This is a genomic window from Micromonospora sp. R77, from assembly GCF_022747945.1.
Classification (GTDB): Bacteria; Actinomycetota; Actinomycetes; order Mycobacteriales; family Micromonosporaceae; genus Micromonospora.
Genome location: NZ_JALDST010000001.1, coordinates 1885149 through 2112088 on the forward strand (window position 1 = coordinate 1885149; position 226940 = coordinate 2112088).

Sequence of the window (226940 nt, forward strand, 5' to 3'; positions counted from 1 at the left end):
CTCGCCGGGTCGTTGACCTTGCCGACCGCGACGCCCCGGGTGAAGCCGGCGTTGTTGCACGGTCCGCACCAACCGACGTACGCGGTGCCGCCGGAGACGCCCACCGAGGTGGCGGTGTGGCCGGCGCCCAGGTCGAAGGCGTTCGTCCAGCCCTTGCCGTCCTGGATCGCATAGCCCTTGGTGTTGACCCAGACGTGCTGGCCACCGGCGACCCAGACGTTCGCGTCGGTGGCGTCCGGCGAGAACGGCGCGATGAACCGGGCCGGCTCGTCCCCCGGCGACGAGGTGTACGGCTGGATGTCCCGCGAGGTGGACGTCTCGGGCGTGCCCGGACCCGGGTTGGCGTTGCAGTTCTCGGTGACCCGCATGGCCAGGTTGGTGTACTCCTGCACCTGCCGGCAACCGTTGGCCGGGTCGGCCAGCGAGTCGCCGCCGTCACCGCCGAAGTTGGAGCCCATCACGGTGTCGCCGGCCCGCAGCACCGACGCGCCGTTGTCCTGGAGACCACCGGAGACCACCGTGCCGGCCTTCGCCGGGTCCTTGCCCACCGAGACCGAGTAGTACTGCAGGGCGTCGATGGTGCCGTCGTTCAGGCTCTGCCAGTCGGTGGCGTGCCCGTCCTTGTCGGTCTTGCCGTTGACCGGCCGGCGGTAGACGCCGCCGTCGTTGCCGACGTAGACGAAGCCGTTGCCCACGGCGACCGAGTGCTGGTCGGAGTGGACGGTCTTGTTGCACTTGTTCTGCGCGTCGGAGATGTTCCAGCAGGAGAAGTTGAAGTTCCAGTACGGCCCGACGGTCTTCCAGTTCGCGCCCGCGTCGGTCGACTCGTAGACCTCCTCCAGGCCCGCCCAGACGTGGTTCGGGTTGGCCGGGTCGACGGCGAGGAACTGGTTGTACCAGGCCTGGATCCCGGGGCCGTAGCCCTTGCCGCCGACCGCCTGCTTGAGGGCAGAGCCCGAGTTGCCCAGCTTCGCCGAGTCGGCGATCTTGTTCCACGGGCCGGCCGGGTTGCCGGTGTTGGAGACGTAGATGCCGTCGAGGTAGCTGTTGACGTTGCCGGCCGGCTTGTTGAGCAGGCTCGGCGACTGGTTGATCGCGTACAGCTTGCCGCCGTCGGCGGAGAAGGCGAACGTCACGTAGCCGATGTCGTCGGCCGGCATGGCGCCGCCCGGGTTGACCTTCGTCCAGCCGCCCGCCGTGTAGTCCGCGGTCTCGTAGAAGCCGTTGTAGCTGTCGCCCGACCGCCAGGCCGAGGCCACCACCACGTGCTTCGGGTGCTTCGGGTCGGCGGCCACGTCGTTGACGATGTTCTTGTACGCGGCGTTGGCCGCGCCGGCGTCCGCACCGCCCGGCAGGTAGCTCGGGTTCGGCGCCCACTCGAACTTCCACGCGCCGGAGCCGCTGCTCATCGCGTGCGAGAACAGCCCCCGGTTGGTGGCCGCCCAGACCTTGCCGTCGAAGAAGCGCAGCTTGTTGATGACCGAGCTCTCCAGCTCGGTGCCGCCGACCCGGTCGGCCGCGGTGAACTGGCCACTGGCCGGGTTGGCCAGCCGGTAGACGCCCGCGCCGACGTACGAGGTGGCGCCGGTGTTCGCCTCGCCGGTGGCGTACCAGAGCGAACCGTCGGCGGCGAGCACCACGTCGCCGCTGGACAGGCTGGGCAGCTGGTCCGAGATCGGCGTCCAGCTCCCGCCGCCGATCACCGACCGCCACACGCCGCCGTCGGCACCCGCCGCGTAGACGTGGCCGCTGTTGTCGGCCGCGAGGCCGGTGATCCGGCCGGTCTGCAGGCCGGCGCCCCCGGAGGAGTTGGAGGCGTAGTCGCGGTAGCGCGGGTCGTCACCGTCGTACTTGATCTTGGTGACCTCGCGCCAGCTGCCCTTGGTGGCCGGCACGCTGCCGAGCTGGCTGAACGCGTTGGCGTACGCGCCCGGCGCGACGATGCCCGGCGCGGACCGGGCCTGGGCGAACTGCTCGGCGATGACCCGGGCCTCGAAGGCCTCCTCGCCGGCCTCGGCGGCGTTCTCCCCGGCCGCCATCTCGGCCATCTCGCGCGGGTGCCAGGGCAGGTTGGCGCCCGGCTCCTGAGCGAGGCCGAGGGCCTCCATGACCTCGTGGTTGGTGGCCGCGACGCCACCGAGCGCGGCGGTCAGCACCAACGCGCCCGCGATTGTCGCCGGCTTGCGCCAGCGGGACTTCGACATGTGAATCCTCCAGGATTCAAGGGGTTCCCGGGCTGGTGGCCCGGGCAGGGGAACCACGGGGGCGGTTGGCGCGGCCGTGGCGTGGTGAGCGGACGGTGACCGTCCGGTCTCGACCCTCGTAGTGCACAGCGCCGGCATCGACGGACGTGTCACGTCCCGGCGTGGCCGAGGGTCAGGCGGTGACGGGTGGGGCCCGGGTGGGCAGGGTGCCGCGCGGCGGCAGCTGCACCACCGGCTGCCGGTAGCGGACCGCAGCGGGGACGGCGACCGTCGTACCGTCGATCCGCGGGGGCGCGGCGAGGAGCAGGTCTTCCGGTCCGTCGGTGGTGCCGACGCCGGCGCGGTGGTCACCGCACGGGCCGCCGACCAGCTCCGCCCGCAGGTGCGGCGGAGTGCCGGGGTACGCGGGACGCGCCCCGGCGACCCGGGGTCGCCGGACGGCGGGGCGGGCAGGTGCGGCGTGGTGACCGGGGCGGCGACGGGCCGGACGTCCGGAGGATGGACGTGCGGCGCGTCGGAGCCGATCGACCGGTGCGCGGCGGTGACCACCGCGCCGGGCTGATGGGTCTCCGCGCAGGCGGGCGCACCCAGGCCGGCCAGGACGAACGCCAGCGCGACGACGACGGCGTTCCACCGGTCGAACACGCGCATGGGCCAACCTGTCACAGCGAGGGGATGTCGGACGCCGCTCGGGCGGGCGGCCGGGGCCGCGGGCGGGAGACGGGCTGCGAGGAGAACGGGGAGGGTCGATCGGTTGTTGCCGGCCCCACGCTAGCAACAAGGATTCGCGACCGGCAACGGCTCGACGGTCGTACTTTCAGCTGGTCAGCCGGCAGCGCTCCGCAGTGGAGCGGCGATACGCCGAGCGGGGCGCGGCCGGTCGGCCGCGCCCCGCTCACCGGAGGGAACTCAGTGGAAGAAGTGCCGGGTGCCGGTGAGGTACATGGTCACGCCGGCCTCCTTGCAGGCCGCGACGACCTCCTCGTCGCGGATCGAGCCGCCGGGCTGCACGATCGCCCGGACCCCCGCCTCGATCAGGATCTTCGGACCGTCGGCGAACGGGAAGAACGCGTCCGAGGCGCAGACCGCGCCCCGGGCCCGGTCGGCACCGGCGCGGCTGACCGCCAGCTGCGCCGAGTCGACCCGGTTCACCTGTCCCATGCCCACGCCGACGGTCGCGCCGTCCCGGGCCAGCAGGATCGCGTTGCTCTTCACCGCGCGGACCGCCCGCCAGGCGAAGGCGAGGTCGCGCAGGGTCGCCTCGTCGGCCGCCTCACCGGCCGCCAACCGCCAGTTCGCCGGGTCGTCGCCCTCGGCGTCGATCCGGTCCCGCAGCTGCACCAGCACACCGCCGGTGACCTGGCGCCACTCCGCCGGCTGCGGGTCGAACGCCGGGGCCCGCAGCAGGCGGATGTTCTTCTTGCCCTGGAGCACCTCGACGGCACCGGCCTCGAAGTCGGGCGCCACCAGCACCTCGGTGAAGATCTCCGACACCTGCCGGGCCAGCTCCACGCTGACCGGCCGGTTCACCGCGATCACCCCGCCGTACGCCGACACCGGGTCGCAGGCGTGCGCCAGGCGGTGCGCCTCCGCCACGTCGGCGCCCACCGCGATGCCGCACGGGTTGGCGTGCTTGATGATCGCCACGGCGGGCTGCCCGGGGAAGTCGTTCGCGGCCCGCCACGCGGCGTCCGCGTCGACGTAGTTGTTGTAGGACATCTCCTTGCCGTGCAGCTGCTCGGCCTGGGCCAGGCCGGCCGGGCTGGCCGGGTCGGCGTAGAGCGCCGCCGCCTGGTGCGGGTTCTCGCCGTAGCGCAGCACCGCCTGCCGGGTCAGGCTGAGCCCGTCGAACTCCGGCCACCCGTCGGCAGCCGGCGCCAGCTCCTGTGCGCACCACTGGGCGACCGCCACGTCGTACTCGGCGATGATCGCGAACGCGCGGGCCGCGAGCGCCTTGCGCTGCGTCAGCGTGAAACCGCCCGCGTCCAGGGCGGCCAGCAGCGCCGGGTACGCCCCCGGGTCGGTCACCACGGCGACCGAGGCGTGGTTCTTGGCGGCGGCCCGCACCATCGCCGGCCCACCGATGTCGATCTGCTCCACGCACTCGTCCTGCGACGCGCCGGAGGCGACCGTGGCCTGGAACGGGTAGAGGTTCGACACCAGCAGGTCGATCCCGGCGATGCCGTGCTCGTCGAGCTGCGCCGCGTGCGAGTCCTTGCGCAGGTCGGCCAGGAGACCACCGTGGATCTTCGGATGCAGGGTCTTCACCCGGCCGTCGAGGATCTCCGGGAAGCCGGTCACCTGCTCCACCGGCGTCACCGGCACGCCGGCCCCGGCGATCGTCGACGCGGTGCTGCCCGTCGACACGAGCTCCACCCCGGCCGCGTGCAGGGCCCGGGCCAGCTCGACCAGGCCGGCCTTGTCATAGACGCTGACCAGCGCCCGCCGGATCGGGCGGCGCTCGTCCTGACTGCTGCTCACGGGACCGTGACCTTTCTTCCGGTGATCGTCCAACCTTCACGGACCAGGCGACCGACCTGCTCGACGAGCTGGCGGCGCTCGGCTTCCTTGATGCGCTCGGTGAGCGTCTCCTCGTCGTCGTCGTCCAGCACCGGCACGGCGACCTGGGCGACGATCGGGCCGGTGTCCATCCCGGCGTCGACGAAGAAGAGGGTGGCCCCGGTGACCTTCACGCCGTAGGCGAGGGCGTCCCGGGGGCCGTGGATGCCGGGGAACGCCGGCAGCAGGGTGTTGTGCGTGTTGAGGTAGCGGTCGCCGAACGCGGCCAGGAAGTGCGGCCCGACCAGCTTCAGGAAACCGGCGCTGATCACCAGATCGGGCCGGTGCTCCGCGACGTGCGCGGTCAGCGTCCGGTCCCAGTCCTCGCGGGTCGGGTGGTCCTTCACCCGGTCGACGAAGGTGGGCACTCCCGCGGCGGCGGCCCGGTCCAGGCCGGCGATGCCGTCCCGGTCGGCGCCGACGGCGACGACGCGGGCCCCGTACGCGGGGTCGGTGCCGGCGTCCAGCAGCGCCTGGAGGTTGCTGCCGGAGCCGGAGACGAGGACGACGAGGCGGGCGACGGACGCGGGCTCGGTCACGCGGCCACCCTATCGGGCAGGTCCGGGCGTCCAGCGGTCGGGCAGCGCCGTTTCGGGTGATCACCCCGCTGGCGTCGGCACGGTACGCTGCCGGTCGCTCGGTGCCCGGCGTACGCCCGGCCCCGCACCCGTCAGTGAACCGGCGCCCCGACGCGCCGATGGATCGAGGAGTACGCCGCCATGCAGCCTGGATACCCGCAGCAGCCCCAGCAGATCGACAACAACATGACGATGTCCATCGTCGCCATCTTCCTGTTCTGGCCGCTGGCCATTCCGGCCATCATCAATGCCTCCAAGGTGAACCCGCTCCTGCAGCAGGGCGACTACGCGGGCGCGCAGGCCGCCGCCGCCGAGTCGAAGAAGTGGTCCAAGTGGGCCCTGATCGTCGGCCTCATCGGCTGGGCGATCTCCCTCCTGTGCTGCGTCCTCGGGGGGATGGGCGCGATCATGGGTGGTAACAGCTCGACGTACTGACCGCCGAACCCACTCTCGAGGAGCACCCAGTAATGCAGCCCGGTAACCCCGGTCAGGACCCGTACGGCCAGCAGCCGCCGCAGGACCAGACCTCGCCGCAGTACCAGGACCCGTACGCCCAGCCGCCCGCGGCGCCGTACGGTCAGCAGCCGCACGACCCGTACGGGCAGCAGCCGCACGACCCGTACGCGCAGCCGCAGGCCCCGCAGTACGGCCAGCCCACCTCGGGCCAGCCCTACGGCCAGCCCACCTCCGGGCAGCCCTACCAGGACCCGTACGCGCAGCAGCAGCCGTACGGGGCCGCTCCGTCGTACCCGAACGCGGGCTTCCCGACGGCCCAGGGGCAGAACAACACCCTCGGCCTGATCGGCATGATCGTCGGCATCGTGTCCATCGTGCTCGGCCTCTGCTGCGGCGGGCTCGGCATCCCGTTCGGCATCGCCGGCGTGGTGCTGGGCGTGCTGGGCCAGAAGAAGGTCCAGCAGGGTGAGGCGAGCAACGGCGGCCAGGCCAAGGCGGCCCTGATCTGCGGCGGCGTCGGCATCGTGCTCGGCATCGTCGTGGCGATCGTCGGCGCCACCGTCAACTGGAACAACTTCTCCTGACAGACCCACCGAGGGGCGGCCGGCACCCCGGCCGCCCCTCGCCATACCCACCCTCACCCCACCCTGCGCCCGCGCCCCCCACCCTCGCCGGCGGGGCGGGGCGGGGCGCAGGTGGGTCAGGGGCGGTGGGGGGTGCGGGTGAGGGTGAGGGTGCGGGTGGTGGCGGCGCCGAGCAGGGCGCCGACGGCGACGACCAGGGTGGCCACGCCGGCCACCTGCCAGGGCACCGGACCGACCTCGGCCAGCCGGCCACCGCCGACCGGCCCGCCGGAGATCGCGGCGGCCACGCCGAGCAGCAGCCCGGCGACCGGGCCGGCGAGGGCCGCCGGGCCGAGCAGCGCCGCCCACCTCAGCTCCGCCCGGTCCTCGGCGGCCAGCCGCAGCAGCCGCCGGGCCAGCAGCCAACCGGCGGCCATCCCGGCCAGCACCGGCACCGCGAGCAGTCCCGCGCCGAGCCCGTCGACCGGTCCGCGCGGCAGTCCGGCCAGCAGCGGTACGGCCGGCAGCGCCCCCACGGAGACCTCACTGGTACGCACCGCCGTGTCGGTGCCGACGGCGAACCCCGGCCCCAGCAGGTAGCTGACCGACCAGACGGTGGCGTTCGGCGCGTACGCGACGCTGACCAGGGTGATCCCCACCTGACCGGCCACCCCCGTCCGGTACGCGCCGATCATGTCGGCCGCGTCGCCACCCCCGGTCGCCACGGACAGCCCGGCCGCCCCGGCCCCCGCTCCGAGCAGCAGCAGCCCGGCGACCAACCCGGTGCGTACGCCGTCGCGCAGCAGCGGCGGGGAACGGCGGGCGGAGAGCGCGGCGACCCCGGTGGTGCGCAGCGCCCCGACCAGCGCCGCCAGCGTGCCGAAGACCGCGAGGGTGAGTGCGGCGCGCACCGGGAGACCCGGGGCCACCCGCGCCGACCAGCACGGCGGCCAGGGCGCCGAGCAGCGCGTACCCGATGCCGACCGCGACCGCGACGGTGAGTGCCTGCCGGGGTGACCGGCCACCGCGGGCGCGACGGCCCGGCTGGTGTGCACCCCGGCCCGGGTCAGTCGCCAGAAGGCGAGCGCGGCCAGCGCGAGCGGTGCCAGCCCGAGCGGGCCGGCGGTGGTCTCCAGCGGCACCCCGTGGCCGAGCAGCCAGCCGGCCAGCCCGGCCCGCAGCGCGCCCGACAGGGAGCCGGCGTCCTCGCTGAGCTGCACCAGACCGAGCACCAGCGCCACCGGCAGCCACGACGTCAGCGCCGCCCAGCCGGCCGCCACCGCGGCGGCCACCGGCAGCGGCGCCGACCACGCCCGGCCTCCGCCGGCCGGGGCGCGGGCACCCGGGACGCCGGGCGGGCACGGCCGGCCGGCCGGGCGTCGGCGTCGACACCGGCGGGCCGGCGGGGATGGTCAGGGGTGACGGGTGACATCGGTTCTACTCTGGCACGCCACGTCGGCGGGGGCAGTCCGATAACGCCCCGGCACCACGGCGAGTTCCCTGATCCACCGACTGATCCCCCCGATCCGGTTTAGCCTCGGCCCAGACGCGACCATTCCCGTCGCGGCACCGACCGCTCGGAGGAAGCCGTGAACGCTCCGTATCCGCCGCCGCCACCGCCGCCGGCAGTGGGCCGGGACCGCACCACGCTCTGGGGCGTCCTGGGCATTGTGCTCGGCCTGATCTGCTGCGGCTTCCTCGGGATCGTCTTCGGCTACCTGTCGATCCGGGACGCCAAGCGGTTCGGCAAGTCACCGGTGCTCGGCTGGATCGCCATCGCGCTCGGTGTGCTCAACATCATCGGCAACGCGATCTGGCGGGCCACCGGCCACGGCATGTACTGGTACAGGTGAGGGGGCCGACCGCACGCGGTCGACCCCCTCGGCACGGCACGCGGCCGCTCAGCGGCCGGACATGATCTCCCGCATGAGGTTGGCGGTCTCGGTCGGGGTCTTGCCGACCTTGACGCCGACGGCCTCCAGCGCCTCCTTCTTCGCCTCGGCGGTGCCCGCCGAGCCGGAGATGATCGCACCGGCGTGACCCATGGTCTTGCCGGGCGGCGCGGTGAAGCCGGCGATGTAACCGACGACCGGCTTGGTGACGTTCGCCTTGATGAACTCGGCGGCCCGCTCCTCGGCGTCGCCGCCGATCTCGCCGATCATCACGATGGCGTCGGTCTCCGGGTCGGCCTCGAACGCGGCCAGGGCGTCGATGTGGGTGGTCCCGATGATCGGGTCACCGCCGATGCCGACGCAGGTGGAGAAGCCGATGTCCCGCAGCTCGTACATCATCTGGTAGGTCAGCGTGCCGCTCTTGCTGACCAGACCGATCCGGCCGGAGCCGGTGATGTCGGCCGGGATGATGCCGGCGTTGGAGGCGCCCGGCGAGGCGATGCCGGGGCAGTTCGGCCCGATGATCCGGGTCCGCTCCCCCTTCGCCACGTTGTACGCCCAGAACGCGCCGGTGTCGTGCACCGGGACGCCCTCGGTGATCACCACGGCCAGGTCGATCCCGGCGTCGATCGCCTCGACGACCGCGCCCTTGGTGAACTGCGGCGGTACGAAGATGACCGTGACGTCGGCCCCGGTCTCGGACATCGCGTCCGCGACGGAGGCGAAGACCGGCAGCTCGGTGCCGTCGAAGTCGACGGTGGTGCCGGCCTTGCGCGGGTTCACGCCGCCCACCACGTTGGTGCCGGCGGCGAGCATCCGCCGGGTGTGCTTGGAACCCTCGGAGCCGGTCATCCCCTGCACGATGACCTTGGAGTCCTTGGTCAGCCAGATAGCCATGATCAGACCCCCGCAGCTGCCAGCTCGGCGGCCCGCTCGGCCGCGCCGTCCATGGTGTCGACCCGCTGGATGAGCGGGTTGTTCGCGCCGTCGAGGATCGCCCGACCGGCCTCGGCGTTGTTGCCGTCGAGGCGGACGACGAGCGGCTTGGTGGCCTGCTCGCCGCGCTGCTCCAGCAGCGCCAGCGCCTGGACGATGCCGTTGGCGACGGCGTCGCACGCGGTGATCCCACCGAAGACGTTGACGAAGACGCTCTTCACCGACGGGTCGGAGAGCACGATCTCCAGACCGTTCGCCATCACCTCGGCGCTCGCGCCGCCGCCGATGTCGAGGAAGTTCGCCGGCTTGACGCCGCCGTGCCGCTCACCGGCGTACGCGACCACGTCGAGGGTCGACATGACCAGACCCGCGCCGTTGCCGATGATGCCGACCTCGCCGTCGAGCTTGACGTAGTTGAGGTCCTTGGCCTTGGCGGCCTGCTCCAGCGGGTCCACCGAGGCCTGGTCGACCAGGGCCTCGTGGTCCGGGTGCCGGAAGCCGGCGTTCTCGTCCAGGGTCACCTTGGCGTCGAGCAGCAGCAGCTTGCCGTCCGCGTTCTTGGCCAGCGGGTTCACCTCGACCAGCGTGGCATCCTCGGCGACGAACGCCTGCCACAGCTTGACCGCGATCTCGACGACCTGGTCGGCGACCTCGGCGGGGAAGTTCGCGGCGGTGACGATCTCCCGGGCCTTCGCCTCGTCGACGCCGGTGTTGGCGTCGATCGGGGCCTTGACGACCTTCTCCGGGGTCTCGGCGGCGACCGCCTCGATGTCCATGCCGCCGGCGACGCTGGCGATGCAGAGGAAGGTGCGGTTCGCCCGGTCGAGCAGGTACGAGAAGTAGTACTCCTCGGCCACGTCCGCGGTCACCGTGATCATGACCTTGTGGACCGTGTGACCCTTGATGTCCATGCCGAGGATGTCGGTGGCGCGGGCCACCGTCTCCTCCGCGCCCTCGGCGAGCTTCACGCCACCGGCCTTGCCTCGGCCGCCGACCTTCACCTGCGCCTTGACGACCACCCGACCGCCGAGGCGTTCGGCGATCGCGCGGGCCTCCTCCGGGGTAGTGGCGACGCCGCCGGCGAGCACGGGCAAGCCGTGCCGCTCGAACAGGTCCCGCCCCTGGTACTCGTACAGGTCCACGATTGCGCGTCCCGTCCCGTCTCCGCGGCGCGCCGTCGCGCCGCCACCAGCGTTGGAAAATCAGTTTGACGCCTGTCATCAGATGAGACAGGTCATTTGCCGCAGCCTAACGAGATGGGAACCGGCGGCAACCGAGCGGGTGCGCGGTGTGCGGTAATGCACAGCGACGGTCCGCCCGCTCAGGCCACCCGGCAGCGGCCGGCCGAGTAACGCCACACCGCGTCCATGATCTCCTGTTCCGTCCGGTCGGCGTACACCACCGTGGCGGTGAACCCGGTGCCGAAGAAGGCCTGCTGCATCCCGGCGTCCAGCGCGGTGAACGCGCCCAGGTCACCGCCGGCCCGCGGGTCGCGCGCCTTCACGCAGAGCATCTTCTCCAGCCCCCAGCGTCGCCGGTAGACCTGGTCCACCGCCTCCCAGGGCAGCCAGATCGCCTGCCCGCGGGTGGGACGCGTCTTGATCCACAAGCCGGCGGGGCCGACCGCGAGCACCGGGCCGCCGGACGAGACCAGCCAGAGCTGGAGGCCGACCACCAGCGCGAAGAACAGCATGATCAACGGGATGGCCAGCAGGATGCCCGCATCCCCGTTCTCGCCCGAGGCGGCCAGCCCGAGCGGGCAGGCCAGCACCAGGCCGATGAACAGGGTCAGGCCACCCAGCGCCAGCCCGCGCTTGCGCAGGCTGGGCCGGGCGACGAACGGCTGGTCCTCGGGGATCCGCTTCGCCGTCCGCGACGGCGGCGGCTGCCAGGCCGGCGGCTGCGCCGGGGACCAGCCCGCGTTCGGGTACGCCTGCTGCGGCCCCCAACCGGCCTGCGCCCCCGGGTACGCCGGCATGCCCGGTGCTCCCGCCGGCGGCCCCCAGCCCGGCGCGGGCGGCTGCCCCACCGGCGGACCCGACCGACCCGAGGCCGGCGGCTGCCCCACCGGTGACGGACCGGACCAGCCCGAGGTGGGCGACTGCCCCACCGGCGGCGGACCGGACCAGCCAGGTCCGGCGGCCGGCCCGGCGGGACTCGGCCCCCAGCCGGGCGCGGGCGGCGGTGGCGCGGACCAGCCGCCGCTGGGCGCGGGCTGGCCGCTGCCGGGGACGGGCGGGGTGGCCAACCCTCGGCGGGCTGCGGGTGGGGATGCGGCGGCTGGGTCACGGCAGGGGCTCCCGGCGGGGGTCGTCGACCGCGGAGCGCGGTACGGGCAGCCAAAGGTTACGACCGACGGGACGTCGGCGAGGACCCGGTGATCACCCTTACGTCGCCGACCTGGCGGTGTCCGCCCGGCTGGGTTCGCCCGTGTCGCCGACGTCGAGGCGGTCCGGCAGGGGCGTGCGAGGCGGTCCACCGGGGGCGGCGCGTCAGCCGTCCGGGGGATGTTGCGCGACCTGCGTAACCCCACCGAGGGGGCGTCGTTGAGTCTGATGTCGGAGCGCTGGTCAAGCGCGACGGCGGGAGACGGCCGATGCCCTGTCGGTCGAGGGGTGGCGGCGGGGCATCGTGCATAGAAGGGCCGGGCGTGTGAGGGGTGCGTCCGGCCCTTCCCCCTGCCCAGAATCCGAACCGGCCCGGACGTCAGAGCCGGGAGCAGGGCGTCCGCGCCCGTGCCGCCACGCCCGCCAGGTCCGCTCAGCAACGAGGACCGGCCGCCCGCGCGGAGGTAGTCGGTCAGCCGACCGGCTGGGCGACGTTCTCCCGGACCCACTCGACGATCGACTGGGTGGTCGCACCCGGGGTGAAGATCTTCGCCACGCCGAGCTGCTGCAGCTCGGGAATGTCGGCGTCCGGGATGATGCCGCCGCCGAAGACCACGATGTCGCGCGCGTCCCGCTCACCGAGCAGTTCCAGCACCCGCTTGAAGAGGGTCATGTGCGCGCCGGAGAGCACGGAGAGGCCGACCGCGTCGGCGTCCTCCTGGATCGCCGTCTCCACGATCTGTTCCGGGGTCTGGTGCAGGCCGGTGTAGATGACCTCCATGCCGGCGTCGCGGAGGGCCCGCGCGACGACCTTCGCGCCGCGGTCGTGGCCGTCCAGGCCGGGCTTCGCGACGACGACCCGGATACGAGAGCTCATCAGCGCACACCTTTCACCGGCTCCGGCGGGCTATCACCTGAACGAACGGTAACCCGACCCGCCCGACCCCGGGAACCCGGGTTACCTCATAGCGGCCCGGACGGGAGCGGGAAAGCCGCACACCTCCGCCGAACGGTCACTCTGCGCGACGAACGGACAGTAACAGGGCCAGCCAATCGGTGTCACGAGCTATGACATCAATGGACGGAAAGGGACAGAACGAAACACCAGTTCGGCGCTTCGGCTTGTGACTGGAGTGGCGGTTGGCTAACGTGTCCACGGTTGTCATCAGGTCCACGGACGGGTGACGACGCGGCCAGCCGACGTTCATCCGAGCTTCACGGGCGCCGGTCGGTCGCTTCGGAACCCCGACAACGGAGGGTGTGCGTGCGCCAGCGCCTGTCGTCTGAGCCCGATCGATATCGCGGCCGTCGCCGCGTACCCACCCCCCCGCGGAGCCGCTACGCCGCGGTCGTCACCACCGCGTTCGTCGGAGCCGGCATCGTCGCCCTCGGGGCGAACGCCCTCCCCGACGCCAAGAGCGTCAGCCCGTCGGTTCTCGACGAGCTCAAGCAGGCCTCGATCACGAGCCAGGACGCGGCGGCCCGCGCCGACACGGCCGACCGCGCCACCCGTGACAGCCGCACCGACGGCAAGGCCGCGTCCGAGCAGGACACCTGGCTGCTCCCCCTCCAGGGTTACGACTTCAACTCGCCCTACGGCATGCGCTGGGGCAAGCTGCACACCGGCATCGACCTGGTCGCCCCGGAGGGCACGCCGTTCGTGGCGATCCACTCCGGCACGGTCACCAAGGCCGGCTGGTTCGGCGGTTACGGCTACGCGGTCATCGTCCAGCACCCGGACGGCAGCGAGGCGATCTACGGTCACTCCTCCGCGGTGAGCGTGCAGGAGGGCCAGCAGGTCAAGGCGGGCGACCAGCTCGGGCTGGTCGGCAACACCGGCCACTCGTACGGCTCGCACCTGCACCTGGAGATCCATGTCAAGGGCCAGCCGCTCGACCCGGTGCCGTGGCTGCAGGACCGCGGAGTGGACATCAAGCTGCAAGTAGAGGCAATCTACAGCGACGTAGCGGCTTCCTGACGCTCAGTATCGCCCGTTGACCGCCCGGATCATGCGATCCGGGCGGTTTGCTGTGCGGGCAAGTCTGCCGGGTCACACCGACGAATGTGAGCGGCGGCACAGCCGATCATGGCCGTCCCACCGGACAGGCAGCCCGAACCGGGGCCGAAGTGGGCAGAGACGATCACCGGCCACGCCCGCCTCCCGGGTGCCACTACCCGCCGCCGACCCGGCCGACACCAGTATTTCGAGGTCAAGTGCCCCTCGACTGTGAAGGTCAACCGTGTCGGAAGACAGCTCCATGCAGCACGAGAACACCCAGGACATCCCCACCCGGCCGCTGCCGCGCAAGCGGACCGGCCGGCGCACCACATACTTCATGATCGGCGCCGTCGCGCTGGTCGGTCTCGGCCTCGGCGGCGTCTCGGTCGCCACCGCCGACCACGGCACCCCGGCCCCGGCCGCCGTCGACTTCGACGCCCGGGCCCGCGCCGAGGCCGCCGCCCGCGCCGACCGCTCCGTCCGCGAGTCCACCGCCCCGGTGATCCCGTCCGCCACGCCGGCCAGCCCGGCACCGACTCCGTCGAAGGCCGCACCGAAGCCGACGAAGGCGGCCACCGCCAAGCCGAAGCCGAAGCCGAAGAAGACGGCCAAGCCGAAGCCGACCTGGGTGATCCCGATGAAGGGCGCCGAGATCACGTCCTGCTACGGGCCCCGCTGGGGCACCCTGCACGCCGGCATCGACTTCGCGATGCCGTCGGGCACCCCGATCCACGCCGCCGCAGCGGGCACGGTGGTGCAGGCCGGTGACGCCGGCGACGGGTACGGCAACTCGGTCTTCATCGACCACGGCAACGGCTACCTCACCCACTACGCCCACCAGAGCAGCCTGAAGGTCTCCGTGGGCGAGAAGGTCAGCGCCGGTGAGGTGATCGGCTACGAGGGTGCCACCGGTGACGCCACCGGGCCGCACCTGCACTTCGAGGTGCACAAGGGCCAGATGTGGAACCAGATCGACCCGGCGCCGTTCCTGCGCGCCCGGGGCATCGACGTGGCCTGCTGACGGCCGACAGCATGCGCGAGGGCCCGGTCCGGCGGTTCGCCGGGCCGGGCCCTCGTCGCTGAACTCAGAGCTTGTCGATCGGGGCGTGCCGGAGCACCAGCCACATGGTCTGGTCGCCGAAGTCGATCTGCGCCCGGGCCCCCGGGCCGTGCCCCTCCACGGCCACCACCCGGCCCAGCCCGTAGCGCTGGTGGTTGACCCGGTCGCCGGCCGACACCTTCGGCCCCTGGGGCAGCTCGCTGGCGGTGGCCAGCCGACTGCCGTCCACGCCGAGCCGCTTGGCGAGCTGCGCGGCCTTCGGCGTACCCCCGGTGAAGCCGCCACGCCCGCCGGGCACGCGGTCCGCACGGCCGCCGACGCCGCCGCCCCCGCCCGCCCACGAGGTGTACGACCCCTCGGTGCGCTCCCAGCGGACCAGCTCCGGCGGCAACTCCTCCAGGAACCGGGAGGGCGGGTTGTAGGCCGGCTGTCCCCAGGCCGAGCGGGTCACCGCCCGGGACAGGTAGAGGCGCTGCCGGGCCCGGGTGATCCCCACGTACGCCAGCCGGCGCTCCTCCTCCAGCTCGCGGGTGTCGCCGAGCGAGCGCAGGTGCGGGAAGACACCGTCCTCCAGGCCGGTCAGGAAGACCACCGGGAACTCCAGCCCCTTGGCGGTGTGCAACGTCATCAGGGTGACCACGCCCTGGTGGTCCGGGTCGTCGGAGGGGATCTGGTCGGCGTCGGCGACCAGCGCGACCTGCTCCAGGAAGCCGGCCAGGGTGGCCCGCTCCCCGTCGGCGCCCAGCGCCTCGATCCGCTCGGTGTACTCCCGGGCGACGCTGACCAGTTCCTGGAGGTTGTCGACCCGGCCGGCGTCCTGCGGGTCGAGGCTCTCCTCCAGCTCGGTCAGGTAGCCCGAGCGGGTCAGCAGCGCCTCCAGCACCTCCTCCGGGGTGCCGCTCTCGGCCAGCTCCCGGGCGCCGTCGAGCAGCGCCACGAAGTCGCCGATGCCGTTGGCGGCCCGGGTGGAGATGCCGGGGGCGTCCTTGGCCCGGCGCAGCGCCGCCCCGAACGAGATGCGGTCCCGGCTGGAGAGCGCCTCGACGCACGCCTCGGCCCGATCGCCGATGCCCCGGCGGGGGGTGTTGAGGATCCGGCGCAGGCTGACCGTGTCGTCGTCGTTGACCACGGCGCGCAGGTAGGCCAGCGCGTCGCGGACCTCCTTGCGCTCATAGAAGCGCACCCCGCCGACCACCTTGTAGGGCAGGCCGACCCGGATGAAGACCTCTTCGAAGACCCGGGACTGGGCGTTGGTGCGGTAGAAGACCGCCACGTCGCCGGGGCGGGTCTCGCCCTCGTCGACCAGCCGGTCGATCTCCCGAGCCACCCAGTCCGCCTCGGCGTGCTCGGTGTCCGCCACGTAGCCGACGATCTGCTCGCCGTGCCCGGCGTCGCTCCACAGCCGCTTCGGCTTGCGGGACGTGTTCCGGTCGATCACCGCGTTGGCGGCGTTGAGGATGGTCTGGGTGGAGCGGTAGTTCTGCTCCAGCAGGATCGTCCGGGCGTCGGTGAAGTCCCGCTCGAACTCCAGGATGTTGCGGATCGTCGCGCCGCGGAACGCGTAGATCGACTGGTCGGCGTCACCGACCACGCAGAGTTCGGCCGGCTCGATCCCCTCGGTGCCGGAGACCAGCTCCTTGATCAGCACGTACTGGGCGTGGTTGGTGTCCTGGTACTCGTCCACCAGGACGTGCCGGAACCGGCGGCGGTAGCTCTCCGCGACGTGCGGGTGCGACTGGAGCAGGTGCACGGTGGTCATGATGAGGTCGTCGAAGTCCAGCGCGTGCGCCTCACGCAACCGCCGCTGATAGAGCGTGTACGCCTCGGCGAGGGCCCGCTCGTTGGGCCCCTTGGCCCGACCGGCGAACTCCTCCGGGTCGACCAGCTCGTTCTTCAGGTTGGAGACCTGGGCGGCCAACCCGCGCGCCGGGTAGCGCTTGGGGTCGAGGTCCAGCTCCCGGGCCACCATCTGCATCAGCCGCCGGGAGTCGTCCGCGTCGTAGATCGAGAACGTCGACTTCAGGCCGGCGTGCTCGTGCTCGGCCCGCAGGATCCGCACGCAGGCGGAGTGGAACGTCGACACCCACATCAGCCGGGCCCGCGGGCCGACCAGGGCGGCCACCCGCTCCTTCATCTCCCCGGCGGCCTTGTTGGTGAAGGTGATCGCGATGATCTCGCCGGGGTGCACGTCCCGCGCGGCCAGCAGATAGGCGATCCGGTTGGTGAGCACCCGGGTCTTGCCGGAGCCCGCGCCGGCCACGATCAGCAACGGGGAGCCGGAGTGGGTGACGGCGTCACGTTGCGGACCGTTCAGCCCGTCGAGGAGGGCCTGCGGGTCGAGCCGGGCGGCGACCGACCCGGGCCGGTGCGGCGGGGTCGGCCGGGGCTCCGGCGCGGGCGGGGACGCGGGGATGTCGAAGAGAGGATGCATCGCACGGCGAGTCTATGCCGCCGGCCGGACACTTCCCGCCGCCGCACACCGGGACTCCGACGGGGGCGGCACCACCGGACACCGCGAGCAGGTGTGCCGTCCCACCTGTTGGTGGGTTTGCTTGCGCAGCCGTGCCGGCGGTCGGCATACTCGACGACGTGTTCGATCAGCGCTTCTACTTTTACTACGGCCCCGGGAGTCCGGCAGCCGTAGGTCGCGCCTGATCGTCAGACCTGCGAAAAAGCCCCGGGCTCTCGAGAGCCCGGGGCTTTTTCGTCCCGGGATCCGGGTACCGGGCCCGACACCCGAGGGGGTACGACGATGATGACTGACGTGGTGGAGTCCAGCGGCCTGGCCGGCGACCGGGCCGACACGAACCCGACCGAGGCCGCGGCGGCGCGGACCGGCACCGGCGACTCGGCGGCGGCCGAGCGGATCGTCGAGATCCGGGAGCGCATCGACGAGATCGACCGCACGATCATCGCGCTGTGGCAGGAACGGGCCGCTCTCTCCCAGGAGGTCGGCGCCACCCGGCTCGCCTCCGGCGGGACCCGGCTGGTGCTCTCCCGCGAGCGGGAGATCCTGGAGCGGTTCCGGCAGGCCCTGGGGGCCGACGGCACCCAGTTGGCGCTGCTGCTGCTGAGGGCCGGTCGGGGCCCGCTGTGAGGCGGCGGGACGCCACGCCGGCCGGCGACGGTGCCGACGGCGGGTCGGCAGCCGGGCGGGACGCCCGGGGTGCCCGGCGCCCGGCGTACCGGAAGGGTGCCGGCGGCGGGCGGTGGCCGCGCCGGCGCGACCGGGGCCCGGACGACGGAGGCCGGGCAGGACCGGCGGATACGACGAACCGCCTGCCGGCGTCGTGGTGACGTCGACAGGCGGTTCGCACGCGGTCACACCTCGTGGGTGGCGACGATCTCCCGCTTCTCGGCGAAGTGGCAGGCGCTCGGGTGGTCCGAGCCCGGCCGGATCTCCAGCAGCGGCACCTGCTCGGCGCACACGTCCTGTGCCTTCCAGCACCGGGTGCGGAACCGGCAGCCCGAGGGCGGGCTGATCGGCGACGGGACGTCACCGGTGAGCCGGATGATCGCCTTCTGGTCCCGCAGCGTCGGGTCCGGCACCGGCACCGCCGACAGCAGCGCCTGGGTGTACGGGTGGGTCGGCCGCTCGTAGATCTCGTCCTCGGTGCCGATCTCCACCATCTTGCCCAGGTACATCACCGCGACCCGGTCCGACAGGTGCCGCACGACCGACAGGTCGTGGGCGATGAAGACGTACGACAGCCCGAACTCGCCCTGGAGCTTCTCCAGCAGGTTCATCACCTGCGCCTGGATCGACACGTCGAGCGCGGAGACCGGCTCGTCGCAGACGATCACCTCCGGCCGCAGCGCGAGGGCCCGGGCGATGCCGATGCGCTGCCGCTGTCCGCCGGAGAACTGGTGCGGATAGCGGTTGATGTGCTCCGGGTTCAGGCCGACCAGGTCGAGCAGTTCCTTGACCTTGCCCCGGCGGCTGCCCTTCGGGGCCACCTCGGAGTGGATCTCGAACGGCTCGCCGATCAGGTCGCCGACCGTCATCCGCGGGTTCAGCGAGGTGTACGGGTCCTGCATCACCAGCTGGATCTGCCGGCGCAGCCGCCGCAGCGCGCCACCGGAGAGCTTGGAGATGTCCTGACCCTTGTAGTACACGCTGCCGCTGGTCGGCTTCTCCAGGTTCATCAGGACCCGGGCGAGCGTCGACTTGCCGCAGCCGGACTCGCCGACGACGCCGAGGGTCTCGCCGGTCTTCAGCTCGAAGGAGACGCCGTCGACCGCCTTGACCTGACCCACGGTCTTCTTGAACACGATGCCCTGGGTGACCGGGTAGTGCTTGACCAGGTCACGGACCTCGATGATGTTCTCAGTCACGGTTCACCAGTTCCTCGGCGAAGTGGCAGGCGCTGGCCCGGCCGGCACCGATCTGCAGCAGCGGGGGCACCTTCTCCCGGCACACCGGCTGCGCCATGGGGCAGCGCGGGTTGAACGGGCAGCCCGGCGGGATGTTCATGAGGTTCGGCGGCAGGCCCTTGATGGTGCGGAGCTCCTGCCCCTTCTCGTCCATCCGCGGGATCGAGTCGAGCAGACCCAGGGTGTACGGGTGCGCCGGCTTGGCGTACAGGTCGTACACGTCGGCTTCCTCGACGATCCGGCCGGCGTACATGACCGCGATCCGGTCCGCGACGTCGGCGACCACGCCGAGGTCGTGGGTGATCAGGATCATGCCCATCTGCCGTTCCCGCTGGAGTTCACCGAGCAGGTCCATGATCTGGGCCTGCACGGTCACGTCCAGCGCGGTGGTCGGCTCGTCCGCGATCAGCACCTCGGGGTCGAGCGCCAGCGACATCGCGATCATCGCGCGCTGCCGCATACCACCGGAGAACTGGTGCGGGTAGTTGCTGAACCGGCCCTTGGCGTTCGGGATCTTGACCTGGTCGAGCATCTCGATCGCGCGCTTCTTGGCGTCCGCGCGGCTCATGCCGCGACGGATCCGGAACTGCTCGGCGATCTGGAACCCGACGGTGAAGACGGGGTTCAGCGCGGAGAGCGAGTCCTGGAAGATCATGGCGATGCCCTCGCCGCGGATCCGGCGACGCTCCTCGGCGGACATGGTGAGCATGTCCTTGCCGTGGAAGCGGACCTGACCGCCGGTGACGAAGCCGGGCGGCATGTCCAGGATGCCCATGATGGTCTGCGCGGTGACGCTCTTGCCGGAGCCGGACTCGCCGAGCACGGCGAGGGTCTCCCCCGCGTCGACGTGGTACGTGACGCCGTTGATGACCTTGGCGACGCCGTCCCGGGTGCGGAACTCGACGCGCAGGTCGTCGACCTCGAGCAGCCGACCCGAGGGGCGGCCGGATCCGTCGGCGCCGGGCGCGGACTGCTCGGACACGAGAATGTCGGACAACTCAGTCTCCCCTATCGGAGCTTCGGGTCGAGGGCCTCGCGGACCGCCTCGCCGAGCATGACGAAGCTCAGCACGGCGGCGACGAGGAACGCGGAGGGGAAGAAGAGCAGGTTCGGCGCGACCCGGATGAAGTTCTGCGACTCACTGATCATGATGCCCCAGGAGACCACCGGGCTCTTCAGTCCGACGCCCAGGAAGGAGAGCGTCGCCTCCGCGCCGATGAACGAACCGACCATGATCGTCGAATAGACCAGCAGCGGCGCGAGACAGTTCGGCAGCAGGTGCTTGAGGATGATCCGGCCGGTGCCCGCACCGAGCGCCCGGGCGGCGACGATGTAGTCCGCCTCCCGGGTGGCCAGCACCGAGGAGCGCATCAGCCGCATCACGACCGGCCAGCTCAGGATGACCAGCGACGCGATCACCAGGCCCATGATCTTCGTCTTGCTGTTGTTGCTGCCCGAGCCGTTGAAGGTCGTCAGGATGACGATGGCACCGAGCACGAACGGCAGGCCGAAGAAGACGTCGGCGATCCGGGAGAGCAGCGCGTCCACCCAGCCGCCACGGTAACCGGAGATGATGCCCATCACGCCACCGAGCAGCATGGTGCCGACGACGGACACCAGCGCCACCACGATCGAGGCGCGGGCGCCGTAGATGGTCCGGGCGTAGACGTCCCGGCCCTGCACGTCGTAGCCGAACCAGGCGTCGGCGGAGGGCTTGCCGAGGCTGTTGTTCAGCGACCCGTTCACGGCGTCGCCGGAGGTGAAGAGCGTCGGGAAGGCCGCCATCACGATGAACAGCAGGATCAGCGTTGCGGAGATCCAGAACAGCGGCTTGCGACGCAGGTCACGCCAGGCGTCACCGAGGAGGCCACGCGGCTTCTCCTTGCGGGCGCTCTCCGGCAGGCCGGCGTTGGTGGGGGCACCGATCTCGGTCGGCTGCTCCGGACGGGGAGTGCTGACGATCGACGCGGCGGAGGGGTCACTCATAACGGATCCTCGGGTCCAGGGCGGCGTAGAGCAGGTCGACCAGCAGGTTCATCAGCAGGTAGACCAGCACCAGCACCACCACGATGGAGACAACGGTAGCGCTCTCCTTGGTGACGATCGACCGGTAGACCTGTCGACCGATGCCGTTGATACCGAAGATGCCCTCGGTCACGATCGCGCCACCCATCAGCGCGCCGAGGTCGGTGCCGAGCAGCGTGACCACCGGGATCAGCGAGTTGCGCAGCAGGTGCACCCCGACCACCCGGCGCATCGGCAGGCCCTTGGCGATCGCGGTCCGCACGTAGTCGGCCCGCCGGTTCTCGGCGATGCTCGTCCGCGACACCCGGGCGATGTACGCCATCGAGGCGCTACCGAGCACGAATCCCGGGATGATCAGTTCGGAGAACGGCATCTCGCTGGAGACGGTCGGCGTGACGATCTTCCACTGCACCCCGAAGGTCCACTGGAGGACGAAGCCGACGACGAAGACCGGCAGCGCGATCAGGAACAGCGACGAGACCAGGACCAGGTTGTCCAGGAAGCCATTGCGGCGCAGGCCGGTCAGCACGCCGGCGGTGAGGCCGATGATCGCCTCGATCGCCAGGGCGACAACGGCCAACTTCAGCGTGTTCGGGTACGCGGTGGCGATGACGTCGTTGATCGACAGACCGTTGTAGGTCGTCCCGAAGTCCCCCTGGAGGAGGTTCTTCATGTAGATCGAATACTGGACGAAGACGTTCTGGTCCAGGTGGTACTTCTCGGTGAGCGCGGCGACGTACTCCGGCGGGCAGCGACGCTCACCGCACTTGCCGGCGAAGGGGTCGCCGGGCACGGCCCAGACGAGCCAGTAGATCAGGAACGTCGTACCGATGAAGACCGGCACTAGTTGGAGCAGCCGTCTCACGAGATAGCGGCCCATGGGGTGGTCCTCCAGACAGGGGGCGCGTCGGCGGCCGACACGATGGTGACAGCGTGCGAGGAGGGATGCTGGTGACATCCGCTCGCGACAGCGTGCGAGGAGATGTTGTAACACCCGCTCGCGGAACGGCCCCGGGCCGGGCCCACCGGTTGTGGCGGGCCCGACCCGGGGTCATACCGATCGGATCAGAGCTCGACCGAGGAGAGGTCCAGCTCACCGACGTTGGTCAGCTCGAGCTTCTTGATCTTCTCCGAGTGGCCGGACTGCTGGCCGTAGAAGTAGACCGGGATGGTCGGGACGTCCTCGTCGACCTTCTTGAGGGCCTCGCCGAACTTCTGGTGCGACTCCTCGATGCTCGCGGAAGCGCTCGCGGCCTTGGCCAGGGCGTCGACCTCGGGGTTGCTGTAGAGGCCGTCGTTGGAGGAACCACCCTTGACGTAGAGCGGGTTCACCCAGTTCTCGATGTCCGGGTAGTCCTGCTGCCACGCGGCACGGTACGGGCCGGTCATCTTGTGGGCGTTGATGTTCTGGCGGAACACCGCGAAGGTCGGGACGCCCTCGGCGCGAGCGTTGATGCCGAGGTTGGTCTTGACCTGCTGCGCAACGGCCTCCATCCAGTCCTTGTGGCTGGAGTCGGCGTTGTAGTAGAAGACCATCTCGCCCTGGAAGCCACCGGCCTCCTGGAGGAGCTGCTTGGCCTGGGTGACGTCGAACTTGCAGGCGGTGCAGTTACCGGCCGGGGCGCCCGGGGTGAGCGGGTTGGCCCAGCTGTCGGCCGGCTTGCGGGTCCCGAAGAAGATCTTGTCGGAGATCGCCTGCCGGTCGATCGCCATCGAGACGGCCTTGCGCAGCTTCGGGTTGGCGAAGCGCTTGTCGTAGATCGGGAACGCGATGAACGCGGTCGACGGGGTGACCGTGTTCATGGCCCGCTCGCCCAGGTCGGCCTTGTACTTCTCGCCGGCCAGCGCCGAGGTCGGGATGGTCTCCATGAAGTCGAGGTTGTTGCCCACCAGGTCGGCGTAGGCAGCGTCCTCGCTCTGGTAGAGCTTGACGGTGACGTCCTTGATCTTGACCTTGTCACGCAGGTTGTAGTCGTCGAAGCGGGTCAGCTTGATCGCGACGTTGTTCTCCCACGACACGAACTTCACCGGGCCGTTGCCGATCGGGTTCTTGCCGAACTCCTCGGGCTTCATGGTGAAGAACGCGTCCGGCAGCGGCATGAAGGCGCTGTAGCCGAGCTTGGTCGGGAAGACCGCGGTCGGGGCCGAGAGGGTGACCTCGAAGGTCTGGTCGTCGATGACCTTCAGGCCGGACATCTTGTCGGCGGCCGGCTTCGGGGCCTTCTGCGGGCCGTCGTCGTCCGGGTCGACCGAGGTGACCTGGTCGTAGCCGGCGATGTCGGAGAAGAAGCTACCGTTCGCGGCGCCGTTCGGCGTGTAGGCCGCCCAGTTCCAGGCGTCGACGAAGTTCTTCGCCTTCACCTCGGTACCGTCGTGGAACTTGGTACCCTTCTTGATCTTGATGGTGAAGACCTTCGAGTCCTTGGTGTCGATGGACTCGGCCAGCGCGTTGCGCGGCGCCCCACCGTCGTTCGGGTACTCGACCAGGCCGGTCCAGATGTCGTCGATGATCTTGCCGCCACCGGTCTCGGTGGTGTTCGCCGGAACCAGGGGGTTCTCCGGCTGGACGCCGTGGATGGTGATGGCGCCGTCCTTGGTGGCGCCGGCGTCGCTGCCGTTGCCGCCGTCGCTGCTCGAGCAGCCGGACGCGACGAGCGCGAATGCCGCGCCCACCGCGATGGCGCCGCTCGCCCGCTTCGAGACTCTCATTCCGAGGGGCCTCCTCTTTCTAACCTGGTTCCGTCGTGGGTTTCACGCACGTCATGGGGGGTGACACCACCGTCGGCCCCGAACCGCGGGCCGCCGGTTTACCGCAGAGAAATCGGGACACCCCGGGGGCGCCGATTCGCCGGGCACCGCACCGTCGGCGGCAACGCCGTACGGGATCGACAACCACGATCCGCCATGAGATGGTGGCGTTGCGTGGCCGACGGCCCGACGGGTTCCGCACCGGGGTGAGGTGCTGCCACTGTGACACCCACCGGCCCATTCCGTGAAGGTGCCGTTATCAAGCCGTTAGTTGGTCGGCACGTTGCCGATACTTGAGAAAAGATCATGAAACATGCCGGTCGTACCGCTCTGAGCAGGTAAGACACGGTCCCACGAGGCTCCCGGCCGCCGATTCTGTGAGCGACTCCACCCGCCCTCCGGCACCCCGCGACGTCCGCCGCGACGCGGCAGTCTTTGTCCGTCCGGCTGAGGACGATCAGGCTGTGCGGGCACCATCACCGGCCGGGTGGAGGAGGCAGCCGAGGTCGGACCCCCTCCGCCCTGCGGGGCAACCGCCCGACCGGCGTCACGCTCCGGACAGCATGACCGGAAACGGTCAGCCGGTCGGAGACCTCACACCAGCCGGCGGTCCGCCGCCCAGCGGGACAGCTCGTACCGGTTGGACATCTGGAGCTTGCGGAGCACGTTCGACACGTGCGTCTCGACCGTCTTGATCGAGATGAACAGCTCCTTGGCAATCTCCTTGTACGCGTACCCCCGGGCGAGCAGCCGGAGCACCTCGCGCTCCCGGTTGGTGAGCTGGTCCAGCTCGGGATCGGCGACCGGGGTGTCCGGCCGGGCGGCGAAGGCGTCCAGCACGAACCCGGCCAGCCGCGGGCTGAACACGGCGTCCCCGTCGGCCACCCGGCGGATCGCGTCGGTCAGCTCGTCCGGCGAGATGGTCTTGGTGACGTACCCCCGGGCACCGGCGCGGATCAGCCCGATGACGTCCTCCGCCGCGTCCGAGACGCTCAACGCCAGGAACTTCACCTGCGGATGCGTACGCCGCATCGCCTCCAGCACCGCCCGGCCACCGCCGTCGGGCATGTGCACGTCGAGCAGCACCACGTCCGGGCCGGTGGCCGCGATCCGGTGCACCGCCTCGGGCACCGTGCTGGCCTCACCCACCACCTCGACGTGTGCGCCGAGCTCCGCCCGGACCCCCGCCCGGAACATCGCGTGGTCGTCGACGAGGAACACCCGCAGCCGCCCGTCCCGGGCCTGCGTCTGTTCGACCGGTCCGTGTTCGGCCATGTCACCTGTCCCTTTCCGTCGTGGGGCCGGCGCCGGTGATCGGGAGGATCAACCGGACCTCGGTCCCCTCCCCCGGGCCGGACCGGATCTCCGCCCGGCCGCCGTGTCGCTTCATCCGCCCGATGATGGACCCTCGGACGCCGTGCCGGTGATCCTCCACCGTATCGGGATCGAACCCCTTGCCCCGGTCCCGGACGAAGGCGCTGACCTGGTCCGGCTCGACCTCCGCATAGAGCGACACGGTCTGCACACCGGCGTGCCGGGCGGCGTTCACCAGTGCCTCCCGGGCCGCCGCGACCAGCGCGCCGACCCGCTCGTCGGTCTCCCGGTCGCCGACCACCACCGCCTCGACGGTGATCGCGAAGGTGTCCTCCACCTCGGCGGCGGCCTGCTCCAGCGCGGCGGCGAACCGCTCGGTCGGCGAGGCGGTGGGCTTGTAGAGCCAGTTCCGCAGTGACCGTTCCTGCCCACGGGCCAGCCGCTGCACGGCCTTCACGTCGCTGGCGTTGCGCTGGATCAGCGCCAGGGTGTGCAGCACCTGGTCGTGCACCATCGCCGCCAGCTCCGCGCGTTCCTGCTCCCGGATCCGCCCCTCCCGTTCGGAGCGGAGCTGGTTCCAGGTGCGCCAGAGCACCGGCGCGGCGACCACGCCGACACCGGCGAGCCCGACCAGGGCGAAGATCACCCCGTTGATGACCGCGTCGAAGTTCTGCGCCGGCGAGTAGACCGCGGCGACGCCGATGATGCCGACCGCGACCAGCACCCCACCGCCGATGAAGCGGAGCACGAAGGCCCGCCGGTCGCTCTCCTCCACCACCGCGCCGAGCCACGGCACGGGCATCGACTCGCCCCACTGCCGGCGGCGCTCCGGCGCGGACTGGTGCCAGATCACCCCGGCGCCGACCGCGATGATCGCCACCAGCCAGCCGGCAGTGCCGGCCGCGCCCACCGAGTCGAAGACCATCACCTGGATCAGCAGCACACCGAGGCCGATCGCCACGAACGGCAACAGCTGGCCGATGTCCCGCCGGGGTGGGACGGCGGTGTCGCCGGGTCGCAACGGGACCACCGCCCAGAAGGCGGCGTAGAGCAGCAGGCCCAGCCCGCTCAGCCCGAGCAGCACCATGAAGGCGACCCGGACGCGGACCACCGAGATGCCGAGGTGTTCGGCGATGCCGGCGGCCACCCCGGCGGCCATCCGGTGCTCGGGAGCCCGGTAGAGGCGGGGCGGGTGGGGGGTCACGGTGCTGGTGATCGGAGGCTCCCGGGTCAGGGACGGCGGTGCGGGCCGGTTCGATCGTCACACGGCCACGGGGGCCGGGACCACGGGGACGTCCCCGACATCCGGCCCGCCGGGATCTCAGGGTGGGGTCAGGGTCACCTCCGGAGGACGTTCGGGCGGCGTCGGGCGCAGGATCGGAGCATGACCGAGGATGCCGCCCGTCCGCCCCTGCCCGGGGCGGCCCCGCAGGACGGGCCACCGCCCACCGCAGCGACCGGTGCCGGGCCCGCCGGCCCGCCCCCGCCGGCCGGATCCGCCTGGAGCGCCGGCTCCGCGCCGGGCGACCTGCCACCACCCGGGTACGCCCCGCCGCCCGGCGGTGCCGGCTTCACCTCCCGGTACGGGCTGGTCCGCCCCCGCGAGGGCCGCTACCTGGCCGGCGTCTGCGCGGCGATCGGCCGGGCCACCAACACCGACCCGGTGCTCTGGCGGGTGCTGCTCGCGGTGCTCGGCTTCTTCGGCGGCATCGGCATTCTGGTGTACGTGGCCGCTTGGCTGATCATCCCCGGCGAGGGGGACACCGCCTCCCCGGTCGAGTCGATGCTCGGCCGCGGGCGTTCCAGCATGTCCCCGGTCACCGTCATCGTGCTCAGCATCCTGGTGGCGGTGAGCTTCGGCTACATCGTCACCGACGCGTTCCGCGCGGTCCTGCTCGGTGCGGCGATCCTGATCGGTGGGGCGCTGCTGCTCAACCGCGAGCACCGGGACCCGGCCCGGCCACCGGCCGCGCCCGGCCCCGTCCCGCCCGGCCCGGTGCCACCGGTCGGCTGGCCGACACCCGACCCGGCCGTCCCACCGCCCGCCGCCCCGTGGACCGGCCCCGTCGTGGCCCCCGCCTGGACCGACCCCGCCCGGACGACCGGACCGACGGTGCCGACCTGGCCGGCGACGTCGTCGACCACCGGGCAACCGGTCGCGCCGGCCACGCCCGCCTGGTCCGAGCCGGCCCACCCGCTCGCCCGGCCCGGGTCGGCCGGACCGGCCACCACGTTCGCCGGCCCGCCCGCAGCGCCGGAGCCGACTGCCGGTCCGGACACACCCGAGGCGGCCCGCCGGCCGGACGGCACGCAGCCGACCGCCTGGCCGGGAACCGCCGCACCCACCTGGTCGGCACCGGCCGTCGGGGTGGGACCGACCATCGGGACGGGCCCCGGCGACCCGGCCGACTGGCCGGCCGCGCCGACGAGCGGGTCGGCCGCCTCCGACCGCCGGCGCCCCCGGTGACCGCGCCGCTGCCCCCACCGGCTACCGCGCGCCGTTCGCCCCGCACGGCCCGTACGCCGCGCCGTACCCGCCGGTGCCGCCGATGCCCCGGCCGCCGAAGCCGCCGAAGCGGCCGAAGGAACGTTCCCCCCTCGGCGCGGTCACCTTCTCGCTGGTCTTCCTGGTCCTCGGCCTGGTCGCCGTCCTCGACCTGCTGGACGTCTTCCCGGTCGGCGCGGCCGGCTACTTCGCCGCCGCGCTGGCCACCATCGGGCTGGGCCTGCTGGTCGGCACCTGGTTCGGCCGGGCCCGCTGGTTGATCGCACTCGGCCTGGTGACCGCCGCCGCGCTCGGCGTGGCCACCGTCGCCGAGTCCTACGACCGGGTACGCGGCGTCGACGGCGACGTCACCTGGGCCCCGACCGACTACCGCGACCTGGCGAACCGGTACGAGAACAACTTCGGCGACGCCGTACTCGACCTGCGGGCGGTCGACTTCGACAAGAAGGACACGGAGATCATCGTGGCGATCAACTTCGGGAAGGCGACCGTGGTGGTGCCGCCGAACGTCGACGTCACCACCCTGGCGGACGTGAACGCCGGGGACGCCGATGTCTTCGGCAACCGCTCCGGCGGGTTGGAGGGCAAACTGCGGGAGAGCACCGACCTGGGCCCGGACGGGCCCGGCGGCGGCAAGCTCCGGCTGATCGTCCACGTCAACGCCGGCAACCTGGAGGTGACCCGGTGAAGGCGCACCGCACCGACCTCGTCTCGTTCGCCTTCGGGCTGACCTTCCTGGCCCTGTCGGTCTGGTGGCTGCTCGCCCAGATCCTCGGGCTCGTCCTGCCCCCGGTCGGCTGGTTCCTGGCCGGCGCGCTGGTGCTGATCGGCCTGCTCGGCCTCCTCGGCGCGCTCCGGTCCGGCCGCCCCGCCGAGCCGCCACCGGCCGGGACCACCGTGTCGGCACCCTTCGAGGAGACCCGGGAGTGGACCGCGCCGACCCCGGCGGAGGCCGACGAGTGGAGCACCGACGCCGTCGACGACGTGCCGGTCGAGGCGGTGCAGGACCGGCCGGTCAGTGACCCGGACGGCGAGCCACGCTGGTCACCGTTCCCGCCCCCCGACGAGCCGTCGCCGGAACGCGAGCCCCGTGCGGGCGACGACGGACCGGTGACCCGGGAGCAGCCCGCCGTCGGCGAGGCACCCGGCCGACCGGACGGGGAGCGGCCACCGGCCTGACGACGGCGGTGCGGACGTACCGGAACGCCGCCTATGCTGGCTCGTGGAGATCTCGCCTCCGCCGGCCGGCCCACGCCGCGGGGCCCGGCCGCGGTCGGGTCGCCAGGACGCCGGGTGACTCCCGCGTCGGGCCGACCCGTCCGCCGAGCCTCGACCGCGGCGAGCCGAGCAGGTCGCCGTGGCGGTCCCGCCGCAGTGCCCGTCTCTACCCCGTCAGGAGCCCGTCCGACATGACCCAGTCCCCCGCCGTGCGCACCACCGGCCTGTCCGGTCCGGTCCGCCTCGGCGAGCGCGCCGCCCGTACCCTCGTCGCCGAGCTCGCCCGCCGCAACGACGCCAAGGCCGCCCTGCTGGTCGGTGCGACCCCGGAGTCCGCGGTCCTGGCCGCGGCGGTCGAGGCGCTGCTCCCCGGCGACCGGCTCACCGTGGTCCCGGCCGAGGGTTCCTCCGCCGCCGGCCTGCGCGAGCACGTGTCGGCCCAGGGCCGCTGGGTCGCCGACCGGGTACGCGTGGTCGACACCCTCGCCGAGGCGGACGCCGCCGAGTTGGTCATCGCCGCCGAGCCGCACACCGGCACCGCCGACGAGGCCCGGGTGGCCGTCGACGGCCTGTCGAAGTACCTCAGCGAGGGTGCCGTGCTGAGCGTGGCCGCGCCGGTCTTCCGGACCGAGGGTGCCGCCGCCGAGCTGGACCGGCAGTCCGTGCTGCACGGCGTCCGCACCGACCTGGTGCTCCGGAACACCCCGCCGGTGCGGGTGCACCACCTGCGCTTCACCCCGACGAGTGCCGCCGTGGCGGCCCGGTTGTCGCCGGCGTACCGGCCGTCGAGCGTGCCGCTGACCCGCGGCATGCACCTCGACTCCAACGGGGTGGCCGCCGCGGGCATCAGCCTCGGCCTGGCCGCGCTGGCGAAGGTCACCCGGCCGAAGTCGAAGCTCTGGCTGGTCCCGGCACTGGCCGCCGCGCCGGTGGCGGCCTTCTTCCGGGATCCGGAACGGGACGTCCCGGAGGACCCGTCGGCCGTGGTCGCCGCCGCCGACGGTCAGGTCCTCTCCGTCCAGCGGCTGCACGACGAGCGCTTCGGCGCGGGCGAGTGGCTGCGGATCGCCGTCTTCCTGTCGGTGCTCGACGTGCACGTCAACCGGTCCCCGGTGGCCGGCAAGGTGGTCGACTACTTCGTGGCGGACGGCGGTTTCGTCAACGCGATGAAGCCGGACGCCGAGCACAACGTCGCGGCGTACACGGTGCTGGACACCGAGCACGGCACGGTGGTGGTGGCCCAGCGCACCGGGCTGATCGCCCGGCGGATCGTGCAGCGGGCGCCGATCGGCGCGCTGCTGGCCCGGGGTGAGCGCTTCGGTCTGATCCGGTTCGGCTCGCGGACCGACGTCTACCTGCCGGTCGACGCGGCGGAGCCGCTGGTCGGGCCGGGCGACAAGGTGGTCGGCGGCTCGACGGTGATCGCCCGCTGGGTCTGAGCGGCATGACAGAAGGGGCGCCGCGGGTGCGGCGCCCCTTCTGCGTACGTGCTGCGGGTCAGGCGGTGCGGCGCTGGTGCAGCCAGAGCAGCGGGCCGCTGACCAGGTATCCGACGACCACCAGCGCGAAGGTCAGCCGGATGTCGACGAGCGCGCCGACCACCGGAGCGAGCCAGAGCCACGGCGGCAGCTTGACCAGCCGGGCGAGCTTGGCGTAGGGGAAGCTGGAGACCATCGCGAAGGCGAGCAGGGCGACCCCGCCGACCAGCACGAGGCCGGGGACCGGCAGCCCGATCGCCACGGTGAGGGCCAGCACGGCCGCCGCCATGGTGGTCGGTACGCCGCAGAAGAACCGGCCGTCCTTCGGCGACACGTTGAACCGGGCGAGCCGGATCGCGGCGCAGGACGCCACGAGGGCGCAGGCCACCGCGGCGGCGGCCGGCGGGACCGACCCGGCCAGCGAGGCGTAGACCACCACCGGGGCGGCGAGGCCGAACGAGCACATGTCGGCCAGCGAGTCCATCTGGGCGCCGAACGGGCTGGCCACGCCGAGCTTGCGGGCGAGCGCGCCGTCGAGGCCGTCGAACGCGACGCAGGCGATCAGGCAGAGCGCCGCGATCCGGACCTCGCCCTGCATGGCCAGGAAGATGGCCAGCATGCCGAGCATCAGGCTGCTCAGCGTGCAGGCGTTGACCAGCGCGAACTTCATCCGGCGGGCGGCGGTGCGCTCGCCGGGGAGCAGCGGGATGGACATCGCCGGCGAGTCGTCGACCGGCGACGAGGGGGCCAGGGCCGGGCTGACCGGCATGACGGCCTCCACCTCGGCACGCTGGAAGCGGTTGCGGCCGTAGCGACGGCGCGACCGGTCGGCGTAGCGGTGGTCAGGAACGACCAGGTCGGTGCCGGGCAGCGTGTCGCCGTCCCGGCGACCCACCCGGACCAGTAGCACCTGGCGGGCGAACGTGCTGCTGCGGCGCAAGGGGCCCGCCCAGCGACGCCCTGCGGGGCGCGGACTGTCAGTCGTACGACGCCGGCGCCATGGGGCTCTCGGCACGTTTCCTCCATCACCGGATCGGCTGACCGCCCTCTCGGGCGGGTGTCCGGCTGTCTCGTGCCGGACCTTTCTCTCGGCCCGGCAGCCGTTAGCGGAGTACACCATTGCACAAGGGAACGGGGCTTGGCGATAGCTGCCGGCGGTACTTATAACTCCCTTAACCGCACGAACCGCTTGCTTATTCCCATCTCGGGCTCCATCGCCCGTTTTCTCCACCAACCCCGCCTCCTGACTGTACCGGAGACGGGCCACACCGGCTCGGTGAGCGGGCGCTAGCCGCCCCGCCGCCCGGTGGCCAGCAGCGCCACGTCGGTCATCGGCAGCCCGTCGACCTGCTCGGGGGTGAACCACGCGGCGCGGGAGGTGGACCCACCGGCCAGCTCGGTCACCACCGCCTCGGTGGGCGCGTCCACCCGTACCCGATAGATGACCCGGACCCCGTGCCAGTCCAGCGGGCGACCCTCGGGGCCCAGCGCGGCCGGATTGTGCAGGTTGTGCACCGCGATCAGGTCGACCACCCGGCCGAGCTGGCCGGCCTCCTCGACCAGCTCGCGGAGCAGCCCGGCGGCCGGCTGCTCACCGTGGTCGGTGCCCCCGCCGGGCAGGTGCCACTTCCCGGCCCCCGGGTAGCCGTCGGCGATCATGGTCAGCAGCACCCGCCCGGCCGGATCGGTGACCAGCCCGTACGCGGCGAAGCGCTGGTGGCGGTCGACGGCCGGCGGCGCGAACGGCTCCCGGGCGACGCGCGGGGACAGCGGGACCACCGGCAGTCCGAGCAGCTCGGCGGTGAACGGCAGCAGCGGCACCTCGGCCGCCTCGGTGGGCGTGAACCAGCGGGCCAGGTCGGTGGTGTCGTCGGCCTCGTCCCGCAGCGTGCCGCCGGTCGGGATGACGTCGAAGACGATCCGGTCGGTGTGCAGGGCGACCGACAGCTCGGGATAGCGGGTCACGTCGGCGACCGCGGCCCGCAGGCCGACCACCCGCACGGTCAGCCCGGTCTCCTCGGCGAGTTCCCGCACCACTGCGGCCTCCGGGTGCTCGGCGTGCTCCAGCCCGCCGCCCGGCAGCTGCCACACCCCCGGAAAGTCCGAACTGTCCGCCCCCCGCACGAGCAGCACCCGCTCCCCGTCCCGGCACACCCCGTACGCCCCGACCCGCCGCCGCTCCTCCACGATCCCCGCCTCCCCGCCCCGACCCGCCACAATCCCGTCGATCATGAGGCTAGCGGCACGGCAACGGGCATTTCACCCCGCCAACCTCATGATCGCCGGCGATCGGGGGTGGGGTGGGGTGGGGGGTCAGATCAGGTGGGCGGCTTGGACGGCTTCGGCGGTGACCTCGGTGAGGCGGTCGGTGGGGAGGGCACCCAGTTCCTCGCGGCGGAACCAGCGGGCCTCGCAGGTCGAACCGCCGACGTCGGTGACGGTGGGCGGGGCGGGCTGGTCGACGACCACCCGGTAGAAGGCGCGGACGCCGTGCCAGTCGATCGGGTAGCCCTCCGGGCCGAGCGAGGCGGCGTCCCGGTGGCTGGCCACGCCGAGCAGCTCGACCAGGCGACCGGTCTGCCCGGTCTCCTCCACCAGCTCCCGGATCAGCGCCGCGCCCGGCTGCTCACCGTAGTCGGTGCCGCCGCCGGGCAGGTGCCAGCAGCCGGCGCCCGGGTAGCCGTCCGACACCCGGGTCAGCAGCACCCGCTCCTCCGGGTCGGTGACCACGGCGTACGCGGCGAAGCGCTGCGCCCGGTGCAGCCCGTCCGGGCCGGGCACCGCATAGAAGGAGGGGAACTCGGGCACCTCCTCGGGCAGCACGTCGGCCGCGGAGGACGGGAGCCCGAGGGCGCGCGCGGTGAACGACCGCAGCGGCAGCCCGCGCGCCTCGTCCAGGGTGAACCAGCCGGCCAGGTCGGTCGGGCGGTCCACCCGCTCGGTCAGCGTCCCGCCCCGCACCGAGACCGTGTAGAGCAGGCGGTCGGTGTGGATGGTGATGCCGCGCTCCGGCAGGGCGCGCATGTCGGCGAGCACGTCCGCCAGCCCGGAGACGGCAACCGAGAGGCCGGTCTCCGTCGCGGTCTCCCGGACGACCGTGTGCTTGGGGTCCTCACCGTGGTCGACCGCCCCACCGGGCAGCGACCAGATGCCGGGCGTGCCGGAGCGCTCCGATGCGCGGACCAGCAACACTCGGCCGTCTTGATCTGCACAAACTGCGTATGCCGCGATCCTGCGGAGCGGCTCCAGCAAGGTGGTCACGGGAGGAAATTCTCCCCTCGCCGGGTTACCTCCATCGAAGAGTGTCAGATTCCTGACTCTTGCCTGGCACCTCAGGGATCGATCAGGGTAGGAGTCCGGGCGGTCACCGAGGTCGCCCGCCCCGGCGGCGAGCAACCGTGGGGGCATGACCTCCACGAGCACCCCTCAGGCCCCGTACAAGCAGCTCCGGCGACCGACCACCGACCGCATGGTGGCCGGGGTCGCCAGCGGCCTCGGTCGCTATTTCGCCGTCGACCCGAACCTGGTCCGGGTGATCTTCGCCGTCGGCACCCTGCTCACCGGCGGTGTCGCCGCGCTGGCGTACCCGATCATGTGGTTCCTGATGCCCGAGGAGCCGGCCGGCGCGCCCGCCTGGCCGCACCCGGCGGGCGCCGCGCCGCAGGGCTGGCCGGCGCCGACCGCGTGGCCGGCCCCGCAGCCCGGGACCGGACCCACGCCCGAGCCCACGCCCCGGCCGCAGCCTCAGCCGCCGACCGCCGGATGAGCCGGCGTCACTCCCACTCGATGGTGCCCGGCGGCTTGCTGGTCACGTCCAGCACCACCCGGTTCACCTCGGCCACCTCGTTGGTGATCCGGGTGGAGATCCGGGCCACCACCTCGTAGGGCAGCCGGGACCAGTCGGCGGTCATCGCGTCCTCGCTGGAGACCGGGCGCAGCACCACGGGATGCCCGTAGCTGCGCCCGTCACCCTGCACGCCGACGCTGCGCACGTCGGCCAGGAGCACCACCGGGAACTGCCAGACGCCCCGGTCCAGACCGGCCGCGGTCAGCTCCTCGCGGGCGATCAGGTCGGCCTGGCGGAGCAGGTCCAGCCGCTCCCGGTCGACCGCGCCGATGATCCGGATGGCCAGGCCGGGACCCGGGAACGGGTGCCGCCAGACCATCGCCTCGGGCAGGCCCAGCTCCAGCCCGAGCGCCCGGACCTCGTCCTTGAAGAGCGTGCGCAGCGGCTCGACCAGGGCGAACTTCAGGTCCTCCGGCAGCCCACCGACGTTGTGGTGACTCTTGATGTTGGCGGTGCCGGTGCCGCCTCCGGACTCCACCACGTCCGGATAGAGGGTGCCCTGCACCAGGAACTCCACGTCGCCGTGCGCGGCGACCTCCCGGGCGGCGGCCTCGAAGACCCGGATGAACTCCCGGCCGATGATCTTCCGCTTCTGCTCCGGGTCGGTCACCCCGGCCAGCGCGCCGAGGAACCGCTCCTGCGCGTCCACCACCTTCAGCTTGATGCCGGTGGCCGCCACGTAGTCCTTCTCCACCTGCTCGGCCTCGCCGGCCCGCAGCAGACCGTGGTCGACGAAGACGCAGGTGAGCTGGTCACCGACCGCCTTGTGCACCAGCGCGGCGGCGACCGCCGAGTCCACCCCGCCGCTCAGGCCGCAGATGACCTCCTTCTCGCCCACCTGCTCGCGGATCCGGGCCACCTGCTCGTCGATGATGTTCGACGCGGTCCAGGTCGGCTCGATGCCGGCGATCTCGTAGAGGAAGCGCTTGAGCATCTCCTGGCCCTGCGCGGTGTGCCCCACCTCCGGGTGGAACTGCACCCCCGCCCGGCGGCCGGCCAGGTCCTCGAAGGCGGCCACCGGCGCGCCCGCCGACTCGGCGGTCACCGTGAAGCCGGCCGGGGCCTCGGTCACCGCGTCGCCGTGGCTCATCCAGACCGGCAGGTCGGCGGGCAGGTCGCGGAGCAGCACGCCCGGCTCGGTGAGCCGGGGCCGCAGCGGGGTGCCGCCGTACTCCCGGTTGCCGGTCCGGGCGACCGTGCCGCCGAGCGCCTGGGCCATCGCCTGGAAGCCGTAGCAGATCCCGAAGACCGGTACGTCCGCGTCGAACATGCCGGCGTCGATCTGCGGGGCGTCCGGGGCGTAGACGCTGGACGGGCCACCCGACAGGATGATCGCGGCCGGGTTCTTCGCCAGCATCTCGGCGACCGGCATGGAGTGCGGGACGATCTCCGAGTAGACCCGCGCCTCACGCACCCGGCGCGCGATGAGCTGGGCGTACTGGGCTCCGAAGTCCACCACGAGGACGGGGCGAGGCGTGCTCATGTGCAGAAAGCCTACCGACCGTCACCGCCGGGCCGGGCGCGGGCCGGGCGTTCCGCGTGGCGGCTCGCCCGGCGGTGTCGCGCGGGTCAGCCGCGCAGCGCTCCCGGGGCGTGTGCCGGCACCGCCGGCCGGTGCGGGGCGACCGGCTCCACCCGGCGGTACGGGTCGCCGAGCGGCGGACGCGGATCCGCCTCCCCCTTGTTCGGCCAGAGGGACATCGCCCGCTCGGCCTGGGCGGTGATCGTCAACGACGGGTTCACCCCCAGGTTCGCCGAGACCGCCGCGCCGTCCACCACGTGCAGCCCCGGATGCCCGTGCACCCGGTGGTACGGGTCGATCACCCCGTCGGCCGGGGAGGCACCGATCACCGCCCCGCCCAGGATGTGCGCCGTCATCGGGATGTTGAACGGCTCGGTGACCGCCCCGCCGGGCGTACCGTCGATCTCCTCGGCCAGCAGCCGGACCGCGTCGTTGCCGGCCGGGATCCAGGTCGGGTTGGGTGCCCCGTGACCGGGGCCGGAGACCAGCCGGCGGCCGAGCAGCCCGCGCCGCCACCGGGTGGTGAGCGAGTTGTCCGCCGACTGCATCACCAGGGCGATCACGGTCCGCTCCGACCAGCCCCGCACCGACAGCATCCGGGCGGCCAGGCCGGGATTGCGGAGGATGTCGCCCAGCCAGCGCCGGACCCGGTGCGGGCCGCCGTCCACCAGCAGCGACTGGAGCAGCCCCATCGCGTTGGAGCCCCGGCCGTAGCGGACCGGTTCGATGTGGGTCTGCGGGTCCGGGTGGAACGAGCTGGTGATCGCCACCCCCTCGGTGAAGTCCAGGCCGCGCTGCCGGGCCTGCCGGTGGCCGACCGACGCGCCGAGGATGGCCTCCGAGTTGGTCCGGGTCAGCTCGCCGAGGCGCGGCGACAGGTGGGGCAGCGCGCCGGTCGCCTTCATCTCGTGCAGCAGCCGCTGGGTGCCGAGCGCGCCGGCGGCGAAGACCACCTGCCCGGCGTGGAAGACCTGACGCCGCTTGCGCAGCCAGGCGCCGGTGCGCTCGGTGTGCACCTGGTAGCCGCCGCCGTCGGCCGGGCGGACGGCGGTGACCGTGGTCAGCGGGTGGACCTGGGCACCCAGCCGCTCGGCCAGCCAGAGGTAGTTCTTGACCAGGGTGTTCTTCGCGCCGTGCCGGCAGCCCGTCATGCAGGAGCCGCAGTGGGTGCAGCCGGTGCGCTCGGGGCCGGCCCCGCCGAAGTAGGGGTCGGGCACCCGCTCGCCGGGCCGGCCGATGTGCACCCCCACCGGGGTGGCGTGGAAGGTGCCGCCCACCCCCATCCGCTCGGCCACCGCGCGCATCGCCCGGTCCGCGCCGGTGACGATCGGGTACGTGGTCACCCCGAGCATCCGCTTCGCCTGGTCGTAGTGGCGGGCCAGCTCGTCGCGCCAGTCGGTGATGTCCCGCCACTGCGGGTCGGCGTAGAACGCGTCGAGGGGTTCGTAGAGGGTGTTCGCATAGACCAGGGAGCCGCCGCCCACCCCGGCACCGGAGAGCACCATCACTCCCCCGCCGGTACGCCGGTCCGCCGAGCGGAGCAGGGTGATCCGCTGGAGGCCGTAACAGCCCAGCTTCGGCGCCCACAGGAAGCGCCGGGCCCGCCAGGAGGTCTGCGGGAACTCGTCGTCGGCGAAACGCCGCCCGGCCTCCAGCACCCCGACCGTCCAGCCCTTCTCGGCGAGCCGGAGCGCGGTGACGCTGCCGCCGAAGCCGGAACCGATGACGAGCACGTCGTACCGCATGGACGCATCATTACCGACGGGTAGCCATCGCGCCAGCACGAGATTTTCGGGATCATGCAGAACGCTCGACCGCCCGGGCCTCCCCGGGCGTCCACGGCACGGGGGAAGAGGTCGGTTGATGACGCAGGGCACGGCGGAGCCACGACGGCGGCGGCTACTGCTGGGGGTGGCCGCGCTGGTCGCCGTACTCCTGGTTGCCGTCGGCGCGGTCGTGGCGACCCGGCTGGCCGGCCGGCACACCCCCGCGCCGGCCGCCGGCCCGACCACCGCCGGGCCGTCGCCGACGACCGTGCCGACGACCAGCAGCCCCACCCCGCCGCCGGGCGCGGACCTGACCGGGCCGCTGAACCTCCTGCTCGTCGGGGTGGACACCCGGATCAGCGTGCCCGGTTGGGAGCCGCACGCCGACTCGGTGCTGGTCCTGCACGTGCCGAAGGGGCTGGACCGGGCGTACCTCTTCAGCCTGCCCCGCGACCTGGTGGTGGACATCCCGGCCTACCCGAAGGCCGGCTACCCGGGTGGCCGGACCAAGCTCACCCACGCGATGAGCTACGGCAGCCGGGTGCCGGGCGACAAGGCCCACCCCAGCACCGCCCAGGGGTACGAGCTGCTGCGCACCACGGTCAGCCGCTACACCGGACTGCGCATCGACGCCGGCGCGGTGATCACCTTCGGTGGCTTCGACAAGCTGGTGGACACCCTCGGCGGGGTGGACCTGCGCATCGACCAGCGGGTCGCCTCGATCCACCGCAAGCCGGACGGGAAATACCGGGACAAGGGCCCGGGCGGGTACGTCGGGCCGCAGATGGTCTACCAGCCGGGTGACAGGCACCTGACCGGCTGGCAGGCGCTGGACTACGCCCGGCAGCGCTACACCGCCGGCGGCGACTACACCCGGCAGCGCCACCAGCAGCAACTGCTCCGCGCCCTGGCCCGGAAGATCCTCGACCAGGGGCTGGCCCGCGACCCGGCCCGGGTCGAGCAGGTGGTCGCCGCGCTCGGCGAGACCCTCGTGTACGCCGGTGACGGGCGGGCCCTGGTCGACTTCGCGTACGCCCTCGGCGGGCTGCCGGCCGACGCCCTGACCCTGGTCGGCCTCCCCGGCGACGCGGTCGGCACGGGCGGCGCCTACCGGGGCGAGCAGTTGCTCCCGGTGGGCCGCCAGTTCCTCGACGCGCTCGCCGCCGAGCGGGCCGAGCCGTTCCTCGACGCCCACCCGACGCTGCGGGTCCGCAGCTGAGCCGGGCTCACCGGGGTTTCGGGGTGGCGGGGCGTTCGGTGCCGTAGAGCCAGGCGTCGAAGAGCTTCCCCAGTTTCTTGCCGGACACCCGCTCGGCGCACGCCACGAACTCGGCGGTCGTGGCGTTCCCGTCCTTCTTCTCGGCCGCCCAGGTCTGCAGGACGCGGAAGAAGGCGGCATCCCCGACGGCCACCCGCAGCGCGTGCAGCGTCATCGCGCCCCGCTGGTAGACCGACTCGTCGAACAGGTTCTCCACCCCCGGTTTCCCCGGCGGGGTACGCCACAGCCGGCTCGGTGAGGACGCGTACCGCTCATCGAAGGCGCGCTGCACGGTGGACTCGCCGGTGTGCTCCGCCCAGAGCCACTCCGCATAGGTGGCCAGGCCCTCGTTGAGCCAGATGTCCTGCCACTTCGCCAGCGACACGCTGTCGCCGAACCACTGGTGGGCCAGCTCGTGCGCGACCACCCCGGTGTTGTCGCCCCGCCGGAAGAAGGCCGCCCCGTAGACCGGTCGGCTCTGCGTCTCCAGCGCGTACCGGATGCGGTCGTCGGCCACCACCACCCCGCCGTACGCGTCGAACGGGTACGGCCCGAAGACACTCTCCAGGTAGTCGGCCACCTCGACGGTCCGCGCCACCGACCGGTCCGGTGCGCCGTCGGCCAGCCCGGTGGTGACCGCGGTGAACACCGGCCGTCCCTTGTGCTCGTCGGTGGTGATGCGGAACCGGCCGATCGCCACCATGCTCAGGTAGCTGGCCATCGGCGAACCCTCCGACCACTTCCAGGTGGTCCAGCCCTTCTGCGGTCGGGTCCTCCCCTTGGGCACGCCGTTGCTGATCGCGGTGAGCCCGTCCGGCACGGTGATCTCGAGGTCGTAGGTGGCCTTGTCCGACGGGTGGTCGTTGACCGGGAACCAGGTGCTCGCCGACTCGGGCTGGCCGAGCGCGATCGCACCGTCCGAGGTGTGCAGCCAGCCGCCCTCGCCGAGCACCTCGTTGCGCAGGGCGGCCGGCACGCCGTCGTACCGGATCTCGGTGACGAAGCCGTTCCCGGAGGTCAGGCCGGTGGCCGGGGTGATCACCAGTTCGTCGGACTCGCGGGCGTGCCGGGCCTTCACCCCGTCCACCGTCACCGCCCGGACGGTCAGCCCGGCCAGGTCCAAGTGGAACGCGGAGAGGTCGGCCGTCGCGGTGGCCTGGACGGTGGTGGTGCCGGTCAGCCGGTCGGTGTCGGGGTCGTAGCGGACCTTCACCGTGTAGCGGGCGACGTCGTAGCCGCCGTTGCCGTAGGTCGGGAAGTAGGCGTCGCCGACGCCCGCCGCGCCCGGGGCGAAACTCCGAGGAGTCGCCGGGACGGTCCGCTGCTGCGGCGGGACCACCGGCCCGGCGTCGGACGACTCGCAGCCGGCCAGCACCAACGCCACCGCGAGCAGCAGCGCCGCGCTCCCCCGCCCGCCCCGTCGCGCCAGCGTCATCGCCTCGACCCCTCCCCGGAACGGAGCGGCCCACGCCGGCCGCCCCGACCGCGGCAGCCTACGCCAGCACCCCCCACCGCCACCCCACGCCCCGCCGCCACCCCACCGCCCGACTCCGACCAGGTGTGTCCCGGTTGAGCGCCGCGCGCGGCGGCGGGTACCGGACCTGCCGAGAAGCGGACGTCGCGCTCGATGCCGTCGGACCCCGACGCTCCTGCTGCCGCGATTCGCGTACGCGGGCGCCGATCAGGTGTCGACGCGGCCTGTCTCGTAGGCCCACACGACGATCTCGACGCGGTTGCGGGCGTTGAGCTTGCGCATCAGGGCGGCGATGTGGGTCTTGACGGTGCTGAGGCTGATGGACAGCTCACCGCCGATCTCGCTGTTGGTCCGCCCGCGAGCGGCAGCCAGCAGGACCTGTTCCTCGCGCGCGGTCAGCGGCTCGATCGGCTCAGGTGGCACCGGGCGCGAGCGGCTGTTCGCGAAGGAGGACAGGAGCCTCGCGGTGATGTTCGGTGCGATCAGGGCGTCGCCCCGGGCGGCGGCATGGACGGCCTGGGTGAGCATCTCGGCGCCGGCGTCCTTGAGGAGGAAGCCTCGGGCGCCTGCCTTCAGCGCGCCGTAGACGTACTCGTCGAGGTCGAAGGTGGTGATGACGACGACGGCCAGTGGATCGGCGACGTCGGCCCCGGCGAGCTGGCGGGTGGCTTCGATCCCGTCGACGTCGGGCATGCGGATGTCCAGCAGGCACACATCGGGACGCAGCGAACGGGCCATGGCGATCGCCCGGCGGCCGTCGGCGGCCTCGCCGACCACGGTGATGCCCGGTTGGGCGTCCAGGATCATGCAGAGCCCTGCCCTGACGATGTCCTGGTCGTCAGCGACCAGCACGCGGATGGTCATGACGCGCGCGCCGTCCGGGGCAGCGAGGCGTCGACGCTCCAGCCGCCGTCCGGGTCGGGTCCCGCCCGGAGGGTGCCGCCGAGCAGGCTCGCCCGCTCGGCCATGCCGCGCAGCCCGTAGCCGGCGTGCGAGGAGCGGGTCGTACTCGCCCTGCCGTCATCGTGCACCCGCAGGTGCACCCGCTTGCGGGATGCGGTGACGTCGACGGTGACTCCGGTGGCGCCGGAGGCGTGGCGGGTCGCGTTGGTGACCGCCTCGGCGGCGATCAGGTAGAGGGCGGTGCCGACTGCCGGCTCGACGGCCTCGGCGTCACCGGAGACCTGCACGCGGACACCCAGCACCTCGCCGCCGGGACGAGCGAGTCGTTCGACGTCCGCCACCCCTCGCCGGGGGGCGAGATCGGCGTCCGTTCCGTCGCGCAGCACGCCCACCAGGGCTCGCATCTCCTTGAGCGTCCGGGACGCCTCTTCCTCGATGGTGACCAGGGTGGCCAGCGCGCGCTCCGGATCCGCGGCGGACAGCGCCCGACCTGCCTGTGCCTGGACGGCGATGGCCAGGACGCGGTGGCCGACCGTGTCGTGCAGCTCGCGGGCGAGTTCGTTGCGCTGGTGGAGCCGCACCTGCTCGATGTCGCGGTCGCGGCTCCTGGTGCCGTAGCGCACTGCCGCGCCGAGCGCGGCCGAGAACAGGAAGAAGCCGTAACCGGCGACCTTCTCCGCGGGGGAGGTCGGGGCCGCCACGAGGGTGACGGGTAGCCAGACAAGGATGATCCCGAGGCCGAGGACGGCCTCGCGCCCTGATCCCCAGCGCAGCAGGGCGTAGGGCAGCACGAGCAGCCCCGCGATGCCCAGCAGACCGGTGGCGTCGATGACCGCGATCCTCGCGATGTCGAACGCGAGAACGGTGCCGAAGGCAACGGCGACCGCGGCCAGCGGCCGCGTGCGTCGCCACAGCAGGCACGCCGCGACCACGACGCTGACACCGACCAGCAGCGGCGCCCATGCCCGGTCGTCCCGCAGCAGCAACTCGACGAGCGAGATCGCGACGAGAGCGCAGGACAGCGCCCAGTCCCGCCAGACCCGCACCGGCGGGCGTGCGGGGCGAGGCTCAGCCCAGATCCCAGCAAGCATGCTTCCCCCTCCCGGACAACGTAAGGGGGCTGCCGCTCGGGCGGATCAGTCGAAAGTACGGCGGATTTCCCGTGCCCTGGGCGGGGACAGCTCGAGCCCGCAAGCGGATGTGGCGCCCGTCGACGCTGGTCATGGTTGAGACATCGAGTGAGCCGACCTGGCTGACGCCAGCACACAGGAGATGTGATGACCAGAACCGACAAACCAGCCGGCGCGCTCCAGGAAGCGCCCATCCCGGTCCGGGCGAAGCTCGCCGCGGCCTGGACCAGCTTCATGTTCTTCTACATCTACGTCGACTACCTGGCCCTGTACAAGCCCGGCTTCATCGACGAGATCCGGGGCGGCGTCGTTCACGAGTTCGACACCGGGCCCACCTTCGTCGGCCTCGCGCTCACGCTCATGGCCATCCCGATCCTCATGATCCTGCTCTCCACGGCACTCCCCGCCCGGCTCAGCCGCGCCACCAACCTCGTCGTGGCAGCGCTCTACATCCCCGTCTCGGTGTACAACGCGGACGGCGAGCCGTGGACCTACTCCTACTTCTACGGCCTCTCCATCGGACTCGAACTGCTGCTCCTGGCCTTCATCCTGCGCGCCGCATGGACCTGGCCCCGGACCGTCCGAGCCACCGCCGGCCGCGACCTCGCCCAGGCCCGGGCCTGACGCCCGCGGCAGGCCCGACGCCCCGGCGCCGCTGAGCAGCGCCTCCGGCAACAGCCACCGCGAGCAGCAAACCGCCCACCCCCGTCGATCATGGAGTTGTGGCGGATCACGAACCGGACAACCGGGACGATCCGGGAACCACTACTCCATGATCGACGTGTGGGTGGGCGGGCGCGGGTGGGGTGGGGTGGGGTGGGTGGGTCAGCGGTCGAGGACGAGGCTGACCTTTTGGAATTCCTTGAGGTCGCGGTAGCCGCACTTGGCCATCGCGCGGCGGAGGCCGCCGAAGAGGTTGAGCTGGCCGTCGGGCTCGTCGGCGGGGCCGAACAGGAGCTGCTCCATCGAGCCGAGCGGGTCGCCGGCCACCTCGAACGCGCCGCGGGGCAGGGACGGGTGGCTGGCGGCGGAGTGCCACCAGGCGCCGCCGGCGGGGGCCTCCGCGCAGAGCGACAGCGCCTCGCCCAGCATCACCGCGTCGGCGCCGCAGCCGAGTGCCTTGGCGATGTCGCCGGAGGTCTGGATGTCCCCGTCGGCGATCAGGTGGACGTACCGGCCGCCGGTCTCGTCGAGGTAGTCGCGGCGGGCCGCGGCGGCGTCGGCGATCGCGGTGGCCATCGGCACCCGGATGCCGAGCACCGACTCGGTGGTCGACCAGTCGTCGCCGCCGATGCCGACGATCACGCCGGCCGCGCCGGTCCGCATCAGGTGCAGCGCGGTCTTGTAGTCGGTGCAGCCGCCCACGATGACCGGCAGGTCGAGGTCGGCGATGAACTCCTTGAGGTTCAGCGGCTCGTCGGTGGTGGAGACGTGCTCGGCGGAGACGATGGTGCCCTGGATGACCAGGATGTCCACGCCGGCGTCGAGGATCACCGGGGCGAGCGCCAGGGTGTGCTGCGGCGAGACCCGGACGGCCACCGTGCCGCCGCCGGCCCGCAGCTCACGGACCCGCTCGGCGATCAGGTCCGGGCGGATCGGCTCGGCGTACACCTCCTGGAGCCGCTTGGTGGCGCGGGCGTCCTCGTCGAGGGCCGCCAACTCCTCCAGCACCTTGGTCGGGTTCTCGTACCGGGTCCAGAGGCCCTCGACGTTGAGCACGCCGAGGCCGCCGAGCTGACCGAGCTGGACCGCCGACGCCGGGCTCATGATGGCGTCCGACGGATGCCCGACGCAGGGGATACCGAACTGGTACGCGTCGAGCTGCCAGGCGGTCGAGACGTCGTCGACGTCCCGGGTGCGGCGGCTCGGCACGATGGCGATGTCGTCCAGGTGGTAGCCGCGCTGCGCGGTCTTGCCCAGCCCGATCTCGACCACGTCACGCATGGGGGACTCCAGGTGGTTGGGGGTGGTGGGGTCAGCGGGAGTGGTAGTTCGGCGCCTCGACGGTCATCTGGATGTCGTGCGGGTGGCTCTCCTTGAGCCCCGCCGCGGTGATCCGGATGAGCTGGCCACGCCGGTGCAGCTCGGGGATGCTCTCCGCGCCGACGTACCCCATCGCGGCGCGCAGCCCGCCGATGAGCTGGTGGGCGACCGCGGAGAGCGGGCCCCGGTAGGGCACCTGGCCCTCGACGCCCTCGGGGACGAGCTTGTCCTCGGCGAGCACGTCCTGCTGGAAGTAGCGGTCCTTGGAGTAGGACTTGGCCTGGCCCCGGGACTGCATCGCGCCGAGCGAGCCCATCCCCCGGTAGGCCTTGTACTGCTTGCCGTTGATGAAGATCAGCTCGCCGGGGCTCTCCTCGCAGCCGGCCAGCAGGCTGCCGAGCATCACCGTGTCGGCGCCGGCCACCAGGGCCTTGGCGATGTCGCCGGAATACTGGATGCCGCCGTCGCCGATCACCGGTACGCCGGCCGGCCGGGCCGCGCGGGCCGCCTCCATGATCGCGGTGATCTGCGGTACGCCCACCCCGGCCACGATCCGGGTGGTGCAGATGGCACCCGGGCCGACGCCCACCTTCACGCCGTCCGCGCCGGCGTCGACCAGCGCCTTCGCCCCGGCGTACGTGGCCACGTTGCCGCCGACGATGTCGATGGCGACGTCCTTCTTGAGCCGGCGGACCATGTCCAGCACGGCCCGCTGGTGGCCGTGCGCGGTGTCCACGATGATCACGTCCACCCCGGCGTCGACCAGGGTGCGGGCCCGCTTGTACGAGTCCTCGCCCACGCCGACCGCGGCGGCCACCCGCAGGCGGCCCGCGTCGTCCTTGGTGGCGTTCGGGTACTGCTCGCTCTTGGTGAAGTCCTTCACGGTGATCAGCCCGCGCAGCCGACCCGAGTCGTCGACGATCGGCAGCTTCTCCACCTTGTGCCGGCGCAGCAGGTCGAGGGCGTCGTCCTTGCTCACCCCGACCCGGGCGGTGACCAGCGGCGTCCGGGTCATGATCGAGTGGACCGGGGTGGCCGGGTCGGAGACGAAGCGCATGTCCCGGTTGGTGACGATGCCGACCAGCTGGCCGTCGCCGTCCACCACCGGCACGCCGGAGATCCGGTAGCGCCCGCAGAGCTCGTCGACGTCGCGCAGGGTGTCGTCCGGCCGGGCCGTCACCGGGTTGGTGATCATGCCGGACTCGGAGCGCTTGACCAGGTCGACCTGGAGGGCCTGGTCCTCCATGGAGAGGTTGCGGTGCAGCACGCCGATGCCGCCCTGCCGGGCCATGGCGATCGCCATCCGCGCCTCGGTGACGGTGTCCATCGCGCTGGACAGCAGCGGGACGGTCAGCTCGACGTTGCGGGTGAGCCAGGTCCGGGTGTTGACCCGGCTGGGCACGACGTCCGACTCGCCGGGCTGCAGGAGCACGTCGTCGAAGGTCAGGCCGAGCGGCACCACCCGGGCGGAGCCAGCCGGCAGCTCCGGCAGGTGGCCACCCAGCTCGGCGGCTGCCTGAAGATCGGTGCTGGGCGAATTCTCCACGATTGCTCCCCTGAGCTGCTCGGACGGGCTTCAGCGAGGTGGCGCGGGCGGGCACCGGCGCACGCCGGATGACCGGCGCGTCGGTTCATCGTACCCATTGAGCAGGGCGGGCCCCGGCAGCGGCAGCCCGGGTCGGCGGCGCGACGGACCGCGGCCGGGGGCGGACCGGAACGGGCGGTGGGGACTACGGTGAGGGGGTGCACGACGAGCCCATCGACCCGTTCAACGGCGACCCGGCCGATCCGGCTGCCGGCCTGCACGATCCACGGGAGGACGATCCGCTCGACCCGTTGACCGACGTGGAACGGCAGGACGTCCTCGAGGATCTGGCCGACCTGGAGATCTATCAGGCCCTGCTCGCCCCGATCGGGGTGCGCGGGCTGGTCATCGAGTGCGAGGACTGCCGCGAGCCGCACTACTTCGACTGGGACCTGCTCCGGGGCAACCTGCGCCACCTGCTCAGCTCCGGCCGACCCCGGGTGCACGAGCCGGCCTACGACCCGGATCCGGACCACTACGTCACCTGGGACTACGCGCGCGGCTACGCCGACGGGGTGCACGACACGTTGACCGAGGGCACCGAGGACGACACCCCGGCCGACGACTGAACCACGGCGTGGGGCGCGGTCCGGTCCGGTCCGGCGAGGCCGGCCGGCTCAGGCGACGAGGCCGGCCCGGAAACCGGCGGCCACGGCGTGCGCCCGGTCCCGCGCGCCGAGCTTGCGGAACAGCCGCCGGGCGTGGGTCTTGACGGTGTCCTCCGAGACGAACAGCTCCCGACCGATCTCCGCGTTGCTCTTCCCCTCGGCCATGCCGAGCAGCACCTGGAGTTCCCGCTCGGTCAGCCCGATCGCGGACCGGCCCGCCCGAGGGGCGGTCGCCCCCCGCTGGCCGGCGGGTGGGGTCGGCTCCGGCTGGTCGCCGGCCGCCTCGGCCTCGTCGTCGCCGCGCTGCACGGGCACCATGGCGGGCGAGCCGGCCGACGCCTCCGCCGACCAGGTCGCGCCGCCCGGCGTACGCCCCGGCGGGGCGGACCGGGTCGCGCCGGCCACGGCGGCGTCCCGCGCGGGGTCGCTCACCCGGTTCCGGGCGGCCCGGCCGGGCGCGGAGAGCAGTAGCAGGGCCTTGGCGACCGCGCTCGTCAGATCGTGGTCGACGTTCTGGATGAGGCCGCGGGCTCCGGCGTTGATGGTCGCCGCCGCCGCCTCGGACTCCTCGGTGCCGAGCAGCACCACCGCGGCCTGCGGCGCGCGGGCGAGCACCCGGCGGACGAAGCCGGCGCTGTCCGGCCGGGTGAGGGCGGTGTCGGCGAGCACGACGTCGGCGGGTCGCTCGGCGAGCCGGAGCATCACCTCGGGGTCGGAGACGGCCGTCCGGACGACTCCGGACAGCCCGAGCCGCGCCGCCGCGGAACTCAGATGCTGAGCCGCGAGTGGTGTCCGGACGCACACGAGAACGCTACGCACTGTGGTCTCCTCTCCGACTCAGAGTCGACCACGACCGGGTCGGCCGCCGAGGAGGTTCCGGGTAATCATCTGAACTTTTCCGACATCTGGTGCATATGCCACCAGTTGTCCGAGGTTTTCGATCACAGATGTGTGAGTGCGGGAAAGCCCGGGTACCGAGACGCCAAGCCGGAAACGGGTGTCCCGCGCGGACCACCGACCGGTAGGTGGCCACGAAGGATTCTCCGCGGTGCCGCGCGGGAGGAGGGGTGCTGATGTCGAACGTACGTAGACTGCCCGGACCCATCGTCGATCTCTGGGACTGGCAGCGACTCGGTGCCTGCCGGGGGCGGGACAGCGCACAGTTCTTCCACCCCGACGGCGAGCGTGGCTCCTCGCGGCTGCGCCGCGAATCCGGCGCCAAGGCCGTCTGCGGTGCCTGCCCGGTGCGCGCCGAGTGCGCCGCGCACGCCCTCGCGGTCCGCGAGCCGTACGGGGTCTGGGGCGGGTTCAGCGAGTCGGAGCGGCTGCGGCTGCTCGCCGTCGGCTGGGAGGACACCGCCGACCGCCGGCAGGCCCGGGTCGACGTGGCCCGGCTGGAGGCCCGGCTGGGCCGCCCGCACAAGTCGACCGTGCCGGACCAGCGCAAGATCGCCTGACCTGACCTGACCTGACCTGACCGACGCCGCGCCCCGGGTTCCGGGGCGCGGCGTCGTCGTCCGCACCAGGGTGCCCGGGCCCGGTCCGGTCACTCCGGGGCGGGCCGCTCGTGGACGACCAGCCCGAGCAGCACGATCCAGCAGAACAACGGGAACACGGCGACCCGTTCCAGGCCACCGACGCCGAAGCCGAGATCCACCTGGGCCAGGAATAACACCACCCCCACCGCCCCGGTCAGCCCCAGCGTGAGACTCGGTCGACGCAGCCGGCCCAGCACCGCCGACCGTCGGGCCAGGGCGGCCACCAGCATGGCGACGTTGCCCAGCACGAAGATCAGCACGGCGCCCAGAAAATGGGTCTCCTCGTCCACGTCGGCCGGGTAGGCCCCCACCAGCACGTACCCGGCGGCAGCGGCGACGGTCGACAGTTGGGCGACCCGGACCGACGCCCCCCGGCCCAGGGCCGACCAGGTGAGGAGCACCCCCAGCGCCAACAGGATCCCGGTGACCACCAGGCTGCCGTTCATCACCGCGTGCCACGGCGAGCAGACCTGGCGTGGCCGGCTGGTGTCCCACCGGCCGCACGTGACGTTTCCCAGGTCACTGATGTTGTGCAGGGCCCAGCTGTACGGCGGTTCCCGCCAGCCGAGCCCGACGACGACGTTGGCGGCGCCGAACAGCGCGGTGGTGAGCAGCCAGCAGCGGGCACCCAGGCGGTTCACAGGCATACCGACACCTCACCGCGGCGGGACCGGGCCACGCACGCCTGCTGGTCGGCCTCATCGAGGTAGTGACAGGCATACCCGCACAGTGGGCCCATGCGGCTGGGCCGGGGCGCGGGTCCCGCCTAGCGTCGACGACATGACGCCGACCCGACCTGCGCACCTGGCCGACGCACTGCGCCGACCCGGCTACCTGATCTCGGCCTGGCCGTGGCGCGCGCTGGCCTATCTGATCACCACCGTGCCGCTCGCCGGGGTGCTCGCCACCGGCCCGCTCGTCGTCGCGGCGCCCCTGCTGGCGGCCGTCAACGGGGTACGGCAGCGGACCAATCCGGTCTCGCCGGCGCTGGTGGCGTTCCTCCTCGCTGGCGCCCTGCTGGTGCTGGCCCTGGCGCCGCTGGTGGGCGCGCCGGTGGCCGCGCTGGAACGGTGGCGGCTCGGCCTGGTGGACGACCGTCCGCTGCCGGGGCAGCCCTGGCGAGGGCTCGCCGCCCGCTACACCACCGCCGCCGCCTGGTGGGAGGCCGGGTACGCCTTCCTCCTGGGCGCGGTGGTGCCCGTCGCGTACTGGACCGCCGCCCTGCTGGTGGCCCTCGACCTCATGCTGGTGGCCAGCCCGTGGCTGGCCGACGACACCGACCCGATCGTCCTGGTCTGGACGACCGTCGACCGGCCCGACCAGGCGATCCCGTACGCGGTGCTCGGCGTGCTGCTCCTCCCGGTGCTCTGGTACGGGCTCGGGGCGCTGGCCGCCGCCCAGGGCGCGGCGGCCCGGTGGCTGCTCGGCCGGCCCGGCGACCTGGCGCTGCGCGAGGTCAACCGGTCCCGGACCCGCCTGGTCACCGCGTACGAGGCCGAGCGACGGCGCATCGAACGCGACGTGCACGACGGCGTGCAGCCCCGGCTGACCAGCCTGACCCTCCAGCTCGGCCTGGCCCGGCTGGACGTGGCCGAGGACTCGCCCGCCGCACGTCCGCTCGCCGTCGCGCACGGCCAGGCCACCGAGTTGATGGCGGTGCTCCGGCAGGTGGTGCACGGGATCCGCCCGCAGAGCCTCACCGACCTCGGCCTGGCCGGCGCGGTCCGGGAGCTGGCCGGCGAGGCCGCCGTCCCGGTCACCGTCCACGTCGACCTCGACCCGCCCCCGCCCGACCTGGTGGAGACCACCGCCTACTACGTGGTGTCCGAGTGCCTGGGCAACGTCGCACGGCACGCCGGGGCGACCCGCGCCGAGGTCCGGCTCGCCCGGTCCGGCGACCGGCTCGTGGTGGAGGTGTCCGACGACGGCCGGGGCGGTGCCGACCCGGCCCGGGGCACCGGCCTGACCGGTCTGGCCGACCGGGTCGCCGCCGCCGACGGGCGACTGCTGCTGGCCAGCCCGCCCGGTGGGCCTACGCTGGTCCGGGTGGAGCTGCCGTGCCGCCGGTGACCCGCGTCGTGCTCGCCGAGGACCAGGTCCTCCTGCGGGAAGGTCTGGTCGGCCTGCTGGCGAGGTTCGGCTTCGAGGTGCTGGCCGCCGTCGGTTCCGCGCCGGAACTGCTGGCGGCGGTCCGCGCGCACCGGCCCGACCTGGTGGTGACCGACATCCGCATGCCGCCACTGCACCGCGAGGACGGCCTGCGGGCGGCCGTCACGCTGCGCGCCGAGCGGCCCGACCTGGCGGTGGTGGTGCTCAGCCAGTACGTGCAGACGGAGTACGCCTCCGCGCTGCTCGACAGCGGCGACGGCCGGCGCGTCGGCTACCTGCTCAAGGACCGCGTCGCGGAGATCGCCGACTTCGTGGACACCCTGCGCACGGTCACCGCCGGCGGCACCGTCATCGACCCCGAGGTCGTACGCCGGCTGTTGCACCGCCCTCGGGACCCGCTCGCCGCGCTCTCCCCCCGCGAGCGGGAGGTGCTGGTGCTGGTCGCCGAGGGCCGCTCCAACGCGGCGATCGCCGCCCGGCTGCACGTCACCGAGGCGGCGGTCGGCAAGCACGTCGGCAACATCCTCACCAAGCTCGGCCTGCTGCCCAGCGACGACAGCAACCGCCGGGTGCTGGCGGTGCTCACCTATCTGCGCGCCGGCTCCGACCGGACCCCGCTCAGCGGACGGTGACCTTGACGGTGTGCCAGCCGGTCGCGCCGTCCGGCGCGACCGGACGCCGCTGCTCGGGCTGGGTCACGCCGTCGGCATCGGTCGCCCGGACCTGGAGGGTGTGCTCGCCGGGAGTGGCGTCCCACCGCCAGGACCACTGCACCCAGGTGTCCACGGAGACCGTCCGGGCGAGCGTCGCCTCCCGCCACGGGCCACCGTCGACGCGTACCTCGACCCGGCGGACGCCCACGTGCTGGGCCCAGGCCACCCCGGCGACCGTCACCGGGCCGGCGGCCAGCCGGTTGCGGGGGCGGGGCGCGTCGATCCGGGACTGGGTCTTGATCGGCCCCTGGGCGGACCACCCGCGCGGCACCCAGTACGCGTCGAAGTCGGCGAAGCTGGTCAGCTCCAGCTCGGTCACCCACTTGCAGGCCGAGACGTACCCGTACAGCCCGGGCACCACCATCCGGACCGGGAAGCCGTGCTCGACCGGCAGCGGCTCGCCGTTCATGCCGACGGCGAGCAGCGCGTCCCGCCCGTCGCGCAGCACCGCCGTCGGGGTGCCGCAGGTCCAGCCGTCGACCGAGCGGCCCACCACCTGGTCCGCGCCCTCCTCCGGCTCCGCCTCGTCCAGCAGCTCCTTGATCGGCACGCCCAGCCAGCGGGCGTTGCCGATCAGGTCGCCGCCGACCTCGTTGGAGACGCAGGCCAGCGTCACGTACCGCTCGACCATCGGCCGGGCGAGCAGGTCGGCGAAGCTCAACTCGATCGGTCTGCGTACCCGCCCGTGAATGCGCAGCCGCCAGGTCGTCGGGTCCACCTGCGGGACCACCAGCGCGGTGTCGATCCGGTAGAAGTCGGCGTTCGGCGTCACGTAGGGGGCGAGCTGGGCGAGCCGCAGGTCCGCGCCGGCCGGGACGGGCGGGGCCGTCGCCGAGGCGGTGGGCAGCACGACGGCCTGTCGGGCACTGGAGACGCCCCGCCGGCCGGCCAGCCAGTGCCCGCCGAGCCCGGCCACGGCCGCCGCACCCAGCAGCGCGCCCGCCCCGGTCAGGAACCGCCGCCGCCCCTCCGGGTCCGGCTGTTCACCACCGGCCGGCACCGGCTCTGCGCCGCCGGGCGACGGCTCGGGGCGGCCCGGGGGCACCGGGCTCGGGGGTGACCAGGACCAGATGTGTGGTTGCAGCGGGCCGGCCAGGAGCAGCCAGAGGGTCAGCCCGCCCAGCGCCGCGCCGACCAGCGACGGCAGCGCGTCGAAGACGTTGGCGCCGGCCCGGGTGACGGCCGCGGCCACCCCGAGGGCGGCGAACGCGGCGATGCCCGCCAGGCCGATCCACAGCCGGCGGGCCGCCAGCACGCCGAGCAGCGCGGCGACCGCCGCCAGCAGCAGCGCCGTCCCGACCAGCAGGGCGATCTTGTCGTACGTGCCGAAGACCGAGATGGCGAACTGTTTGACCGGCTCGGGGACGAGGTCGACGACCAGGCCACCGACGGCGATCAGCGGCGCCGAGCGGGGTCCGGTGAGGACCGCCACCGGCTCGGCCGCACCGATGGCCACGGCGGCGGCGGTGATCCCGGCCAGCGCGGCATGACCGCGGGAGATGCTGCTCACCCCACCAGTCTTGTCGATCACCAGGACCGACGCCACCAATGTCAGCGTTCCGTAATCGGTTGCAGATCCGCCGGCCAGGTTTCAACTGCCGTCAGCGCCATTGGTCGCGCTCCGCACACGCGTCAGGAACCGTCCTGCCAAGAAGACAGGAAAGGGTGTCGAATCCACCGGCCTGATCCCGTATCTCCAGGTAGTGGGCCACCAACAGTACGCGTTGACACATGTGCATCCTTCGCTTAGGGTTCGAAGCACAAGGACACGTACGAACGGGGGAGGTTTCCTTGCAATTCATGAAGGCTGTCGCGGTGACTGGACTGGGAACCGTGTTGGGCGCCACGATGATTGCCACGCCGGCATTGGCGGCATCGTCGACCTGCCAGATCAAAAGCTCAACGAGCCCTTCCTGCGCAACGTCGTCGATTTCGCCGACCAGCTCGGGAACGGTCAACTGGAATGTAAGAAGCAATGTCAGGTGTTACTACGTGGTTAGGGACCGCACCACGGACACCGCGGTCAAGAGCGGATCGACCACGAGTAGCGCATATGGCACTGTCACCGGCCTTTCCACCACTCACCTTTACCGGCTCGAATTGAGTAGCGGTTCTCAGCCGGCAGTCGGGTGCTACGGCACCATCGCCAGCTAGCCATATCAACTGCTGTCACGTCGACAGTCACACACAATAATGCCCCGACAGCACACGCTGTCGGGGCATTATTGTGACTCGCCTACCGCTGCCGTCGGAACGAGCACCTCGTCAGGCGGCCCGTCGCGCCGCAGCCGACCGGAAAGACGTCAGGGCACACCGCCGAGCCGGCGGTGTGCCCTGATGGTGCCGTACGGCGTCGGGTCAGAAACCCGGGCCGTGCTGGTGCCCGTGACCGTGGCCGTGACCACCGGCGGCGGCCGGCTCGGCCTTCTCCGGCTTGTCCACCACGAGGCTCTCGGTGGTCAGCAGCAGACCGGCGATCGAGGCCGCGTTGGTGACCGCGTTGCGGGTCACCTTCACCGGGTCGATGATGCCGGACTTCACCAGGTCGACGTAGTCGCCCTTGGCGGCGTCGAGGCCGTTGCCCCACTCCTGGGCGGCGACCTTCTGCACCACGACGTAGCCGTCGTGGCCGGCGTTCTGGGCGATCCACCGCAGCGGCTCGACCAGCGCCTTGCGCACGATGGAGACGCCGGTCTTCTCGTCACCGGTGAAGCCCAGGTCGTCGTCGAGCGCCGGCAGGATCTGGACCAGCGCGGCGCCGCCGCCGGGAACCGTACCCTCCTCGACCGCGGCCTTGGTCGCGGCGATGGCGTCCTCGATGCGGTGCTTGCGCTCCTTCATCTCGACCTCGGTCGCCGCGCCCACCTTGATGACCGCGATGCCGCCGGAGAGCTTCGCCAGCCGCTCGGCCAGCTTCTCCCGGTCCCAGTCGGAGTCCGACGCCTCGATCTCCTTGCGGATCTGCGCGACCCGGTCGGTGACCTCGGAGGCCTGGCCGCCACCGTCGACGATGGTGGTGGTCTCCTTGTCGACCACGACGCGCCGGGCGGTGCCCAGCACCTCCAGGCCGACCTGGTCGAGCTTGTAGCCCAGCTCGGGGGCGACCAGCTCGGCGCCGGTGAGGATCGCCATGTCCTGCAGCATCGCCTTGCGGCGGTCACCGAAGCCGGGGGCCTTGACCGCGCAGACCTTGAGGGTCTTGCGGATCGAGTTGACCACCAGGGTCGACAGCGCCTGGCCGTCGACGTCCTCGGCGACGATCAGCAGCGGCTTGCTGTTCTGGAGGACCTTCTCCAGCAGCGGCAGCAGCTCCTCGATCGCCGAGATCTTCTGCGTGGTGATGAGGATGTACGGGTCCTCCAGCACCGACTCCTGCGACTCCAGGTCGGTGACGAAGTTCGGGGAGATGAAGCCCTTGTCGAACTGCATCCCCTCGGTCACGTCGAGCTCGGTGGTGAGCGCGGAGCCCTCCTCGACGGTGATGACACCGTCCCGGCCGACCTTCTCCATCGCCTCGGCGATCAGCGCGCCGATGGTGGCGTCCTGCGCGGAGATCGTCGCCACGTGCGCGATCGACTCCTTGTCGGCCACCTCGACGGCCCGACCGAGCAGCGCCTCGGAGACCTTGGCGGCGGCCGCGTCGATGCCGCGCTTGAGCCCGGAGGGGCTGGCCCCCGCGGTCACGTTGCGCAGGCCCTCGCGGACCATCGCCTGGGCCAGCACGGTCGCGGTGGTGGTCCCGTCGCCGGCGACGTCGTTGGTCTTCGTCGCCACCTCCTTGACCAGCTGCGCGCCGAGGTTCTCGTACGGGTTGGTGAGCTCGATCTCCTTGGCGATGGTGACCCCATCGTTGGTGATCGTCGGCGCACCGAATTTCTTGTCCAGGACGACGTTGCGCCCGCGCGGGCCGAGGGTGACCTTGACCGCGTCCGCGAGGGCGTTGACACCGTGCTCGAGCAGGTGCCGGGCGTCGTCCGAGAAGCTCAGGATCTTCGCCATGAATGTCCCTTCGAAGCGACGCTGCCCCGGCCCGGCGAGCCGGACCGGGGCAACGACACTGATCGGTTGCTTACTTCTCGATGACCGCGAGGACGTCGCGGGCGGAGAGCACCAGGTACTCCTCGCCGGCGTACTTGACCTCGGTGCCGCCGTACTTCGAGTAGAGGACGGTGTCGCCGACCTTGACGTCGATCGGCACGCGGTTGCCCTTGTCGTCGATCCGGCCCGGGCCGACAGCGAGGACGGTGCCCTCCTGCGGCTTCTCCTTGGCGGTGTCGGGGATCACGATGCCCGACGCCGTGGTGGTCTCAGCCTCGTTCGCCTGGACCACGATGCGGTCCTCGAGCGGCTTGATCGCAACCTTGGTCGCGGTAGTCACGGGCATACCCTCCTGGGGTACTTGGTTTCGTTGCCGAACGGCGAGCCGAACGGCGTCAATCTGCCACATGCCACCGGGCGGGGCCGTCGTCGCGGGTGCCGGTCCGCCTGGCGTTCAGCCTCCGGACCGAAGCCCGGAAGCTGGCACCCTCGATGCGAGAGTGCTAATCGCAGGTTATGCCTCGGCTAGCACTCCGTCAAGGAGAGTGCCAACGCACCACCCCTCGTGTCGCACTCACCCGCCGCCCGCGCCTCGGCGGCCGGGGCCCGGGCCGGCCGGTGCCGGGCGGTCCGGGCCGGCCGGGAGAATGGGGGCGTGGATCTGGACCAGTTCGGCGACCTGCGTACCCCCGAGGGGGTGGCCGCGCTCGCGACGGCCGCCGGGCTGGCCGGCGGCGACCCGCTGAACGCGGCGGCCCGGCTGCGCTCCACCGGGATCCCGGCCGACCTGGCCGCCGCCGCGCTCACCCAGGCGGAGCTGCGCCGCCGCGCGGTCGGCAAGTTCGGGCCGGACGCGGCCCGGATGTTCTTCACCCGCGCCGGGCTGGAGCAGGCCACCCGCCGGGTGGTCGCCGACCGGCGGGCCGCGCGGCTGCGGGCGGCCGGCGTGCGGACCCTCGCCGACCTCGGTTGCGGCCTCGGCGCGGACGCGCTGGCCGCGGCCCGCGCCGGCATCCGGGTGTACGGGGTGGAGGCCGACCCGACCACCGCCGCGATGGCCGCCGCGAACGCCGAGGCCGCCGGGCTGGCCGAGCTGTTCACCGTCGAGTGCGGGGACGCGACCGCGTTCGACGTGACCCGGGTGGAGGCGGTCTTCTGCGACCCGGCGCGCCGGAAGGCCGGCACCGGCCGGCGGATCTTCGACCCGAACTCCTACTCGCCGCCGTGGGACTTCGTCACCGGGCTGGCCAAGCGGGTGCCGTACCCGGTGGTGAAGGTGGCGCCGGGGTTGGACCACGCGCTGATCCCGGCCGGCGCGGAGGCGGAGTGGGTCAGCGTCGACGGCGACCTGGTCGAGGCCACCCTCTGGTGCGGCCGGCTGGCCGAACTCCCCCGCCGCGCCACCCTGCTCCGCGAGAAGGAACGGCCGGCTGCCGACGCCGCCGGCAGCGGAGGGAACCGCGCCCACCAGCTCACCGGCGACGGGGACGCCGAGGCGGCCGTCGGGCCGGTCCGGCGCTTCCTGTACGACCCGGACCCGGCGGTGGTCCGCGCGCACCTCGTGGCCGAGCTGGCCGGGGAGCTGGACGCCACCCTGGGCGACCCGACCATCGCCTACCTCTACGCGGACACCGCCGTCCCGACCCCGTTCGCCCGCTGCCTGGAGGTCACCGACGTGCTGCCGTTCTCGCTGAAGCGGCTGCGCGCGCTGCTGCGGGACCGCCGGGTGGGCCGGGTGGAGATCCTCAAGCGCGGGTCGGCACTGGAGCCCGAGCAGCTGCGGCGGGACCTGCGGCTGGCCGGCGACGCGGCGGCGAGCCTGGTGCTGACCCGGGTGGCCGGTGCGCCGACGGTGCTGGTCGGCCGACCGGTGGCCGGCTGATTTTCGACTCGCCCGCCGGCCGGGCCCGGGTTAGCTTGTCGGCATGGCGGGACAGGGCACTCCGGCGACGGCGCTGCTGACCAAGCGGAAGATCAGCCACAGCACCCACCCGTACGACGTGTCGCCGGACGCGCCGAACTACGGCGCGCTGGTCGCGGCGGCCCTCGGGGTGCCCCCGGAGCGGGTGTTCAAGTCGCTGGTCACCGAGGTCGACGGCGCGCTGACGGTGGCCGTCGTCCCGGTCACCGGCGAGCTGGACCTCAAGGCGCTGGCCGCCGCCGTCGGCGGCAAGCGGGCCACCATGGCCGACCGCACGGTCGCCGAGCGGGCCACCGGCTATGTCCGCGGCGGCATCAGCCCGCTCGGCCAGCGCCGCCGCCTCCCCACCGTCCTCGACGCCTCGGCCCTGGCCCACCCGACCATCTACGTCTCGGCCGGCCGCCGCGGCCTCCAACTCCAACTCGCCCCCACCGACCTGATCACCCTCACCGACGCCCTGACGGCCCCCCTCTCCACCACCCTCTGACCTCCCCCCTCCGTCGCGTCGATCATGAGGTTGACGGCGCCACGGGAGATCGGGACCGCCGCCAATCCCATGATCGCCGGGCGACCACCAGCGCTCCCGTGGGAAGCGCTCTCTGCGGGATGGCGCGGGGGTGACAACCGCGTTGCTGAATTGTTACCGCTGCCAACAAACTTCTGACCTCGGCAGTCTTGCGCGTCCGCTGTGATCCGGAATACGTTGCCGGACACAACAAAACACCGGTTCAGACTCCCCCACCCCCGAAAGGACCCGTGCAGATGCGCAAGGGCTTCCTCACCTTCGCCGCCGTCGGCCTCCTGGCCACCGGCAGCATGGCCGCCTGCGGCGACAACTCCTCCGACAGCAACGACGCCGGCGGCAGCGCCAAGAAGCCGAAGATCGGCGTGATCCTCCCGGACAGCAAGTCCTCCGCCCGCTGGGAGGGCGCGGACCGCAAGTTCCTGGAGGAGGCCTTCAAGGCGGCCGGCGTCGACTACACCATCCAGAACGCCCAGGGCGACAAGTCCGCCTTCTCCACCATCGCCGACGGCATGCTGACCAACGGCGTGACCGCGCTGATGATCGTCAACCTGGACTCCGGCACCGGCAAGGCCGTACTCGACAAGGCGAAGTCCCAGGGCGTCGCCACCATCGACTACGACCGGCTCACCCTGGGTGGCTCCGCGCAGTACTACGTCAGCTTCGACAACGAGGCGGTCGGCAAGCTCCAGGGCGAGGGCCTGAGCAAGTGCCTGACCGACAAGGGCGCCAAGAACCCGGTCGTGGCCTACCTCAACGGCTCGCCGACCGACAACAACGCCACCCTGTTCAAGAACGGGTACGACTCGGTCCTGAAGCCGAAGTTCGACTCGAAGGAGTACACCAAGGGCCCGGACCAGGCGGTTCCGGACTGGGACAACGCGCAGGCCGGCGTGATCTTCGAGCAGATGCTCACCCAGACCAAGGGCAAGATCGACGGGGTGCTCGCCGCCAACGACGGCCTCGGCAACGCGGCCATCTCGGTGCTGAAGAAGAACAAGCTCAACGGCAAGGTGCCGGTGACCGGCCAGGACGCGACCAAGCAGGGCCTGCAGAACATCCTCGCCGGTGACCAGTGCATGACCGTCTACAAGGCGATCAAGGAGGAGGCGAAGGCCGCCTCCGACCTGGCCATCTCCCTGGCCAAGGGGGAGAAGAAGGAGACCGGCCAGACGGTCAAGGACCCGGAGGGTGGCCGTGAGGTGGCCTCCGTGCTGCTGACCCCGAAGGCCATCTACAAGGACAACGTCAAGGACGTCGTCGCCGACGGCTTCGTGACCAAGGACGAGCTCTGCGCCGGGGCGTACGCCAAGCTCTGCACCGACGCCGGCATCAGCTGACCCGTCCGCGTCAACCCCGCTCCAGGCGCTGCTGCCCGGCACGGTGACCACCGTGCCGGGCAGTGGCCCGCCACCGGACGGGCTCCGAGATCTCCCCTCCGCGCAAAAGGAGACCCCCGTGTCCGCAACCCCCCTGCTGGAACTGCGCGGGATCGACAAGAGCTTCGGTCCCGTCCAGGTCCTGCGCGACGTCTCCTTCGCCGCTCATCCCGGCGAGGTGACCGCGCTGGTCGGCGACAACGGCGCCGGCAAGTCCACCCTGGTCAAGTGCATCAGCGGCATCTACCCGACGGACGGCGGCGAGTTCCTCTTCGACGGCAACCGGGTGCACATCAACAGCCCCCGGGACGCCGCGGCGCTGGGCATCGAGGTCGTCTACCAGGACCTCGCGCTCTGCGACAACCTCGACATCGTGCAGAACATGTTCCTCGGCCGGGAGAAGCGCAGCGGGCTCGTGCTCGACGAGCCGACCATGGAGCAGATGGCCGCCGAGACCCTGGCCGGCCTCAGCGTCCGGACGGTCAAGTCGCTGCGCCAGCACGTCTCCAGCCTCTCCGGCGGGCAGCGGCAGACCGTCGCGATCGCCAAGGCGGTGCTCTGGAACAGCAAACTGGTCATCCTCGACGAGCCGACCGCCGCGCTCGGTGTCGCGCAGACCGCCCAGGTGCTTGAGCTGGTCCGCCGGCTCGCCGACCGGGGACTGGCCGTGGTGCTCATCTCGCACAACATGAACGACGTCTTCGCCGTCTCCGACCGGATCGCCGCGCTCTATCTCGGCCAGATGGTCGCCCAGGTGAAGACCACCGACATCACCCACTCGCAGGTGGTCGAGCTGATCACCGCCGGCCGTTCCGGCAACCTCGGCCTCGGAGCCGAGGGCGGCGGCAGCACGGGCAACGGCAGCGAGCCGGCCGACGCGACCCCAGGAGCCGTCCGATGACCACCACCGTCGTGAAGAAGGAAGGGCCGGCGGCCGTCGCCCCGGCACCCACCGTCGGCGACCACGTCCGCAACTACCTCGGCCGGGTACGCGGTGGCGACCTCGGCTCCCTGCCCGCCGTCATCGGCCTCGTCGTGCTCTGCCTGGTGTTCGCGATCGTCCGGCCGGTCTTCTTCTCGGCGGCGAACTTCGCGAACCTGTTCACCCAGGGCGCCGCGGTCACCGTGATCGCGATGGGCCTGATCTTCGTACTCCTGCTCGGCGAGATCGACCTCTCCGCCGGCTTCGCCAGCGGTGTCTGCGCGGCCATCCTGGCCAACGTGGTCACCGTGCTCGGCTACCCCTGGTACGTGGCGGTGCTCGCCGCCCTGGTCACCGGCGCGGTCATCGGCCTCATCATCGGCTTCCTGGTCGCCAAGGTCGGCATCCCCTCCTTCGTGGTCACCCTGGCCGGCTTCCTCGCCTTCCAGGGCATCGTGCTGCTGCTGATGAAGGAGGGCACGAACATCTCGATCGACGACGAGGTGATCGTCGGTATCGAGAACGGCCGCATCCCGCCGCTGGTCGGCTGGCTGCTCGCCGCCGTCGCGGTCCTCGGGTATGCCGGCGCGCAGCTGCTACGGCACCGCAACCGGGTGGCCCGGGGCCTGCTCACCGACCCGATCGCCGTGATCGGCGCCCGGATCGTCGGCCTCGCCGTGCTGCTCGGCTTCGCCGTGTACGTGCTCAACCAGGAGCGCAGTATCAACCCTTTGATCACCTCCAACAAGGGCATGCCGGTGGTCGTGCCGATCATCGCGGTGCTGCTGGTCTTCTGGACCTTCGTGCTCAACCGCACCGGATACGGCCGGCACCTCTACGCGGTCGGCGGCAACGCCGAGGCGGCGCGGCGGGCCGGCATCAACGTGGACCGCCTGAAGATCTCCGCCTTCATCATCTGCTCCGCCATGGCCGCGATCGGCGGCATCATCGCCGCCAGCAAGGACCGGTCGGTCGACCCGAACACCGGCGGCAGCAACGTCCTGCTCTACGCGGTCGGCGCAGCCGTCATCGGTGGCACCAGTCTCTTCGGCGGCAAGGGCCGGATGATCAACGCGGTGCTCGGCGGCGCCGTGGTGGCTGTCATCATCAACGGCATGGGACTGCTCAACCTCAGCTCCGGCCTGAAGTACATCTTCACCGGCCTGGTGCTGTTGCTGGCCGCAGGTGTCGACGCGCTGTCGCGCCGCCGCTCGGCCGCCACCGGCGTCCGCTGAGTCCGGGTAGACGCTGACCAGCGGGGACACGGAGTACCGAAAACCATGCGGGTAGGACCGAGCCAGGACGAGATCCGGCGGCAGAACCTCGGCGCGCTGCTGCGACACGTGCACGTCCACGGCGCGACCACCCGCGCGGAACTCACCACCACGCTCGGGCTCAACCGCAGCACCATCGGCGCGCTGACCGCCGACCTGGCCGGCGCCGGTCTGGTCAGCGAGGGGACGCCGAAGGAGACCGGCCGGGCCGGACGACCGTCACTGGTCGTCCGGCCCGCGTCGGACCGGGTCTACGCGTACGCGTACTCGATCGAGGTGGACCGGCTGCGGGCCGCGCGGGTCGGTCTCGGCGGTGAGGTGCTCGACCGCCGGGAGCTGGAACGGCCGCGCGGCCTGGACGCCGGGGAGACCGCGCCGCTGCTGGCCGGCGCGCTCAAGGAGATGCACCAGCACGTGCCGCCCGACGCGCTCTGCGTGGGGGCGGGCGTCGCGGTCTGCGGCATGGTCCGCAAGGCCGACGGTCTGGTCCGGCTCGGCCCCACCACCGGCTGGGTGGACGAGCCGATCGGCGCGGCCCTCGCCGACGAACTCGGCATCGACGTACCGATCACGGTCGGCAACGTGGCGGACGTGGCGGCCTTCGCCGAGCACGCCCGGGGCGTCGCGGCCGGCTGCGACAACGTCATCTACCTGTACGGGGACGTCGGCGTCGGTGCCGGCATCATCGCCGGCGGGCGGCGGCTCACCGGCCACGGCGGCTACGGCGGCGAGGTCGGCCACATGGTGGTGGTCCGCGACGGTGCCCGCTGCGAGTGCGGCTCGCGGGGCTGCTGGGAGACCGAGATCGGCGAGTACGGGCTGCTCCGCGCCGCCGGCCGCTCCGACGCGCGGGGCCGGGACGCGCTGGTGGCCGTCTTCGACGCCGCCGACCGGGGTGACGCCCGCGCGCAGGTCGCGGTACGCCAGGCCGGCGACTGGCTCGGTTTCGGCGTCGGCAACCTGGTCAACATCTTCAACCCGGAGATGGTCATCTTCGGCGGCACGATGCGGGACCTCTACCTGGCCGCCGCCGCGCAGGTCCGCAGCCGGCTGCACCAGGTGGGTCTGGGTGCGTGCCTGGAGCACGTGCGGCTGCGTACGCCGAAGCTGGGCGAGGACGCGCCGCTGGTCGGGGCGGCGGAGCTGGCCTTCGAGCGGCTGCTCGCCGACCCGCTCGACGCCGCCTGACCGTCGACCGTCGACCCGGCCGCTCCGGCGCGAGGTCTTGCCACATTGACAGATGTGACTCTATTCTCACCGTGGAAAGCGCTTTCCAGTCTTGCCGGGTCGTCCCCGCAGACGACCACGCACGGCCACCCGACCCACCCCCGTCGCCGCGGGGACCGCGTCGGGTGTCCACGACAGGCAGCAGCCACCACAGCAGTCGAGGACAGAGGTGAGGCGAGGATGAGACGACCACTCGCACGAGGACTCCAGGCGGCACTGGCGACGACGGCCGTCGGGGTCGCCGTCGGCGCGGCACTCCCGACCCCCCAGGCGTCGGCGGCGGCCGGCACCGCCACCGGCTACGCGACCCGCAACGGCGGGACCACCGGCGGAGCGGGCGGACAGACCGTACGGGCCACCACGGGGACGCAGATCCATGCCGCCCTGTGCAACCGGGCCAGCAGCAGCACCCCGATCACCATCGAGGTCGAGGGCACCATCAACCACGGCAACACGAGCAAGGTCTCCGGCAGCAGCTGCAACACCGCCGACGGCCTGATCGAACTCAAGCAGATCAGCAACGTCACCATCATCGGGGTCGGCAGCGGCGCGATCTTCGACCAGCTCGGTATCCACATCCGGGACGCCAGCAACATCATCATCCAGAACGTGACCGTCCGGAACGTCAAGAAGTCGGGCTCGCCCACCTCCAACGGCGGCGACGCCATCGGCATGGAGAGCACCGTCCGCAACGTCTGGGTCGACCACGCCACCCTGGAGGCGTCCGGCGGCGAGGCCGAGGGCTTCGACGGCCTCTTCGACATGAAGGACGACACGCAGTACGTGACGCTGTCGTACAGCATCCTGCGCAACTCCGGTCGGGGTGGCCTGATCGGGTCCAGCGAGAGCGACCTGTCGAACAGCTACCTCACGTTCCACCACAACCGCTACGAGAACATCGACTCCCGGGTGCCCCTGCTGCGCGGCGGCACGGCCCACATGTACGACAACCACTACGTGGGGCTGGTCAAGTCCGGCATCAACTCGCGGGCCGGCGCGCACGCCAAGGTGGAGAACAACTACTTCGAGGACTCCAAGGACGTCCTCGGCACCTTCTACACCGACGCCCTCGGGTACTGGCAGGTCAGCGGCAACATCTACGACAACGTGACCTGGTCGGCCCCGGGCACCGAGAACCACCCGGCCGGCCCGGACCCGCGGTCCAACACCAGCGTCAGCATCCCCTACGCCTACACCCTCGACGCGGCGAGCTGCGTGCCGGAGATCGTCCGCCAGACCGCCGGCGCCAACACCGGCCTGAAGGTGTCGAACGGCAGCTGCTCGCCGCAGTCACCGTCGCCGACGCCGACCGGCCCGACGCCGACGCCGACGCCGACGGGACCGAGCCCGACGCCCACCAGCCCCACGCCGACGCCCACCGCGCCCAGCGGCCCCAACCTGAGCCTCGGTGCCGGTGCCGACGGCTCCAGCAAGGCCGACGGGACGAGCTACGGCAACGTACGCGACGGCAACCTGGGCACCTGGTGGTCGCCGGCCGGCGCGACCGGTGACATCTCGATCAAGTGGGGCGCCCCCACCCGGGTGTCCCGGGTCGTCATCCGGGAAGCGTCCGGCTCGGTCGGCGCCATCCGGTCCTGGCAGCTCGTCAACCACGACACCGGGGCGGTCCTGGCCGCCGGCACCGGAGCGGGCACCGTCACCTTCACCCCGACCTCGCTGAGCAAGATCACCTTCAGGATCGTCAGCTCGACCGGCACCCCGAAGGTCGCCGAGTTCGAGACGTACGCCCGCTAGCGGGACCACCCCGCCGCCCGGTCCGACCGACGCGGGGGCCGTCCAGCCGGACGGCCCCCGCCGGCGTACTCCGACAGCCGCCCCGCCCGCCGGTGAACTGATCGAACCCGTGATCCGTACCAGTGTCCGGACGGGCGCCACGGCCCGTCCGCGACACCCGCGTACCGGCCCGGACCGAGGAGGCACCGCAACCCATGGCACCGCTGGAATCCGCACACCGCCGGGCAGCGCACCGGGTGGCGGTGCTGCTCGTCACCCTGGTCGCCGGGCTCGGCGTCCTGCCCGCGACCGCCCTGGCCGCACCCGCGCCGGGACAGCAGATGAACGCCGCCGACATGACCCTGCTCAACGGCGTACGGCTGGCCGGACTCTGGGAGATGCCGGCCGGGAACATGGCCGCCGAGAAGGGCCAGTCCAAGCGGGTACGCGAGATCGGCGCCGAGATCTCCCGGCAGCACGGCGTCCTCGACCAGCTCGTGGTGGAGGCGGCCAACAAGCTCGGCGCCGTCCTGCCGACCACGCCGACCACCCAGCAGCAGGGCTGGCTGACCGAGATGCAGAACGCCACCGGCAACCAGTTCGACCAGATCTTCGTGACCCGGCTCCGGGTCGCGCACGGCAACATCTTCCCGGTGATCGGAGCGGTCCGGGCCAGCACCCGTGACCCGATCGTGCGCAAGCTCGCCGAGGAGGCCAACAAGTTCGTCAACGACCACATGTCGATGCTGGAGAGCACCGGACTGGTCCGCTGGCAGCAGCTCCCGCCGGCCGCGCTCCCGCCCGCGCAGAGCGACTCGCTGGTCGCTGCGGCCGCCGCCAACGTCGGTTCGGGTCGCGGCGTCGAGGTCAGCACCACCGTCGTCTGGCTGGTCTTCCTCGCCGCGCTGGCCACCGGCGGCTTCGCCACCTATCGCATCATGCGCCGCACCTGACGCCGGCCCGCAGGTGTTAACAGGGGCCCCCTGTACAACGGAATCCGTTGTACAGGGGGCCCCTCCTTATGGGTCAGCCGTGCCAGGAGCGCCAGAGGGCGGCGTACGCACCGTCGGCGGCGACCAGCTCGTCGTGCGAACCCAGCTCGGTGATCCGGCCGTCCTCGACGACCGCGACCCGGTCCGCGTCGTGCGCGGAGAAGAGCCGGTGCGCGATGGCGACCACCGTCCGGCCGTGCAGCACCGCCGCCAGCGACCGTTCCAGCTCCCGGGCGGCCCGCGGGTCGATCAGCGAGGTGGCCTCGTCGAGGACCAGGGTGTGCGGGTCGGCCAGCACCAGCCGGGCCAGCGCGAGCTGCTGCGCCTGCGCCGGGGAGAGCGGATGGCCGCCCGCACCGACCACCGTGTCCAGCCCGTCGGGGAGCCCGTCGGCCCAGTCCAGCGCGTCGACGGCGGCCAACGCGTCCTGTACCTGCGCCGGGTCCGCACCGGGGCGGACCATCGCCACGTTCTCCGCCAGGGTGCCGATGAAGACGTGGTGCTCCTGGGTGACCAGGGCGACGTGGCCGCGCAGCTCGTCCAGGGGCAGCTCCGCCAGGGACCGGCCGGCCACGGTGACCGCACCGGACCGGGGCGCGTGCACCCCGGCCAGCAGCCGGCCGAGGGTCGACTTGCCGGCGCCCGAGGGGCCGACCATGGCCAGCTTCTCCCCCGGCCGGGGCACCAGGGTCACCCCGTGCAGCACGTCGTGGCCCTCCCGGTAGGCGTACCGCACGTCGTGGGCGGCGACGCCACGGTCCCCGTCCGTCGGCACGGGGCCGGCGGGGGCGGTCGGCGACGCGGGCCGGTCCTCGGAGACCCCGAGCAGCCGGGCCATCGAGGCCCCGCCGACCTGGAACTCGTCCAGCCAGGACAGCAGCCGGTCGATCGGGTCCACGAGCTGCTGGACATAGAGCGTCGCCGCGGTGACCTGCCCGAGGCTGACCCAGCCCTTCAGGTGGAACCAGCCGCCGATCACCAGGGTGGCCGACACCGGCACCACGTACCCGATCTCGGCGACCGGGAAGAAGACCGTCCGCAGATACAGGGTGTAGCGCTCGGCCGCGTACGACCGGCGGATGTCGGCGGCGCTGCGCGCCCGGCGGCGGGCCTGCTGGCGCAGCGCCTCGGTGGTCCGCGCCCCCTCGACGGTCTCGCTGATCCCGTCGGTGATGTCCGAGTAGGCGGCGTTCTCCCGCAGATAGCCGGCCGGCGCCCGGCGCAGGTACCAGCGGGTGCCGACCCACAGCACCGGCACCGCGAGCAGGCAGGGCAGCGCCAGCAGTGGGCCGGTCAGCAGCAGCGCGGCGAGGATCAGCGCCACGGTCACCACCGCGATCAGCGTCTCCGGCACGGCGAACCGGACCGTCCGGGACAGCGCGGAGACGTCCCGCGAGGTCCGGGTGAGCAGGTCACCGGTCCCGGCACGCTCCACGGTGGACAAGGGCAGCGCGAGCACCCGGTCGACGAAGTCCTCCCGCAGCTCGGCCAGCACCCGCTCACCGAGCCGGGCCGAGGCCAGGTGCGCGAAGCGCACCAGCACCGACTGGACCACCACGAAACCGCCGATGGCCAGCGCGATCCGGTCCACGGTCACCGTGCCGACGCCGCGTGAGATGCCCTCCACCAGGTCGCCGAGCAGCCGCGGCGCGACCAGGCCGGTCGCGGCGGCGAGCGCGTGCAGGCCGAGGGCCACGGCCAGGCCGCGCGGGTGCCGGCGGACCAGGGTACGGGCGTACCGCCGGACCTGGTCGGCGTCGGCGACGGGCAGTGCGGTGCTCACGCGTCCTCCTCCCGGCTCACCGTGGCCACGTAGCGCGGCTCGGTGGCGAGCAGCTCGTCGTGCCGGCCGGTGGCCACCACCTTGCCGTCCTCCACGAAGACCACGTGCTCGGCCCGGCCCAGCATCAACGGGCTGGTGGTGCAGACCAGCGTGGTGCGGCCGCGCCGGGCCGCACCCAGCCGGTCCGCGATCCGCGCCTCGGTGTGCGCGTCCACCGCACTGGTCGGCTCCACCAGGATCAGCGTCTCCGGGTCGGCCACCAGCGCGCGGGCCAGCAGCAGCCGCTGCCGCTGCCCCCCGGAGAACTCCCGGCCCCGCTCCGCCACCGGGCTGTCCAGCCCGGCGGGGAGCGCGGCCACGATGTCCGTCGCGCTCGCCGCGACCAGGGCCGCCTCGACGGCGGCCCGGTCGCTCGTCCCGTGCGGGTCCAGCTCCGCGAGCAGCGGGCCGGTGAACAGGTGCGCGTCGTTGTCGGCCACCAGGATCCGCTCGCGCACCGTCGCCAGTGCCACCTCCCGCAGCGGTACGCCGTGCAGGGTCACGTCGCCCTCGACGTACCGGCCGAGGCGGTCGGCGATCTCGGTGGCGTCCTCGGGCGCGGTGGCGGCCAGCGCGGTGAACCGTCCCGGCCGCAGCACCAACCCCGACCGGACGTCGACCAGCTCGCCGGGCCCGTCGGGCAGCGGCACCGGCCGGGCCGGGTCGACCAGCTCCGGGGCGAGCCGGAGCAGCCGGACCACCCGGCGGGCGGCGACGTGCCCCCGGGTCAGCTTGTCGGCCGCCTCGGTGAGGTTGCGCAACGGGCTGACCAGGAAGGCGGTGTAGCCGTAGAAGGCGACGAGCTGGCCGGCGCTGATCTCGCCGCGCAGCGCGAAGCGGGCCCCCAGCCAGGTCACCAGCACCAGGAACACGCCGGGCAGCAGGATCTGGGCGGCCTGGAGCAACGACTCCACCCGGGCCACCCGCAGCCCGCCGGCCCGCAACGCCTGGGACTCTTCCCGGTAGCGCGCGGAGAGCACCGGCTCGCCGCCCACCCCACGCAGCACCCGCAGCCCGGAGACGATGTCGGCGGCCCGGGCGGTCAGCCGGCCCTCCGCGTCCCGGTAGGCCTGCTGCTGCCGGTGCAGCGGCCGGATCAGCAAACCGACCAGCCCCATGAGCAGCGGCACGCCGAGCACCACCACCAGCCCCAACGGCACCGACGCGGTCAGCAGGATCACCGCGACCGCCACGACGGCCGCCACCGAACCGGTGCCCCGGGCGGTGATGTCGACGGCGTGCCCGATCTGGCCGATGTCGGCCGTACCGATGCTGACCACCTCGCCCGCCGCCACCCGGCGGGGCAGCGCGGCGCCCAGCCGGTTGGTGGCCTCGACGGTCACCTGCACGGTCCGGTACGCGGCGGCCAGCCAGTTCTGCACCGCGCAGCGGTGCCGGAGCATCCCGGTGACCGCCTGGAGCACACCCAGCCCCAGCAGGGCCGCTCCCCAGTGGAGCAGCGCGTCCGGGTCGCGTTGACCCAGGCCGGCGTCGATCGCCCGGCCCACCGTGGCCGGCATCAGCGCCTGCGCCAGCATCCAGACGACGCCGAGCCCGATGCCCGCGCCGAACAGGACAGGGTGCCGGCCGGCCAGCCACACCAGGTAGCGGGTGGCGGACCGGTCGTCGGGGGTGCCGGGGTCGCCGGCCGGTGACACGGGCATGTCTCCCGACGCTAGGCGGCCGGCCCGACGCGGCGCGAACGATTTCCCGGCCGACCCCGGCCTGGTCATCGGGGCGATCCTGGCGGCCGGAGTCCGCCGGGTCAGCGGTCGACCCGGGTGAAGTCCCACGAGTGCGGCGGCCGGGCCACCAGCCGGGCCGGCGGCTCCGGCAGGTCCCGGGGGCCGCTGCGCCACTTCGAGATCACCACCACCCGGTGGTCGGTGGAGGAGAAGACCTCGCTGGACAGGTGCAGCGGGTCGTGCTCGAAGTCGGGCAGCGCGGTGTCGCAGACCCAGGTGATGAGGTCCGCGAAGCCGTACGGCTCCGCCCGCGCCTCCCACATCCGTACGATCATGACGCTCGTCCCGGGGTTCGGACGCTGACCGTGGTCAGCGGCAGGGCGGAGTCGGCGGGCAGGTCGAGGCGGCTCGGCGCGACACCCGAGGCGACCAGGTGCGAGCCGAGCGCGGCGACCATCGCGCCGTTGTCCGTGCAGAGCTTCGGACGGGGCACCCGTACCCGGATCCCGTGCTTCGCCGCCCGGTGCTCGGCCAACGCCCGCAGCCGGGAGTTCGCCGCCACTCCCCCACCGATCACCAGCGTGTCGATCCCGCTGGTCCGGCAGGCGTCCAGCGCCTTGCCGACCAGCACGTCGCAGACCGCCTCCTGGAACGACGCGGCCACGTCGGCCACCGGCACCGGCTCACCGGCCCGCTGCCGGGCCTCCACCCAGCGGGCCACCGCGGTCTTCAGCCCGGAGAAGGAGAAGTCGTAGCGGTGCGCGGCGAGGTCCTTGGCGGCGGTGAGGCCGCGCGGGAAGCCGATCGCCCCCGCGTCGCCGGCCCGGGCCTCCCGGTCGATCCACGGCCCGCCGGGGAACGGCAGCCCGAGCAGCCGGGCCACCTTGTCGAACGCCTCACCGGCCGCGTCGTCGATGGTCGCACCGAGCGGGGTGACGCCCCCGGCCAGGTCGTCGACCCGCAGCAGCGAGGAGTGCCCACCGGAGACCAGCAGGGCGATCGCCGGCTCGGGCAGCGGGCCGTGCTCCAGGGTGTCCACGGCGACGTGCGCGGCGAGGTGGTTCACCCCGTAGACCGGCTTCTCGGCGGCGAGCGCGTAACCCTTCGCGGCGGCCACCCCGACCAGCAGCGCACCGGCCAGCCCCGGGCCGGAGGTGACCGCGATCGCGTCGATGTCGGCGATCGTCACCCCGGCCTCGGCGAGCGCCCGGTCCATGGTCGGGACGATCGCCTCCAGGTGGGCCCGGCTCGCCACCTCCGGCACCACGCCGCCGAACCGGGCGTGTTCGTCCACGCTGGAGGCGATCGCGTCGGCCAGCAGGGTGTGGCCCCGCACGATGCCCACGCCGGTCTCGTCGCAGGAGGTCTCGATCCCGAGGACCAGTGGTTCGTCAGCCATGATCTTCCTGGTTCCGCTGCATGACCAGCGCGTCGGTGTTGCTGGGTTGGTAGTAGCCGCGCCGCACCCCGATCGGCTCGAAGCCGTACGTGGCGTAGAGCCGCTGGGCCGGGCCGTTGTCCGCCGCCACCTCCAGCAGCGTGCTCCGGGCGCCGCGCCGGGCGGCCTCGGCGAGCAGCGCCTCCAGCAGCAGCCGGCCGACCCCCCGGCGCTGGGCGTCCCGCCGCACCGCGATGTTCTGCACCCAGGCCTCGTCGGGCGGCGCCACGGCGAGGCCGGCATAGCCGAGGACGCGGCCGTCGTCGTCGGTGGCGACGAGGTAGTGGTGACCGTTGGCCAGCTCGTTCCAGAACATCGCCGCCGACCACTGCTCCGCGCCGAAGAGGTCCGCCTCGATCGGCAGCACCTGCGCGATGTGCCACCAACGGAACCGGCCCAGTCGTACCTCGCTCACTGTGCCACCTCGGATCGCGACTGCGGGGCTCGCAAACCCGGCGCACTCCTCGCGCTCACGGTAGGACCGGCTTGTGGCCGGTCGCCGCGACCGCGTCCGGGCGACGCAGGTAGAGCGGGGTGAGCGGCTCGCCGGGGGCGCCCGCCCGGATCCGCTCCGCGGCCAGCACGGCCAGCACCGTCGGGTCCGGGTAGCGCGGCTCGGCCCGCAGCGGCAGGCCGAGCACGTCCGCGTACCGGTGCGCGCCGTCGCCGACCGCGACGGTGACGGCCAGGTCGCGGGCCCGCTCGGCGACGACCGCGGGGGCCGCCACGTCCGGCCCGGCGATCCGCTGGCCCGCGCCGTCGTAGACGGCCCAGTAGACCTCGCGGCGGCGGGCGTCGCTCGCGGCGAGCACCGGCTCGCCGGCCGCCGCCGGGTGACCGATGCCGTCCAGCGAGCAGACACCGTACGTGGGGATGCCGAGCACCTGCCCCATGGTGGCGGCGGTGACCAGCCCCACCCGCAGCCCGGTGAACGGGCCGGGGCCGAGCCCCGCGACGATCGCGGTCAGGTCACGCGGGCGGGCGTCGACGTCGGCCAGCACCGCGTCGACCTGCGGGGCGAGCAGCTCACCGTGCGCCCGCGCGTCGACGGTGCAGCGCTGCGCGCGGGGTGTGACGCCGTCCGCCGAGACCTCGACCAGCGCCGCGGTCACCGCGGGCGTCGAGGAGTCCACCACCAGTACGAGCACGGTAAGCCAGCCTAGTCGCCGCCCCGGTCACGCCCCGTCACCCCCCGTCTCCGTCGGCCGACCCGCCACCGGATCAGCGACCGGCGGCCGGCAGCGGCGCGAGCTGCGGGCTGTCGAAGGTCAGCGTGGGCAGCAGCAGCCACTGCTCCGGTGCCCGGCTGATCAACGCGGCGAGCACGTCCGCCAGCACCTGCCGCAGCCCGGCCCGGGCCGACGCCCGGTCGGCGGGACGGTCACCGACCAGCAGCGGCTCCTCCAGCCGCAGGACCAGCCGGTCGCCACGACGGTGCAGCACCGCCGGGAGCAGCATGGTGCCCGGTCGGGCGGCCAGCGAGACGAAGCCCGCGGAGATCGGTCGGCGCCGCCCGAACAGGGTGACCGGTTCCACCCCCCGCCCCGGATAGACGAAGTCCGGATACGTGCAGAGCACCCCGCCGTCGGCCAGGGTGGCCAGGATCCGGCGCAGCGCCCCGCTGCCCTCGGAGACCACCGGCACCCGGACCCCGGCGGGGAGTTCGGCGCTGCTGGTGTCCTCGCCGAAGGCCACCAGCGGACGGTCACCGAAGACCTCGGCCACGGCGTGCAGCGCGTCCGGGGCAGGCACGGTCAGCGGGGACACCAGCACCGTCGGGTGCCCGGCGGTCTCGGCCAGCCACTCGGCGCCCACCACCTGCGTGGTCGGCAGTGGCCGGGCCGCCCCCGCCGTCCAGCGGGCCTGCCGCCAGGCACACCAGAGCTGGTGGGCCAGCACCCGCCGGACGGCGTCCGGCCCGCTGTCGCCGCCGACCGCCGCCAGCGCCTGCCCGATCCGCCGGTTCTCCCGGTACGGGTCGCCCGCGGCGAGCCAGCCGGCCAACTCGTCGACCTCCGCCGGACCACGGTCGCCGAGCACCCGGGCGTGCAGCGGGTCGAAGGAGAGTTCCTGGAGCGCGGCGGCCAGGCTACGCATGGGCGCATCCCGCCGTCAGGCTGCGCAGCCAGTCCAGCAGGCCGTCCCCGCGCACCAGGGAGAGCGAGATCCGGTCGAAGGCGCTCAGCGCCACCGCGCAGCCGCTGTCCCACACCTCGTTGAGCGAGGGCGCGTGCGCCAGGCAGGTGCCGCCGCACACCCCCAGCCATAGGCAGTCCGCGCACCGGCTCGCCGACAGGTCCCGGTGCCGGATGGTGGTGGCCACGTCGCTGCTGCGGGCGTCGGCCAGGCCGCCGGCCACCGTGCCGAGCCCGGCGAGCGGGCCGGTCGGGTCGATGCAGTCGCACGCCTCCACGGTGCCGTCCGAGGAGACCGAGAGCAGGTCGCGGGCGGCCCCGCAGTCGCCGCGCAGGCACATGTTGCCGCCCGGCCCGGCGAGGAAGTTGTCCAGGTACTTCTTCACGGGCAGCACGGCGAAGCCGGGGAACTCGCCGCCCTCCACCGCTCCGAAGAGCTCCTCCCACGCCTCGGCCAGCACCGCCGGGTCCAGACCGAACCGGGCCGCGTCGGCGCGCCCGCGCCCGATCGGCTGGAAGAGGCTCCAGTCCCAGGTGGTCATCCCGACGTCGCGGAAGTGCCGGGCCAGCGGCAGCAGCAGCCGCTGGTTGGCGGCCGTGATGGTGCTCATCACGCCGGCCGAGCGGACGAAGTCCGGGTAGCGGGCCAGCGCCGAGGCGAACGCGTCGTACGTGCCGCGCCCGCGATGGTCCCGGCGGAACAGGTCGTGCACCGGCGGTGGCCCGTCGACCGAGACGCCCCAGGCGATGTCGTGGGCGCCGGAGAACTCCACCACCCGGTCGGTGAGCCGGGAGAAGTTGCTCTGCCCGACGAACCGGATCCGCCGGCCGCGTTCGGCGGCGAGCCGTTCCCCGGTGACCACCAGGTCCTCGATGAGCGGCCAGAGCAGCATCGGTTCGCCGCCGTGCAGGATCACCGCCAGCTCGGCCGGCGCGATCTCGAGCGCCTGTTCGATCGCGGCCACCGCGACCGCCCGGTCGATGGTGGTGGCCTTCTCGAAGACCTCGAAGTCGTAGCAGTAGGCACAGGCGTGGTTGCACGCGTTGGTGAGCTTCAGGATCAGCGTGTTCAGCTCGCTGAACCGTTGCTCCCCACCGACCACCCCGATCCCCTGGTCGAGCAGGAGTTGGCGGAGCCGGGCGACCGGCTCCCGGACGGCGGCGGGCAGCAGCGCCGGTGGCTGGTCGACCAGCGGGAGCAGGGGCTCCACCCGCTGGTCGACCGTGGTCCACCGGCCGGAGACCTGGTCGATGACCAGGAGGTGCCCGTCGCGGGGCAGGGTGCGGACCCGGTCCGGGTCGAACCGGCTCCGGTGCAGGGTCAGCGCGACCGGTGGCATGGCGGCCGGGCCTAGGCCGCGCCGGCCCCGCCGGCCCGGTGCATGTCGGGATATTCGAGGGTGGTGTGGCGCAGCTGGGACTCGACGTGCTGACCGCGGGCGTCGATGTGGGCCAGGCTGCCGTCGGCGGTCCACTCCTGCAGGACCGGCTCCTCGAAGTCCTCGATCCGACTGCGGTGTCCGCAGCAGGCCCGGCTCCACTCGGCCCAGACGCCCGGATCCGCCGCCGTGCCGGGGCGCAGCGCGTCGATGACGACGGTGTTGACGCCGGCCGGCCGGATCTCCTCCGGGAGCACGGAGAGGACCCGGTCGGCCTGCTCGGTGACGTACTTCTCGATCTCGCGTTCGGGCAGGTCGTGCAGGCGCATCGAGTCCGGTGCGCGCAGGTTGATGATCTTTGCCATGGGCCACCTCGTTCAGGTCGGAGATTACTGCTCACGACGGTGATGTCACGAACCGTAACTGTCCAGGGACCTGTCCTTGAGCTGACACGCTCGCCCGGCTGCCCACCCGCCGCACGGCCGACCTGGGTCAGCCGGCGGAGCGTTCCCAGTCGACGGTGGGCAGGCCGGCGTCGGCGAGGGCCTTGTTGGCCGCGCTGAACGGCCGGCTGCCGAGGAAGCCGCGCGGGTTCATCGGGCTGGGGTGGCCGGCCTCCAGCACCACGTGCTGCGGGTTGGTGACCAGGGCCGCCTTCTTGCGGGCGTACCCGCCCCAGAGCAGGAAGACGACGCGCTGGTCGAGGGCGTCCAGGGCGCGGATGGTGGCGTCGGTGAACTCCTCCCACCCGGAGTTCGCGTGCGACCCGGGGGTGGCCTGCCGGACGGTGAGCACCGAGTTGAGCAGCAGCACGCCCTGGGCCGCCCAACCGTCCAGGTTGCCGCTGCGCGGCTTTGGCACGCCCAGGTCCTCGCCCAGCTCCTTGAAGACGTTGCGCAGCGACGGCGGCACCGACACACCCTCGCGCACGCTGAAGCTCAGCCCGTGCGCCTGCCCCGCCTTGTGGTAGGGGTCCTGCCCGAGGATCAGCACCCGGCACTGCGCCGGCCCGCACAGCCGGTAGGCGGAGAAGAGGTCCTCGACCGGCGGGAAGACGGTCTGTGTCGCGTACTCCCGGGCGACGAACTCGGCCAGCGCGGCGGTGCGCGCCGGGTCGAGGTGCGGGGTGAGCACCGCCCGCCAGTCGTCGGGCAGCAGCGCCAGCAGGTCCAGGGTGGGCGCGTCGTCGGGCATCGGCAACCTTTCGCAGTCGGTCCCGGGCACTCTAGGCAGCGGGTACGACAGCGCTCAGTCGAGGGTGGCGAGCCGGTCCGCCCAGTCGCCGCCGACCGGCTCCAACGCGACCACCCGGGTGTCGTCGTCCCGCCGGTCGATCCGCACCCGCAGGTGCGCGTCGACCAGCTGCTCGACCAGCCCCTCGCCCCACTCGACCACGGTCACCGCCTCGTCCACCGAGGCGTCCAGGTCCAGGTCGTCGATCTCGGCGCGCGGGTCCGCCGCGTCCCCCAGCCGGTACGCGTCCGCGTGCACCAGGGTCACCCGGCCGCCGCGCTCCGGGTCGGGCCGGTGCACCCGGGCGATCACGAAGGTCGGCGAGGTGACGTCCCCGCGCACCCCGAGACCGGCGCCGATGCCCTGGGTGAGCGCGGTCTTGCCGGCGCCCAGCGGGCCACTGAGCAGCAGCAGGTCACCGGCGCGCAGCACGCCGGCCAGCCGGCGGCCGAACTCGTGCGTGTCGTCGACGGTCTTCAACTCCACGACCACGGTCACGGCGCCACCTCCGCTCGCGACTGCGGGGCTCGCGAAACCGGCTCACTCCTCGCGCTCACAGCGACTCCAGGAACCTCTCCAGCGCCGTGTTGACCTGGTCGGCGTGCTCCAGCATCACCACGTGCCCACTGTCGTGGATCTTGACGAACTCGGCGTGCGGCAGCCGCCGGACGATCTCCTCCGAGTGGGTCACCGGGGTGATCATGTCCTTGTCCCCGACGATCACCAGCACCGGCGTGTCGGCCAGCGCGGCCAGCGCCGGATAGCGCGAATGGGTGGCCAGGGTACGCAGGTAGCGGGTCACCGTGTCGGCCGACGTCCGCGAGTTCATCATCTCCACGTACGACACCAGGGCCGGGCTCGGCTTCGGGGTGCCGAAGCCGTACTTGCGGGTCAGCAGCCAGGCCACGTTGGTGGTGGACTGCCGCGCCTTGTCGATGATCGTGCCGCCGTACCGGGTGGCGTTGCTCATCATGTAGAGCACCGGGGCGCCGACCCGACCGATCAGGGCCGGCGCGACCAGCTTGGTCTCGGCGACCAGGCCGCCGGAGGTGGCCATCAGCACGGTGCCGACCACCCGGTCGCCGAACAGCTCCGGATAGAGCTCGGCCAACGCCATGATCGTCATGCCGCCCATCGAGTGGCCGACCAGCACCAGCGGCCCCTCCGGGGCGGTCTCGTCGAGCACCCGGCGCAGGGTGCGGCCCAGCGCGGCGAGGTCGTACTCGCCGGACTCGAGCCGGCCCGAGCGGCCGTGGCCGGGCTGGTCGTACGCGACGATCCGGTAGTCGCCCCGCGCGGCGAGCATCTTGCGCTGGAAGTGGAACGTCCCCATGTCCAGGCAGAAGCCGTGCACCAGCACCACCGTCGGGTGCCCCGGCACCGGCCGGGTCGGCTCGACCACCTCGACGTGGATGTCGGTGCCGTCCGGCATCTCGAACCGGTACGACTCGTCGTACCGCTGCTCACCGAAGACCTCGTGCGCGTACGGATCGGTGGGGTCGGCCTTGAGCCGGCGGACCAGGACGCGTTCGCTCACCACGCCCGCGGCGAGCCCGGCGGCGGCCACGCCGACCGCGGCCCCGACCAGCCCGGCGACCTTCCCGGCCGCCGTCCGGGGGCGGGGAATCCGGAACCGGGACGGGGACGGGGAGGTCATGGCCGGTCGCCGTCGTAGACGCGGGGCACCCGGACCCCGCCGAACCGGGTGACGATCTCGTAGTTGATGGTGCCCACCGCGTCGGCCCAGTCGTCGGCCGTCGGCTCACCGTCGGCGCCGCTGCCGAAGAGGGTCGCCACGTCACCTGCGGCGATCTCGTCCTCGCCGCAGTCCAGCACGAACTGGTCCATGCAGACCCGGCCGGAGATGGTCCGGCGCTTCCCGCCGAGCTGCACCGGGCCGGTGTTCGAGGCGTGCCGGGGCACCCCGTCGGCATAGCCGAGCGGCACCACCGCCAGGTTCGCCTCGGTCTCGGTGAGATAGGTGTGGCCGTAGGAGACGCCGGTGCCGGCCGGCACCCGCTTGGTCAGCATCACCCGGGCGCGGGCGCTCATCGCCGGACGCAGCCCGTACTTCTCGCCGGCCACCGGGGAGAGGCCGTAGATCGCGATGCCCGGCCGGACCAGGTCGAAGTGGGTGTCCGGGCGGGTCAGCGTGGCGGCCGAGTTCGCCAGGTGCCGGTAGCGGGGGCGCAGGCCGGCCCGCTCGACCATGGCCAGCCCCTCGTGGAAGACGGCGAGCTGACGGTCCGTGGTGGGGTGGCCGGGCGAGTCCGCGTACACGAAGTGGCTCCACACCCCGACCACCTCGACCAGGCCGTCGGCCTGGGCCTTCGCGGCGGCCTCCAGCAGGGTGGGCCAGTCGGCGACGGTGGCTCCGCCCCGGGACAACCCGGTGTCGATCTTCAGGTGCAGCCGGGCCGGGCGGTCCGCCCGCCGGCTCGCCTCGATCATCTCGTCCAGCTGCGGCAGGCTGGCGCAGCCCAGGTCCACGCCCACCGCGACGCCGTCGTGCAGTGGCAGCCCCGGGTCGAGCAGCCAGGCCAGCACCGGGGCCGTGATCCCCTCCCGGCGCAGGGTCAACGCCTCGTCGAGGGTGCAGACCCCGAGCCAGTCGGCGCCGGCGTCCAGGGCGGCCCGGGCGGCCGGGACCATGCCGTGGCCGTACCCGTCGGCCTTCACCACCGCCATCAGTTCGGCGCTGGTGCCCGATTTCAGCCGGGCCACGTTCTCCCGGATCGCGTCCAGGTCGACGCGCACCTCCGACTGCCACATGACCCCAGCCTACTTCCGTCGGTGATCACCGCGCGGCTCGGCGGCGACCCGCCCCGGCCCGCGCGTCGCCGGATCAGGACAGCCGGGCGATCACCGGACGCAGCGCGGTGGCCACGTCGGGCGCGGTCACCGGGCCACCCCGGGCCGCCTCCCGGCCGGCCAGCCCGTGCAGGTACGCCGCCGCGGCGGCCGCCCGGTCGGCCCGCACCCCGGCCGCCAGCAGCGAGCCGAGCAGCCCCGCCAGCACGTCCCCGGTGCCCCCGGTGGCCAGCGCCGGGGTTCGGTCGGGTTGACGTACGCCCGGCCGTCGGGCGTGCCGATCACCGTGCGGTCCCCCTTGAGCAGCACCACCGCGTTCATCCAGGCGGCCAGCCGCAGTGCCGCCGCCACCCGGTCCGCGCCGGGGTCTCCCCACAGAGCCGGGCGTACTCCCGGTCGTGCGGGGTCACCACGATCGGGGCGTCCCGGTCCGCGCAGCCGGTCGGCCATCCGGCCGTCCACCAGCAGGGTCAGCGCGTCGGCGTCGAGCACCACCGGGACCGGCGCGGCGAGCACCGCCCGCAGCTCGGCGGCCGACTCCTCGCCGGTGCCCAGCCCCGAGCCGCACACCCAGGCCTGCACCCGGCCGGCGTCGGCGACCCGGCCGGCGGCGATCACCGACGGGTGCTGGTGCAGCACCTCCGCCCGCGCCCCGCCCGCGTAGCGGACCAGGCCGGTCGGCCCGGCCAGCGCGCCACCCACCGAGAGCACGGCCGCCCCCGGATAGGTCGCCGAACCGGTCGCCAGCCCCACCACGCCCCGGGTGTACTTCTCCGAGGACGGGCCGAGCCCGGGCCACCAGTCCACCACGTCCGACCACTCGGTGACCCGCAGCGCGGGCGTACCGCGCAGCCACGGCGCCAGCCCGATGTCGACCAGTTCCACCTGCCCGGCCAGGGCAGCGGCGGGCCCCACCACCAGGGCGGGCTTCAGCGCGCCGAACGCCACCGTCACGTCGGCCCGCACCGCCCTGGGGCGGCCGGACTCGGTCAGCGGCACGTCCCCGGTGTCCACCGCCACGCCGCTGGGCACGTCCACCGCCACCACGGTGGCCCGGGCCCGTCCCGCCCGCAGTGCCGGACCAGGCTCGCCGCGAGCTGGTCGGCGGTCTCCCGCAGCCCGCCGGTGCCACCGATCCCGACGATCCCGTCCAGCACCAGGTCGACCAGGGCCGGGGGCCGGTCCACCAGCCGGCCGCCGGCGGCCCGGAACGCGGCCAGCCCGTCGGCGTGCGCCCGGTCGGGGGTCAGCAGCAGGGCGGAGACGGCCGCGCGCGCGCCGGGCCAGGCGGGCGCCCGCGTACAGGGTGTCGCCGCCGTTGTCCCCGGAGCCGACCAGCAGCAGCACCCGGGCGCCGTAGACCCCGCCCCGGTCGGCCAGGAGCAGGGCGCAGCGGCGGGCCAACCCGGCCGCCGCCCGCTGCATCAGCGTCCCGGGCGGCACGGTCGCCATCAGGCCGGCCTCCGCCGCGCGTACGTCCGCAACCCGCCACACCGGTTTCATGCGTACCCCGTCCTCCGGCGGGTCGGCCCGCCGGTCAGCTCAGCGTTCCGCGACCACCATGGCCGAGGCGATGCCGCCGTCGTGGGACAGCGACAGGTGCCAGCGGTTGATCCCGCGTTCGGTCGCGGCGGCGGCCACCGTGCCGGCGACGGTCAGCCAGGGCCGGCCGTCCGGGTCCGGCACGATCTCGCAGTCGTGCCAGCTCAGCCCGCCCGGTGCACCGAGCGCCTTGGCGACGGCCTCCTTGGCCGCGAAACGGGCGGCCATCGACTCGGGCGAGCGCGGGTTGCCGGCGCGGGTGAACCGCTCGGCCTCGGTGAAGAGCCGGTCGGCCAGCAGCGGCGTCCGGGCCAGGGCCCGGGTGAACCGGTCCACCAGCACGACGTCGATGCCGACCGCCACGATCACGACCTCACCCTACCGGCGGGCGCGGCGGCAGATTAGCCGCCGGCTGCGCGGTGGGCAACGCCTGTGGACGACCCGGGGGTACGACCACCGCCGCTCGTCCACAGGGTCGGCCCGCCCGGTGCCGGGCTGCCTAGCGTCGTCCCCGTCGACCGCCCGGCCCGCGCCGGGGATCCCGGGGAGGAGCACCGATGAGCGAGGAGCCGTTCACCGTCCGGCCGGAGCTGCTGCGCGAGGTGGCCCGGGCGCTCGACGACGACGCGTACCGGCTGGCGTACGGGCTGGCCGGGGCGGCTGGGCTGGTGGTGCCGGCGGACGGGTGGCGGGCCGGCGCGGCGCTGGTCGAGCTGGAGTCGGCGGTGCACCGCTGGTGCGGCACGCTCGCGGCGCGGGTGGCGGAGACCGGGGCGGCCGTGCGTACCGCCGCCGACGGCTACGAGGCGGTCGACGCCCGCGCCGCCGGCCGCCTCACCGGGCTGCCCCGGTGACCGGGCCCGACCGACGGCCACCGGCCCGGCCCGGCCGGCCCTCCACCGGCCCCGCCGGACGCCCGGCCCCCGCCGGAAGCCCATCGGCCGGGCTCCCGGTCGTCCGACGACCGGGGCCGCGTCCGCCGCTGCCGTCGGGTACGCGCAGCTCTGGGCTGCCGATCCGGGGCGCTGGGCCGGTGCGGGGGCGGCCTGGCGCGGGCTGACCGACCCGATGCGGCGCCGGGCCGACGAGCTCGACGGGCAGGCCGCCACGCTCCGCCCCGGCTGGTCGGGCGGCCGCCGCGGCGGCGCGGGAGCGGCTCACCGGGCTGCGTGCCGACCTGACCGACGTGCTGCCCGCGCTGATCGAGGTCGACCAGACGCTCGCCGAGTTCGCCGCCCGGCTGGGCGGGGCCAGGGCCCGGCTGGCCGCCGCCGTGGCGCTCGCCGACGCGGGCGGGTTGCTGGTCGACCGGACCGGGGCGGTCCACCCGGATCCGGCCCGTCCCCGTACCGCCGCGCCGGTCGGTCCCGGGTGGTCCAGGTGGCGGCGGCCGTCCGCGAAGCGCTGGCCCTGGCCGGGGCCGCCGACCGGGAGGCGGTCGGCCGGCTGGCCGAACTGGCGACGGCGGCCGGCACCGGATGGGTGAGCGTGCCACCCGCCTGGCGACCCCGGCCGGGGCCGGGCCGGCGGAGGTGGCCCGCTGGTGGACCGGGCTCACCCCGGCCGAGCGGCGCTGGCTGGTGCGGCACGAGCCGGCCCGGGTGGGCGCCCTCGACGGGGTGCCGGTGGCCGCCCGGGACCAGGCCAACCGGTTGCTGCTGGCCGAGCGGCGGAACGCCCTGCTGGCGCTGCGCGGCCGGCTGCTGCGGCCGTTGTTGCCAGGGCCGCTCGAGCTGGCCCGGCGGGTCCGGCTCGCCGGGGTGGAGGGGGCGCTGCACGGGCTGGACGGGTTGACCGGGCGGTTGACCGGGGCGGACGGTCCCCGGGCGTACCTGCTCGGGCTGGAGCCGGCCGGGGACGGGCGGGCGATCGTGGCGCTGGGCAATCCCGACCGGGCCGGCGCGGTGCTGACGTACGTGCCGGGGATGGGCAGCAGCCTGGCCGACGCCCCCGGCGAGCTGGGCCGGGCGGCCCGGGTGCGGGACCGCTGCGCGGCGCTCGCCCCGACCGAGGAGACCGCGGCGGTGCTCTGGCTCGACTACGACGCCCCGGACTTCCTCCACGAGGCGGTACGCGACGGGCAGGCCCGGGACGCCGGTCCGGCGCTGCACCGGTTCCAGGAGGGGCTGCGCGCCTCCCACGAGGGGCCGGCGGCCCGGCAGACCGTGCTCGGCCACAGCTACGGGTCGGTGGTGGTGGGTGCCGCCGCCCGGGACCACGGGCTGAGCGCCGACGCGCTGGTCTTCGTGGGGTCGCCGGGGGTGGGCGTGGCGCACGCCGGCGAGCTGGGCCTGCCGGCCGGGCAGGTCTGGGCGAGCAGTGCGCCGGACGACGTGATCCGGTTGACCCGGCCGCCCGACGAGCTGGCCCGCCGTACGCTGCTCGGCGCCACCCCGCTCGGCCCGGCGGTGGCGCTCCTGGACCGCTCCGGTCACGAGCTGTGGTTCGGGGCGGACCCGAGTGACCCGGCCTTCGGCGGCCGGCGCTTCCCCAGCGGCCGGTACGGCCACACCGGCTACTGGGACCCCGCCAACCCGGCGCTGGACGGCATGGCCCGGATCGTGCTGGGCCGGTGAGGCACGCCCGGCGGTCCGGTGGTGCCGGGCCGGGCCGAGGGCCGGGTGCGGAGCGGGCCGGGTGACGGGCCGGCGCACGGCGGAGCCCCCTGGCCGTGGGCGGGGCAGGGGGCTCCGGGTGCCGGTGGGGCGGGGTCGGCGGCTACTCGACGGTGACCGACTTGGCCAGGTTGCGCGGCTGGTCCACGTCGTGGCCGCGGGCGGCGGCGATCTCGGCCGCGAGCACCTGGAGCGGCACCGTGGTCACCAGCGGGGCGAGCAGGGTCGGCGTGCGCGGCACGTAGATCAGGTGGTCGGCGTAGCGGACGACCGCCTCGTCGCCCTCCTCCGCGATCACGATGGTCCGGGCGCCCCGGGCGCGGACCTCCTGGATGTTGGAGACGACCTTGTCGTGCAGCATGCCCCGACCGACCGGGGACGGCACCACGCAGATCACCGGGGTGCCCTTGTCGATCAGCGCGATCGGGCCGTGCTTCAGCTCGCCGGCGGCGAAGCCCTCGGCGTGCATGTACGCCAGCTCCTTGAGCTTCAGCGCGCCCTCCAGGGCCACCGGGTAGCCCACGTGCCGGCCGATGAAGAGCACCGTCGGCTCCGACTTGAGGTCGCGGGCCAGCTCGCGGACCGGTTCGATGCGGTCCAGCAGCTCGCGCAGCTTGCCGGGCATCTCCTGGAGCTGCGAGACGACCGCACCGACCTCGTCGGCGAACTTGATCCCGCGCACCTGGGCCAGGTGCAGGCCGATCAGATAGCAGGCGACGAGCTGGGTGAGGAACGCCTTGGTGGAGGCGACGGCGATCTCCGGGCCACCGTGGGTGTAGAGCACGGCGTCGGACTCGCGCGGGATGGTCGAGCCGTTGGTGTTGCAGATCGCCAGCACCCGGGCCTTCTGCTCCTTGGCGTGGCGCAGCGCCATCAGGGTGTCCATGGTCTCGCCGGACTGCGAGATCACCACGATCAGGGTGGACCGGTCGAGGACCGGGTCGCGGTAGCGGAACTCGCTGGCCAGCTCCACCTCGCAGGGGATCCGGGTCCAGTGCTCGATGGCGTACTTGGCGACCAGGCCGGAGTGGTAGGCGGTGCCGCAGGCGACGATGAAGATCTTGTCGACGTCGCGCAGGTCCTGGTCGCTGAGGCGGACCTCGTCGAGGGCGATCTCGCCGGTCTCGGTGAGCCGGCCGAGCAGCGTGTCGGCGATCGCCTGCGGCTGCTCCTCGATCTCCTTGAGCATGAACCAGTCGTAGCCGCCCTTCTCCGCGGCCGAGGAGTCCCAGTCGATGTGGAAGTCCTTGCCGGTGGCGGGCTGGCCGGCGAAGTCGGTGATCTCGATGCTCTCGCCGGTGATCAGGACGATCTGGTCCTGGCCCAGCTCCACCGCCTCGCGGGTGTGCTCGATGAACGCGGCCACGTCGCTGGCCAGGTAGTTCTCCCCGTCACCCCGGCCCACGACCAGGGGCGAGTTGCGCCGGGCGCCGACCACCGCGCCGGGGATCGCGGCGTCGACGGCGAGCAGCGTGAACGCGCCCTCCAGCCGCTGGCAGACCAGCCGCATGGCCGAGGCGAGCAGCTGGGGGCTGTCCACCTCGCCGGCCGCGCGCAGGTCGGCCAGCGCGGCGGAGAGCAGGTGGGCGGCGCACTCGGTGTCGGTGTCGCTGGTGAACTGGACGCCGTCGGCCTCCAGCTCGGCGCGGAGCTTCGCGAAGTTCTCGATGATGCCGTTGTGGATCACGGCGACCCGGCCGTCCGGGCCGAGGTGCGGGTGGGCGTTGCGGTCGGTGGGTCCGCCGTGGGTGGCCCAGCGGGTGTGGCCGATGCCGGTGGTGCCGTCGCCGATGCCGATCGGGCTGGCGGCGCAGTCCTCCGGGTTGCCGGCGGCCCGTTCGGAGAGCACCTTCTCCAGGTTGGCCAGCTTGCCGGCCTTCTTCTCGGTCAGCAGCTCGTCGTCGCAGACGATGGCGACGCCGGCCGAGTCGTAGCCGCGGTATTCCAGCCGCCGCAGTCCGTCGAGCACGATGCCGAGCGCCGGACGCGCGCCGGCGTAACCCACGATTCCACACATGGTTCGCAGCTTAACCCAGCTTCGCTCACCGCGTTTGCTCGGAAGCCGGGTAAACGATCACTGAATTTGAGCGATCCGGAGCGGATGGTGAGCGGAGGGTGAGGACCGGACGAAACCGTCGGCTGCCGTCCGGGAGACGGTGGGGTTGAAGTGTCCGGATCGGGCCGTAGGCTGACGCGCGTGACGACGACCGCGAACACCGACCCCCTGGTGGCCCGGATGCGGCCGTTCGGGACGACCATCTTCGCCGAGATGTCGGCGCTCGCCGTGCGGACCGGCGCGGTGAACCTGGGCCAGGGCTTCCCGGACACCGACGGCCCGCCGGAGATGCTGGCCGCCGCGGCCGAGGCGCTGCGCACCGGACACAACCAGTACCCGCCGGGTCCGGGCGTCCCGGCCCTGCGCGCGGCAGTCGCCGCGCACCAGCGCCGGTTCTGGGGCCTGGAGTACGACCCGGGCGACGAGATCGTGGTCACCGCGGGGGCCACCGAGGCGATCGCCGCCAGCATCCTCGCCCTTTGCGAGCCGGGCGACGAGGTGGTCTGCTTCGAGCCGTACTACGACTCGTACGCCGCGTCGATCGCGCTGGCCGGCGCGGTCCGCCGCCCGGTCACGCTGCGGCCCGGCGACGACGGTCGCTACGCCTTCGACCCGGCGGCGCTGCGCGCGGCGTTCGGGCCGCGGACCCGGCTGGTGCTGCTCAACTCGCCGCACAACCCGACCGGCAAGGTCTTCACCCCCGCCGAGCTGGCCCTGGTCGCCGAGCTCTGCCAGGAGCACGACGCGTACGCGCTCACCGACGAGGTGTACGAGCACCTGGTCTTCCCGGACGCCGCCGCGCCACACGTACCGCTGGCCACGCTCCCCGGGATGCGGGAGCGGACGCTGCGGATCTCGTCGGCCGGCAAGACCTTCTCCTGCACCGGCTGGAAGGTCGGCTGGGTGAGCGGCCCGGCCGCCCTGGTCTCCGCGGTGCTGCGGGTCAAGCAGTTCCTCACCTTCGTCAACGCGGCGCCGCTGCAACCGGCGGTCGCGGTGGCGCTCGCCCTGCCCGACGGCTACTTCACGGACTTCGGCGCGAGCATGCGGCACCGTCGGGACCTGCTGGTCGACGGGCTCACCGACGCCGGCTTCGGGGTGTACGCGCCGGAGGGGACGTACTTCGTGACGGCCGACGTCACCCCGCTGGGCGGGCGGGACGGGGTGGAGTTCTGCCGGTCGCTGCCCGAGCGGTGCGGGGTGGTAGCGGTGCCGACCCAGGTGTTCTACGACGACGCCGAGGCGGGGCGTCGGCTGGTCCGGTTCGCCTTCTGCAAGCGTCCGGAGGTGCTGACCGAGGCGGTGGGTCGGCTGCGCCGGCTGCGGGAGTCCCGATGACCGACGGGTACGCCGAGCGGATCCGCCGCGTCACCCTGCTGCGCGCCTGCGACACGGTGCTGTCCGGCTCCCGCCCCGCGAGCGTCGCCGAGCAGCTCGACACGCTGCGGGCGACCGCGACGGACGACCTGCTCCCCGACTTCTACGGCGAGGGCGGCGCGGTGGAGGCGGTGGAGCGCCGGGTCGCCGAGCTGCTCGGCACCGAGGCGGTCGCCTTCTTCCCCACCGGCACGATGGCCCAGCAGGTGGCCATGCGCTACGGCGCCGAGGTCAGCGGCCGGGACGGGGTCGGGCTGCACCCGCTCAGTCATCCCCTGGTGCACGAGCGGGACGCGTACGCGGTGCTCGGCGGCCTGCGCGCCGTGCTCACCACCGGCGCACCGCGCAATCCGACCGCCGAGGAGGTCGCGGCGCTCGACGAGCCGATCGGCACGCTGCTGCTGGAGCTGCCCCTGCGGGACGCGGGTTTCGTCCTGCCGAGCTGGGACGAGCTGACCGCGGTGGTCGGGGCGGCCCGGGAGCGCGGCTTCCGGGTGCACCTGGACGGTGCCCGGCTCTGGGAGTCCACCGTCCACCTGGGGCACTCGGCGGCCGAGGTCGCCGCCCTGGCCGACAGCGTCTACGTCTCGTTCTACAAGTCACTGGGCGGCCACGCGGGTGCCGCCCTGGCCGGCTCCGCCGACCTGGTCCGATACGCCCGGGCCTGGCGGCACCGCTATGGCGGCATGCTCTTCCAGCAGTGGCCGGCGGCGCTGGCCGCGCTGGCCGGCCTGGACGGCGAGCTGCCCCGGCTGCCCGACTACGTGGCACACGCCAAGCTGGTGGCGGCGGCACTGGGCGGCCTGCCCGGCGCGCGGGTGCATCCGGCGCCGCCGCACACCCACCAGTTCCGGCTCTGGCTGCCGCACCCCGCAGCCGCCCTCAACGACGCCAACCTCGCCCTCGCCGAGCAGGAGCGGGCGTGGTTCGTCGGCGGCTGGCAGGAGACCGAGGTGCCGGGCGTCTCGATGGCCGAGGTGACGGTGGCCGCGCCCGCGCTGGACCTGGACGCCGACCGGATCACCGACCTGGCCGACCGCTTCCTGCGCCGCCTCCCGCCCACCTGACCCCGCCGTCCCGGCCCGGCTTTCCGGCCGCGGGCTCCCGGCTTCGGAATCCCAGCCGCGGGCTCCCGGCCTCCGGACCCCGGCCTCGGGACCCCGCCCTCGGGACCCCGCCCTCGGGACCCCGGGATCCCGCTGCGAACACCAGCGCCCGCGCCCCTGCCCGAACCCCGGACCTCGGCGCGCCGCCCCGGACCCCGGCCTCCGCATCCGCCGCCGACACCCCTCCGGCGCTCAGGCCCTGGCCCCCGATGCCGGGGCACCGCCCATGGTGCTGGGAAGGGACGCTACGAATCTGATGACGTATTTGAATCACCGAGCGCACGATGGTCGTCGGCTCTCCTGGCCTGGCTCACAGTCGGATGCCTGACCTGATCCATCCCCGGGTCCCGGCCTGACTCACGGTCCGACCCCTGCCACCCGGACCACCGCCGGATCCCGGTCTGGCTCACGGTCCCAGCCCGATTCATATTCGTCATCAAAATGGTAGCGTCCGAGCCCACCGTCGCCAGCTTGTGCGATCGACGACCGGCACGGGCAACACCAGACTGCCGGGGCGGCGTCAACTGCGGCGTTACCGGGCCACCGGGCCCGGTGGTCAGACCGGTGTCGCCACGCCTCGGTGGTCAGACTCGCCCAGGGCCGGACGCCGCCCAGGCCCGTGGTCGCCAGGCCTGGTCGCGTTCAGAGCCCGTGGTCGGGGTCAGGCGACGTCAGGGCCAAGCGACATCAGGGCCTGGCGACGTCAGGGCCAGGAGCAATCAGGGCCAGGAGAAATCAGGGCCGGGCGGGATCAGGGCCGGGCGGGATCAGGGCCGGGCGGGGTCAGGCGGCGGGGCTGGCGGTGCGGACGTGGGCGGCGATGCGTTCGGCAACCTCGCGCGCGGTCTCCTCGGTGGCGGCCTCGACCATCACCCGGACCAGCGGCTCGGTGCCCGACGGGCGCAGCAGCACCCGGCCGGTCTCGCCCAGCTCGGCCTCGGCCCGCTCCACCTCGGCCCGGACGGCCGGCGCGGCGGCACCCACGGTCCGGTCACCGACCGGCACGTTGATCAGGACCTGCGGCAGCTTCGTGACGACCGAACCGAGCTCGGCCAGGGACCTGCCGGTGGCGGCCATCCGGGCCATCAGGTGCAGCCCGGTGAGCACCCCGTCGCCGGTGGTGGCGTGCGCGGGCATGACGATGTGACCGCTCTGCTCGCCGCCCAGCGCCAGCCCGGAGGCACGCAGTTCCTCCAGCACGTACCGGTCGCCGACCTTGGTCTCGAGCAGCCGGATGCCCTCGGCGGACATGGCCAGCCGCAGGCCGAGGTTGCTCATCACGGTGGCGACCAGGGTGTCCTGGGTCAGCTCGCCGGCCTCCCGCATGGCGAGGGCGAGGATCGCCATCACCTGGTCGCCGTCGACCTCGTCGCCGTCGGCGGTGACCGCCACGCAGCGGTCGGCGTCGCCGTCGTGGGCGAGCCCCAGGTGCGCGCCGTGCTCCACCACGGCCGCGCGCAGCGCGTCGATGTGGTTGGAGCCGCACCCGTCGTTGATGTTGAGTCCGTCCGGCTCGGCGTAGATCGCGATCACCTCGGCGCCCGCCTCGCGGTAGGCCACCGGGGCGACCTCGGCGGCGGCGCCGTTCGCACAGTCGACCACGACCTTGATCCCGTCGAGCCGGTGCGGAACCGTGCCGACCAGGTGCTGGACGTAGTGATCGGCACCGTCGAGCAGGTCGTGCACCCGGCCGACGCCGGCACCGGTCGGCCGGTCCCAGGCGGTCGTGGCGTTCGCCTCGACGGCCGCCTCGATCTTCATCTCCAGCTCGTCGGGGAGCTTGTGCCCGCCGGCGGCGAAGAGCTTGATGCCGTTGTCCGGCATGGGGTTGTGCGAGGCGGAGAGCATCACGCCCAGGTCGGCCTTGGCCTCGGCGGTGAGGAACGCCACCGCCGGGGTGGGCAGCACGCCGACCCGGACCACGTTCGCGCCGGCGCTGGTGAGCCCGGCCACCACGGCCGCCTCCAGCATCTCGCCGCTGGCGCGGGTGTCCCGGCCGACCACGGCGAGCGGGGGATGACTCCGGTCCGTCTCGGCGAGCGTGTGCGCGGCGGCAACCGCCACCGCCAGCGCCAACTCCGGGGTGAGATCCGCGTTCGCCCGCCCGCGTACGCCGTCCGTGCCGAACAACCGGCCCATACCCGCCAACCTCCGATGGAACTGCCGTAGACAGGAGAAAGCGGAACGGCCGGGCCACCTCCCCGGTCGAGGGGAGGCGGACCGGCCGTCCGTCAGAAGTACAACGCGCTGGTGGTGATCAGCGCTTCGAGTACTGAGGAGCCTTACGGGCCTTCTTGAGGCCGTACTTCTTGCTCTCCTTGACCCGGGCGTCACGGGTCAGGAAGCCGGCCTTCTTCAGGGCCGGGCGGTCGTCGGGCTCGTTGACGATCAGCGCCCGCGCGATGGCCAGCCGCAGCGCACCGGCCTGGCCGGTGGTGCCGCCGCCGCGCAGGTTCGCGATGACGTCGAACGCCTCGGGCTTCTCGGCGGTGACCAGCGGGTCCTTGATCAGCTGCTGGTGCACCTTGCTCGGGAAGTAGGCCTCGAGGTCACGGCCGTTGCAGGTGATCTTGCCGCTGCCGGGGACGATACGCACCCGGACGATGGCCTCCTTGCGCCGACCCACGGTCTGGATCGGGCGGTCACCACGCGGCGCGCGGGCGACGGGCGCCGGCGCCTCGGTGGCCTCGGGGGCGACCTCGGTCTCGGTGATGTCGGTCATGCTGTTTCCTTCGCCCGCGCTCACTGCGCGATCTGCTTGATCTCGAACGGCACCGGCTGCTGCGCGCCGTGCGGGTGCTCGGCACCGGCGTAGACCTTCAGCTTCTTGATCAGCTGACGGCCGAGCTTGTTGTGCGGGAGCATCCCCTTCACGGCCAGCTCGATGGCCCGCTCGGGACGCTTGGTCAGCAGCTCGTCGTAGCCGACCTGCTTGAGGCCACCCGGGTAGCCGGAGTGACGGTAGGCAATCTTGGTGTGGCGCTTGTTGCCGGTCAGCGCGACCTTGCCCGCGTTCACGATGACGACGAAGTCGCCCGTGTCGACGTGCGGCGCGAAAGTCGGCTTGTGCTTACCACGCAGGAGCGTGGCGGCGTGGGTCGCGAGGCGGCCCAGCACGACATCAGAGGCGTCGATGACGTGCCACTGACGCTCGATCTCACCCGGCTTCGGGCTGTACGTACGCACAGGTCTACCTTGTCTCGTCGTCGGTCTGGGGTCGCGCGCCGAGGTGACCAGGGCTTCCCAGCCGAACCAGCGCGCACGAACGACCAAGCGTACCTGATGCGGCACGCCTAAGAATGTCGTACAACAGCAGGCAACGATACCCGGCGCGGTGTCGGCAGGTCAAAACGGGGGGCCGGCCCGCGTGGCCTGCGGTTTCTTCCGAGGCGGAGGTCACACCCCGGCGAGCCGGCCGGCGCCCGGCCGCAGGTAGACCACCCAGGTCACCGCGACGCAGAGCGCGTACCAGGCGATGAAGGCCAGGTAGGCGGCGTCGGCGGTGCCGGCGGTCAGGAACGACTGCCGGAACGCCACGTTCACCAGCACCCCGCCCGAGGCGCCGACCGCGCCCGCGATGCCGATCAGCGCCCCGGAGAGCCGCCGGACCCGGCGGTCGGCCGCCGCCCGGTCACCGGTCAGCTCCGCCTCGACTTCGGCCCGGGCCCGGAAGATCGCCGGGATCATCTTGTACGTCGACCCGTTGCCGATCCCGGAGAGGACGAAGAGCGCCAGGAACCCGGCCAGATAGAGCGGGAGGGACCGGTCCCGGGCGGCGTACAGCACCAGCCCCGCGCCGCCGGCCATGGCGACGAAGTTCCAGAAGGTCACCCGGGCCCCGCCGAGCCGGTCGGCGAGCTGCCCGCCGAGCGGCCGGACCAGCGAGCCGATCAGCGGCCCGAGGAAGGTCAGCCAGGCGGCGTCGACCGGGGTGGGGAACCGGTCGTGGAACTGGAGCTGGAGCACCTGGCCGAAGGCGAAACCGAAGCCGATGAAGGAGCCGAAGGTGCCGACGTAGAGCACGGACATCACCCAGGTGTGCGGGTCCCGGGCCGCCTCGCGCAGCGCGCCGGGCTCGTTGCGCGCCCCGGGGACGGTGTCCAGCCAGCGCGCCGCGGCCAGCGCCGCGAACACGATCAGCGGGAGATAGACCGCCGGCACCAACCGGGGGTACGCGGCCCCGGCCGTCGCCAGCACCGCCAGCGCGACCAGCTGCACCGCCGGTACGCCGAGGTTGCCGCCGCCCGCGTTGAGCCCGAGCGCCCGGCCCTTGAGCCGGTCCGGGAAGAAGAGGTTGATGTTCGCCATCGAGGAGGCGAAGTTGCCGCCGCCGACCCCGGTCAGGCAGGCCAGCACCATCAGCGTCGAGTACGACACCCCGGGCTCGATCAGCAGCGCCATCGGCACCGCCGGGACGAGCAGCAGCAGCGCGCTCACGATGGTCCAGTTCCGCCCGCCGAACCGGGCCACCGCCAGGGTGTACGGCAGCCGCAGCAGCCCGCCCAGCGCGGCCGGTACGGCGGTGAGCAGGAACTTCCCGGCCGGGTCGATGCCGTACGCCGGCCCGAGGAAGAGCACCGTCACCGACCAGAGGCTCCACACCGAGAAGCCGACGTGCTCGGTGAAGATCGAGACCCAGAGGTTGCGCCGCGCGATCGGCGCTCCGGTCGTACGCCAGAAGTCGGGGTCCTCGGGGCGCCAGTCGGTGATCGGCGCCCGGTGCCCGGCGGCGGCCGGGGCCAGGGTAGTGCTGGGGGCCAGTGTGCTCACGGCGACTCCTCCTCGTCGGTGACGAGGGGGACGCTAGGAACGGGCGGTTTCCCGGGCGTGCCCGTGACGGGTCGGTCCGGAAACGGGAACCGCACGTCCGCCCGGCGGCGGTGGTGAGCCGGTCAGAGCTCCTGGAGGATGCGCAGCGCCCGGCCGACCCGCTGCATGGTCTCGGTGTCGGCCACGTCGACGCACTCGGTGAACCACTTCTTCATCGGCGAGGAGAGCCGGTCGGGCATCACCACCCAGCGGTCCATCGGCACCGCGAGGGGTGAGTCGCGCAGCAGCGACTCGTCGACCACCTCGGCCACGATCACGATCGGCACGTCGGTGGAGTTGTAGACGTCGGAGCTGATCACCAGGCCGAGCCGCTCCCGCGCACCCTCGATGCGCCAGACCTCTCCCCTACGCAGCACGCGGCCGCCCGCCGAAGAGCACGTCGTCCACCATCCCGACCTCGCGGGCGTCGGCGAGCGCGGCCGACTCCAGGTCGATCCCGGCGCGTTCGACGGCGGCGGCGTGGGCGGTGAAGACCTCGCGCAGCGCCTTCTCCCGGGCGGCCTGGTCCATCCAGGCGGAGAGGGAGAGCCCTTCCCGCTTGGCGAACCGGCGCGCTTCCTCGATGGTCTCGTCGGAGAACGACAGTGTCACCTTGGCGGTCATGCCGGTGAGATTACCCACTGGTATGACCGCCAGTCATCCCCGCTCGCACCGGTCGGCGAACCGGTCAAACCGCCGTACCGCCGAAGACGGCGAAGCGCCACTCCTTGAAGAAGCAGTCGACGTCGGTCAGCCCGGCCTCGCCGAGCCAGCGGCACTGGTCGGCGACGGTCGACGGCCGGTCGTACCGCATCCGCTCCCGGGAGGCGGCGATCTCGTCGGCGTCCGACCCCAGCTCGGTGATCCGGGCCGTCCAGATCTCGTCGTAGCGCCGGTCCAGCGCTCGCGTCGGCCCGGCCACCTGCTCGGCGTTGACGAAGACCCCGCCGGGCACCAGCGCCCCGGCGGCCCGCCGGTAGAGCGCCCGCTTGCCGTCGTCGTCGAGGTGGTGGATGGCCAGCGCGGAGACCACCGCGTCGTACCGGCCGGCCGGCAGCGGGTCGGTCAGGTCGGCGAGCACGGTGCGGTGCGGCACGCCCCGCTCGGCCAGGTGGCCGGCGGCCACCGCGAGCATCCCGGGCGCGCCGTCGACCAGGGTCAGCCGCACGCCGGGGACCGCCGCGGCGAGCAGCAGCGAGAGCAGCCCGGTGCCCGCGCCCAGGTCCAGCACCTCCGGGGTACGCCCGGCGGCGAGCGCGGCCCGCAGCGGCGGCGCGGCCACCTCGACCGCCGCGCCGTAGAAGGCGTCGAAGCAGGGCACCAGCCGGCGGCGGGCCTGGTCGTAACTGCCCGCCACCGCGTCGAACGCGTCCGACACACCCATCACATGCCTCCCATTATGTAAGATATTTGTCCCACATTCTAAACGGTGCGGATCGTTCCGTCACTCCCGTGCGGTGTGAGCCCCTCTTGACAGGACCGAAACAGAAGGGACCCGGAGCGGAAACTGCCCGACGGCACGCTTTGCCGACATGACAGACGGTGCGCGGACGGCGACGCGACCGGGGCGACGCACCCGGGAGGCGGACACGCACTGCCCGTACTGCGCCCTGCAGTGCGGGATGACGCTGCGCGAGACCGACGGTCGGGTGGAGGTGCTGCCCCGGCAGTTCCCCACCAACCGGGGTGGGCTGTGCCAGAAGGGCTGGACCGCCGCCGAACTGCTCGACCACCCGGACCGGCTGACCGCCCCGCTGCTGCGCGACCGCCCCGGCGGCGAGCTGCGTACGGCCACCTGGGACGAGGCGCTGGACCGGATCGCCACCGGCATCCGCACCGTCCAGGCCGGACACGGGCGGGACGCGGTGGCGGTCTTCGGCGGCGGCGGGCTGACCAACGAGAAGGCGTACGCGCTCGGCCGGTTCGCCCGGGTCACGCTGGGCACCCGGCTCATCGACTACAACGGCCGCTGGTGCATGTCGTCGGCGGCGGCGGCCGGGACGCGCGCCTTCGGCATCGACCGAGGGCTGCCCTTCCCGGTGGCCGACCTGGGCCACGCGGACACCCTGCTGCTGGTCGGGGCGAACCCGGCCGAGACGATGCCCCCGCTGATGCGGCACCTCGCCGACCAGCGGCGCCGGGGCGGCCGGCTGATCGTGATCGACCCCCGGGTGACCGCCACCGCCCGCCAGGCCGACCTCCACCTGCAACCGCTGCCCGGCACCGACCTGGCGGTGGCGAACGCGCTGCTGCACATCGCGCTCACCGAGGGCCTGCTCGACCGGGAGTACGTGGCCGCCCGGACCACCGGCTTCGACGAGGTCCGCCGGACCGTCGCCGGCTGTTGGCCGGCCGAGGTGGAACGGCTCTCCGGGGTGCCGGTGGCCGACCTGGAAGCCACCGCGCGGGCGCTCGCCGGCGCCGGCCGGGCGATCATCCTCACCGCCCGGGGCGCGGAGCAGCACGCCAAGGGCGTGGACACCGTCACCGCCTTCATCAACCTGGCGCTCGCCCTCGGCCTGCCCGGTCGCCCCGGCTCCGGGTACGGCTGCCTCACCGGGCAGGGCAACGGGCAGGGCGGCCGGGAGCACGGGCAGAAGGCCGACCAGCTCCCCGGCTACCGCCGGATCGACGACCCGGTGGCCCGCGCGCACGTCGCCGGGGTGTGGGGCGTACCGGCCGACGAGCTGCCCGGGCCGGGGGTGCCGGCGTACGAGCTGCTGGACTCGCTCGGCACAGCGCAGGGCCCGAAGGCGCTGCTGGTGTTCGGCTCCAACCCGGTGGTCTCCGCGCCCCGGGCGGCCCGGGTCGAGTCCCGGCTGCGCGCGCTGGACCTGCTGGTGGTGGCCGACTTCCTGCGCTCCGAGACGGCCGAGCTGGCCGACGTGGTGCTGCCGGTCGCGCAGTGGGCCGAGGAGGACGGCACGATGACCAACCTGGAGGGTCGGGTGCTGCGCCGCCGCGCCCTGCGCGAACCACCCCCCGGTGTCCGCACCGACCTCGCCGTCCTCGCCGACCTCACCGCCCGCCTGCAAGGAGGGGCCCCCTCTTATCGCCTTCCGCATAGCAGGGGCCCCCTGTTCACACCTGCCGGCCCGGCGGAGCCGGGCACGTCGGCACCGGCCGACCAGGCGGATCCGCAGGCGGTGTTCGAGGAGCTGCGGCGGGCCTCGGCCGGCGGTCCGGCGGACTACGCCGGGGTGACCTGGGCGCGGATCGACGCCGACACCGGTGTCTTCTGGCCCTGCCCGGTGGTCGACGGCCCGGACACCCCCCGGCTCTTCGTCGAGTCCTTTCCCACCCCGGACGGGCGGGCCCGGTTCCGGCCGGTGGCGCACCGCCCGGCGGCCGAGCCGGTCGACGCGGCCTATCCGCTGCACTTCACCACCGGCCGGGTGCTCGCCCACTACCAGTCCGGCGCGCAGACCCGGCGGGTCGACGCGCTGCGCCGGCCGCCCCCGGCGGCTTCGTCGAGCTGCACCCCGACCTGGCCGCCCGGCTCGGGGTGGCCGACGGCGAGGAGGTACGCGTCGTCTCCCGCCGGGGGGAGCTGCGCGCGCCGGCCCGGCTCACCCCGACGATCCGGCCGGACACCGTCTTCGCGCCGTTCCACTGGGCCGGCGCGGCCCGCGCCAACTCGGTCACCAACGACGCCGTCGACCCGGTCTCCGGGATGCCGGAATTCAAGATCTGCGCCGTACGCGTCGAGAGGGCGGAGCCATGAGCGAGCGGGTCGTGATCGTCGGGTACGGCATGGCCGGCGCCCGCCTCGCCGCCGAGCTGCACGCGCTGGACGGGGACCGCAAGGTCACCGTCCTCGGGGCGGAACGGCACCGCGCGTACAACCGGATCATGCTCTCCACCCTGCTCGCCGGGAAGATCGACGAGCCGGACGTGGAGCTGACCGACCTCGCCGGGCAGGGCGTGGACGTGCGGACCGGCGCGGCGGTCACCGCGATCGACCGGGCCGCCCGGGAGGTACGCACCGACGACGGCGACCGGCACCACTACGACCACCTGGTCCTCGCCACCGGCAGCCGGGCGTCGGTGCCGCCGCTGCCCGGGCTCGATCCGCTGCCGGAGCGGGTGGTCCCGTTCCGCACCCTGGACGACTGCCGGCGCATCCTGGCCGTCGCCCGCACCGCCCGCAGCGCCCTGGTGCTCGGCGGCGGGCTGCTCGGCCTGGAAGCGGCGCGCGGGCTCGCCGCGCGCGGCTCGACGTGACCGTGGTGCACCCGACCGGGCACCTGATGGAACGGCAGCTCGACCCGGTGGCCGGGGCGGTACTGGCCGGCACCCTCGCCCGCCTGGGGGTGCGGACCTCGCTGGCGGTCCCGGCGACCGGGGTGGCCGCCGACGCCGACGGCGTCCGCCTCGACCTGGCCGACGGCCGCCGGCTCCACGCCGACCTGCTCGTCCTGGCCTGCGGCGTACGCCCCGACACCGCCCTCGCCGCCGCCGCCGGGCTGACCGTCGAGCGGGGCGTGGTGGTGGACGACCGGCTGCGGACCGGCGACCGGCGGATCTCGGCGATCGGCGACTGCGCCCAGCACGACGGGACGCTGACCGGGCTGGTCGCCCCGTGCCTGGGCGCAGGCCCGGGTGGTGGCCAGGTGCTGACCGGTGCCGACCCGCTGGCCCGGTACCGGCCCCGCCGGCGGTGACCCGGCTCAAGGCGGCCGGGATCGACCTGGCCGCGATGGGCGACGCGGTGGGCGACCGGCCCGCCGGGGACCCGGTCGAGGAGCTGACCTTCGCCGACCCGGCCCGCGGCACGTACGCCCGGCTGCGGATCCGCGACGAGCGGCTGACCGGCGCGATCCTGCTCGGCGACAACCCGGCGGTCGGCACGGTCGTGCAGCTCTTCGACCGGGGCGCGCGCAGCCGGCGGACCGCCGGTCGCTGCTGCTGGGCCGGGCGTTCGGCGCGGTGCCGGCGGCGCCCGCGGCGTCCCCGGCGCTGATGCCGGACGCGGCGACGGTCTGCCAGTGCAACGACGTCAGCAAGGGCGAGCTGGTGGCCTGCTGGCGCGCGGGCGCGCAGACGGTCGACGCACTGTCCACGGCGACCCGGGCCGGCACCGGCTGCGGCGGCTGCCGGGACGCGCTCGCGGGCATCGCCGGCTGGCTCGCCGACGCCGACCCGGTGGCCGCCCGATGACCCGGCGATCCGCGAGCGCCGCGATGACGGCCGGACCACTGGCGGGCCGGGAACGGACGACCCGGCGGGCCCGGACGGCAGGAGATGACGGGATGGACGGCGACGCGGTGGAGGTGACGCCATGAACCAGCGGAACGAGCGGAACATCGGCACGCAGCGCGGCGGAGGGCCGGCATGAGCGGCGGGCGGCTGGTCGTGGTCGGCAACGGCATGGTCGGGCAGCGCTTCGTCGAGGCGTTGCGGGCCCGGGACGTCGACCGGCGGTGGCGGGTGACGGTGCTGGCCGAGGAGCGGCGGCCCGCGTACGACCGGGTGCGGCTGTCGGCCTTCTTCGCCGGGGTGGACGCCGACGAGTTGAACCTGCACACCCCCGACGACGGGGTGGAGCTGCGGCTCGGCGAGCCGGCCACCGGCATCGACCGGGCCCGGCGGGTGGTGACCACGGCGGCCGGCGAGCACCCGTACGACGCGCTGGTGCTCGCCACCGGGTCGTACCCCTTCGTGCCGCCGGTGGACGGCACGGACCTGCCCGGCGTCTTCGTCTACCGGACGCTGGACGACCTGGCGGCGATCCGGGCGTACGCGGAGGGGCGGCGGAGCGGCGCGGTGATCGGCGGCGGCCTGCTCGGCCTGGAGGCGGCGAACGCGCTGCGTCTGCTCGGCCTGGCGACCGGTGTCGTCGAGTTCGCGCCCCGGCTGATGCCGGTGCAGGTGGACGAGGCGGGCGGGGCGATGCTGCGCCGCTACGTCGAGGAGCTGGGCGTGCGGACGTACCTCGGGGTGGGCACCACGGCGCTGCGGGCCGGCCCGGACGGGGCGGTCGCGGCGCTGGACCTCTCCGACGGCGGCACGGTCGACGCCGACCTGGTCGTGGTGGCCGCCGGCATCCGGCCCCGGGACGAGCTGGCCCGGGCGGCCGGCCTGGCGCTCGGCCCGCGCGGCGGGGTGCTGGTCGACGCGGCCTGCCGGACCGCCGACGAGCGGATCTGGGCGGTCGGCGAGTGCGCGGCGGTCGACGGCACCTGCCACGGCCTGGTCGCCCCCGGGTACGCCACCGCCGAGGTGGTCGCCGACCGGCTGCTCGGCGGGGCGGCCACCTTCCCCGGCGCGGACACCGCCACCAAGCTGAAACTGCTCGGGGTGGACGTGGCGTCGTTCGGTGACGCGCACGGCACCACCCCGGGCTGCCTGGACGTCACCTTCACCGACCCGGCCACCCGGTCGTACGCGAAGCTGGTCCTCTCCGACGACGCGCGGACGCTGCTGGGCGGCGTGCTGGTCGGGGACGCGAGCGCCTATCCGACGTTGCGGGCCAGCGTGGGCGGGCCGCTGCCCGGTCCCCCGCTGGCGCTGCTGGCCCCGGCCGGCGAGGCCGGCGGCGGGGTGACCGCGCTGCCCGGCGCGGCGCAGGTCTGCTCCTGCAACGCGGTGACCCGCGAGCAGATCGACACCGCGATCGCCGACGGCTGCGCCGACGTGCCGGCGCTGAAGGTCTGCACCCGGGCCGGTACGAGCTGCGGCTCCTGCGTGCCGATGCTGAAGCAGCTCCTCGACGCGGCCGGGGTGAAGCAGTCGACGTCGCTCTGCGAGCACTTCGACGCGAGCCGGCAGGAGCTGTTCGAGATCGTCCGGGTCCGCGGCATCCGCACCTTCTCCCAGCTCGTCGCCGAGCACGGGCGCGGCCGGGGCTGCGACATCTGCAAGCCGGTGGTCGCCTCGATCCTCGCCTCGCTCGGCACCGGGCACGTCCTCGACGGCGAGGCGGCGTCGTTGCAGGACACCAACGACCACTTCCTGGCCAACCTGCAACGCGACGGCAGCTACTCGGTGGTGCCCCGGATCCCGGGCGGCGAGATCACCCCGGAGAAGCTGATCGTGATCGGCGAGGTGGCCCGGGACTTCCGGCTCTACACCAAGATCACCGGTGGGCAGCGGATCGACCTGTTCGGGGCGCGGGTCGAGCAGCTCCCGCAGATCTGGCGTCGGCTGGTCGACGCGGGCTTCGAGTCCGGTCACGCGTACGGCAAGGCGCTGCGCACGGTGAAGTCGTGCGTCGGCGAGACCTGGTGCCGGTACGGGGTGCAGGACTCCGTCGGGCTGGCCGTCGCGCTGGAGCTGCGCTACCGGGGGCTGCGCGCCCCGCACAAGCTCAAGTCGGCGGTCTCCGGCTGCGCCCGCGAGTGCGCCGAGGCGCGCAGCAAGGACTTCGGCATCATCGCCACCGAGACCGGCTGGAACCTCTATCTGGGCGGCAACGGCGGCTTCCGGCCCCGGCACGCCGACCTCTTCGCCACCGACCTGAGCACCGCCGAGCTGGTCACCCTGATCGACCGGTTCCTGATGTTCTATGTGCGCACCGCCGACCGGTTGCAGCGCACCGCCGCCTGGATCGAGGCGCTGGAGGGCGGCCTCGACCACCTCCGCGCGGTCATCGTCGACGACTCGCTCGGGCTCTGCGCCGACCTCGACGCGGCGATGGCCCGGCACGTGGCGTCGTACTCCGACGAGTGGCGGGACGTCCTCGACGACCCGGACCGGCTGCGCCGCTTCACCTCCTTCGTCAACGCCCCGGACGTGCCGGACCCGTCCATCTCCTTCGCCGTGGAGCGCGGCCAACCCGTACCGGCACGCGGGACGTCGACGGCGGCGGGCAGCGACCGCCGCCGCCAGCCGGTCGCGCTCGGACTCCCGGAGGTACGCCGATGATCACCCTGGACACCCGCACCTGGACGCCGGTCTGCCCGCTGGCCCGGCTGGACCCCGACCGCGGCGTCGCCGCCCTGGTCGACGGCGTGCAGGTGGCCCTCTTCCATACCGGCGGCGAGCTGTACGCGGTCGACAACCTCGACCCGGTCGGCGGGGCGTACGTGATGTCCCGGGGCCTCGTCGGCAGCCGGGCCGGCGTGCCGACGCTCGCCTCCCCGCTGCACAAGCAGGTCTACGACCTACGGACCGGCCGCTGCCTGGACCTCTCCGGCGTGCAGCTGCGCCGGCACGAGGTCCGCTGCCGGGACGGCGTCGTCGAGGTGCGGCTGCGACCGGAGGAGTGATGGCGGACGAACTGGCCGGCTTCACCATCGGCGTGACCGCCGACCGGCGGCGCGACGAGCTGGCCGCGCTGCTCCAGCGGCGCGGTGCCCGGGTGGTGCTCGCGCCCGCCCTGCGGATCGTGCCGCTGGCCGACGACACCGACCTGCGCGCGGCCACCCGGGCCTGCCTGGACCGGCCGCCGGACGTGCTGATGGCGAACACCGGCATCGGGATGCGCGGCTGGCTGGAGGCGGCCGAGGGCTGGGGGCTGGCCGAGCCGCTCCGCTCGGTGCTCGGCCGGTCGTACGTGGTGGCCCGGGGGCCCAAGGCGCGCGGCGCGATCCGGGCCGCCGGGCTGCACGACCAGTGGTCGCCCGACTCGGAGAGCTGCGAGGAGGTGATCGAGCACCTCTGCCGGCGCGGCGTGGCCGGGCAGGTCGTCGCCATGCAGCTGCACGGCGACCGGCAGCCGGAGTGCACCGAGGCGCTGGAGGCGGCCGGGGCGACGGTGATCGAGGTGCCGGTCTACCGGTGGGCCCCGCCGACCGACCCGGCCCCGCTGCACCGGCTGATCGACCTGGTCGCCGGGCGGCTGGTGGACGCGGTGACGTTCACCTCCGCGCCGGCCGCCGAGGCGCTGCTGCGGGCCGCCGGGGACCGTACCGAGACGGTGCTGGCGGCGCTGCGCGGGGACGTGATGGCCAGCTGCGTCGGCGCGGTCACCGCCGAACCCCTGGTCCGCCGGGGGGTGCCGGTCAGCGCGCCCACCCGGGCCCGGCTCGGCGCGCTGGTCCGGCAGATCGTCGACGAGCTGCCCCGCCGCACGGTCACCGTCCGGGCGGCGGGGCACCAACTGACCCTGCGCGGGCACGCGGCCGTGGTCGACGGGGAGCTGCGGCCCCTGGCACCGGCACCGATGGCGGTGCTGCGGGCGTTGGCCGCCACCCCCGGGCGGGTGCTGTCCCGCACCGCGCTGCTGCGTACGCTGCCGCGCGGTGCTGACGAGCACGCGGTGGAGATGGCGGTGGCCCGGCTCCGGGCGGGGCTGCGGGCCCCCCGGGTGGTGCAGACCGTGGTCAAGCGCGGCTACCGCCTGCGGGTGGAATGAGACGGAAGGCCGGTGCGGTCGTCTCCGGTCGGCTTGAGGCCATGGCGTCAGACCTCCAGCTCCACGAGGGCGCGCAGGAAGGCCGACGCGTGGTCGGCCTCGTCGAAGGCGATCTCCCGGAACAGCGCCGCCGCCCTGGCGTCGCCCGCCGCGGCCGCCTGCCGGGAGAACGAGGGGTACATGACGGTGGCCTCGTACACCTCACCGCTGATCGAGTCGCGCAGGTTCGTGGCGTTGTCGCGGACCAGCCCGGCCAGTTCGGCGGCCTGCGCGAAGTGCTCACCCAACTCCTGACCGGCCGTGTTGTCCCACAGCCGGGCCAGGCGGGGCACCCCGGTGGCCCGGGCGTGCTCGGCGTAGGAGGTGTACTTCGCGTTGGCGAACGCCTCACCGCGGATGGTCGCCTCCAGGTTGCCCTGGGTCGCGCCGGTGCAGGCGGGCAGGCTCGGCGGGATCGGCACCGGGGGCACCACGTCACCCACCGGGATGCGGACCCCCGAGCCCGGGTCGGTGATCGCCCGCAGCGCGGTCCGGAACCGGGCCGCGTGCACCGCCTCGTCGGCCGCCAGTTCGTCGAACAGATCGGCCGCGGCGGAGCAGCCGTCCGCCCGCGCCCGGGCGGCGAAGCCGGGATAGACCACGGTCGCCTCGTGCTCCTCGCCCGCGATCGACTCCTCCAGGTTGGCCGCGTTGCTCCGGACGAAGTGGATCAGAGCCGCCTCCGCCGCGAAGTGGTCGTACCGCTCGGTGTGCGCCGTGTCGCGGAAGAGCCGGGCGATGCCCAGCTCCCCGGTACGACCCGCCTGTTCCCCGTAGGCCAGGTACTTCGCGTGGGCGAAGGCCTCCCCCTCCATCGCCGTCAACGTGTTGGTGTACGTGGTCGACGGCGGTTGGTCCGCCGCCCGGGCCGGCCCGGCGAGGCCGGCCCCGAGCACCGCCCCCGCCATCACGATCGATACACCCGTCACCGTACGCATAACTCCCCCTCGGCCAACAGCTCCAGTGAGGACAGCCTCACCATGAGTGACATCCGTGGATGAGCGTACGTCTTCGCAGGTCAGGACGGGTCGACCGAAATCGCCACGCACCCGTCGACCGCGTTCGCGCCAGCGTTGGCCGACGGCGTCGTTACAGATGGTGACAAGTTTTGTTCAGCCCACCGGGGTCGGGTAGCCCCGGCCGTGCTCGGCCTGCAGGCGCAGCATGGCGTGCTCGACGACCGTCACCAGCACCTGCTTGACCGAGTCCCGGTGCCGGGCGTCGCACTGCACCAGCGGCACGTCCCGCGAGATGGCGAGCGCCTCGCGGACCTCCTCCAGTTCGTACTGCGGCGCGTCGTCGAACCGGTTCAGCGCCACCACGTACGGCAGCTTGCGGTTCTCGAAGTAGTCCAGCGGCGCGAAGGCGTCGGTGATCCGCCGGGTGTCGACCAGCACGGCAGCGCCGACCGCGCCCCGGATGATCTCGTCCCACATGAACCAGAAACGGGTCTGGCCCGGGGTGCCGAAGAGGTACAGGATCAGGTCCTGGGCCATGGTGATCCGGCCGAAGTCCATGGCGACCGTGGTGGTCTCCTTGCCCGGCACCTTGGACGGGTCGTCGATGCCGACGCCGGCGGCGGTCATCAACGCCTCGGTGGTCAACGGTGTGATCTCGGAGATCGCACCGACCAGGGTCGTCTTGCCCACGCCGAAACCACCCGCGACGACGATCTTCGCGGAGATGATCTCCCGGCTGCGGCGTGCCCCGGCGGGGTCATAGTTCGCGAAGTCCACTTAGCACCCTTCCAAGCAGGTTCATCCGCTCCTCGAACCCCTCAGCGGGAGCGGCAGTGTGTAGCGTCAGCAGGCCCTCGGCCACCAGGTCGGCGACCAGCACCCGGGTGACGCCGAGCGGCATCCGGGTGTACGCGGCGATCTCCGCCAGCGACTGTGCCCGGCCTTCGCAGACCGTGGCGATGCGGTACTTGTCGTGCCCGGCGAAGCGGGACTCGGCGACCTGGGTGGGAGTGCTCGACAGCACCGCTTCCAGGGCGATGTCCTGCAACGGCTCGGTACGGCCACGGGTGACCGCGTACGGTCGCACCAGCGCCCCGCGCGGGTCCCGCCGTTGGTCCATTCGCGATCACCTCCCTCCGTACGGAGCCGGGCCGGCTCCGGATCACCTTGGCCTGCGCCGTGCGGATCAGGACCGGACGGCGTCCCGGGGCAGCGGGACCAGGGCCGCGCCGACCCGCTCCACCAGCAGCGCCATCTCGTAGCCGACCTGGCCCACGTCACAGCTGCGGGCGGCGAGCACCGCCATCGAGGAGCCGTCGCTGATCGACATCAGGAACAGGTAGCCGCTGTCCATCTCGATCACCGTCTGGAGCACCCCACCCGCGCTGAACATCCGCGCCGCGCCCTCGGTCAGGCTCACCACGCCGGAGGTGATGGCGGCGAGCTGGTCCGCCCGGTCCCCGGGCAGGTCCCGCGAGGACGCGAGCAGCAGCCCGTCCGCCGACACCGCCACCACGTGGGCGATGCCCGCCACGCTGTCGGCGAAGTTGGTGAGCAGCCAACCCATGTCCTGCATGGCCGCTGGCCTGTTCATCGGTTCGTCTCCTTGGTCGAGGTGCTGTTCAGGTCCGCGCCGGCCGTCCGGCCGCGCTGCACACCGCGGTGGTAGGCGGAGAGCAGGCCGCGTACTTCGTCGGGGGTGCGCCGGCTGCGGTCCCGGCCGCCCTTCGGGTCGATGCCGCCGGGCACGAGCTGGGCCTGCGGCACCCGCTTCGGCAGCCCGGAGCGGGTGGTCCCGGCGGTCGCCGGCTCGGCGGCCTTGGACGCCCGGGTCCAGCCCTCGTCGGCCGCCGTCCGCCAGGCGTCCGGGTCGACCGCCGGCGGCGCCGACACGGGCGTCGCGGGCGGCGGTACGCCGGCGGCGGGCGACGCCGCTGGTGGCGTGTACGACGGCGGTGGCGGCTGGCTCGTCCCGCCGTCGGCCTGGGCGCCCGGGGTGCGGGTCGGCAGCGGCGGCCGGGCCGCCGTGGCGGCCGACGCCGGCGCGGCCGGGGCGACCGGCCGGGCCGCGGCGGCCGGCGGCTCGCCGAAGTCGGGGCGGGTGAAGATCGCCGTCGCGTCGTCGCCGTGCGAGCGGAACCAGACCGCTTCCATCTCCCGGAAGATCGGCGCCTCGGCCGGCGGCGCCGGCCGGGCCAGCACCGGGGCGGCCGGCGCGGCGGTGGCACCGGCGACCGGACCGGCCGGGAGCACCGGGGCGGCGACCGGCGGCGCGGTGGCCGGCGTCGCCGGGGCGGCGGTGTCACCGCTGCCCGGGGTCCGCTTCGGCAGCGGCGGCAGGGTGGGGTAGGCGACGGTGGGGGTGCCGACCGAGATCCCGCCGTTGTCGGCGAAGGCCGGCTGCGCGGGCACCGGTGGCGCCGACACCGGGACGCTCGGCAGCGGCGGCAGCGCGTCCGTGCCGCCGAGCTGCACCGACGGGCTGCTGTCCCGTACCTCCGCCGGGGCCCGCCAGGGCGCGGGGGCCGGCGTCGGTGCGGCGCTGCGCCACTGCTCGGTCAGCGTCGCGGTACGTCCGGCGCCGGCCGACGAGTCGGGCTGGCCGACCGGGGTGAGCGGCGTCTGCTCGACGGCCAGCGGCTGCCGCGACCGGGGCACGGCGGCCTGGTCGCGGCCCCGGTTGGCGGGCAGGACCACGGTGGAGTTCGGCAGGGTCACCTGGGCGACGGTGCCGCCCTCGACGTTGCGGCGCAGCTCCACCCGGATGCCGTAGCGGGAGGCGAGCCGGCTCACCACGGCCAGACCCATCAGTCGGAACGCCGCCACGTCCACGGTCGACGGGGCGGCCAGCCGCCGGTTCAGCGAGTCCAGCTGCTCGTCGGTCAGCCCGAGGCCCCGGTCCTCCACCTGGATCAGCACGTAGTCGCGGATCCGGCGGCCGTCGGCCACCACCGTGGTGTTCGGCGGGGAGAACCGGGTCGCGTTGTCCAGCAGCTCGGCGACGAGCCGGACGACGTCGTTCACGGCGTGCGCGGCGACGGAGATGTCGGTGTCGACGGTGCCGAACTCGATCCGGTTGTAGAGCTCCACCTCGGACTGGGCGGCCCGCAGCACGTCCACCAGGAGGGCGTCGTCGCGGCGCGGCACGGCCGAGTCGGCGCCGGCCAGGACCAGCAGGTTCTCGTCGTTGCGGCGCATCCGGGTGGCCAGGTGGTCGAGCTCGAAGAGCTGGGCGAGGCGCTTCGGGTCCTCCTCGCCACGCTCGATCGCGTCCAGCTCGCCGATCATCCGGTCGACCAGGTTCTGACTGCGCCGGGCGAGGTTGAGGAACATCGCCGAGACGCTGGTCCGCAGCGCGGCCTGCTCGGCGGCGACCCGGACGGCCTCCCGGTGCACCACGTTGAAGGCCACCGCGACCTGGCCGACCTCGTCGCGGTTGCTGAGCTTGATCGGGTCCCGGACCTGTTGGACGATCTCGTCCACGCCGCCGTCGCCGATCGCGTTGACGTTCTGCAGCCGGGCGACCGCGTCCGGCAGGTCGTGGTTGGCCACCGCCAGGGCGCCCTCGCGCAGCCGGCGCAGCGAGTGGTTGAGCGAGCGGGCCAGCACCACGGCGAGGGTGATCGCGATGATCAGGGTGATCAGCACCAGCAGCGACTCGACGACCGCCTGCTGGATGACGTCGGTACGGGCCTGGTCGGCGTCGGCGTACAGACCGTCCTGGAGCTGGACCTCGGCCCACCGCATCAGGTCGTTGACCGCGCCGACGGCGGCGGTGGCCTCGGCCGGGGTGACCAGCGGCCGGGCGTTGACCGACTTGGAGATGTCGCCCGCCACCCGGTCGGCGAGACTCACCGCGTCGCCGGAGACGGTGCGGTCGACCAGCGCCCGCTGCTCGGGGTCGGCGTTGCGGGCGAAGGTGAGCAGCGCCTCCTGCTGGCCGGTGAGGGTGGCCACGAACGAGGAGAAGCGCTCGTCGTCGAGGCGGCCGGCGAGGAGCGAGGTGTACGCCACCGCCTCCTCCTCGGCCACGGCCGCCTTGGCGCGGCTGAACGCGGCGACCGCCCGCCGGTCGGCGGCGAGGTTCTCCGCGCCGGGCTGCTGCGCCAGCGTGTCGCCGTAGGCGACCAGGTCGGTGAGGATGATGCCGTACCGCAGGCTGGCCTCGGCCACCGGCATCTGCTGCCGGTCCAGCACCTCCTGCCGGGTGCCGTTGAGGGTGGCCAGGTGCTCGTCGATCACCCGCAGCCGGTCGCGCACCGTGGCCGGCAGGTCGTCGAGCCGGCCCCGCTCCTCGCGGTAGGCGGCGATCTGCGCGTCGGTGGCGCGTACCCGCAGGTTGTAGTCGTCCGGCCGCTGGTTGGGCAGGGCCAGGTAGGCGGCCGCCGACATGCGTTCCTTGTGCAGGTCCTGGGCGAGCGCGGAGACGTCGATGGAGAGTGCGGTCAGGGACCGGATCCGGGTGGCGTCGTAGGCGCCCTCGCCGACCGAGACGAGTCGGATACCCGCCAGTGCGATGACGGCCGCGACCGGAACGACCAGGATGAGGGCGAGCTTGGAACGGATCCGGGCATCCCGGAGCCGGGGCATCCGTCGGCGGGTCCGCTGTCCGGCGCCGGTGCTCTCGGGCAGGGTCGTAGGACCGCTCACGACATCGCCTCCGTCGTTCTTTCCACGCCTGACCCGCCGACCCGTGCCTGGTGCAGCGGCCAGCGCCACGCGCGGCACGGCCGCGATTTCATCAGAGAAGATCCTGTTTGGGAAGCGGCGGCGGGGCAGGAATCGGTCGGTGGGGACGGAACCCGTGATGCGGTCAAGAAATACCTACTTTTCTCCACGCCCCTGAACTGGGGATGTATATCCAGAGTGGTCACTCGGATCTGCAAAGTGATGGTTCGTAAACATTCCGTTACCCCACGATGTGGGATGGACGTCCCGAAAAGCTCCACCATCCGCGCTTGACCACAGGGCCCGGCATTGGCAAGGTTTTGCAGGCTTCGCGCACACCGTACGGCAGACCAATCCCGTTCCTCCACTGAGGACGGACACAAGCGGCGGTGTCCGGGCCCCGCCCGCGCCGCACCTGGAGGACCCCAAGTTGAGCCCCATCCGCTCCGCGAGCGTCGCGGCGCTCGCCTCGGCCGTACTGGCCACCACGCTCACCGGCTGCCAGTTCGGCGAGGGGCAGCAGGACACCAGTCCCATCGTGATCGCCGCGGACCTCGAACTCTCCGGCGCCGCCGCGCCGGTCGGCAAGGCGTACCAGCGGGCGCTGGATCTGAAGGTCGAGCAGTTGAACTCGTCGGGCGCGTTGGGCGGTCGACAGATCAAGCTCAGGGTGGCGGACAACCGCTCCGACGCCAGCGAATCCTTGCGGAACATCAACGATTTCAGCAACGATTCCCACGTCAGCGCCATCATCATGGGCGGCTGCAACGAATGCGCGGTCGGTGCGGCCCGCACCATCGTCGACAAGCGGATTCCGACGATCGCGCTGGCCTCCGCCAGCGGCGTCACCGAGCCGGTCGCCGAACGGCGGTACGTCTTCAAGCTGGCCCCCAACGCCGCCGACACCGCGGCCACCCTGACCGACGAACTGAGCCGGCGCGGCATCCGCAAGGTGGCGGTGCTGAACAGCGCCGACTCGTACGGCCAGGAGGGGCTCGCCGCGCTGCGCGACCAGGTCACCAAGGCCGGCATCAAGGTGCTGCGCGCCGAGTCGGTCCGCAGCACCGACACCGACGTGAACGACCCGGTCGGCAAACTGGTCGACCGCAAGCCCGACGGGCTCGTCCTCTGGACCCCGCCGGAGCAGGCGTCGCTGGCCGCCGACAGCGCCCGGCAGGCGAAGTTCGCCGGTTCGCTCTTCTTCGACGCGTCCGCCGCCGGGGACCTCTTCCTGGGCGGCTCGGCCCGCTCGACCGAGCGGGCGACGCTGGTCTTCACCCAGACCATGGTGATCGACGACGTGATCGCCACCACCCCGGCCAAGGCCGCCCGCCGGCAGTGGTTCCAGGACTACACCGCCCGGTACGGCAGCTACAACGGCTTCTCCTCGTTCGCCGCCGACGCCCTGCAGCTCATCGCCGACGCCGTGCTGCGCTCCGGCGGGAAGGCGGGCACGGTGGACCGCGAGGCCATCCGGAACATCCTGGAGACGTCGCAGCTGGACGGCCTCTCCGGGCCGATCCGGATGACCCCGGACAACCACTCCGGGCTGATGCCGCAGGCGCTGACCACGCTGGTCGCCCGGGGCGGTCGCTGGCGGCTGTCCGGCTGAGACCAGCCGGGTGCGGCCCGCCGGGACCTGTCGGCGGGCCGCGCCCGGACGGTCAGCGGGCCGAGGTGGTGGCCCGGACCCAGGGCAGGGCGAGCCGCTCCACCAGGGTGAGCGCGGCGTACAGCAAAATGCTCATCAGCGCGATCAGCACGATCGCCGCCCACGCCGTCGCGGTGTCCCCGATCCCGTTGTACTGGAGGATCTGGAAGCCCAGCCCCGGCTGGTCGGAATAGAACTCGCCGATCACCGCGCCGATCGCCGCCAGCGGCATGGCCACCTTCAACCCCACGAAGATCTGCGGCAGCGCCGCCGGGAAGCGCACCTTGCGGAACGACTGCCACCAGGAGGCGTTCAGCGACCGGGCCAGTTCGGCCAGGTCCGCCGGCGTGGTGGTCAGGCCGGTCGCGGTGGAGAGCACGATCGGGAAGAAGCAGAGCAGGAACACCATGGTCAGGATGGGCTTGTGCCCCCAGCCCACAGAGACCACCAGCAGCGGTCCGAGGGCGATCTTGGGGACCGCGTTGACCGCCACCAGCAGGGGCGCGAACATCCGCTCGACCCGGCGGGACGCGGCCAGGGCCATCCCGATCAGCACCCCGGCGACCGCGGAGAGCGCGAAGCCGACCACGGTCATCAGCGTGGTGATCCCCAGCGCCGGCAACAGCACGTGCCGGGTCCCGGTCAACGCCCGCCACACCGCCTGCGGCGGCGGCAGCGACGCCGGGTGGACCAGGTGCAGGCCCGAGGTGACCAGCCACCAGACGCCCACCGCGATCACCAGACCGAGCGCCGGCAGGCCCACCGCCGCCGGACGTACGCCGTCCCGGCGCGGGGGCGCGACGTCGGGTGCCGGGGCGCCGGCCACCGTCGGAGCCTGCTCCGCCAACGTGTCCTCCTCTGCTCCGGCCGGTCGACGACCGGCACGCGAAAGGGTGCGACCCACCGGGATCTCCCGGCGGGCCGCACCCGGAGTCTCCGAGCCGACCCGTCAGGCCTTCGGCGCGAGGTCGAAGTCGATGATCTGGTCGGGAGTGAAGTTCTGCTTGAGCGCGCCCGCGCCCTGGAGCAGGGCGATGCTCTTGGCGACCCGGCCGCTGTCCAGGGTGCCCAGGGCGGTGCCGGAGTTGCTGGACCGGACGTACGCGGCCATCAGCTGGAGCTCGGCGGCCGCGGCGGCCGGGTTGGTGGCGTCGACGTTCTTCTTCAACATGTCCGCCGCCTCCTGCGGGTGCGCCAGCGCGTACTCCAGGCCCTTGAGCAGCGCGGCGGTGAAGCGCTTGACCGTGTCCGGCTTCTCCTTGGCCATCTTGGTCGAGGTGATCAGCGCGTTGCCGTAGAGGTCCTGCATCACGTTGCTGTAGGGCAGCACGACCGGCTTCTTCTTGGTCACCGCCTCGACGGTCGGCTGGCCCACCACGAACTGGCCGATGCCGTCGACCGCGCCGGAGGCCAGCGTGCCCATCAGGGTGGCCGGCTCGCCGTTGACCCAGGTCACCTTGCTCGCGTCGATGCCGGCCAGCTTGGCGTACGTGGGGAAGAGGTTGCGCACGACGGAGGCGGGGGCGTCGGCGAGCTTCTTGCCCTCCAGGTCCTTCGGGGTGGCGATGTTCTTGCCCTCGACCGAGACGATCGCGGCCATGGTGCGCTGCTGGATCGCCGCCACCGCGACGAAGTCCTTGGCCTGGCCGTTGCCGAACTGGAGCAGCCCACCGGTGAGGTCGATCGGGCCGAAGTCGGCCTGCCCGCCCGTGATGGTCTGGATGACCGCGCCGGTGCCCTGGCCGGGCTTGATCTCCACGTCGAAACCGGCGTCGGAGAAGAACCCCTTCTCCTTCGCCACCCAGGCGTAGGAGTCGCGGCCGAAGTTGCCGAAGGACGTGAGGTAGGTCACCTTCTCCAGGGCGGCACCGTTCGGGCCCTTGGCGTCGTCGGACTTGTCCGAGCCGCCGCTGCACCCGGAGACCAGGGCGAGGGCGGTGGCCAGCGCGGCGGCGGCGACCGTACGGGTCAGCCTTCTCATCAAAGCACCATGTCCTTTCCGACCAGGTCGTCTTCGCCCGGACGGGTCGTGGGGCCGACGGTTACGGCGCATGGGGGGAGCCGTCAGGACCGTCGTGAGGGGACTCTTTGCGGGCACAGCGTACGAGAAGGCTGGCGGAACGTGTCCGTGCGTATCGGTTGCGGAACGGAAACGAAGTTGCGTGCCGGAAAGTGACAGCGGTCCACCCCGGACGGTGCTATAAGGATCCCCGGCGGCTACCCTGTGCCCGACTCGCGACGTCGAGCAGGAGGGAGGCCGGCGGAGATGATCCGGCTGTCCGGCGTGTCCCGTACCTTCGAGGGGCGATCCGGCCGGGTGGAGGCCCTGCGCGGCATCGACCTCGACGTCGCCGAGGGCGAGTTCGTCGCGGTCCTCGGCCGCTCCGGGTGCGGGAAGTCGACGCTCCTGCGAATGGTCGCCGGCCTGCTGCCGGTCACCGCCGGCGAGATCACCGTCGCCGGTACGCCGATCACGAAACCGCGCCGCGACATCGCCATGCTGTTCCAGCGCCCCGCCCTGCTGCCCTGGCGCTCGGTGCTGGACAACGTCCTGCTGCCGGTCGAGATCTTCGGCTGGAGCCGGGCGGAACACCGGGACCGCGCCCGCGAACTGCTGGACCTCGCCGGCTTGGGCGGCTTCGAGAAGCGCCTGCCGCACGAGCTCTCCGGCGGCATGCAGCAGCGGGTGTCGCTCTGCCGTTCGCTCGTCGGCGAACCCCGGGTGATGCTGATGGACGAGCCCTTCTCCGCGCTGGACGCGCTCACCCGCGAGGAACTCTCCGGCGAACTCCAGCGGGTGCACATGGAGACGAAGGCCACCATCGTCTTCGTCACCCACTCGATCGACGAGGCGGTACTGCTCGCCGACCGGGTGGTGGTGCTCAGCCCCCGTCCCGGCCGGATCCGCAAGGTGGTGCCGGTGGACATCCCCCGGCCCCGCACCCTCGGCCGCAACGCGCACCTCGCCGAGGTGGCCCGGGTCAGCGCCGACCTGCACGAACTGCTGATGGAACGGGACGCACCGGTGGACCTGCCCGCCGGGGCGGGAGGGCGGTGACCATGCGGGTGTCGGTCTTCACCGAGCCGCACCGCGGCGCGAGCTACGACGACCAGTTGCGCTTCGCCCGGCTGGCCGAGGACGCCGGCTACGAAGGGTTCTTCCGCGCCGACCACTACCGGTCGATGGGCGACGACCCGGGGCTGCCCGGCCCGACCGACGCCTGGCTCACCCTGGCCGCGCTGGCCCGGGAGACCTCCCGCATCCGGCTCGGCACCCTGGTCACCTCCGCCACCTTCCGGCTGCCCGGACCGCTCGCCGTGCAGGTCGCCCAGGTCGACCAGATGAGCGGCGGCCGGGTCGAGCTGGGCATCGGCGCCGGCTGGTACGAGCGGGAGCACACCGCGTACGGCATCCCCTTCCCCCCGGTGGGCGAACGGTTCGACCGGCTGGCCGAGCAGCTGGAGATCGTCACCGGGCTGTGGCGCACCCCGCCCGGCGAGACCTACAGCTTCACCGGCGACCACTACACCCTCGTCGATGCGCCCGCCCTGCCCAAGCCGGTGCAGCAGCCCGGCCCGCCCGTGATCGTCGGCGGCCGAGGTCCCAAGCGCACCCCCGAGCTGGCCGCCCGGTACGCCGACGAGTTCAACATGCCGTTCAAGAGCATCACCGAGACCGCCGCCGCGTACGAGCGGGTGCGGGAGGCCAGCGACCGGGTCGACCGGCCCGGCTCCGGGCGGGCACCGCTGGTGCTCTCCGCCGGGATCGTGGTGGCGGTCGGGCGTACCGACGCGGAGGCGCAGCGCCGGGCCGCGCCGCTGCACGTCAAGAGCGCCCTGCCGCCGGAGGACCCGGTGGTCGGCTCCCCCGCGCAGCTCGTCGACCGGCTCGGCGAGTTCGCCGCGATCGGTGCCACCCGGGTCCACCTGCGCCTGATCGACTTCGACGACCTCGACCACCTGGAGCTCATCGCCGCCGAGGTGCTCCCCCAGCTGGACGGTGCCCGATGACCGACGTGTCCGACGAACCCGAACTCGGCCCGGTCGGGCAGGAGATCGTCTTCGAGAACGATCGCGTCCGGGTCTGGCACATCCGCCTGGCGCCGGGCGAGCGGCAGCCGCTGCACCGGCACGACCACCCATACCTGGTGGTGGCGATCGAGGGCGCGAAGAACGTGGTGCAGACCGTCGACGGCACCCGGATCGACGCCGACGAACCGACCGGCGGGGTCGTCTACCGCGACCCGGGGGCCGTGCACATGCTCACCAACGTCGGCGACACCACCTATCTGGCACGCCTGGTCGAGCTGAAGTAGCCACGCCGACGGCAGGTCGCCGCGCCGCGCTGTGCCAAGGTGGCGATCGCGCGCACCGGGCCGTAACGTGCCCGACATGGCCTTTCGGACGTGGGGCAGACTGCTGCTCACGGCGCTCGGGGTGAGCGTGCTGGCCGGGGCCGGCCAGCTCGGCATCGCGTACGGCTTCGGCATCGTGCGCCTGGGTGGCACCTTCACCGACGGTACGGTCAACCGGTGGCCCGCCCAGCTCGTCTGGGTCGGCTGGTTCGCGGCGATCGCCGCGGTGGCCGGCGCCGTCCTCACCGAACGACTGGCCCGCCGGGACGGCTTCCCCGGCGGCACCACCGAGCAGCTCTCCGTCGCCGGGGCCGCCGCACTCGGCGCGACCGTGGTCGCGCCGCTCTGCATGCAGCCGGCCCGGGCCGCCGAACTGAACTCCGTCGACCCGGTGTGGGCCGTCGGCATCTGCGCCGTCCTCGGCGCGGTGGTCGGTGCCGGTGCCGCGCTCGCCGTGCTGCTGCGCCCCCCGCTGGGCTGGAACATCGCCATGACGGTCGGCGTCGTCTGGCTGCTCGCGCTGGTCTCGGTGGCACCGTCGATCGCCTCGACCGGCCCGCTGCCGACTGTACGGCTCGGGGTCCTCGAACCCTCCTGGCTGGACGCGGCCACCGCCCAGCGCCTGGCCGTGCTGATCCTGCCCACGGTGGCCCTGCTGGCCGGCGCGGCGATCGGCGCGCTGGCCCGCCGGTGGGAGCAGCCCCCACTGGTCGGCGGCGCCGCCGGTGCGGCCGGCCCGGTCCTGGTGGCGTTCGCCTACCTGGCCGCCGGGCCGGGTGACCCGGCCGACCGCTACCAGCTCGCGCCCTACTACGGCGCCCTGATCGCGGTCGCCACCGGCGCGCTGGGCTCGACGGCCGCCACCCTGCTGCGCCGGCCGGTCGGCGCCCCCGGCCACCGCGGCGATCGCACCGAGCGAGATCCTCCAGCCGCTGCCGGGCGAGACCGGCGAGCCGGCGCACCCGACCGGCGACGGATCCACACCCGACGCCACCGGCGCGGCGGCCGGGCCCGTCGACCTCTTCGCCACCGGGCGGGACGACGCGGCGTCGCCCAGCCCGGCGCACTGGGACTGGCCGGCCCCGCCGGCAGCAACCCGGCACCGGTCCCCGCCGGCCTGCCGCCGGCCCGGCGCACCTCCGCCATCGACGTGCTCGCCGGACCGCCGGCCCGGACGCCCGACACCGGCACCGGCACCGGCGACCGGACACCGTCCACTCCGCCGGCGGCCACCGTCGCGCAGCCCACCACCCCGAGCCAGCCGACCGCTCCGACCCAGTCCACCCAGCCCGCCGACCCGGCGGCGCAGCCGGCCCCGGCGACGCCGGCTGACCGCACCACCCCGGCGGCGAAGCAGCAGGTCACGGCCGGGACGCCGGTCACGCCCGCCGCCCCGGTGGACGCGACCACGGCAGCGGCGGTGGACGCGACCACGGCAGCCCCGGCCGGGGAAGACACGCCCGCCCCGACCGCCGCTGCGAGCACGACGAGGCCCACCCCGGCAGTCACCCCGAGCCCGACGTCGAACGGCCCCGCCGACGCGGGCACCGGAACCTCCGCGACGCGCGGCCCGCCGACAGCCCGTCCGCCACGACCGGCCCCGACGTCGGGCCGGGGCAGCCCGAGCAGCCGACGCCGGGCACCGCCGCCCCGACCGGCCGCGCCAAGCGGACCCGGAAGCCGCGCACCCCCGCCGCACCGCCCGTACCCGCGGGAACCGCCGGGCCGGCCGCCCCGACCCCGGCCGACTCCCCGACGACGACCGGGACCGCGCCGGCGTCGACCACGACCGGGACCGCGCCGGAGGCTGCCGACTCCACCCCGGACCAGGCACCCGCGACCCCCGGTACGGACGACCCGACGACCGGCGCCCCGCCGACCGGCCCGGCCGACGCGGTGGGCGGCACCGCGACCCGCCGTCCGCGCCGCGCCGCGGCCCGCCGTACCGCCGCCGAGCCGGCAACCCCCGCCCCCGACCCGGACGACACGGCGACCGCCGCCGGTCCGGACGCCCCGTCGGACGGCGACCCGAAGACCGGCGGGACCGAGGCCGCGCCGACCGCCGGCACTCCGGCCGGCCCGTCGCCCCGCCCCCGCATCCCGATCTTCGAGGCGGACCGCCCCGGCGACGTCCGGCCGGCCTGGCCCATCCCCCCGACGCCGGCCTGGCCGGTCACCCCGCGCGCCGGCGGTGGTACGCCGGACCCGGCGCCGGACGGCACCGGCGGACGTACGCCGCTGGAGCCCGCGCCCCGACCCCGGCACCGGGCCCTGCCCGACCTGAGCCGGGCCGCCAGGACGCCTTCGGCTCCGCCCGGCGGACCGACACCGCCACCCCGGACGGGGACCCCGCGACGGACGACGCTGCGACGCCGGGCGGCTTTCCTGCGCGGGCCGCCGCCCCGGACGGGGGCCGCGTGCGGGCCGACGACCCGACGGGCCGCACCCCGGACGACGGTGCCTCGACCCGGCGCACCGACGACCGGGCGACCGGTGCCGACGGCGCGACGTCGGACGCGACGGACCGGTCGACCACCGAGGGCGGCGACGCAGCCACCGGCGGGAAGTCACGGCTGCGGCGGGGCCTGTTCCGGCGCAACCGGGCGAAGGGCGGCGAGGAGAACGTCGCCGACCGGGCCGGCCGCGAGCCGGAAGCGGTGCCGGCGCACGACGAGGAGTACGTCGACTGGGTCACCGGCCTGGCCCGGCCCGCCCAGGACACCGAGCCGGCCGAGGGTCGTACGCTGCGGACCGGCCGCCACCACCGCGACTGACGGTCGACCGGCCGACCTGGGCGGGGCCACGATCGTGGGTGGGGCCGACCCGCCGGCCGCCCCCACCCGCGCGGCTCAGGCCAGGGGCAGATAGACCCGACCTCCGGAGGAGAGGAACTCCGCCGACTTGTCCTGCATGCCGCGCGCCGCGTACTCCTTCAGCTCCTGGGTGATCTTCATGGAGCAGAACTTCGGGCCGCACATCGAGCAGAAGTGCGCCGTCTTGGCGGGCTCGGCGGGCAGCGTCGCGTCGTGGTACGACCGCGCGGTCTCCGGGTCCAGCGACAGGTTGAACTGGTCGGACCAGCGGAACTCGAACCGCGCCTTCGACAGCGCGTCGTCCCACGCCTGCGCCCCCGGGTGCCCCTTGGCCAGGTCGGCCGCGTGCGCCGCGATCTTGTACGCGATCACGCCCGCCTTCACGTCGTCCCGGTCGGGCAGCCCCAGGTGCTCCTTCGGGGTGACGTAGCAGAGCATCGCGGTGCCGAACATGCCGATCATCGCGGCGCCGATCGCCGAGGTGATGTGGTCGTACGCGGGGGCGATGTCGGTGGTCAGCGGGCCGAGCGTGTAGAACGGGGCCTCGTGGCACCACTCCTGCTGGAGGTCCACGTTCTCCTTGATCTTGTGCATGGGCACGTGTCCGGGGCCCTCGATCATCACCTGCACGTCGTACTCCCAGGCGATCTTCGTCAGCTCGCCGAGGGTACGCAGCTCGGCGAACTGCGCCTCGTCGTTCGCGTCCGCGATGGAACCGGGGCGCAGTCCGTCGCCGAGGGAGAAGGTGACGTCGTACCTCGCGAGCAGCGAACACAGTTCGCGGAAGTTGGTGTAGAGGAAGTTCTCCTCGTGGTGCGCCAGGCACCAGGCGGCCATGATCGAGCCGCCCCGCGACACGATCCCGGTGACCCGGTCCACCGCGAGCGGCACGTACGGCAGCAGCACCCCGGCGTGCACCGTCATGTAGTCGACGCCCTGCTCGGCCTGCTCGATGACGGTCTCCCGGAACACCTCCCAGCTCAGCTTCACCGGGTCGCCGCCGACCTTCTCCAGCGCCTGGTAGATCGGCACGGTGCCGATCGGCACCGGCGAGTTCCGCACGATCGCCTCGCGGGTCTCGTGGATCCGCTTGCCGGTGGAGAGGTCCATCACCGTGTCCGCGCCCCAGCGGGTCGCCCAGGTCAGCTTCTCCACCTCCTCGGCGACCGAGGAGCTGACCGCCGAGGTGCCGATGTTGGCGTTGACCTTCACCAGGAACGCCTTGCCGATGATCGCCGGCTCGCACTCCGGGTGGTTGACGTTGAGCGGCAGCACCGCCCGCCCGGCCGCGATCTCGTCCCGGACGAACTCGGGTGCCGTGCTCTCCCGGATCGCCACGAACTCCATCTCCGGCGTGACGATCCCGGCCCGCGCGTACGCCAGCTGGGTCGGCCGGGTGCCGGCCAGCGGGGTGCCGGCACCGCGTACCGGCGCCACGTCACCCCGCGCCGCGATCCACGGCCCGCGCAGCGGGGGCAGCCCCACCTCCGGGTCGGAGCCGGGGCCGGAGGTGTCGTAGAGCCGCAGCGGCGGGTTCTCCCCGGTCAGCTCCACCTCGGCGAACGGCACCCGGACGTCCGGCCGTGACCCCTCCACATAGACCTTGCGACGTGCCTGCATGACAGCCTCCCTGATGGTCAACGGGACCAGCCGAAGTGGTCCAGCGGGCCGCGTCCCGCGCCCAGCTCCCACTCCCGCGCACCGGTCAGCGCGCGGGTGACGTACTCCTTGGCGGCGGCGACCGCGACCGGCATCGGGTCGCCCGCCGCCAGCCGGACGGCGATCGCCGCCGAGAACGAACAGCCGGTGCCGTGGCTGTGCCGCGTCGCCACCCGGGGCGCCCGCAGCAGCGTGGTGGTCCCGCCGCCGGCCAGCACGTCCACCGACTCACCGGCCGCGTCCACGTCACCGCCGGTCACCACCACGTGCGCCGGGCCGCCGGCTGCCAGGGCCTCGGCCGCCGCAACCATCTCCTCGACCGTGGTCACCGGCCGTCCGGTGAGGGCGGCGGCCTCCGCGCAGTTCGGCGTCGCCACCATCGCGTACGGCAACAGCCGCTCGACCGCCTCCACCACGCCGAGCCGGTGTCCACTGGTCGCCACCAGCACCGGGTCGACCACCAGGTACGGCAGCCGCCCGCCCTTCGCCGCGTCGGCCACCGCGTCGGCGACCGCCGGGGTGCCGAGCATCCCGGTCTTCACCGCGCGTACGTCGAAGTCGCCGAGCACGCTGTCGAGCTGGTCGCGCACGGTCTGCGGGGGCAGTGGCAGGACGGCGTCGACGCCCCGGGTGTTCTGCGCGGTCACCGCCGTGACGACCGAGGTGCCGTACGCGCCGAGGGCCGCGAAGACCTTCAGGTCGGCCTGGATCCCGGCACCGGCCCCGGAGTCCGAGCCGGCGATCGTGAGCACGGTCGTGGGGGTCACCTGAAAGCTCCCTCGAAGGCGCGGGTCAGCGTGGTGGCTGACTCGGTGGGGTCGTCGGATCGCATGACTGCGCCGAGCACCGCGACGCCGACGGCTCCCACCTCGACGCAGGCTCGGACGTGTTCCGGTGTCTCGATGCCGCCGAGGGCGAGCGCCGGCACAGGGCTGGCCTCGATCAGCCTTCGCAGTTCCCGCGCGTGCAACGGTGGCCCGTAGCCGGGTTTGGTCTTCGTGGGGAAGACGGGCGAGAGGGTGACGTAGTGCTCGGTGGTGAGGCGGGCCAGTTCCGGCTCGTCGTGGCAGGAACGGCCGACCAGGGCGAGCCGGGGCGGCGGACAGGGGCCGGCCGACGGCAGGTGGACGGCGTCGCCGTCGAGCGGGTCGGGGCCGGCGGCGATCAGGGTGCCGCCCGCGTCGGCGAGGATCGCCCGCAGCTCGGCCGCGAGGGCGGCGCGCTCGGCGCTGGGCAGGTCCTTCTCCCGCAGCACCACCCAGCGCACTCCCCCGCGCACCGCCGCCGCGACGACGTCCACCAGCGGTCCCCGCGCCACGCGCCGATCCGTCAACAGCACGACGCCCGACGGCAGCGCGATCCTGGACGGTTCGGGCCCCGCCGAGGGCCTGCTCCGTCCAAGATCCGCCGCCGGAGCCGCGGTGGGTGGCGGGGTCACAGGTCGGGCCTTCCGTCGTCGGGGGTGGAGGGGAGGGCGTGGTAGCGGCGCGCGATGCGGCCCGCGCCGTACGCCAGGTGACCGGCCTCGACGCCCAGGCGCATCGCGGTGGCCATCGCCACCGGGTCGGCGGCCCGGGTGACGGCGCTGGCCAGCAGCACGGCGTCGCAGCCCAGCTCCATGGCGAGCGCCGCGTCGGAGGCGGTGCCGATGCCGGCGTCGAGGATCACCGGCACGTCCACGCCCTGCCGGATCAGCCGGATGTGGTGCGGGTTGGTGACGCCCAGCCCGGAGCCGATCGGCGCGCCGGCCGGCATCACCGCGGCGCAGCCGGCGTCGGCGAGCCGGCGGGCCAGGATCGGATCGTCCGAGGTGTACGGCAGCACGGTGAACCCGTCCGCCACCAGCTCCTCGGCGGCACGCAGCAGCTCCACCCCGTCGGGCAGGAGGGTGCGCTCGTCGCCGATCACCTCGAGTTTCACCCAGTCGGTGTCGAACGCCTCCCGGGCCAGGTGCGCCACCTTCACCGCCTCGCCGGCCGTGTGGCAGCCGGCGGTGTTCGGCAGCAGCTTCACCCCGCACCGGTCCAGCAGGTCGAGCAGCCCGCCGGAGGTGCCGGGGGCGGTGTCCACCCGGCGCAGCGCGACGGTGACCAGCTCCGTACCGGAGGCACGGATCGCCTGCTCCAGCACGTGCAGGTTGGCCGCGCCACCGGTGCCGAGGATCAACCGGGACCCGAACGTGCTGCCGGCCAGTTCGAAGGACATCCCGCTCACCCGCCCTGAGCGGCGCTGAGCACCTCGACCCGGTCGCCGTCGGCCAGCAGCGTCGCCGGCCAGCCGCCGCGCGGCACCACCTCGCCGTTCACCGCGACCGCGAGGCCACGCCGCTGGTCGGTGACCGCGCGGACCAGGTCCGCCACGGTCGACCCACCGGGCAGCTCCCGCCCCGCGCCGTTGACGATCAGTCGCACGTCTCCTCCTCGATGGTGGTGAAGCGGTCCGGGCGGAAGGGGGCGAGCAGCGGGTCCGGCTCGCCGGTGACGATCAGCCCGGTGACCAGGTCGGCGGTGACCGGGGTGAGCACGATGCCGTGCCGGTGGTGGCCGGTGGCGGCGAGCACGTCGGGCCGGCCGGGCAGCGGGCCGAGGACCGGCGCGTTGTCGGGGGTGCCGGGGCGCAGCCCGGCGGTCGCCTCGACGAGGTCGTACTCGGCCAGCTCGGGGACCAGGTCGACGGCGGCGCGGAGCAACCGCAGCACCGCCCCGGCGGTCACCTCGGTGTCGCCGCGCTCCTCGACGGTCGCCCCGACCACCACCTCGCCGTCGGCCCGGGGCACCAGATAGACCGCTTCGCCGTCGGCGTACCCCCGGATCACGTGCCGGAAGCCCGGCGTGCCGCGACCGGGCGCGCGGAGCCGGAGCACCTGCCCCTTCACCGGGCGGACCGGGAGGCCGGTGAGCGCGGCGGCCCCGCAGCCGGCCGCGACCACGGTGACCCGCGCGGCCACGTCGGACAGGCGCTCCACCCGACCGGGCAGCAGCGTCGCGCCGGCCCGTTCGGCGGCGGCCCGCAGCGCGGTCACCAGCCGTCGCGGGTCGACCTGGTGGTCGCCGGGCGCGACCGCGCCGCCGCGCACCCGGGGGCCAGCGCCGGCTCGCGGTCGCGCAGCTGCGAGGGCGCAGCGGCGTGATCGGCAGCCCCAACCCCTGCTGGTACGACCAGAGTCGCCGCGCCTCCGCCAGGTCGTCCCCGGTCAACCCGACCAGCAGGGTCCCCTCGGTCCGGTAGCCGAATTCCTGCCCGGAGGCGGCGGCCAGCTCGGCGGCGAATCCCGGCCAGCGGGCGGCGGACTCGGCGAGCAACCCGGTCAGCTCGTGCTCACCGAAGTACGCCTCGGCGACCGGCGCCAGCATCCCCGCCGCCACCCGCGACGCCCCCGACCCCGGCGCGGGATCGTGCACCACGACCCGCAGTCCGCGCTGCGCGCACCGCCAGGCGATCGCCAACCCGATCGGCCCCGCCCCCACGACAGCGACATCCGGGAGCGCGGGCGTCAGCACGTCAGCGCCCCGAGCAGCTCGGCGGTGGCCCGGCCCGGATCGGCGGCCCCGGAGACCGCCCCGACCACCGCCACCCCGTACGCCCCGGCGGCGCGCAGCGCCGGCACCGCCGCCGCGGTGACCCCGCCGATGGCGATCACCGGTACGGCCACCGCTTCGGCGACCGCCCGCACCCCGGCGGCGCCGATCGGCGTGGGCAGGCCGGTCTTGGTGCCGGTGGGGTGGCAGGCCGACCCCGAGATAGCTGGCCCCGCCGGTGACCGCCGCGGCGGCGGCACCCGGGTCCCGGGCGGTGACGCCGAGCACGGCACCGGAGCCGAGCACCCGACGGGCGGCCGGCACCGGCAGGTCCTCCGCGCCGACGTGCCCGCCCGCCGCGCCCACCGCGAGCGCCACGTGCAACCGGTCGTTGACCAGGCACGCCGCCCCGTACGGCCGGCACAGCGCCAGCACCCGCCGGGCCAGCTCGTACGCCTCGCGGTCGGTGGCGTCGTCCTCGACCCGGACCTGGACGACCAGCTCGGCGCGGGCCACCGGCAGGACGGCGCGCAGCACGGTGAGCGGGTGCCGCCCCGGCCGGGTGTCGGTGATCAGATGCAGTCGTCCCAGGGACGGCACGGCAACACTCCTCCCTGCGCCGGCATTACCCGGATCAGGTTCGACGGTCGGGGGCTCCAGCCCCCCTCTCAGCCCGGTGCACCGGGCTCCCGTGGGTCACTTGCGGCCATACCGTACGACGCGCCGGGCGTCGGCGGAAGAGTCGGTGACGTTTTTCCCATTCACCGTCCGGAGTGGAGACCGGGACAGTGGGTGACCGCAGCCGCACGCCATGCTGTCCGGATGCCCTCGTCCGCCCGGGCCGGAGAAAGCCCTGCCCCGGCACCGTCGAGCGGGCCGGGGCAGGGACGAGCCGGGATCAGAGGATCGCGTCGAGGGCGTCCAGGTCCTCGTCGGTCGGCTGCCAGACGCCCGCCTCGGCGTTGGCGCGGACCTGCTCGGGCGTGGTGGCACCGGCGATCACCGAGGTCACCGCCGGCTGGGCGGCGAGCCCACCGATGGCCACCTGGAGCATGCTGAGCCCGCGCTCGGCCGCGTACGCCTCGATCGCCTCGATGGTGTCCCAGTTCGCGGCGGCGAGACGCTCGGCGTACCGGCCGCCGCCGGAGAGCCGGCTGCCGGTGGGCGGGGCCTGGTCGCGCCGGTACTTGCCGGTGAGCAGGCCGTTGGCGAGCGGGAAGAACGGCAGCATGCCGAGGCCGAACCGCTCGCAGGCGGGGATGACCTCGGCCTCGACGGAGCGCTCCAGCAGCGAGTAGTGGTTCTGCGCGGAGATGAAGCGGGCCCTGCCCTGGGAGGAGGCGGTCCAGTCGGCGTCGGCGATCTGCCAGCCGGCGAAGTTGGAGTTGCCGAGGTAGCGCACCTTGCCGGCGCGGACCAGGTCGTCCAGGGCGGCGAGGGTCTCGTCGATCGGGGTGCCCGGGTCGGGTTCGTGCATCTGGTAGAGGTCGATGTGGTCGGTGTCGAGCCGGCGCAGCGACGCCTCGACGGCCCGGGCGATGTAGCGCCGCGCGCCCCGGGCGCCGTGGTCGGGGCCGTTGAGCCCGTGCATGTCCATGCCGAACTTGGTCGCCACCACCACGTCGTCGCGGCGGCCCTTGAGCGCCTGGCCGAGCAACTCCTCCGAACCGCCCTGCGGCTCACCGTAGATGTCGGCGGTGTCGAAGAAGTTGATCCCGGCGTCGAGGGCGGCGTCGACGACCGCGCGGGTGCCGTCGAGGTCGAGCTTGCGGCCGAAGTTGTTGCAGCCGACGCCGACGACGGACACCACGAGCCCGGAGTCGCCCAGCCGGCGGTAGGTCATCTCAGTCACGAGATCCACCCTATGCCGGCTGTTAAGAGGGGGCCCCTTCACAACGTCTGGCGTTAACAGGGGGCCCCTCCTTTCACCCGACGTCCCAGACCGGCTCGGGCGGCTCGGTCACCTCGCCGTCGCCGCCGAACAGGAGGAACCGGTCGAAGGAGCGGGTGAACCAGCGGTCGTGGGTCACCGCGATCACCGTCCCGGAGAACGCGGCGAGGCCGGCCTCCAGCGCCTCGGCGGAGGCGAGGTCGAGGTTGTCGGTGGGCTCGTCGAGCAGCAGCAGGGTCGCCCCGGACAGTTCCAGCAGCAGCACCAGGAAGCGGGCCTGCTGGCCGCCGGAGAGGGTGCCGAACCGCTGGTCGCCCTGGCCGGCCAGCTCGTACCGGGACAGCACGCCCATCGCCGCGTGCCGGTCCATGCCCTTGCGGTGCTCGTCGCCCCGCCACAGGATCTCGACCAGGGTCTTCCCGGTCAGCTCGGGGCGGTCGTGGGTCTGCGAGAAGTGCCCGGGCCGGACCCGGGCGCCGAGGCGTACCACGCCGTCGTGGGCGACGGGGGCGAGCGCCGCCGCGCCGTCGACCGGCGGGTCGGCCGGGTCGGGGTCGGTGCCGCCCCGGGCGAGCAGCCGGAGGAAGTGGGACTTCCCGGTGCCGTTCGCGCCGAGCACGGCGACCCGGTCGCCGTACCAGATCTCCAGGTCGAAGGGGTAGGTCAGGCCGTCGAGTTCGAGCTGCTCGGCGACCACCGCGCGCTTGCCGGTCCGCCCGCCGGTCAGCCGCATCCGGATGTCCTGGTCCTTCGGGGGTACGGGCGGCGGCCCGGCCTCCTCGAACCGGCGCAGCCGGGTCTGCGCCGACTGGTAGCGGGACGCCATGTCGGAGTTGTACGCGGCCTTCTGCTTGTACATCAGCATCAGCTCGCGCAGCTTCTGGTGTTCCTCGTCCCACCGTTTGCGCAGCTCGTCGAGGCGGGCGTGGCGGGCCACCCGTGCCTCGTGCCAGCTCGCGAAGCCGCCGGGGTGCACCCACGCGCTGCCGCCCTCGACGGCGACCACCCGGTCGGCGGTCTGGGCGAGCAGTTCCCGGTCGTGCGAGACATAGAGCACCGACTTGCCGGATTCGCGCAGCCGCGCCTCCAGCCAGCGCTTGCCGGGCACGTCGAGGAAGTTGTCCGGCTCGTCGAGGAGGAGCACCTCGTCGCCGCCGCGCAGCAGCAGCTCCAGGGCGAAGCGCTTCTGCTGGCCGCCGGAGAGGGTGCGGACGGGCCGGTCCCGGGCGGCGTCCCAGGGCAGGTCGAGGACGATGGTGGCGACGGTGTCGAAGAGCACCTCGGCGTCGTACCCGCCGGACTCCCCCCAGGCGGCGAGCGCGTCCGCGTACGCGAGCTGCGCCTTGCCGGCGGCGGAGCTGTACTTGCCGCGGACCTCGGCGTCCCGCATGGCCGCTTCGGTGGTGACGAGCCGGCGGCCGGCGTCGCGCAGCGTCGGCGGGGCGAGCGAGAGGGCCAGGTCGGCGAGCGTGGAGTCGTCGCCGATCATGCCGATGAACTGCCGCATCACGCCCAGCCCGCCGGAGCGGGCGATCACGCCGGTCTGCACCGGCAGGTCGCCGGCGACCATCCGCAGCAGGGTGGTCTTGCCGGCGCCGTTCGGGCCGACCAGGGCGACCTTGGCGCCCTCACCGACCCGGAACGACACGTCGGTGAAGAGCTCCCGGCCGTCGGGCAGCAGGTGCCCGACGGATGCCACGTCCACATATCCCACGCCGGCATCCTGCCCGAGCGACCGGGGCGGCCGACACCCGATTACCGGGTGACCCGCAGCACCCGGTAGCCCTTCTGGCTGGCCTGCCGCTCCACCTGCCAGCCCTGCTCGTCGACGAGCCACCGGTGCAGCGAGTCGCCGCCGAGGTGCCGGGCGACCACCAGCCAGGCGACGCCGTCCGGGGCGAGCCGCGGCAGCCAGCGGCGCAGCAGCTCGTGCAGGTCGCTCTTGCCGATCCGGATCGGCGGGTTGGACCAGATCTCGGCGAACGAGACGTCGGCCGGTACGTCGTCGGGGGCGGCGACCCGGACCCGGTCGGCGGCACCGACCCGGGCGGCGTTGGCGGCGGTGAGGTCGCGGGCGCGCTGGTTGACGTCGACCGCCCAGACCGTGGCGGTGGGCGCGTGGTCGGCGAGCACGCAGGTGATCGGCCCGAAGCCGCAGCCGAGGTCGAGCAGTGCCCCGGTGGTGTCGGGGGCGGGCAGTTCGGCCTTGCGCAGCAGCACGGCGGTGCCGGCGTCCAGCCGGTCGGCGGAGAAGACCCCGCCGGCCGAGGTCAGCGTGTAGTCGCGCCCGGCGACGGAGAACTCGACCTCGCGCGGGTGGGCGGTGGTCGCGGGTTCAGCGGTGAAGTAGTGGTCGCCGGTCACGTCGCGCATTGTCGCACCGTGCCGGGCCCGGCTCGTCGACGGTGGGCGGGCGCAGTGCGACGCCACCTCGCCAGAATTTCCCGATATTACCCCCGAAAGGGATATTCAGCCCTAGTGTGTGCGACATGGTGTATCGGTACGAGTCCGCTGAGGACGCCTTCCTGGAGTCCCCGGAGCCGGGAGCCGACCCGTCGGCGCCCGGCGTCGGTGCGCCCCCTCCCGCAGGCCCCTCCCCCTCCCGCTTCCCCACCCCGTCGCTGCCCCGGCCCACCCGGGCGGTCCACCCGTCGCTCCCGCCGGCGGCCCGGCCCACCGTGCCGGTGCCCAGCACGCCGATCCCCCCGGCCGCGCCCACCACGCTCAGCCAGGTGTACGCGGGCACGCCGCCGCCCCGCCAGCCCCGGACCGACCGGAGCGGCGGGGGACGCGCCTGGCGGGTGCTCATCGGCGGTGCCGCCGTCGTGGCGCTGCTGGCACTCAGCGGACTGGCCGGCGCGGCACTGCTCAAGGACCGGCAGGTCGTACCGGAGCCGGTCGCACCCACGCCGCAGCCCCAGGCCGAGCAGTCCGCCGCCACCTCGGGGCACGACCTGGACTCGCGGGACACCGACCAGGTGGCGCTCACCGTCAAGGAGGTCTTCCCGGGCCGGACACTGGTGGTCACCGACGGCCGGCCCGCCTACCGGGTGCTCAAGACGCAGGCCAGCACCAGCTGCGCGGTCGCCGCCACGGACGAGGTCGCCGACCTGCTGGTCCGCCTCGGCTGCAACCAGGTGGTCCGGGCCACCCTGCGCTCCCCCGACGGCGACTACCTGCTCACCGCGGGCCTGCTCAACCTGACCGACCTGGCCAGCGCCCAGCGGGTCCGGGACCGGCTCCGGCAGCTGCTCGACGAACGGCAGGGCCGGTTCCGGGGCATGACCGCCGGCGACGACACCGAGGCGGTGGCGACTTCCGCCGCCCGGGTCGGCTGGCAGGTACGCGGCCACTACCTCGCGTACTGCCTGGTCACCCGGGCCGACGGCGAACGGGTCGGCACCGACGACGCGAAGGCGCGGGAGGCCCTGACCGACCTGGTCCAGCAGTACCTCAGCCGTGGGGTGCTGGAGCGCCGGGCGAACGGCGGGATCACCGGGCAGCCCACCCCGCGGGAGAGCACCGCCGACCAGGAGAACTCCCGCGGCGAGAACTGAACGTCCGTCGGGAAGGGCCGGTCGACCCTCGGGGTGGACCGGCCCGTTCGACGTGGGCCGGTCAGCCCTCGGCGACGGGCACCCGCAGCCGCCGGGTGAGGTCGGCGCGGCGGGCGTACTCGGCCGGGTCGGTGGGGTAGCCCACCGCCACCAGGGTCAGCCCGTGCGCGCCGGCCACGGTCACCTCGCTGGAGCGTTCCCGGCGGGTGAGCAGGCCGGCCGGCCACTCGACCGGCCGGCGGCCGTCCCCGGCCACCAGCATCGCCCCGACCAGGCTGCGCACCATCGCCTGGCAGAACGCGTCGGCCTGGACGGTGGCCACCAGGATGCCGTCCGGGTCCCGCCGCCAGTCCAGCCGGGTCACCTCGCGCAGCGTGGTGGCGTGCTCCTTGCGCCGGCAGTACGCCGCGAAGTCGTGCTCCCCCACCAGGCCGGCCGCGGCGGCGTTCAGCGCGTCCAGGTCCAGCGGCTTCGGCCAGGCGAGCGTGTCGTGCCGGCGCAGCGGCTCGGCACCCCAGGGGGCGTCGGTCACCCGGTACTCGTAGCGGCGGTAGGTGGCCGAGAAGCGGGCGTCGAAGTCGCTGGGGACCTCGGTCATCGCCCGGACCCGCACGTCGGTGGGGAGCAGCCGGGCCAGCCGGCGCAGCAGCCGCCCGTCGTGCTCCCGCCACACCGTGGCAGGCAGGTCGAGGTGGCAGACCTGGCCGGTGGCGTGCACCCCGGCGTCGGTGCGACCGGCCACGGTCAGCCCGGTCGCGGTGCCGGCGCCGAGCACCAGGTCCAGCGTCTCGACGAGCACCCCGGCGACCGTGCGCCGGGTCGGCTGGGGCGCCCAGCCGGAGAAGTCGGTGCCGTCGTACGACACGTCCAGCCGGAGCCGGATCCGCTCGTCCACCTCGTACCTCCCGGTCACGGCGTCGGGCCCGGCACCCCCACGGGAGGGGTGCCGGGCCCGACGCTGCTGCCTGTGCTCAGGCCTTGTTCTCGGTGGCCTCGGTGGCCTCGTCGCTGTCCTCGCGGGCGGCGGCGGTGTCACCGGAGGCGTGCACCGGGGCCTCGGAGTCCTGGTCGACGTCGGCGTCCGCCGGGGTCGACTTCGGGGTCTCCTCGGCCGGGGCGAGCGCCTCGACCTTGTCCTGCTGGGCGGCCTTACGGGCGGCGGTCTTCTTGTTCGCCTTGGGCTCGGCGACCTGAAGCTCCTCGACCAGCTCGATGATCGCCATCGGAGCGGCGTCACCCTTGCGCGGACCGGTCTTCACGATCCGGGTGTAGCCACCGTTGCGGTTGGCGTACCGGGGCGCGATCTGGTCGAACAGGGCGTAGACCACGTCCTTGTCCTTGACGACGCCCAGCACCCGCCGGCGCGCGGCGAGGTCGCCCCGCTTGGCCTTGGTGATGAGCTGCTCGGCCAGCGGACGGAGCCGCCGGGCCTTCGTCTCGGTGGTCTGGATCTTTCCGTGCTGGAACAGCGCGGTGGCCAGGTTGGCCAGCATCAGCCGCTCGTGCGCGGGGCTGCCGCCGAGGCGGGGGCCCTTGGTGGGCGTGGGCATGCTTGGTGCTCCTCAGGTGTGGCGGCAGCGCGGACTAGAGCTGCTCGGTCTCGCGGTAGTCGTCGGTGTCGTAGTCGGCCTCGCCGAAGGCGTCCACGACGTGCGCCGGGTCGAAGTTCGGAGCCGAGTCCTTCAGCCCGAGACCCATCCCGGCGAGCTTCATCTTGACCTCGTCGATCGACTTCTGACCGAAATTCCGGATGTCGAGGAGGTCGGCCTCGGTACGCCCGATGAGCTCACCAACGGAGTTGATGCCCTCGCGCTTGAGGCAGTTGTAGGAGCGGACGGTGAGGTCCAGCTCCTCGATCGGCAGGGCCAGGTCCGCCGCCAGCTGGGCGTCCTGCGGGGACGGCCCGATGTCGATGCCCTCGGCGGTCTCGTCCAGCTCCCGGGCCAGCCCGAAGAGCTCCACCAGCGTCGAGCCGGCCGAGGCCAGCGCGGTACGCGGGCCCATCGACGGCTTGGTCTCGACGTCGATGATCAGCCGGTCGAAGTCGGTCCGCTGCTCGACCCGGGTCGCCTCGACGCGGTACGTCACCTTGAGCACCGGCGAGTAGATCGAGTCGACCGGGATCCGGCCGATCTCGGCGCCGGCCTGCTTGTTCTGCGCCGCCGTGACGTAGCCACGACCCCGCTCGACGGTCAGCTCCATGTCGAGCCGGCCCTTGCCGTTCAGGGTGGCGAGCTTCAGGTCCGGGTTGTGCACCGAGACACCGGCCGGCGGCTGGATGTCACCGGCGGTCACGTCGCCCGGGCCCTGCTTGCGCAGGTACATGCTGACCGGCTCGTCGTGCTCGGAGCTGACGCAGAGCTCCTTGATGTTCATGACGAGCTCGACCACGTCCTCCTTGACACCGGGGATGGTGGTGAACTCGTGCAGAACACCGTCGATCTTGATCGAGGTGACCGCCGCACCCGGGATGGACGACAGCAGCGTACGCCGCAGCGAGTTGCCCAGGGTGTAGCCGAAGCCCGGCTCCAGCGGCTCGATGGTGAACCGGGAGCGGGTCTCGTTGATCGACTCTTCGGAGAGAGACGGTCGCTGGCTGATGAGCATTTCTTCTCTTCTCTTCCGGGGCGCCCGCTATTTGACGCCCACGACACAAACTGTTCCGGTGGCCCGCCCCGCAGGACGGGCCACCGCAACGAGCCCTTACTTGGAGTAGAGCTCGACGATCAGCTGCTCCTGGACCTGGGTGTCGATCACCTGGCGGGCCGGGAGCGAGTGCACGAGAACCTTCATCTGGCTGGGGATGGCCTCGAGCCACGCCGGAACGCTCTTGGAGCCGGCCTCGGCGGCCGCCACGATGAACGGGGTGAGCTCCTTGCTCTTGCCCCGGACCTCGATGATGTCGTGCTCCTTGACGCGGTACGACGGGATGTCGACCTTCTTGCCGTTCACCGTGAAGTGACCGTGCTTGACCAGCTGGCGGGCCATGTCCCGGGACTTGGCGTAGCCGGCCCGGTAGACCACGTTGTCCAGCCGCGACTCGAGGATCTGCAGCAGAACCTCGCCCGTCTTGGCCTTCTTGCCGACGGCCTCTTCGTAGTAGCCGCGGAACTGCTTCTCCAGCACGCCGTAGACACGACGGGCCTTCTGCTTCTCACGGAGCTGGAGCAGGTACTCCGTCTCCTTGGTGCGGCCGCGGCCGTGCTGCCCGGGCGGGAACGGCCGGGACTCGAACGGGCACTTCGGACCATCGCACTTGCTGCCCTTGAGGAACAGCTTCATCTTCTCCCGCCGGCAACGGCGGCAGTCAGCACCGGTGTAACGAGCCATCTCTCTCTACCTCTCAGACCCGGCGACGCTTGGGCGGACGGCATCCGTTGTGCGGCTGCGGGGTGACGTCGGAGATCTGCCCGACCTCCAGCCCGGCGGCCTGCAGCGAACGGATGGCGGTCTCCCGGCCGGAGCCGGGGCCCTTGACGAACACGTCGACCTTCCGCATGCCGTGCTCCATGGCCCGACGCGCGGCGGCCTCGGCGGCCAGCTGCGCGGCGAACGGAGTCGACTTGCGGGAGCCCTTGAAGCCCACCTGGCCGGAGGAGGCCCAGGAGATGACCGCACCGGTCGGGTCGGTGATCGACACGATGGTGTTGTTGAAGGTGCTCTTGATGTGCGCCTGCCCGTGGGCGACGTTCTTGCGTTCCTTGCGCCGGACCTTCTTGACGGCGGCTCCGGCACGAGCCTTCGGTGGCATAAGTCTGTGCGCTCCTAGTTACTTCTTGCCGGGCTTCTTCTTGCCGGCGACGGTCCGCTTCGGGCCCTTCCGGGTACGCGCGTTGGTCTTGGTGCGCTGACCGCGCACGGGCAGACCACGGCGGTGCCGGATACCGGCGTAGCAGCCGATCTCGACCTTGCGGCGGATGTCAGCGGCGACCTCGCGGCGCAGGTCGCCTTCAACCTTGTAGTTGCCCTCGATGTGGTTGCGGAGCTGGACCAGCTCCTCGTCCGTGAGGTCCCGGACCCGCTTGTCCGGCGAGATGCCGGTCGCGGCGAGCGTCTCCAGGGCACGGGTACGACCGACCCCGAAGATGTAGGTGAGCGCGATCTCCATCCGCTTCTCGCGGGGGAGGTCGACGCCGACTAGACGTGCCATGTGCGGGCGTACTCCTCGTGATGTTGTGGCGGAGGTGTGGACCCGTCCCACCCCGCTACCGGCCGTCCCGTCCTTCCGACGCCTTCAGCGCCGGCGACCGGGATCGGTCGCTGCCCGAGCGGGCCCCGGCCTCCGACCGGGGGTCAACCACGATTGAGTACGCGCTGCGTACCGCTCGCGGCTGGGACGAGCATGGTGATGTGTTTCGGGATCTACGACACCCGGGCCGTCCGACCGGCCGCCTCACGACCGGTGGGACTGGTTCAGCCCTGGCGCTGCTTGTGGCGCGGGTCGGTGCAGATGACCATGACCCGGCCGTGCCGGCGAATGACCCGGCACTTGTTGCAGATCCTCTTGACGCTCGGCTTGACCTTCACGGTTGCCTTACTTCCCATCTGGCCCGGAGGCGCGCAGGCGCGACGCCGGACGTCGAAGACGGACACGGGGACTTCCCGGCCGTCGTCAGGCTTACTTGTAGCGGTAGACGATGCGCCCGCGGGTCAGGTCGTACGGCGAGAGTTCGACGACGACACGGTCCTCCGGCAGGATGCGGATGTAGTGCTGCCGCATCTTGCCACTGATGTGAGCCAGCACCTTGTGACCGTTCGCGAGCTCCACCCGGAACATGGCGTTCGGCAGGGGCTCGATGACCCGACCCTCGATCTCGATGGCTCCGTCTTTTTTCGGCATGTCCTCCGCTGTCCTGACGTCGGTTACTCCGGACGGCCCACAACGTCTTACACGAGCCCTGACCAAGATCAGATGGCTCGAGCCAGCCGCGGCTCCGACTCCCACCGAAGCGCAGGGTGGGCATGCCGGAGTGGACGCTGTGCGCCGATCAGAAAGTGTACGCCCGCCTGCGGGGCGTCGCCAAACCGGCCACCCGGCCGGACGGCGAAGAGGCTGGCACGTGAGTCAGCTCACCGCGAGCGCCGGCCCCGACCCGCCCGCCGGGTCCGACGCCCGGCGTCCCGTCGCAGCTCGCCGGAGCCGACACCGCCCACGGTACGCAGCACCAGCAGCGCACCCCACGGACCCAGCACCCAGGCCGGCCAGTAGTAGCCGACATGTTGCGAGCCGAGGCTGGACAGCAGCCAGATCACGTTCACGATCGCCGCCACCCGCAGCCAGGGCAGCCACACGTCGAGCAGCCAACCGGGCCGCTCGGATGCCGGTGCGACCGCAGGGGCCGGCCGCGCCCCGGCGGCCGGGGGTGTCGGCTGGTGGGGCACCACGTTCGACCGCTCCACCAGCGCCGGCCCGGGCAGGTCGGCCAACACCGCGCCGAGTTCCGCGTACGTCTTGGCGGCGTAGGCCCGCTGGAGGCGCTCGTCGTACTCGTGCAGGTCGAGCCGGCCCTCCTCCAGCGCCAGCCGGAGCCGCTCTGCCGTCTCCTGCCGGTCCGCGTCGCCCGCCCGCATGCCGTCCCGCCCCTCCATGCCGGCAAGCATGCCACCGCAGTGCCACCGGCCGGAGTCCCGTCGGCATGGTGCACCTCAGGTCGCCGGCGTGACGGCGCCGGGTCCGCCACGACCAGCCACCGTCCTTTTGGCGGAGCGGACCGAAACGCGTGTCCCGCCGGGCGCCGACGGGAGCAGGGAACCGGGCAGATGGCGCGGACCGTCGCCGCGCCGGGTCGAGCGAAAACCCGCAGATACCCACGCGGGCCGGACCATCCCGATTGACGTCACTGATTGTGACCAAGGTTGACGCCCGAGTATTCGACGTATAGGTTTTCGTTCGTCGGCATCGCCGACAAAGACGGGGGAAATAATCGCGGTGCGCTCCAGGTGGAGCGCACCCTCGTTTGCCGCCGTCTCCGGCCAGGCCGCCGTCTGCTCATTGCTTTCGGCGTACGACAGGAGATTGGAGACAGATCCGTGCAACTCAAGTCAATCATCCGGCGGACCCTCATGGTGTCCGCCGCCACCGCGACGACCCTGGTGGTCTTCGGCGGGCAGGCCAGCGCCCACGCACACACGCTGCCCATCTACGGCGCGGGAGCGCTGATCGGAAACGCGCAGGTGGAGGCAGACCACCTGTACGTCAAGGCGTGCGACTTCTCGGCGGACGGCGTCGGCATCCGGGCCGAGTACAAGACCACCAGTGGCGTCACGGACATGGTCGGGGATGCAAATGGCAGCGCCTCCGGCTGCGGTCGTGAGCACACGCCGTCGGGCTTCGTGAGTTCGTACCGTGTTTGCGACTCCACCAACCGCTGCTCCAGTTGGGTCGCCCCGTAAAACAAATGAGAAATCCCCCGTACGGCAATTGCCGTGCGGGGGATTTCTTTGCAGTTATGGCCTGAGAAGAGTCAGGACGGCCCGGATCCTACGGCCACAGCCTGCGACACCAGATCACCAAGCCGGGAAACGCCCCCGTCCTCGGCGGTCAGCACATAAGCCCCGTCCGGCAGCAGCGCAATGGAATGCTCGACATGCGCGGCGACCGATCCGTCCCGGGTGACCACCGTCCAGCCGTCGGCCAGCTCCACGGTCCGCGGCGAGCCCATCGTGATCATCGGCTCGATGGCCAGCGCCATTCCCGGCACCAACCGGGGACCCTTGCCGGGCCGCCCGTGGTTCAGCACGTGCGGGTCCTGGTGCATCTCGGTGCCGATGCCGTGGCCGCCGTACCCGTCGACGATGCCGTAGCGGCCACCCTTGCGGACGGCGGTCTCCACGGCGTGCGAGATGTCGGTGAGCCGGCCCCGGCCGTTGGTCGCGCCGCGCGCCGCCGCCGCGATGCCGGCCCACATCGCGTCCTCGGCGACCGAGGCCATCTTCAGCAGGGCCGGGTCGACCTCGCCGACCCCGACCGTGATCGCCGCGTCGCCGTGCCAGCCGTCCAGCACCGCACCGCAGTCGATGGAGATGAGGTCGCCTTCGCGCAGCACCTGCTGCGCCGCCGGGATCGCGTGCACCACCTGCTCGTTGACCGACGAGCAGATCGACGCCGGGAAGCCGTGGTAGCCCTTGAACGACGGGACGGCGCCGGCCTCCCGGATGGTGGCCTCGGCGATCGCGTCCAGGTCGGCGGTGCTCACCCCGGGGGCGACGGCCTCCCGCATCCGACGCAGCGCGCGGGCGACCACCAGGCCGGCGGCGCGCATCTTCTCGATCTGGTCGGGGGTCTTCAGCTGGATGTCCAGCTGGGGACGACGCATGGAGCCGTTACCTTTCGTTGCGCGGAACAGCGGGGCACGTCGGACGTACCCCGCTGTTCGCACTCTATCCGCCGGGAGGCCGGCGGGCCGTCAGCCGCCGTAGGAGCGCAGGGCGTCGATGGCGCGGACGGTGACGTCCTCCACCGGCCCGGTCGCGTCGATGCCGACCAGCTTGCCCTGGGCGCCGTAGTAGTCGACCAGCGGCGCGGTCTTCTCGGCGTACTCCCGCAGGCGCGCGGCGATCGTCTCCGGCTTGTCGTCGTCGCGCTGGAACAGCTCGGCGCCGCAGCGGTCGCAGATGCCGTCCTTGGTGGTCGCGTCGAACTCGACGTGCCAGATCTTGCCGCAGCCCCGGCAGGTGCGTCGGCCGGAGAGCCGCCGGATCACCTCGTCGTCGTCGACGACCAGCTCCAGCACCAGGTCCAGCGCGGTGCCCAGGTCGGCGAGGAGCTTGTCCAGCGCGGCGGCCTGCGGCGTCGTACGGGGGAAGCCGTCGAGCAGGAAGCCCTCGGCGGCGTCCGGCTCGGCGAGCCGGTCCCGCACCATGTTGATGGTGACCTCGTCCGGGACGAGCTTGCCGGCGTCCATGTACCGCTTGGCCTCGACGCCCAGCGGCGTGCCCTGCGAGACGTTGGCCCGGAAGATGTCACCGGTCGAGATCTTCGGCACCGACAGGTGAGCCGCGATGAACTCCGCCTGCGTGCCCTTGCCCGCGCCCGGCGGGCCAACCAGAACGAGTCGCATCTACCGCAGGAACCCTTCGTAGTTCCGCTGCATGAGTTGGCTCTCGATCTGCTTCACGGTCTCCAGACCGACGCCGACCATGATGAGCACAGCGGTGCCGCCGAACGGGAAGTTCTGGAACTGCTGGTTGTCCAGCCAGATGAAGAAGAAGTTCGGCAGGATCGCGATGATGCCCAGGTAGAGCGCGCCCGGCAGGGTGATCCGGCTGAGGATGAAGTCGAGGTACTCCGCGGTCGGCTTGCCCGGGCGGATGCCCGGCACGAAGCCGCCGTACTTCTTCATGTTGTCCGCGACCTCGGTCGGGTTGAACGTGATGGACACGTAGAAGTACGTGAAGAAGATGATCAGCAGGAAGTAGATCGCGATGTGCTCCGGCGCCGCCGGCTTCACGATGTGGTTCGTGATCCAGGCCTGGGTCTTGCCCGGGTTGGTCTGGTCGAAGAACTGGAGCGCGAGCTGCGGCAGGTAGAGCAGCGACGAGGCGAAGATGACCGGGATGACGCCGGCCTGGTTCACCTTGAGCGGGATGTAGGTGGAGGTGCCGCCGTACATCCGCCGGCCGATCATGCGCTTGGCGTACTGCACCGGGATCCGGCGCTGCGCCTGCTCGATGAAGGTGACCGCGGTGATGACCAGCAGGACCAGGGCGATGACGAGGAAGAACATCCACCAGCCCTTGCTGGTCTTGATCTTCCAGCCTTCGCTGGGCAGTCGGGCCGCGATCGAGGTGAAGATCAGGACCGACATGCCGTTGCCGACGCCCCGGTCGGTGATCAGCTCGCCGAGCCACATCACCACGCCGGTGCCGGCGGTCATCGTCATGACCAGGATGGTCAGCGTCAGCCAGTCCGGGATGCCGGTGCCCTTGGGCACGATCGGGAACTGGTCGCACTTGTTCTGGAAGAGCTGCCCGGAGCGGGCCAGCGCCACGAACGCCGAGGACTGGAGGATGCCCAGGCCCAGGGTCAGGTAGCGGGTGTACTGGGTGATCTTCGCCTGGCCGGCCTGGCCCTCCTTGCGGAGCTGCTCCAGCCGCGGGATGACCACCGTCAGCAGCTGCAGGATGATCGACGCGGTGATGTAGGGCATGATGCCCAGCGCGAAGACCGAGAGCTGCAGCAGCGCGCCCCCGGAGAAGAGGTCGAGCAGGTTCAGCACACCGGTGCCACTGCCCTGGATGGTGTCGAGACACTTCTGCACGTTGCCGTACGACACACCCGGGCTGGGCAGGGTCGCGCCCAACCGGTAGACCGCGATGATGCCTACTGTGAACAGCAGCTTCTTGCGCAGGTCAGGCGTACGGAACGCACTGAGAAAGGCGGACAGCAACTTCTTCCTCCTGCGCGCGGCGGGCCGCCGGTGATCCCTGGCGGGTCGGGGTGGGTGCCGGGCGAGCGCCCGATATCCATAGCTGGGATGGGACTCTAACAGTCCGATCCCGGTCCGGGCAGGTGTGCCCGGCTACATAAACCGAATCCGATGTTACTTGGCGCACACGCGCCGTGTAGACCATGGCGCCCGCCCAGTTGCGGACAACTGAGCGGGCGCCATGACATTCGCCTTACAGCTCGGTGACCGAGCCACCGGCGGCGGTGATCTTCTCCTTGGCCGACGCGCTGAACGCGTGCGCCGACACCTGGAGGGCAACCCCGCCGAGGTCGCCGGTGCCAAGGACCTTGACCGGCTGGCCCTTGCGGACCGCGCCGGCCTCGACCAGCTCCAGCGGGCCGACCTGGCCGCCGTTCGGGAAGAGCTCGGCGAGCCGGTCCAGGTTGACCACCTGGAAGACGACCTTGAACTTGTTCTTGAAGCCCTTCATCTTCGGCAGGCGCATGTGGATGGGCATCTGCCCACCCTCGAACGCCGCCGAGATGTTCTTCCGGGCCTTGGAACCCTTCGTACCGCGACCGGCGGTCTTGCCCTTGGAGCCCTCACCACGACCCACGCGGGTCTTGGCGGTCTTGGCACCGGGCGCCGGGCGCAGGTGGTGGACCTTGATCGTCATTACTCGACCTCCTCGACCTTCACGAGGTGGTTGACCGCGAAGATCATGCCCCGGATCTCCGGCCGATCCTCCTTGACCACCACGTCGTTGATCCGCTTGAGACCGAGCGAACGCAGCGAGTGCCGCTGGTTCTGCTTGGTCCCGATCTCGGACCGGACCTGGGTGACCTTCAGGCGAGCCATCAGGAAGCCACCCCCGCCCGCGACGCCAGCATGGCGGCCGGCGCGACGTCCTCGACCGGCAGACCACGACGGGCCGCGACCTGCTCCGGGGACTCGAGCCCCTTCAGGGCCGCCACCGTGGCGTGCACGATGTTGATCGGGTTGGACGAGCCGAGGCTCTTGGAGAGCACGTCGTGGATGCCCGCGCACTCCAGCACGGCACGAACCGGGCCACCGGCGATGACGCCCGTACCGGCCGAGGCCGGCTTGAGCAGCACCACGCCCGCGGCGTCCTCACCCGTCACCGGGTGCGGGATCGAGGCGCCGATGCGCGGCACCTTGAAGAAGTGCTTCTTGGCCTCCTCGACACCCTTGGCGATCGCCGCGGGCACCTCCTTGGCCTTTCCGTAGCCCACACCGACGGTGCCGTCGCCGTCGCCCACGATCACCAGGGCGGTGAAGCTGAAGCGACGACCACCCTTCACGACCTTGGCGACGCGGTTGATCGCGACGACCCGCTCGAGGTGCGGGGTCTTCTCGACGGGCGCGTTTCCGCGGCCGCCCTCACGGCGGTTGTCGCGGCGACCACCCTCGTTGCCACCGGACCCGCCGCCACGGCGCTGTTGACCTGGCATCAGCAGCCTTCCTTCTCTCTCGTGACGGGGTTTCTAGAACTCGAGCCCGGCTTCGCGGGCAGCATCGGCAAGCGCGGCGACCCGCCCCGCGTACCGGTTGCCACCGCGGTCGAAGACGACCTTCGAGACGCCGGCGGCCTTGGCGCGCTCGGCGAGCAGGGCGCCGACCTTGCCGGCCAGGGCGCTCTTGTCGCCCTCGGTGCCGCGCAGCGAGGCGTCCAGGGTCGAGGCCGACGCCAGGGTGTGACCCTTGGTGTCGTCCACGATCTGGGCGACGATGTGCCGCAGGGAGCGGGTGACGACCAGGCGGGGACGCTCGGCGGTGCCGCTGACGTTCTTGCGGACCCGGAAGTGTCGACGCGCACGGCCGACGGCGCGCTTGGCGGCAACGCCGCGGCGGCGCTTGAGCAGCGTGGCGCTCACTTCTTACCTGCCTTTCCAGCCTTGCGGCGGATGACCTCGCCCTGGTACTTCACGCCCTTGCCCTTGTAGGGCTCCGGCGGGCGGATCTTCCGGATGTTGGCGGCAACCTCACCGACCTGCTGCTTGTCGATGCCGGCCACGTGGAACAGGGTCGGCTTCTCCACCGTGAAGGTGATGCCGTCCGGGGCGGGCACCAGCACCGGGTGCGAGAACCCGAGCGCGAACTCCAGGTCCTTGCCCTTGGCGGTGACGCGGTAACCGGTACCGGCGATCTCGAGGCTCTTGCGGTAGCCCTCGGTCACCCCGACGATCATGTTCGCGACCAGGGTACGGCTCAGGCCGTGCAGCTCCTTGGCCTTGCGCTCGTCGTTCGGCCGGTTGACGTGCAGCTGGCCGTCCTCGCCCCGCTCCGCCTTGATCGGCTCGGCCAGGGTGTGCGTCAGCTCGCCCTTGGGGCCCTTGACCTTGACGGTCTGGCCCTCGATCGTGATGTCGACGCCGGAAGGTACCGGGATCGACTTACGTCCAATACGCGACATTTCTACCTGTCTCCCGTTACCAGACGAAGGCGAGGACTTCCCCGCCAACGCTCCGCTTGCGGGCCTGCCGGTCGGTGAGCAGCCCCTGGGACGTCGAAATGATCGCCACGCCCAGCCCGCCGAGCACCCGCGGGAGCCCGTCCGACTTGGCGTACACCCGGAGACCGGGCTTGGACACGCGCTTGATGCCGGCCAGGCTCCGCTCCCGGTTCTGGCCGTACTTCAGCTCGACGACCAGTCGCTTGCCGACGGCGCCCTCCTCGGGCTCCTCGACCGACCAGGTGGCGATGTAACCCTCGGCCTTGAGGACCTCGGCGATGTTCGCCTTGATCTTCGAGTAGGGCATCGTCACCCGGTCGTGGTACGCCTGGTTGGCGTTACGCAGACGCGTGAGCATGTCTGCGATCGGGTCGGTCATCGTCATGAAATTCGTCAACCTTTCTCGCCGGGGTTCCCCGGGCACGCCCGGGGCCTACGGCGAAGAGACAGTTCAGCCAACGCGCAGAGCGCGCCGAGCTATTACCAGGAAGCCTTGGACACGCCGGGCAGCTCACCGCGGTGGGCCATCTCCCGGATGCACACCCGGCAGAGACCGAACTTGCGGTAGACCGCCTTCGGACGCCCGCACCGCTGGCAGCGGGTGTACGCGCGAACCGAGAACTTCGGCTTCGCGGCCGCCTTGAGGATCAGCGCCTTCTTGGCCATCTCAGTTCTCCTTGAACGGGAAGCCCAGGAGCTTGAGCAGCGCCCGGCCCTCGTCGTCGGTCGTGGCGGTCGTGACCACCGTGATGTCCATGCCCCGCTGGCGATCGATCTTGTCCTGGTCGATCTCGTGGAACACCGACTGCTCGGTCAGACCGAACGTGTAGTTGCCGTGCCCGTCGAGCTTGCGCCCGTCCAGACCGCGGAAGTCGCGGATACGCGGCAGCGCGATGGAGAGCAGCCGGTCCAGGAACTCCCACATCCGGTCGCCCCGCAGGGTGACCTTCGCGCCGATCGGCATGCCCTCACGCAGCTTGAACTGCGCGATGGACTTGGTCGCCCGCCGCACCTGCGGCTTCTGGCCGGTGATCGTGGCCAGGTCGCGGACCGCGCCGTCGATCAGCTTGGCGTCCCGAGCGGCCTCGCCGACACCCATGTTGACGACGATCTTGACCAACCGCGGCACCTGCATGGGGTTGCCGTAGTTGTGCTGCTCCTGCAGCTGCGCCACGATCTCGTTGCGGTACCGCTCCTTGAGGCGCGGCATGGTCTTGGTTTCGGTAGCCGTGGTCATCACAGGTCCTTACCGGTGCTACGCGCGATGCGGACCTTCTGGCCGTTGTCGTCGATCCGGTAACCGACGCGGGTCGGCTTGCCGTCGGAGTCCAGGACCTGCACGTTCGAGACGTGGATCGGGGCCTCCTGGGTGACGATGCCACCGGTCTTGGCGCCACGCTGGGTGGTGCTGATGCGGGTGTGCTTCTTGACCCGGTTCACGCCCTCGACCAGGACCTTGTCCTGCCGCGGGTAGGCCGCGATGACCTTACCCTTGGCACCCTTGTCCTTGCCGGCGATGACGACGACCGTGTCGCCCTTCTTGACCTTCACGGTCACAACACCTCCGGCGCGAGAGAGATGATCTTCATGAACCGCTTGTCCCGCAGCTCCCGGCCCACCGGGCCGAAGATACGGGTACCGCGCGGGTCCCCGCCGTCCTTGATGATGACGGCGGCGTTCTCGTCGAAGCGGATGTACGAACCGTCCGGCCGCCGCTTCTCCTTGGCGGTGCGAACGACGACGGCCTTGACGACGTCGCCCTTCTTCACACCGGCACCGGGGATCGCGTCCTTGACGGTGGCCACGATGACGTCGCCGATGCTCGCGTAGCGCCGACCGGAGCCACCGAGAACCCGGATGCACAGGATCTCCCGGGCACCCGTGTTGTCGGCGACGCGCAGTCGCGACTCCTGCTGAATCACGTCTATCTCCTATGTCTGCCGGTTCTCCGGCCGCCCGGAGGCGGCCGGAGCCTGGCGGAACCTGCGCCCGACCATGTCGGCCGAGCTCGAGCCTTCGCTACTTGGCCTTCTCGAGGATCTCCACGAGCCGCCACCGCTTGGTGGCGGAGAGCGGCCGGGTCTCCATGATCACGACCCGGTCGCCGATCCCGGCGGAGTTCTGCTCGTCGTGCACCTTCAGCTTGCGCGTCCGGCGCATGATCTTGCCGTACAGCGCGTGCTTGACCCGGTCCTCGACCTCGACCACGACGGTCTTTTCCATCTTGTCGCTGACCACGAGGCCCTCACGCACCTTACGGCGGGCCCGCGCTTCGGCGGTGGTGGCGGTGTTCTCACTCATGATGCAGTCACCTCAGTCGGCGCGGCCGAGAGACCCAGCTCACGCTCACGCATGATCGTGTAGATCCGGGCGATCTCCCGACGGATGACCTGCAGCCGCCGGTTGTTGTCCAGCTGCCCGGTTGCGGCCTGCACGCGGAGGTTGAACAGCTCCGCCTTGGCCTCACGCAGCTTCGTGACCAGCTCCTCCTCGGAGAGCTCACGCAGCTCGGAAGGCTTGACGCCCGCTGCCATCAGGATTCACCCACTTCGCGCGTAACAATGCGGCACTTCATCGGGAGCTTGTGGATCGCGCGACGCATCGCCTCTCGCGCGATCTGCTCGTTGGGGAAGGACATCTCGAAGAGAACCCGCCCCGGCTTGACGTTGGCGACCCACCACTCGGGCGAACCCTTACCGGAACCCATCCGGGTCTCGGCCGGCTTCTTGGTGAGGGCCTGGTCCGGGAAGATCGTGATCCAGACCTTGCCACCACGCTTGATGTGACGGGTCATCGCGATACGCGCCGACTCGATCTGGCGGTTGGTCACGTACGCCGGCTCGAGAGCCTGGATCCCGAACTCGCCGAACACCACCCGGTTACCACCCTTGGACGCGCCGTGGCGGTCCGGGTGGTGCGGCTTGCGGAAGCCCTTCGGGGGCTTGCGCGGCATCAGCATCTGTCAGCCCTCCTGCTGCGTTTCTGCCGGCTGAGTGGCGGCCGCGGCGACAGCCCCGGCGTCGACCGGCTCGCCGGCCGGCGTCTCGGCCTGCTGCGCGATGGTGGTCGCGGCAGCCCGGCCGGCCTCGGTGCCACCGGCGGTCGTACCCGACGAACCCGACCGGCCACGACGCGGCCGCTCGGGCCGGTCGCCGCGGTCACGGCGCGGACCGCGCGACGGAGCCGCCTCGGCCGGAGCCTCCCGGCCCGGGACGGCGTCGCCCTTGTAGATCCAGACCTTCACGCCGATCCGGCCGAAGGTGGTACGGGCCTCGAAGAAGCCGTACTCGATGTTGGCCCGCAGCGTGTGCAGCGGGACCCGACCCTCGCGGTAGAACTCGGTCCGGCTCATCTCGGCGCCGCCGAGACGACCCGAGACCTGGACCCGGATGCCCTTGCAGACCGGGTTCTTCATCGCCGACTGCATCGCCTTGCGCATGGCCCGACGGAAGCTGACCCGGCTGGAGAGCTGCTCGGCGACACCCTGGGCGACCAGCTGCGCGTCCGACTCGGGGTTCTTGACCTCGATGATGTTCAGCTGCACCTGCTTGCCGGTGAGCTTCTCCAGCTCGCCGCGGATCCGGTCGGCCTCCGCACCCTTACGGCCGATGACGATGCCCGGCCGGGCGGTGTGGATGTCGACGCGGACCCGGTCCCGGGTGCGCTCGATGTCGACCTTGGAAATGCCGGCGCGCTCGAGGCCCTTGGACATCATCCGGCGGATCTTGACATCCTCGCCGATGTAGTCCTTGTAGAGCTTGTCCGCGAACCAGCGGGACTTCCAGTCGGTCGAGATGCCGAGCCGGAACCCAGTGGGGTGAACCTTCTGACCCATTACTCGGCACCCTCCGTCGTGCTCTCCGTCGTAGCGGCCTCAGCCTGCTTCGCCGGGGCGGCCTTCTTCGCCGTGGCCTTCTTCGGCGTCGCCGCAGCGACCGCCTCGACCGCCACGGTGATGTGGCACGTGCGCTTGCGGATCCGGTACGCCCGGCCCTGCGCACGCGGCCGGAACCGCTTCATGGTCGGGCCCTCGTCGACGAACGCCTCGCTGACGAGCAGCGCATCGGGGTCCAGCCGCTCGTTGTTCTCCGCGTTGGCGATCGCGCTCGCGAGCACCTTGTACACCTGCTCGCTCGCAGCCTGCGGCGCGAACTGCAGCACCGTGAGCGCCTCCTTCGCGGGCAGGCCGCGGACGAGGTTGACCACCCGGCGCGCCTTCATCGGCGAGATGCGCACGTGCCGCGCAACCGCCCGCGCGCCCGGAAGCACCGGAGCGTCGCCCTTTCCTGGCATCGCTGTAACCCCTTGTTCCTCTATCCGTATGCCCGCGGCGTCAGCGCCGGCGGCTCTTCCGGTCGTCCTTCTCGTGACCCTTGAACGTGCGGGTCAGCGCGAACTCGCCGAGCTTGTGCCCGACCATGGCCTCGGTCACGAAAACCGGGACGTGCTTGCGTCCGTCGTGCACGGCGATCGTGTGCCCCAGCATCTCGGGGATGATCGTCGAGCGCCGCGACCAGGTCTTGATGACGTTCTTCGAGCCCTTTTCGTTCTGCGTCTCCACCTTCTTGAGCAGGTGGTCGTCGATGAACGGGCCCTTCTTCAGGCTGCGAGGCATGTCTTATCTCCCTCAGCCGCGCTTACGCGTGGCGTAGCGGCGGCGGACGATCAGCCGGTCGCTCGGCTGGCCCTTACGACGGGTACGGCCCTCGGGCTTACCCTGCGGGTTGACCGGGTGGCGACCGCCGGAGGTCTTACCCTCACCACCACCGTGCGGGTGGTCGACCGGGTTCATCGCCACACCACGGACGGTCGGGCGCTTGCCCTTCCACCGCATGCGGCCGGCCTTACCCCAGTTGATGTTCGACTGGTCGGCGTTGCCGATCTCGCCGACGCTGGCGCGGCAGCGCACGTCCACCCGCCGGATCTCACCGGACGGCATGCGGAGGGTCGCGTACACGCCCTCGCGGCCGAGCAGCTGGATGCCGACGCCGGCCGAACGGGCCAGCTTGGCGCCGCCGCCCGGACGCAGCTCCACGTTGTGGATGGTGGTACCGACCGGGATGTTGCGCAGCGGCAGGTTGTTGCCCGGCTTGATGTCGGCACCCGGGCCCGACTCGACGGCGTCGCCCTGCTTCAGGTCCTTCGGCGCGAGGATGTAGCGCTTCTCGCCGTCGGCGTAGTGCAGCAGCGCGATACGCGCGGTGCGGTTCGGGTCGTACTCGATGTGCGCGACCTTCGCCGGCACGCCGTCCTTGTCGACCCGCTTGAAGTCGATCAGACGGTACTGGCGCTTGTGGCCGCCACCGTGGTGACGCGTGGTGATCCGGCCGTGGGCGTTGCGTCCGCCCTTCTTCGGCAGCGGAGCCAGCAGCGACTTCTCGGGCGTCGACCGGGTGATCTCGGCGAAGTCGGCGACGCTGGAGCCACGCCGGCCCGGCGTCGTCGGCTTGTACTTACGAATAGCCATTGTCTACACCCCTCAGCTGACCGGGCCGCCGAAGGCCTCGATACGGTCACCGTCAGCCAGCTTCACGATCGCCCGCTTGGTCGACTTGCGCTGACCGAACCCGGTCTTGGTGCGCTTGCGCTTGCCCTCGCGGTTGAGCGTGTTGACCGTCAGGACGCGGACGTTGAAGATCTGCTGGATAGCGATCTTGATCTCGGTCTTGTTGGCGTCCGGGTGCACCAGGAAGGTGTACCAGTTCCGGTTCAGCTCGCTGTAGCTCTTCTCCGAGACGACCGGCGCGACGATGATGTCGCGCGGATCGGCGATCGTGCTCACTTGCCACCCTCCTCGGTGGTCTCGGCGGGCACACCCAGGAACTCGTCCAGGGCGTCCTTGGTGAAGACCACGTCGTCGGCCACCAGCACGTCGTACGTGTTGAGCTGGCCGGCCTCGATCAGGTGCACCCGGCTGTCCCGCGCGTTGCGCAGGTTCCGCAGCGACACCCAGTTCAGCTCGTCGGTGCTGCTCAGCACGACCAGGACCCGACGGGCCTCGGTCAGCTTGGTGAGCGTGGCCAGGGCGGCCTTGGTCGACGGCTTCTCGCCCGAGACGAACGCCTCGACGACGTGCACCTGGCCGGCACGCGCCCGGTCGGAGAGGGCGCCACGCAGGGCGGCGGCCTTCATCTTCTTCGGGGTGCGCTGGCTGTAGTCGCGCGGCACCGGGCCGTGGACCACGCCACCACCGGCGAACTGCGGCGCGCGGATCGAGCCCTGCCGGGCACGACCGGTGCCCTTCTGCTTGTACGGCTTCTTGCCGCCGCCGGCGACCTCGCCGCGGGTCTTGACCTTGTGCGTGCCCTGCCGGGCCGCCGCGAGCTGGGCCACCACGACCTGGTGCATCAGCGCGACGTTGGCCTGGACGTCGAAGATGTCGGCCGGCAGCTCCACGGAGCCGCTCTTGGCGCCTTCGACGTTGCGGACGTCAACGGTGGTCACTTGGCCGCACCGCCCTTCTTCACCTTGGTCTTGGCCGCGGTACGGACCAGGACCAGCGCACCCTTGGGGCCGGGGATGGCACCGCGGACGAGCAGGAGGTTGTTCTCGGTGTCGACCGCCTGGACGGTCAGGTTCTGGACGGTGTAGCGCACGCCACCCATCCGGCCCGCCATCCGGGTGCCCTTGAAGACGCGACCCGGGGTGGCGCAGGCGCCGATCGAGCCGGGCGAGCGGTGCTTGCGCTCGACACCGTGGCTGGCGCGCAGGCCGTGGAAGCCGTGCCGCTTCATCGGGCCGGCGTAGCCCTTGCCCTTGGTCTTGCCGGTGACGTCGATGGTGACGCCCGCCGGGAACTGCTCGACCGTGACCTCCTGGCCGAGCGAGTAGTCCGCGGCGTCGGCGGTGCGCAGCTCGACGATGTGCCGGCGCGGCGCGACGTCCGCCTTCGCGTAGTGCCCGCTGATCGGCTTCTTGACCTTGCGCGGGTCGATCGTGCCGTACGCCAGCTGGACCGCGGAGTAACCGTCCTTCTCGGCGCTACGAACCTGGCTGATGACGCACGGGCCGGCCTGAACCACGGTCACCGGGACAACCTTGTTGTTGTCCCAGACCTGGGTCATGCCGAGCTTTGCGCCCAGGATCCCCTTGACTTGCCTGTCCATTTGTCCGGTCCCTACAGCTTGATCTCGATGTCGACGCCAGCCGGCAGGTCGAGGCGCATGAGCGAGTCGACCGTCTTCGGGGTCGGGTCGATGATGTCGATCAGACGCTTGTGCGTGCGCATCTCGAAGTGCTCGCGCGAGTCCTTGTACTTGTGCGGCGAGCGGATAACGCAGAAACGGTTGATCTCCGTGGGCAGCGGCACCGGGCCAGCGACCTGCGCCCCGGTACGCGTCACCGTCTCGACGATCTTCCGAGCCGAGGAGTCGACGACCTCGTGGTCATAGGCCTTGAGCCGGATGCGGATCTTCTGTCCCGCCATGGTGGCTTCTGTTCCTTCTCTCGATGCCGCTGTGTTGCGGGCGCCTGTACCGGCTGGTACAGGCCCACTTCCGCCGACCCCCGCGGTCGGGCGTGTCGCGCCCTCGGGCCAGGCTCCGCCCCGGGACTCCGGAGCGATTCTCTGACCACGCGGTGGGTCATGGCGCCGATCGCGTTCACCGCGACCTGGACGCCGTGCGAGGGTGGTTGACCGCCTGGGCGATCAACCACCCTACGCGCGACTGTCGGTCTCCCGGAGGTCCAGCGTTCACCGGACGCAGGAAACTGACCGTCGTTACGCAACCTGACTAGTATGCCGCACGACCGGCGGCAACGCTAATCGGGGTTACCCGACTCACTTGATGATGCTGGTGACGCGACCCGCGCCGACCGTACGACCACCCTCGCGAATCGCGAACTTCAGGTTCTCCTCCATGGCGATGGGCTGGATCAGCTTCACCGTCATGGTGGTGTTGTCGCCCGGCATGACCATCTCGGTGCCCTCGGGCAGCGTGACGACGCCGGTGACGTCCGTGGTCCGGAAGTAGAACTGCGGACGGTAGTTCTGGAAGAACGGGGTGTGCCGGCCGCCCTCCTCCTTGGAGAGGATGTAGACCGTCGCCTCGAACTCCGTGTGCGGGGTCGTGGTGCCCGGCTTGATGACGACCATGCCGCGCTCGACGTCCTCGCGCTTGATGCCGCGCAGGAGCAGACCGACGTTCTCACCGGCCCGCGCCTCGTCCAGCAGCTTGCGGAACATCTCGATGCCGGTGCAGGTGGTCTTCATCGACTTCTCGCGAATACCGACGATCTCGACCTCCTCGTTCGGCTTGAGGATGCCCCGCTCGGCGCGGCCGGTCACCACGGTGCCACGACCGGTGATCGTGAAGACGTCCTCGATCGGCATGAGGAACGGCTTCTCGGTCTCGCGCTCCGGCTGCGGGATCGCGGTGTCGACGGCGTTCATGAGGTCCATGAGCTTGCCGGTCCACTCGGGGTCACCCTCGAGGGCCTTCAGCGCCGAGACCCGGACGACCGGCAGGTCGTCACCCGGGTACTCCTGCGAGGAGAGCAGCTCGCGAACCTCGAGCTCGACGAGCTCCAGGAGCTCCTCGTCGTCGACCATGTCGCTCTTGTTGAGCGCCACGACGATGTACGGCACACCGACCTGACGGGCCAGCAGCACGTGCTCGCGGGTCTGCGGCATCGGGCCGTCGGTCGCCGCCACCACCAGGATCGCGCCGTCCATCTGCGCGGCACCGGTGATCATGTTCTTGATGTAGTCGGCGTGCCCGGGGCAGTCGACGTGCGCGTAGTGCCGCGCCTCGGTCTGGTACTCGACGTGCGCGATGGAGATCGTGATGCCGCGGGCCTTCTCCTCCGGCGCCTTGTCGATCTCGTCGAACGGCGTGTACGGGTTGAGGTCCGGGAACTGGTCGTGCAGGACCTTGGTGATGGCCGCCGTCAGCGTCGTCTTACCGTGGTCGATGTGACCAATGGTGCCGATGTTGACGTGCGGCTTAGTCCGCTCGAACTTCGCCTTCGCCACTGGTGTCCTCCTGTGGACTTCTTGGTTCTTCTCGCCCCGGTGCGCCAGGTCGGCGCTTAGGACTCTGTCGACAGCCTTTCCGGCCTGGCGGCCGGGAAGCTTGGTGGGTTCTGCGGCGATGAAGCCTACAGGCCCGGTCTCACGCAATCCGATCGAGGTGGCCGCGGGCGGGAAGTCCCTCCCGCGACCAGCCTCGGATCATCGGATCAGATCCGGATGAGCGTCACTCACCCGTCGCCTTGGCGATGATCTCCTTCGCCACGCTCTGCGGAACCTCGGCGTAGGAGTCGAACTGCATGCTGTAGCTAGCCCGGCCCTGGGTCTTCGACCGCAGGTCGCCGACGTAGCCGAACATCTCCGACAACGGCACCAGAGCCTTCACGATGCGGGCGCCGCTGCGCTCCTCCATCGCCTGGATGATTCCGCGGCGGGAGTTGAGGTCGCCGATGACGTCACCCATGTTCTCCTCAGGAGTGGTGACCTCAACGGCCATCATCGGCTCGAGCAGTGCGGGGTCGGCCTTGCGGGCCGCCTCCTTCATCACCATCGAGCCGGCGATCTTGAATGCCATTTCCGACGAGTCGACCTCGTGGTACTGGCCGTCCAGCAGCGTCAGCTTGACACCCACCAGCGGGAAGCCGGCGAGAATGCCGTACTGCATCGCGTCCTGGGCACCCGCGTCCACCGAAGGGATGAACTCCCGGGGGATACGACCACCGGTGACGGCGTTCGCGAACTCGTAGGTCGGCGAGTCGTTGTCCAGCGGCAGCGGCTCGACGCTCACGATGACGCGGGCGTACTGGCCGGAGCCACCGGTCTGCTTCTTGTGGGTGTACTCGATCTTCTCCACCTTGCGGCGGATCGTCTCGCGGTACGCCACCTGCGGCTTACCGATGTTCGCCTCGACGTTGAACTCGCGGCGCATCCGGTCGACCAGGATGTCCAGGTGCAGCTCACCCATGCCGGAGATGACCGTCTGACCGGTCTCCTCGTCCAGCTTGACGCGGAAGGTCGGGTCCTCCTCGGCCAGCCGCTGGATGGCGGTGCTGAGCTTCTCCTGGTCGGCCTTGGTCTTCGGCTCGATGGCCACCTCGATGACCGGCTCGGGGAAGGTCATCGACTCGAGGATGACCGGGTTCGCCGGGTCGCAGAGGGTGTCACCGGTGGTGGTCTGCTTGAGACCCTGCACCGCGATGATGTCGCCGGCCTGGGCCGAGCCGCGCTCTTCCCGCTTGTTGGCGTGCATCTGGTAGATCTTGCCGATGCGCTCCTTGCGGTCCTTGGTGGAGTTGACCACCTGGGTGCCGGTCTCGACCACGCCGGAGTAGACCCGGACGTAGGTGAGCTTGCCGAGGTGCTTGTCGGTCTGGATCTTGAAGGCGAGGCCGGAGAAGGGCTCGGACTTCGACGGCTTCCGCTGCAGCGGGGTCTCGCCGTCGGTGGCGGTGCCCTCGATGGCCGGGACGTCCAGCGGCGACGGCAGGAAGTCGACCACGGCGTCGAGCATGGGCTGGACGCCCTTGTTCTTGAACGCCGAGCCGCACAGCACCGGGTTGGCCTTGCTGGCGATGGTCGCCCGCCGGATGGCGGCCTTGATCTCCTCGACGGAGATCTCCTCGCCCTCCAGGTACTTCTCCATGATCGCGTCGTCGACGTCGGCCAGGGTCTCCATCAGCTTCTCGCGCCACTCCGCCGCGGAGTCGGCCAGGTCGGCCGGGATCTCCTCGATGGCGTAGTCCTCACCCTTCTGGGTCTCCCCGCGCCAGGTGAGGGCGCGCATGCCGATCAGGTCGACGACGCCGATGTGGTCGCCCTCGAGCCCGATCGGAATCTGGAGCACCAGCGGGGTGGCGTTGAGCCGGTCGATCATCATCTGCACGCAGCGGAAGAAGTCGGCACCGGTCCGGTCGAGCTTGTTGACGAAGCACATCCGGGGGACGTGGTACTTGTCGGCCTGACGCCAGACGTTCTCCGTCTGCGGCTCCACGCCGGCGACACCGTCGTAGACCGCGACCGCACCGTCCAGCACCCGCAGCGACCGCTCGACCTCGACCGTGAAGTCGACGTGACCGGGCGTGTCGATGATCTGGATCGTGTGGCCCTTCCACTCACACTTGGTAGCAGCGGAGGTGATGGTGATACCACGCTCCTGCTCCTGCTCCATCCAGTCCATGACGGCAGCGCCCTCGTGAACCTCACCGATCTTGTACGTGATACCGGTGTAGAACAGGATCCGCTCGGTGGTCGTGGTCTTACCGGCATCGATGTGCGCCATGATGCCGATGTTGCGTACGTTGGCGAGCGCGTCTGCGGCGGCCACTTCAATCCCTACTTATCGTCGTCTCGACTCAACTGGTGGCGGTTCCGGCGCCCGGTGGGGCGCCGGAACCAGGGTGTTACCAGCGGTAGTGCGCGAAGGCCTTGTTGGACTCGGCCATCTTGTGCGTGTCCTCGCGCCGCTTGACGGCGGCACCGAGGCCGTTGCTCGCGTCCAGCAGCTCGTTCATCAGCCGCTCGACCATGGTCTTCTCGCGACGGGCCTTGGAGTAGGTCACCAGCCAGCGCAGACCGAGAGTGGTCGCGCGGGCGGGGCGGACCTCGACCGGCACCTGGTAGGTCGCGCCACCGACACGGCGGCTGCGGACCTCGAGGGTCGGCTTCACGTTGTCCATCGCCCGCTTCAGGGTGACGACCGGGTCGGTGCCGCTCTTCTCGCGGCAGCCCTCCAGGGCGGCGTACACGATGCGCTCGGCGAGCTGACGCTTGCCGCGCAGCAGGATCTTGTTCACCAGCTGGGTGACCAGGGGCGAGTTGTACACCGGGTCAGCGACCAGCGGCTTCCGCGGAGCGGGTCCCTTACGCGGCATGTCAGCTCTTCTCCTTCTTCGCGCCGTAACGGCTGCGCGCCTGCTTGCGGTTGCGGACACCCTGGGTGTCCAGCGAACCGCGGACGATCTTGTAACGCACGCCGGGGAGGTCCTTCACCCGGCCGCCGCGGACGAGCACGATCGAGTGCTCCTGCAGGTTGTGACCGACGCCCGGGATGTAGGCGGTCACCTCGATCTGGCTGCTGAGCTTGACACGAGCGACCTTGCGGAGCGCCGAGTTCGGCTTCTTCGGGGTGGTGGTGTACACGCGGGTGCACACACCGCGCCGCTGAGGGGATCCCTTCAGCGCCGGGGTCTTGGTCTTGGTCGTCTTGGCCTGGCGGCCCTTTCGGACCAGCTGCTGAATGGTGGGCACCGGGTTTCTCCGCTCCCTTCGGCCGCTGCGTAGCGACCGCGCCGTCTGCTCGTAGCCGGCCTCTTGGACGGCTCTCCTACCTTCCAACCGGGTCCACCTCGCGGCGGTCCCAGCACCCGCGGTCGGGCGTGTCGCCCGGATCACGGTCCCGTTGCCGTCGCTGCCGCGTCGGACCGGGTTTGTGTCACCGGCACGCGGCTCACCGAGCGCCGGATCCTTGGCTCTGTCGTGCCGTCCCGCGATCACCGGTCGAGCCGGCTACAGCGCACGCACGAGTTGCCCGGGCTTGCCCGGGCGCAAGGGGAAAGAGTACCTACCACAGCCGTGCAGGTCAAAACGGAGCGGTCCGGGCGACTGCGTCACAGTCCGCCGGCCTCACCCGTCGTGCCTGCCCACCCGCGATGGGCACCTACGGCGACAAGTGTAGCGGCTCGACCGCCGCCCGGCCCGGCGGCCCCGACCGGGCCCGATGTCCCGGCCACGGCCGGCACGGCCCGGGCATCCCGGATCCACCCGCGTGACGACGATCACGTCAACTGGACGGCCAGGGCCACTCCGAGCCCGAGCAGGCTGAGCACCAACCCCGCCGCGCCGCAGCTCAGACCCGCCACCGCGAGGCCCCGACCGGTGAAGCGCACGGCCGGCGGCGGAGCGGGCCGGCGGATCTGCCGGCGGGCGAGCAGCCCGGCGACGATCGCGGCCGTACCGGCCACCGCGCCCAGCACGGTGAAGGCGCCCGCCGCCCATGCGCCGCTCACGCTCCCGACACCGAGGCCGAAGCAGAAGACCAGCAGCGAGACCAGGATCGAGGCGATCCCGGTGACCAGCGACCCGACCGCCAGCCCGGAGGTCACCGGCGGCACGTCGAGGTGGACCACGCCGAAGGGCGTACCGGGGACCGGATCGACCCGCTTCGGCGGCCGGGCCGGCTCACGCGGTGGTGGCGGCACCGGCCCGGGCCGCGGACCGACCGCCGGCGGCGTCGGCGCCCACGCGCCCGGCGGCGGGAAGCCCGGCCCACCACCGGGATACGTCCCGACCGGCTGTCCCGGGCCGCCGCCCGGCGACTGCTGCCCGGGTACGCCCCGAACTGCCCCGGCCCACCGGAGTAGGGCCCGCCGGAGTACGGCGCGGGATACGGGGCGCCCGAAGCCGGCCCGCCGGAGTACGGCGCGGGATGGGGCGCGCCCGAAGCCGGCTGCGGGTGACCCGGGAACTCGCCGGGCTGCGCCCCCGATTGTCCGTGGAAGGGGTCGGCGGGCGGGGTGGCGGACCAACCGGGCGGCGGCAGTTCCGGGAACCGCCCGTACCCGGGCTGCTCCCCCGGGTACGCCCCCGCAGGCTGCTGCTCCGGGTACGCCGGCCCGGACGGCGGCACGGGCGGCGGGGCGTACCCGACGGAGGCGACCTCCGGCGGCACGCTCGGCTCCTCGTCCGACCCGGCGGGCGGCGCGGCCAAGGGGTTGACGGTGACCGGCGGCGGGCCGGCGGCCCCCGCGGCGGTCTCCTCCCCGGCGTCGGGCCGGCGGGTGCCGCAGCGGGACCGACGGCGTCCGGGGACCCGGCGGGCGGCCGGGACGGCTCGCCTCCCGACGGTGGGGCCGGTTCCGTCACGAGGTCCTCCTGTCGACGCGTGCCCTCCACCCGAGCGCGGCGGACAGGGGCCAGGCTACCGTCGCGGGTCCCGTCCCCGGGGCCGGGCGCGCACGCCCGCACCGGACGGTCAGTCCACGTTCGGGGCGAAGTCGTGGCCGAAAGGGCTCTCGGCGAGCCGGACCACCCCGATGACCACCGCCGCGGTCACCGCGACGGCCGCCAGGACCAGACCGGTCCGGGCCAGTCGCTCACCGCGCCGCAGCCGCTCCGCGCCGGTCAGGAAACCGCCCGAGGCGTACGCCTCCCGGCGGGCCTGCCGGGCCAGCAGCAGGGCGACCGTGGCCGGCACCACCCCGCCGACGAAGAACCCGGTCAACGCCCCGATCAGTCCGAGCGCGAAGACGGCGCGGGCCTTGGTCGACCGGACCGGCTCGGGGTCGAGCGGATGGCGCGGGCCCTGGCTCGCCACGGCGGCCGGCCCCGGTGCGGTCGTCATGCCCACCATCATGCCCCGCCGCGGCGCCCGGCGGCCGCGCGTGGCTCCACCACGGACGCGACGAGGCCCCCGGCGGGTGCCGGGGGCCTCGTCGTCGTCACTGCCTAGCGGTACGACCCGAAGTCGAAGTCGTCCAGCGGCACGGCCTGGCCACTGGCCGGTCCGAAGCCGTAGTCGGTCTCCGGGTAGCCGGTCATCGAGTAGACCTTGGCCTTCGCCTCCTCGGTCGGCTCGACCCGGACGTTGCGGTACTTGCTGATGCCCGTACCGGCCGGGATGAGCTTACCGATGATCACGTTCTCCTTGAGGCCGACCAGCGAGTCACTGCGCGAGTTGATCGCCGCGTCGGTCAGCACCCGGGTGGTCTCCTGGAAGGAGGCCGCCGAGAGCCAGGAGTCGGTGGCCAGCGAGGCCTTGGTGATACCCATCAGCACCGGGCGACCGGCGGCGGGCTCGCCACCCTCGCCGACGAGCCGGCGGTTCTCCGACTCGAAGAGCGCCCGGTCGACCAGCACACCCGGCAGGAACTCGGTCGAGCCGGAGTCGATGACCGTCACCCGCTTGAGCATCTGGCGGATGATGATCTCGATGTGCTTGTCGTGGATGAGCACACCCTGCGAGCGGTAGACCTCCTGGACCTCCTGGGTCAGGTGGACCTGGACCGCGCGCGGGCCGAGGATGCGCAGCAGCTCGTGCGGGTCGATGGTGCCCTCGGTGAGCTTCTCGCCGACCTCGACGTGATCGCCGTCGTGGGTACGCAGCCGGACCCGCTTGGAGATCTTGTCGTAGACGATCTCGTCGCTGCCGTCGTCCGGCACCACGATGATCTTCCGCGACCGCTCGCCGTCCTCGATCCGGATCCGACCCGGGGTGTCGGCGATGGGCGCCTTACCCTTCGGGATCCGGGCCTCGAAGATCTCCTGGACACGGGGCAGACCCTGGGTGATGTCCTCACCCGCGACACCACCGGTGTGGAAGGTACGCATCGTCAGCTGCGTACCGGGCTCACCGATCGACTGGGCGGCGATGATGCCGACCGCCTCGCCGACGTCCACGGTCTTGCCGGTCGGCAGCGAGCGGCCGTAGCACGCACCGCAGACGCCCAGCTTCGACTCGCAGGTGAGCACGCTGCGCACCCGCACCGTCTCGACCCCGGCGGCGACGATCGTGTCGACCCCGATCGAGTTGATGTCCTGGCCCCGGTGGGCGACGACGGTGCCGTCCGGCCCCTTGATGTCGTCGGCCAGGGTACGGGCGTGGACGCTGGTCTCCGCGTGCTCGTGCACGATGAGCCGGCCGTCCTCCGTACGCTGCCCGATCTGCATCGGGATGGCGCGGTCGGTGCCGCAGTCCTCCTCGCGGATGATGACGTCCTGCGAGACGTCCACCAGACGACGGGTCAGGTAACCCGAGTCGGCGGTCCGCAGCGCGGTGTCGGCGAGACCCTTACGGGCACCGTGCGTGGAGATGAAGTACTCCAGCACGGACAGACCCTCCCGGTACGAGGCCTTGATCGGCCGCGGGATGATCTCACCCTTCGGGTTGGCCACCAGACCACGGATCGCCGCGATCTGCCGGAGCTGGAGCAGGTTACCGCGGGCACCCGAGTTGATCATCTTCCACAGCGGGTTCTCCTGCGGCAGCGCGGTGTCCATCTCCTTGGCGACCTCGTTGGTCGCCTTGGTCCAGATCTCGATGAGCTCGCCGCGACGCTCCTCGGCGGTCATCAGACCACGCTGGTACTGCTTGTCGATCCGGTCGGCTTCCTTCTCGTACCGCTCCAGGATCTCCCGCTTGCGCGGCGGAGCGATGACGTCCTCCATGCCGATGGTGACGCCGGACCAGGTGGCCCAGTGGAAGCCGGCCTCCTTGAGCCCGTCCAGGGTGGCCGCGAGGGCCACCTTCGGGAAGCGCTCGGCGAGGTCGTTGACGATCGCGGAGAGCTGGCCCTTGCGGATCTCGTAGTTCACGAAGCGGTAGCCCTGCGGCAGCGTCTCGTTGAACAGCACCCGGCCGAGCGTGGTCTCCACGGTCAGCGGCTCGCCCTCGACCCAGCCCTCGGGCGCGGTCCACGGCTCGGCGCCGGCGCCGTTGTCGACCCCGACGACGCCGCGCAGCCGGATCCGGACCGGGGTCTGGAGGTGCAGCTCGCCGTTGTCGAAGGCCATCCGCGCCTCGGCGTCCGAGCTGAACGCCCGGCCCTCGCCCGTGCCACCCGGGGTGAGGTGGGTGAGGTGGTAGAGACCGATGACCATGTCCTGGGTGGGCATGGTGACCGGCTTGCCGTCGGCCGGCTTGAGGATGTTGTTCGAGGACAGCATCAGGATCCGCGCCTCGGCCTGCGCCTCGGCCGACAGCGGCACGTGCACCGCCATCTGGTCACCGTCGAAGTCCGCGTTGAACGCGGTGCAGACGAGCGGGTGGATCTGGATGGCCTTGCCCTCGACCAGCTGCGGCTCGAACGCCTGGATGCCCAGGCGGTGCAGGGTCGGCGCGCGGTTCAGCAGCACCGGGTGCTCGCCGATGACCTCTTCCAGCACGTCCCACACGACCGGCCGCTGCCGCTCGACCATCCGCTTGGCGGACTTGATGTTCTGCGCGTGGTTGAGGTCGACCAGCCGCTTCATCACGAAGGGCTTGAACAGCTCCAGCGCCATCTGCTTGGGCAGGCCGCACTGGTGCAGCTTCAGCTTCGGGCCGACGACGATGACCGAACGGCCGGAGTAGTCGACGCGCTTGCCGAGCAGGTTCTGCCGGAACCGGCCCTGCTTGCCCTTGAGCATGTCGGAGAGCGACTTCAGCGGGCGGTTACCCGGACCGGTGACCGGCCGGCCGCGACGGCCGTTGTCGAACAGCGCGTCGACGGCCTCCTGGAGCATCCGCTTCTCGTTGTTGACGATGATCTCGGGCGCGCCGAGGTCGATCAGCCGCTTGAGGCGGTTGTTCCGGTTGATCACGCGGCGGTACAGGTCGTTCAGGTCGGAGGTCGCGAAGCGGCCACCGTCGAGCTGCACCATCGGACGCAGGTCCGGCGGGATGACCGGGACGCAGTCCAGCACCATGCCGAGCGGCGAGTTGCGGGTGTTCTGGAACGCCGCGACGACCTTCAGCCGCTTGAGCGCGCGGATCTTCCGCTGGCCCTTGCCGGAGCGGATGGTCTCGCGCAGGCTCTCGGCCTCGGCCTCCAGGTCCATGTTCTGGACCAGGGCCTTGATCGCCTCGGCGCCCATGGCACCGGTGAAGTACTCGCCGAACCGGTCCCGCAGCTCGCGGTAGAGCAGCTCGTCGGTGACCAGCTGCTTCGGCTCCAGCTTGCGGAAGGTGTCGAGCACCTCGTCCAGGCGGTCGATCTCGCGCTGGGCCCGGTCGCGGATCTGGCGCATCTCGCGCTCTCCGCCCTCCTTGACCTTGCGCCGGACGTCCGCCTTGGCACCCTCGGCCTCCAGCTCGGCCAGGTCGGCCTCGAGCTTGGCGGCCCGCTTCTCGATCTCGGAGTCGCGGCTGTTCTCGGACTGCCGCTTCTCGGCGAGGATCTCGTTCTCGATCGTCGAGAGGTCACGGTGACGCGACTCGGCGTCCACGCTCGTCACGACGTACGAGGCGAAGTAGATGATCTTCTCGAGGTCCTTGGGTGCCAGGTCCAGCAGGTAGCCCAGCCGGCTCGGGACGCCCTTGAAGTACCAGATGTGGGTCACCGGAGCGGCGAGCTCGATGTGCCCCATCCGCTCGCGACGGACCTTGGAACGGGTCACCTCGACGCCGCAGCGCTCGCAGATGATGCCCTTGAACCGGACCCGCTTGTACTTACCGCAGTAGCACTCCCAGTCCCGCTGCGGACCGAAGATCTTCTCGCAGAAGAGCCCGTCCTTTTCCGGCTTGAGCGTGCGGTAGTTGATCGTCTCGGGCTTCTTGACCTCACCGTGCGACCACTGACGGATGTCGTCAGCGGTGGCAAGGCCGATGCGCAGCTCGTCGAAGAAGTTGACGTCGAGCACTATGTCCCCTATGTCGTCGTCTGTACTGCTAGCTAGTGGGTGGGGTCGGGAGCCGGCGAACCGGCCCCCGACCGCTCACCTCAGACCTCTTCGACCGAGCTCGGCTCGCGCCGGGACAGGTCGATGCCCAGCTCCTCCGCCGCCCGGAACACCTCGTCGTCGGTCTCGCGCATCTCCAGGGCCACACCGTCGCTGGAGAGCACCTCGACGTTGAGGCACAGCGACTGCAGCTCCTTGAGCAGCACTTTGAACGACTCCGGGATGCCCGGCTCGGGGATGTTCTCGCCCTTGACGATCGCCTCGTAGACCTTCACCCGGCCCAGGACGTCGTCGGACTTGATGGTGAGCAGCTCCTGCAGGGCGTAGGCAGCGCCGTACGCCTGCATCGCCCAGCACTCCATCTCACCGAAGCGCTGGCCACCGAACTGCGCCTTACCACCCAGCGGCTGCTGCGTGATCATCGAGTACGGACCGGTCGACCGGGCGTGGATCTTGTCGTCGACCAGGTGGTTGAGCTTCAGGATGTAGACGTACCCGACCGCGATCGGGTCCGGGATCGGCTCGCCGGAACGACCGTCGAAGAGCTGCGCCTTGCCGGTGCGCCCGATCAGCTGCTTGCCGTCCCGGTTGGGCAGGGTCGACGCCAGCAGACCGGAGATCTCCTCCTCGCGGGCACCGTCGAAGACCGGAGTGGCCACGTTGGTGTCCGGCTCGGACTCGTGCGCGTCGATCGAGCGGAGCTGACGCTTCCACTCCTCGTCGTCGCCGTCCACGCTCCAGCCGGTCTTGGCCACCCACCCGAGGTGGGTCTCCAGGACCTGACCGATGTTCATCCGGGACGGCACACCCAGCGGGTTCAGCACGATGTCGACGGGGGTGCCGTCCTCCAGGAACGGCATGTCCTCGATCGGCAGGATCTTGGAGATGACGCCCTTGTTGCCGTGCCGGCCGGCGAGCTTGTCGCCGTCCTGGATCTTGCGCTTCTGGGCCACGTAGACCCGGACCAGCTCGTTGACGCCCGGCGGCAGCTCGTCGCCGTCCTCGCGGGAGAAGGTCCGCACGCCGATGACCGTGCCGGTCTCACCGTGCGGCACCTTCAGCGAGGTGTCCCGGACCTCACGCGCCTTCTCACCGAAGATCGCGCGGAGCAGCCGCTCCTCCGGGGTCAGCTCGGTCTCACCCTTGGGCGTGACCTTGCCGACCAGGATGTCGCCGGGGACGACCTCGGCACCGATCCGGATGATCCCGCGCTCGTCGAGGTCGGCGAGCATCTCCTCGCTGACGTTCGGGATGTCGCGGGTGATCTCCTCCGGGCCGAGCTTGGTGTCCCGGGCGTCGACCTCGTGCTCCTCGATGTGGATCGAGGTGAGCACGTCCTGCTGCACGAGGCGCTGCGACAGGATGATCGCGTCCTCGTAGTTGTGGCCCTCCCAGCACATGAACGCCACCAGCAGGTTGCGCCCGAGCGCCATCTCGCCCTCGTCGGTGCACGGACCGTCGGCGATGACCTGACCGGCCTCGACGCGGTCGCCCTCGAAGACGACCGGCTTCTGGTTGACGCAGGAGCCGGCGTTGGAGCGGCGGAACTTGTGCAGCAGGTAGGTCCGACGGTGGCCGTCGTCCTGGTGGATGGTGATGTAGTCGGCGCAGAGATCCTCGATCACACCGCCGACCTCGGCCACCACCACGTCGCCGGCGTCGACCGCGGCACGGTATTCCATGCCGGTGCCGACCAGCGGCGCCTCGGCCTTGACCAGCGGTACGGCCTGACGCTGCATGTTCGCGCCCATGAGCGCGCGGTTGGCGTCGTCGTGCTCGAGGAACGGGATCATCGCGGTCGCGACCGAGGTCATCTGCCGCGGCGAGACGTCCATGTAGTCGACGGCACCGGGGACGACGTCCTCGGTCTCGCCGCCCTTACGACGACACAGCACCCGGTCCTCGGCGAACGTGCCGTCCGACTTCAGCGGCGCGTTGGCCTGGGCCTTGACGAACCGGTCCTCCTCGTCCGCGGTCAGGTAGTCGATCTGGTCGGTGACCCGACCCTCGACGACCTTCCGGTACGGCGTCTCGATGAAGCCGAACGGGTTGACCCGGGCGAAGGTGGACAGGGCGCCGATCAGACCGATGTTCGGGCCTTCCGGCGTCTCGATCGGGCACATCCGACCGTAGTGGGACGGGTGCACGTCCCGGACCTCGAAGCCGGCCCGCTCGCGGGACAGACCACCCGGACCGAGCGCGCTCAGCCGGCGCCGGTGGGTCAGACCCGCCAGCGGGTTGGTCTGGTCCATGAACTGGGACAGCTGCGACGTGCCGAAGAACTCCTTGATCGCCGCCACCACGGGGCGGATGTTGATCAGGGTCTGCGGCGTGATCGCCTCGACGTCCTGGGTGGTCATCCGCTCGCGGACGACCCGCTCCATCCGGGACAGGCCGACCCGGACCTGGTTCTGGATCAGCTCGCCCACCGTACGCAGACGGCGGTTGCCGAAGTGGTCGATGTCGTCGGCCTCGTAGCCCTCCTCACCGGCGTGCAGCCGGCAGAGGTATTCCACGGTGGCGACGATGTCGTCCTCGGTGAGCGTGCCGGTGGTGATCGGCACGTCCAGCTCGAGCTTCTTGTTGAACTTGTACCGACCGACCTTGGCGACGTCGTACCGCTTCGGGTTGAAGAAGAGGTTGTCGAGCAGGGTCTGGGCGTTCTCGCGGGTCGGCGGCTCGCCAGGGCGGAGCTTCCGGTAGATGTCGAGAAGCGCCTCGTCCTGACCGGCGATGTGGTCCTTCTCGAGCGTGGTCATCATCAGCTCGGACCAGCCGAACTTCTCGCGGATCTGCTCCGCGGACCACCCGATGGCCTTCAGCAGGACCGTGACGGCCTGCCGACGCTTGCGGTCGATGCGGACGCCGACCGTGTCGCGCTTGTCGATGTCGAACTCCAGCCAGGCACCCCGGCTCGGGATGACCTTGACGCTGGAGAGGTCGCGGTCGGAGGTCTTGTCCGGCTGCTTGTCGAAGTAGACGCCCGGGGACCGGACGAGCTGGCTGACCACGACGCGCTCGGTGCCGTTGATGATGAAGGTGCCCTTCGGCGTCATCATCGGGAAGTCACCCATGAACACCGTCTGGCTCTTGATCTCGCCAGTGGTGTTGTTGGTGAACTCCGCGGTCACGAACAGCGGCGCGCAGTAGGTCAGGTCCTTCTCCTTGCACTCCTCGATCGAGGCCTTGACCTCGTCGAAGCGCGGAGCGGAGAAGGAGAGCGACATGGTGCCGGAGAAGTCCTCAATGGGACTGATCTCGTCGAGGATCTCCGCGAGACCCGAGCGTGCGTGCGGGTCGTCCGCCGACCGGCCCTGCCAAGCCTCGTTGCCGACGAGCCAGTCGAAGGACTCGTTCTGAATGGCGAGGAGGTTGGGGACCTCGAGGTGTTCGGTGATCCTGCCGAAAGAAACTCGGCGGGGCGCGAAAGCGCTCGACGTACGACTGGTCTTCGCAGGGCGGGAAGCTGCCAAGATGCGTCCTTCCGAGGACCGGTGCTGCAGAACGGCTGGTACGCGTGCACTCCAATGACCCCACCAGAAATATCCGTAAACGGACATTTCCGAGCAGGGGTCAAGTCGGAAGGCAGCGCAAACTAGCAGTGTAGCCGAGAGGCTAACCGCTGTCCAGCCCACCCCGCAGGTCATCGCGGAACTCGCCTCGGGACCGTCGAAAACCGGGTCAACCGGGCCGCTCGGAACGCGATGTTCCTGCCGGTCCGCTCGGGAGCGGTGGCGTCGGTGTTGCCGCTGCCATTACCCGAGAGGTGGCCGTTGCAAGCGCGGAAGGTCTTGCTGGTGTCAGCGTGCCTGGCAGCCCCGTGCCGCGTCAAGGGCCGGTTACTGCTCGGGGTGTCTTTCCCACCGACGGGCTACCCGCTCCACGCACCGGCCAGCCGTACGCCGGCCGTCGGACGCCCTGCTCACGCCGCTGCCACCGCCAGCCACCAACCACAGCGGGCGGTGACCCGTTCCCGGATCACCGCCCGCCACGACGCGATGTGCCCCGGCTCACGTGAGCCGGACGCGCGTCAGGTGGAACTCAAGGTCACTTGAGGGTGACCTTGGCGCCCTCGCCCTCGAGCTTGGCCTTGGCCTTCTCGGCGGTCTCCTTGTTGGCCTTCTCCAGGACGGCCTTCGGAGCAGCCTCGACCAGGTCCTTGGCCTCCTTGAGGCCCAGGCCGGTCAGCTCACGCACGACCTTGATGACCTGGATCTTCTTGCCACCGTCGGCGTCGAGGATGACGTCGAACTCGTCCTTCTCCGGCTCGGCCTCGGCGGCGGCCGGGGCAGCACCCGGGCCGGCCATCGCGACCGGAGCCGCGGCGGTGACCTCGAAGGTCTCCTCGAACTGCTTCACGAACTCGGAGAGCTCGATCAGCGTCATCTCCTTGAACGCGTCGAGCAGCTCGTCGGTGCTGAGCTTCGCCATGTCTGGCGTCCTTTCTCGCAATAAAAATTAAGAACGTGGTGCGCCGGGAGGGCCTCAGGCCGCCTCGGCGCCCTCCTGCTCGCGCTTCTTGTCCGCCAGGGCGGCCGCCGCACGGGCGGCCTTGGAGAGCGGAGCCTGGAACAGGGCCGCGGCCTTGCTCAGGTTGCCCTTCATCGCGCCGGCCAGCTTGGCCAGCAGCACCTCGCGGGACTCCAGGTCGGCGAGCTTCGTGACCTCGGCCGCGGAAATGGCCTTGCCCTCGAAGACACCGCCCTTGATGACGAGCTTCGGGTTGGCCTTCGCGAAGTCGCGAAGGCCCTTCGCCGCCTCGACGACGTCGCCCGAAACGAAAGTCAGCGCGGTAGGACCGGTGAACAGCTCGTCGAGGCCGGAGATGCCCGCATCGGTCGCCGCACGCTTCGCGAGCGTGTTCTTGGCAACCGTGTAGGTGGTCTCCTTGCCGAGCGAGCGCCGCAGCTGGGTGAGCTGGGAAACCGTCAGACCACGGTATTCCGTCAGCACCGCAGCGCCCGCGTTGCGGAAGCTCTCGGTCAGCTCAGCGACGGCCGTGGCCTTGTCGGCCCGGATCGGCTTGTCCGCCATGTCCCTCCTCTCTCGTTACTCGAGGCTGGTCGCCGTCGAGGAGCGAAACTCCCCGACAGCGACGGAGGCGTCACGACAACGAGAAAAGCCCCGGCGCAGGGCGCGCGGGGCGAGGGCCGGCCTGATCACCATGGTCGGCGGACCACGGGAAGAGCCGATTTATCGCTTACCGCCCTGCGCGGGTCGCCCGTCATCGCGGAACCTTCGACCGTGCCGGAGCACGGTGACCAGCGGTCTCTGGGTGGAACTACGCCATCAGGTTACGCGACCCGTCGGCGCGCACCAAATCGCCCCCCGTGTGCGCCCGGTCACCCTCCCCGGCCGGTCAGGCGCGATGGTGCCGCCGCCACGCATAGCCGGCCCCGGCGGCCGCGCTCCAGAGCAGGGCCCAGCCGGTCAGCAGCGCCCCGGTCGTCGCGGTGAGGCCGCCGGTGAGCGCCCGGGCGGTCGGCAGGACCGGCGGGGCGAGCCAGGGCACCACCGAACCGGTCAGGCCGAGCACCAGGGCGCCCACCGCGCCGACCACCAGCACGGCCACCCCGTAGCCGGCGCTGCGGGTGCAGGCCCGGCTGGCCAGCGCGCCGAGCAGCACCGCCGCCGGCAGGGCCAGCAGGTGCGCCCAGAGGCCCAGGGCGACACCGACCACCACCGACCGGTCCCCCGGCCCCACCGGCCCGGTCACGCCGCCCACCAGCCAGGGGAAGACCAGCGCGAGCAGCACCGTGCCGAGGCCCGCCACCCCCGCGGCCAACAGCCCGGCGGCCCGCTCCCGGGCCGGCCCGACCACCACCTGCGCCAGCCGGCGCTGCACGTCCGGCTCGACGTCCAGCAGGATCCTGCTCTGCCAGGCGAGCACCGGCAAGAGCACCACCGCGGAGACGCCGTAGGCCTCCGCCGGCTGGGACCGGCCGCCGCCGTAGAGGACGGCCAGGGCGATCAGGCCGGCGAGCACCGGCGCCAGCGCCCGTCCGGTACGCAGGAAGCCGGCGAGCCGGAGCCGGACCAGCGCGGTCACCGCGTCACCTCGGGGGCGGGACCCTCGACGCCCGGCTCGGTCAGTGCCGCGCCGTCACCACCCCACCCGGTGGCCGACGACGCCCCCGCAACCCCGAGAGCCGGCTCACGACCCGGGACGGGTTCGGGACCGGTCGGCGCGGTCGGCGGGGGGACGGCGTGGTCGCGTACCCGAAGGATCTGGTGGCCGTCGGCGCGCAGCCGGGCGACGGTGCCGGCCACCCGCGCGGCCGGCACCGCCAGCTCGACCACCACGAGCGCCGGCTCCCCGGTCGGCGCCTCCTCGGTCAGCGTGCCGTCGGCGACGGTCCAGTGCCGCGCGCCGGGCAGCCGGACCGTCTCGCCGCGGTGGTCGCTGACCAGGACGGCGCCGCCGCCGGTCAGCACCTCGTCGATCAGCTCCGGGACCAGCTCACGGGCGGCGGCGTCCAGACCCTCCCACGGCTCGTCGAGGACGAGCAGGCCGGGCGGGCGGAGCATCGCCTGGGCCAGGCCCACCTTCTGGGCGGTGCCCTTCGACAGCTGCGCCAGCCGGACCTGGCGGAAGTCACCCAGGCCCAGCCGCTCGGTCCACTGCGCCACGGCGCGCTCCGCGCCGGTCGCGGAGAGCCCGGCGACCCGGCCCATCACGGTGAGGTAGTGCGCCACGGAGAAGGGCTGGTCGGCGGGGAACCGCTCCGGCACCCAGCCGACCGCGGCGGGCCGGTCGACCACCCGGCCCCGGGTCGGCCGCAGCACCCCGGCGGCGAGCTGCAGCAGGGTCGACTTGCCCACGCCGTTACGGCCGAGCACGACCGCCACCTCGCCCGGACAGATCTCCACGTCGACCGCCCGCAGCACCCACCGGCCCCGCCGGTGGTACCGCAGCCAGACGTCATCGAGCCGCATGCCGCGAGCCTGCCACAGCGGACAGACGAACGGGGCCCCGCCACGAGTCGTGGCGGGACCCCGTCGGGTCAGGCGTTGCTCAGGCCTCGGCCGAGCCCTCCTGCAGGTTCTTCACCAGCTTCGGGTCGACCGGGACGCCCGGGCCCATGGTGGTGGTGAGGGTGACCTTCTTGAGGTAGGTGCCCTTCGCCGCGGACGGCTTAGAGCGCAGCACCTCGTCCAGCACCGCCGCGTAGTTGTCGATCAGCTGAGCCTCGGAGAACGAGGACTTGCCGATGATCAGGTGCAGGTTGGAGTGCTTGTCCACCCGGAAGGTGATCTTGCCGCCCTTGATGTCCGAGACGGCCTTGGTGACGTCCATGGTCACGGTGCCGGTCTTCGGGTTCGGCATCAGACCGCGCGGGCCCAGGATCCGCGCGATCCGGCCGATCTTGGCCATCTGGTCCGGCGTGGCGATCGCCGCGTCGAAGTCCAGCCAACCACCCTGGATACGGGCGACGAGCTCGTCGGTGCCCACCTCGTCCGCACCAGCCGCGAGGGCCTCCTCGGCCTTCGCGCCGGCGGCGAAGACGATCACGCGGGCGGTCTTACCGGTGCCGTGCGGCAGGTTGACCGTGCCGCGGACCATCTGGTCCGCCTTGCGGGGGTCGACGCCGAGGCGCATGGCGACCTCGACCGTGGCGTCGAACTTGGTGCTGGTGGTGTCCTTGGCCAGCTTCACGGCCTCGGCCGGGGTGTAGAGCTTCGACCGGTCGATGGCGTCGGCGGCCTTGCGGTAGGTCTTGCTGCGCTGCATTTCTGGTTACTCCTGTGGTCTATGGCGGGCCGCGGTGTCCACGCGCCCTCCCACGAACTGATCTTGGAAGGTGTCGACCGACGTCAGTCGTTGACGACGATGCCCATCGACCGGGCGGTGCCGGCGATGATCTTCGCAGCCTGGTCGATGTCGTTGGCGTTGAGGTCGACCATCTTCTTCTCGGCGATCTCCCGCACCTGGGTCATGGTGACGGAGCCGACCTTGTCCTTCTGCGGGACGCCCGAGCCCTTGTCGACACCGGCGGCCTTGAGCAGCAGCCGGGCGGCGGGCGGGGTCTTCAGGACGAAGGTGAAGGTCCGGTCCTCGTAGACGCTGATCTCGGCGGGGACGATGTCGCCCCGCTGGGACTCGGTCTGTGCGTTGTAGGACTTGCAGAACTCCATGATGTTCACGCCGTGCTGACCGAGCGCCGGACCGACCGGCGGCGCCGGGGTGGCCTGGCCAGCCTTCAGCTGAAGCGTGAACGTCTTGACGAGCTTCTTCTTCGGAGGCATGTCTCTTCCTGGGGCTTGGAACTGGGGAAGCGCCGGTCGCGGGCACGCACGGTCAGCGTGATGCGACAACGGCGACGTTCTAGGGTAGCGCAGACTTCCGCCGCCGCCTTCGCCGAGGTCCGGCAGGAGGGCGGAACGACGCACCGGCGGCAGGCCGCAGCCCACCGCCGGTGCGACCGTACGTCAGATCTTGGCGACCTGGTTGAAGTTCAGCTCGACCGGCGTCTCCCGGCCGAAGATCGACACCAGCACCTTGAGCTTCTGCTGGTCGGCGTTGATCTCGCTGATCGTCGCCGGCAGCGAGGCGAACGCGCCGTCGGTGACGGTGACCGAGTCGCCGACCTCGAAGTCGAGGACCTTGATCTCGGGCTTGGCCTTCTTCTGCTCGGTCTCGACCGCCGGGGCCAGCCACTTCAGCACCTCGTCGAGGCTCAGCGGCGCCGGGCGGTCGGCCCGGTCGGTCGCCCCGACGAAACCGGTGACGCCCGGGGTGTTCCGGACGCAGGAGTAGGACTCGGCCGTCAGCTCCATCCGGACCAGGATGTAGCCCGGGAAGACCTTCGCCTGGATCTGCGACCGCTTGCCGTTCTTGACCTCGACCTCTTCCCGGGTCGGCACCTCGACCTGGTAGATGAAGTCCTCCATGTCGAGGGAGGTGATCCGGGTCTCGAGGTTGGTCTTGACCTTGTTCTCGTAGCCGGCGTAGGAGTGCACCACGTACCAGTCGCCGGGGGCGTAGCGCAGCTTCTGGCGCAGCTCGGCGACCGGGTCGTAGTCCTCGTCCGGGGCGGGCTCGGTGGTCGGGAATTCCGGCTCGCTGGCGGCCTCGACCGACTCATCGTTGGCCGCCGTCGCCACCGTGGACTGCTCGTCCGTGGTCTCGGCGGTCTCGTCGTACTCAGGCACGCTCGCTCACTTCCGTCACTATCGGCTCAGTAGCCGGTCAGCTGGGGTTGCCGAAGACCCACAGCACCGCCTTCGCGAAGCCGTAGTCCAGGCCGGCCACGATCGTCAGCATCACCGCGACGAAGGTGACCACCACGGCCGTGTAGGTCAGCAGCTCCTTGCGGGTCGGCCAGATGACCTTACGCAGTTCGGCCACGACCTCGCGGAAGAACCGCGCGATGCGGGCGAAGAGCCCGATCCGCTCGGTGTCCTTGCGGGTCTTCCGCTCGTCCGAGGACTCGGCGCGGGCCCGCTTACGGGTCGCGGTGCCGCCCCGGGAGACCGGCTCGTCCGCATCGGTGTCATCGGTGGCCTCGTCGTCGACGACCGCGTCGTCACGCAGGCGCTCGTCGTCGGCGTCCTCGCCGCGCCGCTTGCTCTCGGCCACTTCAGCCCTCCGTGCGGGTATCGGGGTCGCACGCCGATGCGGCGTGCGCGGCGCTGGTCACGCCGGCCGGACCAACCGTCCCGCGACGGGCCGCGGCCGGCGGACCGGCCAGGAGGACCCGAATGCCTCGGACCCACCCCGCCGGCGCCACCACCACGGGCCGGACGCCGCCGTTAGGCGGCGCGACCCACGGGAACGGTCAGGCCTGAGGCGCAGGGGTGACAGGACTTGAACCTGCAGCCTGCGGTTTTGGAGACCGCTGCTCTGCCAATTGAGCTACACCCCTGTGCGGCAACTCTCACCCCACGCGGTCACAGACGACCGTGCAGGGGTCACTTGCCCCACGGCGGACCAGTGTACGGGTAGTCGTGCGACTTTCCCAACCGGTCTGCCCATCGCGCGTCGGGACCCCGCTCAGCGGGGTGCCCGGACGGTCGCCCGAGCCTGCGAGAGGACCTTCTCCCCCAGGCAGGTGGCGGTGACGTCCAGCCTGGTCAGGCCCTCGTCCGTGGTCTCCTTCAGCACCGCGGAGACCTCGATCTCGGTGCCCTGGTCGTCGTCCGGCACGACCACCGGCCGGGTGAACCGGACCTGGAAGTCGACCACCGCGTCCGGTGCGCCGGCCCATTCGGCGAGCGCGCGGCCGACCAGCGCCATGGTGAACATGCCGTGGGCGATCACCCCCGGCAGGCCCACCTTGGTGGCGGTCCGGTCGCTCCAGTGGATCGGGTTGAAGTCACCCGAGGCGCCCGCGTAACGGACCAGGTCCGCCCGGGTCACCCGGAAGGTCTGGGTGGGCAGCTCCATGTCAGGCCTCCCCGCGTACGACGATCTTGGACCAGACGGCGACCACCGGCTCGCCGGCGGCCGTGCTGACGTCGGTGCGGGTGGTCAGGAAGCCGTGCCCGCCCCGGTTGGTGATGTCCTCGATGGTGTTGACGCAGACCAGCTCGTCACCGGCCACCACCGGGCGGGTGTACGCGAAGCGCTGGTCACCGTGGACCACCCGGCTGTAGTCGACGCCGAGCGCCGGGTCCTCGACGATCTGCCGGGTGGCGGCCATGGTGACCACGATCGGGAAGGTCGGCGGAGCCACCACGTCGGGGTGCCCGAGCGCCTGGGCGGCCGCCGGATCGTGGTGGGCGGGGTCGGTGGCACGGATGGCCGTGGCGAACTCACGGATCTTTTCTCGGCCCACCTGATAGGGGGCGGTCGGCGGATAGGTCCGGCCGACGAAGGACGGGTCCAGGGACATGCCGCCGAACCTACACGGAAAACACGAACGCCGATCCGTACGGGACCGGCGGCGCGGGGCCGTCGATCCGTGCGGATCGGCGTTCGGAATGCGGTGGGACCTGGCCGGCGAACCGGCCGCGGGTCAGCGGGTCTCGCGGTGGACCGTGTGCTTGCCGTCCCGGGGGCAGAACTTCTTCAGCTCGATGCGGTCCGGGTCGTTACGACGGTTCTTACGCGTGATGTAGTTGCGCTCCTTGCACTCCACACACGCCAAAGTGATCTTCGGCCGGACATCGGTCGCCTTCGCCACGGCGGAGTGCCTTCCTCGCTACGGATAACAACTACGGCGCATCAGCGTACGCGCTGATGGCGCGGACATGCAAAATGGGCACCTGCGGCGCCCATCACACCGACCACCGGAAAGCCCGGAGGACGAGAGTAGCGGTGGCCGGACTTGAACCGGCGACACAGCGATTATGAGCCGCTTGCTCTGCCATCTGAGCTACACCGCCGTGGCGGGTCCAGCCGGACCCTTTGAGCCCCCTTACGGAATCGAACCGTAGACCTTCTCCTTACCATGGAGACGCTCTGCCGACTGAGCTAAGGGGGCCTACCCGATCACCCCGTGGGGTGTCGCGCAGGAGAAACAGTACACGACGGGTGCCCCCGAGGTGAAATCGGATCCCCCCTCCGCGAGGCGATCCGGATTCTCCCAGCTCAGAGCAGTGTCACCGAGCGATCCGGGACGACCCGCAGCCGGGGCGCCTCCGCCGCCGACCCGGACGACTCCGACTCCACCTGGGCGCCGAACCAGGCCTCCAGCCGCTCGTACGGCAGCGGACGGCTGAACAGGAAGCCCTGGCCGATCTCGCAGCCGATGTCCTGGAGCAGTTCCAGGGTCAGCTCGCTCTCCACCCCCTCGGCCACCACGGCCAGGCCGAACTGCTGGGAGAGCGTCACCACCGCGTTGACGATGGCCAGGTCACCCGGATCGGTCGCCATGCCCTGCACGAACGACCGGTCGACCTTCACCTCGTGCACCGGCAGCCGGCGCAGATAGGCCAACGACGACGAGCCGGTGCCGAAGTCGTCCACCGAGAGGCGGACACCGAGGTCCCGCAGCCGGCGCAGGGTCGGGATCGGCCGCTCGGTGCCGTCCAGCACCCCGGCCTCCCGGATCTCGAAGGTGAGCCGCTGCGGCGGCACGCCGTACTCGTCGAGCAGCTCGCGGACCCGGTCGGGGAAGTGCGGGTCGGTGAACGTACGCGCGGAGAGGTTGACCGCGACGGCGAGCGGCTGCTCGACGTGCGTCCAGTCCCGGCTGCGTCGCAGCCCCTCCCGGAGCACCACCTCGGTGAGCCGGCCGAGCTGCCCGGTGTGCTCGGCCACCGCGACGAAGTCCTCCGGGGCGACCGTGCCGTGCGTCGGATGCTCCCAGCGGGCCAGGCACTCCACCCCGAGCAACCGGCGGTCCCGCAACGTCACCTTCGGCTGGAAATAGACCTCCAGCTCGCCGTCGTCCAGGGCGCGCCGCAGGTCGCCGGCGAGGCCGAGCCGCCGCAACGACCGCGACTCCAGCGCCGGGTTGAACAACTGCACGCTGCCGGGCACCGACTTGGCCGCCGTCGCGGCCAGGTCGACCCGTTGCAGCAGCGTCGCGGCATCGCTGCCATGATCCGGGTGTACGACCACCCCGACGGCGGTGTCCACGTCCAGGGTGAGCGCGTCGAAGACCATCTCGTCGCGGATCTGCTCCCGCAACTGGGCGGCCAGCTCCACCGCCGCCTCGGCGTTCTCCAGCCGCAGGGTCACCAGGAACTCGTCACCGCCGGCCCGCCCCACCAGAGCCGACGAGGGGGCGCTGGCGCGCAGCCGCTCGGCCACCTCGACGAGGACCTTGTCCCCTGCGGCGTGCCCGAGCGACTCGTTGACCTGGCGCAGCCCGTCCACGTCGAAGAGCAGTACGGCCACCACCTCGCCCGGCGCCCGGATCTTCACCGCCTCGTCCAGCGCGGCCGTGATCCGCCGCCGGTTGGGCAGCGTGGTCAGCGCGTCGTGGTACGCGTCGTGCCGCAGCCGGTCGACCAGCCGGGAATTCTCCAGGGCGACGGCGGCGTGTGCGGCGACCGTCTCGAAGATGGGGATGTCGGCGGAGGTGAGGTGATTGGTGTCGCCCAGCCGGTTGACGATCTCCAGGGTGCCGATCACGGCCTGCCCCGAACGCAACGGCACGACCAGGACGTCCGTGACCGGACTCGCGCCGGAGCGGGGCAGGTCGGCGTCGTCGCCCAGCTTCCGCCCGACCGCCACCCGCCGGCCCGACTCGAGCACCCGCTGCCGGATGGCGGCTGGCCCCGGCGCGAAGTCGAGCAGGCCGGGGGCGTCGACCCGAGCGGTGAGCAGCACCTCCGGGTGCCGGCCCTGCGGCGGCAGCCAGAGGGTCGCGTACTCGGCCTGCATGAGGCTGCGGATCCGGCCGAGCAGCGCGTCGACCAGCGTGCCGTCCTGGCCCCGCTCGGTCACCGCCTTGGTCAGGTCGTACAGGTCGGTGAGGGTCCGGTGCTGCTGGAAGAACCGGGAGTAGGACCGGTAGACGAAGGCCACGGCCACCGCCACCGCGGCGAGCAGGAGGATCGCCCAGCCGCTGCTGCTGAGCACGATCAGGATGACCAGGCCGATGGCGACGTTGACGGCTGCGGCCAGCAACGTGGGCGCGGCGCTCCGGACCACCTGCCAGCCCGCCTGCAGTCCCTGCAGCAGGCTGATCACGCCACCCACCCCCGCGAGGGTGACCAGCGTGTAGGTGCCCACCGCGACGAAGAGCACGCCCCAGATCGGCGGCCCGACACCCTCGGACGAGGGCATGGCGAGCAGCACCAGGCTGGCGACCGTGGCGGCGGCCCCGGCGTTCGCCACGTTGAACCACACCTTGGTCGGCGTCAGCCGGCGTCTCATCTGGCCGATGAGCGCGGCGAACGCGGCCACCAGGACCACGGTGACCGGCTGGAGATAGTGGAACGCGAGCACGAGCGGGATCTCCGTCAACGTGACGGAGAGCCCCTGCCGGAGCACGATGAACTGAAGAACCTGGGTGCCGGCGGCGACCAGGACCAGGAGCAGGACGGGAGCCGCCACCGCGTCCCGTACGGTCGGCGGGTTGGCCAGGCTGAGGATGACCAGACCGACGACGGTGATCAGCGCGAGCGGACCGGTGATCAGCCAGGCTGAATCCGTCGTTCTCCGCGCCGGCCGTCGACTCGTTGCCATCCCGCTCCTCAAACCATGACGCCTGGCCGGACCTGCCAGGGCGCGCCCGTGCCGCGGGAGGTCAGGGAACGAGTGTGGTCACCGTCGGCGCGGACCAGTCGTAGCCGAGCTGACTCAGGTCCGGGTCAACACCGAGGACGCCGCCGGCGAGGGCGGCAAGGGCAACGAGCGCCAGCGTCACGCCGAGCAGCCGGCCGGACCTACGACCAGACATCACTGTGCTCCTGTCGGCAGGGTGCAGAAAACAATGGAGATTCCATGATGGTGCCACAGGCCGCGCACACTGGAAAGCCGCAGCGGTGCGCTCAGGACCTTGGCGGGGGCCGCTCGACCCGTCCGGTTGGCCCGGTCAGTCATGTGGCCAGAATGTTCACCGGTTCCCCCGTGGTCGGTAGTCCCAAGAACCGACCTAGCGCCTGAATCCCCACCTAGATCCTCTACCACCCGTAGCGGACACGCAACGCTTCGTCCGGCACCGACTTCGGCCCTTCGGGTTGGCTGGGTCCCATGGAAGCCCGCAGGGACGGCCGAAGCTGGCGGATCGGCACGGTCGGCGACGTTGCCCGGCTCGCCGACCGGACCACGCACGGCTTCTCGATCACCACCGCGATCCCACCGGTGTTCGACGCGTACGCGACCTTCCACCCACCGGGCGTCACCACCGAGGTCCACGAACACGCCGTGCTCGACGAACTCGACGCGCACACGCCGGAGCAGCCGTGGTGGCTGGGTTACCTCGACACCGTCGCCCACGCCGTCGTCTTCCCGCACGCCCCGAAGGTCTCCCTCTACTGGGACCGGCCCTACGTGCTGGTCGAGGCCGGGCCGCGCCCCGCGCCGCCCGCAGCACCCCGCCTACGGCTCGCTCGGCAGAGTTGAACCAGTGCAGTCCAATGGAGGACGTGCCGACTATCCGAGATCGACTGGTTGCTGCCCGTGCAGGATGGCGTCACGGCGGCGCGCCTTCCGCCCCGCCGACCTCCTCAGGCACGACGACCACCAGCCAGCCGACGCCCACAGTCGTACACCGGAAGGTCGTCACCCGAGCACGGTCCGCACGGTTGGAGCTCGCGCCGGTCGCGCCGCTCGAACTGAAACCCGACCCCTGGCAGCGCCTGCTCGCCGTCGGCAGCATCCTCTCGGTGATTGTCCTCGGCATCGGGCTGTTCATCACGAACGCGGCGAATCGGAACCAGCAGGAGGCCACTCGTCAGCAGCAGGAGCTTGCGGCAGCGGGACAGATCGCAGACCGGTTCACCCAGGCCATCGACCAACTGGGCCAGCCTGGCACCGACAAGATCGATGTTCGGCTCGGCGCCCTCTACTCCCTCGAACGCATCATGCGTGACTCCGCCATCAATCAACCTGCGGTGGTAGAGGTGATCGCCGCCTTCATCCGGGTACACGCCCCCGCGGCCAGGACGACCCCCGTCGAGCAGATCGCGAGCCCGCAGTCGTTCAAGGTGCCCACCGCGCCCGTGGACATCCAGGCTGCCGTGACCGTGCTCGGCCGTCGCGACAGAGACCATGACTACCTTCCCGGGGGTCTCAATCTCGCCGGCACGAACCTGGCTGGGGCGAACCTGGCAGACGCCAAGCTGAACGGGGCACGGCTGGAACTCGCCGATCTCCGAGGAACCTTCATGGGCAAGGCACAGCTCGACGGTGCCTTCCTGGGCGGCGCGAACCTGTACGCCTCGACCCTCGACCTGGCCGGTCTGAACGGCGCGTTCCTCGTCGGCGCAGACCTCAGGTATGCCCGGTTGCACGAGACTGACCTCAGTCAGGCGGACCTACGGAACGCCGACCTCCGGGGCGCCGACATGCGTGGTGTCAGGCTGACCTTGGCGGACCTGTCCGGTGCCGACCTGCGCGGAGCAGTGAACCTTTCGCAGGACGATGTCCACTGCGCCAGGACCGACGATCACACCCGGCTGCCGACCGGAGTCACCCGCCCCGACGCTGTCGACCCTCGGGATCTCAAGAGCTGCCGGCCCAGGTAGCCAACTCCTCTGGAGCATTGCTCCGCCACCGCAGATTCGGACTTCGTGGCGCGAACGACAACGGCCCCTGATCAGCATTCCTGCTGGTCGGGGGCCGCTGGTGCACCTGGTGGCGGGTAGAGGATTCGAACCTCTGTAGCTTTCGCGACGGATTTACAGGGCGCCCCCGATCATGCGTTGGTCAGTGCCTTTGGCCTGCCCCTTCTCTTTGGCAGGCCTGGCATGATCGACTCGCCGCCCACAATCTGCCCCCGCTCACAGATGCCTACACCCCCGGCAGGACGAGACCTTCCGGCGTACTGCCAGGAGGCCAATCGTCGAACATTGGTGGCTCTTCAAACTTCGCCCTATAGAAGGACACCTCCCCACCACTGAACCTCGCCCTCAGGAAGGACACCTCCCCACCGCTAAAGGCCGCCCCATCGAAGGAAACCGACCCATCACTGAACCTCGCGTTGACAAATGACGCCCGCCCGCCACTGAACCTCGCGCCGGAGAAGGAAATCCTGGCACCGCTGAACGTCGCACTGCCAAAGGACACCAACCCGCCGCTGAATTTCGCAGCCCCGAAGGAGACCTGTCCCTCGCTGAACGTCGCCCTGACGAATCCCACTTCGCCGCCGCTGAACGTCGCATCGGCAATGAACACCTTCGCGCCGCTAAACGTCGCGCTGCCGAAGAACACCTCCCCACCACTGACGGTCACCCCAACGAAGGACACTCGCCCACCACTGAAGGTGGCGCCGTGGAACAACACAAGCCCGCCGCTGAACATCGCCCCGTCGAAGGACACATTTCCGCCGCTGAACGTCGCCCCACCGAAGGACACCTCCCCACTACTGAATGTCACCCCAGCGAAGGACACTCGCCCACCACTGAACGTCGCACCCGACAAGTCCCCGCCGTCGAAGACCGCGCCGGTAAAGTCGAGGTCATAGCCGCGCCATGAGGTCGCGTCGTCTTCGGGAAGGCGTAAGTGCCTGCCGACGAGGCGGATAACGGTATGACGCACCTCCCGCTCCTCGCGATTGGCCCGGACCGCATCCGCGTCCATAATCGGCGTTTGGTCATCCCGATTTTCCGACTCTTCGTTCGAAGCGTCCACGGGTGACGTATACGGCATGCGAACGTAGGCGCATAGGACATCAATGCAGGTTTGCCGTCCTGCCCGCCAGTCATCAGCAAGGCCGGCCATCGCGTAGACGCCCGCCAGGCGCACCGCCGCTTTGTCCGACCCGAGTTGCTCAGCTGCCTTGGCGAAGCGTTCGTTGAATAGTCGGACACCGTTCCGGCCAGTCTCAATCTTTGCCCGTTCGTCGGCCGCTTCAGCGAGACCCTTGGTGACCTCGGCGCGCAGATCAGCAGCGTGCGCCAGTTGGTGAGCGAATTCCGCTAGCGCGTTCGCGTGCTCCGCTACTCGCTGTCGGCGGTAGGCGACCACCAATGCTGCGACACCGCCGATGCCCGCAACAACGGCAAAGACGAGCTTCAGAAGATCGAATAACGTGGCCGCCGTGACGCTGGCATCTCGCTTGAGGCCGGGCCAACCCGCGTACCAGAGCGACGCAGCGATCAGCCCCCCGACGAGCAGCAATGCTGCTGCGACTGCCACAGCGATTGACCGGCGGATACCCCAGAGCCGCAACTCCGGTACGGGACTTTCAGTGGCTGGAATCGAACCAACCGTGACACGGACCTCAGGCCGGGCTGGATCCTGCGATGCGGGCAACTCCACCTCCTCCTTCTAGCGCACCCTGTCCACATCAGCTCAGTAGGACACCCGTGCACTTCACTCAGGACGTCATCTGAGCGCATGCCCGATCTTGTCATTCATGGTGTCGTCGCCGCCGTCGATGCAGTTGGCGTAGACGCGGAGCAGGACGGCGACGCCGTGGCCCAAGCGGCGGGCGACCTCGGTCGGTGGGACCCCGGCATTCAGCCAAAGCGAGGCCGCCGCATGACGTAGGTCATAGGGGCGGCGGACGAGCGGCGAGGCGAACTGAGATTCCGTCAGCGCCTTCTCGCGGGCGAGCTTCCACCACCGGTCATAGACCGACTCGGAGAGCGGCCCACCGTGCAGGCCCCGGAAGAACCGGCCATCCGGGCCTACGCCGTGGTTGTCGACGTGCTCGCACAGCAGCTCGACGAGCCGGGGTGGGATCGGGACCGTCCGGGTCTCTGCCCTCCCCCGGTGCTTGAGGCCGCGCCGCTCGTGGGAGCCGCCGTCGTCGGTCCAGTGCGAGCCGGCGCGCGGGGAGGTGCCGGCGAGCACCAGGCGGCCCCAGCGATATTCGATCTTCTCGTGGTCGCAGGACCGGGAAGGCTTGACCGCCCCCAGGTCGTCGAAGTCCACGCCGCAGTCGGCGCACCGGCCCGAAAGGTCGCAGTCTTCCCGCCGCAGGTCGGCCGCTTCCGAGGGCCGCATACCCGCGTAGTAGAGGCAGCCGAAGAACGCCGTGACCTTGTCGGCCCGTTTGCCGAGAGATTTCACCGCCTCCAGCAGCGTGGCGACCTGGGCCGGGTTCGCCACCACCCGCCGGTCGATGGACTGCGCCACCTCAGGGGCGGTCCACTGCACCTTGTCGACCGGGTTGGAGTCGATCAGCTCCAGCTCGACGGCGTACCCGAGCACGTTGTAGAAGGTGGCCCGCTTCCGCTGGACGGTGGAGGCAGCCGCGGGCTTGCCGTCGAGGCGTACGCAGAGGCTGTCGAGGACACGGCGGACCATCGCGGGTGAGTCCAGCTCGACGACCGGCAGGGACGCGGTTTCCAGCCAGGCGAGGGCCGCCGCGTGCTCGGTGGGGATCTCGTCGGACCAGCGGCGGGGGTTGAGGCCGTAGAGGTACAGCGCCTCACGAAGCAGGGCGTCAGCCGGTCGGCCTCGCTTGGCCGGGCGGGTCAGGGTCACCGTGATGGAGGTCAGCGCCTCGACGATCGAGCGCCGGGTCTTGGCCGCCGCCCGGGGCCACTTCATCTCGACGTACGCGCGGCTGTGGGCGTACCAGGTGGTGGGGTTCTTGGTTCTGGCGTCGGAGACCGGGCGGCCGGTGGCCGGGTCGAAGGGCTCCCCCGCGTTGGCCGCCTGGACCAGCTCGGCGCGGAAGGAGTGCGCCAGGGCCTTGGTACGGAACATGTCCTCGAAGCGTTGGCCGCTCACCGCCCAGCGGACCCGCCAGGGCCGAGCCTTGCGGTCAGCGCGCTTGCCGATCTCCCAGATCTGGACCTCGTAGCTCTTCATGCGGCGTCCTGCTCCAGGTCGCCGAGCCACCGACCGAGCGCCGACCGGCGGACCCGAAGCTGCCCGTTGGGAAGCTTGATCACCCGTGGCCCCTTGCCGGTCTGCCGCCAGTAGAACCAGGTCGAGCGCGGTACGCGCAGCTCGGCGAGCACTTCCGGCACGGTCAACAACTCCTCGTTCACTGCGTCTCCTCCCCGTCGTGCTGTGCGCTGTGCTGAGTTGCCGAAAGATCTGCCGACCCTTGCGCGGCCCGGTCCTTGGCGGCGAGCAGTTCGGACCGCCGGCGGGCACGCTCACTGATCGAGCGCATGAGCCGGTGGGTCAGCGGGCCCACGTCGGGGTCGTCGGGTCGGGCGAGTTCCCAGGCGTGCCGGACCCGTTCGGCGGTGTCGCCCTGGTCGTCGACGAGCTGCCCGGCCGCGCCGCTGTCGGTGGTGGCGCCGAGCAGTGCCCGGACCCAGGCCCGCGCGTCGTGCTTATGGTCGGCGAGGGTCTTGCCGGACCAGTCGCGGGAGATGAGGATGCGCCGGCCGCCGATGCCGAGGGTGTCCCGCTGGTGGACCTTGCCCTTGCAGCGGCCGGGCTTGAGTTTGGCGTGTGCCTTCTTGGGCTGGACGCCGTAGAGCAGCCAGTTGGCGCACCGGTCGGTGCAGGGCGTGAGCTGGAGTTGGTGCCAGAGCCGGTCGAGGTGCTTGCGTTGCCGGTCGGTGGTGGCCTTGTGGCAGTCGCCGGTGTGCTTGGTGATGTATTTCGTGACGTACCGGATAGTGCGCTCGGCGTCCTCGGTGCCGGGCATGAGGCCGCGGGCGTCGACCTGGGCGCCGAAGCGGACGACGTGCACGGGTACGGCGTCCGGGTCGTCGTCGATGGCGTCGAGGGCTTCCGTCCAGGTGGTCAGCGGCTCGCGGGTATCCGGGTCGACCCATCCCGCCGCCTGCTCGTCCCAGACGGGAAGCCGGTCGAGGGTGTACCGCTGGACGTCAACCGCCGGCCACCAGACCTGGTGATAGGTCGCCGCCGCCACGGTGCGCAGCACATCTCGGGGAATGGTGCCTCGGATGGCGAAGTGGGCGTGTGGGGCAAGTCGTCGTTGGGGCTCGACGCAGCCGGCGTACTGGACGTTCCAGCCCTCGCACCGCCGCAGGTTCTGCCAGAACCGGTCGAGGAGCCGGGGGAAGTGGACGGCGTCCCAGGCTGCTCGACGGTAGTCATACCGATCGGGGTTGACGGGGGTGCCGTCGGGGCGGACCGGGCCGTACGAGTCCAGGGTGAGCGTCAGCCACATCGACGGCCGGTAGGCCGTGCCGTCGGGGGCGGTGTAGGTCTTGCCGACGGTGCGCCGCTCGACCTTGCGGCGGGGCAGTTCAGGTGCGTCCTGGCGTCGCTTGGTGGAGCGCTTGCGCCGGCGGCCGGGCTCGTCGTCCTGGTCGTCGGCGGTGGCGTGGGGTGGACCGACTCGCCCGCGCAGGCCCTCAGCGGCGATGGCTTCCTCTACCTCGCGGATGGCTTCGTCGAGGTCGGTGACCTGGTCCCACTGGGCGGCGCGGGTCGCCTCGTCGCGGGAGAACTCCAGGTGTGCGCGGAAGAGGATCAGTGACTTCTGTGCCTCGGTCGCGGGTTCGGGGCCTGGTAGGGGTTCGTCGTCGCGGTGCCAGCCCTCGCGGATCTGGGCTTGGCGCAGCCGGCGGTTCTTCTTGGCGCAGGGCGCGCACTTGTCCTCGCGGGTGGCGCCGCAGGGCAGGTCGATGACTTCGGTCAGGCCGGTGTCGAGGTCGGTGCGGCGCATGGCGAGGGGGCGTACGCAGACGCCGTACTCGGCGGCGATCTCCTTGAGCACGTCGACCGAGCGGGGTAGCGCCATGCGGGCCGCCCGCGACCCCGGCCGGGGAGCAGCAGCCGGGGTCGGGGCGACGGGGGCGAGGCCGGGCAGGGTCGGAGCGGTCACCGGCCCACCCCCACCGAGAGGCGAATGCAGTAGTCCGGGGTGCGGATCCGCCGGTACTGTCCGGTCTCACCCAGAATCCGAGCGGCGAGGTCGACATGAGCAGCGATGACGGTACGACGGTGCTGTGGCGCCCAACCGGGCCGAAAGAGCTGGATCTTGTCCGTGAGTCTGGATGGCGGAAGTGGCCGCCGCGCCTGCCGGATCAGCCGATCTTCTACCCGGTCCTGAACGAGGACTACGCGGTCATAATCGCGAGGGACTGGAACGTGCCCGCGTCCGGCGTCGGCTACGTCACCCGCTTCCGAGTTGAGTCGGAGTTCCTGAGCCGCTACCCGGTCCGCCAGGCCGGCGGAAAGACCATCCTGGAGCTGTGGGTACCAGCCGAGGAACTGGACGAGTTCAACGACCACATCGTCGGACTGATCGAGGTCGTACACGAGTTCCGGTAGCCGCCGGCCGACGGCGAGCGCCGTCATCGGATGATCCCGACGACGTGCGGCCGGTTCGACTGGACGGCGCCACGCGGAGGCAGCACCGGGGCGGCGATGACAGCCGGCGGCACGGGCTCAGCCGGACGCTCGGGCTCTGGTTCCGTGACGACCTGCTCGGGCACCTCGTACCAGTCGGCCGGGGGTTGGTCCGGTTCGGGAGTCGGCGGGGTGGCGGGGGCGTTGGACAGGACGACCTTGACCAGGGCGAGGAACGCCAGGGATGGCACGGCCGCCATGGTCCAGCCCCACACCGAGGGTTCCGCTTCGGCGACCTGGACGGCGAGGGACAGCAGGGCGAACGCGACCAGGAGCGCGCCGACCAGGCCGACGGGGCGACCGGCGCGGCGGCGGGCGCGCAGTTCGAGGCCGAGGTAGATCGCCATCAGCTCGACCGCTACGGCGTTGGCCCAGCCGATCCAGTCGGGTTGGCCGTGGGCCACGGACAGGTCGTGGACGTGGGTGAAGGCGGCGGCACCGGCCATGCTGCCGATGGCGAGCAGGATGACCAGGCGTACGGCGGATTCGGTGCGGTCGGTCATCGCCATTCCTCCAGCGGCTTTTCGCGGATGGTCAGGTCGATGCGGATGCGCCGGTCGTTCATGTCGGTGCGGCGGTTGACCATGTGCGCCAGGCCGTGCAGGGCGGCGGCGGTCTGGTCGGCGGGGCCGACGAGGCGGATACGCAGCGGACGCCGGAGCCGGTTGACGATGCGGGTGAGGGTGGTCATGGCGGTTACCTCCTGGCCGGTCGGATGTCGGTGCGGATGTAGTCGGGTGGGGTGCCGAGCGCGGCGACCGCTTCGGAGAGGCAGCGCCACAGCGCCCACGCCTCGTCGGGGGTCAGGGACATCCGCCGCCGGCCGGCGCCGACCGCGAGATAGATCGGGTACGGGTCGGGCCGTTCGGGGTCGACCCGGACGGAGACGGCGGTAGCCGGTTCGGGGGTGCGGAGCCGGTAGAACCGGCGGCCGGTCGGGGTGGCGGTCACCGTGGATCACCCCCGCCGTCCCGGTCGAGAAGGTTGCGCAGCGCATCGGGCAGCAGCGGCCCGGACGGCTTGCGGGGCAGCGGGGGGCGTACCGGTTCGGGGGTCGACTCGCGGCCGACTTGGGCGAGGATGTCGGCGGCGTCGGCCGGGGCCGGGTACTGCCGGGCCAGGTCCCGGATGTGGTCGTCGGTGACGTACGAGAACCGGACCCGCATCGGTTCCGGGGTGCCGTCGAGGATCACGTACCCGACGCCCTTGGCCCACCGGGGCATCTGGTCGGCCAGGGCGCCCCGGTTGCGGGCACCGTCGCCCAACACGAGGTCGACCTGTGCCGCCTCGGTCAGGCCGAGCGCGATGCGGGTCGGGAACAGGTCCCGGAACGGCAGCACCTCCTTACGGGGGTCCTGCAACGCGGCCACCACCAGGACACCGACCCCGGCGCCCTGGGACAGCAGCAGCCCGAGCGAGCCGGCGATGCGCTTGCGCAGGTCCACGTCTTGCAGGTACGCGGTCAGCGCGGCCATCTCGTCGATGACGACCACGACCAGGGGGTCAGCCTCGGTCGGGGTGTGCACCCGAACCGTCCCGGCGAGCCGGGTTTGCCTCTCCCGCATCACGGTGACGGCCTCGTCGAGGAGGTCGGCCATGGCCTCGAAGGACTTGCAGGCGAACCGGGCGAACAGCGGTCGGCCCATGGCGAACTCCATCCCGCCCTTGGGGTCGATCACCCAGAGCCGGACCAGGCCCGAGGTGATGCCGCCGGCCAGCGCCCGGACCAGTGACCAGAGCACCGAGCCCTTCCCGGACCGGGTGGCCCCGCCGATGAGGACGTGCGTAGCGAGCAGGTGCAGGGACCAGGTGCCCAGGTCTTCCCGTCGAGCCAGCGGCAGCGCGGTGAAGTCGGGGACGGCCGGAGCGTCGAACGGCGCCACCACCGGCCGCAGAGCATCGGTGCGGACGAGCACCAGGTAGACCACCGTCGGCCGGTCCCGGAACCGCACCCGGTCGGCCAGCCGCAGCAGCAGCGCCCAGTAGCCGTCACGGGTCGGCGGGTCGTCGGGCCGCTCGGAGTAGACCCGGGCGTGCCGCCGGCCGAAGGCGTACGCGAGGTTCGCCGTGACCTGTTGGAAGTCGGCCGGGGTCTGCCCGCCGACCATGCGGATGGTCAGCACGTCGAGCGCCTGGGCCGAGCGCACGCGCAGCAGCTCGGGCAGGACGGCACGACGGTCGTACGTCTCGGCCAGGCCACTCAGGGTCATGGCCTCGCGCCACGCCCGCCGGTAGACGAAGACCTGACGAAACCGGCCGAGCAGCGGCCCAGCGCACCACCGCCACCAGGACGCCTCATCGCGCCACCGCCACACGGCCGACACCGCCGACGCCAGGACCAGCGGCACGACCAGGCCCGCCCAGCCGTAATCGGCGTAGAGGACGACGGCGAGCACGACCAGGCCGACGGTCACCGGGTGGCGCAGGCACCACCAGCAGCCCCGGCCGAGCCAGCGCAGCACCAGGCCGAGCACGACCGCCCACATCGGCAGGACGAACCGCTTCGGCCGGATCACCAGCAGATCCCCGGCGGTCGTCAACACCACCTCGCCACGCGGCCGGCGCATCATCGCGCACCCCACAGCGACACGAACCGACCCGACGCATCCCGGACCGGAGGGAACGGAAGAACGAGCTGCCCGACGCAGAGCGGGCAACGGTCAGCCGCCCCGCCGGCCGGGTCGAACCGGGACTGACACACGCCGCACCGAGGCTGAGCCGGGGCAGGCGAACGCCTACGCTTGGACACGTCACTACCTCTCTCGACAGAGCAGGGGGAAGAGACAGAGGGCGGGGCTGCCGTCCGCCAAGACCTGACAGCCCCGCCCCCACCTGATGCGGCTACGCCGCCGCCTTCTTGGCCACGCCCGCCGGGGCGCGCATGCCGGTCGCCCGCAGCGAGTACGCCATCCGGTTGTTGTTGGTCACGTACGGCGTGACCGTCATGCCCTCGAACTCCACCGCCTCGAACGGCGCGCCCGTCGGCGGGACCGGCTGGTAGTCGGCGGAGATCTTGACCGTCGTCTCCCGGGAACGCTTGCCGAGCTCGGGGTCCAGGTCCATCACGCGGACCTGCCACACCCGCTGGCCGGTCAGTTTGTCCTTCGCCGGGCTGCGCCGGCCGGTCTTCTCGTCGTAGTCCTCGACCTCACCCAGGGACTCGGGGACCAGGGCGCATCCCGCCGGGAACACGTCCTCACAACGCACGGCGAACCTCGTACCGCCACGCAGAGCCATCGCTCACCTCCAGGTTGTTGGCATGTCTGCCAAGTTGAGACTCCAAGGTAGACGGCACTTGGCAGACAAGTCAACAAGTTGCTGCAGGAAGCAGCCAGGCGCCCGGGATTGTGGTTCCAGGATGGATCGGCTGCCGAGAAGCGGGCTCCGAGCGGCCGGCGGCGGTCGTCCGGACTTGCACCCGCACCATTCGATCGACAAGGAGCGCCGCGAACTTGGCAACGGGGGTTGCAAAATGCCTTGTCAACCGGGGTATCCACGCGCATGAGGTAGCCAGCGGCGAGGCTGGGGCTTCGAGCTCCAGCCCGTCCTTGCGCCGGTCTGGGCGGATAGAGTGACGGCCCCTCCGGGACGAGCGGAGGGGCCGTCGACCCGCTGGCCGCCTGATCCAATGACACAGCCACACGGGAGTCTTTGCGCAGGTCAAGAGGTTGTTGGTCACCTTGAACCCGCTGCCCAAGTATGCCACACGACAGACTGTTTAATCTAGATTACTTCGAACCCGAACTCGACGCTGACTTTGAGTCGGGGGCAACCCGAACCATTGACTCGTCTTTAGATTACCCAAACTATTCGCAAAGCTGATCGATTAGTGTCGGGGAAAACCCTGGGAGAGTCCTCCAACACTTCTAATCTAATTTCTCTATAGATTTCTCAGTCCCGACTACTCGCAACCTTGCCCGACCGCCCTGAGCAGCCAAAACGTCCAAACAGTTTGGACATCACACCCATCGAGTGTCCAAGTTGCGACAGCTTGAACGACCTACGCGGCCCTCTCGGGACCTCCCCGGGTCTTTTGTGGACCCACAGCTTTACGAGCCACGGCAATGTGGTTACGATGGTCCGCAGCAACGCCGTTCTTGAATGGGGCAGCAGGGACGAGACTGCCGCCCTAGAACGTCTGCGCCGGAGGTCCAAACGGCCGCCTGATCCAATATTCAACCTAAGGAGAAGCTCTGTGGTTCAGTTCAACATGTCTCTGCGGGCTCCGCAGGCTGTGGTGATCCAGATCCTGATCACGATCTTGGTGCTCGTCGGGGTCGCTCCGCAGCTCGTCTAGCAGGGGCACAGACAGGGGCCAAGACCCACGCGGGTCCTGGCCCCTGTCTGTGCGCTAGTAGGGATAAGCCGGACATGCCTCGGGTATCGCGTGTGCATGACAGCCGACCAGCAGACGAGCGCCGTCGACAGAACTCACTCCAGGCCGGGCGGCCTGGACGATACAACCGTTGAAGCCTTGGGCGAGCTGAGCAAAGCTCTGGAAACGATCCATCGCGTGCGCGGTCACCTGTACTCGGCGCACCAGCTCGTTGGCGGCGCGGATCTCACCCTCGATCGGGTGGTGAAGCTGCTCCGCGAGGCCGGGCACGACGAGACGGCCGACCGGGTCGAGCACGAGCTGTTGGGGCGCAACCTGCTACCCGGCCGTTGGACCTTCCAGATCATGGAGGAGTTCGACGATGGCTACTACGCAGCGTTCCAGGAGATCGAGCGGGACGCGCGGGAGAAGCTAGCCGGCGGTCGGCGGCACATCTACGAAGCGGAGATGAAGGAGCGGCGGCGTACCCACGGCATGCCGGGGCACGAGGCTACGCCACAGGAGTGAGCGGTAGACCGTTCGGCAGCATCGAGGCCAGGGCGTTGGCTCTGGCCTCGATGATCCTCATCCGGGCCTGATACTCGGCCGGTTCCCGGTGCGCGGCCTGGCTGGTGACCTGGCCGGGCCACTTGCGGTAGAGCAGCCCGTACTCCCGGGTGAAGTAGCCGGCGCTGACGGCGTTGGCGGCGAGCAGCAGTCCCGTGTCCTCGGAGGCAGGAAGGGCCATCCAGCCGCCCAGGGCGAAGACGAGATCCCGCCGCAGGCACAGCGTCGCCGGGTGCACCGATGCTCGGTAGTCGTTGGCTTGCCAGAACGACAGGACCGCACCGCGGTCGATGACGCCGCCGGCTGGATCCTTGTCCCATCCGGCGGTCGACCCGTCGGGCAGCAGATCGAGTACCCGCGAGGTGGTCCAGCCGATCTGCGGGTGCGCGTCGAACGCGTCGATGTCCCGGGCGAGCGCGCCAGGAGTCAGCTGGTCGTCAGCGTCCAGGACCTTGATGAGGTCGCCCGATACCCGGGAAAGGGCGAGGGTACGGGCGACGCCGGGCCCACCGGGGCGGCCGGTGCCGAGACTGATCCGGGGATCGTCGGGCAGCACGTCGACCAGGGCGCCGCTCTGGCCGTCCTCCTGGACGAGCCATTGCCAGTCCCACCCGGTGGGCATTTCCTGCTTGGCCAACGATTCGTAGGCGCCAGCAAGGTGCTCGATGCTGGGCGCGTGGACCGGGGTGATGACCGAGACGAGCTGCGTCAAGTTTTCCACCGTTGGAGTTTGTGGGAGTAGACAAGCTCGGTCCGGTCGCCCGGCATTACCACGTCGGCGACCTCGACGACCCGGCCCGTGGTGTCGACGGAGGTCTTCCGCACGGTGAGCACGGAGACGCCAGGGTCGATGTCGAGCAGTTCGGCCTCATCCGGGGACGGCGGACGTGCCCGGATCTCGTCGTCGATCCGGTCCAGCTCGATGCCGAGCGTGTAGAGCTGATGCTGCGTCCCGCCGGGCCACGGCTCCTTGCTCTCGTCGAGCAGGTCCGGGTTCGCGGCCACCAGGTCGTACGGCAGGTAGGAGTACGACACGGTCAGCGGCGCGCTCTCGTGGCGGGACGAAGTCCAGTACACCCGGCGCAGCAGCGGCGTACCGAGCTTGACCTGCAAGGCCGCCGCCATCTCCGCATCCGCCTCCACCTGGGAGTACTCGGCGTGGAACTTTAGGTCGTCAACGGTTAGGCCGGTGTCGTGCTCGGTGGCGCCAGTCTTCAACCGCTCGGCCTCGTCGAGCAGGACCCGGTCCTTCTCCCACTGATACCGCTCGCTGTTGCGACGGCGTACCCGCTGACGAGGCGCCCGGACGTACGTGCCGCGCCCCTGCTCGGCCCGAACCAGGCCCCATTCCCGGAGCTGCCGGATGGCGTTGCGGACGCTGGTGCGGGAGAGGCCGGACGAATCGGCCAGCTCGGTCTCACTCGGCATGAGGGTGCCCGGAGCCATCTCTCCGGCCATGATCTTTACCCGCAACTCCTCCGCGAGTTGCAGGTAGCGAGGGCGCCAGTCCCGGCCATGCACACCGGTCACCGTACCCCCTAGACGTTCCAACGTCTGCCAGGTGGTCCCGCCGGCTGGCCGCTCGGGAACCGGAGGGACCGCTACCGCGGCTCGCGGCGACTGCCCACGACGTGTGCCAGGAGTACGGGGGACGGGTACGCGACGACGGCTGCCGGGGTTCATCGCGCCTCCCCCGTCCGAGGACGCCGGCTGACCGGTGCCCGCATCACCTCACGGGCGCGCGTCAGCTCGTCAACCAGCCGGTCGAGCTGCGCGGCCGACAGAAGCACGGTTTGCGTCGCGCCGTAGCGGGTTGCGTCGAGCTTGACGGCCAGGTCCCGACGCGCGAACCGGTCGATGAGGAGCTGAAGGCTGACCCAGCCGGTCCGCTCCCGGCCAATGGTGGCGATGAAGCCGCGGTGCATCGGGTCGTTCGGTCCGCAGCCCCGGCACCATCCCGGGCAGGCGTCCTGCGGGACCGATGTCGGAGCATTTTCGGTCACGGGATGGCCCTCACTCATCGTCCGCTCCCCGGTCGCCGCCGGCCTGCTTCAACAAGCCGCGCAGGTGCTCGACCAGTTGGGTCACCTGGGGCAGCGACAACTCCGCCCAACCGTTCCCCGCCCGGCACGTCGAGTGCACAGCGACCAACGGCTCCAGGTCGTCAGCACCGATGAGGTAGGTGGCGACGGCTCCGCCCGACCGGATGTCACCAACCCGGAGCATCGGTCCTCGGTGACGCCGGGCCATGTGCGCCATTACCGGCGGCACCAGGTGGCCGCAGCGATCCGGCGCACACCAGTCCGGGTGGCTCGTGATCTCGGCCGGCTTGTTCGTCCGCCTCATCGCGGCCACCGCCCACCATTGCCCCGGTAGGACTGCGCCAGCGTCATCAACGGCGCGTACCGCAGCGTGGGCAACTCCCGCGTCGGCCCCACACCCCACCAGTACGTCGGCGCGGCATTGGTCGGCGTGCGCCGAATCGGCAAGACATTGCTGCCAGTGGCCACAGCCGGCGGACGCTTCCGGGACCACCAGGACGAGAACCAACGGCGTCGACGATGAGAGCCGGACATCGCACCTCCAGAGGTAGGCGGGGCCGGTGGCCAGCTACGGGGGAATGCAGCCAGCCACCGGCCCGGAGGAAGGCACGGCGCACCGTCCGACACAGACGGGTCGGGTATCGCCGAGCCAACTTGTACGCGCGGCTACCGCAACCGGTCCAACAGGACGCCGCGCATCAGGTGCGACCAGGGCCGGCGCGGCACCACCCCTGACGCGAGCCGTCACCCTGGCCGCACACAGGGAAACGTACCTACAAGTGAACGTGTTGTCTATACGCCGAAACATGTCGCTTGGTTGGCACTTGATAAGACAAGTGCCAGGTAGCGTGAGCGGGTGCCCACCCCGCACTACGGCCAGCCCCGCTACCGCGTCATCGCCGACGAGCTGAGACGGCGCATCGAGAGCGGAGTCATCCTGCCGGGCAGCCTCTTGCCAGCGGAAAGCGCGCTTACCGCCGAGTTTCGGGCAAGTCGCGGAACAATTCGCCAGGCAATCGCCGTCTTGCGGGACGAGGGCTTGGTCGCGACCGAACACGGCCGCGGCACATACGCCAACCCATATCGCCCGGAGAACGGACCAGGCGAAGGCCCCAAGGTTGAAACACGAGAGCGCCAGGTAGCGGCCGATCCGGAGCTTGCAGCGCTCTTCGGTGTCGAGGTGGGTGAAGCCTTGGTCGAACAACAGAACGTCACTCTGATGAATGGAGCCGTCGGAGCCGTCATCAGGACCTATCGCCCACCTGGAGCGACGCAGTAGCGCCAGCCGCTTCGGCGAGGCGGTCGCGGGTCGCGGCTGATGCGCCTCCGGGGGCGCTCGGGCTCTGGGATGGCTGCAACCCGTCGGCGCGTCGCGGTCCGTCTGCAGTGCGCGGCCATCCCGCCAACCGTGGTCGGCACCCCAATTAACCACACCCTGCGTCAACGCAGCAGCGCCCGGGCTGCCAACCAGTCAGTGAAGGCCAGAGGCGCGAGTCACCTGCCCTGCGACTCGGTCGCAGGCGACGAGCGAAGCGCCAGGTCCATAGACAGAGACTCAATTCGCCGGGTGACACTAGCGCTACTGGTTGACACGTAAGTACGGGTAGTGCCCAGTCCCAACGACCCGATCAAGCGCATGCGGGGATAGCGGCAGTGGTGAGGTGAAGCTACAGGCCGTGACGGACATTCATGTCTCGGGTAGCTTGTCCACATCGCTCTGTCCGAACGGGACGAAGCCGTCATCAACCTGCCAGCGGGGGTACGGGTGTCTGGGCCGGCGCATTGGTTAGATAACGCTATCCGGCATTTCGGGGCATCCTGCGCCTCTAAACTGGCTGGTCCAGGCGAGCGCGAGGCCGCGATTCGCAGCCCGATCGAGCAGCTTCTCGGAGCAGCGGGCAACCAGCTGGGCGTGAGAGCCGTCTTTCACGATGAGGTGCGCGACACCGAACGGCAGGTCCGGCCGGACTACGGCGTCAGCGTCGGCGGCGCGATCACCGGATACGTGGAGATCAAGGCACCTGGCAAGAGCATCGATCCGACTGGACTGCGCGGCCATGATCGGGTGCAGTGGGAGCGCCAACGCGACCTGCCGAACCTGCTCTACACCAACGGCACGGAATGGCGGCTCTACCGCGATCGGGAGCTGGTCGACGCGCCGGTACGGTTCACCGGCGACCTCGACAGCGGCAGTGTCACCGCCCCGCCGGCTTTCGAGAAGCTGCTCACGGAGTTCCTGAAGTGGCGGCCGGCACCGATCACGAGTGTCGGAGCGCTGGTGCGCGCTGTCGCTCCGCTCACACGGCTACTGCGCGGAGAGGTCCTAGACCAGCTCGCCGCCGAGAGGAAGGCGATCCGGGGAGGGGCCGAGCGGGAGGTTCAGCCGTTCCTGGGACTGGCGCAGGACTGGCGACGGATGCTGTTCCCGCAGGCCGACGACGAGACCTTCGCCGACGGGTACGCGCAGACGGTGACGTTCGCGCTGCTGCTGGCCCGCACCAACTCGATCACCGTCACAGGGCAATCACTGCACACCATTGGCGACAAGCTCCGTGCCGAGCACTCGCTGATGGGCCGAGCGTTGCAGCTCCTCACCGACGACCTTGTCGCCGACTTCAAGGTCACACTCGACCTGCTCGCCCGGGTCGTTGATGCCGTCGACTGGCCCAGGGTGCGAAGGGGCCAGCGGAACACCTACCTACACCTGTATGAACACTTCTTGGACGAGTACGACCCTGACCTGCGGAAGGCATCCGGGTCGTACTACACCCCAGTCGAGCTGGTCGAGCAGATGGTCCGGCTGACCGAGACCGTCCTCGTCTCCCGGCTGGACAAGCGACGGGGCTTCGCCGATCCTGACGTGCTCACCGTCGACCCGGCGATGGGTACCGGCACCTATCTGCAAACCATTCTTGAGCGGATCGCCAAGGTCGCAGAAGCCCACGACGGGCCGGGGGCAGTCGCCGGCGCAGTCAGCCTGGCTGCCGAGCGAGTAGTCGGCTTTGAGCTTCAGATGGGTCCGTACGCGGTGGCCGAGCTGCGCGCCGCGGACCTGCTCGCGTCCCACAAAGCGTCCGCTCCGCCCGGAGGGATGAAACTCTTCGTCACCAACACGCTGGACGACCCCCACGCCAGTGACGTCCAGCTCGGCGGAGGGATGCAGCTCATCGCTCGCTCCCGTCGCAAGGCCAACGAAATCAAGGCTCGCGCCAACGTCACCGTAGTCATCGGCAACCCCCCATACGCGGAACTTGCCAACGGCGATGGCGGCTGGGTGGAGAACGGCACGACCGGCCTCGACAGCAAGCGTCGCGCTTCCGCGCCCCTAGAGGATTGGTACGCCCCGGGGACCGGACGGTTCAAGGCGAAGCTGAAGAACCTCTACGTCTACTTCTGGCGCTGGGCTACCTGGAAGGTATGGGAGTCGACCCGCGACCAGGTCGACGGCGACGCCGGAGTGATCTGCTTCGTCACCACCTCCGGCTACCTGTCCGGTCCGGCCTTCACCGGCATGCGCGAATACCTGCGCCGCTACGCCTCCGAAGGCTGGATCATCGACCTCACGCCCGAGGGACAGACCCCAGACATCCCAACCCGCATCTTCCCCGGCGTCCGACAACCGCTCGCTATCGGCATCTTCGTCCGAACCGCCGATGCCACCCGCGACAAGCCCGCACTGATCCATCACCGCAGCCTGACCGGCCGCAGAGAAGACAAACTAGCCGCCCTAGCCGAGGTGCAGCTCGACGACGACGGCTGGCGAGACTGCCGTACCGAGTGGGAGGCCCCCCTCACCCCGGCCGCCACGAGTAGCTGGGATACCTACCCCGCTCTTGACGACCTGATGCCCTGGTACTCCCCGGGGCTGTTCCCGACCCGCACATGGGTTTATGCGCCCAGCCCGGAGATCCTGAGGCGGCGGTGGGCGATGCTGGTCAGTGAGACGGACCGGGAGCGGAAGGCCGAACTATTCAAGGAAGGCCGTGACGCCAACCTCATAAAGGTGAAGCCTCGTCTGCCCGGCGACGACACTCACCCGAACCCCAGCATCCCGGTGGTTGATGAAGTCGAACTGACCGCCGCTCTCGTACGGATCGGCTACCGGGCCTTCGACCGGCAATGGGTGCTCGCCGACCCCCGCCTCATGGACATGCCCCGCCGCGACCTCTGGTCAGCCCGCGTACCGGGTCAGGTCTTCGCAGTCGAGCAGCATCGCAAGGTCATCCAGTCTGGCCCAGCCCTCGTATTCACCTCGCTGATGCCGGACTTCGACCACTTCAAAGGGTCAGAGGGTGGCCGGACCCTTCCGTACCTGCACCCAGGTGGCAATCCGAATCTCGCCCCTGGCCTCCTGGCGGCGCTCGCCGAAAGGCTCGATGTCGAGGTAGCCGCAGCTGACGTTCTCGCCTACATCGCCGGCATTACGGCTCATCCAGCGTTCACCGCCACCTTCACCGACGAACTCACCACGCCCGGCGTCCGAGTACCCATCACCACTGATCCCTCGCTGTGGCGCACTGCCGTCGAGCTCGGTCGTCAAGTTCTCTGGCTGCATACCTACGGTGAAGCGTTCACCGGCCCGGAACGGCCAGCCGACTCGGTTCGGTACCCCGCTGGTGATTCGCGGCAGCCCCTGTCACTGGCGCCGGTCACGGCAGGACCTGACACGATCAGCTATGGCCCACAGCGCCAGGTCATCGCTGTCGGCGAGGGTGAGTTCGGGCCGGTCGGGGCCGACGTGTGGGGCTACGCCGTAGGCGGCCGAAACATCATCAAATCTTGGTTCAACTACCGGAAGAGGGAGCCGGGTGGGCGGCGTGGGTCCCCACTCGACGACGTGCACGTCGACGCCTGGGAGCCGAGCTGGACCAGCGAGTTCATCGACCTACTAACCGTCCTGACCCGGCTCGTCGAGCTGGAAGCCACTCAAGCTGAACTCCTCGCCGCCGTCCTGGCCGGCGACGTCATCAACCGTGAACAGTTGGCCGCTACCGGCGTCCGATGGCCCGCCGGCCCGGCAGACCGCAAACCGGTGTTCAGTCTCAGCAGCAATCAACACGAGGCATCGGGCGATGGTGTCGCAAGGCTGCTCTAGCCAGGCCACGCAACGTCCAAAACGACGTACGAGCGCTGAGGATGCGCCATAAGTTACGTCCGGATCTTTATCGGAGGCTGGATGAGCCCGGTTAGACAGCTCGGGATCGCGATCGTTGTTGGTGCGCTGGTGGTGGCGGTCCAACCGACGAATGTGGCGGCCTGGGTGCTCGGTGCGGCGATGTTCTTGGTGGTCATGGGTATAAAGCCTGGGCGCCGCGGTCGTTAACAGTATCGTCGCGGCCGACTGTCGACAGCTAGGGCCACACGGGCGCAACTCTGCCCCCACCACTGCTTGAGCAACGTCCAGTTAGCCACAGACTCCCGCTCTTGCTCCCCAGAGAATCCTTAGATGAACGAGTCAAGCTCCGCAGGGTTCCTTCCCTGCGGAGCTTGACTGGACGATCGAGGCAGGTGCCCTACGGCTAACAGGTCGCGAGGTGCCTAACAGCGTCCGAAGCTTTTTGGACAACCTGCCGACGCGTTGCGGGGAGTGGCGGGTTCTGGTCAAGCGCTACCCGCAACGCATCTGCACAGAACTCCAGGCATGCAATAGCCGCTTGGTCGGCGCTCAAGCCAGCAGGAAGCTGCCACTCTCGCTCAAAAACAAGGCGGTTATCGTACGCTACGCCCATAGTCGTGTATCGGGGTCGTAGGGACTCAACAACGATTGAGTCAAGAAAATCTGAGTCGTCGTCTGCGTTGAGGTGTTCTTCATCGGGGCTAGTCAAGGGCACGTAGAGCCATACCGAGACATGCTCATCGTCCGAGAGGACACGCCAGAACAGGCAAGGCTCACCCTCTGCTCTAGCAACCCCGAGGGTTGGTACACCGTTGTACCGATCGATGATCTCAACGGCCTCGACGGTAGGCAGCGGCGCCCAAGCGAGGTTTCCAAGCTCGGGCGTAGGTCCGTAGCTACTCACGAGTACCACCTCCTCCGTACGGTTCAGTGAAGCAGTCAGAGAAGCTCTTGGCTAGAGCGTCATCCCACTCTTTGGGATCAGTCCCGCTGAGGGGTGGGAAAACGCTGACATGCTTCGGATTAGGGCCTGTTGGCGTATGGCGGACGATGAAACCTTTCGCGCGGAGCGCTCCCGCCGTCGTATACCGGACTGCGGACAGCGGGCTCGCCCACTTGTCGACGATTCGTCGTGCTTCGTCAACACCTACCCGCCCCCACAGCAGCGACACGTCTGGCTCGTTGATCTCTGCTCGCGGCCGGTCCCGGAACCGGGTTGGGGAGCTCACAGCCCCCTTCCCGTACTGGGTGAGCTGTGCGCTGTCTGGGATATCGAGGGATTTTCCCGGCCGCCTTGGCATGCATCCATCCTTGGAGTGCTGCTGCTGCTGTTGCTGAACGCGAGACAAGCCTTACGGACAGCAGTATCGCTGGCGGCACTTCCGAGGTCAAACCTCCCAAAGCTCTCTAACCTTCCTGTACGTAACGAGACTAGCTCGGCGAGGCTACTCAGTGTGTCAAGTTTCGGTCACTTAGAGCAGTTGGCCATGACGCCCAAGCGTGAGGGTCAAGGGTCAAGTGCGATGCACTCTGTCTCGCTTCCGCCTGCGCTCCAGGCATGACGCGCAAGTTGCGGGCGGACATCGCTTGACTATGGGCACGGTGGAGCAAGCTGAGGCTGGGGCGGCAATAGGGCATCGAGCCTCTGCGCCTGGCCAGTGCGGAGCAGCAGAAGAGCTCACATTGCTGCCGATTTCCTCTGTTCTGGATCAAGGCGCCGCGCTCCGCGCGGCGCGGGGCGGTGAGCCGGCCGGCGGCAAGCCGCCCCGGCCGCCTCCGGCGCCGGGGCGGAAGCCACCGACTGCCGCCGGACCGCCGCCCCTAGTCTGTTAATGCGGCCGGCACGATCACGGCCAGGCGGTACGGAAGCCGAAAAAGTCGGCCTCGGCGACGGTCAGGGCTTCCGACTGCCGCGCCAGTCCAACCCCGGGACTGGCTTGCCCCCGGCCCCTCTCCCCCAGCCGGCGACACCTCACCGCAGGCCCCTCAGCCGACCGCTACACGCACGGACTCCGCCAGGCCGGGCAAGAGCCGCCGACCCCAGCGTCCGCAGCCTCAGAAGCGCCCTCAGCGGCAAGATCGACCTGCCCACCATCTGCCCACAACCAGTCATAGACGGCTGGACTCAGTAGGACCAGGCCGGCCAGACGACAACGGCCCCCGATCAGCATTCCTGCTGGTCGGGGGCCGTTGGTGCACCTGGTGGCGGGTAGAGGATTCGAACCTCTGTAGCTTTCGCGACGGATTTACAGTCCGCTCCCATTGGCCGCTCGGGCAACCCGCCAGGGCACCCACCACGCCGTGGCGTGGCAGCGGAAGCAAGGATAGCGGTTACCCCCGGGCCCGGTGCAAGCGGGTACGGTCAGGGGGTCGTACCGCTGGTCAGCGGGCGACGAAACACCACAGACCGCCGGACAGCAGGAGCATCAGCATGGCAGCGAACCCGTCGTTCGACATCGTGAGCAAGGTCGACCGGCAGGAGGTCGACAACGCCCTCCGCCAGGCGGAGAAGGAGCTCGCGCAGCGGTTCGACTTCCGCGGCACCGGCGCGGAGATCTCCTGGTCGGGCGAGGAGGCGATCAGCCTCCAGGCGGAGACCGAGGAGCGGGTGCGGGCGGCGCTGGACGTCTTCAAGGAGAAGCTGGTCAAGCGGAACATCTCGCTGAAGTCGCTGGACGCCGGGGATCCCCGCGCGTCGGGCAAGATCTTCAAGATCGACGCCAAGGTGATCCAGGGCATCGAGACGGACAAGGCCAAGGCGATCAGCAAGAAGATCCGCGACGAGGGGCCGAAGGGCGTCCAGGCACAGATCCAGGGCGACCAGCTCCGGGTGACCGGCAAGAAGCGGGACGACCTCCAGGCCGTCATCGCGCTGCTCAAGGGCGAGGACTTCGGCGTCGCTCTCCAGTTCACCAACTACCGCTGAGCGCAGCCGTCGAGGGCCCGACCTCCGCGGCGTCGGGGCAGCGAGCCCGATCTCCAGAAGCAGCCCGCTGAGGACCGGGAGCCCGGACCACCCTGACGTCAGGCTGACTTGACGTCAGGGTGGCATGACGGCATGCTGGTGGCATGCCCACGCCTGACGAACTCGAACAGCAGTTCACCCTCCTGACGGCGGTAGCCCGCTATGAGGAACTCCGCCTGCGCGACGCGTTGGCGCCGCCGGAGCAGGAGGCGGAGGAGAACGACGGGGACACCCCTCCGCTGACCCGGGACGAGGCCCTCGAACTCCTCGCGCTCAGCGAGGTGATCAGGCGCAAGGCCAGCTACGGCCGCCAGCTCGCGGTCCGTACCGCGCGCTCGGCCGGCGCCTCGTGGATGCAGGTCGGCGCCGCACTCGCCACCAGCAAGCAGTCGGCGTGGGAGACGCATCTGCGGTGGCTGGAGGAGCAGGGCATCCCCGCCGGTCGGTGAGCACCGCCCGGGTCAGCGCGAGAAGATCAACAGCAGTACCACCGTCAGGATCGCGCTGATCAGGATCGAGCCGAGACATCCGATCCGGTTCGAGAAGAAGAGGAACATCCCCCTCCCTACCCATCCGCCACCGATTGAGGCGGGGAACGGTGCCATGGCACCGGCAGGGACGGCCTTCTGCCCTGAGGCAACTTCGTTGCTCCGGGTGGCCCGGTTCGTGTCGGGTGGCACCATGCCGCCCGATCCCGTGACGCCCCGTTTCCCGCATTCCTCCCCGTACTGGCCGGTGGTCAGTCATCCTGCGCTGCGGCGGGTGCTGCCCGGACTGGCGGTGTCCGCGCTCGGCGACGGTCTCGCGCTGGTCGCGGTGACCTGGCTGGCACTCCAGCTCGCTCCCCCGGGCCAGCGCGGCACCTGGACGGCGCTCGCGGTCGCGGCGTACACCCTGCCCAGCGCGGCCGGCACGATGATCTTCGGCCGGTTCCTCGGTGGTCGTAGCGGTGCCCAGCTCGCCGGCTGGGATGCGATCCTGCGGGCGACCGCACTGGCGGCGATCCCCACCGCCCACCTGCTCGGGGTGCTCGGCATCGGGCTCTACGTGGTCCTGCTCGCGGCGGCCTCGCTGCTGCGCGCGTGGGGCTCCGCCGGTCGGTTCACGCTGATCGCCGAACTCCTGCCGCAGCGGCACCACCTGCCGGCCAACGCGGTGCTCGGCATCCTCTCCGAGGCCGCGACCATCGTCGGTCCCCCGCTCGCGGGCGTCCTCATCGCCTGGGTAGGCCCGGTCTGGGTCATCGCGATCGACGCCGGCACCTTCGCCGTACTGGCCCTCACCTATCGCTTCGCCGTGCCCACCGTGGCCAGGGCAGCCCCGGCGGAGCGGCCGACCTCGCACACGGCCGGCTTCGGCATCATCCGCCGCGACCGGTCCCTGCGCGGCCTGCTGGTGCTGACCTTCGGGTTCTTCTTCCTCTTCGGGCCGTTCTACGTGGCGATGCCGATCATGGTCACCGAGGACCTGCACGCCTCCGCCACGACCCTCGGCGGCTACTACACCGCGTTCGGTGTCGGCTCGCTCCTCGGCGGCCTCGCCGCCGGCCATCTGCACCGCTGGCCGCTGCGGTCCACGACCATCGGCATCGTCATCGGGTTCGGGGTCGCCATGCTGCCCCTCGGCCTGGGCGCACCCCTCGGCCTGTCGCTGCCGGCCTTCGCCCTGGCGGGCCTCATCTGGGCCCCGTACATGTCCACGTCGATGGCGCTCTTCCAACGCAGCACCAGCACCAGGAAGCTTCCCCTGGTGCTGGCCGCCAACGGCGCGGTCACCGTGCTCGCGGTGCCACTCGGCACGATGCTCGGCGGGCCACTGACGGCCGCCCTCGGCGCCCGCCGGACGTTGCTGCTGTGTGCCGCGGCAACCATCGCTCTCGGCGTGACCGCCCTGGTGGCGACGGTGCTGCCCCGCCGCGCCCGCGACCCGGTGGACCGGTCAGACGGTGACCGGCTGCTCGGTGCGTACCGCGGTGGCCTCGGCGCGGGCGATGGGCCCGGCGGGCAGCGCGGCCACGCCGGCCCCGACGGCGACCGCCGCCCCGGCGAAGAGGAAGGCCCACGGCACGCCACCGGCGTGGTCGACGATCAGGCCGGCGACCGCGCCGCCGGCGGCGCTCGCCGCCACTGACATGGTGACCACCCAGGTGTACGCCTCGTTCAGCATGCCCGCCGGGGCGATCCGGCCGACCAGCGTGTTCTCCAGGGTCAGCGCCGGGGCGATGGTGGCACCGCCGAGCACCAGCGCAACGCCCAGCGCCGACGGCGTCGGCATCGCGGCGAAGAGGGCGAAGCTGGCCGCGACCCCGCCGAGCAGCCAGGCGAACTGACGGGTCATGTTCGGCGCCGGCCGGCGTACACCGAACCAGAAACCACCCACGGCGCTGCCGATGCCCCAGACCGCGAGCAGGATGCCGGCCATGCTCTCCGGGTCGTCGGCGGTGGCGTTGCCGGCGAAGGCCGGCACGGTCACCCCGGCGGCGCCGAAGGCGATGCCGAGGCTGGCGACGCAGAGCAGCAGCGCCGGGAAGCCGGCCACCCGCAGCGGGCCGAGGCCCTTGGCGTGGTGCTCGTGCGGGTGCGGCCGCCAGCCGCGCATGACCCGGCCGAGCGCGACCGCACCGGTGCCGACGAAGGTGACCACGGCGGCGCCGACCAGCGCGGCGGCGGCGTCGGCGAACAGCACGAACGCGGCGACCAGCAGCGGGCCGAGCACGAAGACGATCTCGAAGAGCGAGGTCTCCGCGGCGAGCGCGGTGTTGCGCAGGTGGTACCGGCCTGAGGTCGCGGCGGTGAGGTCGTTCCAGGCACCTCGGATGGCGGCGGTGAGCGGCGGGTACGTGGCACCGGCGAGCCCGGCGGCCAGATAGATCAGGGGCAGGTCGCCACCCTCGGTGCGGGTCGCCCAGAGCAGCCCGAACAGGGCGAGCGGGTGGGCGACGGCGGTGGCCAGCAGCACCGGGGTGGGGCCGACCCGGTCGGCGATCCGGCCGGCGACCGGGCTGAGCGCGGCGCCGGAGAGCGCGTAGATGCCACCGGCGACCGCGGCGAGCGAGTACCGGTCGGTCACCTCCTCGACCACGAGCAGCAGCGCCAGGGGTGTCATACCGATCCCGAGCCGGCCGATGATGCCGAGGATCAGCAGCATCGGCGCGCCGGGGATCCGCCAGACGCCCAGGTACTGGCGCAGTGCGGACACGGTCGACCTCCAGGAAGGTAATGGGTGAGAGACGTTTCGACCCTAACGCCGGGCGGCGTACGGGGGAAACGGTTAGTGCCCTCGCACACGCCTCCGCCCGGGTCCGGCGAACCGGAACCCGGGCGGAGTGGGTGGTACGGGTGGATCAGCGCTGGAACTGCACCGGACCGCTGTTGGCGGCCATCCGCTCCAGCCGGGCGACGCGCTCCTCCATCGGCGGGTGGGTGGAGAAGAGCCCGGCGATGCCGCCACCCCGCTTGAACGGGTTGTCGATCATCAGGTGGGCGGTGCTGGTGAGCTGACCCTGGGCGGGCAGCGGCCGGCGCTGGGTACCCATGTGGATCTTCCGCAGGGCGCTGGCCAGGGCCAGCGGGTCCCGGCTCAGCTCGGCGCCCGACTGGTCGGCCTGGTACTCGCGGCTCCGGCTGATGGCCAGCTGGATGACCGTGGCCGCGATCGGGCCGAGGATCAGGGTGAGCAGCAGCACGGCCGGGTTCGGGGCGTCCTCGTCGTCGCCACCGCCGAGCGGAATGAACCAGGCGATGTTGGCCAGCATGGTGATGATGCCGGCCAGACCGGCCGCCACGCTGGAGATGAGGATGTCCCGGTTGTAGACGTGCGACAGCTCGTGCCCGATCACCCCGCGCAGCTCGCGGTAGTCGAGGATCTCGGTGATGCCCTGGGTGACGCAGACCGCCGCGTGCTGCGGGTTCCGCCCGGTGGCGAACGCGTTCGGCTGCGCGGTGGGGCTCACGTAGAGCCGGGGCATCGGCTGCCCCGCCTGGGTGGCCAGCTCGCGGACCATCCGGTACAGCTCGGGGAACTGTGCCTCGCTGACCGGTTGCGCCCGCATCGAGCGCAACGCGAGCTTGTCGGAGAAGAAGTAGGTGACGCCGTTCATCAGCAACGAGACGACGACGGCGATGACGAGGCCGCCGCTGCCGCCGAACCAGTAGCCGACCGCGAGGATCAGCGAGGTCAACAGGCCGAGCAGCGCTGCGGTCTTCAGACGGTTGTGATGCACGATCGCTCCTTCGGTGCGCGGACCCGCACGGGCGTCCGCTGCCCGGTTCAACACCACCGGTACCCGTCAACCATCCTGCTCATGGCTGGGAGTTGCCTGGAGAATCCTGTGCGTGAGCTGTGCGGCAACGCTCAGCGGGCGACGTCCAGCACGAGCTGGGGGGCGAAACCGACCACCACGGCCAGCGCGGTCGCCACGGCCAGCGCCAGCGACACCACCCGGGCCGGGCGGGCGGCGGCCACCGCCGGGGCCGACCCGTCGGCCGGGGGCGCGTACAGGGTGGCGGCCAGGCGCAGGTAGTAGGCGAGGCCGAGGACCGCGTTCAGGGCCACCACCAGGGCGAGCCAGCCGGCGTGCCCGGCCAGCAGGGAACGGACCACGGTCACCTTGGCGAAGAGACCGGCCAGTCCGGGCGGCAGACCGGCCAGCCCGATCAGGGCGAGCGCGAACGCCGCGCTCACCCACGGGTGCCGCCGGGCCGCGCCGCGCAGGTCGGCCAGGGTGCCGCCGTCGCCGTCCGCCGGGCGCAGCGCCACCACCGCCGCGAAGGCGGCCAGCTCCAGGACCACGAAGAAAATCGCGTACGCCACGGCCGCCGCGTACGCCCCGGCGCGGGCGTCGACGGTGCGGCCGGCGGCCAGCGCGAACGCGCCCAGCGGGGCGAGGATGTAGCCGGCCTGGGCCACCGAGGACCACGCCAGCAGCCGTACCGTCCGCCGCTGGCGCAGCGCCACCAGGTTGCCGACAGTCATGGTGAGCACGGCCAGCAGCGCCAGCACCGGACCGGTGACGGACGCCGGCAGCGCCTGCTGCACCACGGCGAGCAGGGCCACCACCCCGCCCAGCTTCGACGCCGTCGACAGGTAGGCCGCCACCGGCAGGGGTGCGCCGTCGTACGTCGCGGGGGCCCAGGCGTGGAACGGCACCGCCGCCACCTTGAACGCCAGCCCCAGCACCACCAGCGCCACCGCGACCGAGGTGAGCGGGACGTCCAGCAGCTCGGGGCGGTCCGCGAAGGTCGCGCCGAGCCGGCCCAGGTGCAGCCCGCCGGTCACCGCGTAGAGCAGCGCCGCGCCGAGCAGGGTCAGCGTGGTGGCCACCACGCTGACCACGAAGAAGGTCACCGCCGCCTCGGCGCTCGCCAGGCTGCCCCGGCGCAGCCCCACCAGGACGTAGAGCGGCAGGGTCAGCGTCTCCAACGCCACGACCAGGGTGATCAGGTCACCGGCCGCGCCGAGCACCACACCACCGGTCAGCGAGCAGGCGAGCAGGAAGCAGTATTCCCCCACGGGCGTCCGACCGGCCCGCAGCAGCGGCCCGGAGATCGCCAGCACACCGAGGGTGAGCAGGGCGAAGACCACGGCCACCAGGGCCGCCCGGCCGCCGTACACCCAGGAGCAGTCGGCGTCGACGCAGAAGGTGCGGCGCTCGCCGCCCGCCCCGACCAACGCCGCACCGAGCGCGGTGGCCGCCGACCCGAGCGCCGCCACGGCCACTGTCACGGCGGCGCGGGCCACCAGCAGGTCGGCCAGGAGCACCAGCACGGCCGTGGCCGCCGCCAGGTACGCGGGCAGCAGCGCCACGTTGTCCACGCTCTGCACCAGGCTCATCGGGTCAGCTCCCGGGAACTCATCGGAGCTCGCCTCCGTTCGCGACTGCGGGGCTCCGCTCCGCCGCACTCCTCGCGCTCACCTGAGCTCGCCTCCGTTCGCGACTGCGGGGCTCCGCTCCGCTGCACCCCTCGCGCTCACCTGAGCTCGCCTCCGTTCGCGACTGCGGGGCTCCGCTCCGCTGCACCCCTCGCGCTCACCTGAGCACTCCCAGCAGGGCGTCGACCGGGCCGGCGGAATGGCCGAGGACCAGCGCCGGGACCAGCCCCACGGCCAGCGCCAGCAGCACCAGCGGAGCCCACGCCGCCAACTCCACCCCGGCCAGGCCGGGCGCGAGCCGCCCCACCGCGGGGCTGGGCCGCCCGTGGGTGACCTGCCGCAGCAGCCGCAGGAAGTACGCGGCGGTCAGCGCCCCGCCGATCGCGGCCAGCACCGCCAACGTCGTCCAGAGCCCGCCGCCCCGCCGGACGGCGGCCACCACGGCGAACGCCTCACCCCAGAAGCCGGCCAGGCCCGGCAGCCCCAGCGAGGCGACCGCCGCGAAGCCGAGCAGCCCGGCGAGCCGGGGCGCGGTCTCCCGCAGCCCGGACAGCTCGGCGAGCGCGCCGGTGCCGGTACGGTCCTTGACCGCCCCCGCGAGGAAGAAGAGCAGGGCGGTGATCACGCCGTGCGCGATGTTGCCGATCAGCGCCGCCTGGAGCCCGGTGGCGGTCAGCGTGGCCACCCCGAGCAGCACGAAGCCCATGTGTCCCACGCTGGAGTACGCGATCAGCCGCTTCAGCTCGTCCTGCGCGAGGCAGACCAGCGAGCCGATCAGGATGGCCGCGACGGCCAGCACACCGAGCACCGGGGCGGCCCAGCGGGCGCCCTCCGGGGCCACCCCGACCGCCACCCGGATCAGGCCGTACGTGCCCATCTTCAGCAGCACCCCGGCGAGGATCACGCTGCCGACGGTGGGCGCCTGGGTGTGCGCGTCGGGCAGCCACGAGTGCAGCGGCCAGAGCGGGCTCTTCACCGCGAAGGCGAGCGCCAGCAGGGTGAACGCGGCGAGCTGGGTGCCCCGGGACAGCCCGGCCCCACCGGTCAGCGCCACGATGTCGGCGGTGCCGGCGGCGGCCACCACCACGTAGACGCCGACCAGCAGCAGCACCGAACCGAAGAGCGTGTAGAGGGCGAACTTGCGGGCCGCCCGTCGCCGGTCCGCGCCGCCCCAGCCGGCGATGATCGCGTACATCGGGAGGAGCACGACCTCGAAGAACGCGAAGAACAGAACCAGGTCGAGGGCGAGGAAGGTGCCGAGGATGCCCACCTCGACCACCAGCAGCAGCGCGACCAACGCCCGGCCGCTGCCGCCGCCCGGCACCCGGGCCACGGTGTAGCCGCAGCAGAGCACGGTGAGCAGGGCGGTGAGCACCACCAGCGGCCACGAGATGCCGTCCACCCCGAGGTGGAAGCGCAGGTCCAGACCGGGCACCCAGGGCAGGTCGAGCTGGTGCCAGGGCTGCACGGCGGGACGCGGCCCGTAGCCGAACCAGCCGTGGTCGCCGCCGGCCAGCGGCAGCGTGGCGAGGAGGGTCAGCGCGGCGGCGACCGTGCCGACCAGCCGGGCGGCCCGGTCGTGCCGGACCGCCGCGACCGCGACCGCGCCCAGCGCCGGCACCGCCAGGACGGCGACCAGCAGCACCTGTCCGAGGTTCATGCCGGCGTCCCCTCTGTGCCCGGATCCCGGGCCGACCGACCCGCGCTCACGCGAACCCTCCGACCAGCGCGGCGGCGAGGCCGATCAGCAGCGCGCCGGCCAGCACGGCAGCCGCCGCCCGGGGCAGGGCCGCCCGGTGCAGCCCGGCCAGTCCGCCACCCAACTCCACCGCGGCGTGGCCGCTCCTCCACCAGGCCGTCCACCCCGAGCTCGTCACCGGCCCGCACCGCGCGGGCCAGCGCCACCGTCGGACGTACGACGAGCGCGTCCTGGACGTCGTCGAGCCGGAACGCCCGGGCGAGGACCGGCCGCAGCGGACCCAGGAAGCGGGCCGGGTCGGCGGCCGGATCGCGGCGCCAGCCCGCCCACGCCAACCCGCCGCCGGCCGCCAGCAGGGCCAGCGGGAGCAGCACCGCCGGGGCGAGGTGGACCAGCGAGTCGCCGAAGTCGGTCAACTCCCCCTCGGCGGCCGGCGCGAAGAGCCGGTCGGTGAACGGCGTCCAGAAGGCGGCCAGGCCGAACAGGGCCGCCGGGACCGCCAGCAGCAGCACCGGCCAGCGCATCACCGCCGGCGGGTCGTGCGGGTGCGCCAGCGGGCTCCGGGTGACCCCGAAGAAGGTACGCAGCAGCAGGCGGGTCGCGTACCAGGCGGTGACGGCGACGCCGAGCAGCCCGGCCAGCCAGACCAGCCAGCCGACCCAGTGCGGGGCCGGGCCGGCGCCGTCCAGCGCGGCGGCCTCGGCGGCGGCGAGCACGCCGTCCTTGCTCCAGAACCCGGACAGCGGCGGCACCCCGGCGAGCGCGCCGAGCCCGACCAGCGTGCACCAGAAGGTCACCGGCATGGCGCGCCGCAGCCCGCCCATCCGGGACATCAGCGTGGTGCCCACCGCGTGGATCACCGCGCCGGCGGCGAGGAAGAGCAGCGCCTTGAACGCGGCGTGGCTGAGCAGGTGGAACAGCGCCGCGGTGGGTGCGCCGACCGCGAGCGCACCGGTCATGTAGCCGATCTGGGAGACCGTCGACCAGGCCAGCACCCGCTTGATGTCGTCCTGCGCGGTGGCCGCGAAGGCCCCCAGCAGCAGGGTGACCGCCGCCATCACCCCGAGCACGGCCAGTGCGATCGGGGCCCGCGCGAAGAGCGGGAAGAGCCGGGCCACCGCGTAGACGCCGGCGGCGACCATGGTGGCGGCATGGATCAGCGCGGAGATCGGGGTGGGACCGGCCATCGCGTCGGGCAGCCAGGTGTGCAGCGGGAACTGGGCGCTCTTGCCGGCCACCCCGGCGAGCAGGAGCAGGCAGGCGGCGGTGAGGGTGCCGGTGGAGTAGTCGTGGGCGAGCACGTCGGCGATCCGGAAACTGCCGGCGTGCCCGCCGAGCACGGCGATGCCCAGCAGGAAGCCGACGTCACCGACCCGGGTCACCAGGAACGCCTTCACCGCCGCGGCGGGCGCCTCCGGCAGCCGCCGGTCGTGGGCGATGAGCAGGTAGGAGCAGATGCCCATCACCTCCCAGCCGACCAGCAGCATGATCAGGTCGCCGGAGACCACCACGACCAGCATCGCGGCGGTGAAGAGGCTGATCTGCGCCGCGTACGGCGGGTAGCGGTGGTCCACCTCGAGGTCGTCGTGCGGGCCGCGCCGCAGGTAGCCGACCGAGTAGACCTGTACGGCCAGGGCGACCGCGGCCACCGCCGTGGCGACCAGCACGGCCACCCCGTCCAGCCGGTAGCCCAGGGTGACCCGCAGGCCGCCCAGGTCGACCCAGGTGGTCGACGCCTCGGCCAGGTGGTGGACCCGGGTCAGCAGCACCAGCGCCGCCAGCAGCGCACCGGCCGCGCCGGCCACGCCGAGCCCGATCGCCACCTTCCGGGCCCGGTCCTCGCCGGTCGCCGCGCCCTTCGGCGAGGGCGGCAGCAGCAGCCCGACCAGGCCGGCGACCAGGGGCAGGCCGGCCAGCAGGAGTACGGCCGGCAGCAGCCGCCCGAGCTCGTCGGTCACCGCCGCACCTCCGGCCCGTCCGCGCCCCCGACGGTCCCGCCCGACGCCGGCTCTCCCGCGACCGTCCCCCGCGTCGCGGTCGCGGCCGACACCAGCACCGGAGGCTCGGTCAGCGGCACCTCGTCCACGGCGACGCTCGCCCGCAGCCGATAGAGCTGGAGCACGATGGCCAGCCCCACGCCGATCTCGGCGGCGGCGAGCACGATCACGAAGAGCGCGAAGACCTGCCCGGCGTGCGGCAACTGCGCCCGGACCGTGGTGTCCGCGGTGACCAGGACCAGGTTGACCGCGTTGAGCATCAACTCGACCGCCATCAGCACCAGCACCGCGTTGCGGCGGCGCAGCACGCCGAACACGCCCAGGCCGAACAGCAGCGCGGCGGTGACGTACGGGACGACCGGCCTCACCGACGACCCCTCTCGTCCGCGCCGGCCCGGCCGATGTCCGGACGGGACAGCACGATCGCGCCGACCAGCGCGGCGAGCAGCAGCACCGACAGCACCTCGAAGGGCAGCACCCAGGAGCGGAACACCTGCTCACCCAGGCGCTCGGCGGTGCCCGCCGCCGGCAGGTCCACCCGGGACCAGCGGAACGCGTCGACCAGCAGCACGGCCAGGCCCAGCCCGCTGCCGCCGCCGATCAGCGCGGCCGGCCAGCCCGGCCGGTCCAGGTCGTCGGAGGCGCCGATCGGGGCCCGGGTCAGCATCACCGCGAAGAGCAGCAGCACCACCACCGCGCCCACATAGATCAGCACCTGCACCCAGGCCACCAGCTCGGCGGTGAGCACCAGGTAGTCACCGGCCAACGCGCCCAGGCAGACCACCAGATAGAGGCCGGCCCGGACCAGGTGCCTGGTGGCCACCACGAGCACCCCCGCCCCGACCGCGACCGCACCGAGGGCGAGCAGCAGCAGGTCCGCACCCGTCATGGGGTCGTGCCTCCTCCGCCGGGACCGGCGTCGGGGCGTACGGCGGCAGGGCGGGCCGGGGCCGCGGCCTTGCGCGCGGCGGTGGTCTCCTCCTTGGACGGCTCGCCGTGCGGGTCGTGCGCGGGCGGCGGCGGGACGGTGCCCATCCACTCGCCGAGGTGGTCCTTGTCGTGCAGCAGGTCCTTGATGTCGTACTCGGCGTACTCGAACTCGGGCGACCAGTAGAGCGCGTCGAAGGGGCAGACCTCGACGCAGATGCCGCAGTACATGCAGAGCGAGAAGTCGATGTCGAACTTGTCGAGCACGTTGCGCTGGCGGGGGCGGGCGGCGCCGGGCACCGCCACCTCCTCCTTGTGCGAGTCGATGTAGATGCACCAGTCCGGGCACTCCCGCGCGCAGAGCATGCAGACCGTGCAGTTCTCCTCCAGCAGCGCGATCACGCCCCGGGAGCGGGGCGGTAGCTCGGGGGCGACGTCCGGGTACTGCTGGGTGGTCGAGCGACGGGTCATCGTCTTCAACGTGACCGCGAGCCCCTTCACCAACCCTTCACCGGGAATGCCGCTGCGCTCGGTCATGCCGCCCATCCTGCCCTGTGCCCTCCGCGCGCGCGACCACCACCCGGCGCATTGCGGCGGTACGGTGACTGTTGGGGAGAACGACACACCGGGAAGGACCGACCGATGACCGCCGCGCTGCAGAGCGACTACCCGCCCGAGGGCGGGTGGACGACCGACGATCTGGACGCGCTGCCCGAGGACGGCCGCCGCCGCGAGTTGCTTGACGGAGTGCTGATCGTGTCCCCCTCCCCCACCCGCACGCACCAGACGATCGCGATGCGACTCGGCGTCGCGCTCGAACAGGAATGCCCCGACGAGTACGACGTGACCCAGGGTGTGGAGGTGCGGATCAGCCGCACCCGCTCTTTCATTCCGGACGTGCTGGTGACGACATCGGTGGCCGCAGCCCGCGAGCCGTCGAAGTACGAACCGCACGAGGTGGTGCTGGCGGTCGAGATCGTCTCCCCCAGCACCCGATCCATCGACCGGGTGCTGAAGCCGGCGCTGTACGCGCAGGCGGGCATCCCGTTCTACTGGCGGGTCGAGGTGGAGGACGACGGGCTGGTCGTACACACCTACAAGATCGACCCGGTGGACGAGGTCTACACGGAAACCGGGCGGTGGACGAAGTTCATCGACACCGGGGAGCCGTTCCCGGTGAACCTGTCGATCGACCGGATCACGCCCCGGCGCCGCTGAGTCCGCCCGGCAGCGGCGGGAGCATCTCGACGCCGAGCTGCTGGAGGAGCTGGAACAGCTCGTTGACGCTCCACACGTCCACGATCCGGCCGGCGTCGTCGAAGCGCAGGAACGTCGCCCCCGAATAGCTGACCACCTGCCCGGTCGGCGGCACCGGGCCGAACCGGCCGGCCTGGGTGCCGGCGGCCCGCCAGCGCAGCGCCACCCGGTCCCCGGTGGCCACCACGTCGACCAGCTTGTAGCGCAGGTCGGGGAAGGCGGCGCGGCGGTCCCGGTGCCAGGCCAGCGTCGCCTCGGGGCCGGTCCCGCCCAACCCCGGGCAGTCCGCGTCGACCAGCTCGTACGCGGACGCCTCGCGGCCGCCGTTCCACACGTCCGCGACGAACCGCCGGGCTGCGGCCTCCAGGTCGATCACGACGGCAGCCTAGCCGGACCGCCGACCGGGTCACCGGGCCCGGCGGCCAACCGGGCGAGCTGGGTGTCGATCTCGGCCCGGGCGTCGTCGGCACCGAGCTGACCGGCGAGCAGCCGGACGGTCAGCCCGTCGGCCAGGGTGACCAGCCCGTTCGCCACGGCCGCCGGGTCGAGGTGGGCGGCGATGCCGCCGTCGGCCTGCGCCGCCGCCACCACGCGCTGGAGGTTCGCCCGCAGCTCGGCGGCGCCGGACCGCAGCACCTGCCCGATCGCGTCGTCGACGAGCGCCTCGGCGGAGAGCATCAGCCAGACCCGCGCCTCGAAGGTCCGCTCGGCGTCGAGCGGGACGAGCTCCCGCAGGGCCAGTCGCAGCGTCTCCAGGACGGTCACCCCGGTCGTCGGGATCTTTTCGGCCCGGCGCACCACCCGCTCGGTGAGGTGCGCCATGGCGGCCCGGACCATGGCGTCCCGGGTCGGCAGGTAGTGCTGGACGGTGGCGAGCGGCATCCCGGCCTCGGCGGCGATCGCCCGGACCGTGGTGCCGCCCGATCCGGCGCGGCTCAGCACGGCGCAGGCGGCGGCGCCGAGGTGTCGACGCCGTTCCTCGTGGTCCACGATCTTCGGCACCACCCGACCCTACTTGATCGGTCGTTTGACCGAAATAGGTCGAGCGACTAATCTTCCGCCGGTGACCGCACAGTTGACCTCGGAAAACCGCACCGCCGCCACCAGCACCCCTGCCCACGCCCCCGCCGCCCGCTACACCTGGCTGGACCTCGTCATCGTGCTCGCGGTCGGCTTCGGCCTGGCCAACGCCCCGGTGGCGGACACCCTGGCCCGGGGCGCCGAGGCCCTCGGCGCCTCCGCACTCGGCGCCATGAGCCTCGCCTGGCTGATGATCAACGGCACTCAACTGGCCGTCGGCCTGGCGGTGACGCGGCACCGGTTCGGTTCCGTACGTGGTCCGCTGCGGCTGCACCGGCCCCGGTTCGGACAGCTCGGGGCGGCCGCCGGATGGGGAGTGGCCAAGGCCGCCCTCACCGTCGGTCTGCTGATCGCCCTGCCGGCGGCGCTGACCGCCGACGGCGGTGGCGAGGGCGGCTACCCGCCGGGCAGCGTGCTCGCCCAGCTCACCTTCGCGGTCGTCTTCGGTGCCGTCACCGCGCCGATCTATGAGGAGGTCCTCTACCGGGGGGTCTTCTTCCAGGGTCTGGCCGCCCGGATGCCGGTCCTGCCGGCGATCCTCACCTCCGCCGTGTTCTTCTCGGTGATGCACCTGCCCCGGGTGTTCAACGCCATCGTCGCGCTCGCCTCCGGGCTGCTCTTCGCCTGGCTGCTGCACCGATACCGGAACCTCTGGGTGCCGATCGTCGCGCACGCGCTGAGCAACGGGCTCCTGCTCGCGCTGGCCTTCGCCGTCAAGGCCGGCTGAAGCCGACGGTGACCACCCGTCCTGGCCCGCTCGACCGGCCCGCCGGCGGCGGATCGACCATGATGGGACAGGACGGACCCGGGACGGCGGAGGGCGACGCGATGGCATCGGACGGCGAGGCACCGGAGGCTACCGGCGGGAAGTACGTGGAACCGGGCGGCGAGTTCACCCGCGACCAGCGCTACATCGCCACCCGGATCACCGCCGACGGCCGGGACGGCTGGCCGGTCGAGCCCGGGCGCTACCGGCTGGCGGTCAGCCGCGCCTGCCCGTGGGCCAACCGGCTGATCATCGTACGGCGGCTGCTGGGGCTGGAGGACGCCATCTCGATGGCGGTGGCCGGCCCGACCCACGACAAGCGGAGCTGGACGTTCGACCTGGACCCGGACGGTCGGGACCCAGTGCTCGGCATCGAGCGGCTGGCCGACGCGTACTTCGCGCGGTTCCCCGGCTACGAGCGGGGCATCACCGTGCCGGCCCTGGTCGACGTGCCGACCGGGCAGGTGGTCACCAACGACTACGCGCAGATGAGCCTCGACCTGTCGACCGAGTGGACGGCGTACCACCGCCAGGGGGCGCCGGACCTGTATCCGGAGCGGCTGCGCGACGAGATCGACGAGGTCAACGCGGTGGTCTTCGCCGACGTGAACAACGGCGTCTACCGGTGCGGCTTCGCCGGCAGCCAGGAGGCGTACGACAAGGCGTACCACCGGCTGTTCGACCGGCTGGACTGGTTGACCGAGCGGCTGTCCGGGCAGCGTTACCTGGTCGGGGAGACCATCACCGAGGCGGACGTCCGGCTCTTCACCACGCTGGTCCGCTTCGACCCGGTCTATCACGGGCACTTCAAGTGCAACCGGCAGAAGCTCGCCGAGCTGCCGGTGCTGTGGGCGTACGCGCGGGACCTGTTCACCACGCCGGGCTTCGGCGACACCGTCGACTTCGACCACATCAAGCGGCACTACTACGAGGTGCACCGGGACATCAACCCGACCGGCATCGTGCCGCTCGGCCCGGACCTGTCGAACTGGCTCACCCCGCACGGCCGGGAGGAGTTGGGCGGCCGGCCCTTCGGCGACGGCACCCCGCCCCCGCCGCCCGCACCTGCCGAGCGCGTCGACCCGGCCCACACGCCGCTGCGCTGAGCCGGTCCGGGTTGTTAAGAGGGGGCCCCTGCCATACCGGAGGCGTTAACAGGGGCCCCTCCTTACAGCGCCAGGCGGACGGCGACGGTGAGGACGAGCTGGGCGAGGGCGAGCGGGACGAGGACCAGCCAGCAGAGCCGCTGGAGCTGATCCTCGCGCAGCCGGGGGTACGCCACCCGCAGCCAGATGATCACGAAGGCGACGGCGAAGACCTTCAGCAGGGTCCACAGCCAGCCGAGCTGTGCGTCGGCGAACGGGCCCTGCCAGCCGCCCAGGAAGAGCACCGTGGTCAGCGCGGCGATCACCACGATGCCGACGTACTCGGCCAGCAGGAAGAAGGCGAAACGCAGGCCGGTGTATTCGGTCATGTAGCCGAAGACCAGCTCCGAGTCGGCGACCGGCATGTCGAACGGGGGCCGCCGGATCTCGGCCAGCCCGGCGACGAAGAAGATCAGCATGGCGGGCGCCTGCCAGAGCAGCCACCAGGGCCGCCACGCCTCGACGATGCCGGAGAGGCTCAGCGTGCCCGCCGCCATCGCCACCGAGGCGGCGGCCAGCACCAGCGGCAGCTCGTAGCCGAGCAGCTGGGCCGCGCCGCGCAGGCCGCCGAGCAGGCTGTACTTGTTGGCCGACGCCCACGCGGACATCAGCACCGCCACCACGCCGATGCCGACCACGGCGAGCACGAAGAACAGGCCGATGTCCAGCGGCTGCCCGACCAGATCGCCCGGGCCGAGCGGGATCACCAGCAGGACCAGCAGATAGGGCACCAGCGCCACCGCCGGGGCGAGCCGGAACACCGCCCGGTCCGCGTCGCGCGGGGTGACGTCCTCCTTCTGCACGAACTTGACGCCGTCCGCGACGAGCTGTGCCCAGCCGTGGAAACCGCCCGCGTACATCGGGCCGAGCCGGCCCTGCATGTGCGCCATCACCTTGTGCTCGGCCTGCCCCACGATCAGCGGCAGGGTGAGGAACGCGACCAGCACGCCGACCACCCGCAGGACCAGCTCCAACCAGGTGGGCATCAGACGTTCCCCTCCTCGGCCGCCGGCTGGGCACCGGCCGCCGGCTCGCCGGGGCGGGTCGTGCCGAGCGCCGCACCCGGCGCGGGGCGGGGCGGGCGTTCCCGGGCCGGACGGGCGGGCGTACCCCCTCGTGGGCCCTCACCGACGCCGGCCGCGCCCGCCGGGGTGGGCGTGGTGCCCCCTCCCCCGGGGCCGGCACGCCCGGCGGGCGGACCGCGCGCCGGCCGCCGCCCGCCTCCGACTCGCCCGGCTCCTTGGCACCCGGCCACGGCTTGGCGACCCGCGAGGCCAGCACGAACTCCTTGCGCAGCGGGTGGCCCTCGAACTCCGGCGGGAGCAGCAGCGGCTTCAGCTCGCCGTGCCCGTCGAACGAGATGCCGAACATCTCGTACGTCTCCCGCTCGTGCCAGGCCGCCCCCGGATAGAGGTCCACCACCGACGGCACCGACGGCACCTCCCGGGGCACCCGGGTGCGCAGCAGCACCCCGTGCCGCCCGGTCGTCGACCACAGGTGCGCGACCACGTCGAAGCCGTCCACCAGCTCGTCGACCGCCGACAACCAGTCGAAGAAGTCCAGCCGCAGCTCGGCGTCGTCGCGGGCCGCGCGCAGCGCGTCCCGCCAGCTCGCCGGGGGTACGTCGACCGTGGCGCGGGCGTAACCCTGACCGCCGGAGACCGACGCGGTGGCCTTCACGGGCGCGAGCAGCGCGACCAACCGCTGGCCGACCTCTTCCGGAGTCATGCCGCTGATCCTAGGGCCTGTTTCGGGAGGGCGGTCGAGGCGAGCACGCCTTCCGGCCGTTGCCCGGGGCCCGCCGCCGGCCGCCCTTCCGGTCGGGGCAACTGACCGCTTTACCGGCGCGGCGGCGGCACCGGAGGGAAAGATGAAGCCGTGCGCGCTGTCACCGTGGCTCCCGGGATCCCCGACTCGCTGACCCTCACCGACGAGTGGCCCGAGCCGGCCGCCGAGGAGGGCGCGATCCTGGTGGAGGCGCTGGCGGTGGGGATCTGCGGCACCGACCACGAGATCATCTCCGGCGCGTACGGCGAGGCCCCGCCGGGACAGCACCGCCTCGTGCTGGGCCACGAGTCGCTGGGCCGGGTGCTGGAGGACCCGACCGGCGCCTTCCACGCAGGTGACCTGGTCGCCGGCATCGTCCGGCACCCCGACCCGGTGCCCTGCGCCAACTGCGCGGTCGGCGAGTGGGACATGTGCCGCAACGGCCGGTACACCGAGCACGGCATCAAGGCGCTGCCCGGGTTCGCCCGGGACCGGTGGCGGGTGCAGCCGAAGTTCGCCGTCGGGCTCGACCCGGCCCTCGCCCCGGTCGGGATGCTGCTGGAACCCACCAGCGTGGTGGCGAAGGCGTGGGACCACATCGAGCGGATCGGGGCCCGCGCCGAATGGCAGCCGCAGAGCGTGCTGGTCACCGGGGCCGGGCCGATCGGCCTGCTGGCCGCCCTGCTGGCCACTCAGCGCGGGCTGTCCGTGCACGTGCTGGACCGGAACACCACCGGGCCGAAGCCGGACCTGGTCCGGTCGCTGGGGGCGACGTACCACACGTCGACCGTGGGTGAGCTGGACTTCCAACCGGACGTGGTGGTCGAGTGCACCGGCGCGCCCAGCGTGGTGCTGGACACCATGTGCAAGGTCGGGCCGACCGGCGTGGTGTGCCTGACCGGGGTGTCCAGCGGCGGCCGGACCATCGACTTCGACGCGGGCGCGCTCAACCGGTCGCTGGTGCTGGAGAACACCGTGGTGTTCGGCTCGGTCAACGCCAACCGGCGGCACTGGGGACTGGCCGCCGAGGCGCTCGCCCGGGCCGACCTGTCCTGGCTGGAGTCGCTGATCACCCGCCGGGTGCCGGTGACGGAGTACGCGGACGCGTACGCCGCCACCGGCGACGACATCAAGGTGGTGCTGGACTTCCAGCGGTGACTCAGAGGCCCGGCAGCCGACCGTTGCGGAACAGGTCCACGAAGAGCTGGTGGTCCTCCCGGGCCCGCAGCCCGTACGCGTGCGCGAAGTCGAGCAGGTGCGCCACGAAGCCCTCCGGGTCGGCGTCCACGGCGGCGACGATCGACTCCTCGGTCGAGTAGTCGACCAGGTCGTGGCTGGACTCGTCGTCGGCGACCGAGTGCATCCGGGCCACCGCCCGACCCAGGTCGGCCAGCACGCCGGCCAGTTCCTCCGGCTCGTTGACGTCCGACCAGTCCAGGTCGGCCGCGTACGGGGAGACCTCGGCGACGAGCTGGCCGGCGCCGTCCAGCTCGGTGAAGCCCAGCCACGGGTCCGCGTACGCCTGCAACGCGCGCTGCGACTCGGCCGTGCGGTGCCCCTGGTGCCGGAAGTAGCCGCGGACCCGCTCGTCGTCGATGTGCCGGGCCACCGCCGGCACCTGCGCCTGCTTCATGTAGAGGATGACGTCGTTCTCCAACGCCTGGGTGTGCCCCTCCAGCAGCAGGTTGTACGACGGCAGGCCGGCCGAGCCGATGCCCACACCCTTGCGCAGCACCACGTCCTTGATCTTCGAGGCGACCGGCCGGAGCCGGGTCGCCGACTCGGGACGGGTGTCCAGGTACGCCTCGTAGGCGGCGCAGACCCGCGCCCGGGTCTCGTCGTCGATCTCGTAGACCCCGTCGCCGAGGGAGAACCGGCGGTCGTAGTTGTCGATGGTGGTCTGCGCGGCGAGCAGCTCGACCCGGGTGTTGAGCCGGGCCTCCTGGAGCACCCGGCGCAGCACCCCGTCGGCGTTCTCCAGGGTGATCGAGCCGATCGCGTCGTCCCCGCCGGCCGCGATGGCCCGCAGCTCGGTCAGGTAGGAGCGGGCGAAGCCGGTCACCAGGTCACCGATCACCTCGTCGGAGAGCGCCTTGGCATAGCCGAGCAGCGCCACGCTGGCCGCGAACCGCTTCAGGTCCCAGGAGAACGGCCCGACGTACGCCTCGTCGAAGTCGTTCACGTTGAACACCAGCTGCCCGTCGGCGTTCATGTAGGTGCCGAAGTTCTCGGCGTGCAGGTCGCCGTGGATCCAGACCCGGCTGGTCCGCTCGTCGAGGAACCGGTCGTCGGCGAACTCGCCGCGCTGGTCGGCGTAGAAGAGGGACGCGCTGCCCCGGTAGAAGGCGAACGGGGAGGCGGCCATCTTGCGGAACTTGCGGCGGAACGCCGCCGGGTCGAGCGCCATCGACGTGCCGAACTCCTCGGTCAGCACGTCGACGATGAAGGCGGAGCGTTTGTCCGCGGACTCGGTCATGGTCCGCAGGCTAATCCCCGCTCGCCAGCGCCGGAGTCAGCCGGTCGGGGGACGTACCGGGGGTGCGGTGAGGGACTCCACGGGGCGGCGGGTGGCCTCCGCCGGGGACGCGTCGACCGGTGCGGCGAGCGCGTCGGGGCGGTTGACGCCGCCGAGGCCGGACTGCTCGGCGGCGATCTTCTCCTGGAGGCGGAGGATGCCGTGCAGCAGCGCCTCCGGCCGGGGTGGGCAGCCGGGCACGTAGACGTCGACCGGGATGAGCTGGTCGACGCCCTTGGTCACCGAGTACGAGTCCCAGTACGGGCCGCCGCAGTTGGAGCAGGCGCCGAAGGAGATGACGTACTTCGGCTCGGGCATCTGGTCGTAGAGCCGCTTGATCGCCGGGGCCATCTTGTCGGTGACCGTGCCGGAGACCACCATCAGGTCGGCCTGCCGGGGACCGTGGGCGAACGGGATGACGCCGAGCCGGATGAAGTCGTGCCGGCCCATGCTGGTCGCGATGAACTCGATCGCGCAGCAGGCCAGCCCGAAGTTGAACACCCAGAGCGAGTAGCGGCGCCCCCAGTTCAGCACGAACCGGATCGGCTCGCCGAGCACGGCCGGCAACTGCACCTCTGGCCTCCCTCGCGTGTCCCGGAGCGCCAAGTCAACCACACCGATTCCGGGGTTCATCCCCAGACGGGTCGTTGCAGCAGGCCGACGAACTCGACCAGGAGCCGTTCCCGCAGCGGGACGGGGGCGGCGTCGAGCAGGGTGTTCACCACGGCCATCCGGTCCGGTGCCGGTCCCGCGCCCAGGCCGAGGCCGGCGGCGAGACCGGCGATCAGCTCGGGGGTGAGCGCCTCGGGGGTGAGGCTGCCGGCGAGCGCCAGCAGCTCCGGCGGGAGCACCACCGGGCCGGCCGCCCGGGCCGCCGCGACCGCCTCGGCCAGCGCCGGTGCGAACTCGGCCACCCGGGGGGCCACCGCCGCGGTCACCGTCAGGTGCACGCTGGCCGGCAGGCCGGCGTACGACAGTTGGGGCTGGGTGTGCCAGCCCCGGGCGGTCAGCTCGTCGACCAGCACGAACAGGTCGAGCCCCGGGTCGTCGGCGGTGAAGCAGACCACGGTGGACTCCGGCTCGGCCAGCAGTCGCAGTCCGGCGGTCCCGCGCACCGCGTCGGCCAGCCCGGCGACCGCGTCCCGGGTCCGTCGGGCCAGCTCCAGGTAGCCGTGCTCGCCGAGGTGCCGCAGGGTGGCGTACGCGGCGGCGATCGGGCCGCCGGAGCGGGTGGAGGCGATCACCGGGTTGACCATGGTGTACCCGGGCCAGTCGGCGTACGCGAAGTACTGCGGGGCGCGCAGGCCTGCGTCCCGGTGCAGCAGCACCGACACCCCCTTCGGCACGTACGCGTACTTGTGCAGGTCGACGGAGATCGAGGTGACCCCGTCGACGGCGAAGTCGAAGGGCGGCACCGGTGCGCCGAGTCGCCGCAGCCAGGGCAGGGTCCAGCCGCCGAAGCAGGCGTCCACGTGGCAGCGCACCCCGGCCGCCGCCGCCACCGCCGCGATCTCGGCGACCGGGTCCACGACGCCGTGCGCGTACGCCGGGGCGGAGCAGGCCACCAGCACGGTCTCCGGCCGGATCGCGGCGGCCACGTCGGCGACCGCCGGGCGCAGGGTGACCGGGTCGATCGCCACCGGGTCGAGGGCCACCCGCAGGTAGTGGGCCGCCTTGGCGAAGGCGGCGTGCCCGCTGACCGGCACCACGAGCCGCGGCTCGGTGACCTCCGGCCGGGCGTCCCGGGCGGTCTTCACGGCGAGGATCAGCGACTCGGTGCCGCCGCTGGTGACACTGCCGACCACGTCCGGCGCGGAGGTGCCCGGTCCCCCGCCGAGCAGCCGGGCCGCCGCCCCGACGAGCGCGTTCTCCATCGCCAGCAGCGACGGGAAGGCGGTCGGGTCGAGCCCGTTCACGTGCGCGCTCTCCGCGTACGCCGCCTGCGCCAACTCGTCCAGCCCGTCGACCCCCGGGTCGTACACGTACGCGAACAGCCGCCCCCCGTGCGTCGGCCGGTCCAGTTCCCGCAACCCCCGGACCTCGTCGAGCACCCGCCCCGCAGGCACTCCGTCGACGGGCAACGCGCCCGCCCTCTCCTCGTCGATCATGGCCTGCCTCTCTCGTCTCGGCCGCGCCCCGCCCCGTCGACAGCCCGCACTTTCCGGGAAAGAGGCCGAATTCTTCGGCTCATGCCCCCTCTTTCCGTGAAACTGCGGCGGCGGGGGTGGGGAGGTGGGGGGTGGGGTGGGTGGGGTGGGTGGGGTGGGTGGGGGGTGGGGGCGGAGGAGGGTGGTGGGGAGGGCTACCAGGAGGGCGGGGAGGAGGGTGAAGCCGAGGAGGACGCCCACGCGGGCGGGGTGGGTTGTGGGGCGGGGGTGCCGGTGGTGGAGGAGACGTAGCCGGTGAGGTGGAGGACGAGACCGTAGAGGCCGGGGCCGAGGGCGAGGCCGAAGGTCTCGCCGGCGGTCCACAGGCCGGTGAAGACGCCGGCCTGGCGGCGGCCGGTGCGCGCGGTCTCGTCGGCGATGCAGTCGGGCAGCATGGCCAGGGCGAAGACCTGCTGGCCGGCGTAGCCCACGCCGATCACCGCCACCAGCAGGTAGACCCCGACGGCCGGCAGCACGGGCGCGGCGACCAGGGCCAGCGCGCCGGCCGCGAAGATCAGCGACGCGGCGACCAGGGCGGCGCGTTTGCCCAGCCGGGCGCCGGCCCGGGTCCAGAGCGGCATCACCAGCAGCGCCGGCCCGACGAAGCAGGCGAAGAGCAGGGTCGGCCCGGTGTCCGGGTCGCGCAGCACCTGGTCGGCGAAGTAGCTCACCCCGGCCAGCACGGTCGCCACCCCGGCGGACTGCACCACGAAGCAGGCCAGCAGGGCCCGGAACGGCCGGTTGCCGGCGGCGACGGCGAGCTGGGCGCGCAGGCTCGGCTCGCTCTCCCCGACCGTCCCGGTCGGCGCGGCGCGGGTGCCGACGAACGTGCCGACCGCGCCGAGGACGATCAGTGCGGCCACGAAGACGCCCATCCAGCGGTGCCCGGCCAGGCCGCCGCCACCGGCGGTCACCACCGCCGGGGCCACCGCCCCGGAGACCAGGATGGCCAGCGCCAGCACCGCGATCCGCCAGCTCATCAGCCGGGTACGTTCCGTCCGGTCGTCGGTCAGCTCGGCCGGCATCGCCACGTACGGCACCTGGAAGAAGGCGAACGCGGTGGCGGTGGCGAGGAACGCCAGCGCCACGTACGCCCCGGCGGCCGGCCCGGTGCCGAACGGCGCGGCGAAGATCGCGGCGAAGAGCACGGCCAGCGCGAACCCACCCAGCAGCAGGTACGGCCGGCGGGCACCCCAGCGGGAGCGGGTCCGGTCGGAGATCCGCCCGGCGACCGGGTTGACCAGCACGTCCCACGCCTTCGGCAACAGCACCAGCAGGGCGGCCACGCCCGCGGCGACGCCCAGCGTGTCGGTCAGATAGGGCAGGAGCAGCAGGCCGGGCACGGTGCCGAAGGCCCCGGTGACCAGCGAACCCAGCGCATAGCCGACGTGCACCCGGCGGGGCAGCTGACCGGTCGACCCCGTCGCGCTCATGAGGCCGAATGTTACTCATGTTATGGCCCGGGTCACATCCCCTCGTCCGGCGACCAGGCCGCCGCCCGGAGGTCCACCCCGGCCCCGCGCAGCGGGCACCCCTCGGCCCGCAGCCGGGCCCGCGCCTCCATCTCGTGCCCCGGCGGCAGCCGACCGGCCGCGTTCACCACCCGGTGCCAGGGCACCCCGCCCCCGTACCGGGCCATGATCGAGCCGACCAGCCGGGCCGACGCCCGCCCCGAGCGCTCGGCCAGCGCGTCGGCCACCGCCCCGTACGACATCACCCGACCCGGCGGGATCCGCTCGACCAGGTCGAGCACCGCCTCGACGTACTCCTCTGGCGTCACGACCGGCCAGAGTATGGGAACGGCGGCGGCCGTGGTGGGACCGACCGCGCAGAATGGTCGGGTGCGTGAAGCAGTCACCTCGGCCCGGCGGGTCGTCGTCAAGATCGGTTCGTCCTCGCTGACCACGGCGACGGGCGGGCTGGACGACGCCCGGGTCGACGCGCTGGTCGACACCCTCGGCGCGCTGGCCGCCGACGGGCGGGAGGTGGTGCTGGTCTCCTCCGGCGCGATCGCCGCCGGCCTCGCCCCGCTCGGGCTGGCCCGACGTCCCCGCGACCTGGCCACCCAGCAGGCCGCCGCCAGCGTCGGGCAGGGCCTGCTGATCGGCCGGTACGCGACCAGCTTCGCCCGGCACCGGCTGACCGTCGGGCAGGTGCTGCTCACCGTCGACGACGTGACCCGACGGGTGCACTACCGCAACGCCTACCGCACCCTGCGCAAGCTGCTCGACCTGCGGGCCGTGCCGATCGTCAACGAGAACGACACGGTGGCCACCGAGGAGATCCGGTTCGGCGACAACGACCGGCTCGCCGCGCTGGTGGCCGCCCTCGTCCACGCCGACCTGCTGGTGCTGCTGTCGGACGTGGACGCCCTCTACACCGGCGACCCGTCCCGCCCGGAGACCAGCCGGATCGGCGAGGTGCACTGCGAGCGGGACCTGGCCGGCATCGACATCGGCGGCACCGGGCGGGCCGGGGTGGGCACCGGTGGCATGGTCACCAAGGTCGAGGCGGCCCGGATCGCCACCGGCTTCGGCATCCCGGTGGTGCTCACCGCGGCCCCGCTGGCCGCCGGGGCGCTGGCCGGCGAAGCGGTCGGCACGCTCTTCCACCCGGAACGGCAGCGCCCCGCAGCCCGGCTCTTCTGGCTGGCCCACGCCACCACCCCGCGCGGCCGGCTGCACCTCGACCCGGGGGCGGTGCAGGCCGTGGTGGGTCGGCGCAAGTCGCTGCTGCCGGCCGGGATCACCGCCGTGGACGGCGCGTTCACCGCCGGCGACCCGGTCGACCTGGTCGACGCCGACGGCTCCCCGGTGGCCCGGGGCCTGGTCAACTACGACGCGGTGGAACTGCCCGGCCTGCTCGGCCGCTCCACCGGCGAACTCGCCGCCGCCCTCGGCCCGGCGTACGAACGCGAAGTCGTCCACCGCGACGACCTGGTGCTGCTGTAAGCACGGGCCCCCTGTTAACGCATTCCGTTGCACCAGGGGCTCCTACTAACACTGAGGAGAGCAGGATGAGCGAGCGTCAGCGAGCGAATCATCAGTGCAGCCCGATGGTGCCTCAGGGCGGCACGGAGCGCAGCGGAGTGCCGGCATGAGCGTCGTCGAGCAGGCCCGGCGGGCCCGGGACGCGGCGGAGGCGCTCGCCGTCGCCACCCGTACGGTCAAGGACGCCGCGCTGGTCGCGATGGCCGACGCGCTGGTGGCGCGTACCCCCGAGATCCTGGCCGCCAACGCGACGGACCTGGCGGCCGGGCGCGACGCCGGGCTGACCGACGCCGTGCTGGACCGGCTGGGGCTCGACGCGGGCCGGGTCGCCGGCATCGCGGACGCGCTGCGCCAGATGGCCGCGCTGCCCGACCCGGTCGGCGAGGTGGTCCGCGGCTCGACCCTGCCCAACGGGCTGGAACTGCGGCAGGTCCGGGTGCCGTTCGGGGTGGTCGGCATCATCTACGAGGCCCGCCCGAACGTCACCGTGGACGCCGCCGGGATCTGCCTCAAGTCCGGCAACGCGGCGCTGCTGCGCGGCTCCTCCTCGGCCGCGCACTCCAACGCCGCACTGGTCACGGTGCTGCGCGACGCGATCGCCGGAGCCGGGCTGCCGGCCGACGCGGTGCAGCTGCTCGACGCGAGTTCCCGCGAGTCGGTCAAGGAGCTGATGCGCGCCCGGGGCCTGGTCGACGTGCTGATCCCGCGCGGCGGCGCGTCGCTGATCCGGACCGTGGTCGAGGAGTCGACCGTGCCGGTGATCGAGACGGGGGTGGGCAACTGCCACGTCTACGTGGACGCCGCCGCCGACGTCGCCACCGCCGTCGCGGTCACCCTGAACGCCAAGACCCAGCGGCTGAGCACCTGCAACACCGCCGAGTCGCTGCTGGTGCACGCGGGGATCGCCGACGCGTTCCTGCCGCCGGTGCTGGCCGCGTTCGCCGACGCCGGGGTGACCGTGCACGGCGACGACCGGGTGGCCGGCTACTCCGACGCGGTCGTCCCGGCCACCGAGGAGGACTTCGGCACCGAATACCTCTCCGCCGACATCTCCGTCGCCGTGGTCGACTCGCTCGACGCGGCGGTCGCCCACATCCGGCGGTACGGCACCGGCCACACCGAGGCGATCCTCACCGACTCGCAGCCGGCCGCGCGCGAGTTCGTGGCCCGGGTCGACGCGGCGGCGGTGATGGTGAACGCCTCCACCCGGTTCACCGACGGCGGCGAGTTCGGGTTCGGCGCGGAGATCGGCATCTCCACCCAGAAGCTGCACGCCCGCGGCCCGATGGGGCTGCCCGAGCTGACCAGCACCAAGTACGTGGTCACCGGGAACGGCCACCTGCGCTGACGCTCAGCCGGCCGGCGGTTCCTCCGGGCCGGTACGACCCGACTCGGCGGCCGGCCGCTCCCGGGGCGGCGGCACGATCCGGTGCGGCCCGGTCGGCGCCGGGCTGACCGGCCGGGGGGCGGGGACAAGCGGCCGGCAGGCGCGGATCACCCGCAGGGTGGTGTGCACGTCGAACTGGTGCCCGTCGTCGCTGTCCCAACCGCCGTCGGTGCGCTGCGTCTCGGTGAGCCGGTTGCGGGCCGAGACCAGCAGCCACTGCTCCTCGCCCACCTCGACCCGGCGCAGCGTGGCGGCCAGCCAGGCCACGTCGGCCGGGGACATCGCCGGGATCCGCTCGGCCAGCAGCGCCTGGATCCGCGCCGACTCGTAGTACATCTGCTGGCGGTGCAGCACCGCCGCGCTCAACCAGCCGGCCGGCAGGAACGACGGCCAGCTCCCGTCCGGGGCGAGCTGCCCGGCGAGCGCCTGCGCCGCGGCCTGCACCACCCCGGCGTACGCGCCGCCGACGCGGTGGTCGAGCGGGCCGGAGGCCCGGGCGTCCAGGCCGGCCACGGTCAGCCAGAAGCCGGCGTTGGCGGTGAGGTAGAGCCGGGCCTCCGGGTCACCGGGGCGGGCCCACTCGGGGGCGGCCCCGGCCAGCGCCGGGTCCTCGTCCCAGCCGCCGTCGGCGAGCTGCCGGGCGGCCAGCCAGTCCAGCGCGTGCCGGGCGGCCGGGCGACCCAACGCCCCGAGGTCGTCCAACTCGCCCAGCCGGAAGCAGGTCGCGTCGACCGACGCCACCGGATCGTCGAGCACGGCCGGCCAGCCACCGTCCGGCCGCTGCCCGTGCTCGGCCACGTCGAGCAGCTCGTCGGGGACCGGGGCGCCGGTGCGCAGCCGGGAGAGCCGGGCACGGTCCACCGCGTCCCCGTGAGCCACGACGAAGCCGATCGCGGCGTCCAAGTCGACCACGGCGGCTACGCTACCGGCGCAAACACCGTTCCGCCTCGGTGAATCGGTCGAGGCGCGGATGGCTGCGTCGCTCCGCCCGGGGCGTCGATCGTTCCCGATGCGTCGATTCGCGGAGGGGCGGGGCGGCCGTGGCCACCCCGCCCCTCCGACCGACGACTCAGTACGCGGGCAGCGACGGGTCGATCTGCTTGATCCAGGAGAGCACCCCGCCCTGGACGTGCACGGCGTCGCGGAAGCCGGCCGCCTTCAGCGCGGCGAGCGCCTCGGCGGAGCGGACCCCGGACTTGCAGTGCAGCACGATCTGCTTGTCCTGCGGGAGCTTCGCCAGTGCCTCGCCGGAGATGATCTCGCCCTTGGGGATCAGGGTCGACCCGGGGATCCGGACGATCTCGTATTCCGCGGGCTCGCGGACGTCGACCAGGAAGATGTCCTTGCCGACGTCCTGCCACTCCTTGAGCTCCAGCGCGGTGATGGTCGCGTCGACCACCGCCTCCTGGGCCTCCTCGGAGACCGCACCGCAGAAGTCCTCGTAGTCCTCCAGCAGGTCGGTCACCGTCGGGTTCTCGCCGCAGAGCACGCAGTTCGGGTCCTTGCGGACCTTGATCTTGCGGTATTCCATCTCCAGGGCGTCGTAGACCATCAGCCGGCCGACCAGCGGCTCACCGATGCCGGCGAGCAGCTTGATCGCCTCGTTGACCTGGATCGAGCCGATCGACGCGCAGAGCACGCCGAGGACGCCGCCCTCGGCGCAGGACGGCACCATGCCGGGCGGCGGGGGCTCCGGGTAGAGGCAGCGGTAGCAGGGGCCGTGCTCGGCCCAGAAGACCGACGCCTGGCCGTCGAAGCGGTAGATCGAACCCCAGACGTACGGCTTGCCGAGCAGCACCGCCGCGTCGTTGACCATGTAGCGGGTGGCGAAGTTGTCGGTGCCGTCGACGATCAGGTCGTAACCGGAGAAGATCTCCCGGACGTTCTCCCGGTCCAGCGCGGTGTTGTGGATCTCGACGTTGACCAGCGGGTTGATCTCGCGGATCGAGGCGGCGGCGGACTCGGCCTTGGAGCGGCCGATGTCGGAGACGCCGTGGATGATCTGGCGCTGGAGGTTGGACTCGTCGACGGTGTCGAAGTCGATGATGCCGAGCGTGCCGACACCGGCGGCGGCGAGATACATCAGGGCCGGCGAACCGAGACCGCCGGCGCCGACGCAGAGCACCCGCGCGTTCTTCAGCCGCTTCTGCCCCTCCACCCCCACGTCCGGGATGATCAGGTGGCGCGAGTAGCGGCGGATCTCGTCAACGGTCAGCTCGGCGGCGGGTTCGACGAGCGGGGGCAACGACACGGTGGACTCCCCGGGGTCGGCGGCGGTGAACCGCGCAATTGTCACTCGCCCGGGTGCCGATCGGCCATGATGAGGGACACGTCGCCCGACATGCGGGAGCGGGAATATCTCAGATCCCCGCCACCGGCTCACCCGCGTACCGGGCTCCGGCGACGTACGGCCAGGCGTTGGCGACGCAACCGTCCAGCCCGTACGTCTGCTGCTGCATCACCGGGGCGGGTTCGCCGGGGCCCGGACAGGCCTGGTGCTCCTCGCCGAACTCGTGCCCGACCTCGTGGTTGATCACGTACTTCCGGTAGGTGTCCACGGGTGCCCCGTAGTCCGGCACCGCCTCCATCCAGCGGGCCAGGTTGACCACCACCCGGCCGGGCAGCCGGCAGGAGGTGTAGCGCTCCGTGGTCAGCCCGCCCTCGGCGCAGATCCGTTCCGAGGTGGCCGGGGTGGCCAGATAGACGGTGAAGTCGGCGGCGGCCTCCTCGGCCACCCGCTGGACCCGCAGCTCGCCCGAGCCGATCCAGCTGCGCGGGTCGCCGAGCACCTCGTCCACGGTGGCGGCGAAGGCGTCCGCGTCCTGCCCGGCGCCCGCCTCGACGGCCACCCGGTAGCGGCGCAGCGGCCCGGCCGTGCCCCGGACCGGCGATCCCCCGCCGGCGGCGGTGAACCGGCCCGAGGCCACGGTCGGGTAGGCGCTCGGCCCGCCGGCACCCACCCCGTCCGGGGCGGCCTCCACCTCAGGCACAGGGGCGTCCGCCGCACGCGGAGCGTCGTCCGCCGCCGGCCGGGACCGGTCGGCGGCCGCCGGGGAGTCGTCGGCGACGCGGCGCGGCAGGCCGGTCACCGCGGTCGTCGCGCCGCCGGCCGCGAGCAGCACGAGCAGGAGCGCCACGGTACGGCGTCGACGCCGGCGCATCCGGCGCAGCGCGGGCCGGTCCGGCAGGGGGCGGACCGGGGCCGAGGGCCGGTCGAAGTCCAGCGGCTCCCGACCGGGGCGGACGGGCCGGCGGCCGGACTCGGCAGGCGGGTCGTGAGGGGGCGGCAGCCTCATGCCCTCCAGCCTGCCAGCCAATTCGGGCATTTGCTGTCGTTTGCCGCTAAATACCCGGCATCGCCACGGGGAGGACGATCAGACCGGCGGACCGGTGTACCGCCGCCCACCGACGTACGGCCACGGGTTCGCGACGCAGCCGTCCAGGAAGAGCGTCTGCTGCTGCATCACCGGGGCCGGCCGGCCCACCCCCGGGCAGCGCTCGTGGTGGTGCCCCAACTGGTGGCCCACCTCGTGGTTGATCACATAGAGCCGGTAGCGCTCCAGCGGCAGGCCGGCCTTCACCAGGTGCGGCACCGAGAGCCGCCACCGGTCCAGATTGATGATCACCTTGCCGGGGGCCCGACACGACGTGTACGGCCGGCCACCCACCCGGATGTCGGTCCCTCCGGCCAGGCACATCCGTCCCGCCGTGCCGGCGGTGGCCAGATAGACCGTGAAGTCGTACCGGGCGGTGCCGGGCACCCGCTGCAACCGCAGGCGTCCACTGTCGACCCAGCTCCCCGGGCCCGCGAGGGCCGCCTGCACCGCGTCACCGAACGCGGCCACGTCCTCCGCCGAGCCGTGCTCCACCGCCACCCGGAACCGGCGCAGCACCCCGGCCCGGCCCAGCACCGGGGCCGGGCGGTCGTCGTACCCGAAGGTGCCGCGACCGGTCGACGGCACCGGCCCGGACAGGGTCAGCACCGGCGGGTCCGGCGGCGGAGGCGGTAGGGCCGACGGCGACGGCGACGCGGTGGACGGCGACGGCGTGGGCGCGGCCACCGGCGCGGTGGCCATCCCGTCACTGACCAGCACCTCGGCGTCGGCCGACGGGCGCTGCACCGCCGCGAGCACCCCACCGCCGAGAGCGACCAGGAACGCGACCAGCACCACCACCGGCCGCCGGCCACGGATGGCCGGACGCGCCGGACGGTCGGCCGGGACCGACACCGGGCCGGTACGCGGCGGACGGGACGTGGACATCCGGGTCAGCCTGCCATGTCGTGGCGGCCGGCGCTCTCCTCCGTTTCACCGAGCAGGCCCAGTACGGCGCGCGCCACCGTGCGGGGCACCTCCAACTGGGCGACGTGCCCCACCCCGTCCAGCATCAGCAGCCGGCTGTCCGGGATCACCCGGGCGGTCTGCGGGGCCACCCGGACGTCGACCAACCGGTCCTGCCGGCCACCCACCACCAGCGTCGGCGCCGCCACCGTCGCGGCCAGCCGCCACAGCGACCCCGACCCGGGCAGGTACGACCGCAGGAAGCTGGAGACCAGACCACGGAACGTCCGCACGTAGGCGGCCGCGTAGTGGGTGGCCTCGTAACGGACCCGGATCTCCTCGATCGCCTCCAGCCGCCGCTGCTCGCTGATCCGGGTCACGTCGGCCACGCAGGACTCCATCACCTGCTGGGCCATCACCTCCGGGGTCAGCTGCGCCAGCCGCCAGGCGGCCAGCCGCTCGCCCCGGGGGATCGCCAGCAGGGGCAGCATCCGACCCTGCAGCGACCGCCGGAAGTCGAGGAACGGCAGCGCCGGCGAGACCAGGGTCAGGGTGCGGACCAGATCCGGCCGCAGGGCGGCGACCTGCACCGAGACGGCCCCGCCCAGCGAGTTGCCGAACAGGTGCACCGGCCCCCGGTCGCTGTGCTCGATCCACCGGACCACCCGGTCGGCGAAGGCCGGGATCGTGTACCGCCGCCCCGGCTCGCTGCGCCCGAAGCCGGGCAGGTCGATGGCCTGCCCGTCCAGCCGGTGGGCGAGCAGACCGGCCAGGTCGGTCCAGTTCTGCGACGACCCGCCCAGCCCGTGGACATAGAGCGCCGGCTCCGCGCCGGGCGCGGTGGCCGGGGTGTCCCGGACGTAGGTGACGGTGCCGTCGAGGCGTACCTCCCGGCCGGGCCACGGCGGCGGAACGTGATGCGCGGGCAGGAGATGGTCCGGCCCGAGGGTCGCGCGCTTCATGCCTCCAGTGTTTCCCGCCCCACCGCGCCCCGACACTGTGACCCGACTCAGGCGAGCAGCGCCTCGAGCCGCCGGTTGACCGCGGCCAGGGTGGCCCGGACCACCGCCTGCCGGGGATCACCGGCCACCAGCGCCGAACCGGCGAGCTGCTCCACCCAACCGTCACAGACCAGCAGCGCGACCACCGTGGCGACCTCGCAGTTGCCGAACGGCACCACCGCGGTGTGCTCCACGAAGCACCGCCCCCGGTCCGACGCCTGCGACGCGCCCCGCAGCAACTCGTCCACCGCCGCCGCGGCGGCCACCGCGCAGAGCCGCAGCACGTAGCCGTCCACGGCCGGGCCGGTGGAGTGCCCCTCGGCGGTCTCGTCGCCGGCGATCAGTCGTACCTCGACGGTGGCGTCGAGGCCGAAGGTGCTCACCTGGACGTGGTCGATCACCACCCGGGGCCCCGGCACACCGCCGGTGTCCAGCGGTCGCGAGGGCGCCGACTCCGTCGTGGTCACCTGCCCACCGGAGTACGAGGTGCCGACCGTCGCCGGACTGCCGGGCGCGGCCCAGGACGGGGCGGCGGCCAGCGAGTTCTCCTCCACGGTCGCCCGACCCCGGTGCGTCGGGGACGGCCGGCGGCGGCGCGGCGACTCGGACTCCGGACGCGAGGCCGGGCTCTCCCCGGGCACCGCCTCCGGCCGGGCGTCCCGCGCCCGGCGGCCCTCGGTGTCCCGCAGCGCACCGAGCCGGTTCTCCCCGACCCGGTTCTCGGCGAGCCGGTTCTCCCGCCGGTTCTCCCCGGGCGCGGCTCGGCCGAGCGACGGCGGACCGGGGGCGGTGGGCTGGCCGGCATGCCGGGCAGGTTCTGCGGGGCGGCGGCCAACCCCATCCGGTCCTGGAGCAGGCGGGCCACCTGCCGGCTCACCTCGGCCGGATCGGCCCCGTCGGCCAGGTCCAGCCGCAGGCTGTGCGCGCCGGCCGGGGTGCGGCGCAGGGCGGCGTCCCGGACCCCGGCCACCTCCCGCACCGCGTCGAGGATCGCGTTGACGTCGAACCCCTCCGGCCGCTCCCGCAGCGGCGCCGGCTCGTCGTCCCGACGCAGGTGGGTGGCGATACGGGCGAGCTCCGGGGTCTCGGCGGACGGTTCCACGGCGGGCGGCTCCGGCACGACGGGCACGTCCGGCTCGGCGGGGACGCGCTGGGGCAGCACCGGCGGGGACAGGTCCACCGGCTCGGCGGAGGCCGGCTCGGGGACGGATCGGCGGGCGGCATAGGGGGGCACGCTGGTCGGAGCGGACGCGGCGGGGGCGCGGTCGGCCCGGGACGGTCCGCCGGTGGCGGCGACCGCGGGACCGGGAGGCGACGGGTCACCGGCCGGCTCGACGGGCGGGGGCGTCGTCTCGACCACCGGCCGCAGCCGGAACGGGCGGTCCGCCTCCGTCGAGCGGACCACGCCGGCCGGCGACGGTGGGTAGGACGGGGCGGCCGGGTCGCCCGACCCCGGCGGCACCCCGACCGGGCCGGCGTACGACGGGGCGGGCGAGTCACGCGGCACCGGCGGCGCGCTGACCGGCGGCACCGCGACCGGCGGGGCGCTGGTCGGGGCCGGGTGGGCGGGGTCGGGCGCGGCGCGCGGGACCGGCGGGGCGCTCGTCACCGTGGCGGCGGGAGGCGGGCTGAACGGGGTGCCGAGGGGTGCCCCGCCACCCCACGAGGGCCGCTCCACGCTCTCCCGGGCCACCGGCCCGTACGCCGGACGCGGCTCGGGCTCGTACGCCGGACGCGGCTCCGGCGGGACGTCGCCGTACGCCTCGTAGGAGGGCGTCGGCTCCGCCCGCTGCGGCTCGTACGGCGCGGCGCGCTCCGCGCGCACCGGCTCGTACGGTCGGGTCTGCTCGGCCCGGACCGGCTCCGGCGGCCGGGTCGGTTCGGGCGCCCACGTGTCGTGCCCGTCCCGGGCGCGGCGGCCGACCGGCTGGTCGTCGCGGGACCACGGCGGCGCCCAGCCCCAGCTCGGCTGGTTCCAGCTCGGCCCGGCCCACTCCGGCTGCCCGGCCGGTGCACCCGGCACGTCGCCCGCCGGACCGGTGGCCCCGGCCGCGTCGCGGGGTGCCCCGACCGGCGGCTCGACGGCCGGCGGCTCCGGCGGGAACCGGTCGGCCCAGCTGCGGGCCAGCGGCGGCTCGTCCGCGGACCGGTCGGCGGTGGGGGCGTGGAAGCCGGGTGGCACCTCGAACCCGGAGGCGGCGGCGCCGACGGGCGGCACCTGGAGGGCGGGCGGCGCGGAAGAAGGCACGGCCGGCTCGGCCCGGCGGGACGGGCGGGGGCCGGTGGCTCGTCGGAGGCGTGCCGGGCCGGGGTCGGCTCGGTCTCGGCGGTCGACCGCTCCACGGCGGGCGCGGGCCGCTGGGCCGGCACGACCAGCCGGTCGCCGGTCTCCCGGAGCGGGTCCTCGCTCGCGCCGGGCGGGGCGCTCACCGGCGCCGGGCGGCCGAGCGGCTGATCGTCGCCGGCGTGGTGCACGCCGTTGAGGTGGGGACGGCCGTTGACCCGGGCGGGGGACTCCTCGCCCGCCCGGCCGGGCAGCGGGTCCGGCAGGTCGCCGTGCCGGCGGGACGAGGTGGCCCAGCCGCTGCCGCCGTCGGGCTGCCGCCAGGTCGGGGTCGCCTCACGGCCCCCGTCGCCCCCGCGGGACCAACCGGTCGCCGGCGGCGCCCACCCGCTGACGGAACGGGCCAGGTCGTTGTGCTGACCTGTTCCGTCGCCGTGCTCTCCCGGGGTGGCGGCTCCGGGTTGCCCTGATTCAGTCACCGCGCGCTCCTTGGTCGCCCCCGCTGAGGCTACCGTGTGGTGACAGTGGCGATAAGTTACAGCGGCGGGCCAATTCCGCGACGGGCTCACGGGCCCCGACCGGTTCGGGTGAAAAGTGCCGGCTCGTACGAAGGAACTCGGAGGCTCCCATGACCGCTGTGGGGAACGGTGCACAGACCGCCGGCCGGCCCACCCGCCTGCCCCGCTCCGCGCGGCGCAAGCAGTTGCTGGCCGCGGCGCAGGAGGTGTTCGTCGCGCAGGGCTACCACGCCGCCGCGATGGACGACATCGCCGAGCGGGCGGGTGTCTCCAAGCCGGTGCTCTACCAGCACTTCCCGGGCAAGATGGAGCTCTATCTCGCCCTGCTGGACACGCACTGCGACGCCATCGTCGCCAAGGTGCACGACGCGATGCGCGGCACCAACGACAACAAGGACCGGGTCGGCGCGTCGGTGCAGGCGTACTTCGACTTCGTCGACCACGAGAGCGAGGCGTTCCGTCTGGTCTTCGAGTCGGACCTGCGGAACGACCCGGCGGTGCGGCAGCGGGTGGAGCGGGTCGAGCAGGGCTGCATCGCGGCGATAACCGACACGATCATCTCCGACACCGGGGTCAGCCGGGCGCACGCCGAACTGCTCGCCTCCGGCCTGGTCGGGGCGGCCGAGACGGCGGCGCAGTTCTGGCTGGCCGGGGGTCGGCAGGTGCCGAAGGCGGAGGCGGAGGCACTGGTCGCCGCCCTGTCCTGGCGGGGCATCGCCAGCTTCCCGCTGCAAGGTGAGTCAGCCTGAACATCCGGCCGCGAGATCGGATAGCCTTCCCATCGGCGGTTCTTTCGCCCATCTGAGGAGGCACAGTGGAGGTCAAGATCGGCGTGCAGTACGCGCCCCGCGAGCTGGTTCTGGAGAGCGCGCAGTCGCCGGCCGAGATCGAGCAGATCGTGACCGACGCCTTCGCCAAGAGCGAGGGCACGCTCTCCCTGACCGACGAGAAGGGCCGGCGGATCATCGTGCCGGTCGGCAAGGTCGCCTACGTGGAGATCGCCGAGGCGTCGCCCCGCGCGGTCGGCTTCACCGTCCGCTGATCGGGGTTCCGGGTCGCCGTGGCGGGTGACGCCCGTCCCTCGCCACGGCGACGCCGGCCGGCGGTCAGTTGTTCAACCCGACGGCGGTCATCCGCTCGGTGTGCGCGTCGGTCAGGCGCCGGAACAGCGCCGCCACGTCGACCCCTTCCCGCCGGCTGATCA

215 protein-coding genes, 4 tRNA genes, 11 pseudogenes and 1 riboswitch (2 of these 231 cut by a window edge) are annotated in these 226940 nt (G+C 72.1%); of the genes and pseudogenes, 62 read left to right on the forward strand and 168 right to left on the reverse strand.

Features of this window, described 5'->3' with window-relative positions; genetic code table 11:
- From MRQ36_RS08630 to purN, 3 genes are all read right to left on the reverse strand, one after another.
- A protein-coding gene (locus tag MRQ36_RS08630) for a glycosyl hydrolase (protein ID WP_242794383.1) crosses the window boundary here: on the reverse strand, positions 1 to 2204 show its 5' portion. Its footprint begins 430 nt before the window's first position; 2204 of the gene's 2634 nt are visible here — the first part of the coding sequence; the start codon lies at positions 2202 to 2204; its stop codon lies off the left edge, out of view.
- A 909-nt stretch (positions 2205 to 3113) separates the two neighbouring features.
- The gene (gene purH, locus MRQ36_RS08635; RefSeq protein WP_242794384.1) at positions 3114 to 4685 is read right to left on the reverse strand and encodes a bifunctional phosphoribosylaminoimidazolecarboxamide formyltransferase/IMP cyclohydrolase; all 1572 of its coding nucleotides are present in this window, start codon (positions 4683 to 4685) and stop codon (positions 3114 to 3116) included.
- Positions 4682 to 5302: a phosphoribosylglycinamide formyltransferase gene (purN, locus tag MRQ36_RS08640; RefSeq protein WP_242794385.1), complete on the reverse strand. Its 621-nt coding sequence runs from the start codon at positions 5300 to 5302 to the stop codon at positions 4682 to 4684. The genes purH and purN overlap by 4 nt, the downstream gene beginning before the upstream one ends.
- Before the next feature lie 180 nt (positions 5303 to 5482).
- Here purN and MRQ36_RS08645 point away from each other — a divergent pair, with 180 nt between their 5' ends.
- On the forward strand, positions 5483 to 5776 hold the full coding sequence (locus MRQ36_RS08645; protein ID WP_242794386.1) for a CD225/dispanin family protein: 294 nt from the start codon (positions 5483 to 5485) through the stop codon (positions 5774 to 5776).
- Positions 5777 to 5808: 32 nt separating this feature from the next.
- Positions 5809 to 6381, forward strand: a complete 573-nt coding sequence (locus MRQ36_RS08650) for a DUF4190 domain-containing protein (RefSeq protein ID WP_242794387.1) — start codon at positions 5809 to 5811, stop codon at positions 6379 to 6381.
- Positions 6382 to 6497: 116 nt separating this feature from the next.
- On the opposite strand, the gene MRQ36_RS08655 is transcribed toward MRQ36_RS08650, so the two are convergent.
- On the reverse strand, positions 6498 to 7652 hold the full coding sequence (locus MRQ36_RS08655; RefSeq protein ID WP_242794388.1) for a DUF6350 family protein: 1155 nt from the start codon (positions 7650 to 7652) through the stop codon (positions 6498 to 6500).
- A gap of 297 nt (positions 7653 to 7949) precedes the next feature.
- Here MRQ36_RS08655 and MRQ36_RS08660 point away from each other — a divergent pair, with 297 nt between their 5' ends.
- On the forward strand, positions 7950 to 8213 hold the full coding sequence (locus MRQ36_RS08660) for a DUF4190 domain-containing protein (protein WP_242794389.1): 264 nt from the start codon (positions 7950 to 7952) through the stop codon (positions 8211 to 8213).
- Between the two features lie 48 nt (positions 8214 to 8261).
- Here MRQ36_RS08660 and sucD read toward each other — a convergent pair whose 3' ends face one another.
- The 4 genes from sucD to MRQ36_RS08680 form a co-directional block, all read right to left on the reverse strand.
- Positions 8262 to 9149, reverse strand: coding sequence for a succinate--CoA ligase subunit alpha (gene sucD / locus MRQ36_RS08665; protein ID WP_242794390.1), 888 nt, complete (start codon positions 9147 to 9149; stop codon positions 8262 to 8264).
- A 2-nt stretch (positions 9150 to 9151) separates the two neighbouring features.
- A complete protein-coding gene (gene sucC / locus MRQ36_RS08670; protein ID WP_242794391.1) occupies positions 9152 to 10330 on the reverse strand; it encodes an ADP-forming succinate--CoA ligase subunit beta in 1179 nt (392 codons plus the stop codon).
- Between the two features lie 179 nt (positions 10331 to 10509).
- Complete coding sequence (locus MRQ36_RS08675; RefSeq protein WP_242794392.1) at positions 10510 to 11166, reverse strand: hypothetical protein; 657 nt, start codon at positions 11164 to 11166, stop codon at positions 10510 to 10512.
- A gap of 821 nt (positions 11167 to 11987) precedes the next feature.
- Positions 11988 to 12392, reverse strand: a complete 405-nt coding sequence (locus MRQ36_RS08680; RefSeq protein ID WP_242794393.1) for a cobalamin B12-binding domain-containing protein — start codon at positions 12390 to 12392, stop codon at positions 11988 to 11990.
- Positions 12393 to 12779: 387 nt separating this feature from the next.
- Here MRQ36_RS08680 and MRQ36_RS08685 point away from each other — a divergent pair, with 387 nt between their 5' ends.
- Both MRQ36_RS08685 and MRQ36_RS08690 read left to right on the forward strand, forming a co-directional pair.
- Positions 12780 to 13493, forward strand: coding sequence for a M23 family metallopeptidase (locus tag MRQ36_RS08685; protein WP_242794394.1), 714 nt, complete (start codon positions 12780 to 12782; stop codon positions 13491 to 13493).
- 280 nt (positions 13494 to 13773) lie between these two features.
- Complete coding sequence (locus MRQ36_RS08690; protein WP_242800946.1) at positions 13774 to 14535, forward strand: M23 family metallopeptidase; 762 nt, start codon at positions 13774 to 13776, stop codon at positions 14533 to 14535.
- A 64-nt stretch (positions 14536 to 14599) separates the two neighbouring features.
- On the opposite strand, the gene pcrA is transcribed toward MRQ36_RS08690, so the two are convergent.
- Positions 14600 to 17005 (reverse strand): DNA helicase PcrA, encoded by a 2406-nt coding sequence (gene pcrA, locus MRQ36_RS08695; RefSeq protein WP_242794395.1) that lies wholly within the window; start codon positions 17003 to 17005, stop codon positions 14600 to 14602.
- A gap of 321 nt (positions 17006 to 17326) precedes the next feature.
- Here pcrA and MRQ36_RS08700 point away from each other — a divergent pair, with 321 nt between their 5' ends.
- Entirely contained in the window at positions 17327 to 17671 is a 345-nt protein-coding gene (locus MRQ36_RS08700) for a chorismate mutase (RefSeq protein ID WP_242794396.1), read from the forward strand.
- A 224-nt stretch (positions 17672 to 17895) separates the two neighbouring features.
- Here MRQ36_RS08700 and MRQ36_RS08705 read toward each other — a convergent pair whose 3' ends face one another.
- The 7 genes from MRQ36_RS08705 to MRQ36_RS08735 form a co-directional block, all read right to left on the reverse strand.
- Complete coding sequence (locus MRQ36_RS08705; protein ID WP_242794397.1) at positions 17896 to 18909, reverse strand: ABC transporter ATP-binding protein; 1014 nt, start codon at positions 18907 to 18909, stop codon at positions 17896 to 17898.
- Positions 18902 to 19930 carry an ABC transporter ATP-binding protein gene (locus MRQ36_RS08710; RefSeq protein ID WP_242800948.1) on the reverse strand — a complete coding sequence of 343 codons (1029 nt, stop codon included), beginning with the start codon at positions 19928 to 19930 and terminating at the stop codon, positions 18902 to 18904. The genes MRQ36_RS08705 and MRQ36_RS08710 overlap by 8 nt, the downstream gene beginning before the upstream one ends.
- Before the next feature lie 26 nt (positions 19931 to 19956).
- The gene (locus tag MRQ36_RS08715) at positions 19957 to 20934 is read right to left on the reverse strand and encodes an ABC transporter permease (RefSeq protein ID WP_242794398.1); all 978 of its coding nucleotides are present in this window, start codon (positions 20932 to 20934) and stop codon (positions 19957 to 19959) included.
- Positions 20927 to 21853 (reverse strand): ABC transporter permease, encoded by a 927-nt coding sequence (locus MRQ36_RS08720; protein WP_242794399.1) that lies wholly within the window; start codon positions 21851 to 21853, stop codon positions 20927 to 20929. Before MRQ36_RS08720 ends, MRQ36_RS08715 begins: the two co-directional genes overlap by 8 nt.
- Before the next feature lie 185 nt (positions 21854 to 22038).
- Positions 22039 to 23682 carry an ABC transporter substrate-binding protein gene (locus MRQ36_RS08725; RefSeq protein WP_242794400.1) on the reverse strand — a complete coding sequence of 548 codons (1644 nt, stop codon included), beginning with the start codon at positions 23680 to 23682 and terminating at the stop codon, positions 22039 to 22041.
- A 633-nt stretch (positions 23683 to 24315) separates the two neighbouring features.
- Positions 24316 to 24996 (reverse strand): response regulator transcription factor, encoded by a 681-nt coding sequence (locus MRQ36_RS08730; protein WP_242794401.1) that lies wholly within the window; start codon positions 24994 to 24996, stop codon positions 24316 to 24318.
- Position 24997: 1 nt separating this feature from the next.
- Complete coding sequence (locus MRQ36_RS08735; protein WP_242800950.1) at positions 24998 to 26194, reverse strand: ATP-binding protein; 1197 nt, start codon at positions 26192 to 26194, stop codon at positions 24998 to 25000.
- A 225-nt stretch (positions 26195 to 26419) separates the two neighbouring features.
- Between MRQ36_RS08735 and MRQ36_RS34375 the strand changes: the two genes are divergently transcribed.
- The 4 genes and pseudogenes from MRQ36_RS34375 to MRQ36_RS08755 all read left to right on the forward strand — a co-directional run bounded on the left by MRQ36_RS34375 (position 26420) and on the right by MRQ36_RS08755 (position 30198).
- Positions 26420 to 27502 (forward strand): PspC domain-containing protein, encoded by a 1083-nt coding sequence (locus MRQ36_RS34375; protein WP_242794402.1) that lies wholly within the window; start codon positions 26420 to 26422, stop codon positions 27500 to 27502.
- A gap of 82 nt (positions 27503 to 27584) precedes the next feature.
- Positions 27585 to 28229 (forward strand): LiaF domain-containing protein, encoded by a 645-nt coding sequence (locus MRQ36_RS34380; protein ID WP_242794403.1) that lies wholly within the window; start codon positions 27585 to 27587, stop codon positions 28227 to 28229.
- Positions 28226 to 28498 (forward strand): annotated as a pseudogene (locus MRQ36_RS33860) (hypothetical protein); the annotation flags it as partial. The gene MRQ36_RS34380 and the pseudogene MRQ36_RS33860, both read left to right, overlap by 4 nt.
- Positions 28499 to 28950: 452 nt before the next feature.
- Positions 28951 to 30198, forward strand: a complete 1248-nt coding sequence (locus MRQ36_RS08755; protein WP_242794405.1) for a phosphatidylserine decarboxylase — start codon at positions 28951 to 28953, stop codon at positions 30196 to 30198.
- Positions 30199 to 30256: 58 nt separating this feature from the next.
- On the opposite strand, the pseudogene MRQ36_RS08760 reads toward MRQ36_RS08755, so the two are convergent.
- From MRQ36_RS08760 to MRQ36_RS08770, 3 genes and pseudogenes are all read right to left on the reverse strand, one after another.
- A pseudogene (locus tag MRQ36_RS08760) lies at positions 30257 to 31024 on the reverse strand (phosphatidylcholine/phosphatidylserine synthase); the annotation flags it as partial.
- 500 nt (positions 31025 to 31524) lie between these two features.
- Positions 31525 to 32469, reverse strand: coding sequence for an NUDIX domain-containing protein (locus MRQ36_RS08765; RefSeq protein WP_278187461.1), 945 nt, complete (start codon positions 32467 to 32469; stop codon positions 31525 to 31527).
- Between the two features lie 81 nt (positions 32470 to 32550).
- On the reverse strand, positions 32551 to 33498 hold the full coding sequence (locus MRQ36_RS08770) for an NUDIX hydrolase (protein ID WP_242794407.1): 948 nt from the start codon (positions 33496 to 33498) through the stop codon (positions 32551 to 32553).
- Between the two features lie 145 nt (positions 33499 to 33643).
- On the opposite strand from MRQ36_RS08770, the gene MRQ36_RS08775 reads away from it, so the two are divergent.
- Positions 33644 to 34003: a PspC domain-containing protein gene (locus MRQ36_RS08775; protein ID WP_242794408.1), complete on the forward strand. Its 360-nt coding sequence runs from the start codon at positions 33644 to 33646 to the stop codon at positions 34001 to 34003.
- Positions 34004 to 34010: 7 nt separating this feature from the next.
- Here the strand turns inward: MRQ36_RS08775 and guaA are convergent, their stop codons facing one another.
- Both guaA and MRQ36_RS08785 read right to left on the reverse strand, forming a co-directional pair.
- Positions 34011 to 35567, reverse strand: coding sequence for a glutamine-hydrolyzing GMP synthase (gene guaA, locus MRQ36_RS08780; protein WP_242794409.1), 1557 nt, complete (start codon positions 35565 to 35567; stop codon positions 34011 to 34013).
- An 86-nt stretch (positions 35568 to 35653) separates the two neighbouring features.
- Positions 35654 to 37351: an FAD-dependent oxidoreductase gene (locus MRQ36_RS08785; RefSeq protein WP_242794410.1), complete on the reverse strand. Its 1698-nt coding sequence runs from the start codon at positions 37349 to 37351 to the stop codon at positions 35654 to 35656.
- A 118-nt stretch (positions 37352 to 37469) separates the two neighbouring features.
- Here MRQ36_RS08785 and MRQ36_RS08790 point away from each other — a divergent pair, with 118 nt between their 5' ends.
- Positions 37470 to 38591, forward strand: coding sequence for an LCP family protein (locus tag MRQ36_RS08790; RefSeq protein ID WP_242794411.1), 1122 nt, complete (start codon positions 37470 to 37472; stop codon positions 38589 to 38591).
- 7 nt (positions 38592 to 38598) lie between these two features.
- Here MRQ36_RS08790 and MRQ36_RS08795 read toward each other — a convergent pair whose 3' ends face one another.
- From MRQ36_RS08795 to MRQ36_RS08805, 3 genes are all read right to left on the reverse strand, one after another.
- Entirely contained in the window at positions 38599 to 40065 is a 1467-nt protein-coding gene (locus MRQ36_RS08795; protein WP_242794412.1) for a M1 family metallopeptidase, read from the reverse strand.
- 246 nt (positions 40066 to 40311) lie between these two features.
- The gene (locus MRQ36_RS08800) at positions 40312 to 40968 is read right to left on the reverse strand and encodes a response regulator transcription factor (protein ID WP_242794413.1); all 657 of its coding nucleotides are present in this window, start codon (positions 40966 to 40968) and stop codon (positions 40312 to 40314) included.
- The gene (locus MRQ36_RS08805; RefSeq protein WP_242794414.1) at positions 40965 to 42098 is read right to left on the reverse strand and encodes a sensor histidine kinase; all 1134 of its coding nucleotides are present in this window, start codon (positions 42096 to 42098) and stop codon (positions 40965 to 40967) included. Before MRQ36_RS08805 ends, MRQ36_RS08800 begins: the two co-directional genes overlap by 4 nt.
- A gap of 186 nt (positions 42099 to 42284) precedes the next feature.
- On the opposite strand from MRQ36_RS08805, the gene MRQ36_RS08810 reads away from it, so the two are divergent.
- Positions 42285 to 42761, forward strand: a complete 477-nt coding sequence (locus MRQ36_RS08810) for a DUF6326 family protein (RefSeq protein WP_242794415.1) — start codon at positions 42285 to 42287, stop codon at positions 42759 to 42761.
- 201 nt (positions 42762 to 42962) lie between these two features.
- Here MRQ36_RS08810 and MRQ36_RS08815 read toward each other — a convergent pair whose 3' ends face one another.
- Entirely contained in the window at positions 42963 to 44081 is a 1119-nt protein-coding gene (locus MRQ36_RS08815; RefSeq protein WP_242794416.1) for a GuaB3 family IMP dehydrogenase-related protein, read from the reverse strand.
- 31 nt (positions 44082 to 44112) lie between these two features.
- Entirely contained in the window at positions 44113 to 45666 is a 1554-nt protein-coding gene (gene guaB / locus MRQ36_RS08820) for an IMP dehydrogenase (protein ID WP_242794417.1), read from the reverse strand.
- A gap of 197 nt (positions 45667 to 45863) precedes the next feature.
- Between guaB and MRQ36_RS08825 the strand changes: the two genes are divergently transcribed.
- A complete protein-coding gene (locus MRQ36_RS08825) occupies positions 45864 to 46274 on the forward strand; it encodes a DUF5319 domain-containing protein (protein ID WP_242794418.1) in 411 nt (136 codons plus the stop codon).
- Positions 46275 to 46322: 48 nt separating this feature from the next.
- On the opposite strand, the gene MRQ36_RS08830 is transcribed toward MRQ36_RS08825, so the two are convergent.
- Positions 46323 to 47132 carry a response regulator transcription factor gene (locus MRQ36_RS08830; RefSeq protein WP_242794419.1) on the reverse strand — a complete coding sequence of 270 codons (810 nt, stop codon included), beginning with the start codon at positions 47130 to 47132 and terminating at the stop codon, positions 46323 to 46325.
- 254 nt (positions 47133 to 47386) lie between these two features.
- On the opposite strand from MRQ36_RS08830, the gene MRQ36_RS08835 reads away from it, so the two are divergent.
- Positions 47387 to 47770: a WhiB family transcriptional regulator gene (locus tag MRQ36_RS08835; RefSeq protein ID WP_242794420.1), complete on the forward strand. Its 384-nt coding sequence runs from the start codon at positions 47387 to 47389 to the stop codon at positions 47768 to 47770.
- An 89-nt stretch (positions 47771 to 47859) separates the two neighbouring features.
- Here the strand turns inward: MRQ36_RS08835 and MRQ36_RS08840 are convergent, their stop codons facing one another.
- The gene (locus tag MRQ36_RS08840; protein ID WP_242794421.1) at positions 47860 to 48498 is read right to left on the reverse strand and encodes a DUF998 domain-containing protein; all 639 of its coding nucleotides are present in this window, start codon (positions 48496 to 48498) and stop codon (positions 47860 to 47862) included.
- Between the two features lie 133 nt (positions 48499 to 48631).
- On the opposite strand from MRQ36_RS08840, the gene MRQ36_RS08845 reads away from it, so the two are divergent.
- Together MRQ36_RS08845 and MRQ36_RS08850 are read left to right on the forward strand one after the other, a co-directional pair.
- On the forward strand, positions 48632 to 49921 hold the full coding sequence (locus tag MRQ36_RS08845) for a sensor histidine kinase (RefSeq protein WP_242794422.1): 1290 nt from the start codon (positions 48632 to 48634) through the stop codon (positions 49919 to 49921).
- Positions 49909 to 50592, forward strand: coding sequence for a response regulator transcription factor (locus tag MRQ36_RS08850; protein WP_242794423.1), 684 nt, complete (start codon positions 49909 to 49911; stop codon positions 50590 to 50592). The genes MRQ36_RS08845 and MRQ36_RS08850 overlap by 13 nt, the downstream gene beginning before the upstream one ends.
- On the opposite strand, the gene MRQ36_RS08855 is transcribed toward MRQ36_RS08850, so the two are convergent.
- The 4 genes from MRQ36_RS08855 to groES form a co-directional block, all read right to left on the reverse strand.
- Entirely contained in the window at positions 50579 to 52183 is a 1605-nt protein-coding gene (locus MRQ36_RS08855; RefSeq protein WP_242800954.1) for a molybdopterin-dependent oxidoreductase, read from the reverse strand. The genes MRQ36_RS08850 and MRQ36_RS08855 overlap by 14 nt on opposite strands.
- Before the next feature lie 91 nt (positions 52184 to 52274).
- The gene (locus MRQ36_RS08860; protein WP_242794424.1) at positions 52275 to 52631 is read right to left on the reverse strand and encodes a hypothetical protein; all 357 of its coding nucleotides are present in this window, start codon (positions 52629 to 52631) and stop codon (positions 52275 to 52277) included.
- A 400-nt stretch (positions 52632 to 53031) separates the two neighbouring features.
- Complete coding sequence (groL, locus tag MRQ36_RS08865; RefSeq protein WP_242794425.1) at positions 53032 to 54672, reverse strand: chaperonin GroEL; 1641 nt, start codon at positions 54670 to 54672, stop codon at positions 53032 to 53034.
- Positions 54673 to 54742: 70 nt separating this feature from the next.
- Positions 54743 to 55057 carry a co-chaperone GroES gene (gene groES / locus MRQ36_RS08870; RefSeq protein WP_018222648.1) on the reverse strand — a complete coding sequence of 105 codons (315 nt, stop codon included), beginning with the start codon at positions 55055 to 55057 and terminating at the stop codon, positions 54743 to 54745.
- A 309-nt stretch (positions 55058 to 55366) separates the two neighbouring features.
- Here groES and MRQ36_RS08875 point away from each other — a divergent pair, with 309 nt between their 5' ends.
- From MRQ36_RS08875 to MRQ36_RS08910, 8 genes are all read left to right on the forward strand, one after another.
- Entirely contained in the window at positions 55367 to 56593 is a 1227-nt protein-coding gene (locus MRQ36_RS08875) for a methyltransferase domain-containing protein (protein ID WP_242794426.1), read from the forward strand.
- 43 nt (positions 56594 to 56636) lie between these two features.
- Positions 56637 to 57119: a Cys-tRNA(Pro) deacylase gene (gene ybaK, locus MRQ36_RS08880; RefSeq protein WP_242794427.1), complete on the forward strand. Its 483-nt coding sequence runs from the start codon at positions 56637 to 56639 to the stop codon at positions 57117 to 57119.
- A 275-nt stretch (positions 57120 to 57394) separates the two neighbouring features.
- A complete protein-coding gene (locus MRQ36_RS08885) occupies positions 57395 to 58495 on the forward strand; it encodes a sugar ABC transporter substrate-binding protein (RefSeq protein WP_242794428.1) in 1101 nt (366 codons plus the stop codon).
- A gap of 118 nt (positions 58496 to 58613) precedes the next feature.
- Positions 58614 to 59435 (forward strand): ATP-binding cassette domain-containing protein, encoded by an 822-nt coding sequence (locus MRQ36_RS08890; protein ID WP_242794429.1) that lies wholly within the window; start codon positions 58614 to 58616, stop codon positions 59433 to 59435.
- A complete protein-coding gene (locus MRQ36_RS08895) occupies positions 59432 to 60691 on the forward strand; it encodes a sugar ABC transporter permease (RefSeq protein WP_242794430.1) in 1260 nt (419 codons plus the stop codon). Before MRQ36_RS08890 ends, MRQ36_RS08895 begins: the two co-directional genes overlap by 4 nt.
- Before the next feature lie 45 nt (positions 60692 to 60736).
- Positions 60737 to 61918 carry an ROK family protein gene (locus tag MRQ36_RS08900; RefSeq protein ID WP_242794431.1) on the forward strand — a complete coding sequence of 394 codons (1182 nt, stop codon included), beginning with the start codon at positions 60737 to 60739 and terminating at the stop codon, positions 61916 to 61918.
- A 219-nt stretch (positions 61919 to 62137) separates the two neighbouring features.
- Positions 62138 to 63712, forward strand: a complete 1575-nt coding sequence (locus MRQ36_RS08905) for a polysaccharide lyase family 1 protein (RefSeq protein ID WP_242794432.1) — start codon at positions 62138 to 62140, stop codon at positions 63710 to 63712.
- 194 nt (positions 63713 to 63906) lie between these two features.
- A complete protein-coding gene (locus MRQ36_RS08910; protein WP_242794433.1) occupies positions 63907 to 64644 on the forward strand; it encodes a DUF4142 domain-containing protein in 738 nt (245 codons plus the stop codon).
- 73 nt (positions 64645 to 64717) lie between these two features.
- Here the strand turns inward: MRQ36_RS08910 and MRQ36_RS08915 are convergent, their stop codons facing one another.
- The 15 genes and pseudogenes from MRQ36_RS08915 to MRQ36_RS08985 form a co-directional block, all read right to left on the reverse strand.
- On the reverse strand, positions 64718 to 66466 hold the full coding sequence (locus tag MRQ36_RS08915) for an ABC transporter ATP-binding protein (RefSeq protein WP_242794434.1): 1749 nt from the start codon (positions 66464 to 66466) through the stop codon (positions 64718 to 64720).
- Positions 66463 to 68169: an ABC transporter ATP-binding protein gene (locus MRQ36_RS08920; protein ID WP_242794435.1), complete on the reverse strand. Its 1707-nt coding sequence runs from the start codon at positions 68167 to 68169 to the stop codon at positions 66463 to 66465. Before MRQ36_RS08920 ends, MRQ36_RS08915 begins: the two co-directional genes overlap by 4 nt.
- 101 nt (positions 68170 to 68270) lie before the next feature.
- Complete coding sequence (locus MRQ36_RS08925) at positions 68271 to 68525, reverse strand: hypothetical protein (RefSeq protein WP_242794436.1); 255 nt, start codon at positions 68523 to 68525, stop codon at positions 68271 to 68273.
- Positions 68522 to 69589, reverse strand: coding sequence for a tRNA (adenosine(37)-N6)-threonylcarbamoyltransferase complex transferase subunit TsaD (gene tsaD, locus MRQ36_RS08930; RefSeq protein ID WP_242794437.1), 1068 nt, complete (start codon positions 69587 to 69589; stop codon positions 68522 to 68524). Before tsaD ends, MRQ36_RS08925 begins: the two co-directional genes overlap by 4 nt.
- Positions 69582 to 70043 carry a ribosomal protein S18-alanine N-acetyltransferase gene (gene rimI, locus MRQ36_RS08935; protein WP_242794438.1) on the reverse strand — a complete coding sequence of 154 codons (462 nt, stop codon included), beginning with the start codon at positions 70041 to 70043 and terminating at the stop codon, positions 69582 to 69584. The genes tsaD and rimI overlap by 8 nt, the downstream gene beginning before the upstream one ends.
- A gap of 55 nt (positions 70044 to 70098) precedes the next feature.
- Positions 70099 to 70776, reverse strand: coding sequence for a tRNA (adenosine(37)-N6)-threonylcarbamoyltransferase complex dimerization subunit type 1 TsaB (tsaB, locus tag MRQ36_RS08940; protein WP_242794439.1), 678 nt, complete (start codon positions 70774 to 70776; stop codon positions 70099 to 70101).
- A gap of 73 nt (positions 70777 to 70849) precedes the next feature.
- Entirely contained in the window at positions 70850 to 71725 is an 876-nt protein-coding gene (locus MRQ36_RS08945) for a hypothetical protein (protein ID WP_242794440.1), read from the reverse strand.
- Complete coding sequence (locus tag MRQ36_RS08950; protein ID WP_242794441.1) at positions 71718 to 73103, reverse strand: radical SAM/SPASM domain-containing protein; 1386 nt, start codon at positions 73101 to 73103, stop codon at positions 71718 to 71720. Before MRQ36_RS08950 ends, MRQ36_RS08945 begins: the two co-directional genes overlap by 8 nt.
- A gap of 11 nt (positions 73104 to 73114) precedes the next feature.
- Positions 73115 to 73507 carry a hypothetical protein gene (locus tag MRQ36_RS08955; protein WP_242794442.1) on the reverse strand — a complete coding sequence of 131 codons (393 nt, stop codon included), beginning with the start codon at positions 73505 to 73507 and terminating at the stop codon, positions 73115 to 73117.
- A gap of 127 nt (positions 73508 to 73634) precedes the next feature.
- Positions 73635 to 74336 (reverse strand): uracil-DNA glycosylase, encoded by a 702-nt coding sequence (gene ung, locus MRQ36_RS08960; RefSeq protein WP_242794443.1) that lies wholly within the window; start codon positions 74334 to 74336, stop codon positions 73635 to 73637.
- A 54-nt stretch (positions 74337 to 74390) separates the two neighbouring features.
- Complete coding sequence (tsaE, locus tag MRQ36_RS08965; RefSeq protein ID WP_242794444.1) at positions 74391 to 74873, reverse strand: tRNA (adenosine(37)-N6)-threonylcarbamoyltransferase complex ATPase subunit type 1 TsaE; 483 nt, start codon at positions 74871 to 74873, stop codon at positions 74391 to 74393.
- A 55-nt stretch (positions 74874 to 74928) separates the two neighbouring features.
- Entirely contained in the window at positions 74929 to 76032 is a 1104-nt protein-coding gene (locus tag MRQ36_RS08970) for an alpha/beta fold hydrolase (protein ID WP_242794445.1), read from the reverse strand.
- The gene (gene alr, locus MRQ36_RS08975; protein WP_242794446.1) at positions 76029 to 77147 is read right to left on the reverse strand and encodes an alanine racemase; all 1119 of its coding nucleotides are present in this window, start codon (positions 77145 to 77147) and stop codon (positions 76029 to 76031) included. The genes MRQ36_RS08970 and alr overlap by 4 nt, the downstream gene beginning before the upstream one ends.
- Positions 77148 to 77220: 73 nt before the next feature.
- Positions 77221 to 78611, reverse strand: a pseudogene (locus MRQ36_RS08980) (bifunctional ADP-dependent NAD(P)H-hydrate dehydratase/NAD(P)H-hydrate epimerase).
- 117 nt (positions 78612 to 78728) lie between these two features.
- A complete protein-coding gene (locus tag MRQ36_RS08985) occupies positions 78729 to 79097 on the reverse strand; it encodes a holo-ACP synthase (protein WP_242794447.1) in 369 nt (122 codons plus the stop codon).
- Between the two features lie 188 nt (positions 79098 to 79285).
- Between MRQ36_RS08985 and MRQ36_RS08990 the strand changes: the two genes are divergently transcribed.
- From MRQ36_RS08990 to MRQ36_RS09000, 3 genes are all read left to right on the forward strand, one after another.
- A complete protein-coding gene (locus tag MRQ36_RS08990; RefSeq protein ID WP_242794448.1) occupies positions 79286 to 79582 on the forward strand; it encodes a type VII secretion target in 297 nt (98 codons plus the stop codon).
- A 332-nt stretch (positions 79583 to 79914) separates the two neighbouring features.
- Complete coding sequence (locus tag MRQ36_RS08995) at positions 79915 to 80214, forward strand: hypothetical protein (protein ID WP_242794449.1); 300 nt, start codon at positions 79915 to 79917, stop codon at positions 80212 to 80214.
- Positions 80207 to 81304 (forward strand): alpha/beta hydrolase, encoded by a 1098-nt coding sequence (locus MRQ36_RS09000; RefSeq protein WP_242794450.1) that lies wholly within the window; start codon positions 80207 to 80209, stop codon positions 81302 to 81304. Before MRQ36_RS08995 ends, MRQ36_RS09000 begins: the two co-directional genes overlap by 8 nt.
- Before the next feature lie 142 nt (positions 81305 to 81446).
- On the opposite strand, the gene glmS is transcribed toward MRQ36_RS09000, so the two are convergent.
- The gene (gene glmS / locus MRQ36_RS09005; protein WP_242794451.1) at positions 81447 to 83360 is read right to left on the reverse strand and encodes a glutamine--fructose-6-phosphate transaminase (isomerizing); all 1914 of its coding nucleotides are present in this window, start codon (positions 83358 to 83360) and stop codon (positions 81447 to 81449) included.
- A 171-nt stretch (positions 83361 to 83531) separates the two neighbouring features.
- Between glmS and MRQ36_RS09010 the strand changes: the two genes are divergently transcribed.
- Complete coding sequence (locus MRQ36_RS09010; RefSeq protein ID WP_278188023.1) at positions 83532 to 84737, forward strand: pyridoxal phosphate-dependent aminotransferase; 1206 nt, start codon at positions 83532 to 83534, stop codon at positions 84735 to 84737.
- Positions 84734 to 85843 carry a low specificity L-threonine aldolase gene (locus tag MRQ36_RS09015; protein ID WP_242794452.1) on the forward strand — a complete coding sequence of 370 codons (1110 nt, stop codon included), beginning with the start codon at positions 84734 to 84736 and terminating at the stop codon, positions 85841 to 85843. Before MRQ36_RS09010 ends, MRQ36_RS09015 begins: the two co-directional genes overlap by 4 nt.
- Before the next feature lie 822 nt (positions 85844 to 86665).
- Here MRQ36_RS09015 and glmM read toward each other — a convergent pair.
- From glmM to MRQ36_RS09050, 7 genes are all read right to left on the reverse strand, one after another.
- Positions 86666 to 88021: a phosphoglucosamine mutase gene (gene glmM / locus MRQ36_RS09020; protein WP_242794453.1), complete on the reverse strand. Its 1356-nt coding sequence runs from the start codon at positions 88019 to 88021 to the stop codon at positions 86666 to 86668.
- Between the two features lie 118 nt (positions 88022 to 88139).
- The gene (gene rpsI, locus MRQ36_RS09025; protein WP_088998399.1) at positions 88140 to 88604 is read right to left on the reverse strand and encodes a 30S ribosomal protein S9; all 465 of its coding nucleotides are present in this window, start codon (positions 88602 to 88604) and stop codon (positions 88140 to 88142) included.
- 20 nt (positions 88605 to 88624) lie between these two features.
- Complete coding sequence (gene rplM, locus MRQ36_RS09030; protein WP_242794454.1) at positions 88625 to 89068, reverse strand: 50S ribosomal protein L13; 444 nt, start codon at positions 89066 to 89068, stop codon at positions 88625 to 88627.
- A 210-nt stretch (positions 89069 to 89278) separates the two neighbouring features.
- Positions 89279 to 90652, reverse strand: coding sequence for an MFS transporter (locus tag MRQ36_RS09035; protein ID WP_242794455.1), 1374 nt, complete (start codon positions 90650 to 90652; stop codon positions 89279 to 89281).
- A 122-nt stretch (positions 90653 to 90774) separates the two neighbouring features.
- Positions 90775 to 91068, reverse strand: a complete 294-nt coding sequence (locus tag MRQ36_RS09040) for a type II toxin-antitoxin system PemK/MazF family toxin (protein WP_242794456.1) — start codon at positions 91066 to 91068, stop codon at positions 90775 to 90777.
- The gene (locus MRQ36_RS09045) at positions 91058 to 91315 is read right to left on the reverse strand and encodes a DUF6364 family protein (RefSeq protein ID WP_242794457.1); all 258 of its coding nucleotides are present in this window, start codon (positions 91313 to 91315) and stop codon (positions 91058 to 91060) included. The genes MRQ36_RS09040 and MRQ36_RS09045 overlap by 11 nt, the downstream gene beginning before the upstream one ends.
- Before the next feature lie 64 nt (positions 91316 to 91379).
- Positions 91380 to 92075 (reverse strand): class I SAM-dependent methyltransferase, encoded by a 696-nt coding sequence (locus MRQ36_RS09050; protein WP_242794458.1) that lies wholly within the window; start codon positions 92073 to 92075, stop codon positions 91380 to 91382.
- Between the two features lie 148 nt (positions 92076 to 92223).
- Here MRQ36_RS09050 and MRQ36_RS09055 point away from each other — a divergent pair.
- From MRQ36_RS09055 to MRQ36_RS09075, 7 genes and pseudogenes are all read left to right on the forward strand, one after another.
- Positions 92224 to 94415, forward strand: a pseudogene (locus tag MRQ36_RS09055) (molybdopterin oxidoreductase family protein).
- Positions 94416 to 94444: 29 nt separating this feature from the next.
- Positions 94445 to 95355: pseudogene (locus tag MRQ36_RS34385) on the forward strand (NAD(P)/FAD-dependent oxidoreductase).
- Positions 95352 to 95654 carry a hypothetical protein gene (locus MRQ36_RS34390; RefSeq protein WP_374249914.1) on the forward strand — a complete coding sequence of 101 codons (303 nt, stop codon included), beginning with the start codon at positions 95352 to 95354 and terminating at the stop codon, positions 95652 to 95654. Before MRQ36_RS34385 ends, MRQ36_RS34390 begins: the two are co-directional and overlap by 4 nt.
- Positions 95654 to 95851 (forward strand): (2Fe-2S)-binding protein, encoded by a 198-nt coding sequence (locus MRQ36_RS34395; RefSeq protein WP_374249915.1) that lies wholly within the window; start codon positions 95654 to 95656, stop codon positions 95849 to 95851. The genes MRQ36_RS34390 and MRQ36_RS34395 overlap by 1 nt, the downstream gene beginning before the upstream one ends.
- Before the next feature lie 174 nt (positions 95852 to 96025).
- A complete protein-coding gene (gene nirB, locus MRQ36_RS09065) occupies positions 96026 to 98557 on the forward strand; it encodes a nitrite reductase large subunit NirB (protein ID WP_242794459.1) in 2532 nt (843 codons plus the stop codon).
- On the forward strand, positions 98554 to 98901 hold the full coding sequence (nirD, locus tag MRQ36_RS09070) for a nitrite reductase small subunit NirD (RefSeq protein WP_278187462.1): 348 nt from the start codon (positions 98554 to 98556) through the stop codon (positions 98899 to 98901). The genes nirB and nirD overlap by 4 nt, the downstream gene beginning before the upstream one ends.
- Positions 98901 to 99989 (forward strand): uroporphyrinogen-III synthase, encoded by a 1089-nt coding sequence (locus tag MRQ36_RS09075; RefSeq protein WP_242794460.1) that lies wholly within the window; start codon positions 98901 to 98903, stop codon positions 99987 to 99989. The genes nirD and MRQ36_RS09075 overlap by 1 nt, the downstream gene beginning before the upstream one ends.
- 47 nt (positions 99990 to 100036) lie before the next feature.
- On the opposite strand, the gene MRQ36_RS09080 is transcribed toward MRQ36_RS09075, so the two are convergent.
- From MRQ36_RS09080 to MRQ36_RS09100, 5 genes are all read right to left on the reverse strand, one after another.
- Positions 100037 to 100957 (reverse strand): ferritin family protein, encoded by a 921-nt coding sequence (locus tag MRQ36_RS09080; protein WP_242794461.1) that lies wholly within the window; start codon positions 100955 to 100957, stop codon positions 100037 to 100039.
- Positions 100958 to 101140: 183 nt separating this feature from the next.
- Positions 101141 to 101764 (reverse strand): ATP/GTP-binding protein, encoded by a 624-nt coding sequence (locus MRQ36_RS09085; protein ID WP_242794462.1) that lies wholly within the window; start codon positions 101762 to 101764, stop codon positions 101141 to 101143.
- Positions 101745 to 102107: a DUF742 domain-containing protein gene (locus MRQ36_RS09090; protein WP_109946945.1), complete on the reverse strand. Its 363-nt coding sequence runs from the start codon at positions 102105 to 102107 to the stop codon at positions 101745 to 101747. The genes MRQ36_RS09085 and MRQ36_RS09090 overlap by 20 nt, the downstream gene beginning before the upstream one ends.
- A gap of 66 nt (positions 102108 to 102173) precedes the next feature.
- Entirely contained in the window at positions 102174 to 102581 is a 408-nt protein-coding gene (locus MRQ36_RS09095; protein WP_007465177.1) for a roadblock/LC7 domain-containing protein, read from the reverse strand.
- Entirely contained in the window at positions 102578 to 105637 is a 3060-nt protein-coding gene (locus MRQ36_RS09100) for a sensor histidine kinase (protein ID WP_242794463.1), read from the reverse strand. Before MRQ36_RS09100 ends, MRQ36_RS09095 begins: the two co-directional genes overlap by 4 nt.
- A 448-nt stretch (positions 105638 to 106085) precedes the next feature.
- Here MRQ36_RS09100 and MRQ36_RS09105 point away from each other — a divergent pair, with 448 nt between their 5' ends.
- A complete protein-coding gene (locus MRQ36_RS09105; protein ID WP_242794464.1) occupies positions 106086 to 107267 on the forward strand; it encodes an ABC transporter substrate-binding protein in 1182 nt (393 codons plus the stop codon).
- Between the two features lie 52 nt (positions 107268 to 107319).
- Here MRQ36_RS09105 and MRQ36_RS09110 read toward each other — a convergent pair whose 3' ends face one another.
- Both MRQ36_RS09110 and MRQ36_RS09115 read right to left on the reverse strand, forming a co-directional pair.
- The gene (locus MRQ36_RS09110) at positions 107320 to 108132 is read right to left on the reverse strand and encodes an ABC transporter permease (protein ID WP_242800960.1); all 813 of its coding nucleotides are present in this window, start codon (positions 108130 to 108132) and stop codon (positions 107320 to 107322) included.
- Positions 108133 to 108255: 123 nt separating this feature from the next.
- On the reverse strand, positions 108256 to 109287 hold the full coding sequence (locus MRQ36_RS09115) for an ABC transporter substrate-binding protein (RefSeq protein WP_242794465.1): 1032 nt from the start codon (positions 109285 to 109287) through the stop codon (positions 108256 to 108258).
- A 285-nt stretch (positions 109288 to 109572) separates the two neighbouring features.
- Here MRQ36_RS09115 and MRQ36_RS09120 point away from each other — a divergent pair, with 285 nt between their 5' ends.
- The 5 genes from MRQ36_RS09120 (at position 109573) to MRQ36_RS09140 (ending at position 114435) form a co-directional block, all read left to right on the forward strand.
- Entirely contained in the window at positions 109573 to 110364 is a 792-nt protein-coding gene (locus MRQ36_RS09120; protein WP_242794466.1) for an ABC transporter ATP-binding protein, read from the forward strand.
- Between the two features lie 2 nt (positions 110365 to 110366).
- Positions 110367 to 111317, forward strand: coding sequence for an LLM class F420-dependent oxidoreductase (locus tag MRQ36_RS09125; protein ID WP_242800962.1), 951 nt, complete (start codon positions 110367 to 110369; stop codon positions 111315 to 111317).
- Positions 111314 to 111622, forward strand: a complete 309-nt coding sequence (locus tag MRQ36_RS09130; RefSeq protein ID WP_242794467.1) for a cupin — start codon at positions 111314 to 111316, stop codon at positions 111620 to 111622. Before MRQ36_RS09125 ends, MRQ36_RS09130 begins: the two co-directional genes overlap by 4 nt.
- Before the next feature lie 76 nt (positions 111623 to 111698).
- Entirely contained in the window at positions 111699 to 113945 is a 2247-nt protein-coding gene (locus MRQ36_RS09135) for a hypothetical protein (RefSeq protein ID WP_242794468.1), read from the forward strand.
- A gap of 133 nt (positions 113946 to 114078) precedes the next feature.
- Entirely contained in the window at positions 114079 to 114435 is a 357-nt protein-coding gene (locus MRQ36_RS09140) for a hypothetical protein (RefSeq protein ID WP_242794469.1), read from the forward strand.
- A gap of 75 nt (positions 114436 to 114510) precedes the next feature.
- Here MRQ36_RS09140 and thiC read toward each other — a convergent pair whose 3' ends face one another.
- The 10 genes and pseudogenes from thiC to MRQ36_RS09190 form a co-directional block, all read right to left on the reverse strand.
- Positions 114511 to 116094: a phosphomethylpyrimidine synthase ThiC gene (gene thiC, locus MRQ36_RS09145; RefSeq protein ID WP_242794470.1), complete on the reverse strand. Its 1584-nt coding sequence runs from the start codon at positions 116092 to 116094 to the stop codon at positions 114511 to 114513.
- A gap of 17 nt (positions 116095 to 116111) precedes the next feature.
- Complete coding sequence (thiD, locus tag MRQ36_RS09150) at positions 116112 to 116900, reverse strand: bifunctional hydroxymethylpyrimidine kinase/phosphomethylpyrimidine kinase (RefSeq protein ID WP_242794471.1); 789 nt, start codon at positions 116898 to 116900, stop codon at positions 116112 to 116114.
- Complete coding sequence (locus MRQ36_RS09155; RefSeq protein WP_242800964.1) at positions 116897 to 117493, reverse strand: thiamine phosphate synthase; 597 nt, start codon at positions 117491 to 117493, stop codon at positions 116897 to 116899. Before MRQ36_RS09155 ends, thiD begins: the two co-directional genes overlap by 4 nt.
- Positions 117494 to 117567: 74 nt before the next feature.
- Positions 117568 to 118347, reverse strand: a complete 780-nt coding sequence (locus tag MRQ36_RS09160; RefSeq protein WP_308194793.1) for a thiazole synthase — start codon at positions 118345 to 118347, stop codon at positions 117568 to 117570.
- A complete protein-coding gene (gene thiS / locus MRQ36_RS09165) occupies positions 118344 to 118544 on the reverse strand; it encodes a sulfur carrier protein ThiS (RefSeq protein WP_242794473.1) in 201 nt (66 codons plus the stop codon). Before thiS ends, MRQ36_RS09160 begins: the two co-directional genes overlap by 4 nt.
- Positions 118535 to 119633 (reverse strand): annotated as a pseudogene (gene thiO / locus MRQ36_RS09170) (glycine oxidase ThiO). The gene thiS and the pseudogene thiO overlap by 10 nt, the downstream one beginning before the upstream one ends.
- Positions 119627 to 120251: pseudogene (gene thiE, locus MRQ36_RS09175) on the reverse strand (thiamine phosphate synthase). The pseudogenes thiO and thiE overlap by 7 nt, the downstream one beginning before the upstream one ends.
- Positions 120246 to 120353, reverse strand: a riboswitch (TPP riboswitch). (Overlaps the previous pseudogene by 6 nt.)
- A 196-nt stretch (positions 120354 to 120549) precedes the next feature.
- The gene (locus tag MRQ36_RS09180; RefSeq protein WP_242794474.1) at positions 120550 to 121512 is read right to left on the reverse strand and encodes an aldo/keto reductase; all 963 of its coding nucleotides are present in this window, start codon (positions 121510 to 121512) and stop codon (positions 120550 to 120552) included.
- Positions 121513 to 121576: 64 nt separating this feature from the next.
- Positions 121577 to 123256 carry an ABC-F family ATP-binding cassette domain-containing protein gene (locus MRQ36_RS09185; RefSeq protein WP_242794475.1) on the reverse strand — a complete coding sequence of 560 codons (1680 nt, stop codon included), beginning with the start codon at positions 123254 to 123256 and terminating at the stop codon, positions 121577 to 121579.
- A gap of 41 nt (positions 123257 to 123297) precedes the next feature.
- Positions 123298 to 123906, reverse strand: a complete 609-nt coding sequence (locus MRQ36_RS09190; protein WP_242800966.1) for a class I SAM-dependent methyltransferase — start codon at positions 123904 to 123906, stop codon at positions 123298 to 123300.
- Between the two features lie 125 nt (positions 123907 to 124031).
- Here MRQ36_RS09190 and MRQ36_RS09195 point away from each other — a divergent pair, with 125 nt between their 5' ends.
- A complete protein-coding gene (locus MRQ36_RS09195) occupies positions 124032 to 125099 on the forward strand; it encodes a hypothetical protein (RefSeq protein WP_242794476.1) in 1068 nt (355 codons plus the stop codon).
- Positions 125100 to 125160: 61 nt separating this feature from the next.
- On the opposite strand, the gene truA is transcribed toward MRQ36_RS09195, so the two are convergent.
- The 9 genes from truA to MRQ36_RS09240 all read right to left on the reverse strand — a co-directional run bounded on the left by truA (position 125161) and on the right by MRQ36_RS09240 (position 130688).
- Positions 125161 to 125994 carry a tRNA pseudouridine(38-40) synthase TruA gene (gene truA / locus MRQ36_RS09200; RefSeq protein ID WP_242794477.1) on the reverse strand — a complete coding sequence of 278 codons (834 nt, stop codon included), beginning with the start codon at positions 125992 to 125994 and terminating at the stop codon, positions 125161 to 125163.
- Positions 125995 to 126070: 76 nt separating this feature from the next.
- Positions 126071 to 126649, reverse strand: coding sequence for a 50S ribosomal protein L17 (rplQ, locus tag MRQ36_RS09205; RefSeq protein WP_242794478.1), 579 nt, complete (start codon positions 126647 to 126649; stop codon positions 126071 to 126073).
- 34 nt (positions 126650 to 126683) lie between these two features.
- Positions 126684 to 127706: a DNA-directed RNA polymerase subunit alpha gene (locus MRQ36_RS09210; RefSeq protein WP_007073009.1), complete on the reverse strand. Its 1023-nt coding sequence runs from the start codon at positions 127704 to 127706 to the stop codon at positions 126684 to 126686.
- Positions 127707 to 127802: 96 nt separating this feature from the next.
- Positions 127803 to 128429 (reverse strand): 30S ribosomal protein S4, encoded by a 627-nt coding sequence (rpsD, locus tag MRQ36_RS09215; RefSeq protein WP_242794479.1) that lies wholly within the window; start codon positions 128427 to 128429, stop codon positions 127803 to 127805.
- A gap of 13 nt (positions 128430 to 128442) precedes the next feature.
- Complete coding sequence (rpsK, locus tag MRQ36_RS09220; RefSeq protein ID WP_014440747.1) at positions 128443 to 128850, reverse strand: 30S ribosomal protein S11; 408 nt, start codon at positions 128848 to 128850, stop codon at positions 128443 to 128445.
- Between the two features lie 18 nt (positions 128851 to 128868).
- Complete coding sequence (gene rpsM, locus MRQ36_RS09225) at positions 128869 to 129249, reverse strand: 30S ribosomal protein S13 (RefSeq protein WP_091290326.1); 381 nt, start codon at positions 129247 to 129249, stop codon at positions 128869 to 128871.
- Positions 129250 to 129512: 263 nt separating this feature from the next.
- On the reverse strand, positions 129513 to 129626 hold the full coding sequence (gene rpmJ / locus MRQ36_RS09230) for a 50S ribosomal protein L36 (RefSeq protein WP_012184307.1): 114 nt from the start codon (positions 129624 to 129626) through the stop codon (positions 129513 to 129515).
- Positions 129627 to 129717: 91 nt separating this feature from the next.
- On the reverse strand, positions 129718 to 129939 hold the full coding sequence (gene infA / locus MRQ36_RS09235) for a translation initiation factor IF-1 (protein ID WP_007073013.1): 222 nt from the start codon (positions 129937 to 129939) through the stop codon (positions 129718 to 129720).
- Between the two features lie 230 nt (positions 129940 to 130169).
- Positions 130170 to 130688, reverse strand: coding sequence for a DUF1707 domain-containing protein (locus tag MRQ36_RS09240; protein ID WP_242794480.1), 519 nt, complete (start codon positions 130686 to 130688; stop codon positions 130170 to 130172).
- A 267-nt stretch (positions 130689 to 130955) separates the two neighbouring features.
- On the opposite strand from MRQ36_RS09240, the gene MRQ36_RS09245 reads away from it, so the two are divergent.
- Positions 130956 to 131492, forward strand: a complete 537-nt coding sequence (locus tag MRQ36_RS09245) for a hypothetical protein (protein WP_242794481.1) — start codon at positions 130956 to 130958, stop codon at positions 131490 to 131492.
- 71 nt (positions 131493 to 131563) lie between these two features.
- On the opposite strand, the gene map is transcribed toward MRQ36_RS09245, so the two are convergent.
- From map to MRQ36_RS09485, 48 genes are all read right to left on the reverse strand, one after another.
- Positions 131564 to 132415 carry a type I methionyl aminopeptidase gene (gene map / locus MRQ36_RS09250; RefSeq protein ID WP_242794482.1) on the reverse strand — a complete coding sequence of 284 codons (852 nt, stop codon included), beginning with the start codon at positions 132413 to 132415 and terminating at the stop codon, positions 131564 to 131566.
- 90 nt (positions 132416 to 132505) lie between these two features.
- Entirely contained in the window at positions 132506 to 133159 is a 654-nt protein-coding gene (locus tag MRQ36_RS09255; RefSeq protein ID WP_242794483.1) for an adenylate kinase, read from the reverse strand.
- Complete coding sequence (gene secY, locus MRQ36_RS09260) at positions 133160 to 134488, reverse strand: preprotein translocase subunit SecY (protein ID WP_242794484.1); 1329 nt, start codon at positions 134486 to 134488, stop codon at positions 133160 to 133162.
- A gap of 232 nt (positions 134489 to 134720) precedes the next feature.
- A complete protein-coding gene (gene rplO / locus MRQ36_RS09265) occupies positions 134721 to 135164 on the reverse strand; it encodes a 50S ribosomal protein L15 (RefSeq protein ID WP_088991891.1) in 444 nt (147 codons plus the stop codon).
- Entirely contained in the window at positions 135164 to 135346 is a 183-nt protein-coding gene (gene rpmD / locus MRQ36_RS09270; protein WP_229400546.1) for a 50S ribosomal protein L30, read from the reverse strand. The genes rplO and rpmD overlap by 1 nt, the downstream gene beginning before the upstream one ends.
- Entirely contained in the window at positions 135346 to 135960 is a 615-nt protein-coding gene (gene rpsE / locus MRQ36_RS09275) for a 30S ribosomal protein S5 (protein ID WP_018784559.1), read from the reverse strand. The genes rpmD and rpsE overlap by 1 nt, the downstream gene beginning before the upstream one ends.
- A 33-nt stretch (positions 135961 to 135993) precedes the next feature.
- Positions 135994 to 136371: a 50S ribosomal protein L18 gene (gene rplR, locus MRQ36_RS09280; RefSeq protein ID WP_172896629.1), complete on the reverse strand. Its 378-nt coding sequence runs from the start codon at positions 136369 to 136371 to the stop codon at positions 135994 to 135996.
- 8 nt (positions 136372 to 136379) lie between these two features.
- Positions 136380 to 136922, reverse strand: coding sequence for a 50S ribosomal protein L6 (rplF, locus tag MRQ36_RS09285; protein WP_242794485.1), 543 nt, complete (start codon positions 136920 to 136922; stop codon positions 136380 to 136382).
- A gap of 16 nt (positions 136923 to 136938) precedes the next feature.
- A complete protein-coding gene (gene rpsH / locus MRQ36_RS09290; protein ID WP_013288624.1) occupies positions 136939 to 137346 on the reverse strand; it encodes a 30S ribosomal protein S8 in 408 nt (135 codons plus the stop codon).
- Between the two features lie 95 nt (positions 137347 to 137441).
- A complete protein-coding gene (locus MRQ36_RS09295) occupies positions 137442 to 137627 on the reverse strand; it encodes a type Z 30S ribosomal protein S14 (RefSeq protein ID WP_007073023.1) in 186 nt (61 codons plus the stop codon).
- A 1-nt stretch (position 137628) separates the two neighbouring features.
- Positions 137629 to 138198 carry a 50S ribosomal protein L5 gene (rplE, locus tag MRQ36_RS09300; RefSeq protein WP_123240579.1) on the reverse strand — a complete coding sequence of 190 codons (570 nt, stop codon included), beginning with the start codon at positions 138196 to 138198 and terminating at the stop codon, positions 137629 to 137631.
- Entirely contained in the window at positions 138198 to 138518 is a 321-nt protein-coding gene (gene rplX / locus MRQ36_RS09305; RefSeq protein WP_007465276.1) for a 50S ribosomal protein L24, read from the reverse strand. The genes rplE and rplX overlap by 1 nt, the downstream gene beginning before the upstream one ends.
- Entirely contained in the window at positions 138515 to 138883 is a 369-nt protein-coding gene (gene rplN / locus MRQ36_RS09310) for a 50S ribosomal protein L14 (protein WP_007073026.1), read from the reverse strand. The genes rplX and rplN overlap by 4 nt, the downstream gene beginning before the upstream one ends.
- Before the next feature lie 97 nt (positions 138884 to 138980).
- Positions 138981 to 139262 (reverse strand): 30S ribosomal protein S17, encoded by a 282-nt coding sequence (rpsQ, locus tag MRQ36_RS09315; RefSeq protein ID WP_242794486.1) that lies wholly within the window; start codon positions 139260 to 139262, stop codon positions 138981 to 138983.
- Entirely contained in the window at positions 139259 to 139495 is a 237-nt protein-coding gene (gene rpmC, locus MRQ36_RS09320) for a 50S ribosomal protein L29 (protein ID WP_013288628.1), read from the reverse strand. Before rpmC ends, rpsQ begins: the two co-directional genes overlap by 4 nt.
- Complete coding sequence (gene rplP / locus MRQ36_RS09325; protein WP_073834927.1) at positions 139495 to 139920, reverse strand: 50S ribosomal protein L16; 426 nt, start codon at positions 139918 to 139920, stop codon at positions 139495 to 139497. The genes rpmC and rplP overlap by 1 nt, the downstream gene beginning before the upstream one ends.
- A gap of 3 nt (positions 139921 to 139923) precedes the next feature.
- Positions 139924 to 140796, reverse strand: a complete 873-nt coding sequence (gene rpsC / locus MRQ36_RS09330) for a 30S ribosomal protein S3 (protein WP_189195425.1) — start codon at positions 140794 to 140796, stop codon at positions 139924 to 139926.
- Positions 140796 to 141254, reverse strand: coding sequence for a 50S ribosomal protein L22 (gene rplV / locus MRQ36_RS09335; RefSeq protein WP_242794487.1), 459 nt, complete (start codon positions 141252 to 141254; stop codon positions 140796 to 140798). The genes rpsC and rplV overlap by 1 nt, the downstream gene beginning before the upstream one ends.
- A 40-nt stretch (positions 141255 to 141294) precedes the next feature.
- Positions 141295 to 141576, reverse strand: coding sequence for a 30S ribosomal protein S19 (gene rpsS, locus MRQ36_RS09340; protein WP_013735950.1), 282 nt, complete (start codon positions 141574 to 141576; stop codon positions 141295 to 141297).
- Positions 141577 to 141588: 12 nt separating this feature from the next.
- The gene (gene rplB, locus MRQ36_RS09345; protein ID WP_242794488.1) at positions 141589 to 142428 is read right to left on the reverse strand and encodes a 50S ribosomal protein L2; all 840 of its coding nucleotides are present in this window, start codon (positions 142426 to 142428) and stop codon (positions 141589 to 141591) included.
- A 12-nt stretch (positions 142429 to 142440) separates the two neighbouring features.
- Positions 142441 to 142743, reverse strand: a complete 303-nt coding sequence (rplW, locus tag MRQ36_RS09350) for a 50S ribosomal protein L23 (RefSeq protein WP_091317975.1) — start codon at positions 142741 to 142743, stop codon at positions 142441 to 142443.
- Positions 142740 to 143405 carry a 50S ribosomal protein L4 gene (rplD, locus tag MRQ36_RS09355; protein WP_242794489.1) on the reverse strand — a complete coding sequence of 222 codons (666 nt, stop codon included), beginning with the start codon at positions 143403 to 143405 and terminating at the stop codon, positions 142740 to 142742. The genes rplW and rplD overlap by 4 nt, the downstream gene beginning before the upstream one ends.
- Entirely contained in the window at positions 143402 to 144067 is a 666-nt protein-coding gene (gene rplC, locus MRQ36_RS09360; protein WP_242794490.1) for a 50S ribosomal protein L3, read from the reverse strand. Before rplC ends, rplD begins: the two co-directional genes overlap by 4 nt.
- A gap of 11 nt (positions 144068 to 144078) precedes the next feature.
- Entirely contained in the window at positions 144079 to 144387 is a 309-nt protein-coding gene (rpsJ, locus tag MRQ36_RS09365; protein ID WP_007073037.1) for a 30S ribosomal protein S10, read from the reverse strand.
- A 354-nt stretch (positions 144388 to 144741) separates the two neighbouring features.
- Positions 144742 to 145935: an elongation factor Tu gene (tuf, locus tag MRQ36_RS09370; protein WP_242794491.1), complete on the reverse strand. Its 1194-nt coding sequence runs from the start codon at positions 145933 to 145935 to the stop codon at positions 144742 to 144744.
- Positions 145936 to 146158: 223 nt separating this feature from the next.
- On the reverse strand, positions 146159 to 148255 hold the full coding sequence (fusA, locus tag MRQ36_RS09375) for an elongation factor G (RefSeq protein WP_308194794.1): 2097 nt from the start codon (positions 148253 to 148255) through the stop codon (positions 146159 to 146161).
- Positions 148256 to 148331: 76 nt separating this feature from the next.
- Entirely contained in the window at positions 148332 to 148802 is a 471-nt protein-coding gene (rpsG, locus tag MRQ36_RS09380; RefSeq protein WP_091079418.1) for a 30S ribosomal protein S7, read from the reverse strand.
- A gap of 1 nt (position 148803) precedes the next feature.
- Positions 148804 to 149178 (reverse strand): 30S ribosomal protein S12, encoded by a 375-nt coding sequence (rpsL, locus tag MRQ36_RS09385; protein WP_007465318.1) that lies wholly within the window; start codon positions 149176 to 149178, stop codon positions 148804 to 148806.
- A gap of 527 nt (positions 149179 to 149705) precedes the next feature.
- A complete protein-coding gene (locus tag MRQ36_RS09390; protein ID WP_242794492.1) occupies positions 149706 to 150128 on the reverse strand; it encodes a hypothetical protein in 423 nt (140 codons plus the stop codon).
- Between the two features lie 773 nt (positions 150129 to 150901).
- Entirely contained in the window at positions 150902 to 151270 is a 369-nt protein-coding gene (locus MRQ36_RS09395; protein ID WP_242794493.1) for a hypothetical protein, read from the reverse strand.
- A 104-nt stretch (positions 151271 to 151374) separates the two neighbouring features.
- Positions 151375 to 155265 carry a DNA-directed RNA polymerase subunit beta' gene (locus tag MRQ36_RS09400; protein WP_242794494.1) on the reverse strand — a complete coding sequence of 1297 codons (3891 nt, stop codon included), beginning with the start codon at positions 155263 to 155265 and terminating at the stop codon, positions 151375 to 151377.
- Between the two features lie 80 nt (positions 155266 to 155345).
- Positions 155346 to 158777, reverse strand: a complete 3432-nt coding sequence (locus tag MRQ36_RS09405) for a DNA-directed RNA polymerase subunit beta (RefSeq protein ID WP_242794495.1) — start codon at positions 158775 to 158777, stop codon at positions 155346 to 155348.
- 574 nt (positions 158778 to 159351) lie between these two features.
- On the reverse strand, positions 159352 to 159735 hold the full coding sequence (rplL, locus tag MRQ36_RS09410) for a 50S ribosomal protein L7/L12 (protein ID WP_242794496.1): 384 nt from the start codon (positions 159733 to 159735) through the stop codon (positions 159352 to 159354).
- A 54-nt stretch (positions 159736 to 159789) separates the two neighbouring features.
- Positions 159790 to 160338 carry a 50S ribosomal protein L10 gene (gene rplJ, locus MRQ36_RS09415; protein ID WP_242794497.1) on the reverse strand — a complete coding sequence of 183 codons (549 nt, stop codon included), beginning with the start codon at positions 160336 to 160338 and terminating at the stop codon, positions 159790 to 159792.
- Between the two features lie 325 nt (positions 160339 to 160663).
- Entirely contained in the window at positions 160664 to 161353 is a 690-nt protein-coding gene (locus tag MRQ36_RS09420) for a hypothetical protein (protein WP_242794498.1), read from the reverse strand.
- A complete protein-coding gene (locus tag MRQ36_RS09425; RefSeq protein ID WP_242794499.1) occupies positions 161350 to 162240 on the reverse strand; it encodes an ABC transporter ATP-binding protein in 891 nt (296 codons plus the stop codon). The genes MRQ36_RS09420 and MRQ36_RS09425 overlap by 4 nt, the downstream gene beginning before the upstream one ends.
- 79 nt (positions 162241 to 162319) lie before the next feature.
- On the reverse strand, positions 162320 to 163036 hold the full coding sequence (gene rplA / locus MRQ36_RS09430) for a 50S ribosomal protein L1 (RefSeq protein ID WP_242794500.1): 717 nt from the start codon (positions 163034 to 163036) through the stop codon (positions 162320 to 162322).
- Positions 163037 to 163119: 83 nt separating this feature from the next.
- On the reverse strand, positions 163120 to 163551 hold the full coding sequence (gene rplK, locus MRQ36_RS09435; protein WP_242794501.1) for a 50S ribosomal protein L11: 432 nt from the start codon (positions 163549 to 163551) through the stop codon (positions 163120 to 163122).
- Between the two features lie 183 nt (positions 163552 to 163734).
- Positions 163735 to 164457 (reverse strand): transcription termination/antitermination protein NusG, encoded by a 723-nt coding sequence (gene nusG / locus MRQ36_RS09440; protein ID WP_242794502.1) that lies wholly within the window; start codon positions 164455 to 164457, stop codon positions 163735 to 163737.
- 37 nt (positions 164458 to 164494) lie between these two features.
- On the reverse strand, positions 164495 to 164884 hold the full coding sequence (secE, locus tag MRQ36_RS09445) for a preprotein translocase subunit SecE (protein ID WP_242794503.1): 390 nt from the start codon (positions 164882 to 164884) through the stop codon (positions 164495 to 164497).
- A gap of 213 nt (positions 164885 to 165097) precedes the next feature.
- Positions 165098 to 165170 (reverse strand) — tRNA-Trp (locus tag MRQ36_RS09450).
- A 128-nt stretch (positions 165171 to 165298) separates the two neighbouring features.
- Complete coding sequence (locus tag MRQ36_RS09455) at positions 165299 to 165691, reverse strand: MaoC family dehydratase (protein WP_242794504.1); 393 nt, start codon at positions 165689 to 165691, stop codon at positions 165299 to 165301.
- A 1-nt stretch (position 165692) separates the two neighbouring features.
- Positions 165693 to 166139: a MaoC family dehydratase N-terminal domain-containing protein gene (locus MRQ36_RS09460; RefSeq protein WP_242794505.1), complete on the reverse strand. Its 447-nt coding sequence runs from the start codon at positions 166137 to 166139 to the stop codon at positions 165693 to 165695.
- 123 nt (positions 166140 to 166262) lie between these two features.
- Positions 166263 to 166430: a 50S ribosomal protein L33 gene (gene rpmG / locus MRQ36_RS09465; protein ID WP_013288652.1), complete on the reverse strand. Its 168-nt coding sequence runs from the start codon at positions 166428 to 166430 to the stop codon at positions 166263 to 166265.
- Positions 166431 to 166559: 129 nt separating this feature from the next.
- Positions 166560 to 166632 (reverse strand) — tRNA-Met (locus MRQ36_RS09470).
- Between the two features lie 25 nt (positions 166633 to 166657).
- Positions 166658 to 166730, reverse strand: a tRNA-Thr gene (locus tag MRQ36_RS09475).
- Positions 166731 to 166837: 107 nt separating this feature from the next.
- Complete coding sequence (locus MRQ36_RS09480) at positions 166838 to 169387, reverse strand: bifunctional diguanylate cyclase/phosphodiesterase (RefSeq protein ID WP_242794506.1); 2550 nt, start codon at positions 169385 to 169387, stop codon at positions 166838 to 166840.
- Between the two features lie 61 nt (positions 169388 to 169448).
- Positions 169449 to 169601 carry a hypothetical protein gene (locus MRQ36_RS09485; protein WP_242794507.1) on the reverse strand — a complete coding sequence of 51 codons (153 nt, stop codon included), beginning with the start codon at positions 169599 to 169601 and terminating at the stop codon, positions 169449 to 169451.
- A gap of 293 nt (positions 169602 to 169894) precedes the next feature.
- On the opposite strand from MRQ36_RS09485, the gene MRQ36_RS09490 reads away from it, so the two are divergent.
- Positions 169895 to 170266, forward strand: coding sequence for a hypothetical protein (locus tag MRQ36_RS09490; RefSeq protein ID WP_242794508.1), 372 nt, complete (start codon positions 169895 to 169897; stop codon positions 170264 to 170266).
- Positions 170267 to 170448: 182 nt separating this feature from the next.
- Complete coding sequence (locus MRQ36_RS09495; protein WP_242794509.1) at positions 170449 to 171390, forward strand: pentapeptide repeat-containing protein; 942 nt, start codon at positions 170449 to 170451, stop codon at positions 171388 to 171390.
- A 265-nt stretch (positions 171391 to 171655) separates the two neighbouring features.
- Here MRQ36_RS09495 and MRQ36_RS09500 read toward each other — a convergent pair whose 3' ends face one another.
- The 4 genes from MRQ36_RS09500 to MRQ36_RS09515 all read right to left on the reverse strand — a co-directional run bounded on the left by MRQ36_RS09500 (position 171656) and on the right by MRQ36_RS09515 (position 176573).
- Positions 171656 to 173125, reverse strand: coding sequence for a pentapeptide repeat-containing protein (locus MRQ36_RS09500; protein ID WP_242794510.1), 1470 nt, complete (start codon positions 173123 to 173125; stop codon positions 171656 to 171658).
- A gap of 66 nt (positions 173126 to 173191) precedes the next feature.
- A complete protein-coding gene (locus MRQ36_RS09505; RefSeq protein WP_242794511.1) occupies positions 173192 to 174628 on the reverse strand; it encodes a site-specific integrase in 1437 nt (478 codons plus the stop codon).
- Positions 174625 to 174810, reverse strand: a complete 186-nt coding sequence (locus MRQ36_RS09510; RefSeq protein ID WP_030329852.1) for an AlpA family transcriptional regulator — start codon at positions 174808 to 174810, stop codon at positions 174625 to 174627. The genes MRQ36_RS09505 and MRQ36_RS09510 overlap by 4 nt, the downstream gene beginning before the upstream one ends.
- Positions 174807 to 176573 carry a replication initiator gene (locus MRQ36_RS09515; protein ID WP_242794512.1) on the reverse strand — a complete coding sequence of 589 codons (1767 nt, stop codon included), beginning with the start codon at positions 176571 to 176573 and terminating at the stop codon, positions 174807 to 174809. Before MRQ36_RS09515 ends, MRQ36_RS09510 begins: the two co-directional genes overlap by 4 nt.
- Before the next feature lie 95 nt (positions 176574 to 176668).
- On the opposite strand from MRQ36_RS09515, the gene MRQ36_RS09520 reads away from it, so the two are divergent.
- Complete coding sequence (locus MRQ36_RS09520; RefSeq protein WP_242794513.1) at positions 176669 to 177022, forward strand: hypothetical protein; 354 nt, start codon at positions 176669 to 176671, stop codon at positions 177020 to 177022.
- A gap of 23 nt (positions 177023 to 177045) precedes the next feature.
- Here the strand turns inward: MRQ36_RS09520 and MRQ36_RS09525 are convergent, their stop codons facing one another.
- The 5 genes from MRQ36_RS09525 to MRQ36_RS09545 all read right to left on the reverse strand — a co-directional run bounded on the left by MRQ36_RS09525 (position 177046) and on the right by MRQ36_RS09545 (position 180337).
- The gene (locus tag MRQ36_RS09525; RefSeq protein ID WP_242794514.1) at positions 177046 to 177603 is read right to left on the reverse strand and encodes a DUF2637 domain-containing protein; all 558 of its coding nucleotides are present in this window, start codon (positions 177601 to 177603) and stop codon (positions 177046 to 177048) included.
- Complete coding sequence (locus MRQ36_RS09530; protein ID WP_242794515.1) at positions 177600 to 177791, reverse strand: hypothetical protein; 192 nt, start codon at positions 177789 to 177791, stop codon at positions 177600 to 177602. The genes MRQ36_RS09525 and MRQ36_RS09530 overlap by 4 nt, the downstream gene beginning before the upstream one ends.
- Positions 177792 to 177796: 5 nt before the next feature.
- Positions 177797 to 178051, reverse strand: a complete 255-nt coding sequence (locus MRQ36_RS09535; protein ID WP_242794516.1) for a hypothetical protein — start codon at positions 178049 to 178051, stop codon at positions 177797 to 177799.
- The gene (locus tag MRQ36_RS09540) at positions 178048 to 179667 is read right to left on the reverse strand and encodes an FtsK/SpoIIIE domain-containing protein (RefSeq protein ID WP_242794517.1); all 1620 of its coding nucleotides are present in this window, start codon (positions 179665 to 179667) and stop codon (positions 178048 to 178050) included. The genes MRQ36_RS09535 and MRQ36_RS09540 overlap by 4 nt, the downstream gene beginning before the upstream one ends.
- Positions 179668 to 179941: 274 nt before the next feature.
- On the reverse strand, positions 179942 to 180337 hold the full coding sequence (locus tag MRQ36_RS09545) for a transcriptional regulator (RefSeq protein WP_104113758.1): 396 nt from the start codon (positions 180335 to 180337) through the stop codon (positions 179942 to 179944).
- Positions 180338 to 181493: 1156 nt separating this feature from the next.
- On the opposite strand from MRQ36_RS09545, the gene MRQ36_RS09550 reads away from it, so the two are divergent.
- A complete protein-coding gene (locus MRQ36_RS09550; protein WP_242794518.1) occupies positions 181494 to 181943 on the forward strand; it encodes a hypothetical protein in 450 nt (149 codons plus the stop codon).
- Here MRQ36_RS09550 and MRQ36_RS09555 read toward each other — a convergent pair.
- From MRQ36_RS09555 to MRQ36_RS09570, 4 genes are all read right to left on the reverse strand, one after another.
- Positions 181927 to 182703 (reverse strand): glycosyltransferase, encoded by a 777-nt coding sequence (locus tag MRQ36_RS09555; protein ID WP_242794519.1) that lies wholly within the window; start codon positions 182701 to 182703, stop codon positions 181927 to 181929. The genes MRQ36_RS09550 and MRQ36_RS09555 overlap by 17 nt on opposite strands.
- Positions 182691 to 183512 (reverse strand): GntR family transcriptional regulator, encoded by an 822-nt coding sequence (locus MRQ36_RS09560; RefSeq protein WP_242794520.1) that lies wholly within the window; start codon positions 183510 to 183512, stop codon positions 182691 to 182693. The genes MRQ36_RS09555 and MRQ36_RS09560 overlap by 13 nt, the downstream gene beginning before the upstream one ends.
- Positions 183513 to 183661: 149 nt before the next feature.
- Positions 183662 to 184003 carry a precorrin-4 C11-methyltransferase gene (locus MRQ36_RS09565; protein ID WP_242794521.1) on the reverse strand — a complete coding sequence of 114 codons (342 nt, stop codon included), beginning with the start codon at positions 184001 to 184003 and terminating at the stop codon, positions 183662 to 183664.
- Entirely contained in the window at positions 183996 to 184208 is a 213-nt protein-coding gene (locus MRQ36_RS09570) for a hypothetical protein (protein WP_242794522.1), read from the reverse strand. Before MRQ36_RS09570 ends, MRQ36_RS09565 begins: the two co-directional genes overlap by 8 nt.
- A gap of 672 nt (positions 184209 to 184880) precedes the next feature.
- Here MRQ36_RS09570 and MRQ36_RS09575 point away from each other — a divergent pair.
- Both MRQ36_RS09575 and MRQ36_RS09580 read left to right on the forward strand, forming a co-directional pair.
- Complete coding sequence (locus MRQ36_RS09575; protein WP_242794523.1) at positions 184881 to 185303, forward strand: GntR family transcriptional regulator; 423 nt, start codon at positions 184881 to 184883, stop codon at positions 185301 to 185303.
- A gap of 657 nt (positions 185304 to 185960) precedes the next feature.
- Entirely contained in the window at positions 185961 to 189119 is a 3159-nt protein-coding gene (locus MRQ36_RS09580; protein WP_242794524.1) for a type ISP restriction/modification enzyme, read from the forward strand.
- A 2221-nt stretch (positions 189120 to 191340) separates the two neighbouring features.
- Here the strand turns inward: MRQ36_RS09580 and MRQ36_RS09585 are convergent.
- Positions 191341 to 191424 (reverse strand) — tRNA-Tyr (locus MRQ36_RS09585).
- Positions 191425 to 191571: 147 nt separating this feature from the next.
- Here MRQ36_RS09585 and MRQ36_RS09590 point away from each other — a divergent pair.
- The 3 genes and pseudogenes from MRQ36_RS09590 to MRQ36_RS09600 form a co-directional block, all read left to right on the forward strand.
- Entirely contained in the window at positions 191572 to 192066 is a 495-nt protein-coding gene (locus MRQ36_RS09590; RefSeq protein WP_242794525.1) for a YajQ family cyclic di-GMP-binding protein, read from the forward strand.
- Positions 192067 to 192209: 143 nt separating this feature from the next.
- Entirely contained in the window at positions 192210 to 192554 is a 345-nt protein-coding gene (locus MRQ36_RS09595) for a hypothetical protein (RefSeq protein ID WP_242794526.1), read from the forward strand.
- A gap of 232 nt (positions 192555 to 192786) precedes the next feature.
- A pseudogene (locus MRQ36_RS09600) lies at positions 192787 to 194055 on the forward strand (MFS transporter); the annotation flags it as partial.
- Here MRQ36_RS09600 and MRQ36_RS09605 read toward each other — a convergent pair.
- The 8 genes from MRQ36_RS09605 to MRQ36_RS09640 form a co-directional block, all read right to left on the reverse strand.
- Positions 194044 to 195303, reverse strand: coding sequence for an MFS transporter (locus tag MRQ36_RS09605; protein ID WP_374249916.1), 1260 nt, complete (start codon positions 195301 to 195303; stop codon positions 194044 to 194046). The pseudogene MRQ36_RS09600 and the gene MRQ36_RS09605 overlap by 12 nt on opposite strands.
- A gap of 145 nt (positions 195304 to 195448) precedes the next feature.
- The gene (htpX, locus tag MRQ36_RS09610; protein WP_242794528.1) at positions 195449 to 196327 is read right to left on the reverse strand and encodes a zinc metalloprotease HtpX; all 879 of its coding nucleotides are present in this window, start codon (positions 196325 to 196327) and stop codon (positions 195449 to 195451) included.
- A 131-nt stretch (positions 196328 to 196458) separates the two neighbouring features.
- Positions 196459 to 197937, reverse strand: a complete 1479-nt coding sequence (locus tag MRQ36_RS09615) for an NADH-quinone oxidoreductase subunit N (protein WP_242794529.1) — start codon at positions 197935 to 197937, stop codon at positions 196459 to 196461.
- 196 nt (positions 197938 to 198133) lie between these two features.
- Positions 198134 to 199636 carry a NuoM family protein gene (locus MRQ36_RS09620; protein ID WP_242794530.1) on the reverse strand — a complete coding sequence of 501 codons (1503 nt, stop codon included), beginning with the start codon at positions 199634 to 199636 and terminating at the stop codon, positions 198134 to 198136.
- Positions 199633 to 201633: an NADH-quinone oxidoreductase subunit L gene (locus MRQ36_RS09625; protein ID WP_374249917.1), complete on the reverse strand. Its 2001-nt coding sequence runs from the start codon at positions 201631 to 201633 to the stop codon at positions 199633 to 199635. Before MRQ36_RS09625 ends, MRQ36_RS09620 begins: the two co-directional genes overlap by 4 nt.
- Positions 201630 to 202040, reverse strand: a complete 411-nt coding sequence (gene nuoK / locus MRQ36_RS09630) for an NADH-quinone oxidoreductase subunit NuoK (protein ID WP_242794531.1) — start codon at positions 202038 to 202040, stop codon at positions 201630 to 201632. Before nuoK ends, MRQ36_RS09625 begins: the two co-directional genes overlap by 4 nt.
- Positions 202037 to 202561, reverse strand: coding sequence for an NADH-quinone oxidoreductase subunit J (locus MRQ36_RS09635; protein ID WP_242794532.1), 525 nt, complete (start codon positions 202559 to 202561; stop codon positions 202037 to 202039). Before MRQ36_RS09635 ends, nuoK begins: the two co-directional genes overlap by 4 nt.
- Complete coding sequence (locus tag MRQ36_RS09640) at positions 202558 to 203136, reverse strand: NADH-quinone oxidoreductase subunit I (protein WP_374249918.1); 579 nt, start codon at positions 203134 to 203136, stop codon at positions 202558 to 202560. The genes MRQ36_RS09635 and MRQ36_RS09640 overlap by 4 nt, the downstream gene beginning before the upstream one ends.
- A gap of 105 nt (positions 203137 to 203241) precedes the next feature.
- On the opposite strand from MRQ36_RS09640, the gene MRQ36_RS09645 reads away from it, so the two are divergent.
- The gene (locus MRQ36_RS09645; protein WP_242794534.1) at positions 203242 to 203817 is read left to right on the forward strand and encodes a Uma2 family endonuclease; all 576 of its coding nucleotides are present in this window, start codon (positions 203242 to 203244) and stop codon (positions 203815 to 203817) included.
- On the opposite strand, the gene MRQ36_RS09650 is transcribed toward MRQ36_RS09645, so the two are convergent.
- Together MRQ36_RS09650 and MRQ36_RS09655 are read right to left on the reverse strand one after the other, a co-directional pair.
- Entirely contained in the window at positions 203798 to 204232 is a 435-nt protein-coding gene (locus MRQ36_RS09650) for an ester cyclase (protein WP_242794535.1), read from the reverse strand. The genes MRQ36_RS09645 and MRQ36_RS09650 overlap by 20 nt on opposite strands.
- On the reverse strand, positions 204229 to 204858 hold the full coding sequence (locus MRQ36_RS09655) for a TetR/AcrR family transcriptional regulator (RefSeq protein WP_242794536.1): 630 nt from the start codon (positions 204856 to 204858) through the stop codon (positions 204229 to 204231). Before MRQ36_RS09655 ends, MRQ36_RS09650 begins: the two co-directional genes overlap by 4 nt.
- Positions 204859 to 204919: 61 nt before the next feature.
- Between MRQ36_RS09655 and MRQ36_RS09660 the strand changes: the two genes are divergently transcribed.
- Positions 204920 to 205663 (forward strand): CPBP family intramembrane glutamic endopeptidase, encoded by a 744-nt coding sequence (locus tag MRQ36_RS09660; protein WP_242794537.1) that lies wholly within the window; start codon positions 204920 to 204922, stop codon positions 205661 to 205663.
- Between the two features lie 101 nt (positions 205664 to 205764).
- On the forward strand, positions 205765 to 206808 hold the full coding sequence (locus MRQ36_RS09665; RefSeq protein WP_242800972.1) for a glutathione S-transferase family protein: 1044 nt from the start codon (positions 205765 to 205767) through the stop codon (positions 206806 to 206808).
- A 62-nt stretch (positions 206809 to 206870) separates the two neighbouring features.
- On the opposite strand, the gene nuoH is transcribed toward MRQ36_RS09665, so the two are convergent.
- Together nuoH and MRQ36_RS09675 are read right to left on the reverse strand one after the other, a co-directional pair.
- On the reverse strand, positions 206871 to 207833 hold the full coding sequence (nuoH, locus tag MRQ36_RS09670) for an NADH-quinone oxidoreductase subunit NuoH (protein WP_242794538.1): 963 nt from the start codon (positions 207831 to 207833) through the stop codon (positions 206871 to 206873).
- Positions 207834 to 207999: 166 nt separating this feature from the next.
- Positions 208000 to 208575 (reverse strand): annotated as a pseudogene (locus MRQ36_RS09675) (NADH-quinone oxidoreductase subunit C); the annotation flags it as partial.
- A 150-nt stretch (positions 208576 to 208725) separates the two neighbouring features.
- On the opposite strand from MRQ36_RS09675, the gene MRQ36_RS09680 reads away from it, so the two are divergent.
- Positions 208726 to 209772 (forward strand): glucose 1-dehydrogenase, encoded by a 1047-nt coding sequence (locus MRQ36_RS09680; RefSeq protein WP_242794539.1) that lies wholly within the window; start codon positions 208726 to 208728, stop codon positions 209770 to 209772.
- Position 209773: 1 nt separating this feature from the next.
- Here the strand turns inward: MRQ36_RS09680 and MRQ36_RS09685 are convergent, their stop codons facing one another.
- The 5 genes and pseudogenes from MRQ36_RS09685 to MRQ36_RS09705 all read right to left on the reverse strand — a co-directional run bounded on the left by MRQ36_RS09685 (position 209774) and on the right by MRQ36_RS09705 (position 215056).
- On the reverse strand, positions 209774 to 211090 hold the full coding sequence (locus MRQ36_RS09685) for a DUF2252 domain-containing protein (protein WP_242794540.1): 1317 nt from the start codon (positions 211088 to 211090) through the stop codon (positions 209774 to 209776).
- 36 nt (positions 211091 to 211126) lie between these two features.
- The gene (locus MRQ36_RS09690; protein ID WP_242794541.1) at positions 211127 to 211702 is read right to left on the reverse strand and encodes an NADH-quinone oxidoreductase subunit B; all 576 of its coding nucleotides are present in this window, start codon (positions 211700 to 211702) and stop codon (positions 211127 to 211129) included.
- A gap of 56 nt (positions 211703 to 211758) precedes the next feature.
- A complete protein-coding gene (locus tag MRQ36_RS09695; protein WP_242800974.1) occupies positions 211759 to 213237 on the reverse strand; it encodes an aminotransferase class V-fold PLP-dependent enzyme in 1479 nt (492 codons plus the stop codon).
- A 165-nt stretch (positions 213238 to 213402) separates the two neighbouring features.
- Positions 213403 to 214709: pseudogene (locus MRQ36_RS09700) on the reverse strand (MFS transporter); the annotation flags it as partial.
- 32 nt (positions 214710 to 214741) lie between these two features.
- Positions 214742 to 215056, reverse strand: coding sequence for an MGMT family protein (locus MRQ36_RS09705; RefSeq protein ID WP_242794542.1), 315 nt, complete (start codon positions 215054 to 215056; stop codon positions 214742 to 214744).
- Positions 215057 to 215117: 61 nt separating this feature from the next.
- Between MRQ36_RS09705 and proB the strand changes: the two genes are divergently transcribed.
- Entirely contained in the window at positions 215118 to 216227 is a 1110-nt protein-coding gene (gene proB / locus MRQ36_RS09710; protein WP_242794543.1) for a glutamate 5-kinase, read from the forward strand.
- A gap of 145 nt (positions 216228 to 216372) precedes the next feature.
- The gene (locus MRQ36_RS09715) at positions 216373 to 217614 is read left to right on the forward strand and encodes a glutamate-5-semialdehyde dehydrogenase (protein ID WP_242794544.1); all 1242 of its coding nucleotides are present in this window, start codon (positions 216373 to 216375) and stop codon (positions 217612 to 217614) included.
- Positions 217615 to 217746: 132 nt separating this feature from the next.
- Here MRQ36_RS09715 and MRQ36_RS09720 read toward each other — a convergent pair.
- The 7 genes and pseudogenes from MRQ36_RS09720 to MRQ36_RS34405 form a co-directional block, all read right to left on the reverse strand.
- Positions 217747 to 218625 (reverse strand): annotated as a pseudogene (locus tag MRQ36_RS09720) (prenyltransferase/squalene oxidase repeat-containing protein); the annotation flags it as partial.
- A 97-nt stretch (positions 218626 to 218722) separates the two neighbouring features.
- A complete protein-coding gene (gene moeZ / locus MRQ36_RS09725; protein WP_242800976.1) occupies positions 218723 to 219943 on the reverse strand; it encodes an adenylyltransferase/sulfurtransferase MoeZ in 1221 nt (406 codons plus the stop codon).
- Between the two features lie 70 nt (positions 219944 to 220013).
- Positions 220014 to 220949, reverse strand: a complete 936-nt coding sequence (locus tag MRQ36_RS09730; protein WP_242794546.1) for a DUF3152 domain-containing protein — start codon at positions 220947 to 220949, stop codon at positions 220014 to 220016.
- Positions 220950 to 221027: 78 nt separating this feature from the next.
- On the reverse strand, positions 221028 to 221915 hold the full coding sequence (locus tag MRQ36_RS09735; RefSeq protein WP_242794547.1) for a DUF3152 domain-containing protein: 888 nt from the start codon (positions 221913 to 221915) through the stop codon (positions 221028 to 221030).
- Between the two features lie 5 nt (positions 221916 to 221920).
- Complete coding sequence (locus MRQ36_RS09740) at positions 221921 to 222895, reverse strand: alpha/beta fold hydrolase (protein WP_242794548.1); 975 nt, start codon at positions 222893 to 222895, stop codon at positions 221921 to 221923.
- Positions 222896 to 222942: 47 nt separating this feature from the next.
- Positions 222943 to 223401 carry a hypothetical protein gene (locus tag MRQ36_RS34400; RefSeq protein WP_374249919.1) on the reverse strand — a complete coding sequence of 153 codons (459 nt, stop codon included), beginning with the start codon at positions 223399 to 223401 and terminating at the stop codon, positions 222943 to 222945.
- The gene (locus MRQ36_RS34405) at positions 223398 to 225182 is read right to left on the reverse strand and encodes a hypothetical protein (protein ID WP_374249920.1); all 1785 of its coding nucleotides are present in this window, start codon (positions 225180 to 225182) and stop codon (positions 223398 to 223400) included. The genes MRQ36_RS34400 and MRQ36_RS34405 overlap by 4 nt, the downstream gene beginning before the upstream one ends.
- Before the next feature lie 664 nt (positions 225183 to 225846).
- On the opposite strand from MRQ36_RS34405, the gene MRQ36_RS09750 reads away from it, so the two are divergent.
- Both MRQ36_RS09750 and MRQ36_RS09755 read left to right on the forward strand, forming a co-directional pair.
- Positions 225847 to 226485: a TetR/AcrR family transcriptional regulator gene (locus MRQ36_RS09750; RefSeq protein ID WP_242794549.1), complete on the forward strand. Its 639-nt coding sequence runs from the start codon at positions 225847 to 225849 to the stop codon at positions 226483 to 226485.
- A gap of 65 nt (positions 226486 to 226550) precedes the next feature.
- Positions 226551 to 226778: a DUF3107 domain-containing protein gene (locus tag MRQ36_RS09755; protein WP_242794550.1), complete on the forward strand. Its 228-nt coding sequence runs from the start codon at positions 226551 to 226553 to the stop codon at positions 226776 to 226778.
- Positions 226779 to 226842: 64 nt separating this feature from the next.
- Here MRQ36_RS09755 and MRQ36_RS09760 read toward each other — a convergent pair whose 3' ends face one another.
- Positions 226843 to 226940 carry the final stretch of a ferritin-like fold-containing protein gene (locus MRQ36_RS09760; RefSeq protein ID WP_242794551.1) on the reverse strand. It continues 547 nt past the right edge of the window, so the window shows 98 of its 645 coding nt (coding positions 548-645); its start codon lies beyond the right edge, outside the window — the gene reads right to left on this strand; it ends in the stop codon at positions 226843 to 226845.

What these genes read in the sequence shown, in the direction of transcription:
- MRQ36_RS08645 (WP_242794386.1), top strand. Translation starts at nt 5,483, where the DNA reads ATGCAGCCTGGATACCCGCAGCAGCCCCAGCAGATCGACAACAACATG.
- MRQ36_RS08650 (WP_242794387.1), top strand. Translation starts at nt 5,809, where the DNA reads ATGCAGCCCGGTAACCCCGGTCAGGACCCGTACGGCCAGCAGCCGCCG.
- sucD (WP_242794390.1), bottom strand. Translation starts at nt 9,149, where the DNA reads ATGGCTATCTGGCTGACCAAGGACTCCAAGGTCATCGTGCAGGGGATG.
- MRQ36_RS08675 (WP_242794392.1), bottom strand. Translation starts at nt 11,166, where the DNA reads ATGCCGGCGTACCCGGGGGCGCAGGCCGGTTGGGGGCCGCAGCAGGCG.
- MRQ36_RS08680 (WP_242794393.1), bottom strand. Translation starts at nt 12,392, where the DNA reads ATGAGCTCTCGTATCCGGGTCGTCGTCGCGAAGCCCGGCCTGGACGGC.
- MRQ36_RS08690 (WP_242800946.1), top strand. Translation starts at nt 13,774, where the DNA reads ATGCAGCACGAGAACACCCAGGACATCCCCACCCGGCCGCTGCCGCGC.
- pcrA (WP_242794395.1), bottom strand. Translation starts at nt 17,005, where the DNA reads ATGCATCCTCTCTTCGACATCCCCGCGTCCCCGCCCGCGCCGGAGCCC.
- MRQ36_RS08700 (WP_242794396.1), top strand. Translation starts at nt 17,327, where the DNA reads ATGATGACTGACGTGGTGGAGTCCAGCGGCCTGGCCGGCGACCGGGCC.
- MRQ36_RS08715 (WP_242794398.1), bottom strand. Translation starts at nt 20,934, where the DNA reads ATGAGTGACCCCTCCGCCGCGTCGATCGTCAGCACTCCCCGTCCGGAG.
- MRQ36_RS08720 (WP_242794399.1), bottom strand. Translation starts at nt 21,853, where the DNA reads ATGGGCCGCTATCTCGTGAGACGGCTGCTCCAACTAGTGCCGGTCTTC.
- MRQ36_RS08725 (WP_242794400.1), bottom strand. Translation starts at nt 23,682, where the DNA reads ATGAGAGTCTCGAAGCGGGCGAGCGGCGCCATCGCGGTGGGCGCGGCA.
- MRQ36_RS08730 (WP_242794401.1), bottom strand. Translation starts at nt 24,996, where the DNA reads ATGGCCGAACACGGACCGGTCGAACAGACGCAGGCCCGGGACGGGCGG.
- MRQ36_RS08735 (WP_242800950.1), bottom strand. Translation starts at nt 26,194, where the DNA reads ATGGCCGCCGGGGTGGCCGCCGGCATCGCCGAACACCTCGGCATCTCG.
- MRQ36_RS34375 (WP_242794402.1), top strand. Translation starts at nt 26,420, where the DNA reads ATGACCGAGGATGCCGCCCGTCCGCCCCTGCCCGGGGCGGCCCCGCAG.
- MRQ36_RS34380 (WP_242794403.1), top strand. Translation starts at nt 27,585, where the DNA reads ATGCCCCGGCCGCCGAAGCCGCCGAAGCGGCCGAAGGAACGTTCCCCC.
- MRQ36_RS08755 (WP_242794405.1), top strand. Translation starts at nt 28,951, where the DNA reads ATGACCCAGTCCCCCGCCGTGCGCACCACCGGCCTGTCCGGTCCGGTC.
- MRQ36_RS08765 (WP_278187461.1), bottom strand. Translation starts at nt 32,469, where the DNA reads ATGATCGACGGGATTGTGGCGGGTCGGGGCGGGGAGGCGGGGATCGTG.
- MRQ36_RS08775 (WP_242794408.1), top strand. Translation starts at nt 33,644, where the DNA reads ATGACCTCCACGAGCACCCCTCAGGCCCCGTACAAGCAGCTCCGGCGA.
- guaA (WP_242794409.1), bottom strand. Translation starts at nt 35,567, where the DNA reads ATGAGCACGCCTCGCCCCGTCCTCGTGGTGGACTTCGGAGCCCAGTAC.
- MRQ36_RS08785 (WP_242794410.1), bottom strand. Translation starts at nt 37,351, where the DNA reads ATGCGGTACGACGTGCTCGTCATCGGTTCCGGCTTCGGCGGCAGCGTC.
- MRQ36_RS08790 (WP_242794411.1), top strand. Translation starts at nt 37,470, where the DNA reads ATGACGCAGGGCACGGCGGAGCCACGACGGCGGCGGCTACTGCTGGGG.
- MRQ36_RS08795 (WP_242794412.1), bottom strand. Translation starts at nt 40,065, where the DNA reads ATGACGCTGGCGCGACGGGGCGGGCGGGGGAGCGCGGCGCTGCTGCTC.
- MRQ36_RS08800 (WP_242794413.1), bottom strand. Translation starts at nt 40,968, where the DNA reads ATGACCATCCGCGTGCTGGTCGCTGACGACCAGGACATCGTCAGGGCA.
- MRQ36_RS08805 (WP_242794414.1), bottom strand. Translation starts at nt 42,098, where the DNA reads ATGCTTGCTGGGATCTGGGCTGAGCCTCGCCCCGCACGCCCGCCGGTG.
- MRQ36_RS08810 (WP_242794415.1), top strand. Translation starts at nt 42,285, where the DNA reads ATGACCAGAACCGACAAACCAGCCGGCGCGCTCCAGGAAGCGCCCATC.
- MRQ36_RS08815 (WP_242794416.1), bottom strand. Translation starts at nt 44,081, where the DNA reads ATGCGTGACGTGGTCGAGATCGGGCTGGGCAAGACCGCGCAGCGCGGC.
- MRQ36_RS08835 (WP_242794420.1), top strand. Translation starts at nt 47,387, where the DNA reads ATGTCGAACGTACGTAGACTGCCCGGACCCATCGTCGATCTCTGGGAC.
- MRQ36_RS08840 (WP_242794421.1), bottom strand. Translation starts at nt 48,498, where the DNA reads ATGCCTGTGAACCGCCTGGGTGCCCGCTGCTGGCTGCTCACCACCGCG.
- MRQ36_RS08845 (WP_242794422.1), top strand. Translation starts at nt 48,632, where the DNA reads ATGACGCCGACCCGACCTGCGCACCTGGCCGACGCACTGCGCCGACCC.
- groL (WP_242794425.1), bottom strand. Translation starts at nt 54,672, where the DNA reads ATGGCGAAGATCCTGAGCTTCTCGGACGACGCCCGGCACCTGCTCGAG.
- groES (WP_018222648.1), bottom strand. Translation starts at nt 55,057, where the DNA reads ATGCCCGTGACTACCGCGACCAAGGTTGCGATCAAGCCGCTCGAGGAC.
- ybaK (WP_242794427.1), top strand. Translation starts at nt 56,637, where the DNA reads ATGGCGGGACAGGGCACTCCGGCGACGGCGCTGCTGACCAAGCGGAAG.
- MRQ36_RS08885 (WP_242794428.1), top strand. Translation starts at nt 57,395, where the DNA reads ATGCGCAAGGGCTTCCTCACCTTCGCCGCCGTCGGCCTCCTGGCCACC.
- MRQ36_RS08895 (WP_242794430.1), top strand. Translation starts at nt 59,432, where the DNA reads ATGACCACCACCGTCGTGAAGAAGGAAGGGCCGGCGGCCGTCGCCCCG.
- MRQ36_RS08900 (WP_242794431.1), top strand. Translation starts at nt 60,737, where the DNA reads ATGCGGGTAGGACCGAGCCAGGACGAGATCCGGCGGCAGAACCTCGGC.
- MRQ36_RS08905 (WP_242794432.1), top strand. Translation starts at nt 62,138, where the DNA reads ATGAGACGACCACTCGCACGAGGACTCCAGGCGGCACTGGCGACGACG.
- MRQ36_RS08910 (WP_242794433.1), top strand. Translation starts at nt 63,907, where the DNA reads ATGGCACCGCTGGAATCCGCACACCGCCGGGCAGCGCACCGGGTGGCG.
- MRQ36_RS08920 (WP_242794435.1), bottom strand. Translation starts at nt 68,169, where the DNA reads ATGCCCGTGTCACCGGCCGGCGACCCCGGCACCCCCGACGACCGGTCC.
- MRQ36_RS08925 (WP_242794436.1), bottom strand. Translation starts at nt 68,525, where the DNA reads ATGATCGTACGGATGTGGGAGGCGCGGGCGGAGCCGTACGGCTTCGCG.
- tsaD (WP_242794437.1), bottom strand. Translation starts at nt 69,589, where the DNA reads ATGGCTGACGAACCACTGGTCCTCGGGATCGAGACCTCCTGCGACGAG.
- MRQ36_RS08945 (WP_242794440.1), bottom strand. Translation starts at nt 71,725, where the DNA reads ATGCGTAGCCTGGCCGCCGCGCTCCAGGAACTCTCCTTCGACCCGCTG.
- MRQ36_RS08950 (WP_242794441.1), bottom strand. Translation starts at nt 73,103, where the DNA reads ATGCCACCGGTCGCGCTGACCCTGCACCGGAGCCGGTTCGACCCGGAC.
- MRQ36_RS08955 (WP_242794442.1), bottom strand. Translation starts at nt 73,507, where the DNA reads ATGGCAAAGATCATCAACCTGCGCGCACCGGACTCGATGCGCCTGCAC.
- ung (WP_242794443.1), bottom strand. Translation starts at nt 74,336, where the DNA reads ATGCCCGACGACGCGCCCACCCTGGACCTGCTGGCGCTGCTGCCCGAC.
- MRQ36_RS08970 (WP_242794445.1), bottom strand. Translation starts at nt 76,032, where the DNA reads ATGACCTCCCCGTCCCCGTCCCGGTTCCGGATTCCCCGCCCCCGGACG.
- alr (WP_242794446.1), bottom strand. Translation starts at nt 77,147, where the DNA reads ATGTGGCAGTCGGAGGTGCGCGTCGACCTGGACGCGATCCGGGAGAAC.
- MRQ36_RS08990 (WP_242794448.1), top strand. Translation starts at nt 79,286, where the DNA reads ATGAGCGAGGAGCCGTTCACCGTCCGGCCGGAGCTGCTGCGCGAGGTG.
- MRQ36_RS09000 (WP_242794450.1), top strand. Translation starts at nt 80,207, where the DNA reads ATGGGTGAGCGTGCCACCCGCCTGGCGACCCCGGCCGGGGCCGGGCCG.
- glmS (WP_242794451.1), bottom strand. Translation starts at nt 83,360, where the DNA reads ATGTGTGGAATCGTGGGTTACGCCGGCGCGCGTCCGGCGCTCGGCATC.
- MRQ36_RS09015 (WP_242794452.1), top strand. Translation starts at nt 84,734, where the DNA reads ATGACCGACGGGTACGCCGAGCGGATCCGCCGCGTCACCCTGCTGCGC.
- glmM (WP_242794453.1), bottom strand. Translation starts at nt 88,021, where the DNA reads ATGGGCCGGTTGTTCGGCACGGACGGCGTACGCGGGCGGGCGAACGCG.
- rpsI (WP_088998399.1), bottom strand. Translation starts at nt 88,604, where the DNA reads ATGACCGACATCACCGAGACCGAGGTCGCCCCCGAGGCCACCGAGGCG.
- MRQ36_RS09045 (WP_242794457.1), bottom strand. Translation starts at nt 91,315, where the DNA reads ATGACCGCCAAGGTGACACTGTCGTTCTCCGACGAGACCATCGAGGAA.
- MRQ36_RS09050 (WP_242794458.1), bottom strand. Translation starts at nt 92,075, where the DNA reads ATGGGTGTGTCGGACGCGTTCGACGCGGTGGCGGGCAGTTACGACCAG.
- MRQ36_RS34395 (WP_374249915.1), top strand. Translation starts at nt 95,654, where the DNA reads ATGCCGGACGCGGCGACGGTCTGCCAGTGCAACGACGTCAGCAAGGGC.
- nirB (WP_242794459.1), top strand. Translation starts at nt 96,026, where the DNA reads ATGAGCGGCGGGCGGCTGGTCGTGGTCGGCAACGGCATGGTCGGGCAG.
- nirD (WP_278187462.1), top strand. Translation starts at nt 98,554, where the DNA reads ATGATCACCCTGGACACCCGCACCTGGACGCCGGTCTGCCCGCTGGCC.
- MRQ36_RS09075 (WP_242794460.1), top strand. Translation starts at nt 98,901, where the DNA reads ATGGCGGACGAACTGGCCGGCTTCACCATCGGCGTGACCGCCGACCGG.
- MRQ36_RS09090 (WP_109946945.1), bottom strand. Translation starts at nt 102,107, where the DNA reads ATGGACCAACGGCGGGACCCGCGCGGGGCGCTGGTGCGACCGTACGCG.
- MRQ36_RS09095 (WP_007465177.1), bottom strand. Translation starts at nt 102,581, where the DNA reads ATGAACAGGCCAGCGGCCATGCAGGACATGGGTTGGCTGCTCACCAAC.
- MRQ36_RS09115 (WP_242794465.1), bottom strand. Translation starts at nt 109,287, where the DNA reads ATGAGAAGGCTGACCCGTACGGTCGCCGCCGCCGCGCTGGCCACCGCC.
- MRQ36_RS09120 (WP_242794466.1), top strand. Translation starts at nt 109,573, where the DNA reads ATGATCCGGCTGTCCGGCGTGTCCCGTACCTTCGAGGGGCGATCCGGC.
- MRQ36_RS09125 (WP_242800962.1), top strand. Translation starts at nt 110,367, where the DNA reads ATGCGGGTGTCGGTCTTCACCGAGCCGCACCGCGGCGCGAGCTACGAC.
- MRQ36_RS09130 (WP_242794467.1), top strand. Translation starts at nt 111,314, where the DNA reads ATGACCGACGTGTCCGACGAACCCGAACTCGGCCCGGTCGGGCAGGAG.
- MRQ36_RS09135 (WP_242794468.1), top strand. Translation starts at nt 111,699, where the DNA reads ATGGCCTTTCGGACGTGGGGCAGACTGCTGCTCACGGCGCTCGGGGTG.
- thiC (WP_242794470.1), bottom strand. Translation starts at nt 116,094, where the DNA reads ATGCAGGCACGTCGCAAGGTCTATGTGGAGGGGTCACGGCCGGACGTC.
- MRQ36_RS09195 (WP_242794476.1), top strand. Translation starts at nt 124,032, where the DNA reads ATGGTGTATCGGTACGAGTCCGCTGAGGACGCCTTCCTGGAGTCCCCG.
- rplQ (WP_242794478.1), bottom strand. Translation starts at nt 126,649, where the DNA reads ATGCCCACGCCCACCAAGGGCCCCCGCCTCGGCGGCAGCCCCGCGCAC.
- MRQ36_RS09210 (WP_007073009.1), bottom strand. Translation starts at nt 127,706, where the DNA reads ATGCTCATCAGCCAGCGACCGTCTCTCTCCGAAGAGTCGATCAACGAG.
- rpsD (WP_242794479.1), bottom strand. Translation starts at nt 128,429, where the DNA reads ATGGCTCGTTACACCGGTGCTGACTGCCGCCGTTGCCGGCGGGAGAAG.
- rpsK (WP_014440747.1), bottom strand. Translation starts at nt 128,850, where the DNA reads ATGCCACCGAAGGCTCGTGCCGGAGCCGCCGTCAAGAAGGTCCGGCGC.
- rpsM (WP_091290326.1), bottom strand. Translation starts at nt 129,249, where the DNA reads ATGGCACGTCTAGTCGGCGTCGACCTCCCCCGCGAGAAGCGGATGGAG.
- infA (WP_007073013.1), bottom strand. Translation starts at nt 129,939, where the DNA reads ATGCCGAAAAAAGACGGAGCCATCGAGATCGAGGGTCGGGTCATCGAG.
- MRQ36_RS09240 (WP_242794480.1), bottom strand. Translation starts at nt 130,688, where the DNA reads ATGGAGGGGCGGGACGGCATGCGGGCGGGCGACGCGGACCGGCAGGAG.
- map (WP_242794482.1), bottom strand. Translation starts at nt 132,415, where the DNA reads ATGCGTCGTCCCCAGCTGGACATCCAGCTGAAGACCCCCGACCAGATC.
- MRQ36_RS09255 (WP_242794483.1), bottom strand. Translation starts at nt 133,159, where the DNA reads ATGCGACTCGTTCTGGTTGGCCCGCCGGGCGCGGGCAAGGGCACGCAG.
- rplO (WP_088991891.1), bottom strand. Translation starts at nt 135,164, where the DNA reads ATGACGATCAAGGTCCACCACCTGCGCCCGGCGCCCGGTGCCAAGACC.
- rpmD (WP_229400546.1), bottom strand. Translation starts at nt 135,346, where the DNA reads ATGGCTCGCCTGAAGGTCACCCAGGTCCGGTCCGAGATCGGGACCAAG.
- rpsE (WP_018784559.1), bottom strand. Translation starts at nt 135,960, where the DNA reads ATGCCAGGTCAACAGCGCCGTGGCGGCGGGTCCGGTGGCAACGAGGGT.
- rplF (WP_242794485.1), bottom strand. Translation starts at nt 136,922, where the DNA reads ATGTCGCGTATTGGACGTAAGTCGATCCCGGTACCTTCCGGCGTCGAC.
- rpsH (WP_013288624.1), bottom strand. Translation starts at nt 137,346, where the DNA reads ATGACGATGACCGACCCGATCGCAGACATGCTCACGCGTCTGCGTAAC.
- MRQ36_RS09295 (WP_007073023.1), bottom strand. Translation starts at nt 137,627, where the DNA reads ATGGCCAAGAAGGCGCTGATCCTCAAGGCGGCCGCGAAGCCGAAGTTC.
- rplE (WP_123240579.1), bottom strand. Translation starts at nt 138,198, where the DNA reads ATGACCACGGCTACCGAAACCAAGACCATGCCGCGCCTCAAGGAGCGG.
- rpsQ (WP_242794486.1), bottom strand. Translation starts at nt 139,262, where the DNA reads ATGAGTGAGAACACCGCCACCACCGCCGAAGCGCGGGCCCGCCGTAAG.
- rpmC (WP_013288628.1), bottom strand. Translation starts at nt 139,495, where the DNA reads ATGGCAGCGGGCGTCAAGCCTTCCGAGCTGCGTGAGCTCTCCGAGGAG.
- rplP (WP_073834927.1), bottom strand. Translation starts at nt 139,920, where the DNA reads ATGCTGATGCCGCGCAAGCCCCCGAAGGGCTTCCGCAAGCCGCACCAC.
- rpsC (WP_189195425.1), bottom strand. Translation starts at nt 140,796, where the DNA reads ATGGGTCAGAAGGTTCACCCCACTGGGTTCCGGCTCGGCATCTCGACC.
- rplV (WP_242794487.1), bottom strand. Translation starts at nt 141,254, where the DNA reads ATGCCAGGAAAGGGCGACGCTCCGGTGCTTCCGGGCGCGCGGGCGGTT.
- rpsS (WP_013735950.1), bottom strand. Translation starts at nt 141,576, where the DNA reads ATGCCTCGCAGCCTGAAGAAGGGCCCGTTCATCGACGACCACCTGCTC.
- rplB (WP_242794488.1), bottom strand. Translation starts at nt 142,428, where the DNA reads ATGGCTATTCGTAAGTACAAGCCGACGACGCCGGGCCGGCGTGGCTCC.
- rplC (WP_242794490.1), bottom strand. Translation starts at nt 144,067, where the DNA reads ATGGACAGGCAAGTCAAGGGGATCCTGGGCGCAAAGCTCGGCATGACC.
- rpsJ (WP_007073037.1), bottom strand. Translation starts at nt 144,387, where the DNA reads ATGGCGGGACAGAAGATCCGCATCCGGCTCAAGGCCTATGACCACGAG.
- rpsG (WP_091079418.1), bottom strand. Translation starts at nt 148,802, where the DNA reads ATGCCGCGTAAGGGACCCGCTCCGCGGAAGCCGCTGGTCGCTGACCCG.
- MRQ36_RS09395 (WP_242794493.1), bottom strand. Translation starts at nt 151,270, where the DNA reads ATGACGACCGCACCGGGGCCGGCCGCCGTGGCGAGCCAGGGCCCGCGC.
- rplL (WP_242794496.1), bottom strand. Translation starts at nt 159,735, where the DNA reads ATGGCGAAGCTCAGCACCGACGAGCTGCTCGACGCGTTCAAGGAGATG.
- rplJ (WP_242794497.1), bottom strand. Translation starts at nt 160,338, where the DNA reads ATGGCGGACAAGCCGATCCGGGCCGACAAGGCCACGGCCGTCGCTGAG.
- MRQ36_RS09425 (WP_242794499.1), bottom strand. Translation starts at nt 162,240, where the DNA reads ATGCGGCTCGATGACGTCTGGCTGCGGTACCACCGGCGGGGCCGGTGG.
- rplA (WP_242794500.1), bottom strand. Translation starts at nt 163,036, where the DNA reads ATGCAGCGCAGCAAGACCTACCGCAAGGCCGCCGACGCCATCGACCGG.
- rplK (WP_242794501.1), bottom strand. Translation starts at nt 163,551, where the DNA reads ATGCCTCCGAAGAAGAAGCTCGTCAAGACGTTCACGCTTCAGCTGAAG.
- MRQ36_RS09455 (WP_242794504.1), bottom strand. Translation starts at nt 165,691, where the DNA reads ATGGAGCTGCCCACCCAGACCTTCCGGGTGACCCGGGCGGACCTGGTC.
- MRQ36_RS09460 (WP_242794505.1), bottom strand. Translation starts at nt 166,139, where the DNA reads ATGTCCCTGGACCCGTCCTTCGTCGGCCGGACCTATCCGCCGACCGCC.
- MRQ36_RS09480 (WP_242794506.1), bottom strand. Translation starts at nt 169,387, where the DNA reads ATGGCAACGAGTCGACGGCCGGCGCGGAGAACGACGGATTCAGCCTGG.
- MRQ36_RS09485 (WP_242794507.1), bottom strand. Translation starts at nt 169,601, where the DNA reads ATGTCTGGTCGTAGGTCCGGCCGGCTGCTCGGCGTGACGCTGGCGCTC.
- MRQ36_RS09490 (WP_242794508.1), top strand. Translation starts at nt 169,895, where the DNA reads ATGGAAGCCCGCAGGGACGGCCGAAGCTGGCGGATCGGCACGGTCGGC.
- MRQ36_RS09505 (WP_242794511.1), bottom strand. Translation starts at nt 174,628, where the DNA reads ATGAAGAGCTACGAGGTCCAGATCTGGGAGATCGGCAAGCGCGCTGAC.
- MRQ36_RS09520 (WP_242794513.1), top strand. Translation starts at nt 176,669, where the DNA reads ATGAGCAGCGATGACGGTACGACGGTGCTGTGGCGCCCAACCGGGCCG.
- MRQ36_RS09525 (WP_242794514.1), bottom strand. Translation starts at nt 177,603, where the DNA reads ATGACCGACCGCACCGAATCCGCCGTACGCCTGGTCATCCTGCTCGCC.
- MRQ36_RS09530 (WP_242794515.1), bottom strand. Translation starts at nt 177,791, where the DNA reads ATGACCACCCTCACCCGCATCGTCAACCGGCTCCGGCGTCCGCTGCGT.
- MRQ36_RS09540 (WP_242794517.1), bottom strand. Translation starts at nt 179,667, where the DNA reads ATGCGCCGGCCGCGTGGCGAGGTGGTGTTGACGACCGCCGGGGATCTG.
- MRQ36_RS09545 (WP_104113758.1), bottom strand. Translation starts at nt 180,337, where the DNA reads ATGGCTCTGCGTGGCGGTACGAGGTTCGCCGTGCGTTGTGAGGACGTG.
- MRQ36_RS09550 (WP_242794518.1), top strand. Translation starts at nt 181,494, where the DNA reads ATGACAGCCGACCAGCAGACGAGCGCCGTCGACAGAACTCACTCCAGG.
- MRQ36_RS09565 (WP_242794521.1), bottom strand. Translation starts at nt 184,003, where the DNA reads ATGAGTGAGGGCCATCCCGTGACCGAAAATGCTCCGACATCGGTCCCG.
- MRQ36_RS09570 (WP_242794522.1), bottom strand. Translation starts at nt 184,208, where the DNA reads ATGCTCCGGGTTGGTGACATCCGGTCGGGCGGAGCCGTCGCCACCTAC.
- MRQ36_RS09590 (WP_242794525.1), top strand. Translation starts at nt 191,572, where the DNA reads ATGGCAGCGAACCCGTCGTTCGACATCGTGAGCAAGGTCGACCGGCAG.
- MRQ36_RS09595 (WP_242794526.1), top strand. Translation starts at nt 192,210, where the DNA reads ATGCCCACGCCTGACGAACTCGAACAGCAGTTCACCCTCCTGACGGCG.
- MRQ36_RS09615 (WP_242794529.1), bottom strand. Translation starts at nt 197,937, where the DNA reads ATGAGCCTGGTGCAGAGCGTGGACAACGTGGCGCTGCTGCCCGCGTAC.
- MRQ36_RS09620 (WP_242794530.1), bottom strand. Translation starts at nt 199,636, where the DNA reads ATGAACCTCGGACAGGTGCTGCTGGTCGCCGTCCTGGCGGTGCCGGCG.
- MRQ36_RS09635 (WP_242794532.1), bottom strand. Translation starts at nt 202,561, where the DNA reads ATGACGGGTGCGGACCTGCTGCTGCTCGCCCTCGGTGCGGTCGCGGTC.
- MRQ36_RS09640 (WP_374249918.1), bottom strand. Translation starts at nt 203,136, where the DNA reads ATGACCGAGCGCAGCGGCATTCCCGGTGAAGGGTTGGTGAAGGGGCTC.
- MRQ36_RS09645 (WP_242794534.1), top strand. Translation starts at nt 203,242, where the DNA reads ATGACCGCCGCGCTGCAGAGCGACTACCCGCCCGAGGGCGGGTGGACG.
- MRQ36_RS09665 (WP_242800972.1), top strand. Translation starts at nt 205,765, where the DNA reads ATGGCATCGGACGGCGAGGCACCGGAGGCTACCGGCGGGAAGTACGTG.
- nuoH (WP_242794538.1), bottom strand. Translation starts at nt 207,833, where the DNA reads ATGCCCACCTGGTTGGAGCTGGTCCTGCGGGTGGTCGGCGTGCTGGTC.
- MRQ36_RS09685 (WP_242794540.1), bottom strand. Translation starts at nt 211,090, where the DNA reads ATGACCGAGTCCGCGGACAAACGCTCCGCCTTCATCGTCGACGTGCTG.
- MRQ36_RS09695 (WP_242800974.1), bottom strand. Translation starts at nt 213,237, where the DNA reads ATGATCGACGAGGAGAGGGCGGGCGCGTTGCCCGTCGACGGAGTGCCT.
- MRQ36_RS09715 (WP_242794544.1), top strand. Translation starts at nt 216,373, where the DNA reads ATGAGCGTCGTCGAGCAGGCCCGGCGGGCCCGGGACGCGGCGGAGGCG.
- MRQ36_RS09730 (WP_242794546.1), bottom strand. Translation starts at nt 220,949, where the DNA reads ATGAGGCTGCCGCCCCCTCACGACCCGCCTGCCGAGTCCGGCCGCCGG.
- MRQ36_RS09735 (WP_242794547.1), bottom strand. Translation starts at nt 221,915, where the DNA reads ATGTCCACGTCCCGTCCGCCGCGTACCGGCCCGGTGTCGGTCCCGGCC.
- MRQ36_RS09740 (WP_242794548.1), bottom strand. Translation starts at nt 222,895, where the DNA reads ATGAAGCGCGCGACCCTCGGGCCGGACCATCTCCTGCCCGCGCATCAC.
- MRQ36_RS09750 (WP_242794549.1), top strand. Translation starts at nt 225,847, where the DNA reads ATGACCGCTGTGGGGAACGGTGCACAGACCGCCGGCCGGCCCACCCGC.